Source organism: Nocardia sp. NPDC059229, assembly GCF_042754165.1.
Taxonomy (GTDB): domain Bacteria; phylum Actinomycetota; class Actinomycetes; order Mycobacteriales; family Mycobacteriaceae; genus Nocardia.
This window is the reverse complement of record NZ_JBHZAK010000003.1, coordinates 57,672-288,357: the sequence shown is the minus strand read 5'-3', so window position 1 is coordinate 288,357 and position 230,686 is coordinate 57,672. Positions and strand designations below refer to the sequence as shown.

165 protein-coding genes and 1 pseudogene (2 of these 166 only partly in view) are annotated in these 230,686 nt (G+C 68.2%); 54 read left to right on the top strand and 112 right to left on the bottom strand.

The genetic code is table 11. The annotated features are described in order from the left end of the window. Positions 1 to 2,157: the 5' portion of a type VII secretion protein EccCa gene (gene eccCa / locus ACFXHE_RS10140; protein WP_379381743.1), read on the bottom strand. 1,899 nt of this gene lie to the left of the window's left edge; 2,157 of the gene's 4,056 nt are visible here — the first part of the coding sequence; it begins with the start codon at positions 2,155 to 2,157; the stop codon falls past the left edge of the window. A gap of 79 nt (positions 2,158 to 2,236) precedes the next feature. Between eccCa (ACFXHE_RS10140) and eccD (ACFXHE_RS10135) the strand changes: the two genes are divergently transcribed. Then, positions 2,237 to 3,697, top strand: a complete 1,461-nt coding sequence (gene eccD / locus ACFXHE_RS10135) for a type VII secretion integral membrane protein EccD (RefSeq protein ID WP_379381741.1) — start codon at positions 2,237 to 2,239, stop codon at positions 3,695 to 3,697. A gap of 12 nt (positions 3,698 to 3,709) precedes the next feature. Beyond that, positions 3,710 to 5,191 (top strand): type VII secretion-associated serine protease mycosin, encoded by a 1,482-nt coding sequence (mycP, locus tag ACFXHE_RS10130; protein ID WP_379381739.1) that lies wholly within the window; start codon positions 3,710 to 3,712, stop codon positions 5,189 to 5,191. Positions 5,192 to 5,214: 23 nt separating this feature from the next. Here mycP (ACFXHE_RS10130) and eccB (ACFXHE_RS10125) read toward each other — a convergent pair whose 3' ends face one another. Next, on the bottom strand, positions 5,215 to 6,702 hold the full coding sequence (gene eccB, locus ACFXHE_RS10125) for a type VII secretion protein EccB (protein ID WP_379381737.1): 1,488 nt from the start codon (positions 6,700 to 6,702) through the stop codon (positions 5,215 to 5,217). Positions 6,703 to 6,832: 130 nt separating this feature from the next. Between eccB (ACFXHE_RS10125) and eccE (ACFXHE_RS10120) the strand changes: the two genes are divergently transcribed. Next, entirely contained in the window at positions 6,833 to 8,476 is a 1,644-nt protein-coding gene (gene eccE / locus ACFXHE_RS10120) for a type VII secretion protein EccE (RefSeq protein WP_379381735.1), read from the top strand. Here the strand turns inward: eccE (ACFXHE_RS10120) and ACFXHE_RS10115 are convergent. The 3 genes from ACFXHE_RS10115 to ACFXHE_RS10105 form a co-directional block, all read right to left on the bottom strand. Further along, positions 8,473 to 9,036 carry an NADPH-dependent FMN reductase gene (locus ACFXHE_RS10115; RefSeq protein ID WP_379381733.1) on the bottom strand — a complete coding sequence of 188 codons (564 nt, stop codon included), beginning with the start codon at positions 9,034 to 9,036 and terminating at the stop codon, positions 8,473 to 8,475. The genes eccE (ACFXHE_RS10120) and ACFXHE_RS10115 overlap by 4 nt on opposite strands. 24 nt (positions 9,037 to 9,060) lie before the next feature. Continuing rightward, positions 9,061 to 10,320 carry an NAD-dependent epimerase/dehydratase family protein gene (locus ACFXHE_RS10110; RefSeq protein ID WP_379381732.1) on the bottom strand — a complete coding sequence of 420 codons (1,260 nt, stop codon included), beginning with the start codon at positions 10,318 to 10,320 and terminating at the stop codon, positions 9,061 to 9,063. A 192-nt stretch (positions 10,321 to 10,512) separates the two neighbouring features. After that, the gene (locus ACFXHE_RS10105; RefSeq protein WP_379381730.1) at positions 10,513 to 11,328 is read right to left on the bottom strand and encodes an S-methyl-5'-thioadenosine phosphorylase; all 816 of its coding nucleotides are present in this window, start codon (positions 11,326 to 11,328) and stop codon (positions 10,513 to 10,515) included. 183 nt (positions 11,329 to 11,511) lie between these two features. Here ACFXHE_RS10105 and ACFXHE_RS10100 point away from each other — a divergent pair, with 183 nt between their 5' ends. Next, positions 11,512 to 11,781 carry a metal-sensitive transcriptional regulator gene (locus tag ACFXHE_RS10100; protein ID WP_379382092.1) on the top strand — a complete coding sequence of 90 codons (270 nt, stop codon included), beginning with the start codon at positions 11,512 to 11,514 and terminating at the stop codon, positions 11,779 to 11,781. A gap of 3 nt (positions 11,782 to 11,784) precedes the next feature. Here the strand turns inward: ACFXHE_RS10100 and ACFXHE_RS10095 are convergent, their stop codons facing one another. From ACFXHE_RS10095 to infA, 14 genes are all read right to left on the bottom strand, one after another. Further along, entirely contained in the window at positions 11,785 to 12,780 is a 996-nt protein-coding gene (locus tag ACFXHE_RS10095) for a nitrilase-related carbon-nitrogen hydrolase (RefSeq protein ID WP_379381728.1), read from the bottom strand. A 79-nt stretch (positions 12,781 to 12,859) separates the two neighbouring features. Continuing rightward, complete coding sequence (locus tag ACFXHE_RS10090) at positions 12,860 to 13,822, bottom strand: helix-turn-helix domain-containing protein (protein WP_379381726.1); 963 nt, start codon at positions 13,820 to 13,822, stop codon at positions 12,860 to 12,862. A gap of 111 nt (positions 13,823 to 13,933) precedes the next feature. After that, a complete protein-coding gene (locus tag ACFXHE_RS10085; protein WP_379381724.1) occupies positions 13,934 to 14,788 on the bottom strand; it encodes a nitrilase-related carbon-nitrogen hydrolase in 855 nt (284 codons plus the stop codon). An 83-nt stretch (positions 14,789 to 14,871) separates the two neighbouring features. Beyond that, on the bottom strand, positions 14,872 to 15,852 hold the full coding sequence (locus tag ACFXHE_RS10080) for an AraC family transcriptional regulator (RefSeq protein WP_379381722.1): 981 nt from the start codon (positions 15,850 to 15,852) through the stop codon (positions 14,872 to 14,874). Between the two features lie 249 nt (positions 15,853 to 16,101). Next, positions 16,102 to 17,067 (bottom strand): helix-turn-helix domain-containing protein, encoded by a 966-nt coding sequence (locus tag ACFXHE_RS10075; RefSeq protein ID WP_379381720.1) that lies wholly within the window; start codon positions 17,065 to 17,067, stop codon positions 16,102 to 16,104. Between the two features lie 113 nt (positions 17,068 to 17,180). Continuing rightward, positions 17,181 to 18,137: a hypothetical protein gene (locus tag ACFXHE_RS10070; protein WP_379381718.1), complete on the bottom strand. Its 957-nt coding sequence runs from the start codon at positions 18,135 to 18,137 to the stop codon at positions 17,181 to 17,183. 304 nt (positions 18,138 to 18,441) lie between these two features. Continuing rightward, positions 18,442 to 19,356 carry a tRNA pseudouridine(38-40) synthase TruA gene (gene truA / locus ACFXHE_RS10065; protein ID WP_379381716.1) on the bottom strand — a complete coding sequence of 305 codons (915 nt, stop codon included), beginning with the start codon at positions 19,354 to 19,356 and terminating at the stop codon, positions 18,442 to 18,444. Between the two features lie 66 nt (positions 19,357 to 19,422). Beyond that, complete coding sequence (gene rplQ / locus ACFXHE_RS10060; RefSeq protein WP_379381714.1) at positions 19,423 to 19,923, bottom strand: 50S ribosomal protein L17; 501 nt, start codon at positions 19,921 to 19,923, stop codon at positions 19,423 to 19,425. A 53-nt stretch (positions 19,924 to 19,976) separates the two neighbouring features. Next, complete coding sequence (locus tag ACFXHE_RS10055) at positions 19,977 to 21,035, bottom strand: DNA-directed RNA polymerase subunit alpha (protein WP_040855475.1); 1,059 nt, start codon at positions 21,033 to 21,035, stop codon at positions 19,977 to 19,979. A 106-nt stretch (positions 21,036 to 21,141) separates the two neighbouring features. Continuing rightward, complete coding sequence (gene rpsD / locus ACFXHE_RS10050; protein WP_213557958.1) at positions 21,142 to 21,747, bottom strand: 30S ribosomal protein S4; 606 nt, start codon at positions 21,745 to 21,747, stop codon at positions 21,142 to 21,144. A 24-nt stretch (positions 21,748 to 21,771) separates the two neighbouring features. Continuing rightward, positions 21,772 to 22,185 (bottom strand): 30S ribosomal protein S11, encoded by a 414-nt coding sequence (rpsK, locus tag ACFXHE_RS10045; protein ID WP_040855472.1) that lies wholly within the window; start codon positions 22,183 to 22,185, stop codon positions 21,772 to 21,774. A gap of 9 nt (positions 22,186 to 22,194) precedes the next feature. Then, positions 22,195 to 22,566, bottom strand: coding sequence for a 30S ribosomal protein S13 (gene rpsM, locus ACFXHE_RS10040; RefSeq protein WP_379381712.1), 372 nt, complete (start codon positions 22,564 to 22,566; stop codon positions 22,195 to 22,197). 236 nt (positions 22,567 to 22,802) lie between these two features. Beyond that, positions 22,803 to 22,916 (bottom strand): 50S ribosomal protein L36, encoded by a 114-nt coding sequence (rpmJ, locus tag ACFXHE_RS10035; RefSeq protein ID WP_033085975.1) that lies wholly within the window; start codon positions 22,914 to 22,916, stop codon positions 22,803 to 22,805. A 118-nt stretch (positions 22,917 to 23,034) separates the two neighbouring features. Beyond that, on the bottom strand, positions 23,035 to 23,256 hold the full coding sequence (gene infA / locus ACFXHE_RS10030) for a translation initiation factor IF-1 (protein WP_040804562.1): 222 nt from the start codon (positions 23,254 to 23,256) through the stop codon (positions 23,035 to 23,037). 369 nt (positions 23,257 to 23,625) lie between these two features. On the opposite strand from infA, the gene ACFXHE_RS10025 reads away from it, so the two are divergent. The 3 genes from ACFXHE_RS10025 to ACFXHE_RS10015 all read left to right on the top strand — a co-directional run bounded on the left by ACFXHE_RS10025 (position 23,626) and on the right by ACFXHE_RS10015 (position 30,481). Then, on the top strand, positions 23,626 to 27,297 hold the full coding sequence (locus ACFXHE_RS10025) for an AAA family ATPase (RefSeq protein WP_379381710.1): 3,672 nt from the start codon (positions 23,626 to 23,628) through the stop codon (positions 27,295 to 27,297). Positions 27,298 to 27,518: 221 nt separating this feature from the next. Then, complete coding sequence (locus ACFXHE_RS10020; RefSeq protein ID WP_379381708.1) at positions 27,519 to 28,655, top strand: hypothetical protein; 1,137 nt, start codon at positions 27,519 to 27,521, stop codon at positions 28,653 to 28,655. Further along, positions 28,652 to 30,481: a protein kinase gene (locus ACFXHE_RS10015; RefSeq protein WP_379381706.1), complete on the top strand. Its 1,830-nt coding sequence runs from the start codon at positions 28,652 to 28,654 to the stop codon at positions 30,479 to 30,481. Before ACFXHE_RS10020 ends, ACFXHE_RS10015 begins: the two co-directional genes overlap by 4 nt. Positions 30,482 to 30,573: 92 nt before the next feature. On the opposite strand, the gene ACFXHE_RS10010 is transcribed toward ACFXHE_RS10015, so the two are convergent. Next, positions 30,574 to 30,927, bottom strand: coding sequence for a DUF4254 domain-containing protein (locus tag ACFXHE_RS10010; RefSeq protein ID WP_354830395.1), 354 nt, complete (start codon positions 30,925 to 30,927; stop codon positions 30,574 to 30,576). Positions 30,928 to 31,258: 331 nt separating this feature from the next. On the opposite strand from ACFXHE_RS10010, the gene ACFXHE_RS10005 reads away from it, so the two are divergent. Both ACFXHE_RS10005 and ACFXHE_RS10000 read left to right on the top strand, forming a co-directional pair. Continuing rightward, on the top strand, positions 31,259 to 32,098 hold the full coding sequence (locus tag ACFXHE_RS10005) for a GntR family transcriptional regulator (protein WP_379381704.1): 840 nt from the start codon (positions 31,259 to 31,261) through the stop codon (positions 32,096 to 32,098). After that, positions 32,095 to 32,778 carry a GNAT family N-acetyltransferase gene (locus tag ACFXHE_RS10000; RefSeq protein WP_379381702.1) on the top strand — a complete coding sequence of 228 codons (684 nt, stop codon included), beginning with the start codon at positions 32,095 to 32,097 and terminating at the stop codon, positions 32,776 to 32,778. The genes ACFXHE_RS10005 and ACFXHE_RS10000 overlap by 4 nt, the downstream gene beginning before the upstream one ends. A 41-nt stretch (positions 32,779 to 32,819) precedes the next feature. On the opposite strand, the gene ACFXHE_RS09995 is transcribed toward ACFXHE_RS10000, so the two are convergent. Genes ACFXHE_RS09995 through eccD (ACFXHE_RS09980) form a run of 4 tightly spaced genes read right to left on the bottom strand, consistent with a single transcriptional unit; the run spans position 32,820 to position 40,041 of the window. Then, positions 32,820 to 33,086, bottom strand: a complete 267-nt coding sequence (locus tag ACFXHE_RS09995; protein WP_379381700.1) for a hypothetical protein — start codon at positions 33,084 to 33,086, stop codon at positions 32,820 to 32,822. A 24-nt stretch (positions 33,087 to 33,110) separates the two neighbouring features. Then, a complete protein-coding gene (eccCa, locus tag ACFXHE_RS09990; RefSeq protein ID WP_379381698.1) occupies positions 33,111 to 37,133 on the bottom strand; it encodes a type VII secretion protein EccCa in 4,023 nt (1,340 codons plus the stop codon). A gap of 17 nt (positions 37,134 to 37,150) precedes the next feature. Next, positions 37,151 to 38,623 carry a type VII secretion-associated serine protease mycosin gene (gene mycP / locus ACFXHE_RS09985; RefSeq protein ID WP_379381696.1) on the bottom strand — a complete coding sequence of 491 codons (1,473 nt, stop codon included), beginning with the start codon at positions 38,621 to 38,623 and terminating at the stop codon, positions 37,151 to 37,153. After that, on the bottom strand, positions 38,620 to 40,041 hold the full coding sequence (gene eccD, locus ACFXHE_RS09980) for a type VII secretion integral membrane protein EccD (protein WP_379381695.1): 1,422 nt from the start codon (positions 40,039 to 40,041) through the stop codon (positions 38,620 to 38,622). Before eccD (ACFXHE_RS09980) ends, mycP (ACFXHE_RS09985) begins: the two co-directional genes overlap by 4 nt. Before the next feature lie 210 nt (positions 40,042 to 40,251). Between eccD (ACFXHE_RS09980) and eccA the strand changes: the two genes are divergently transcribed. The 7 genes from eccA to ACFXHE_RS09945 all read left to right on the top strand — a co-directional run bounded on the left by eccA (position 40,252) and on the right by ACFXHE_RS09945 (position 51,132). Next, positions 40,252 to 42,087 (top strand): type VII secretion AAA-ATPase EccA, encoded by a 1,836-nt coding sequence (gene eccA, locus ACFXHE_RS09975; RefSeq protein ID WP_379381693.1) that lies wholly within the window; start codon positions 40,252 to 40,254, stop codon positions 42,085 to 42,087. A 14-nt stretch (positions 42,088 to 42,101) separates the two neighbouring features. Then, a complete protein-coding gene (eccE, locus tag ACFXHE_RS09970; RefSeq protein ID WP_379381691.1) occupies positions 42,102 to 44,255 on the top strand; it encodes a type VII secretion protein EccE in 2,154 nt (717 codons plus the stop codon). 195 nt (positions 44,256 to 44,450) lie between these two features. Continuing rightward, positions 44,451 to 45,617: a hypothetical protein gene (locus tag ACFXHE_RS09965; protein WP_379381690.1), complete on the top strand. Its 1,167-nt coding sequence runs from the start codon at positions 44,451 to 44,453 to the stop codon at positions 45,615 to 45,617. A gap of 7 nt (positions 45,618 to 45,624) precedes the next feature. Then, positions 45,625 to 46,941: a hypothetical protein gene (locus ACFXHE_RS09960; protein ID WP_379381688.1), complete on the top strand. Its 1,317-nt coding sequence runs from the start codon at positions 45,625 to 45,627 to the stop codon at positions 46,939 to 46,941. Between the two features lie 115 nt (positions 46,942 to 47,056). Further along, complete coding sequence (locus ACFXHE_RS09955; RefSeq protein ID WP_379381686.1) at positions 47,057 to 48,295, top strand: hypothetical protein; 1,239 nt, start codon at positions 47,057 to 47,059, stop codon at positions 48,293 to 48,295. A gap of 191 nt (positions 48,296 to 48,486) precedes the next feature. After that, positions 48,487 to 49,611 carry a hypothetical protein gene (locus ACFXHE_RS09950; RefSeq protein ID WP_379381684.1) on the top strand — a complete coding sequence of 375 codons (1,125 nt, stop codon included), beginning with the start codon at positions 48,487 to 48,489 and terminating at the stop codon, positions 49,609 to 49,611. A gap of 9 nt (positions 49,612 to 49,620) precedes the next feature. Then, the gene (locus ACFXHE_RS09945; RefSeq protein ID WP_379381682.1) at positions 49,621 to 51,132 is read left to right on the top strand and encodes a serine/threonine-protein kinase; all 1,512 of its coding nucleotides are present in this window, start codon (positions 49,621 to 49,623) and stop codon (positions 51,130 to 51,132) included. A gap of 31 nt (positions 51,133 to 51,163) precedes the next feature. Here the strand turns inward: ACFXHE_RS09945 and eccB (ACFXHE_RS09940) are convergent, their stop codons facing one another. From eccB (ACFXHE_RS09940) to ACFXHE_RS09910, 7 genes are all read right to left on the bottom strand, one after another. Then, the gene (eccB, locus tag ACFXHE_RS09940) at positions 51,164 to 52,675 is read right to left on the bottom strand and encodes a type VII secretion protein EccB (protein ID WP_379381680.1); all 1,512 of its coding nucleotides are present in this window, start codon (positions 52,673 to 52,675) and stop codon (positions 51,164 to 51,166) included. 120 nt (positions 52,676 to 52,795) lie between these two features. Beyond that, entirely contained in the window at positions 52,796 to 53,128 is a 333-nt protein-coding gene (locus ACFXHE_RS09935; protein WP_379381678.1) for a hypothetical protein, read from the bottom strand. A 47-nt stretch (positions 53,129 to 53,175) separates the two neighbouring features. Beyond that, positions 53,176 to 53,478 carry a WXG100 family type VII secretion target gene (locus tag ACFXHE_RS09930; protein ID WP_379381676.1) on the bottom strand — a complete coding sequence of 101 codons (303 nt, stop codon included), beginning with the start codon at positions 53,476 to 53,478 and terminating at the stop codon, positions 53,176 to 53,178. Positions 53,479 to 53,570: 92 nt separating this feature from the next. Next, the gene (locus tag ACFXHE_RS09925; RefSeq protein WP_379381674.1) at positions 53,571 to 54,359 is read right to left on the bottom strand and encodes an ESX secretion-associated protein EspG; all 789 of its coding nucleotides are present in this window, start codon (positions 54,357 to 54,359) and stop codon (positions 53,571 to 53,573) included. Continuing rightward, complete coding sequence (locus ACFXHE_RS09920; RefSeq protein WP_379381672.1) at positions 54,356 to 55,384, bottom strand: PPE domain-containing protein; 1,029 nt, start codon at positions 55,382 to 55,384, stop codon at positions 54,356 to 54,358. Before ACFXHE_RS09920 ends, ACFXHE_RS09925 begins: the two co-directional genes overlap by 4 nt. An 18-nt stretch (positions 55,385 to 55,402) precedes the next feature. Continuing rightward, a complete protein-coding gene (locus tag ACFXHE_RS09915; protein WP_379381670.1) occupies positions 55,403 to 55,717 on the bottom strand; it encodes a PE family protein in 315 nt (104 codons plus the stop codon). Positions 55,718 to 55,767: 50 nt separating this feature from the next. Then, a complete protein-coding gene (locus ACFXHE_RS09910) occupies positions 55,768 to 56,769 on the bottom strand; it encodes a hypothetical protein (protein ID WP_379381668.1) in 1,002 nt (333 codons plus the stop codon). Between ACFXHE_RS09910 and ACFXHE_RS09905 the strand changes: the two genes are divergently transcribed. Continuing rightward, positions 56,768 to 57,001, top strand: a complete 234-nt coding sequence (locus ACFXHE_RS09905) for a hypothetical protein (protein WP_379381667.1) — start codon at positions 56,768 to 56,770, stop codon at positions 56,999 to 57,001. The two genes, ACFXHE_RS09910 and ACFXHE_RS09905, sit on opposite strands and share 2 nt — an antisense overlap. 103 nt (positions 57,002 to 57,104) lie before the next feature. Here the strand turns inward: ACFXHE_RS09905 and ACFXHE_RS09900 are convergent, their stop codons facing one another. The 6 genes from ACFXHE_RS09900 to ACFXHE_RS09875 all read right to left on the bottom strand — a co-directional run bounded on the left by ACFXHE_RS09900 (position 57,105) and on the right by ACFXHE_RS09875 (position 62,185). Continuing rightward, complete coding sequence (locus tag ACFXHE_RS09900) at positions 57,105 to 57,419, bottom strand: hypothetical protein (RefSeq protein WP_364605502.1); 315 nt, start codon at positions 57,417 to 57,419, stop codon at positions 57,105 to 57,107. 108 nt (positions 57,420 to 57,527) lie between these two features. Continuing rightward, the gene (locus ACFXHE_RS09895; RefSeq protein WP_379381666.1) at positions 57,528 to 57,815 is read right to left on the bottom strand and encodes a YbaB/EbfC family nucleoid-associated protein; all 288 of its coding nucleotides are present in this window, start codon (positions 57,813 to 57,815) and stop codon (positions 57,528 to 57,530) included. A gap of 24 nt (positions 57,816 to 57,839) precedes the next feature. Then, positions 57,840 to 58,205, bottom strand: coding sequence for a hypothetical protein (locus tag ACFXHE_RS09890; RefSeq protein ID WP_379381664.1), 366 nt, complete (start codon positions 58,203 to 58,205; stop codon positions 57,840 to 57,842). Between the two features lie 92 nt (positions 58,206 to 58,297). Next, entirely contained in the window at positions 58,298 to 59,086 is a 789-nt protein-coding gene (locus tag ACFXHE_RS09885; protein ID WP_379381662.1) for an ESX secretion-associated protein EspG, read from the bottom strand. Further along, the gene (locus ACFXHE_RS09880) at positions 59,083 to 60,948 is read right to left on the bottom strand and encodes a hypothetical protein (protein ID WP_379381660.1); all 1,866 of its coding nucleotides are present in this window, start codon (positions 60,946 to 60,948) and stop codon (positions 59,083 to 59,085) included. The genes ACFXHE_RS09885 and ACFXHE_RS09880 overlap by 4 nt, the downstream gene beginning before the upstream one ends. 61 nt (positions 60,949 to 61,009) lie before the next feature. Continuing rightward, positions 61,010 to 62,185 carry a hypothetical protein gene (locus ACFXHE_RS09875; RefSeq protein ID WP_379381659.1) on the bottom strand — a complete coding sequence of 392 codons (1,176 nt, stop codon included), beginning with the start codon at positions 62,183 to 62,185 and terminating at the stop codon, positions 61,010 to 61,012. Positions 62,186 to 62,358: 173 nt separating this feature from the next. On the opposite strand from ACFXHE_RS09875, the gene ACFXHE_RS09870 reads away from it, so the two are divergent. The 11 genes from ACFXHE_RS09870 to ACFXHE_RS09820 all read left to right on the top strand — a co-directional run bounded on the left by ACFXHE_RS09870 (position 62,359) and on the right by ACFXHE_RS09820 (position 80,588). Further along, entirely contained in the window at positions 62,359 to 63,495 is a 1,137-nt protein-coding gene (locus ACFXHE_RS09870; protein ID WP_379381657.1) for a hypothetical protein, read from the top strand. A gap of 83 nt (positions 63,496 to 63,578) precedes the next feature. Continuing rightward, positions 63,579 to 63,899, top strand: coding sequence for a hypothetical protein (locus ACFXHE_RS09865; protein ID WP_379381655.1), 321 nt, complete (start codon positions 63,579 to 63,581; stop codon positions 63,897 to 63,899). A 16-nt stretch (positions 63,900 to 63,915) separates the two neighbouring features. Next, positions 63,916 to 64,431, top strand: coding sequence for a YbaB/EbfC family nucleoid-associated protein (locus ACFXHE_RS09860; RefSeq protein WP_379381653.1), 516 nt, complete (start codon positions 63,916 to 63,918; stop codon positions 64,429 to 64,431). 48 nt (positions 64,432 to 64,479) lie between these two features. Beyond that, a complete protein-coding gene (locus ACFXHE_RS09855) occupies positions 64,480 to 75,987 on the top strand; it encodes an ADP-ribosyltransferase (protein ID WP_379381651.1) in 11,508 nt (3,835 codons plus the stop codon). A gap of 29 nt (positions 75,988 to 76,016) precedes the next feature. After that, positions 76,017 to 76,412: a hypothetical protein gene (locus ACFXHE_RS09850; protein WP_379381649.1), complete on the top strand. Its 396-nt coding sequence runs from the start codon at positions 76,017 to 76,019 to the stop codon at positions 76,410 to 76,412. 20 nt (positions 76,413 to 76,432) lie between these two features. Then, entirely contained in the window at positions 76,433 to 76,561 is a 129-nt protein-coding gene (locus ACFXHE_RS09845) for a hypothetical protein (RefSeq protein ID WP_379381647.1), read from the top strand. A 187-nt stretch (positions 76,562 to 76,748) separates the two neighbouring features. Next, entirely contained in the window at positions 76,749 to 77,135 is a 387-nt protein-coding gene (locus tag ACFXHE_RS09840; protein ID WP_379381645.1) for a hypothetical protein, read from the top strand. 133 nt (positions 77,136 to 77,268) lie between these two features. Then, positions 77,269 to 78,300 (top strand): hypothetical protein, encoded by a 1,032-nt coding sequence (locus ACFXHE_RS09835; RefSeq protein ID WP_379381643.1) that lies wholly within the window; start codon positions 77,269 to 77,271, stop codon positions 78,298 to 78,300. A 79-nt stretch (positions 78,301 to 78,379) separates the two neighbouring features. Next, entirely contained in the window at positions 78,380 to 79,123 is a 744-nt protein-coding gene (locus ACFXHE_RS09830; protein ID WP_379381641.1) for a hypothetical protein, read from the top strand. 2 nt (positions 79,124 to 79,125) lie between these two features. After that, positions 79,126 to 80,112: a nucleoside hydrolase gene (locus ACFXHE_RS09825; protein WP_379381639.1), complete on the top strand. Its 987-nt coding sequence runs from the start codon at positions 79,126 to 79,128 to the stop codon at positions 80,110 to 80,112. A gap of 26 nt (positions 80,113 to 80,138) precedes the next feature. Continuing rightward, complete coding sequence (locus ACFXHE_RS09820) at positions 80,139 to 80,588, top strand: hypothetical protein (RefSeq protein ID WP_379381637.1); 450 nt, start codon at positions 80,139 to 80,141, stop codon at positions 80,586 to 80,588. Positions 80,589 to 81,026: 438 nt separating this feature from the next. On the opposite strand, the gene ACFXHE_RS09815 is transcribed toward ACFXHE_RS09820, so the two are convergent. Further along, positions 81,027 to 81,449, bottom strand: coding sequence for a hypothetical protein (locus ACFXHE_RS09815; protein ID WP_379381635.1), 423 nt, complete (start codon positions 81,447 to 81,449; stop codon positions 81,027 to 81,029). Between the two features lie 117 nt (positions 81,450 to 81,566). Between ACFXHE_RS09815 and ACFXHE_RS09810 the strand changes: the two genes are divergently transcribed. From ACFXHE_RS09810 to ACFXHE_RS09800, 3 genes are all read left to right on the top strand, one after another. Continuing rightward, on the top strand, positions 81,567 to 81,956 hold the full coding sequence (locus ACFXHE_RS09810) for a DUF6585 family protein (RefSeq protein WP_379381633.1): 390 nt from the start codon (positions 81,567 to 81,569) through the stop codon (positions 81,954 to 81,956). Positions 81,957 to 82,448: 492 nt separating this feature from the next. Continuing rightward, positions 82,449 to 82,997 (top strand): hypothetical protein, encoded by a 549-nt coding sequence (locus ACFXHE_RS09805; protein WP_379381631.1) that lies wholly within the window; start codon positions 82,449 to 82,451, stop codon positions 82,995 to 82,997. Beyond that, positions 82,967 to 83,758 (top strand): hypothetical protein, encoded by a 792-nt coding sequence (locus ACFXHE_RS09800; protein WP_379381629.1) that lies wholly within the window; start codon positions 82,967 to 82,969, stop codon positions 83,756 to 83,758. The genes ACFXHE_RS09805 and ACFXHE_RS09800 overlap by 31 nt, the downstream gene beginning before the upstream one ends. Before the next feature lie 23 nt (positions 83,759 to 83,781). Here the strand turns inward: ACFXHE_RS09800 and ACFXHE_RS09795 are convergent, their stop codons facing one another. Together ACFXHE_RS09795 and ACFXHE_RS09790 are read right to left on the bottom strand one after the other, a co-directional pair. Further along, a complete protein-coding gene (locus ACFXHE_RS09795) occupies positions 83,782 to 84,129 on the bottom strand; it encodes a toxin-antitoxin system YwqK family antitoxin (protein WP_379381627.1) in 348 nt (115 codons plus the stop codon). Positions 84,130 to 84,185: 56 nt separating this feature from the next. Further along, positions 84,186 to 84,734, bottom strand: a complete 549-nt coding sequence (locus tag ACFXHE_RS09790; protein ID WP_379381625.1) for a hypothetical protein — start codon at positions 84,732 to 84,734, stop codon at positions 84,186 to 84,188. A gap of 107 nt (positions 84,735 to 84,841) precedes the next feature. Here ACFXHE_RS09790 and ACFXHE_RS09785 point away from each other — a divergent pair, with 107 nt between their 5' ends. Together ACFXHE_RS09785 and ACFXHE_RS09780 are read left to right on the top strand one after the other, a co-directional pair. Then, the gene (locus tag ACFXHE_RS09785; protein ID WP_379381623.1) at positions 84,842 to 85,156 is read left to right on the top strand and encodes a hypothetical protein; all 315 of its coding nucleotides are present in this window, start codon (positions 84,842 to 84,844) and stop codon (positions 85,154 to 85,156) included. A gap of 9 nt (positions 85,157 to 85,165) precedes the next feature. After that, positions 85,166 to 85,684: a YbaB/EbfC family nucleoid-associated protein gene (locus ACFXHE_RS09780; protein ID WP_379381621.1), complete on the top strand. Its 519-nt coding sequence runs from the start codon at positions 85,166 to 85,168 to the stop codon at positions 85,682 to 85,684. A 1-nt stretch (position 85,685) separates the two neighbouring features. Here the strand turns inward: ACFXHE_RS09780 and ACFXHE_RS09775 are convergent, their stop codons facing one another. Continuing rightward, positions 85,686 to 86,354: a hypothetical protein gene (locus tag ACFXHE_RS09775; protein WP_379381619.1), complete on the bottom strand. Its 669-nt coding sequence runs from the start codon at positions 86,352 to 86,354 to the stop codon at positions 85,686 to 85,688. Positions 86,355 to 86,592: 238 nt separating this feature from the next. On the opposite strand from ACFXHE_RS09775, the gene ACFXHE_RS09770 reads away from it, so the two are divergent. Next, positions 86,593 to 92,988 (top strand): alpha/beta hydrolase, encoded by a 6,396-nt coding sequence (locus ACFXHE_RS09770; RefSeq protein ID WP_379381617.1) that lies wholly within the window; start codon positions 86,593 to 86,595, stop codon positions 92,986 to 92,988. A 35-nt stretch (positions 92,989 to 93,023) separates the two neighbouring features. Continuing rightward, a complete protein-coding gene (locus ACFXHE_RS09765; protein ID WP_379381615.1) occupies positions 93,024 to 93,482 on the top strand; it encodes a hypothetical protein in 459 nt (152 codons plus the stop codon). Positions 93,483 to 93,611: 129 nt separating this feature from the next. On the opposite strand, the gene ACFXHE_RS09760 is transcribed toward ACFXHE_RS09765, so the two are convergent. From ACFXHE_RS09760 to ACFXHE_RS09700, 13 genes are all read right to left on the bottom strand, one after another. Then, on the bottom strand, positions 93,612 to 93,929 hold the full coding sequence (locus ACFXHE_RS09760) for a PE family protein (RefSeq protein ID WP_379381613.1): 318 nt from the start codon (positions 93,927 to 93,929) through the stop codon (positions 93,612 to 93,614). 74 nt (positions 93,930 to 94,003) lie between these two features. Next, positions 94,004 to 95,254: a hypothetical protein gene (locus ACFXHE_RS09755; RefSeq protein ID WP_379381611.1), complete on the bottom strand. Its 1,251-nt coding sequence runs from the start codon at positions 95,252 to 95,254 to the stop codon at positions 94,004 to 94,006. Continuing rightward, positions 95,251 to 95,568, bottom strand: coding sequence for a type VII secretion target (locus ACFXHE_RS09750; RefSeq protein ID WP_379381609.1), 318 nt, complete (start codon positions 95,566 to 95,568; stop codon positions 95,251 to 95,253). The genes ACFXHE_RS09755 and ACFXHE_RS09750 overlap by 4 nt, the downstream gene beginning before the upstream one ends. 167 nt (positions 95,569 to 95,735) lie before the next feature. Beyond that, positions 95,736 to 96,095 (bottom strand): hypothetical protein, encoded by a 360-nt coding sequence (locus ACFXHE_RS09745; protein ID WP_379381608.1) that lies wholly within the window; start codon positions 96,093 to 96,095, stop codon positions 95,736 to 95,738. Between the two features lie 11 nt (positions 96,096 to 96,106). Continuing rightward, on the bottom strand, positions 96,107 to 96,883 hold the full coding sequence (locus tag ACFXHE_RS09740; RefSeq protein ID WP_379381606.1) for an ESX secretion-associated protein EspG: 777 nt from the start codon (positions 96,881 to 96,883) through the stop codon (positions 96,107 to 96,109). Further along, entirely contained in the window at positions 96,883 to 98,682 is a 1,800-nt protein-coding gene (locus ACFXHE_RS09735; protein WP_379381604.1) for a hypothetical protein, read from the bottom strand. The genes ACFXHE_RS09740 and ACFXHE_RS09735 overlap by 1 nt, the downstream gene beginning before the upstream one ends. A 74-nt stretch (positions 98,683 to 98,756) precedes the next feature. Further along, positions 98,757 to 100,271, bottom strand: coding sequence for a hypothetical protein (locus ACFXHE_RS09730; protein WP_379381602.1), 1,515 nt, complete (start codon positions 100,269 to 100,271; stop codon positions 98,757 to 98,759). A 61-nt stretch (positions 100,272 to 100,332) separates the two neighbouring features. Beyond that, positions 100,333 to 100,647: a hypothetical protein gene (locus tag ACFXHE_RS09725; RefSeq protein WP_379381600.1), complete on the bottom strand. Its 315-nt coding sequence runs from the start codon at positions 100,645 to 100,647 to the stop codon at positions 100,333 to 100,335. A 99-nt stretch (positions 100,648 to 100,746) separates the two neighbouring features. Further along, entirely contained in the window at positions 100,747 to 134,466 is a 33,720-nt protein-coding gene (locus tag ACFXHE_RS09720; protein ID WP_379381598.1) for a hypothetical protein, read from the bottom strand. Between the two features lie 29 nt (positions 134,467 to 134,495). Continuing rightward, entirely contained in the window at positions 134,496 to 134,990 is a 495-nt protein-coding gene (locus tag ACFXHE_RS09715; protein WP_379381596.1) for a YbaB/EbfC family nucleoid-associated protein, read from the bottom strand. Continuing rightward, entirely contained in the window at positions 134,987 to 135,346 is a 360-nt protein-coding gene (locus tag ACFXHE_RS09710) for a hypothetical protein (protein ID WP_379381594.1), read from the bottom strand. Before ACFXHE_RS09710 ends, ACFXHE_RS09715 begins: the two co-directional genes overlap by 4 nt. Positions 135,347 to 135,416: 70 nt before the next feature. Next, positions 135,417 to 136,205 (bottom strand): ESX secretion-associated protein EspG, encoded by a 789-nt coding sequence (locus tag ACFXHE_RS09705; RefSeq protein WP_379381593.1) that lies wholly within the window; start codon positions 136,203 to 136,205, stop codon positions 135,417 to 135,419. Continuing rightward, positions 136,202 to 138,253, bottom strand: coding sequence for a hypothetical protein (locus ACFXHE_RS09700; protein ID WP_379381591.1), 2,052 nt, complete (start codon positions 138,251 to 138,253; stop codon positions 136,202 to 136,204). The genes ACFXHE_RS09705 and ACFXHE_RS09700 overlap by 4 nt, the downstream gene beginning before the upstream one ends. Positions 138,254 to 138,409: 156 nt before the next feature. Between ACFXHE_RS09700 and dtd the strand changes: the two genes are divergently transcribed. Together dtd and ACFXHE_RS09690 are read left to right on the top strand one after the other, a co-directional pair. Then, a complete protein-coding gene (gene dtd, locus ACFXHE_RS09695; RefSeq protein WP_379382091.1) occupies positions 138,410 to 138,853 on the top strand; it encodes a D-aminoacyl-tRNA deacylase in 444 nt (147 codons plus the stop codon). A gap of 35 nt (positions 138,854 to 138,888) precedes the next feature. Continuing rightward, positions 138,889 to 139,488 carry an AAA family ATPase gene (locus ACFXHE_RS09690; protein WP_379381589.1) on the top strand — a complete coding sequence of 200 codons (600 nt, stop codon included), beginning with the start codon at positions 138,889 to 138,891 and terminating at the stop codon, positions 139,486 to 139,488. A gap of 9 nt (positions 139,489 to 139,497) precedes the next feature. Here the strand turns inward: ACFXHE_RS09690 and ACFXHE_RS09685 are convergent, their stop codons facing one another. The 18 genes from ACFXHE_RS09685 to rplN all read right to left on the bottom strand — a co-directional run bounded on the left by ACFXHE_RS09685 (position 139,498) and on the right by rplN (position 150,123). Next, positions 139,498 to 140,316 (bottom strand): SDR family NAD(P)-dependent oxidoreductase, encoded by an 819-nt coding sequence (locus tag ACFXHE_RS09685; protein WP_379381587.1) that lies wholly within the window; start codon positions 140,314 to 140,316, stop codon positions 139,498 to 139,500. A gap of 52 nt (positions 140,317 to 140,368) precedes the next feature. Beyond that, the gene (locus ACFXHE_RS09680) at positions 140,369 to 140,782 is read right to left on the bottom strand and encodes a nuclear transport factor 2 family protein (protein ID WP_379381585.1); all 414 of its coding nucleotides are present in this window, start codon (positions 140,780 to 140,782) and stop codon (positions 140,369 to 140,371) included. Between the two features lie 140 nt (positions 140,783 to 140,922). After that, positions 140,923 to 141,723, bottom strand: a complete 801-nt coding sequence (gene map / locus ACFXHE_RS09675; protein ID WP_379381583.1) for a type I methionyl aminopeptidase — start codon at positions 141,721 to 141,723, stop codon at positions 140,923 to 140,925. Further along, positions 141,724 to 142,269, bottom strand: coding sequence for an adenylate kinase (locus ACFXHE_RS09670; RefSeq protein WP_356996993.1), 546 nt, complete (start codon positions 142,267 to 142,269; stop codon positions 141,724 to 141,726). It abuts the gene before it with no gap. Further along, a complete protein-coding gene (gene secY, locus ACFXHE_RS09665) occupies positions 142,266 to 143,588 on the bottom strand; it encodes a preprotein translocase subunit SecY (RefSeq protein WP_379381581.1) in 1,323 nt (440 codons plus the stop codon). The genes ACFXHE_RS09670 and secY overlap by 4 nt, the downstream gene beginning before the upstream one ends. 168 nt (positions 143,589 to 143,756) lie before the next feature. After that, positions 143,757 to 144,200: a 50S ribosomal protein L15 gene (rplO, locus tag ACFXHE_RS09660; protein ID WP_354830509.1), complete on the bottom strand. Its 444-nt coding sequence runs from the start codon at positions 144,198 to 144,200 to the stop codon at positions 143,757 to 143,759. Then, on the bottom strand, positions 144,197 to 144,382 hold the full coding sequence (rpmD, locus tag ACFXHE_RS09655; RefSeq protein ID WP_364605587.1) for a 50S ribosomal protein L30: 186 nt from the start codon (positions 144,380 to 144,382) through the stop codon (positions 144,197 to 144,199). Before rpmD ends, rplO begins: the two co-directional genes overlap by 4 nt. A 1-nt stretch (position 144,383) precedes the next feature. Continuing rightward, positions 144,384 to 145,028, bottom strand: coding sequence for a 30S ribosomal protein S5 (rpsE, locus tag ACFXHE_RS09650; RefSeq protein ID WP_379381578.1), 645 nt, complete (start codon positions 145,026 to 145,028; stop codon positions 144,384 to 144,386). A 31-nt stretch (positions 145,029 to 145,059) separates the two neighbouring features. After that, positions 145,060 to 145,467, bottom strand: a complete 408-nt coding sequence (gene rplR, locus ACFXHE_RS09645) for a 50S ribosomal protein L18 (protein ID WP_379381576.1) — start codon at positions 145,465 to 145,467, stop codon at positions 145,060 to 145,062. A gap of 3 nt (positions 145,468 to 145,470) precedes the next feature. Further along, a complete protein-coding gene (rplF, locus tag ACFXHE_RS09640; RefSeq protein ID WP_356996988.1) occupies positions 145,471 to 146,010 on the bottom strand; it encodes a 50S ribosomal protein L6 in 540 nt (179 codons plus the stop codon). A gap of 14 nt (positions 146,011 to 146,024) precedes the next feature. Then, positions 146,025 to 146,423 carry a 30S ribosomal protein S8 gene (rpsH, locus tag ACFXHE_RS09635; protein ID WP_213558035.1) on the bottom strand — a complete coding sequence of 133 codons (399 nt, stop codon included), beginning with the start codon at positions 146,421 to 146,423 and terminating at the stop codon, positions 146,025 to 146,027. Positions 146,424 to 146,688: 265 nt separating this feature from the next. Further along, a complete protein-coding gene (locus ACFXHE_RS09630; RefSeq protein WP_379381574.1) occupies positions 146,689 to 147,465 on the bottom strand; it encodes a hypothetical protein in 777 nt (258 codons plus the stop codon). 435 nt (positions 147,466 to 147,900) lie between these two features. Beyond that, positions 147,901 to 148,320 carry a PIN domain nuclease gene (locus ACFXHE_RS09625; RefSeq protein WP_379381572.1) on the bottom strand — a complete coding sequence of 140 codons (420 nt, stop codon included), beginning with the start codon at positions 148,318 to 148,320 and terminating at the stop codon, positions 147,901 to 147,903. Further along, positions 148,317 to 148,526: a type II toxin-antitoxin system VapB family antitoxin gene (locus tag ACFXHE_RS09620; protein WP_379381570.1), complete on the bottom strand. Its 210-nt coding sequence runs from the start codon at positions 148,524 to 148,526 to the stop codon at positions 148,317 to 148,319. Before ACFXHE_RS09620 ends, ACFXHE_RS09625 begins: the two co-directional genes overlap by 4 nt. 154 nt (positions 148,527 to 148,680) lie before the next feature. Continuing rightward, positions 148,681 to 148,866: a type Z 30S ribosomal protein S14 gene (locus ACFXHE_RS09615; protein WP_029923637.1), complete on the bottom strand. Its 186-nt coding sequence runs from the start codon at positions 148,864 to 148,866 to the stop codon at positions 148,681 to 148,683. Positions 148,867 to 148,869: 3 nt separating this feature from the next. Continuing rightward, entirely contained in the window at positions 148,870 to 149,436 is a 567-nt protein-coding gene (gene rplE / locus ACFXHE_RS09610) for a 50S ribosomal protein L5 (RefSeq protein ID WP_120741133.1), read from the bottom strand. 1 nt (position 149,437) lies between these two features. Continuing rightward, positions 149,438 to 149,752, bottom strand: a complete 315-nt coding sequence (gene rplX / locus ACFXHE_RS09605) for a 50S ribosomal protein L24 (RefSeq protein WP_040804283.1) — start codon at positions 149,750 to 149,752, stop codon at positions 149,438 to 149,440. Positions 149,753 to 149,754: 2 nt separating this feature from the next. Continuing rightward, the gene (gene rplN, locus ACFXHE_RS09600; RefSeq protein ID WP_033090674.1) at positions 149,755 to 150,123 is read right to left on the bottom strand and encodes a 50S ribosomal protein L14; all 369 of its coding nucleotides are present in this window, start codon (positions 150,121 to 150,123) and stop codon (positions 149,755 to 149,757) included. 346 nt (positions 150,124 to 150,469) lie between these two features. Here rplN and ACFXHE_RS09595 point away from each other — a divergent pair, with 346 nt between their 5' ends. Together ACFXHE_RS09595 and ACFXHE_RS09590 are read left to right on the top strand one after the other, a co-directional pair. Beyond that, positions 150,470 to 152,509: a M13 family metallopeptidase gene (locus ACFXHE_RS09595; protein WP_379381568.1), complete on the top strand. Its 2,040-nt coding sequence runs from the start codon at positions 150,470 to 150,472 to the stop codon at positions 152,507 to 152,509. A gap of 78 nt (positions 152,510 to 152,587) precedes the next feature. After that, on the top strand, positions 152,588 to 154,642 hold the full coding sequence (locus ACFXHE_RS09590) for a M13 family metallopeptidase (protein ID WP_379381567.1): 2,055 nt from the start codon (positions 152,588 to 152,590) through the stop codon (positions 154,640 to 154,642). Positions 154,643 to 154,672: 30 nt separating this feature from the next. Here the strand turns inward: ACFXHE_RS09590 and ACFXHE_RS09585 are convergent, their stop codons facing one another. The 3 genes from ACFXHE_RS09585 to ACFXHE_RS09575 are packed head-to-tail and all read right to left on the bottom strand — an operon-like array spanning position 154,673 to position 157,400. Next, positions 154,673 to 155,008, bottom strand: a complete 336-nt coding sequence (locus ACFXHE_RS09585) for an MmcQ/YjbR family DNA-binding protein (RefSeq protein WP_364605618.1) — start codon at positions 155,006 to 155,008, stop codon at positions 154,673 to 154,675. Then, a complete protein-coding gene (locus ACFXHE_RS09580) occupies positions 155,005 to 156,408 on the bottom strand; it encodes a SagB family peptide dehydrogenase (protein WP_379381565.1) in 1,404 nt (467 codons plus the stop codon). Before ACFXHE_RS09580 ends, ACFXHE_RS09585 begins: the two co-directional genes overlap by 4 nt. Beyond that, positions 156,405 to 157,400 (bottom strand): ABC transporter substrate-binding protein, encoded by a 996-nt coding sequence (locus ACFXHE_RS09575; protein ID WP_379381563.1) that lies wholly within the window; start codon positions 157,398 to 157,400, stop codon positions 156,405 to 156,407. Before ACFXHE_RS09575 ends, ACFXHE_RS09580 begins: the two co-directional genes overlap by 4 nt. 191 nt (positions 157,401 to 157,591) lie before the next feature. On the opposite strand from ACFXHE_RS09575, the gene ACFXHE_RS09570 reads away from it, so the two are divergent. Next, positions 157,592 to 158,686, top strand: coding sequence for an AMP-binding protein (locus ACFXHE_RS09570; protein WP_379381561.1), 1,095 nt, complete (start codon positions 157,592 to 157,594; stop codon positions 158,684 to 158,686). Positions 158,687 to 158,785: 99 nt separating this feature from the next. Here ACFXHE_RS09570 and ACFXHE_RS09565 read toward each other — a convergent pair whose 3' ends face one another. The 5 genes from ACFXHE_RS09565 to ACFXHE_RS09545 are packed head-to-tail and all read right to left on the bottom strand — an operon-like array spanning position 158,786 to position 173,673. Further along, positions 158,786 to 163,378, bottom strand: coding sequence for an amino acid adenylation domain-containing protein (locus ACFXHE_RS09565; RefSeq protein ID WP_379381559.1), 4,593 nt, complete (start codon positions 163,376 to 163,378; stop codon positions 158,786 to 158,788). Next, positions 163,375 to 168,435: an amino acid adenylation domain-containing protein gene (locus ACFXHE_RS09560; protein WP_379381558.1), complete on the bottom strand. Its 5,061-nt coding sequence runs from the start codon at positions 168,433 to 168,435 to the stop codon at positions 163,375 to 163,377. Before ACFXHE_RS09560 ends, ACFXHE_RS09565 begins: the two co-directional genes overlap by 4 nt. Before the next feature lie 18 nt (positions 168,436 to 168,453). Next, positions 168,454 to 171,612 (bottom strand): nocobactin polyketide synthase NbtC, encoded by a 3,159-nt coding sequence (gene nbtC / locus ACFXHE_RS09555; RefSeq protein WP_379381556.1) that lies wholly within the window; start codon positions 171,610 to 171,612, stop codon positions 168,454 to 168,456. Beyond that, on the bottom strand, positions 171,605 to 172,921 hold the full coding sequence (locus ACFXHE_RS09550) for a polyketide synthase (protein ID WP_379381554.1): 1,317 nt from the start codon (positions 172,919 to 172,921) through the stop codon (positions 171,605 to 171,607). Before ACFXHE_RS09550 ends, nbtC begins: the two co-directional genes overlap by 8 nt. Continuing rightward, the gene (locus tag ACFXHE_RS09545; RefSeq protein ID WP_379381552.1) at positions 172,918 to 173,673 is read right to left on the bottom strand and encodes a thioesterase II family protein; all 756 of its coding nucleotides are present in this window, start codon (positions 173,671 to 173,673) and stop codon (positions 172,918 to 172,920) included. Before ACFXHE_RS09545 ends, ACFXHE_RS09550 begins: the two co-directional genes overlap by 4 nt. 158 nt (positions 173,674 to 173,831) lie before the next feature. On the opposite strand from ACFXHE_RS09545, the gene ACFXHE_RS09540 reads away from it, so the two are divergent. Continuing rightward, on the top strand, positions 173,832 to 174,488 hold the full coding sequence (locus ACFXHE_RS09540; RefSeq protein WP_379381550.1) for a GNAT family N-acetyltransferase: 657 nt from the start codon (positions 173,832 to 173,834) through the stop codon (positions 174,486 to 174,488). On the opposite strand, the gene ACFXHE_RS09535 is transcribed toward ACFXHE_RS09540, so the two are convergent. After that, on the bottom strand, positions 174,443 to 175,759 hold the full coding sequence (locus tag ACFXHE_RS09535) for a SidA/IucD/PvdA family monooxygenase (protein ID WP_379381548.1): 1,317 nt from the start codon (positions 175,757 to 175,759) through the stop codon (positions 174,443 to 174,445). The genes ACFXHE_RS09540 and ACFXHE_RS09535 overlap by 46 nt on opposite strands. 136 nt (positions 175,760 to 175,895) lie before the next feature. On the opposite strand from ACFXHE_RS09535, the gene ACFXHE_RS09530 reads away from it, so the two are divergent. Continuing rightward, a complete protein-coding gene (locus ACFXHE_RS09530; RefSeq protein ID WP_379381546.1) occupies positions 175,896 to 176,360 on the top strand; it encodes a hypothetical protein in 465 nt (154 codons plus the stop codon). Positions 176,361 to 176,441: 81 nt separating this feature from the next. Here ACFXHE_RS09530 and ACFXHE_RS09525 read toward each other — a convergent pair whose 3' ends face one another. The 3 genes from ACFXHE_RS09525 to ACFXHE_RS09515 form a co-directional block, all read right to left on the bottom strand. Further along, complete coding sequence (locus tag ACFXHE_RS09525; RefSeq protein WP_379381544.1) at positions 176,442 to 178,178, bottom strand: ABC transporter ATP-binding protein; 1,737 nt, start codon at positions 178,176 to 178,178, stop codon at positions 176,442 to 176,444. Continuing rightward, positions 178,175 to 180,169, bottom strand: coding sequence for an ABC transporter ATP-binding protein (locus tag ACFXHE_RS09520; RefSeq protein WP_379381542.1), 1,995 nt, complete (start codon positions 180,167 to 180,169; stop codon positions 178,175 to 178,177). Before ACFXHE_RS09520 ends, ACFXHE_RS09525 begins: the two co-directional genes overlap by 4 nt. Positions 180,170 to 180,263: 94 nt before the next feature. Then, on the bottom strand, positions 180,264 to 181,106 hold the full coding sequence (locus ACFXHE_RS09515) for a DUF4190 domain-containing protein (RefSeq protein ID WP_379381540.1): 843 nt from the start codon (positions 181,104 to 181,106) through the stop codon (positions 180,264 to 180,266). Positions 181,107 to 181,200: 94 nt separating this feature from the next. Between ACFXHE_RS09515 and ACFXHE_RS09510 the strand changes: the two genes are divergently transcribed. Together ACFXHE_RS09510 and ACFXHE_RS09505 are read left to right on the top strand one after the other, a co-directional pair. Continuing rightward, complete coding sequence (locus ACFXHE_RS09510; RefSeq protein WP_379381539.1) at positions 181,201 to 182,169, top strand: RluA family pseudouridine synthase; 969 nt, start codon at positions 181,201 to 181,203, stop codon at positions 182,167 to 182,169. Between the two features lie 46 nt (positions 182,170 to 182,215). Continuing rightward, the gene (locus ACFXHE_RS09505; RefSeq protein ID WP_379381537.1) at positions 182,216 to 182,980 is read left to right on the top strand and encodes a CPBP family intramembrane glutamic endopeptidase; all 765 of its coding nucleotides are present in this window, start codon (positions 182,216 to 182,218) and stop codon (positions 182,978 to 182,980) included. A gap of 130 nt (positions 182,981 to 183,110) precedes the next feature. On the opposite strand, the gene ACFXHE_RS09500 is transcribed toward ACFXHE_RS09505, so the two are convergent. The 4 genes from ACFXHE_RS09500 to ACFXHE_RS09485 all read right to left on the bottom strand — a co-directional run bounded on the left by ACFXHE_RS09500 (position 183,111) and on the right by ACFXHE_RS09485 (position 187,752). Next, positions 183,111 to 183,521 carry a hypothetical protein gene (locus ACFXHE_RS09500; protein WP_379381535.1) on the bottom strand — a complete coding sequence of 137 codons (411 nt, stop codon included), beginning with the start codon at positions 183,519 to 183,521 and terminating at the stop codon, positions 183,111 to 183,113. A gap of 211 nt (positions 183,522 to 183,732) precedes the next feature. Further along, positions 183,733 to 185,898 (bottom strand): MMPL family transporter, encoded by a 2,166-nt coding sequence (locus tag ACFXHE_RS09495; RefSeq protein ID WP_379381533.1) that lies wholly within the window; start codon positions 185,896 to 185,898, stop codon positions 183,733 to 183,735. Positions 185,899 to 185,933: 35 nt separating this feature from the next. Further along, a complete protein-coding gene (locus ACFXHE_RS09490) occupies positions 185,934 to 186,497 on the bottom strand; it encodes an EXLDI protein (RefSeq protein WP_379381531.1) in 564 nt (187 codons plus the stop codon). A 268-nt stretch (positions 186,498 to 186,765) separates the two neighbouring features. Further along, positions 186,766 to 187,752, bottom strand: coding sequence for a LysR family transcriptional regulator (locus ACFXHE_RS09485; RefSeq protein WP_379381530.1), 987 nt, complete (start codon positions 187,750 to 187,752; stop codon positions 186,766 to 186,768). 87 nt (positions 187,753 to 187,839) lie between these two features. On the opposite strand from ACFXHE_RS09485, the gene ACFXHE_RS09480 reads away from it, so the two are divergent. After that, positions 187,840 to 188,232, top strand: a complete 393-nt coding sequence (locus tag ACFXHE_RS09480; protein ID WP_379382089.1) for a DUF5997 family protein — start codon at positions 187,840 to 187,842, stop codon at positions 188,230 to 188,232. 59 nt (positions 188,233 to 188,291) lie between these two features. On the opposite strand, the gene ACFXHE_RS09475 is transcribed toward ACFXHE_RS09480, so the two are convergent. Both ACFXHE_RS09475 and ACFXHE_RS09470 read right to left on the bottom strand, forming a co-directional pair. After that, complete coding sequence (locus ACFXHE_RS09475) at positions 188,292 to 191,666, bottom strand: FAD/NAD(P)-binding protein (protein WP_379381528.1); 3,375 nt, start codon at positions 191,664 to 191,666, stop codon at positions 188,292 to 188,294. A 79-nt stretch (positions 191,667 to 191,745) separates the two neighbouring features. Beyond that, positions 191,746 to 192,945 carry an MFS transporter gene (locus ACFXHE_RS09470; RefSeq protein WP_379381526.1) on the bottom strand — a complete coding sequence of 400 codons (1,200 nt, stop codon included), beginning with the start codon at positions 192,943 to 192,945 and terminating at the stop codon, positions 191,746 to 191,748. 138 nt (positions 192,946 to 193,083) lie between these two features. Between ACFXHE_RS09470 and ACFXHE_RS09465 the strand changes: the two genes are divergently transcribed. The 4 genes from ACFXHE_RS09465 to ACFXHE_RS09450 all read left to right on the top strand — a co-directional run bounded on the left by ACFXHE_RS09465 (position 193,084) and on the right by ACFXHE_RS09450 (position 197,033). Then, positions 193,084 to 193,542, top strand: a complete 459-nt coding sequence (locus ACFXHE_RS09465; protein WP_379381524.1) for a MarR family winged helix-turn-helix transcriptional regulator — start codon at positions 193,084 to 193,086, stop codon at positions 193,540 to 193,542. A 312-nt stretch (positions 193,543 to 193,854) separates the two neighbouring features. Beyond that, the gene (locus ACFXHE_RS09460; protein ID WP_379381522.1) at positions 193,855 to 194,271 is read left to right on the top strand and encodes a hypothetical protein; all 417 of its coding nucleotides are present in this window, start codon (positions 193,855 to 193,857) and stop codon (positions 194,269 to 194,271) included. Positions 194,272 to 194,276: 5 nt separating this feature from the next. Then, positions 194,277 to 196,535: a caspase domain-containing protein gene (locus ACFXHE_RS09455; protein ID WP_379381520.1), complete on the top strand. Its 2,259-nt coding sequence runs from the start codon at positions 194,277 to 194,279 to the stop codon at positions 196,533 to 196,535. 102 nt (positions 196,536 to 196,637) lie between these two features. Continuing rightward, on the top strand, positions 196,638 to 197,033 hold the full coding sequence (locus ACFXHE_RS09450; protein ID WP_379381518.1) for a VOC family protein: 396 nt from the start codon (positions 196,638 to 196,640) through the stop codon (positions 197,031 to 197,033). 66 nt (positions 197,034 to 197,099) lie between these two features. On the opposite strand, the gene ACFXHE_RS09445 is transcribed toward ACFXHE_RS09450, so the two are convergent. From ACFXHE_RS09445 to ACFXHE_RS09385, 13 genes are all read right to left on the bottom strand, one after another. Then, a complete protein-coding gene (locus ACFXHE_RS09445; RefSeq protein WP_379381516.1) occupies positions 197,100 to 197,690 on the bottom strand; it encodes a hypothetical protein in 591 nt (196 codons plus the stop codon). A 287-nt stretch (positions 197,691 to 197,977) separates the two neighbouring features. Further along, positions 197,978 to 198,274, bottom strand: a complete 297-nt coding sequence (gene rpsQ / locus ACFXHE_RS09440; protein ID WP_354830578.1) for a 30S ribosomal protein S17 — start codon at positions 198,272 to 198,274, stop codon at positions 197,978 to 197,980. Beyond that, positions 198,271 to 198,510, bottom strand: a complete 240-nt coding sequence (gene rpmC / locus ACFXHE_RS09435) for a 50S ribosomal protein L29 (protein ID WP_040855205.1) — start codon at positions 198,508 to 198,510, stop codon at positions 198,271 to 198,273. The genes rpsQ and rpmC overlap by 4 nt, the downstream gene beginning before the upstream one ends. After that, positions 198,510 to 198,926 (bottom strand): 50S ribosomal protein L16, encoded by a 417-nt coding sequence (gene rplP / locus ACFXHE_RS09430; RefSeq protein WP_040804212.1) that lies wholly within the window; start codon positions 198,924 to 198,926, stop codon positions 198,510 to 198,512. Before rplP ends, rpmC begins: the two co-directional genes overlap by 1 nt. Before the next feature lie 3 nt (positions 198,927 to 198,929). Next, positions 198,930 to 199,736, bottom strand: a complete 807-nt coding sequence (gene rpsC, locus ACFXHE_RS09425) for a 30S ribosomal protein S3 (RefSeq protein ID WP_354830580.1) — start codon at positions 199,734 to 199,736, stop codon at positions 198,930 to 198,932. Continuing rightward, complete coding sequence (gene rplV / locus ACFXHE_RS09420; protein WP_040855202.1) at positions 199,737 to 200,138, bottom strand: 50S ribosomal protein L22; 402 nt, start codon at positions 200,136 to 200,138, stop codon at positions 199,737 to 199,739. Next, complete coding sequence (rpsS, locus tag ACFXHE_RS09415; protein WP_019931198.1) at positions 200,135 to 200,416, bottom strand: 30S ribosomal protein S19; 282 nt, start codon at positions 200,414 to 200,416, stop codon at positions 200,135 to 200,137. The genes rplV and rpsS overlap by 4 nt, the downstream gene beginning before the upstream one ends. A 14-nt stretch (positions 200,417 to 200,430) precedes the next feature. Beyond that, positions 200,431 to 201,261, bottom strand: coding sequence for a 50S ribosomal protein L2 (rplB, locus tag ACFXHE_RS09410; RefSeq protein ID WP_379381512.1), 831 nt, complete (start codon positions 201,259 to 201,261; stop codon positions 200,431 to 200,433). Between the two features lie 33 nt (positions 201,262 to 201,294). Then, positions 201,295 to 201,600, bottom strand: a complete 306-nt coding sequence (rplW, locus tag ACFXHE_RS09405) for a 50S ribosomal protein L23 (RefSeq protein ID WP_014981657.1) — start codon at positions 201,598 to 201,600, stop codon at positions 201,295 to 201,297. Next, positions 201,597 to 202,268 carry a 50S ribosomal protein L4 gene (gene rplD, locus ACFXHE_RS09400; RefSeq protein ID WP_379381510.1) on the bottom strand — a complete coding sequence of 224 codons (672 nt, stop codon included), beginning with the start codon at positions 202,266 to 202,268 and terminating at the stop codon, positions 201,597 to 201,599. Before rplD ends, rplW begins: the two co-directional genes overlap by 4 nt. Then, on the bottom strand, positions 202,265 to 202,930 hold the full coding sequence (rplC, locus tag ACFXHE_RS09395) for a 50S ribosomal protein L3 (RefSeq protein ID WP_379381508.1): 666 nt from the start codon (positions 202,928 to 202,930) through the stop codon (positions 202,265 to 202,267). Before rplC ends, rplD begins: the two co-directional genes overlap by 4 nt. 14 nt (positions 202,931 to 202,944) lie before the next feature. After that, the gene (rpsJ, locus tag ACFXHE_RS09390; protein WP_003938093.1) at positions 202,945 to 203,250 is read right to left on the bottom strand and encodes a 30S ribosomal protein S10; all 306 of its coding nucleotides are present in this window, start codon (positions 203,248 to 203,250) and stop codon (positions 202,945 to 202,947) included. A gap of 494 nt (positions 203,251 to 203,744) precedes the next feature. After that, positions 203,745 to 204,176: a hypothetical protein gene (locus ACFXHE_RS09385; protein ID WP_379381506.1), complete on the bottom strand. Its 432-nt coding sequence runs from the start codon at positions 204,174 to 204,176 to the stop codon at positions 203,745 to 203,747. Between the two features lie 212 nt (positions 204,177 to 204,388). Here ACFXHE_RS09385 and ACFXHE_RS09380 point away from each other — a divergent pair, with 212 nt between their 5' ends. Next, positions 204,389 to 204,865 (top strand): hotdog fold domain-containing protein, encoded by a 477-nt coding sequence (locus ACFXHE_RS09380; RefSeq protein ID WP_379381504.1) that lies wholly within the window; start codon positions 204,389 to 204,391, stop codon positions 204,863 to 204,865. Positions 204,866 to 204,938: 73 nt separating this feature from the next. Continuing rightward, positions 204,939 to 205,484: a DUF5666 domain-containing protein gene (locus tag ACFXHE_RS09375; protein WP_379381502.1), complete on the top strand. Its 546-nt coding sequence runs from the start codon at positions 204,939 to 204,941 to the stop codon at positions 205,482 to 205,484. Positions 205,485 to 205,563: 79 nt separating this feature from the next. On the opposite strand, the gene ACFXHE_RS09370 is transcribed toward ACFXHE_RS09375, so the two are convergent. Then, positions 205,564 to 205,887: a hypothetical protein gene (locus ACFXHE_RS09370; RefSeq protein ID WP_379381500.1), complete on the bottom strand. Its 324-nt coding sequence runs from the start codon at positions 205,885 to 205,887 to the stop codon at positions 205,564 to 205,566. 174 nt (positions 205,888 to 206,061) lie between these two features. Between ACFXHE_RS09370 and ACFXHE_RS09365 the strand changes: the two genes are divergently transcribed. After that, positions 206,062 to 207,315 carry a lycopene cyclase family protein gene (locus tag ACFXHE_RS09365; protein ID WP_379381498.1) on the top strand — a complete coding sequence of 418 codons (1,254 nt, stop codon included), beginning with the start codon at positions 206,062 to 206,064 and terminating at the stop codon, positions 207,313 to 207,315. 21 nt (positions 207,316 to 207,336) lie between these two features. Here ACFXHE_RS09365 and ACFXHE_RS09360 read toward each other — a convergent pair whose 3' ends face one another. The 4 genes from ACFXHE_RS09360 to ACFXHE_RS09345 form a co-directional block, all read right to left on the bottom strand. Continuing rightward, positions 207,337 to 208,365: an SDR family oxidoreductase gene (locus ACFXHE_RS09360; RefSeq protein ID WP_379381496.1), complete on the bottom strand. Its 1,029-nt coding sequence runs from the start codon at positions 208,363 to 208,365 to the stop codon at positions 207,337 to 207,339. Positions 208,366 to 208,435: 70 nt separating this feature from the next. Then, complete coding sequence (locus ACFXHE_RS09355) at positions 208,436 to 209,335, bottom strand: ABC transporter permease (RefSeq protein WP_379381494.1); 900 nt, start codon at positions 209,333 to 209,335, stop codon at positions 208,436 to 208,438. Further along, positions 209,332 to 210,141 (bottom strand): ABC transporter permease, encoded by an 810-nt coding sequence (locus ACFXHE_RS09350; protein ID WP_379381493.1) that lies wholly within the window; start codon positions 210,139 to 210,141, stop codon positions 209,332 to 209,334. Before ACFXHE_RS09350 ends, ACFXHE_RS09355 begins: the two co-directional genes overlap by 4 nt. Beyond that, entirely contained in the window at positions 210,138 to 211,160 is a 1,023-nt protein-coding gene (locus ACFXHE_RS09345) for an ATP-binding cassette domain-containing protein (RefSeq protein WP_379381491.1), read from the bottom strand. Before ACFXHE_RS09345 ends, ACFXHE_RS09350 begins: the two co-directional genes overlap by 4 nt. A gap of 332 nt (positions 211,161 to 211,492) precedes the next feature. Between ACFXHE_RS09345 and ACFXHE_RS09340 the strand changes: the two genes are divergently transcribed. Further along, positions 211,493 to 212,974 carry an aldehyde dehydrogenase family protein gene (locus tag ACFXHE_RS09340; protein ID WP_379381489.1) on the top strand — a complete coding sequence of 494 codons (1,482 nt, stop codon included), beginning with the start codon at positions 211,493 to 211,495 and terminating at the stop codon, positions 212,972 to 212,974. A 47-nt stretch (positions 212,975 to 213,021) separates the two neighbouring features. Here the strand turns inward: ACFXHE_RS09340 and ACFXHE_RS09335 are convergent, their stop codons facing one another. Continuing rightward, positions 213,022 to 214,272: a TetR/AcrR family transcriptional regulator gene (locus ACFXHE_RS09335; RefSeq protein WP_379381487.1), complete on the bottom strand. Its 1,251-nt coding sequence runs from the start codon at positions 214,270 to 214,272 to the stop codon at positions 213,022 to 213,024. Between the two features lie 129 nt (positions 214,273 to 214,401). On the opposite strand from ACFXHE_RS09335, the gene ACFXHE_RS09330 reads away from it, so the two are divergent. Further along, positions 214,402 to 215,196: an enoyl-CoA hydratase-related protein gene (locus ACFXHE_RS09330; protein WP_379381485.1), complete on the top strand. Its 795-nt coding sequence runs from the start codon at positions 214,402 to 214,404 to the stop codon at positions 215,194 to 215,196. Positions 215,197 to 215,205: 9 nt separating this feature from the next. On the opposite strand, the gene ACFXHE_RS09325 is transcribed toward ACFXHE_RS09330, so the two are convergent. The 3 genes and pseudogenes from ACFXHE_RS09325 to ACFXHE_RS09315 form a co-directional block, all read right to left on the bottom strand. Continuing rightward, entirely contained in the window at positions 215,206 to 216,456 is a 1,251-nt protein-coding gene (locus ACFXHE_RS09325; RefSeq protein WP_379381483.1) for an Nramp family divalent metal transporter, read from the bottom strand. A gap of 131 nt (positions 216,457 to 216,587) precedes the next feature. Then, positions 216,588 to 217,580, bottom strand: a complete 993-nt coding sequence (locus ACFXHE_RS09320) for an alpha/beta hydrolase (protein ID WP_379382087.1) — start codon at positions 217,578 to 217,580, stop codon at positions 216,588 to 216,590. Positions 217,581 to 217,727: 147 nt separating this feature from the next. Then, positions 217,728 to 230,686: pseudogene (locus ACFXHE_RS09315) on the bottom strand (amino acid adenylation domain-containing protein) (its annotated part continues 1,918 nt past the right edge of the window); the annotation flags it as partial.

Genomic DNA, 230,686 nt, shown 5'->3' with positions numbered 1-230,686 from the left:
CACATCGACGTCGCCGGACCGGGTGGCCACCGCGGCATCGCGTCGTGACCCGCCGCCGGCACAGGGTCCGGAGACATAGGCGGACTGGAACCGCTGAATCTCCCCGGAATCGGATTTCAGGTAGCCGCCGCCGGGATTATTGGGCAGGTTGTAGGCATCCGGCACGCCCAGCACCTGCCGGGATTCATTGGCGGAGAACGTCTTCAGGCCGATCCGGTAGGACAGATGACTTTCCAGCCCCTTGAGCCGCCCTTCCTCCAGCCGCTGTGAAGCCAGCAGCAGATGCACATGCAGCGAGCGACCCAGCCGGCCGATCATGGTGAACAGTTCCGCGAAATCCGGATGCTGCGAGAGCAATTCGGAGAACTCGTCGAGCACCACGAACAGCGCGGGCAGCGGATCCAGATCCGCGCCCGCCGCCCGCGCCTTCTCGTACTCGGAGACATTGGCGAAATTGCCCGCCGCGCGCAGCAGTTCCTGGCGGCGGTTCATCTCGCCGGCCAGCGCGTCGCGCATGCGGTCGACCAGATCGGCCTCCTCCTCCAGATTGGTGATGATGGCCGCGACATGCGCCACCCCCTCCAGCCCGAGGAAGGTCGCGCCGCCCTTGAAGTCCACCAGCACGAAGTTCAGCTGATCCGGCGAGTGCGTGGCGATGAGCGAAAGTACCAGCGTCCGAAGGAATTCCGACTTACCCGACCCGGTAGCGCCGATACACAGCCCGTGCGGCCCCATACCGCCCTCGGCCGCCTCCTTGATGTCGAGCACCACCGGCAGCCCGTCGGCCCCGACACCGAAGGGCACCCGCAGCCGCTCCCGGCCGTAGCGCGGCCTCCACGCCGTCTCGGGGGTGAAGGCGCCGATATCGCCCAGGCCCAGCAGCTGCGACCAGCTCGAGCTGACCTCACCCTCCTCGCCGGTGGTCTCGGCGGTGCGCGCGACGGCGGCCCGATACGGCGCGAGCCGGCGCGCGGCCTGCTCGGCCTCGCGAGCGGTGATGCGGTCGACCACGGCGAAGCGCTCCATCGCTCCGGAAGCTCCGCGTCCGGCGCACTCGCCGTTCTCGACGACCATCTGAATGCCCCGGGAGCCGGCCAGCCGCGGCGCGTACCCGCACAGGTCGATGACCGTCACGCCCTCGAAACCGTGCTCCCGCAGGGGATCTTCTTCGGCTTCGAGTAGTCCGCCGTCCACCACCAGCACGATCTGGGTCAGGCTCGGATTGGGCGGCTGATTGCGGGAGTACCGAACCCGGTTGTGCAGCAGTGGATTCAGATCGGCATGCGCCTCACGGATGGAGCCGTACACCATGCGCCCGCTGCCGACGCCGTCCTCGGATTCGGGGTGCTGGGCGTGGGGCAGCCACTTGGTCCATTCCCATTCGCGGACGGTGTCCGGTCCGCAGACCACGGCGATCAGTACCTGGTCGGGGCCCTGGAACATGGCCAGCTGCAACAGTATGGCGCGGGCCATGTCGCGAGCCTGGGAGCGGTCGCCGGTGAGCTGAACGGCGGCGAAACCCTTGACGGCGAGGGCGGTGGGCAGATCGGGCACGGTGGAGTGGGTGCGCACGAAGCGCCGCAGCGAGACCGCGGCAATGGGTTCGAGCTCCTCGACGGGCCCAGTTTCCGGGGCGACCAGTCTCGTAGCAAGCCTTTGGCTACCGAGCCCGATGCGGGCGTGACAGAAATCCTTGTCCCCCGGCCGGCGCTCCCACATCCGCGTGGTCCCCGCCAGCATCCAGATCAGCCCGGGCTCCGGATGACTCCACTCCACGGCCGCCCGCTGCTGCGCGGCCGTCTCCTCCACATCCCGGCGGACCTGGTCCAGATAGCGCAGATAGTCCTTGCGATCCTCGTCGGCCTCGGCCGCCCTCTGTCCCTTGCCACCCTGCCCCGCATACATCCCGACCATGGAGAACACCATCATCATCGGGAACATCAGGCTCATCGGATTGGCGGCGAGACCACTCCCGGAGGTGATCATGAGCGCGACCATTCCGAGCATGCCCACGCCCATCACCACCGGCATGAGCTTGGTGAAGAGATTGGCCGGAACCGTCCGCGGAATCTCCGGCGGCGGTTGCAGGGTCACCTCGCCGCCGGGCGAGCGGGGCATCACCCGGCGCGGCCGGCGCTGGAACCGTACGGTGCTCATCGCGGAAAGTCCCCCACGAATTCGAATTGAATTGCGGCTCAGTGTACGAACGGCAACCATCATGCCGTACAGTGCGGGCGTGGCGCAGTCGCGGACCGATCACCTCAAGGAACTCCGCGGCACGGTCCGCGCGCCCGATCTGGCGCGAGTCACCGTTCTGGCCAAGCACACTCAGGTCGACATGGCCATTCCCGTCGATGTGCCGGTGGCACTGGTCATCCCGAGCGTGGTCGACATGGTCGATCAGCACAATCGCGTCAATGACTTCGACCACGACGGCGAACCGTTCGAGCCGCACGAGTGGGTGCTGGCCCGTGTCGGGCAGCCGCCCTTCTCCAACTCCCTGAGCCTGGCCGAGCAGGGCGTGCGCGACGGGGAACTGCTCATGCTGGAGAGCGCCGAACACATCGCGCCCACACCGCTTTTCGACGACATCATGGACGATGTCGCCATCGCCGACGCCGACCACTTCCGCGGCTGGACGCCGCGCACGGCCCGGCTGACCGGATCGGCGCTGGCGGTGGCCATCATGCTGACCGGCTGCCTCGGCCTGCTGGCCGCGCCCGCCGCCTTTCCCGGCTGGGTGAGCGCCATCGTGGCCACCGTCGTCACCCTGCTGCTGGTCACCGCGAGCACGGTGCTCAGCCGCGTGTACCGCGACCGCGCGAGCGCGCTGGTGCTGGGCGGCTGCGCACTGCCCACTGCATTCAGCGCGGGCCTGCTGTTCGTGCCGAGCCACTACGGCTGGGCCAACGCGTTATTGGGCGCGGTCTTGACCGGGGCCACCGCGATGCTGGCCTGGCGGCTGAGCGGCGTGGGGCTGGGCCTGTTCATCGGCGCGACCGCGCTGGCGGTCTTCGCCATCCCCGCGACGCTGGTGGGCCTGCTGACGGATCTGCCCGTGCACGCCATCGGCGCCGCCGCGGCGGCGCTGGGCCTGGCCGGATTGTCCCTGGCCCCAAGGCTTTCCATGCTGCTGGCCAAGCTGCCGCTGCCGCCCGTCCCCGCACCCGGCACCCCGATCGACCCCACCGAGGACGACCCCGACGACCATCGCGCCCTGCCCACCATGGAGGTCTTGCGGGCGAAATCCGAACGGGCGCGCGACTATCTGGCCGGATTGGTCGCGGCGACCACCGCGGTGGTGGTGGTTGGGGCGGTCGCCGCCGTGAATCCGAACGCCGGCACCCCGTACTGGCCGGGCCTGGCCCTCGCGCTGGTATGCGCCGTGGTGCTGATGTTCCGCAGCCGCACCTATGCGGGCGCGGAACAAGCCGTGGTCCTGATCGCGGGCGGCACCGCCATCGTGCTGCTGGTGCTCCTCGGCGCGGCCCTCACCCAGCGACAGCCACTCACGATTTTCGGTGTGGCACTGGTGCTGTTCACCGCGGCGCTGGTCCTCGGCATCATCGTGCCCCGCCGGCAGGCGACCCCGCCCGTGCGGCGGGCGGTGGAACTGCTCGAGTACGGCTTCGTGGCAGCCGTGGTGCCGCTCGCCTTCTGGGTGACCGATCTCTACGCCCTCGTACGCGGACTGTGATCGTCGGCGGCCATGCCGGATAAAGCACTGAGCGCCAACGGTTCCCGCGATCGCGCGGCGGCTCCCGGCGTGCGGGGATTGCGGGTCGCGGCGGCCTCGGCGGTCCTGGCGCTCGGTGCGGCAGTCGGAACGGGAGCCGGGCCGGGTGTCGCGGTCGCGGACCGGCCGCCGCCCATCGACGCGGGCCTACTGCCTCCCGGCGGTCCGGCCGTGCCGCCGACCGAGACCGAACACCCCGCGAACTCGCCGTGCTCCAGCACCCAGGCGGGCGGTGGCGGGCCGACCATTCCGCCCGCCCAGCGCACCCTCGACCTCCCCGATGCGTGGCAATTCTCCCGGGGCGCAGGGCAATTGGTGGCAGTAATCGATACCGGGGTGTCCCCGCACCCGCGACTGCCCGGCCTGATTCCCGGCGGCGACTATGTGGCCGCGGGTGGCGACGGCACCGAGGACTGCGACGCCCACGGCACCATCGTGGCGGGCCTGATCGCTGCTTCCGAGGTCGGCGGCCAGGGCTTCGCCGGGGTCGCGCCCGAGGCGCGGATCATGACCGTCCGCCAGACCAGCGCGCTGTACCAAACCAAGGGCGCGGGCCGGGAGAAGGGCCCCGACGATATGCCCGACGGCTACGGCAAGATCTCCGCGCTCGCCGCGGCGCTGCGCCGGGCCGCCGACGCGGGCGCGCGGGTCATCAATATCTCCCTGGTCGCCTGCCCCACCACCGAGCCCGCCAGCGCGGAAATGGGCGCGGAAATGGGCGCGCTGGGCGCGGCGGTGCAGTACGCGGCCGTCGAGAAGGACGTGGTCATCGTGGCTTCGGCGGGCAATACCGATACCTGCAAGGCGAGCAATCCGGGCCTGGATCCCCTGCACCCTGCCGACGATCCGTGGGATCACGTCACGTCGTATGTGGTGCCGGCCTGGTGGGACGCCTATGTGCTGTCGGTCGGCTCGGTGGACGCCTTCGGTCAGCCGTCGAAGTTCACCGTCCCCGGGCCGTGGGTGGGGGTGGCCGCGCCGGGCGAGAACATCGTCTCGCTGGATCCCCGCAACACCGGGCTCACCACGGCCAAGGTGACCAATCAGGGCCAGGTCGTCCCCTACAGCGGAACGAGTTTCGCCGCACCGCAGGTCTCGGGCGTGGCCGCGCTGGTGCGGGCCCGCTACCCGGATATGCGCGCCGCCGAGGTCATCGAGCGCATCGAGGCTACCGCGCACGCGCCGGGCGAGGGCTGGAATCCGGCCATCGGTTACGGCACAGTCGATCCCGTGGCTGCGCTCACCGCCCAGGTGCGAAACAGCCTGCCACCCAAGCGTCCCGCCGGGCCGCGGAATCGGCAGCTCGCCCCGCCCACGCCGCCGCCCGCACCCGACCGCACACCGCGCAATGTCGCCCTGATCGGCACCGGCGTCGTCGCACTGCTGCTGGTGCTCGGCTTTCTGGCCTCGTTCCCGCTGCGCCGCTGGTTCGGCGTGCGCGATACCGACGCCTGACTCGGTGAGACCGCGGCCTGAGCTCAGTTCCCGTTCGGCGCTGGGGTTTTCACCGGCTCCCTGGCGGGATTCGGATCGGCCGCGACCCCGTCGTGGGCGACCATGGCCGCTTCCCGGCTGAGAGTCGGTCCGGGCGCGAGCAATCCGAGAATCTGCCATGGCACCGATTCCGGCCGCACCCGCTCCGGATCCATGCCCAGTGCCTCGGCGGAATCCAGATTCTTGATCCCGAACCGCACTCCATAGTCGGACACGAAGAACAGGCTGTCGTGGCGCTGGCTGTCCGGCTCGATACCGGTGGACTGCACGTACGCCCCCGAGCCCGGGGTCATATAGAAGCTGTCCACATTCGGGCCGCTGCCGTCGGCCTGCGCCAGCGGAACCAGCCTGGCGCGGTCGGGAATCGGGACCGCGTGCCCGGTGAGCACGGCCAGCTCGGCGTGCCTGCTGCCATCGGATGCATCGGCGGAACCAACCGGTTTCCACGAGAGGCAGTCGACGGGCTGGTCCTTGCCGTCCACCAGGACCGGAGCCCGGTCCGGATACTTCGACACCTGCAGCGCCGAGGAGACCGGCGCGCCGGTGCGGTCGGCCTGCGCGATGTAGTCGTCGGCGGCGCCGGCTCGGTGGGCATTCCGGATGATGTCGGCGGTCAGCACCGAGACCGGCTGCAGGCCGTCGGGCAGCACCACGTAGTACTTGCCGTCGGTCCGCACCTGCACCACATCGCCGATCCGGTGGTCGCCGAGCGGGTAATCCGGTGCGGCGCCGACATTCTCGATGCGCGGCGGAACCAGCGGCGGCACTTCGGGAATCGCGTTCAGCAATCCGTCGCTGATCGGGCGCGGGGTCCGGCCGCGCAGATCGAGGGCATCGACCACGGCCCGATCGTCCAGATCGATCCGGGCGCGCCGATCGTCGTAGATCAGGTAGGTGTGGTCCCGGCCCTGCACCAGCAGCGCCGTGCCGGACGCCATGGGAGATGCCTTGTCCGCCCGGCCCGTATCGCCGGCCAGCACCGAGGTGGTGAGAGAGCGGCTGCCGTCATTGGACAGCATGTCGCACACCATCCAGCTGCGACCGTCGCCGCCGGTGAAGTTCAAGGAGGTCGGCGCTCCCGGTATGCCGATCAGCTGCCCGCGCGGCTTCTCGGCCAGCTCGGACTCCTGCACGGTCGCGGGCTTGACCGCGTCGCCGGCGGCCAGCCGCGCCGAGGCCAGGTTCAGCGCCGGATGGACCACATTGCCGAGCACCACGTAGACCGCGCCGGAGTCCTTGCCTATGAGGATCTTGTTGGACCCGATCCGGTCCTGCGGCCGCAGCAGAGCCAACACTCCGCAACCCGCCAGCGCGACACACGCGAGGACGAGTCCGGCGGCGTACGCCCGCGACTGTGAACGCATGGGATCGTGCAGCATTCGCACGTCCCGGCGAACCAGGGCGTGCTCCATACGACGGACCAGGAAGCGATAGCCGCTCACCTGCCATCGGGTCGTGGGTTTCGAAGGCATTCAAGTCCCCGGCGAGTCGGTGCATTCGCCGAACACAGTACATTGACAAGGACATTCATTCGTACTCGGCCGCCGCGCGGGCGCACTCGGGCAGCGCGCGCGGCCGATATCGGGGAGCCGGGGACCGACGATGACGATCGAATCCGGGGAGACGGCGACGCGGCCTTTGCTCGGCCGGATCTCCCTCGCGAACCTGATCTGGGCCCAGGTTGCCGGACTGGTCGTTCTGGTCCTCGGCATACCGTGCGGGCTGACATGGTGGGGCGCACTCACTCTCGGCATAGTGGTCGGTCTGGTTCTTCTGTTACCCCTTGGCAAACGCGCCGTTTCCGACTGGATCGCCACCGGCGGCCGCTTCCGCACCCGGCGCGGCCACCCGCCCGCCGACCTCATCGATTTCCTCGCCCCCGACGGGCGCTCGCTCGGGCTCTACCTCGACGACCACCGCGTGGTGGCGGTCGTCGAGGTGCTCGCGCCCAGGGGCGGACTGACCCGGCTCGGGCGCCGCACCGTGCAGTCCACCCACCTGCTGCCACTGCCGGAACTCGCGAAAAGCCTGAGCCGGCACGACATTCTGCTGTCCGGCATCGACATCGTCTCGCACGGCTTCCGCAGCCGCTCCGGCACACCCGCGGGCGCGATCTACGACACCCTGCTCGGCCCGCTGCCCGCCACCGCGCACCGCACGGTATGGCTGGCCATCGCCTTCGACCCGATCGCCTGCCCCGAGGCCGCAGCCCGGCGCGGCGGCGGGCTGACCGGCGCGTGCCGGGCGGTCACCATCGCCACCCAGCGCATCATGCGCACCCTCGAGGACGCCGACTGCTCGGCCCGGCTGCTCACCGCGCCCGAGATCCGGCAGGCCGCCTTGCAGGTCACCGCGGGCGTCGATCCGGGCGCGCTCACCCAGCGCTGGCGCTACGCCGAACTCGGCAACGGCGTGAACATCGGTGCTGCCGTGGATCCCCGGCAGCTGGCCTCCGATCTGCTCGCCCAGCTGTGGGTGCCCGCCTCACGCGGCACCACGGTGGCCGTGCGGCTGCGCCCGGGCCGCTGCGCCGACACGGTGCGCATCGGCGCGGCCTGGCGGCTCACCGCCCGGGAGCTGCCCGTGGAACCGGTGCAGCAGCACATGATCTCCATGAACGGCCGCCACCGGGAGGGGCTGCTCGCGCATCTCCCCTTCGCCGTACCGGGCCTGGACGACACCGTGCCCACCGAGATCCGCGACATCGCCGGCATCGAGGCCCTGCAGCTGCCCTCCGCCGGATGCGGCCAGCTGCTCGGCTCCGACGACGACGGCAACGGCGTCGCCATCCGCCTTGTCGGGCAGGGTATTTCGAGCGTCCATCTGGCGGGGGAGCTCTATCTCGCCCAGCAGATCGTCTTCCGCGCCCTGGCCGTCGGCGAACGCATCCTCATCCGCACCGACCGCCCCGAGGCCTGGCAGCAGCTGGTCACCACCATCGGCAATCCCGAACGCCTCACCGTAGCCGTCGAAACCCACCAATCCGACGCCGATTTCACCGCGACCCTGGTGGACGGTGTCCTGGCCCCCGCGCCCCACGCCGGCGTCACCACCATCTACCTCACCGGAGACCCGCTCGGCTGGCCCGGCACCAGACCCGACCTGTCCATCCACCAGCCCACCGCCGCCGGCAACCGGATCGTCCTGCGCACCGGAACCACCGAGGTGCCCCTGACCCTGGTCTCCATCCCCCGCGAGTCCACCTACATCGGACAGCCCCGCGCCGCCGGCGCGCTCGCGCGCTAGCTGCCCGGATACGGATCCGCGGCACGGGCGGTGCGCAACGCCGCCGCCCACCAGGCGAGCTGCCGCAGCATGCGATCGGCGGCGTCGATGGCCGCGCCGTCCCGGGTCTCGCCCTCGGCGTCGAACTTGCGTTTGGCCTCATGGAAACTCACGGTCTCGCGGATGGAGACCATATGGATCTCGGCGACCACCTGCCGCAGCTGTTCGACCGCGCGCAACCCGCCCGACAGACCGCCATAGCTGACGAAACCGATGGGCTTGCCGCGCCATTCGCGCTTGACGCTGTCGAATGCGGTCTTCAGCGAGGCCGGGTAGCCGTGGTTGTACTCGGAGGTGACGGCCACGAACGCATCCGCGGCCCCGATCCGCTGCCGGAACGCCTGCACCTCGGGGGAATCCGTGAGGTTCAGCGGTAGCGGGGTGTCGAGGAGGTCGATGACGCCCACCTCGAAATCCGCGTCGGCGCGGGCGCGGCGCAGGAACCAGTCCGCGACCACCGGCGCGAACCGCTGGGGACGCACACTGGCGATGATGACCTCGAGCCGCAGCGGGGTGTCCATGCCGGGAGCCTATCGGCTGGGCGGTCAGCGCCGCCCGATCCCGCGCGCGGCATAGTCTGCCAGCCCCTTGGCGGGCTCGGTGCGCGCGGTGAAATCCAGCGCGTGCCGGGCTCTTTCCGGATGCGCGACGATATGGCGGATATCGGTGACGCGGCACTGCCCCGTCACCACCGGGGTCGGCCCGTCCACCGCCTTGGCCATGGCCGAGGCCACCTCCCACAGCGTGAGCGGCCGCCCCGAGGCGATGTTCAACGGCACGAAACCGGGCAGCCGGCGTTCCACGGCCGCAACGGTGGCCACCGCCGCGTCCCGCACATGCACGAAATCCCGCACCTGACCGCCGTCTTCGAACACCTGCGGCGGGCGGCCCGCCACCAGTTCGGCCCGAAAGCGCGCCACCACACCGGATTCCGCCGACCGCACCCTGCGGCCGTCCGCCACCGGTTCGCCATAGAGCTGGTGATACCGCAGCACCGCGGCATCCCCGCCGGTATTGGCAACCCACGCCAGCGCGTAGTGCTCCTGCGCGACTTTGCTTGCCGCATAGGCGCTCCGGGGCCGCAGCGGTGCGTCCTCCCCCATCGGCTCCCAGGTCAGCACCTCCCCCGACCGCGGCGCGCGATGATCGAACAATCCCCGATCCAGGTCACCGCGCCGCCGCAGACCCGGATAGAACGGCCCGCTGCGCACGCCCCGATACCGGCCCTCGCCGTACACGGCCACCGAGGACCCGAGCACCAGCCGCGGCACCCCCGCCCGCTCCATGGCGGCCAGCAGGACGGCCGTGCCCACGTCATTGTGCGCACCGTAGAGCGCAGCCCAGCGCATGCCCTCCGCGCCCGGCCGCGCCGCGCCGGCCCGGTCGGCGCCGAGCGGGGCGCGCACGCACGAACCGGCGCCGTGGGCGGCATCGTCGCGGCCGCGCTGCCCGTCCATCGAGGCGCGGCGCAGATGCGGAACGTCCTGAGGGGCCGCGAGATTCGAGGAGTCGGCGGGCACCAGCTCGATCGCGCCCCGCAGCTGCGGCAGCGGCACCGCCGCCGCCAGGTGGCAGACCACGTCGATATCGGCGAGCAGGGGTTCGAGCGCGTCCTGATCACGGACATCGAGGCGGGAAACATCCTCGGGGCCAGCGGCATTCGCACCGTGCACGCTCTCGAGCAGCGCATCGATCGCGACGACCTCGTGACCGGCCGCCAGCAGAGCGCGGTGCACATGGGAGCCCAGATAGCCCGCCGCGCCGGTCAGCAGGACGCGCAGGGGACCGGAACCGCCCGCATTCATGGATCCAGCCTAGGCGAGCGGGCGGAAATAGCCACATCCAGCGAAATCTGTAACCCGACTACCTATTTGTTCATGGGCATTCCGGAAAGACCACCGATCCTGCGGATGCCGCCACGAGCAGGTGCAACGGCGCACCTCGGGGCACAACGCGGTGCCCCGGTCGCTCGGGCGGCGATCCGAGCCGGGAGTCGATCAGGGCAGCTCGAAGGGCAGCTGCACGCCGGTGCCCGTCAGCACGCGGCACTTGTCGCAGGTGTCGTCGCCATCGACGGCGGCGACGGCGCGGCGCACCAGCGCCTTGAACGGCACCAGGTTGCGCTCGAACTCGGCGAAGACGGCCGCGGCGCTGACGCCCTCACCGGTCTCCAGGCCCGCGTCCAGGTCGGTCACGAGAGCGATTGCGGCGTAGCACATTTCGAGCTCACGGGCGAGCACGGCCTCCGGGTGCCCGGTCATGTTGACCAGCGCCCAGCCCTGCCCGGCGTACCAGCGGCTCTCGGCGCGGGTGGAGAAGCGCGGGCCCTCCACCACGACCATGGTGCCGTGATCGTGCGCGGGCAGCTCGTCGCCCAGGGCGCCGATCGCCGCCGAACGCAGCTCCTCGCAGTACGGGTCCGCGAAGGCCACGTGCACCCCGCCGGTGTCGTAGAAGGTCTGGGCGCGACCGGAGGTGCGGTCGACCAGCTGGTCCGGCACCGACACGGTGCCCGGGCCCCAGTCGGCGCGCAGACTGCCGACCGCGCACGGGCCGAAGATGCGGCGCACGCCCAGCGAACGCAGGGCCCACACATTGGCTCGGTAGGGCACGGTGTGCGGCGAGAACTCGTGTTTGCGGCCGTGCCGCGGCAGGAACGCCACCGCCCGCCCCTCCACCTGACCGATGGTGATGGGCGCGCTGGGCGCGCCGTAGGGGGTTTCGACCTCGACCGTGGTCGCATCATCGCCGAAGAAGTCGTAGAACCCGCTGCCTCCAATGATGGCGAGCGTTGCCCGTGGATCCTCACTCATGCCCACGATTCTCGCGCATGCGCGCACGAGTGGTGGGACCAGGGCAAACCATGTACCCTAGGGGGGTATTAACGCCCGGGAGTGAGGACAGCGCAGGTGACCAACGACAAGACCGCGACCACAGACCCGGCTGCGCCCGCCGAAGCCGCCGAGGCCTGCCACGACCACGCCACCCACGGCTACATCACCGCCAAGGACGACTACCTCAAGCGCCTGCGCCGCATCGAAGGCCAGGCCCGCGGCCTGCAGCGCATGGTCGACGAGGAGAAGTACTGCATCGACATCCTCACCCAGGTCTCGGCCATGACCAAGGCCCTGCAGGCCGTCGCCATGGGCCTGCTCGAGGATCACATCAGCCACTGCGTGGTCGACGCGGCCGTCGCCGGCGGCCCCGAGGCCGAGGCCAAGATCAAGGAAGCCACCGACGCCATCGCCCGCCTGGTGCGGAGCTAGCCCTCAGCAGGCGGCGATGCCGCCGGGATACGTACCCAGGGACACGGGCAGCGCCCAGCGGTCCGGGCCGGACTGCCAGCCGGAGGCGACCCGACGGGACCCGCGGCGGACAGGGACGGGGTCGCGGTCCTTGCGGCCACGCGCGGCCGGGACGGAGTCGCGCTTCTGGGTGTCGCCACTGCCGGCGTCCAGGTCCAGATCGGCGTAGAGAATGCCCTCCTCGCCGTCCTCGAGCGGGGTCACCACTTCGCTACCGTCCGCGGCGTAGATGCGGGCGCGGCCGGTGGGACCGCCGATCCGAGAGGCGCCGCCCATACCGTCGAACGCCGACTCCCCCACCACCGCGGTGGGCGCGACCACGAAGGCGCCGACCTCCAGCGCGTACATCCGGCTGACCGTGATGCTCGAATCCGGCCCTGCCGCATCGGTGTACGGACTACCGGGCCAGGCGGCCACATGGATCTGCTCCTCGTCGGCGCGTAGCGCACGGGTGAGCAGCGGCCGCTGGTTCTCCTGCCCGGACAGCGCGCCGTACTTGCCGATCGGAGTGTGGTGCACCGCAGGCAGATTCGGAGTTCCGGAGGCGAATATCTTGCGTTCCACGCTGTTCAACCCGGCCTTGCGGCGTACGGACAGCAACTCGCCGGAATCGTCGATTACGGCCTGCGACATATAGATTCGCCGATCCTGCCGTTCACCGAATCCGAGGACGACGTGAATGCCGTGCGCGGCGGCGGCCCCGGTGATCGCGCGCATTTCCACGCCGTCCCGAGTCATCGAATTCTCGCGGCACCGAGTCGAGTATTCGACATTCCACTGATTGGTATCGATCCAGCGCCACCAGGGATATCCCGGGAGAAACGCCTCCGGGAATGCGATCAGCCGGGCGCCCTGCGTCGCTGCTGCTCGGATCAGTTCGACGACCTGTTCCACGCCGTCGGACAGCCGTAGCCAGCTGGGTTCGGCCTGGACGGCGGCGACTCGCACCGTAATCCTCATCGCTGTTCCCTCATGGAACGTGATGCTTGCCAAGAGTTTCCGGCTAAACAATGGCGACGAGTGCCGAATCACCGACTGATCATGCCAGGGTACGAAAAGCCCCCGGAGTCGTGCCCATTTCCAATCGGAAGCTTCGGTAGAAACTACGCTCGGTGAGGAATCCCGCCGCTTTCGCAACGGCCGAAAGCGGCAACTGTGGCGCATTTCGTAGTAGGTCGCAAGCACGTTCGATTCGCATGCGGCGCAGTACCGTTCCCGGTCCACCCTCGAACTCGCCGAATACCCGGTAGAGAGTACGCCGCGACATGCGGCAGCCCTCGGCGATTCGATCGACTCCGAGATCCGGATCCGCACAGTTGCTGCGCATGAAGGCCAGCACCCGCTGCCGATTCAGGGCATCCGCGGACTGGTCGTGCGGAGTGCGCCCGGACGCCGCGATCACCGCCGCCGCCAGCAGATCCATCCCGGGTTCGGCCAGCAGTGCCGCCCCGGCCGGATCGGTGCGCTGCAATCCCGCGACACCCCGGAAGAATTGCGCCACGATTCCCGGCGCGGTTCCGCTGGAAAACACGGTGGCCGTGGGTACTTCGGGATCGGAAACGCCGTAGTGATCGCGCAGCCGGCTCAGCGGGACCTGCACCACGACCTGTTCCCACTCCTGCTGCAGGTCCCACTGATAGGGACGAGTGGTGTCGTAGAACACGATCGAGCCGGGACGGACATCGGCTACGCGGCCGTCCTGTTGCAAGCGCGCGTGACCCGAAAGCGGAATACTCGCGATCAGATACTCGTCATTCGCCTGCGCTATCAGCCGATCGGTGCGGCGGATGAACTGAGTGGAGGATCCGGCGACGGTCAGATCGAGGTCGCCATATCGAGCGTGTTCGATATAGCCAACAAAACGATCGGTCGGTTTTGGTGAAACCGCCAATGGCACATAGGCATCGCTCACGTGAGCTTCCCAGCGCTCGAATGCCTCCGCCGCCGACTGCTCCGGTCCGGACCGCACCTCGATCCGATCGACCGCTTCTGACCGTTCCACTCCCCATCCCTCGATGACAATGGTCGGCCCATGTACGGCCGAATACTCGGGAGAGTGTGTCAGATCAGGGGAATTCGAGCCAATACCCCGGAGCGGTACGCAGTGATACCACTAGGCCGCGGACTCGAAACTCAGGTCCAGTTCCAGATCGGCGTACAGCAAACCCTGTTCGTGCCCGGCCAGCGGCGACGCCAGTTCCTCGCCGCCCGGCGCGAAGATGCGCGCATGCCCGCCCGGCCCGGGTACCAGCTGCTTGGCCGGCTCCGATCCCCGGCGGCTCTCACCGCCCGCCACATCCATCACCGCACATGCCGCGATCACGTTCAACTGCCCGACCACCGCGTACCAGAGCGTGGCCGCATTGTTCACGCGCACACCCCAATCCACGTCTCGCGCCACGATGAACCCCGGCCAGGACACCACGTGGATCTGCGCGCCGGTGCGCTCCAACTCCCGCCGCGCCGGCAGATGCAACTGCTCGGAGCCGCCCTGCACCGCGATGCGGCCGATGCTGGTGCGGAAGACCTGCGACTCGCCCGGCTCGCCACTGCGGAAGATCTTGTGCTCCAGCGGCGTCAGCTCGGGCTTGCGACGGATTCCGAGCAGTACCCCGCGATCATCGATGAGGCACTGCGACATGTAGAGCGCACTGGCACTGCGCTCGCTGAAGCCGAGCAGCACGTGAATGCGATGTCGCCGCGCCGCGTCGGCGATACGCCGGAACTCGGTGCGGCCCACCGTCATCGAATGCGTGCGATACCGCGCGAAGAACCCCTGTCCCCAGCTCACCGATTCCAACCACAACCACCACGGATATCCGGGCAGGAAGGTCTCCGGGAAGGCCACCAGCTGCGCGCCACCCGCGGCCGCGTCTTCGATCAACTCGATGGTCTGCTGGACACCGGCACGCAGATCCAGCCATCGTGGCTCGGCTTGGACGGCTGCGACTCGCACCTTGGTCGGCACGTCGGCTCCTTCGACGGGTATCGGATGATGTGCAATCACCCTTCGCCGAACGTGAACCGGTCACAGCGACATACTGTGCCGGGCTACCGACCGCGCGTGCCTGCGTCCAGTTGTGACCGAAATTGACCGGGTGTCACCCCGGTTTCCTGGCGAAATGCGCGGTAGAAATGGCGATCGGTGGCAAATCCGGAAGCCGAAGCAATCGCCGAGAGCGGCCGGGCCGGGTCGGCCCGCAACAGTCGCTGGGCATGCTCGACCCGCATGCGGCGCACCAGTGCGGCGGGGCCGCCGATGTCCTCGCACACCCGGTAGAGCGTGCGGCGCGATACCAGGCAGGCGTGCGCCACCTCATCGACGGTCAGATCCGGATCGGTATAGCGCTGGCGCAGCACCGACAGCACCTGCTGGCGCGTGTAGAGCGAATCGGCCGGCGCCGGTGAGTTCTGCCCGTTGGCCAGCAGCACCGCCGAGGAGAGCATGGCCGTGATCTGCGATTCGAGGGCATGCGCGGCCCGGTCGGTTTCCTTGACCGGGAGGGCCGCCATGCCGCGGAAGAAGTCGACCACCACGCCCATCGCGCCGGTGGCGGGTAGCGCCTTGGCAATCGGTAGCTCGTCGCGCACCAGCCCGGCATGATCGAGCACCGCGCTCATGGGCGCGCGCACGATCGTGGACACCGCGTCCTCGGTGGTGCGGCTCTCGATCGGGCGGGCGCTGTCGTAGAAGGCGATGGTCCCGGCCCCGCCCTCAGTGACCCGGCCGTTCTGTTCGGTCCAGTTCGCGCCCTCCACAACAATGTTCACCAGCAGGAAGTCCCCGGCGGCCTGATCGAGCTGGCGCTTGTTACGCACCACCCGCTGCGCGCTGGAGGTCATCATGGTGAGACTGGAGTGATCGAACTGGGTGAAGCGCAGCTTGCCGTGCCACTGCCCCTTGCCGAGCGGCTCACAGATCGACGGCAGCACCGCGTCGGCCACGATGGCCTCCCACTGCTCGAATGCCTGCCGCGCGGAAACCTCTGAGGTCGTACGGACTTCGGCGCTGGCAGTGGACGCAATACCCACACCGTGCATCATTCCACTACCGAACGCCGGGAAACTGCGAATGAAGCCGACCGATGCGACAAAACGGACCAGTCGTCCGGATTGTCCTGGTAATCAAGCCGATCCGGATAGGCCGCCTGCCCGGTCGCCGGCGGCTCGAAGGCGGCGACCGGGCGGCGCCTCACCAGTATTCCCATCCGCCGGGCCGCTGTGACTGCCCGGGCGTGCCAGATCACTGCCAATTGACGTCAGCCCCAACACACCTCCTGATCAGGCATGACTCGACCGGAATTCGCCAGGGGTCATCCCCATCTCGCGTTTGAAGGCCCGATAGAACTGCCGCTCGGACACGAAGCCCGATGCCCGGCCCACGGACAGCAGCGGCCGAGTCGGATCGGTGCGGATCAGGGCCAGGGCCCGCTCGACCCGCATGCGCCGGAGCATGGCCGCCACACCGTCCTCGCCGTGCTCGAACAACCGGTACAGGGTGCGGCGTGACACCGCGCAGGCGCCGGCCACCTGATCGATGGTGAGTTCCGGGTCGGCGTAATGGAGTTGGATGAACGCCAGCGCCCGCTGTTTGGCCAGCGTCTGCGCGGGTTCGTCGCGCGGCAGGTCACCCGCCGCCAGCTGCACCACCGAAGCGATCAGTCCCGTACCGTGTTTGGCCAGCACCGCCGCCTGGTCCGGTGCGGTGTACTGCAATTGCGCCAGGCCACAGAAGAAGCGGCCCACGATGCCGGCCGCCCCCTCGGGCGGGAAGCGCACCGCGGTCGGCAGCCGGTCCGCCGGCACCCCCGACGCCCCCACCACCTCCGCCAGCGGCACCTGCACCGCCACCACGCCCCAGGACTGCTCGAAATGCGCGCTGAAGGGCCGGGAACTGACGTGCAGGGTGAGCCCGCCGTCGGCGAGTTCCCCGACCCGCCCGTCCTGCTCCAGCCAGCCGTGCCCGTGCGTGGTCACGCTGGCGAACAGAATGGGTTCCTCGGGCTCGTGGAGGAGCCGCGGTATCCGGCTGAGGTGCTGACCGCTGGCCGTCACCATGGACACATCGATGCCGTCGAATCGCGATTGCACGATGCGCGCCCGGAACTCCCCCGACCGCACCGGTGTCACCACCAGCGGAACGTAGGCCGCTGCGACAACGGCCTCCCATTCCTCGAAAGTCTCCTGCTGCGAAACCTCCGGTGTGGACCGAACCTCCATCACCGCGGGCTCGACGCCGCCCCTCATCGCCCGATTCTCGCACCCCACGCCCGCCCCGATCCGCGAATTCCCTTAACAACATCCAACTTTCATCACATCGCCCGAATTTCCCCATTCCCCGCAACTTGCACCACGAATCTTCATCCCGGACTTGCACTTTCACCCACACCCCCATCCGCAATCACATGCCCGTCATTTCCATGCGACATCGAATTCGCCGCCCCGCCCGCAGTGCAGGCCGGACCGCATCGAACGGTCGAATCGATCGTCCGCAGCTGCGCACGCAGTACCGTCGCGGCGAGCGCATACGGCGGCAGATCTGCTTCCGGGTCGTCGTCGTCCGGGTCGTCGAACACATCGAGATCCGCCATCAGCGCCGCGCGCTCCCGACGTGCCCGCCGATCCAGCGCCGCCTCCACCTGCCGGCGAAACTCCCACGGCGACAGCCGCTCCGTGACGCCGGGCAGGTCCGCGCCGGCCAACTGCTGCGCCACGGCCGTCCGATCGCCCGGGAGCAGGTCGATGACCTCCGCGACCTCCCCACCGTCATGGAGCATCCAGACCAGGAAGGTATGGATGCGGTCCGCGCGTTCGAAACTGCCGACGAGCACCGAACCGCCCATGGCAGTCGAGCGGGTGCACGCGACCGCCCGCAGCGGGGCGGCCGACCGGACCGACCAGCCCGGCGCGCTCACTCCCTGCGCCTCGAGCCGATCCGCCGCGGCTCGCGCCGCACGCGACAGCTCGGCGGTCGAGAGCCGGGCCAGGGCGCGCAGCGTGCCCAAGGCATCCGAGGTCGCCCGCTCCTCGAGCACGAGCACCGCCCACGCGCCGAACAGCTTGGCGAACCCTAGATCCTCGTCGTCCCCGGCGAGCAGATCGGCGACCAGGAATTCGACCTCCAGGGGATCGGTGTCGTCCCCCAGCTCGGCAGCGTCCGCCAGCACACGGTCGATCGGCTCCCGCAGATCGAACCCCTGTCCATCGAATCGGGCGAACTCATCCTCGTGCGATACGAGCGCCCGCTCCGGCCGCCGCCCGCCGCCACGCCCGCCCTTGTGCTTTCGACCCCCGCGGCCCCGCTTCGATTTCCCCATACCGAGGACTATCCGCCCGTACCCCGGCCAACACACCGCAAAGCGAAACTTCGCACCCCCGAACCAAAAAGAAGATCGCCCTTTATATTTCGTGCCCACTCACGGTGCGGCCGAACGCGGCGCCGGCGACCAACCGGGGGTTGAACTATGCAGCCGACGCATGTGGTCCGGCCCGGGTGCTCGGATGCTTCCGAACCCCGAAACGGCCGAGACCGCACACCAGTTGGTGGAACACGGCATCAGCGCGGTCGCTCGTCAGCGTTCGGCCGGCTGGTTGGCGTGTGCCACACAGGTTCAGGACGAGTCAGTCGCCGCAGCAACCTTCGGGGCCGGGAACGGTGCGGACCTCGCGAGTCTGAGCATTGCGCGCGGCCAGGTCGGCGTCGTCCGGGTAATCGACCGCGATCAGCGACAGGCCGTGGGCCGGGGCCACGGTGACGGAGCTCGAGCGCTCACGCTCGTTCAGCAAACCGGCGATCCAGGCGGGCGTGCGGCGGCCTTCCCCCACGGCCAGGACACCGCCGACCAGGCTCCGGACCATGGACCAGCAGAAGGCGTCGGCGCTGACATAGGCGGTCAGCAGGTCGCCCTCCTGGACCCAGTCGAAACGCTGCAGTTCGCGGATCGTGGTCGCGCCCTCACGGCGGCGGCAGAACGCGGCGAAATCGTGCAGGCCCAACAGTTTTCGGGACGCCTCACGCATCGCCTCGACATCGGGGCCCGGGCGGCAGGGGACGACACTGCGCGCCCGAAGCGGTTCCGCGCCAAAGGGAGCCGTGGTCAGGCGGTAGGCGTAGTGGCGGCGGATGGCGGAGAAGCGGGCGTCGAACTCGGGCGGCGCGAGGCGGGCCGCCTTGACGCGCACATCCTTCGGCAGGAAGCGCGCCAGCCGGTGCACCAGCTTGGGGCCGTCCACCTCGGTGTGCGTATCGAAGTGCGCGACTTGACCTTCCGCGTGCACGCCCGCGTCGGTGCGCCCGGCCACGGTGAGCTGGATGGGCTCGCGCTGCACCTTGCTCAGCGCGTCCTCCAGCACGCCCTGCACGGTGCGCAGGCCGGGCTGACGCGCCCAGCCGGTGAAATCGGTGCCGTCGTAACTGATGTCCAGCCGTACCCGAATCGAAACCGGTTCGGGCGTCGGATCCTCCACCGTCACAGCGATCTCCTGGTTAACATGGAGAAAGCCCGCCGACCCGGAGGGGACGGCGGGCTCACTCATGGAATCTCACCCTCGGGGTTTCCGGGGATGCCCCTGAAACCCCTTGTCGAGTCCGAAGGACCGGATTTACTCCGCGGCCTTGTCCTCGGCGGCAGCCTCTTCGGCCGGAGCCTCGGCGACGGCCTCTTCGGCCTTGGCCTCGGCCGGAGCATCGGCAGCCTTCTGCGAAGCGGCGACACGACGGGCACGGTCGGCCTCGTTGGTCACGGTCTTCTCGCGGACCAGCTCGATGATCGCCATCGGAGCGTTGTCACCCTTGCGGGGGATGGTCTTGATGATGCGGGTGTAGCCACCCTCACGGCCCTCGAACGAGGGACCGATCTCCGCGAACAGGGCGTGCACGACGTCCTTGGAGCGGATCACCTTCATGACCTCGCGACGGTCGGCCAGGGTGCCGCCCTTCGCCTTGGTGACAAGCTTCTCGGCGTAGGGGCGCAGCGCCTTGGCCTTGGCCTCGGTGGTCGTGATGCGACCGTGCTCGAAGAGCGCCGTCGCCAGGTTGGCGAAGATCGCCTTCTGGTGCGACGCCGTCCCGCCGAAGCGGGCACCCTTCTTGGGCTTGGGCATTGTTTGAATCTCCTGTGTTGAAGGCCGATTCGGGGCGCTACACCCCGAATGACCTAAAGCTGTTCGGTCTCGGCGTAGTCCTGCTCGCCGTTGTCGGTGTCGCTGAACGAACCGCTGTCGCTCCAGGTGCCGCTGGCCGCGTCGTAGCCGACGACGGAGGACGGATCGAAGGAAGCCGGAGAATCCTTGAGGGACAGGCCGAGCGAGTGCAGCTTGACCTTGACCTCGTCGATGGACTTCTGACCGAAGTTACGGATGTCCAGCAGGTCCGACTCGGTGCGGGCGACCAGCTCGCCGACGGTGTGCACGCCTTCACGCTTGAGGCAGTTGTACGACCGCACGGTGAGATCCAGGTCCTCGATCGGCAGGCCGAACGAAGCGATGTGGTCCGCTTCGGCCGGCGAGGGGCCGATCTCGATGCCCTCGGCCTCGACGTTCAGCTCGCGCGCGAGACCGAACAGCTCGACCAGGGTCTTGCCCGCCGACGCCAGCGCATCCCGCGCGGAGATCGAGTTCTTGGTCTCGACATCCAGGATGAGCCGGTCGAAGTCGGTGCGCTGCTCGACACGGGTGGCCTCGACCTTGTACGTCACCTTGAGAACCGGCGAGTAGATCGAGTCAACCGGAATCCGGCCGATTTCCGCACCCGACGCCTTGTTCTGCACGGCCGGGACGTAGCCGCGACCGCGCTCGACCACGAGCTCGATCTCCAGCTTGCCCTTGTCGTTCAGGGTGGCGATGTGCATATCCGGGTTGTGCACGGTCACGCCCGCCGGGGGGACGATGTCACCGGCGGTGACGGTGCCCGGGCCCTGCTTGCGCACGTACATGGTGACCGGCTCGTCCTCTTCGGACGACACGACCAGGCCCTTGAGGTTCAGGATGATGTCGGTGACATCCTCCTTCACGCCCGGGACGGTGGTGAACTCGTGCAGCACGCCGTCGATGCGAATGCTGGTGACAGCGGCACCAGGAATCGACGACAGCAGCGTGCGGCGCAGCGAGTTGCCGAGGGTGTAACCGAAGCCCGGCTCCAGCGGTTCGATGGTGAACCGCGACCGGTTCTCGGACACGACCTCTTCGGTCAGCGTCGGTCGCTGTGAAATCAGCATTTCTTCCTCCTTCGAGCGCCCACCATTTGACGCTCACGATTGGGAACTGTTGCGGCCCTGGCGGTTACACCGGGGCCGCAACCAGCGGCGCGCGTACGCGCACCTATTACTTCGAGTAGAACTCGACGATCAGCTGTTCCTGCAGCGGAACATCGATCTGCGCACGCTCGGGGAGCTGGTGCACCAGGATCCGCAGGCGGCCGGGAACGACCTGCAGCCAGCCCGGGATCGGGCGATCGCCGACGGTCTCACGCGCCACCTGGAAGGGGTACATGGCCAGCGACTTCGGCTTGACATCGATGATGTCGTACTGCGAGACCTGGAAGCTGGGCACATCGACCTTCACACCGTTGACGGTGAAGTGGCCGTGCGAGACCAGCTGGCGGGCGCCACGACGGGTACGGGCCAGACCGGCGCGGTACACGACGTTGTCCAGACGAGCCTCGAGCAGACGCAGCAGGTTGTCGCCGGTCTTGCCCTTCTGGCGGTTCGCCTCTTCGTAGTACTTGCGGAACTGCTTCTCCATGACGCCGTACGAGAAGCGAGCCTTCTGCTTCTCCTGCAGCTGCATGAGGTACTCGGATTCCTTGATCCGCGCGCGGCCGTGCTGGCCGGGCGGGTAAGGACGACGCTCGAACGCCTGGTCGCCTCCGACGAGGTCGACACGCAGACGACGCGACTTGCGGGTAATGGGGCCTGTATAACGAGCCATTGTTCTGTACCTTTTCCTTCCCGCTTAGACGCGACGCCGCTTGGGCGGACGGCAGCCGTTGTGCGGCTGCGGGGTGACATCGGAGATCGTGCCGACCTCCAGGCCCGCGGCCTGGAGCGAACGGATCGCGGTCTCGCGGCCCGAACCCGGGCCCTTCACGAAGACGTCGACCTTCTTGACGCCGTTCTCCTGCGCCTTGCGGGCAGCGTTCTCGGCGGCCAGCTGCGCGGCGAACGGAGTCGACTTACGCGAGCCCTTGAAACCGACGTGGCCGGAGGACGCCCAGGAGATGACGTTGCCTTCAGGGTCGGTGATGGACACGATCGTGTTGTTGAACGTGCTCTTGATGTGCGCGTGGCCGTGCGGGATGTTCTTCTTATCCCGGCGACGCGACTTCTGAGTCTTCTTCGGGCCCGAGGCCCGGCTCTTCGGAGGCATGCGCTATCCCTACTTCTTCTTGCCGGCGACGGTCTTCTTCGGACCCTTGCGCGTGCGGGCGTTGGTCTTGGTCCGCTGGCCACGCACAGGCAGGCCACGACGGTGGCGGATGCCCTGGTAGCAGCCGATCTCGATCTTGCGACGAATGTCGGCCTGCACCTCGCGGCGCAGGTCACCCTCGACCTTCATGTCCGAGCCCTCGATGTAGTCGCGGAGCTTGGTCAGGTCGTCATCGCTGAGGTCCTTGGAACGCAGGTCCGGGCTGACGCCGGTAACGTCCAGGATCTCCTTGGCGCGGGTACGGCCGATGCCGAAGATGTAGGTCAGCGCGATCTCCATGCGCTTTTCGCGCGGGAGGTCGACGCCCATCAGACGTGCCATGGTTGGCGATTCCTTACTTTTGCGGAGGTCTGCTCCCTGTCCGTCCCCTCGTGAGTGGGGCCCCGGCCTCCGTACCGGGGGTGGGCCGCCATCCGTCCCCTACGGGACTCGGCGACGGCGACTGGCGCTGGGAGTTTCTTCTTTGTTGCCAATCCGAACCGCGTTCGGTGCTTGGCGGTGAGCGACCGGGGGCGTGAAGAATCCACTGTCCCGGCGATCACGGCACGAGGCCGCAATCAGCCCTGACGCTGCTTGTGGCGCAGGTTCTCGCAGATCACCATGACCCGACCGTGGCGGCGGATCACCTTGCACTTCTCGCAGATCGGCTTGACGGACGGCTGAACCTTCACGTCAGATCCAATCTGGGTCGGTGTTCACTGGCCGTGAACACAGTTTTTCCCCGGCCGGTTTGACCGGGGAAAACCCGGGACTCGCGCCCCGGAAGTCTTTGGCACCCGCGGGGGTGACTCACTTGTAGCGGTAGACGATGCGGCCGCGGGTCAGGTCGTAGGGCGACAGCTCCACGACGACGCGGTCCTCGGGCAGGATGCGGATGTAGTGCTGCCGCATCTTGCCGCTGATGTGGGCCAGCACCTTGTGACCGTTTTCCAGCTCGATCCGGAACATCGCGTTGGGCAACGGCTCGATAACCCGGCCCTCGACCTCGATGGCCCCTTCCTTCTTCGCCATATCCTCCGCGATCCCGGTTAGGCTGAACCTGGTTGGTTCAAGCTCATTACGGCAGGTCGGCCCCGAAGTTGGTGGTGCATTGCGGCCAACCCGGTGACATACTCACTGGAGGCGGCACTAGGACATGCCACAACCACTATGTAAGTCACCAGCGACCTAGCTTACCCGTTTCCCCAGACCCGGCCAAATACGGGTGCCGTGACATGCCCCGCTGTGCACGGCCGATGCCACCGGTTGCGCGCAGCGCGCCACCGGGCGGACGAGATACGCCGGGCGCGCACCCATCGGAGATCGCTAAACTACGCGCTGTCCTGCACGCTCGATCGAACACCGGGGGTAGATGTGAGTCGCGAGAACGACGGACTCCCAATGCTCCCACCCTGGCTCTCCGAGAGCGAGGTCGCCGCAACCGGTTACGAGGCTCCCGTCGAGAACCTCCCCCAGGACGAGGTCATCCCCGAGCAGAAGGGCGGCCGCGGCCTCTTCGGCCGGCGCAAGCCGCGCAAGGATGCGCCACCCGAGCCCACCGCCCAGCCGCCCGCCGCGAATCCCGCCCCCGCCTCCGGTGGCGCCGAGCCGAATCCGTGGGCCTCGCCGCCGGCCACCCCGATGCCGACCCGCGACCCCGGCACCCACTTCAACCTCCCGCACCGCGGCGACCAGTCGGGCAGCGCGAATCAGCAGTCCAACGGACACAACGCGCGACCGCCACAGCCCAATGGCCACGGCCCGGCACAGCCGCCGAATGGCCAAACCCCGACCCAGCTCCCGCGGAACGGCCAGCGCCCTGCGCCCGGGCCGCACAACGGGCAAGGCTCGACGCCGCCCAACGGTCAAGGCTTCGGCGGTGCACCGCATCCCGGTCAGGCGCCCAACCTGCCACAGGGGCCTCGCTTCGATGTCCCTCCAGCCAATGGCGGACAACCCGTACACCCGGCCGCCCCGGAACCGGCTCGCCCGGGCCCTCATTCGGGCCCGCTCGGACCCACGCCCGGTCCGCAGTTCTCGCCCCCGCCAACGCCCCCGGTTGATCCGACGCAGCGCATCGCCAGTGCCGAACCGGCTCGGCCGGCCCCGCATTCGGGTCCGCTGGGACCGGTACAGGGTCCGCAATTCTCGACGCCGCCCACGCCGCCCGCCGAGCCCGTGGATCCGGCCGAGCTGGCCGCTCCGGCGCAACCGCAGCAGGCGAAACCCGACTTCACCCCGCCGCCACTGCCGTCTTCGCCGAACTCACCACAGGGCCCGAGTGCCGCTGAGTCGTATCCGAGGGGCGCCTCCCTCGCCGGTGCATCGGCCGCGGGTACTCCCGGCCCGGCCAACCCCGCGCGTCCCCCGGCGGATCCCGCCACCCGGGCGCCGCTCCCGCCCTCCCCCGGTGAAGTCGACTCGGCCGCAAACGATCCGGCGCTCCGCGCCGCGCGCCCGCCGCTGCCCCCGGCCCCTGGCGAAGCCGATACCGCAGCCGATCCGGCCGACGCCACCACCAAGATGGGGCACCCGCCCCTGCCCCCGGCTCCGGGCGACCTGGACGCGACCGGCTCCGGCATCATCGCCCCGGCCGCCCCGACCACGCGCACACCGATCCCCCCGGCCCCCGAAACCGGCCCCGGCGCAGGTCAACCGGACTCCCGTCAGCCCGATGACACCGGCCACGCGGACTCCGGCCAGGCCGCCGCAGCGGGTCGACAAGGCACGAACGATGCCTCCGGCGAGCGCCCCACCGCCGACCCCACCACACGTATTCCCAGCCCGTCCGGCGGCAATGACGCTGCGCCCGTACCGAACACGACGGCCGCCGCACACGAACTGCTCGAGGCCCAGCCGGCCGGTCCGACCGGCGCGCCCACCGACGGCGAACAAGCCGACCCGAATACCGCTTTCGACCAGTCGATGACCCCGGGCCGTCACCGCGCCGCAGAAGTCCCATTCCCGCATCCAGTGGACCCCCGCCCCGGCGACCCCGTACCGCCTGCATCGCAAGGGAATTCCACCCCGCCCGCCCCCGGCCAGAACGACAACCGCCCGCCCCTGCCCCCGATGCCCGGCACCGCGCCGCAGCAGACCGAGGCCGGTCCTCAGGCCACCCACCCGACGCCGCAGCCCCCCGGCCCCCCACCGCAGGGCACCGGACCGATCCCACAGGTTCCCGCAACCGGACCGCAGGGTTCAGGTCCGCTGGCACAGGGCACCGGATCCGGTCCGCTGTCTCAGATTCCGGGTCCCGGCGCGCAGATGTCCGGCAATGGCGGCCAATGGATGCCGCCCGCGCCGCCGGTTCCAGGACCGTTCCCGGGCGCGCAGGGCACGCAGCCGACTCCAGGGTTCCCGGCGGGTTCTTTTCCGCCGCAGCCGAATCCGTGGGGGCAGGCACCTGGGTCGAATTTCACCCATCCTGACGGTTCGTCCAGCAACCCCGATGGGGATGCGAACCCCTGGGCGAACGTACCCATGTCCGAGGCACCAGCGGCGGGTCTGAACGGCCCGCAGGCGCATGGTCCGGGCCGCCCCGATTCGGGGATGCCGCCGATGCAGCAAACCCCGGGATTCCCGGCGGGTGCTGTTCCGCCGCAGTTGAATCCTTGGGCGCAGGGGCCGGATGGGCCGATGCCGGGTGGCGCGGACGCCACCAACCCGGACGCGAATCCTTGGGCGAACGCGCCCATGTCCGAGGCGGCAGCCGCCGGGTTGACCGGGCCGCACGCCGGTGGTCCAGGAGCGCAGGGCATGGGTGCTGGTGAGCAAATGCCCTGGGCCGCACCGGGACAGGAACAGGGCGCTGTTCACCCGAACGGATCCGGGCCGGATGCGGGCAGTGTGCCCGGCGGCCCGGGACAGCAAGGGTTCGGTGGGCCGGGTAGCCAGGGTGCGCCGGGTCAGCCGGAGGCAGCGGTTCCCGGGCAGTACGGCATGGGCCCGGGACAGGGTGGTGCTCCAGGGCAGCACGGCGTCTCGACGCCGGGGCAGGCCGGGGCTCCGGGCCACTATGGTGTCGCGGCTCCCGGGCGAGCCGGGGGTCCGGGACAGTACGGTGTGCCGGCTTCCGGGCAGCCGGGAGTCGGCGGGCCGGGCGCCTGGGGTGCGGGCGGGCCGCGCGGGTTTGCCGGTGGTCCCGTGCCGTCGCTGGATGATGTGCCGATGCGGCGGGCCAAGAAGGCTCCGGAGTCGGGGTGGCGGCGGGCCGTGCACCATATGTCCGGTGGTGCGATCAAGCCCGGGATGTCGGCGGAGGAGCGGCGGCTGCAGGAGTTGGTCGCGCGGATCCGGCAGCCGGTGCGCGGGGACTACCGGATCGCGGTGCTGTCGCTGAAGGGCGGCGTCGGGAAGACGACGACCACCATGGGGTTGGGCTCGATCTTCTCCTCGATTCGCGGGGACCGGGTGATCGCGGTCGACGCGAATCCGGACTTCGGGACGTTGTCGCAGCGGGTGCCGCTGCAGACCCGGTCGACAGTGCGGGATCTGTTGCTGGACGAGCAGATTCAGCGGTATTCGGATGTGCGCCGCCACACTTCGCAGGGCAGCAGCCGCCTGGAGGTGCTGGCCAGTGAGCGGGATCCGGCGGCGTCGGAGGCGTTCAGCGAGGAGGAGTACCGCGCGGTCGCGCGCATTCTGCAGCGCTTCTACAACATCATCCTCACCGACTGCGGTACCGGCCTGATGCATTCGGCCATGGCGGGTGTGCTGGATCTGGCGCACTCCCTGGTGCTGATCTCGTCCTCGGCCATCGACGGCGCGCGCAGTGCCGCCGCCACCCTGGACTGGCTGTCGCTGCACGGCCACGATCATCTGGTCCGCAATGCCGTGGTGGTGATCAACCTGCCGCGCCCGGGCGCCCCGAATGTCGGCATCAATCAGTTGCGCGACTATTTCCTGTCGCGTTGCCGCGCAGTGCACATCATCCCCTACGACGCGCATCTGGGTGAGGGCGCGGAGATCGATCTGCACCGCCTGAGCAAGCCCACCAAACGCGCGTATGTCGAGCTGGCGGCCACCGTCGCCGATGATTTCGGGGCCGATCACCGGCACTATCGGGGCTGAGCCGGGGCCGGTTCCGGCACCGGTTCCGAATCCGTTCGCGGGCAGTGGCTTCGGCCGGGACGGCTGCGCATGACATGGCACCGGCCGGGTGCTAGTTTGTGGCTCGATCGCGCCGCTCGCCTCGGCGCGATGCGGGTTTTGCACGTACGGCCGGCCCGCCACTGACCGGTGGGTGAGGGGAACGGATGCGTCTGAGGTCCGGGCGATGGTGCGCCGCCGGAATGGGTGCCGCCGTGCTGGTCCTGGCCGCCGCGTGCGGGAACGACGGCGGTGCACCGGATTACGGGCCGTACGCGATCCATGGCGACGATGACTTCGATCGGCAGCCGAGCCGGATCCGCGGGATCTTCGCCGAGTCGATTCGGCTGGCAAATCACATCGTCTTCGCGACCGATATCGATCCCGACCTGACGACGGTGCGCGGCGGCGGGATCTCGGCCGACGATCGCGGCTACCACGAGACCGCGCTCTCACCGCAGCAGCGGGCGGCGGCGCGCCCCTTCGGGGTGGCCGGTTCCTTCGGTATCGCGGCCGCGAACCGGCCTGCCGGTGACGGTCCGCCGCAGAAGTATCTGGCGGTGTCGCTCACGGCATTTCGCGACGAGCGGTCGGCGACGGCGGCCGCGGCGGAGATGGCCCGGGTCGATTTCGAGGCGAGTCCCGACAACGCGCCGGTCGGGGTGGATGCCTTCCCGGCCGCGCTGAGTCATTGGCGGCCGGGCGTCCCTTCGCTGGGCAGTCTCATGGCGTGGAAGAACGTGGTGATCCGGGTGTACGCCGAACTGCCGGATCCCGATCTGGGTCGGCTGGTCGATATGGTCACCACCACCTATCGCAAGCAGGTGGCCGGGCTGGCCGGTTTCGACACCTCCCCCGTTCCGGATCCGGCCACGGTGCCGCTCGATCCGGACGGCCTGCTGACCCGGCTGGTGCGCACCGGTGATCCGCTGGCCGACCCGAAGACGTTCGCCGCCTTCGGGGTCCGCGCCTTCTCGGCGCTCTCACCGGAGCCACCGCACACTTTCGGCAAATATTCCGGCAGCGGCGTGACGGCGCTGGCGGTGTCCCACAACAAGTACCTGTATCGGATGCGGGATTCGAAGGCCGCCGCACAGTACGGCCGAGACCTCGCCGCCGACCCTGAGAACTCGGAGTACACCTGGATGCGTAATGTCCGCGGCCTGACCGCCGCAACCTGTTCGCAGGCGACCCGCCCGGACCCGACATCCGTGCAGGCCCGCCGCTATCGGTGTGTGGTGGTGCGCGACGGGTATGTGGCGGTGGTCTACAGCAATACCGAGACCGATGTCCGGCAGCTGGCGGCGGCGCAGTACGCGATCATGGGAGGTCCGCGATGAAGGCACTGCTGCCCGACGATCCACGCTGGATCGGCCCGCACCATATGATCGCCGTCATCGGCACCGGCGATATGGGCCGGGTGCTGCTCGGCCGCACGCCCACCGGAAAGCTGGTGGCGATCAAGCAGATTCACCGCTCGCAGACCGTGGATATGGAGTTCCGGGCACGCTTCCAGCGCGAGCTGGAGACCACCAAGCAGCTGACCGGACCCTATACAGCGGCCGTGGTGGACAGTGACGCGGATGCCGAACGCCCCTGGCTTGCCACCGAATACCTGCCGGCACCGGATCTCGCGACGGTCGTCGCGGCCTGCGGTCCGCTGCCGCTGCCGGGCCTGCGCCTGCTGGCGATCGGTCTGGCCACCGCCCTGATCGAGGTGCACCGGGCGGTCCTGGTGCACCGGAATCTCAAGCCCGGCAATGTCCTGCTGATGCCCGAGGGCCCGCGCATCATCGATTTCGGTATCACCCGGGCACGCGACGGCGAGGGCGCTTCGGCCGCCGTCGCCGACGCTGCGCCCTACGTGGCCCCCGAGCAGGCCGGGGGCGAGCCGGTGACCTCCGCCGTCGACATCTACGCGGTCGGCATGCTGCTGGTCCTGGCCGCCACCGGATCCATGTCCGCCACACCGGATCTGCAGGCGGTCCCGCATGCGCTGCGCAAACTGGTGGAGTCCTGCCTGGCGCCCGATCACGCGCATCGCCCGTCGGCGCGTCAGCTGCTGGAGCAGGCGGAGCGCATTTCCGCGGAATCGGCGTGGCCGCAGCCGGTGCTGGAGTTCATCGAGACGCATCGAGCAGATGCCGAATGGTGGGCGTCCAGCGGTGAGCAGGAGACCCGCTACCGGGATCAGCTGGCGCGCTTGGCCGGTCGGCGGCGGCGCACGATCGGCTGGGCGGCGGCGGCCGTCACCGGTCTGGTGGTGGTGAGCGGCACGCTGGCGGGGCTGAGCCGGTCGTCGCAGACCGACGGCCATGCCCAGCCGCGCACGGACCCGTCACTGGACTTGACGGCCATGGAATTGCGGCTGCTGGACTTCTGCGCGGTCATCGACAAGGCGGTGCCCGGCAAGCTCGGCACGCGCACCGGTGATCCGCAAGCCTCGCCCGAGGGCGGCTGCGGCACCACCGTGGTCGATTCGACGCAGCGAAAGGTCCACTACAACCTGGACATTCCCGACCACGCCATCGGTGTGGACCAGTTGACGCCGACGGGCCGGACCGCCGGCTGGGGCCCGATCCTCAGCGCCGGAGCCGCGGACAACAAATGCGACACCGTGCTGGTGACCCAGTCCGGCGGGAAGGTGCCGCTGCGGATGTCGGCCGAGGAGCTGGACCCCGCGGCCCAGCCGGGAACCGCCTGCACCGCGGCGGAGGACGCGCTGACCGCCGTCGCGCAGCAGCTCACCTCGTACGTGCCGCAGCGGACGGTCCCGTCGAATTCGATTCTGCGCGTGGACCCGTGTTCGGTGGTGCAGGACAGCACGATTCGGGAGATCGTCGGCGATATCGCCGACCATCAGCGCGCACCGCACGCCTGCGCGACCATCGGCCGGGACGGCTGGGTCCGCGTCGACCTGGTCGACCAGAGCCGCCCCGATCAGGGCGAGTGGACCTACGAAACCCTGCAGGCCGGCGAATTCACCGCGTACGTCACAGGCGCGCGCTCCAGCAACGACTGCTACCTCAGCTATCTGGTGCGGCCCACGGATAAAGGCAATGCCGAGCAACTGAAGCTCACGGTGTCCGATCTGTCGAATTCACCAGATGCGTGCGGCAAGGCCGTGAAACTGCTCGACGAGGCCATCCGGCAACTGCCGAAGTAGCATCTCCGCGCACTGCAATTGCAAATGATCTTTCGCGCGGAACATGGCGGTCCGGGCCGCCCTCGGGCCCGGACCGCACAGTTGTTTCGTTATTACCAGGCGGGCAGCCGCCGCCGACCGGCGAGCACATCACGAACGAGATCGTCGTAAGCGTCCGACAATTCGGCTAAATGGTGCCAAGCGCCGTGTAGCATTTCATCATTCGCGTCAAGGGTCATCAACGCGTGATGAGCCCGAACCGAAGCCTCTGCGAGGCGATCGATGACCGAACCGACCGTTTCGGTGTGCAGGGTCGCACCCAGCCGATGCTGGGGAACCGAGCGCACGATCCAGTCGTCGATGGCCATGACCAATTCGATTCGGCGGCGCTTTGTTTCGACGATCGAGGTGGGATCGGTTTCCGGACCGATACCGCCGCGCCCGACCAGCCGCCGCTCGTGCAGCACCGCGAGATCGTGGGCGAACCACAGCAGTGGTCCGCCGATCACCCGGTGACCGCGACAAGCGCGCAGTAGTAGGTCGGAGGTCGGCAATAGGCCGGCAGCCAAGGGCTGCGCCTCCATATCCGCATACGAAGCGGACACGTCGGGCAATGCCACAACGACCGTGTTTGATGTCTCCGAACCTGCCACGTTGCCTCGCGTTCTTCGACGTATAACAACACCGCATTCAGGACGTTCATTACAATAAACCTCAGAATGCTGGTGTCAAGCCTTACACGGCAGTAGTACTGCCGGAGTAGACTTCTGAGCCTTGAAGCAACAACCGAGGAGCGAGATGGCGGACGGTCCGAGATATCAACGGATCGCAGACCTCCTCCGCGAGGAGATCCGCGCCGGCAAGTGGGAACCGGGCGATCGACTGCCGAGTCACAATGAGCTGGCCGACCAGATGCAGGTTTCGATTACAACTGCTCGCAACGCAATTCAACTCCTGGTTGCCGAAAACCTGGTTTACACAGCCACTTCCCGAGGCACCATCGTGCGCAGTCAGGAAGTGCTGGAATCCGTTGTCACCAACCATATTCGGCCGGACCGGCCGAAGGCGGCGCACGACATCTTCTCCGAGATCGCGCGCGCCGCGGGGCGGGAGCCGTCCAAACAGTTCAGCGCCAGAATGGAACCGGCCAGTCCGGAAGTGGCGCACTGGCTGGGTGTCGCGCGCGACGAGTGGGTCGTGTCGCGCACGATCATGCAGTATCTGGACAACGAGCCGTGGTCGTGGGAGGTCAGCTTCTATCCGCGAGATCTGGCCGAAGCCACCGGAATCGACGCACCACACGACATTCCGGAGGGCACCACGCGGCGGCTCGCCGAACGCGGATTCGCCGAGACCGCCCATCGCGACACCATCGTCGCCCGACCCGCCATGGCCGAGGAGGCGGCGCTGCTGGGCGTGGGCCCGGGTACGCTACTGCTCGACCATCTCCGCATCGGAGCCAACCACGATCGCGTCACCCGAGTGACGCGCCATCGTTCCACAGCGGCCCGCAACCGATTGGCATACGAATTGGGCGATGACGAAGGAACGGACATTATTCGTAAAACTCTGGGCGCTCCATTTCCGTCCGGAAATTCCCATTCCTTCGGTAATTCCCTGCTACCCGGTTCGCCATGAAACCGCACCTGCGCCGCGCCCGTATCGCCGATCTTGGGACCATCACCCGGTTCCGGCTGCAACGTACGAGCTGGCTGGCGGCGCGCGGCAGTGACCAGTGGACGCGGGCCGGGCGAGGACTCCCCATCGAGACCTTCGTCCGGTTCGTGGCCCACGCGGTCCGCCAGGGCGAGACCTGGATCGCCGAGGTGGACGGCGAAGCGGCCGGCACCATCACCGTCAACGACCGCGCCGACGAAAACCTCTGGTCCCCCGGCGAACTCGCCGACGCCGTGATCATCCACTACATGATCGTCGACCTCCGCTTCGCCGGAACCCGCGTCGGCGAAGCCCTGCTGGCCCACGCCGCCCACCTGGCCCGCGAAAAACGCCGCACCTGGGTCCGCCTCGACGCCTGGACCACCAACACCGACCTCCACGCCTACTACCGCCGAGCCGGCTTCCACCTGGCCCGCATAGCCGGCCCCGAAGCCACCGGCCCCTCCCGAGCCCTCTTCGAACGCCCCACAGCAGCGTGGCCCCACCCCGGCACGACGCGTCCAACCCTCACCCTGGCAGCAGGCGAAACCACACGCTTCACCCTGAACCCGGACCCCACCACCATCTGGTCCCTCACCCACAACCCACTCCTGCGCACCCTCCCCGGCGCGATCACCGAGCCGGGCCCGGCAACCACGTGATCCCTGTGGCTACTGCATCTCAGCGGCGCATTTTCGGATCGTCACCGGCGTAGACGCTTTCGGCGAGGTCGCGCGGCCGCAGACACCGTGCTGTGGACAGCGACGATGCTCGGATGGTCGAGGGTCACGGCGAGATTCGCTTCGCGGTCCAAGCGGGCACGGAATCCGGGGTCCTCGGCGAGGGGCCAGAGGGCGTCGCGGCGGGGCAGGGCGGGGTGGGCGGGCAGGTAGACCGTGCCCATTCCGCCGCTGCCGAGCGCGCGTTCGATGCGGTGGCCGCCGGGTATCGAGCCGGGGCCGATGTTCATGCGACTTCCTTGTGTGCCACCCGGTTACAGCGCCGGGAGGTCGGCGATTTGGATCATTTCGTCGCCGCGGGAGCGGGACCAGAGGATGCCGCGGCCGGGTGGGAGGCGCATGGGGCGGATGTCGCCGATGAGTTTGCCCTCGTCCCGGGAACCGCTCATGAGGAGGGCGGGGACCGACAGGTTCTTCATCGAGCCCAGGACCTGGTCGTAGAGAGCTCGGGAGATGCCACCCATATTGCGGGAGATGATGACGTGCAGGCCGATGTCGCGGGCCTGCGGTAGGAGCTCCACCAAGGCGCCCAGGGGGTTTCCGCCCGCGACGACCATGTCGTAGTCGTCGACCACGACGTAGATCTCCGGGCCGGTCCACCAGTCGCGATCGCGCAGCTGCTGGGGGGTGATGTCGGAGCCGGGAATGCGCTTGGAGAGGTAGTTGACTACTTCCTTGATCATGCCGCCACAGGTCTGCGAGGAGGTCGAGTACCCGGCCAGCTGGTCGCCTTCCAGCACACCCAGCAGGGTGCGGCGGTAGTCGATGAGGATGACGCGGGCCGTGTCGGCGTTGGAGCTCTCGGCCAGGCCGCGAATGATGTTGCGCAGCACCGTGGTCTTACCCGATTCGACCTCGGAGAAGACCATGAAGTGCGGGTCGGAGCTGAAATCCAGGACGATCGGCTGCAGTTCGGATTCGCCGATGCCGATGACCACCTTGGTGGGGCTCTGCTGAATACCGTGGCGGTGGGCCAGTTCCAGCGCCTGCTCGCGGGGCACGCTACCGGGCAGCGTGCGAACGGCGGGTGCGCGGCGTTCGCCCCAGATGGCCTGCATCTCGGTGCGCGCGGCGGCCACACCCTCGGCCAGATTCTGGACGTTGGTGTCGGAGTCCAGGCGCGGCATGGCGATGAGCATGTGCAGCTGGTCCGGGGTGAGACCGCGGCCGGGCCGGTTGAGCGGGACGTTGACCGCGACGCGACGGCCCATCTCGGAGTCGGAGGGGTCACCCAGGCGCAACTCGATGCGGGTACCGATCATGTCCTTCACCGAGGCGCGGATCTCGCCCCAGCGGTTCGCGCCCAGGATCACGTGGATGCCGTACGAAAGACCCTGGGCGGCAAGCTGTCCGACCACCGGCTCCAGGCTGTCGAATTCCTCGCGGACGACCTGCCAGTTGTCGATCACCAGGAACACGTCGCCGAATCGGTCGGCCAGTACCGGGTCGTCGGCGCGGTCCGAGGCCAGCGCGGCGTGCTTGCGCCGCCGGAATTCGGCCATGGATTCGATGCCCTGGGCGGCAAAGCGCTCTTCGCGCTCGCGCAGCAGGGTGGCGAGTTCGGCGATGGTGCGCCGCACCTTGTCGGAGTCGAGCTTGCCGGCGACCGAACCCACGTGCGGCAGGCCGACCAGACCCGCCATGGAGCCACCACCGAAGTCGAGGCAGTAGAACTGCGCCTGTTCGGGCGTGTGCGTGGCCGCCGCGGACATGATGATGGTGCGCAGCGTGGTGGACTTGCCGGACTGCGGGCCACCGACCACCGCGACATTGCCCTGCGCCCCGGCGAGATTGATGGTGAGCACGTCGCGGCGCTGCTCATAGGGCTTGTCGATGATGCCGATCGGCATCCACAGCTGCCCGTGCCGGTTGACCGGCGACCGCCAGTCCGGATCCGGCAGCAGCATGTCCACGGTCGGCGACTCGTCCAGCGGCGGCAGCCAGACCTCGTGGGCCGGGCGACCGTGACCGGTCAGGCGTTTCACGACGGTCTGGAGCAGGCTGTCGGGCAGGCCTTCGTCGCCTGTCGGCGGCGGGGGCGGCAGCAGGTCGAGCGGATCGAGCGGGTTCTCCGGTTCGGGCTGCTCGAGGATTTCGACCATAGCGGCGGTGAATTCGCGCGGCGGCGCTTCGACGACGGTGGTGCCGTCCGCGGCCTGCCGGGCCGCCCGGGGTGCGACGTAGGGACCCGATACATAGGTCGCGTTGAACCGCAACGGATCCGAGGCGTCGCTCTTCAGGTAGCCGGAACCCGGGATGCCGGGCAGGTGATAGGCGTCGGTGATACCGAGCACCGCGCGGGATTCGTTGGCCGAGAACGTACGCAGACCGATGCGATAGGACAGATGCGAGTCGAGGCCGCGCATCTTGTTCTCCTCCAACCGCTGCGAGGCGAGCAGCAGGTGGACGTGCAGCGAGCGGCCCAGTCGGCCGATCATGACGAACAGATCAGCGAAATCCGGCTTCTGCGAGAGCAATTCGGAGAACTCGTCGATGACCACGAACAGCGCGGGCAGCGGGTCGAGCGGCACGCCGGCCGCGCGGGCCTTCTCGTACTCGTTGACATTGGCGAAGTTTCCCGCGGAACGCAGCAGTTCCTGCCGCCGGTTCATCTCGCCGGCGAGCGCGTCACGCATACGGTCGACGAGCGAGAGCTCTTCTTCGAGGTTGGTGATGACCGCCGCCACGTGCGGCAGCGGATCCATACCGAGGAACGTCGCACCACCCTTGAAGTCGACCAGAATCAGGTTGAGCTGATCCGGCGAGTGTGTGGTGACCATCGAAAGAATCAGTGTGCGAAGGAATTCCGACTTTCCCGAGCCGGTGGCGCCGATGCAGAGGCCGTGCGGCCCCATACCGTTCTCGGCGGATTCCTTGATGTCGATCTCGACAGGTGTCCCGTCCGGCGTGATGCCGATGGGCACACGTAGTCGTTCGCGTCCGGCGCGCGGCCGCCACACCTTGGCCGGGTCGATCTGGGACGCGTCCGGGATCTTGAGCAGGTTCATCAGACCGGGGTCGGCGGCGGAGGTGTTGTCGCCGAGGCTGACGATCTGCGCCGCGGTGGCGATGCGGAAGCGAGCCAGGCTGCGCGAGAACGCCTCCGCCTCCGCGAGGGTCACGCGGTCGGCATTGGCGAACTTCTCGGTGCCGGCCGCGCTCTTGGCGAACACCTCTCCCCCGACCGCGACGAGCTGCAGCCCGCGCCGCGCGGCCAGGCTGTTCTCGGCGGCGCTCAGGTCGATGACGGTGACCGCGTCCAGACCGGACTCGCTGATCAAACGCTCACTGCCGCTGACATATCCGTCGTCGATGATGACGACCAGGTGCATGCGCCCCTGCGTCGGTTGCGGATTGCGCATGAACCGCCCGCGCTCGAGCAGATCGTCGGCGAGCGCCGTCTCCAGCTCGCCGAGCGAGCCGTAGATCATGCGGGCCGCGCCCATGCCGTCGCGCTGGCTCGAATGCTGCACGTGCGGCAGCCATTTCGCCCACGCCCAGGCCTCGCAGTCGGGTTCGGCCGTGACAATGGCGACGGCGACGTGGTCGGGGCCGTGGAACGCGGTGAGCTCCATGAGCATCGACCACACCAGCCCGCGCGCGTCCTCGGCCGGTCCTTCGACATTGATAGCCGGGAAGGCGCGCAGCGATACCGCGGTCGGCAGGTGGTGCACCACGGAATGCGTTCGCACGAAACGACGCAACGCCACGGTGGACACCGGCTCCAGATCCTCGAGCGGACCGGTTTCCGGCCGCGCCAGCTTGGCGGCGAGCCGGTGCGTGCCGATGCCGACGCGCACATGCCCGAAGTCGGGATCGTTGGGCCGCCGCTCCCACATGCGCCGGGTGCCCACGACGGACGGCAGGTCCGCCGGTTCCGGATGGCTCCAGATCAGCGTCTCGAGCTGCTTCTGCCCGGTGCGCCGCACCTCGCGGCGGGTCTGGTCGAGGTACCGGAAGTAATCCTTGCGTTCCTCGTTCAGCTCCGAGGAGCTCTTGCTGCTGCCGCGCTGACCCATGAGCATGCCGGCCATCGACATGATCATCATCATCGGCATCATCATCATGTACGGGTTGGACAGCATCGACCGGCCCATCAAGCTCATCATGGCGAGCATGCCGATCATGGCGACCACCATGACGACCGGCATGAGCTTGCTCATGAGCGGCGCGGGCACCGGACGCGGAATCTCCGGCGGCGCGGTCAGCGCCATCTCACCGCCCGGGGCGCGGGGTGGGGCGATTCGGGGCCGGCGCACGAAACCTTCGGTAGCCATGGGTATTTCTCCGGTCGTTAGGAATCGAGGTCGGGTAGCTCGTCGTCGCGGCGGCGTCGCCGGAACGGAATCGACACGGCGAGACCGATTCCCAGCGCGGACAGACAGACGAGGGTGCCGACGGTGGCGACCAGCCACGGCAATCGCGGTGGGCCGACAGGCTTTTGCGGTGTGGGGAAGGCCTGGGATTTCGCCGCCCCGACATGGATCGGCAGCTCGGGCGTGTCCGCAGTGAGCGTGCTGGCCGGGAACTGCGCGGTGAGGGCGGCGACCGGATCGATCAGGCCCGCGCCGACGCGGTCATCGCGGCCGGTGCCGGGCTGATGCGCGGTGAGCATGATCTGGTTCATCACCTGCCGCGCGGTCCAGTCCGGGTACTTCGCCCGCACCAGCGCCGCCAGGCCCGCCACGTACGGCGCCGCGAAACTGGTTCCGTTGATGGCCTTCTGGCCCGAGTCGAGACCGGTGGCGTTGACCAGCCCGGTCCCGCCGGGCTTGTTGTCGAGCGAGACGATGTTGGTCCCGATCGCCGCGACGCCGACCCACGGGCCGTAGAGCGAGAAGCTGGAGGGTCCGCCGCTGGGATCGACCGAGGCGACCGCCAGCACGTACCTGTTGAACCAGGCCGGGCTGGAGATGGTCTTCACCTTGTCCCAGCTGGTCTTGGTATTGCTGTACTGGTCGTTCTGCGTTCCGCAGCCATTGGCCTGGTCCACATTGCCGGCGGCGACGACCACGACCACGTTCTGTTCGTAGGCGAAACGCACGGCGTCGCCGAGCGCGCTGTCCGCGGTGTCGCCACCGGCGGCCGTGCAGGCGTCCTCGGAGATATTGATAACGGTCGCACCCATATTCACCGCGCGCACCACGGCCGCGGCGAGGGTCTGCATATTGCCGTACCCCGACTTGCTCATGCTGCCCGGCGTGTCCCCGCCATTGGAGTCCTTGGCCTTGTAGGCGTCGCTGAGCTGACGGATCGACAGGATCTCCGCGTCCGGCGCGACTCCCACGAACGCGTCGTCCGCGCTGGGCTGAGCGGCGATGATGCCCGCGACCAGGGTGCCGTGGCCGTCGCAGTCCTCGGTGGTGCCATCGCCGTCGGAGACGAAGTCCCCGCCGCCCTGCAGGTTCGCCAGCCGCGGATGCCGATTCACACCCGTGTCGATCACGGCGACCTTCTGCCCCGCGCCCCTGTGGTTCGGCCCCGGATTGGCCTGCCAGGCCCCGGGCAGGTCGAGCACCTTCTGCGCGACGGGCTCATCGCGCGGGGTGTCGCCCTTCAGCGACTGTTCGACGCAGACCGCGTTCTTCTGGGTCGGCACCGGTGGCGCGGGCTTGCCGGCCAGCGCCTGCGCATCCCCGATATGGGAGAGGTCAGGATCGGGCTGGGTGACGGTGGCCGCCGCGGTGCCCTGCGGCCCCAGCAGCGCACCGCCGAGAATCGCCCCCGCACACAGTGTTCGCGCCCAGTTTCCAGGACGCCGACTCATATGTTCCGAGCCGTCGAGTAGACGTCCATGATCCACAGCACCAGCGGGACGATCGACACGATCAGGCCGTATTCGAACAGCTCGTTGAAGCGCCGGGTGACCGGGGTGACCTCGACATGCGGGCCGATGACGCCGAATCCGATGGCTCCCACCGCGAATACCAGCAGCAGCCCGGCGGAGACGAGCAGCATTCCGTCGTCGGACAGTGCCAGCAGTACCGCCAGACCGATGAAAGTGACACAGCCGCTGGCGATCAGCGTGGCGGCCTGGGTGAGATCGGCGAACGAGCGTCCGCGCAGGCAGAGAATGATCGAGATGACGACGGCCAGGGCGATGCCCTGCCAGCGGTCGGAGTGCAGCGGGTCGGCCGTGCCGAGCGCACCGGCGACGGCGCCCAGCGCACTGCCGATGACGATGCCGGTCTGGAACTGATTGGCGGTGCGGGCACGCTGCCCGAGCCCGTGTGCGGAGGGCAGCACGGTCGCGCCGATGGCGCCGATGCCCTCGATGGTGGGCCGGGGTTCGTGGTCGGCCGGATCGATGGCGGCGCCGGCGGTGGGCACCGGCGGCACGGGTAGTCGCGCCAGCATGGCGGCCAGCCGCGGCACCATCGACAGCACGATGATCGACGCGACCAGTACGCCCGCAGCCACTTTCGGCACCCCGGCATCCCAGATCATGCGCACGGCCGCGCCGATTCCGGAGAGGATCACCACGGTCACGACCGCGGACACCACCGCGGCGCCGGCCCCGATGATGCGGTAGCCGACCACGGCGAGCAGCAGGGTCGCGGCCGCGCCGAGCATGAGGTGCGGACTGCCCACCGAGCCGGGCACGGCCAGCGCCGCGCCGCCGAAGGTGAGCAGCAGCATGCACAGCGTGAGCACGGTCGCGGTCAGCTCGTCGGCGTACTTGCGCATGGCGATGGCGGCGGCGACCAGCGCGGCGACGGCACCGCCCAGCAGCAGCGGCGGCGCGACGAACTTGTCGCCCCCGGATCGCGAGATCAGGCCCAGCACAACCGCGAACGCGACCGCGGCCACCCCCGCCACCAGTCCGGTCCACCGTGCGGCGGTCACGGACCAGCTGCGGAACTCCTCGGCCGTGAGCCTCGACACAGCGTCGATGACGTCGTCGAACAGCGCGGGCGCTTCCTTGGCGGAAACCGCCCGCAGCACCAGCAATTCGCCGTCGTAGATCTCGGCGTCATTGAGCGTCTGACTGGGCGCGATCATGTCGCGACCCAATTTGGCCAGCGTCCAATGCTGCGATTGGAGTGGCGTCCCGCCCTCCTCGCCGCCGATCGGATCCGGATTACGGGATTCGATGAGCCGCACCAGATCACCGATGAACGCGGCGATCGGAACGTTGGCCGGTAGACCGACGTCGAGCTGGGTGTTCCCCCCGATGACGGACACTCGGCACAATTCGGGTTCAGCAGCCCGTGGGCCGCTGATCGACTGTGCTGTCACTGACTGAACTGCTCCCCTGTAGCTCTCAACAGTTGCCCGCCCAGGGCGGTTAACCATAATGTATCCGACTGTCCGCAGCTCTGCGATTCGCACGGTGTGGGTGGGGATTGTGAACGAAAGACCAACCAGGTTCGACGAATTCGGGGTTCGACTAGGATGATCGACACTCGCCAGGCCCAACGCGCCTTCGATGCGGGAGTGCTGTCCCTGGGGTTGAGCATCGACGGCCAGGAGTCGAACCGGGACCTCGACTACGCCAAACTCGCCTTTCAGCGCGCGACCGAGTGGGACCCCACCATGGCCGACGCCTGGCTGGGCCGGGCCGCCGCCGGGGATGTCACCAAAGATGTTCTGAGCAACCTCTACAAGTGCAGCACCGTCTCGCTGGGACGGGAACAGCGCCGGTTGGGGCTGGCGCCGCGGGTGCTTGCTGGACGTTTTCTGCCCGGGCTCTACATCGATTACCCGCTGTCCAGTTTCACCGAGATCCAGCTGGCGTGGGCCGCGCACCTGATCGCCGAGAAGTCCTACGACGAGGCGCTGCAGGTGCTCGACGAGCTCGACAAGCACCGCCGCGCGCGAGCGAGCGAGCCCGACTTCGAAATCGACGGCCGCATAGCCAAATACGTGCGCGGCATCCTGCACTACAACACCCAGCGCTGGCCGGACGTCATGTCCGTGCTGAACGGATCCGACGGCTGGGAGGACCCGTACCTGGCCGCGGGAGCGCACGTAATGGTCGGCACGGCCTGTGCGCAGCTGGGTCTGTTCGGTGAGGCGATCCGCCGCATGGAGGCCGCCGAGGCAGGCCCGATTCCGGCGGCTCGCACCGCGGCCATGTTCTGCCGCGGCCTGTGCCTGCGCGAGAACGGCCAGGCCGAGGAGGCCCAGGCCCTGTTCGAGAAGGTGTATTCGCAGGCACCGGATTTCGACGCCAATACCGCGGCCATGCGCGACCGCACCTACCGCATCACACTCACCACCCGGGAGGTGATCGAGGCCCGCACCGACCGCTGGGATCCGGCCTCCGCGCCCTCGCTGGAGGAGAAGCAGGCCGCCGAGCACGAGGACCGGGCCAAGGAGATCCTGGCGCAGGCGCGCGCCGAGCTGGACAAGCAGATCGGCCTGGCGGCGGTGAAGACGCAGGTGGCCAAGCTGCAGTCGAGTGCGCAGCTCGCGAAGATCCGTGCGGAGAAGGGACTTTCGAGTTCGGCGCGCGGTCAGCATCTCGCGTTCACCGGCCCGCCCGGAACCGGTAAGACCACCATCGCGCGTGTGGTCGCCAAGATCTATTGCGGCCTGGGCATTCTCAAGACCGACAAGGTCGTCGAGACCAAGCGCTCCGACTTCGTCGGCCAGCACCTGGGTTCCACCGCCATCAAGACCGACGCGCTGATCGACACCGCCATGGACGGCGTGCTGTTCATCGACGAGGCGTACACCCTGATCCAGCAGGGTCTTTCGGGTGGTGACGCGTTCGGCCGCGAGGCCGTCGACACGCTGCTGGCCCGCATGGAGAACGACCGCGACCGCCTGGTGGTGATCATCGCCGGATACGACGGCGAGATCGATCGCTTCCTGGCCGCCAACGACGGTCTGGCCTCCCGCTTCGCCAAGCGACTCCAGTTCCCGTCCTACACCGCGGAAGAGCTGGGACGGATCGGCGAAGTGGTGGCGTCCAAGCGGGACTCGGACCTGTCCGAGGACGCGCTCAGCGCGCTGGTCAGCACCTGCGAAAAGCTCTACACCATGGAGAGCACCGACCAGAGCGGGCAACCGCGCCGCGGTGTCGACGTGGCAGGCAACGGTCGCTTCATCCGAAACCTGATCGAGGCCGCCGAGGAGGAACGCGAGTTCCGGCTGGCCAATGACGAATCCATCGATCTGAGCGCCGTCGACGAGTCGGTGCTCATGCGGATCGAGGGCCCGGACATGAAGGCCGCGCTGAGCACCCTGCTCGGCTCGCTCGGCCTGGCGTCGGCAGCCGACTGAGGGGCAACTGAACTGTGAACGACTTTCCGCGGGGAGCGGGCGGCTATCAGCCGGGCGGAAATGGTGGGAACCCAGTCGGGGACGGGGGCTACCCCGGAGACGGGCGGCACGGCCGGCCGCCGAGCGGTTACCCGCAGGGCGGTCCGGGCGGCTACGGCCCGGGCGGACCACGAGAATACGGACAGGGCGAGCCGGGCTTCGGGCCCGGCGGACCCGGCGACTTCGCACCGACCGGTGCGGCGAGCGGCCATTCACGCAGCGGCGACGGCGATTTCGGACGTGGCGGGTTCGACGAGTTCTCGCACGGCGGCTCGCCCGTAGCCGCGCCGCCGCGACCGGCGCCGCCGCAAGCGCGTCCCCCGGCGGCGCAGTCCGCACCAGAGCCCGTAGAGCCTCAGGGGCAGCACTCGCAGTCCGCAGCGAACCGGCCCGCAGCGAATGCCATTGCGGCCGAGCTGCGTTCGGATGATCTGTGGCTGCTGCGGAATCTGCCGCTGCGACTGGTGATTCCGGTGGCGTTGATCGGAGTCGCGGTCTCTCTGGTCGTGGTGGCGCTGCACGCGCCCTGGTGGGCGGCGCTGGTGGCCGGGCTGGTGCCCGCGCTCATCGGGCTGGTCCCGGTGGCCGGGACGCCGATCGGGCTGCGGCTGGGACGGTGGGTCGCGTATCGCTGGAAGCAGGCGCGCCGCGCGAGTCTCGACGAGAACGCCCTGGTCGACGTCCCGCTGCCCGATGGCGGCAGCTGCGGATTGCGCTGGGACGGAACGCTGTTGACCACCATGCTGCGCATCGATCCGCCGCCGGACACGCTGACCTTGCTGCGGCGCGGTTCACTGAGTACCGATCAGCTGTTGCCGCTCAACGAGATCGCGGCCTGCCTACGGCAATACGATGTCGAGCTGCATTCGGTCGATGTCATCAGCACCGGCACCCGCACCGCCAGCACCGAGGCGGTGATCTCCGGCTACGCGGCCAGCATCGCACCGCTGGGCCGCCTCTACGACGAGATCCTGGGCCCGCTGCCCGCCATCGCACACCGCACCATGTGGCTGGTGCTGCGCCTGAATCCGCTCGACAACGCCAAGGCCGTCGACAATCGCGGCGGCGGTCCCGAGGGCGCGCTGCGCTCGGCCCTGGTCGCCACTCGCCGGGTCGCGAATCGCCTTGCCGGGCACGGCATTACGGCGTCGATACTGACGACGTCGGAGATGACGACCGCGGTGCGTGAGCTCACCCGCGGTATTCCCGTCGGCGAATTCACCGAGCACCCGGACAACCTGGAGCACAACGGGGTTCACCTGACGAGCTACCAGATCGATCCACAGCTGTTCAATTCCGATGGCCTGGCCAAGATCTGGGCGGTCCGCAGCCTCGCCACCACGGTGACCGCCCGCCTGCAACCGGTCCCCGAGCCGGGCGCGAAGCCCGGCCAGCCCGCGAGCATCATCGAGGTGGACGCCCGAGTCCGCTACGACACCCCTTACGAGCACGGCGAACCCCCGGTCGCGGGCCTGAAGGAGCTACCCCGCCGCCAAATGTGGGCGCTCATGGACATCCTCGCCTACGGCACCCAGGAGATTCGCCCCAGCGGCTACCGCGGCCCCGTGGACGTCCTCACCGACATCACCATGCCGACAGCGGGCTGCGGCCAGCTCATCGGCGCCGACGCCACCGGCAGCGGCATCGCGGTCCCCCTCATCGGCGACGGCTCCCGCCGCATCGACATCATCGCCAGCCTCCAACTGGCCCAACAGGTCATCCTCCGCGCCATCGCCCTCGGCGCCGGCGCGGTGGTCCACACCGCCCGCCCCGGCGCCTGGCAGGGCATGGTGACCAATGTCGCCGCTCCCCACGCCCTCTCGCTGGCATCCTCGGTAACCCACAGCTCCCGCGGCACCGCCATCACCGGCCGCCTCCCCAACCCCGCCGCCACCGTCATCGTCTTCGACGGCGTCCCCGCCAGCGCTCCCCCGGGTTCGGCCACCGTGGTCACCATCCACGAAACCATTTCCGCCGATTACCAACCCGACGCCGACGTCACCATCGTCCAGCACCCGGATGCCCCGCACACCATCAGCGTGCACACCCCCGCCACCATGACCACCGCGCAAATGGTCACCACCCCGGCGGAACAGCACTACCTCAGCGGGGCCACGGCCCGGCGCTGAGACACCAAGTCCCCCAGTGGATTCCCAAGGTGTGCCGCTGCTCGAACCTGACAGTATGCTTTTCAGGCGAGCAGCTCAGGTATGGCTGGTCATTCGTTTCGGGGGAAGTTCTACATGCGTCACGGTTTCAACCGACCTCGGTCGGTCCGCGTCCGGCCGCGCGCAGCGGCAGCAGCGTTCTTACTGATCACAGCTTTGACGAGTACCGGCTGCCGGGCCGATTCCCGTGCGGCCGAAGCGAACTCGGTAGATCTGAGCAAACTCGACACCGGCAGCTACGCGACCGCGCCGACGCCGGTCACCGCCACCGACGCGAGCGGGCGCATCACGGAGGCACTGCGGCTCGGGAACACCATGCCGCTGCCGATGGAAATCGATCCCGCGCTGACCCACGACGATGGTGGTGTACACCCCTTCGCCCATATCTCCGAAGTGCTTCGTCCCGAGATGAAGGGCGGCCATTCGGCGTTCGGTTGGCTCAATGAGGCGGCCTTCACCAATGATCCGGCCGGATTCGTGGCGGGTTTCGCGACGGCCGCACGCACGGACACGGACGAATCCCTCGGGTACCGGCTCACCGATGTCGTCATGGTCTTCGACAACGACGGCGACGCCGCCGCGGCCGCGGCGGCCGAAGGGGCCAACGGTTTCCTGGACGTCGGCTTCGGGACGGGTGAGCCCGCGCAGTCGTCCGCGCACCCCGCCGCGCACCTCTCGTGGCTGCCCGACGACCAGTACCTCGCGACGTTCTACCCGACCGGGAAGTACCTCATCCTCACGCTGGTCAACAACGCCGAGAACTTCTACGCGAAGATCTCGGATCTCCCCGATCTGATCGCAAAGTCCGACAAGACGATCGACGTCACCGCCGACAAGCTGAAATCGTTCCAGCCCACCGCGCCTGACCAGGTCGGCTCGTTGCCGGTCGATCCGCAGGGCCTGCTGCGCCTCACCCTGCCGCGCCCGGCCGGGGACCAGACGGCGCACGCGTTCGACGGCGTGCTCGACAGGCACGGAGCCCTGCACACCGAATCCGATGTGGTGCTTGCCCGCTCGTTGTACGACAAGGCCGGGGTGGACGCGGTCGCATACGGCGCAGGAGCTCTGTACCGGACCCGGGACGCGAACGCGGCGAAGGACTTTGTGAAGTCCAACGTGGACAAGTTCCTCCACCGGATCGATTCGCCGCCCGAGCTGCCGAGCGCGTTCTGCGTGAAGTACCACGGCCCCGATGTTCATGCGTTCCCGTTCACCTGCTCGGTCGTCTATGGACGTTTTGTGGCGACGGTGTGGTCTCAGCAGCAGCAGGACGTCTTCCAGCGCATCTCCGCGCAGTACGCCATGCTCGCCAACGGGAAGTAGGGGAATCGTGAAGCGTCTCATTGCTCGCCGTGGTTGCGGCAGAACAGTTCTCGGTGCGGTGTCCTTCGTCGTCGTGGCCGCCGTGACCGCGCCCGCCCTGGCCGGATGCGCCAGCGAGGTGTCCGGTACCGCGGCCGCCGCGGAGGTCGACGTCCGGGAACTCCCGGTCGGCAACTACCCGACCGACCCGCTCGACGTTCGGATGACCTACCGCCACAGCAGTGGCGAGGGATATGCGATGGCCATCGCGCGCCTCGCCGACAACATGGTAATCGGAGCGGACGTCGACCCGTCGTTCAGCCACAATCTGCTGTCCAAGTCGCTCACCTCGGCATCCAGCACCTATGCCATACTGGCCGACCCGGTTCGAACGGTGCTGGACGCCGGCAACATGGTCTACGGCTACTCCACCGCCTCCAGCACCAAACCGCTGGACAAGTCCAGCGGTTTCAGCCTCTCCGGGAACTTCCAGCCCTTCGGCGGCGCGGACGTCGATCCCACCGCCAGTTCGTTCAACCTGACCGTGATCCAGTTCCCCGACCAGCAGAGCGCCCAGACGGCCGGACGGGACATGGAGGCCGCCGACTTCGACGTGGCCCCCGACCAGAACGTCCGCGTCACCCTCACCGGGAACCCCGCCGCCATCGCCCATTGGCGGCCCGGCGTCCCATCGCTGGCGGCCGTCTTGACCGACGGCCCGTACGTGGTCGACCTTTTCGTCCAACAACCCACCGCCGACCTCGACGGCCTGCGCGGCCTCGCCGGCAAGATCCTCGCCGCCCAACTGCCGATGCTCGACCGCGCGCCCGCACTGTCGGCCAAGGACATCTACCGCCTGGATTACGACCCCGACGACATGCTCCGACGCACCCTGCACCCCAGCTCGTTGATCAACCCCAACCCGGACACCGAGATCACCCACACCGCCCGCGGCTACCTGCACTACGTCGACGACCAGACAACCTGGAAACCCTTGCTGGACAACAACGGCGTCGACCGCGTCTCGGAGGCCGACAAGGGCAGCCTCCTCTTCCGCGCCCGCGACCCCAAGTCCGCCGCCGCCCTTTGGACCGCCATCACCGCCCTCACCCCCGCCCCCGCCGAGGCCCCCGCCAAGGTCCCCGACGTCGCCTGCGCCGACAACCACGACGCCGCCGCCAACAACTCCGACAAGGACTACGACGCCTGGAACGTCGATGACAAGTACATCTGCACCGTGCGCTACGACCGCTACGTCGCCCGCGTCGCAAGCAACCAGCTGATCGACGCCCAACAGAAGGCGGCAGCACAGTACGCCCTGCTAGCGAACAGTCAGTACCTGTGAGATGCCACCCAGCCGATTGACAGGGTGCGCCGCACATCCATCCCTCCCAGTACACTCTGCACACCAGAAGCAATGTGTCACTGGCTATTCGGTTTCGGCGGGGGGAATGCTTGACATGCGTCATGGCTATGGCCGACTATGGTCGGCCCGCATCGGGGTGCGCGCGGCAGCGACGGCGCTGCTCGCGGTTTCAGTGTTGGTGAGCGCCGGATGCGGGTCGGAATCACATGCGGCCGAAGAGAAGACGGCCGATCTGACCAAGCTCGACACCGGCAGCTACCCGACGAAACCGCAGGACGCGACCACCTCGGATCCCGCCAAGCGAGCCCGCATCCTCGAGGCTGTACGGCTCGGCAACCTTCTTCCTCTCGCCTCTGAGATTGATCCGGCCCTTACACACAACGGGTCCGGTGCAAACGTATTCACCGGGCCGAACTCGTTCGGCGGCTATCTCAACATCGATCATTTCGCTGATGACACATCGGGATTCGTTGCCGGCTTCGCTACCAGCGGACGTCCTTCGGAAGATGTCTTCGTCGGATATACGCTGACAAATGCCGTCATGATCTTCGACAGTGACAGTGCAGCCGCAGCCGCGGCGACTGCCCTCGCACGGAGCGGCATGACGCTGGAGTTGCCGAACACTACGGCTGATCCTGTGCAATCGAGCCAACATCCAACCGCCCAAATGATCTGGGCTCCTGCCGAACAGCGGCTGGCCTCTTGGTATCCCACCGGGAAGTTCGTCGTTTTCACCATGATCAATGAGATCGAGAACGCCGTCGTCCAGAACGATCTCCACATCGCGCCCGAACTCGCACCACTTGCGGTTGCCGACAAGACCATCGACGTCACCACTGATCGGTTGAAGAGCTTCCAGCCGACACCGCCGGACAAACTCGCCGAGCTTCCACCCGACCCCGACGGCATGCTCAGACTGAGCCTGCCACGACCGGCGGGCGATCAGACGGCTGATGCGTTTACCGGGACGCTCGACCAGCACGGGACGCTCCACATTGTGGGCGATACAGCCGTGTACAAGGCACTATTCGAGAAAACGGGGATGGATCGCGCTGGTTACGGTGCGGGAATCCTGGTTCGCACCAGGGACGCGGCCTCGGCCGAGACCTTTCTCGACACCACATCCACTTCGCGGTTCAAGCATCGGATAGAGCCGCCGACCGGACTTCCTGCTGCGCGCTGCGTGAAGTATCACGGCCCCGACGACAACGCGGCGCCATTCACTTGCTATGTGACATACGGGCGGTATGTCGCAACGGTGTGGTCTCAGCAACAACAGGATGTGTACCAACGGATTTCCGCGCAGTACGCCATCCTGGCGAACAACAAATAGGGGGGCTTGTGAAGAGGCTGGTCGCTCACCGTTTCGCTGGTAGAGCAGTCGTCGGAACGATCGCCGTCCTTCTAGGCGTGGCATCACTCTCGGGATGCGGGAGCCAGACATCCGGGAGCCCGACCGCAGGCGAGGTCGATGTACGACAACTCGCTGTCGGCAACTATCCGACCGACCCACTCGATGTCCGCATGTCTTACCAGCACAGTGGTGCCAGCGGGAAGAAAATCGCCCTGGCACGGCTGGCTGACAATGTCGCCATCGGCGCCGACGTCGACGTGAAGTTCAGCCACAACGTTCTGGCGCTGTCATTGGACTCGACCAATGCGACGCTGAATTCGGTGCTGGCCGGTGCGGTGCAGCCCGTATTGGAAAGCAACGGCTTCATTTTCGGCTTCTCGGCAGCCGCGAGTACCCGCGAGCTGTCCGCATCACGCCTGCGCGATCATTCGGGCAACTTCAATCCATTCAACGGTGCCGCGGGTGATCCGGAAGCAACCGCCTTCAATGTCACTGTGCTGCAGTTCCCGGACCAGCAACGTGCACAGGCCGCCGCCGATCAAATGGAGGCCGCCGACTTCGCGGTCGCGGCAGATCAGAACGTTCGCGTCACGCTCGCCAAACAGCCCAACGCAAAGGCCCATTGGCGACCGGGCGTCCCGTCGATGGCTGCCACGATGGCGTACCGGCAGTACGTCATGAATGTCTATGTGGCACAGCCCAAGCCTGATCTCGATGCGCTTCGTGGACTCGCCGAGCAGGTCTTCGCGGTGCAGCTGTCACTGCTCGAACGGGCACCCGCATTGTCGCCACATGAGATATTCCGACTCGACTACGACCCTGACGCCATGCAACGTCGGACGCTGCATCCCAAGGGATGGCTCAACCCCCACCCTATCGACGAAGCGACCCACACCCCGCGAGGTTATCTCCACTACGCCGACGACCAGGTGGCCTGGAAACAACTGCTCGACGACAACGGCGTCGACCGCATATCGACCGCGAGCAGCGGTGGCTTGCTATTCCGCGCTCGTGATGCCGAGTCCGCTGCCAAGCTGTGGTCCGGAATCAACAGCGCGGCAGGTGCTAACGCCGAAGCACCCGCCAAGGTGCCCGACGTCTCCTGCACCGCGAAACCCGGAGACGAATCCGGAGCTTCATGGTGGGCCTCCAGCGTCGCGGGAACCAGCACCGCCTACGTCTGCACCCTGCACTACGACCGCTACGTTGCCCGCGTGGCCGGACCCCAATTGGTCGACGTGCAGCAGCGGGCCGCAGCACAGTACGCCCTGCTGGCAAATGCTCAGTACATGTGAGGAATTGGGATGAACATCGGACCGGGCACCATCATCCGCGGCTACCGCGTCGAGCGCGTCCTCGGCGCGGGAGGCATGGGCACGGTGTATCTGGCCAAGCATCCGGAACTGCCGCGCTGGGACGCGCTGAAGGTCCTCAGTCCGCAGTTCAGCGCGGATCCGGAGTACCGGGCACGGTTCGAACGCGAAGCGAATCTCGCCGCGGCCCTGGATCACCCCAATATCGTCTCGATCTACAACCGCGGCGAGGACAACGGTCAGCTTTGGATCGCGATGCAGTATGTCGACGGCATCGACGCGGCGGCCGCTGCCGAAAGGAATCCGCAGTCGATCACGCCTTGGCGCGCGTTGCATATTGCTACCGAGGTGGGGCGTGGCCTCGATCACGCACATCGCCGAGGCCTGCTGCACCGGGACGTGAAGCCCGCCAATTTCCTGTTGTCAATGGGCGACAACGGTGAAGAAAGGGTGCTGCTCACCGACTTCGGCGTCGCCAAGTCCACCGAGGATACCAACGAACTCACCCAGGCCGGTGCCTTCGTGGCCACGATCGCCTATGCCTCACCCGAGCAGCTTAGCGGGCAGCGACTCGATCATCGTGCCGACATCTACAGCCTGGCCTGTTCGTACTTCCGACTGTTGACAGGTCAGAATCCCTACCCGGGAACGCAACCGGCCGTGGTCATGATGGGTCACCTCAACGAGCCGCCGCCGCGGATCAGCGCGGTCGATCCCAGTCTTCCCGCAGCTGTGGACGAAGTGATCGCGGTCGCGATGGCAAAGGACCCCACCGAACGATTCGATACCTGCCACGAATTCACGACTGCCCTGAAATCCGCTCTCGAGTACGGAGTTTCCGGCCTGTCCATGACGACAGTGCCTCACAATCGGTCCACCGTGGCCAGTGAGCCTCCGCCGTCAGTATCCGAGGTCACGCCGAGATCCATGGCCCGTAAACGGCCCTGGCTCATAGGCGGAGTCGCCGCCGCTACCGTCATCGCAGTGGCCGCAGGGGTGGGCGTCTGGGCGACGCAGCACGATTCCGCCGCATCAGCGCCCGGGAGCCCGATAGCCGATGCCCGCGCACAGAATCCAGCCTTCAACGGAAAAACCATTGTGGTGCTGGATATTTCAGGCGTAAGTGGCCACTCCGCGACCATGGATGTCCAGTTGAAGCCCGGGCCTCAATCGAGGTTCCTCGAGGATTTGGGCTTCAATTACAACCCCAACTTTCTTCGCAGCGGCGATGAGCCGAACCCCCGGGCGATCACATCGGGGTCGAGTACGCAGTTCGACGCGATGCAGCCCATCAATTCCGGCTATCTCGTCGCCGTCCGCAGCGATACCGATGCCGGCGGCGGCGGGTTGGTGAACCTGCCGTCGGCCGTCACGGGTAGCAAGGCTTCCGTCATCGTCCTCGACGACCCGTCCGCAGTTGCCGCGATTCGTCAATGGTCGGACAACTCCGAACAGGTCCTCCTCGACAAGCTGCTGCCGATCCTGCGCAAGAACGTCAGGTAATTCGGTGTCGGCCGCTGCTGCCGAACCGTGACTACTGGGTCGGCAGCGTGTCCCAACTCTTCAGCGCATCCTGCTTGGCCAGGGTGGGACCGGGGACCAGCTGGCCGATGATCTCCCACGGGGCCAAATGCGGGGTGCTGCCGAGTCCGAGGGTCTGCGCGGTCGCCAGATCCGGGATGCCGTAGCGGATTCCATTGTCAGCTATGTAGAACAGATTCTCGCGCCGCTGGCTGCCCGGTTCGATGCCCGTGGTACGAACGAACTCACCGGTGGTCGGCGGCACGTAGACGGCATCGACACGATCGCCGTTAGCTCCGTCTTTGGTGGCCAGCTCGACCGGCTTCTGCGAATCGGGGAGCGGAAGTCGGGTGCCGAGAAGCAATTGGACGGTCGCTCGGTCCGAAGGTCCTTCGGTAGCATCCGCCTGTTCCTTGCCGAGGCCGCTCTTCTTCGCCCAGGTGACGCAGGCTACCGGGTTGTCCTCCGCGGTAACGATCTTCGGCGTGGAGTTGGGGAAGTCGTCGACCGGCAGCGAATGAACGACCGGGATTCCGCTGATCACATCGGGTGTCACGGATTTGAAGCCGTTCATGCCCTGTGAGTTGTCGGAGCCGATGACCTGCGCGGTGAACGTGGAGATCCGCTGCACACCGTCCGCGAGCACAACATAGAGGTCGGATCGGTCAGAACCATCCAGAGCCGCGACCTTGATGATGCCGCCGACCGGCACAGTGCTCAGTTTGCCCATACCGTTCTCGCCAGTGCGAGGAATGGTGGGCGGGACCAGCGGAGGAACCTTGACGGCCGCACCGATCAGATCGGTCGTCGCAGGCCGAGGCCGCTTGCCACTCAAGCCGAGCGCTTGTGCGATCGAATCCTTGTTCCGATCGAATTCTGCGACCTTACCGTCGTAGACCAGATAGTCCTTGCCACCCTTGCTCGCCCAGACAGCCGTGCTCGAATCGGCGGCCTTGATCCGATCACTGAGCTCCAGGCTTCCGGAGATGACGGTGGTCTCCGCACCGGAGGAGGAGGCTGCCCCACCTGAGGCCGACAGTGGCACCCTGTCACACAACGTCCACTGGGACTTTTCGCCCTGTTCCGTGCCCGGCAAAGCTGCGGGCACACCCGGAATTCCGAGGATCGGGCCACGCGGTGCCGTGTTGAGCTTGCTGTCCTTGACCGACTTCGGGGTTTCACCTGTTCCCGAAATCAACCGTGCCGAAGCGAGATTCAAGGTCGGGTACAGGGTGATCTTGTTCTTGTCGTCTTTGTCCCGCATTACGACATAGAGTGCGCCGCTGTCCTTGCCCATCACGATGTTCGCATCCCCGATGGAGCCCTGGGGACGAATGAACGCCATGATCGCCGCGCCCGCGACCACCAGCACCGCGAGAACCGCTCCGACCATTAATGATCGGAACTGCGACCGCATCGGGTCGTGCAGCATCCGCACATCGCGGCGCACCAACGCGTGATCGAGTCGGCGCAGCAGGAAGCGGTACCCATTGACCTGGGCACGGGTGCTCAATTGGGCTGGCACTGACCAAATCCTTCGTCGAACCGGGAACTAAGGGCACGTAGACTACTGGGTGTCAGCCGACGACAGCGCACCCCTCCTGATCGGAGGCGTGCGCTGTCGTGAGCGGCACCGACGTCCTCGCTAGGCGAAGGACTGGCCGACCTTGCTGTCCGCCGCGAGGGCGTTGTTCAGCGCATTCTCGACCGCAGTGGCAACGGCATCCAGCGTCGACAGGCACTTGTCGGCGTAGGCGTTGTCCCAGTGGGACTTCGCGGCAACAACCGCCTCCAGCGCGCCGTTCTCCGCGCCGCTGGCCGGGTTCGACCACGCCTGCTTCAGTCGCTCGCAAGCCTGGCCGAGGTCGCTCGAGGTATCGATGGCCGACGTGCCGTCACCGGCAACAGCGACCAGGTCCTTGTGAAACTGCCGAAGATCCGCCACGAGGGTGGTCATTCCAGCCTTGTCGTAAAGCATGGTGGGTTCCTTTCCAAGTATCCGAAAGTTGAAATGGCCAGCGTCGGCTAGCCGAGGTTCGTGAGGGCCTTCGCGAACTCGTCCTTGTTGGCGATGTCCGTGTGCGAGAACACGTCCGTACCCTGGCCGACCTTGTCCTGGAATTCATCCATGGCCGCGTTCAGCTTCTGGGACTCGTCATCCCAAGCCACCGCGGCGGCATTGAACGCGTCGGCCGCGTCACCCGCGAAGCTGCCCTTGGACGAGTCCACCCGGTCGGTGATCTTCTTCAGGATGTCCTTGATCGAGGCGACTACGTCCGCCATGTGGCTCTGGGCCGCCTTGGCCATTTCCGCATCATTTGCAACCATCGTCTGTACCTTGCCTTTTCTTGGGAATGGATAGGCGATGCGTTGCGCATCACCGGTTCGGGGTGACTAGCTGTGTGTGGGTCACAGGTGACTCACGACAGCCACCTCCCCCCAGGCAGCGAGTCGATCAAGGTCGAGATCGACTGCGCGATACGGTGATCACTGCCCGGTGTCAGCGTGGACCAGAGTTGCTGGTCCGGGGCGACCCCCGGTGCGGCCACGATGCGGCCCCGTGCGGTGTCGTAGACAGCGACGGCTCCGGGCGATCGGTCTGTGAGGCCGTCGGCGTAGGCGTAGGCCACGATTTCGGCGTAGGCGTGGGTGGCGGACAGGGCGAGGCCGTAGGTGGTGGCGTCGGTGTCGGGGACGCCCAGGTTGTAGACGGTGCTCGCGTAGTCCGCGGAAGTTGCTGCGGTGTCGAGGCGTTCGGCCAGGTCTGCCGATTCGGCGCTGAAGGCGGCCAGGTCGGCGGGCGGGCAGGGGCCGAGGGCGTCGAGGAGGGGGCGGGCGAGGGAGGCGCCGGAGCCGTCGGACCACAGGGGGTGGATGTCGAGGGTGTCGCCGCGGCGGATGGCGACAGCATGGTCTTCGGCGCGGCGGGTGACGCAGACTCGGATGGGGCCATCGGCGGTGTGGACACGCATGGCCAGTTCGCGGTCGGGCTGAGCCAGTACGAAAAGTGCTGTGGCGGTGTTGGTGTCGACATCACCGTGGGCGTCGACTATGCGGCGGGCGCGTAGGTCGGCGCGGGCTAGCTCCTGCGCCTGTTCCCATTCCTGGTACGAATCCTGCTGCGGGCCGATCGATAGCACCAGAGGTAGGGTCTGCACACCTAGGTGTCCAGCGAGTGCGATCACGCCGTCGTTGGTGAGGGTCGTCATGAGGCGACCTTTTGACCGGACTCTTTTGCGCCAGAGGCACTTTCAGATCCAGTACTACCCGCGTTGAACGCGATGTCGACCGGGGCGCGCTGCGTGGCCGGGTCGACATCGCCGAGCACCGCGGGTGCGACCTGCATGCCGGAGGTGAGGCCCAACCCGGCGTCGCTGGTGGGCGCTCCCACGAGTCCGGCGCGCGGGATGTGCTCCTCGTCGTTGTCCTGGCCCGTATTGCCCATGGCGGTGGGCGCCATCGATGTGCCGGCCTGTTGCACCGTAACCGGCTGTGTCACAACACGTTGCGTCGTCGTTTCCTTGGCCTCGACCGTTGTCGCGCGCACCTGGCTCAGCGGCATCGGCGGCAGGTTGAGCGAGTCGAGGGACAGGGTCGGCAGCGAGGTCGGCGCGATCGACGGCGCTTCCGGGGTCTCCACAGGTTCGGCCGGTTGCTCTGTAGGCGTCAGCCCTGCGGTCACCTGTGGTGGCGCCTGGTGTTCCCAGGGTTTGGCCAGCGATTCGGTGGCGGCCTCGTACGTCCGCATCACCCGGGCTGCCTCGGCTTTCGCCTTCTCGGCGTCGGTCTCGGTCGTCGCCAGTCCGCCCAGCAGCGGCAGGCCGGCGGCGAGACCGAGCTGCTGCATCAGCTGCTGGAGGTCTTTGAGCTTCTCGACCTCGTCGACGTCCGGCATGGTCAGTTTCGCGAGTTCATATGCGGCAGCGTGTGATTCCGCCTGTGTGGCGTTACCGGCGGCGGCCGAGGCGGACGCACCGAGCCAGTCCCGCAACGCCTTGATGCGTTCGATGAACGGCCCGCTGTTCTTGGATTCCCAAGCGCTGTCGAGGATTACGAGAATCCGCTCATATTCGACGGCGGCAGCCGCAAAACCCGCGCTCAATCGCGTCCACGCGAGACCGGCCTCGGCGGCGGGTACCGCACCGGCACCCGTCACCAGGTCGCGCGCCAGCTGTTCGGGCGGCCGGGATTCCCAAACCGTCTCGGTGAAGCCGGGTTTCGTCGGTTCCAGCATCGATGAAGGTCTCTCCGCTCAGCCGGCGAAGCCGAGGACGGACTGCTCCTCGACCTGCCCGAAGGTGTCGAACTGACTACGCAGCGTCGAAGCGAGATTGCGCAGTTCGGTGACACCGTCACCGCCGGAGGCCACGAAGGACGCGGCCACGGCGTTGAGCGTCTGCGCGGCGCGCTGTGACACCTCGTCCGCTCCGGCGGGCGCGAAGTCGAGCTTGACCTGCTCGACGCCCAGTCCGTTGGCGATACGGTCGGCGAGCGCGTCCAGCTGGGCCGCGGCGTCGCGCGCGGTCGAGGCGTCGAAGCGCAGACCGTCGAATGCGTTGGTGCTCATGCCAATCCTCCTGTTACCCCTGGCAATTCGGTACCTACATCACAGTGATCTCAGAGTGTGAGCGCCTTGTCCGGCGGCTCTTCGATGGCTTCGATGGCGCCGACCACCGGCAGGACCACACCCTCGATGACACCGACCACCTCGTCGCCGTGCGCACCGGTGACCAGGCCCGAGCGGTCCGAGGTGGACTCTTCATCGGCCGCGCCGGCCCGACCCGCAGCGCCAGCGCCCGAGGTCATCCCCGGCGAGGTGGTGGCGGTAGTGCGGCCGGTCGCCTCGGTGGTGGCCTTGGGAACTCCGGCGCCGGAGGTGACCTCACCCGTCGGAATCCGGCTGGTGCTCGGCGTGTTCGTCGGTGTCGTGGTGGTGGGCACCCCGCCGAACAAGGTGCTGAGCGGACTGCCGCCGCCACCGTCGGTCTTGGTGGTGTCCGGGCTGTCGGTCTTCGCGGCGTCGTCGGTCTTGGTGGTGGTGTCCGTGGGCGTGTTGGTCTTGGTGTTCGTATTGGTATTGGTGTTCGTGTTCGTGTTGGTATTGCTGTTGCTCAGAGCCGAACTGATGTCGCTGGCGCCGGTGGAGACGACCGAAGCACCCTTCTCGACCAGCTTTTCCGCGACCGTCGGCGCGACGCTGGCCATGGGCTGCAGCGCGGTGCCCACCATGTTCACCAGATCCGCGATATTGGATGCGATCGGCGCGCCCGCGATCATGATCTTCGTTCCGGCCGCGGTGATCTCGGCGGTGCTGCCCGCCAGCTCGGCACTGGTCTTGGCCGCGATGGCCGTGCCTTCCGTGATCGCGTCGGTCGCGGTGGCGATCAACCACGGGATGCCGGCGGGAGTCGCCAGCATCGCGATGCCCGCAGTAACTTCCGCGACGAATTTCGCGATGACAGCGCTGATTTCGGCATAGCCCTCGGCGACGATGGCCTCGGCGCTCAGCAGGATCCCGTGCTGCTGAGCCCCCTGCGCGGCCACCTCGACGCTGTTGGCCTCGACCGTCTTACTCTTATCCTGCGCGGCATTGGCGGCATCGCCGGTCCAAGTGTTCATGACGGTGCTGGTCGCCGACTTGCTTTGCGATACAGCGGAAGTCAGCGCACTGATCAGCGAAGTCAGAATGGTCGCCGGGTTGAAACTGCTGTTGCTCAGGCTTCCCGTCCCGAACGACTGCAGCAAACTGACGACCGGCTGGATGAGGCTCGTCACGTCGATCGTCGGCAGCGTGGGCATCTGTATCCCCGACAGATCCGGCAGGCTGATCGACGAAAGTTGTGGCAGCTGAGGCAATCCCAGATTGCTCAATACATCCGTGACCGGAGTATCGAGGTACTGACCGATCGGACTGCTGCGGAGCTCGTCCAGCACGGTCGGATTCGACGGGTTGGTCACAGCACCGTCGATAGGAAGCTCGCCGCCGAGGTCACTTCGTTGGTGCCATAGGCCCCGACAGCCGCGTACGCCGTGGTCGCGGTGTCCGCGTGGACCGCCGCGATCTCCGCTGAGGACAGCAGGTAATTACCCTGCGCGACAGCGAACGCCGCCAGAAACTCCTGCCCGATCAGCCCGAACACCGGCACCGCCTGCGCGAGCGCGGTAGCCACATCGGCTCCGGCTGCTCCCGCGACCTGTGCAGCGATGCCCGCCTTCTGAGTGCCGTACGCCAAGATGGGCGCGAATTCCGCCGCCACATGATCGGCCATGAGTGTCCCTCCCACTACCTATGATCGTGCTCAGACTACAAGTGCGAAAATTCTTGTGCCAGACCGCAAGATGCAAACTCTGGCTCAAAGTTCTGTAAACAAACCGGCCTAGCCGGCCATCTCCTCGTTGAACCGGTCGACGACCTCGGCCCGCCGCTCGAACGCCTTCCGCGCCGCCTGCGCCGCAGTCGACACCACAGCCTGCTCGAACTCGGCCGGCGTCATCCGCGAAACAGCGCTGGTGAACCGCAGATCCTTGAGCGCCCCGTTCCCGTCGACCTCGGCCGTCACGGCCCCGTCCTCGGAAGTCTCCCGCCCCCGAACCGCAGCCATCTGATCAGCCAAATCCTGAAACCTGTACAGCTGCCGCCGAACTTGCTCCTGCAGCTCATCCATAGACGAAACCACGCGCGCCCCCTCTCACACCGTCCTGAGCCAACTCTGCGGCTCAGTATCGTAGTCCTGCTCCTCGACAATCTCTTGTCGAGCTACGTCGGCCTCGGTGGGCAGCCCGGTCCGTGCAAGGCCCTCAGCACCAAGCCCGGCCTCCTCCAACTGCTTCCGCAGCGCGAGGCCGGCTCGATTGGCAGCCTTCTGACACAGCCGCAAGACCTCCCCGGCCAACTGCGACGGATCCCGATGCAGCTCAGCCGATTCGACCTTCAACGCAAGCGGCAACCCCTGATTGGTCGCCCGAACCCGGATCGACCCAAACGTATTGGCAACAACCAGCGAGGCCCAATCCTCCTCGCCAGAACCGGAACTCACCGTCTCCTCGTCATCCATTGCGAACTCCCTCCCAGTTAGCCTGCGTATAGGTACCACACGGCAGCCGCCGCTGCCACCTAGTTACCGATGTGCCAGTGATCCGGGCTCGGTCAGATGCCTCGTTCCTCCTTGATCGCTTGAACGACCGCGGCAACTCGAGCATTGATCATTGAGGTCATGCGGTGCGCATCCGCCGACACCGCAACAAACGGCGGCTCGCCGCCTATCACGTAGCGCCCGTCATCTTCCAGATCGCACCACCGTAGTTGAAATTGAGTGATCCCCCGCGGTCCGAACTTGGAACTCCCCTGGACAACATCGATCGTCCCCACACAAGAAATAGGAGTCTCGAGGAAGCGCTTCCGCCGCAGATTCGCAGAGTCACCGAGGTTGTCACCGACAACCGACCGGCCGTACTCGCGATCCACTGAAGTGTCTCCGCCCACGTCTGTCAGCTCGACATTGCCGAGTCGACCTGGTTCATGCTCGGGAAGCAACTGGGAGACAGCGTCGGCCAACCGCACCGGATCACACTCGGTTACAACGAATCCTCCGCTGTGCAAATAGGTTTCGCCAGGCAACTGTTGTATGACGAAACCTTGGTCGCGTCGACGCAGGCCGAGCAGTCGAACACAGCCTTCTGCCCGACGGGGATCGCGGCCATCGAAGCCACTGACGGCAAGACGCAGGTCGGGATCCTTGATCACCTCGACCACACGATCGAAGGTTCGATCCCACTGCGCCTTCAAACGCTCAGCGATTTCACGTTTTTCACGCAGATAATCAAGGTAGTCCTTGGTCCTGCTGGTATATATAAGAGGAGCCGGAAGTTCTTCTCCGACCACATGTTCCCACAGTACGTCGAACGTGAAATCGTCGAAGCGCCAGGTCGCTGTCATTTCTCAGCCACCGGCCTGACCGCCTCCGGAATTCCCTCGAACACGGTATCCAAATTCTCACCGGACTTAAGGTATTCGGGTCGCTTGTGCTCTTTACCGCCGCCCTGTCCGGCAGCGCCCGCTGAACCCATTGGCATGCCACCCATGCTCGAACCGGAGGATGTGCCGGTACCGGCGCTGGTCCCCGTCGCCAATCCGGCGCGCGACGCAGTCACCGTGTCGGACTTCTGGTCGTCCGTCGTGACGCTGGAGCGCGGGAAGAGACGGGTCTGCGGATTATCCTTTGCTGGAGTCCCATTCGGGCTCGTGCCCGTGGGCGACCCACCCGGTGAAGTGGGGGATCCGCCCGGCGAGTTCGGATCGGCGGGTGTGGCCGGCGTATTCAGCAACGAAGCGAGCTGCTGTTCGAGCTGCTGGGTGGTATCCGTTGTTTTCTGGGTCGTTTGTGAAGATGCCAGAGACTGGACCAATGTCGAAGCTTGCGACGCAAGGGACTCCACCAACTGGGATCCGGTTTGCGCAAGCGTTGTGAGCGCTGAGGTTACCGTCGAGAGAGTGGTGTCCGTCGTGGTCGTCGGATTGTCGGTCTTCGGATTGGCATCCTTGGGATTGGTGTCCTTGGGATCGGTGTCCTTCGGATCCTTAGGGTCGGTCGGTTGGACGTCCGTCGGCGTCGAGGGAGATCCCGGACTTCCGCTAGGAGTATTCACTGGAGTCCCAGCGGGCGCCTTCTTGGAGTCGTCAGGATTTCCATTTCCCTTATCATCCGGCGCGGGGATTTGAGGCTTAGGGGCTCCAACTTCTATATTCGGGCCAGGCAGCGACAACGACGACAACGAGTTATTATAATCAAGCAGGCCTGCAACATAGAACTGCGTAAACCAATCCTGGAAGGTCTTTACCGCAGATTCTAACGCCTTGTTTTTTTCACTGGTGAGACCTTGGCTGCGCTGATGACCGTATCCATTGTCCCAATCCATCAGGAAATATTTGCCGTCATCGGTCTGGTTTCTAAATGGTGGGTGCGGAACCTGAGGCATGCCTTCATGAGTTCTCTTCAGCCAGGAAGCAGTCAATCGGAGCTTCTTTGCGATTTCCCCCGCCTTGTCCGTCAACTGCTTGTTGGATTCCACATAATCGTCGACCATTTTTCGAGCCGCAAATCCGGAATCACCCGTCCACGAATTATCAGTACTATGAATCTTGGTTTTGTAGTCCTCGAAAGCTCTCTCTAGTTCCGTCTTCATCCAATCCCAATGCGATGCGGCGCTAACCGCCGCCGTGCTGAAAATGTTCTGACCCAGGTCATACATCTGTTCCCACGTCAGACTCTTGGGGTTTTCAGGCCTGATCGCCTTTACATTGGGAAGCTTGTAGTCCTCCGAGAAAACGAGCGAACCGAGAGAAATCGACGGGAGGTCATTGTCAAGTTTCCGAGGCGGGACCGACCCGCTTGCGTCTTTCGGCATGCTCACGCCGGGAATGCCGTCGGAAATACGCTTGAAATCATCCTCGTTGTGCGATTCAACTTTGGCGAAGGCTATCGCGGCGGCGTGAAACGTCTCCGCGATGCTCTCAACCGCGGAGATGTGGGCATTGATATTATTCGTCATTTGGGTCCCGAGGTCCTTGAAACCCTGCGTCCACGAGTGCCCCGACTTGAATGGATCCGGCGGTCCCGCAAAATCCCGCAACGTCACAGCGTTGTCGAGAGATCCGTCATTCAGCGACTTCAAAACCGTCCGAAGAGTTCCGGTGAGGTCTGCACATGCGGATAATGCCGTCTGGATGTCCCTGGGATCGAACTTAAACTCCGAAGGGTTACCATTTCCCTTATCCTGCAAATCGTACAATGTTGCCATTGCGACCTCCCCTCTTCCTCAACTGTTGCAGCCTTCATTTAGTGTTCGACAGGTGTTGCGATCATCGCGGAAGGTCCGACAGCAGTGTTCCCGCCAAATCTTCTGCATGCTTGCACAGTTCGCCCTCGTTGGCGCCCTTGGTGTTGTGAACACGCACCTCGAGATGAACGAACCCGAACGAGGTCGGCCATACCACGATGCACAGGGCGTCTGTGCCGCTGTCAGCCATCAGGTACTCTTCGCCGTCGACCGAATTGCCAACTTGAATATGCTTTGGCGCAGGTACTTTTTCATATCCGGGGCTATGTTCGGTGCGCATCAATGCTGTAGCGGACTGATACGGGCGTGAGTCATAGTCAGCAGCAAGGTAGTCCTTCATGTCCCAGTCGCATCTCCGCTGCTTCGGCCCGTCCTCGTGCTCGGACTGCATATCGAAGCCGAATTGTCTTTTCTGCGCCTCGGTCAGCACACATGGAAAGGGCAGTGCCGCAAGGCTCTCCGTAGCGGTGCTGGAGCCCTGCTCTGAGATCGCGCCCGTCTGAGCCCCGCCGCCGGCCCCATTATTTCCGACATTCGCAACGACCACTACGGCTACGACCACAGCCACAGCGACAGCCACACCGGCGATTATGAAGTTGCGCTTCCCCTTCGAGGTCATCCCAATCGGGCCAGTGGGAAGCTTGCCGCTCGGCTGCTGGAAGACCGCACTGAGTGCCTGCTCTGGGAAAAGTTCACTCGGTAGGGCGAGGCCGCGGGTGCCCTGCTCTCGAAGGAACATTCCATCGCCGATTGCGAACAGGTCCTTGACCTGGCTGTACGGGATCGTAGTAGTACCGGTCATCAGAATCAGCTCCAGCGAATCCTGGTGGAAGCGGGCTGATATCGGGGTGCCGGGGGATGTATAGGCCGCGATGCTCGCATTGCGCTTGAGCATCTGGATGCCGGTGGCCAGCAGGCCCATGATAGCCGCGATAGCCACTAGAACGACGTAGGACAGAAGCAGTCCCGAGACGCTCCAGCCGGGCGAGTTGGCCGCGATGAAGATCTCTATGAAGCGGCGGGACATCAGGATCAGCGGAAGCAGAAGCACGAAACCCCAGGTGTATGGGGAGCGCAATCGCGCCAGGGCCAGAACTCGGCTCAAGCGCCGGGTGGTGTCAGCGTCCGACACTACGGTCACTTCCAGTGGTATGCCGGAGATCGCCTCATTCGGCAAAGGCTGTTGCGACTGTTCCATCGATCCCCCCTATCAATCGTGTTCTGCCCGGCACGATAACGCATGTGAAACCACCTGGACCACCCATCGAGGGTCGCTGAACTCGCCACTGCGCTCAGGCCGGATGCGCCACCTGGCCGCGGTCGCCTAGTCTTCTCCGGCGTGTGGCGTCACATGGCCAGGGAGGAGCACTCGTGAGTTTTCCACGCCTGCCTGATGAATCGCAGACGGTGGTGCGCCCGCCTCGCGAATTGGAGACGGAGATCACCGCTGAGCTGACACGGTTGCTCGCACCGACCTGGAAACGGCTGGATGCGGCGTTCGCGTTCACTGTGAGTGACGAAGCGGCGCAGCTCATTCTGTCCGACGATGAGCGGGCGGTTCCCGCGCGGCCGTCGGCACGGGTGGTCGAGCTGTTGCGGGAGCATCGTCATCGGTCCGCGGGTGCCGGCGATGGACCGTGGTGGCGGTTTTCGGTGTCGCTGACGAACACCGAGGCAACTGTCGACTACGACTACGGCGCCGAACCTTTCCCCGATGATCACCTCTTTCCTGCCGCCGCGTATCGAGCGGATCTGCAGACATATCCCCGCAGAACCCTCCCTGTGTGGCTCGCCGCTTACGTCGGGCATCGAGGCCGCCAGGTTCGGACACCGAAAATGGCTGTTGCTCAGGCACAAGCGGACCTTGCCGCTGGCGTCACCGCGAACTCCACAGTGACAGCGTTACCGCCCTTCCCACTGATGTGGGCTCGCTGGGCCGCGATCTCCGCCGCGTTCGTGGCGGCGAACTCTCAGTGGGGACCGCGAATCGCGCCGGCGGTGGGCTGGTTCGAAGGATCCAAACGCAGCGGTGCGACGCTGCACCGGCTGCCTGGAGGCCGGGCGGTCTTATCCGGCGGAGTGTGGAACGCTGCGGAATTGGATGCCGTGTACAACCACGGTGCCGCGATGCCGCTTCTCTATCGGGGGGCTCCCGACTGGGTAGCCGATCCAGTCCTGAGTCCGCGGGCGGCCAATGGTTTGCTGTCGTTCTGCTATTGGTGGGACGGAAATACCTGGTACCAAGGCGAATCACCGGATCCGACGGCCGTCGGCGTAGCTCTGCCCGGCATCTGGACCAGCAAGATCACCGCCGAGATGATCGCGCAAGCACTCGGTACCACTGGCAACGGGGACATTTCGAATCTGGTATCGGCGGCCGAGACCTACCAGGTGACGCGGCCACTACTGATGCGTGGGCTCGGCGATGACGCATTCGAGACACATGACGCCTATTACCAGCTGGTGCTCGCCGGGATCGCGAGTTCGGTTGCAGCACAGCCCGACTGACCACACTTCACCATCGGGTCGCTCGCCCGAGCCGTATATGATCATCAGAGCATTGGTCGGTACCAGTACATCGGGGGGTTGGCATGACTGCGGACAAGGTCAAGGTCGAGGTGGCCGGAATGCGTTCGACCGCAGACGGGCTCGATGGCGTATCCACACAGATCGATGCGATCCTGGCCGCTGTCGACGCCGCCTCGAAAGCCCATGACGGATGCTGGGGTGAAGACGAATACGGCAGACCGTTCGCCGATGGGGACAGTGGCTATATCAAACGATCGGCCAATCTCGAGGATGTCCTGAAATCCAAAGCCAAACGGCTGCGCGAGTATTCGACCGGTCTCAGGGATGGCGCTACGTCCCTGGAGACCACCGAAGCTAACAACGCCGACGCTTTCAAGTACTGAGCGGCATCGACCGGGTATGGCAAACGAGGCGGAGAAATCACGGCTGGCCGAACTGCTCGAGATGGTGCAGGGCGGCTTCGCGTCGGTCGCACGGGCTCAGGAGGAACGTGCGCGCCTGACCGCGACCGCGCAGGCAGGTGGGCGCCGGGTGACCATCACCGTGAATGCCGACGGGGTGGTGATCAAGACCGAATTCAGCGATGACGTCGACGATCTCCCCTTCTCCGAGATCGCGGCCGCAGTGACCACCGCCACCCAGGAGGCGGCGGCCCAGGTGCGGCAGAAGTCGCAGGAGATCATGGCGGCTTTGCAGCGCGACCAGGCGCGTATGCCCGCCATGTCCGAGTTCTTCCCCGCCATGCCCGATATCCAGGCGATGATCCCGACCCCTCCCGAAGTCTCGACCGCGCCTCCCGGATCGCCCGAGCGCGACGCCCCGGACGGATCGGCGCCGCAGTTCACCGATGTCGAGGACTGGGAACACGACGCTCGAGCGCGCAATCGATCGAGCATTTCCGCTCCCGAGTGGTGACACGTGTCGGGGTGGACTGCGGGCGGAGACTTTCTGCCGGGCTGGCTCATGCAGGCCCTCAATTTCGGAATGGCTTATCCGAAAGGTGATGAGGAGGCGCTGTTCTCGCTCGGCGATGCCTGGAACAAGGCGGCGAGCCAACTCGAGAACCTCGAACCCGAACTGAGATCGGTCACCGGCAAAGTCCCGCAGTACTACGTCGGCGACGGCGCGACCAAAATCTCCGAAGAATTCGCCACGCTGTTCGACGGCAAGGACTATTCGATCCAGAAACTGGTATCGAACCTGCATTCGCTGGGACACGACACTCGTGCCACGGCGACCACGATCGAATACACCAAGATGCAGGAAGAAGCCTTCGCGCTTCTCACGCTGTGGACAGTGGGATCTCTCATGGTCTCGCTGTACGGCGAGGTCCTGGTCCCCGCGTATCTCGCCATCGCCCGGGAAGGCCTGGCGGTCTTCGCGGAATCGATGATGAAACGCATTGCCGCGCTTGCCAGCCGAGCCGCACTCGAATCGCTGGCGAAGCCGATGTCGAAAGAGATCGTCGTTCCGCTGGCCAAGCGGATCGCACCGGCCGCCCTCCAGATCGGCAAGGGCGCCGCGATCGCCACCGGAATGGGCGTGGGTCTCGACGCCAGTATTCAGGCGATTCAGCTTGGGATGGGGCACCGGGACGACGGCTTCGACCTGAAACAGACGTTCACGACCGGTATCGAATGGGGCGTAGGCGGTTTGGCCAGCGGGCCCGGCCACATGCTGGCGGACGCGGCGCTCAAACGGGCACTACCTGGGCTGTCCACGCGGCTCGGAGGTGTCGTATCCAGTGGCGTCGGCGGTCTTTCGGGCGCCTTCGGCATGTACGGGGCGGGGTTGGGAGTTCAGTTCTACGACAAGGGGAACTGGCACGACGTCGACAAATCCCTGAGTCCGCAAATGCTCGCGGGCGGTCTCGCCATGGGCGGCCTGGATGGCGTCAAGGCGGGGGTCAAGGAACATGGCGGAGCTTCCAGTACCGGGGATCCGGGCGGTTCACTGGCAAAGGGTGTTCCGGCCGACGTGCAAACCAAGCTCACACCGGATACGAACCCGGCACACGAGAGTCCCGCCGCAGCGACCGACACGAGCGCTCGCGAGAACGGACAGCAACCGGCCAAGTCCGATCTCGCCACCGACACCGAACACCGTGCCGCACCGACGAATACGACTCCGCAGGCGGTAGACCAATCCCGCTCTGCTCCGGTCGACCACAGCCGTCCGGCCGATACCACCGGCCGGACAACAGACGCCCCGGCTCGGCCCGCCGATACCGGGACCAAGGTCGCAGACAACGGAACACGACCGCTCACCCCGAGCGACCGTCCCGGCGAATCCGTCACCCCCAAGGACGCCACACCTGCTCGTCCGACGGCCGAAAGCCCGGCGCGAGCGGCCAATGTCGCCCCCGTCGACCAGAAGTCGAATCTCGTTGCGGGCGCGCAGGACAAGCCCGCACCCGCCCCCACCGCACGGACGCCGGAAGGCCGCGCGGCGGAACCCTCGGTGCGCGCCGAGCCCGCCGCGCAACCGGCCGCGACGCGCCCGGTCGATGTAGCACCGACCCGGACCGACGTCCCAACAGACAACGGCACACCCACCCGCGCGACCCCCAGCGACACCGCGCCGCGTACCGACCACCCGGAACCGATCGCGGACCGCTCCCCGACGGATGGAAGACCCGGCACTCCGGATCAATCGGCCAACCCGTCCGAGCCACAGAACGGGAAACCACAGGATCCGGGTACGCAGCCGCTGAGCGGCGATCATCGAACGCCAAAGGAAGATCCGAGTAGTACCGGACCGGATCACCCTTCGGAGCACGACAAGTCCGAACCGGACGCACCGGCGCTGATTGTCACCCCGATGCAGCATCCGGGCACGGAGCGTCCGCTCGAGGTGCGCAACCGGATCGACAAGGTCACCGGCGTCGAATCAGATCCCACCATCGCCAAGGCGAAGGCGGAGTTCGAGGACTTCTACAAAGAACAGAACGCTGAGGCCGCGAAGCCGACCGACGTCACCCCACGTGATGGCGGATCACCCACCTCCGCACCGGCATACGAGGCACGGCGCTTCAGTTACGGCCCCGACGAGAAGCTGACGACGCTCACAATCAAGGTGCGTCTCGACGAAATCGACAGTGTGCCACCGGAACATCTGCGCGAGATCGTCGACCAGTTGCACAGCGCCAGCGACCGCGCTTTCAACACCGGCGAGAGATTGCTCAGTGGCGACCGTCTTCGAGTAGAGCTCGAATTCGTCGACAACCCCACCGACGCCCATCTGAAAGCGACTGTCGGCAACCCACACGAAAATGCGGACCCGCATGTCTTGAATCGCGACACCCCGTCGGATGTACTCGCCGAGCGACTCCGCGAACACCTCGGACTGTCGAAAGACGACCATCCGCTGACGGACATCGATCTGCGGCACATCAGCAATGACATCGCACATGCCAACACCGACAACGCCCTTGCCGGCCTGCCCGAGACACGAACCATCGGGCCCCGCAGGCTGGACAACCTGGAGCACGCCCAATACCAGTGGGATGTGGAGGACGCGCTCCGCGATGGCGACCGATTTCTGGTTGGAGCGGACCCACGCACGAATCCATACGGCAAGCTGATCAATGATGGCGGTCCACATGTCGACGTCCGCCGATACAACTGCCTCGACCAGAGCCTTTCAGCCTTGTCGTCGTTCTACGGCGATCCGCAAGTCGGTCTTCCGCGTTTCGATGACAAGCTGCCCAATGGAGAGTTCAATGCCCTGGGCGAACACCGTGGGCTGAATCGAGCGAGATACTGGCTGGGAGCTCACGAGCTGGGGTGGCCTCTCAACAGCTCGACACCTGTTGTCGACCAATTCGCTTGGCTTCATGACCACATCAGTCAGCGGGGGGAATTGTCCGCTGCTCTGGTCGTCAATACCTGGCATGCCCGCGATGCCAACGGCAATCTCCTGTATGAACCTGATGGAACACCGGCACTCGACGGGTCTCACGCAACGGTAGTCGTCTATCCGCGTGGCGCATCGGGTCCGGTGTGGTGGGACCCCCAGGTGGGGACAATGTCGGACAAACCGCCGCTGGACATGCAGCTGGGCTCGGCGTCGTTGTCTTTCACGGCTATCGATCCGAATGGAGGCATCACAGGTGCAGGAGCTACGCACCAGGGAACAGGTGGAGGAGTACCTCCGACAGGCTCACATCTTCCCGCAGAACCGGGAAGTCAACATCTACCAGACCGAGTTCGCATGGGTCTGCTGGATGCCGCTGACTCCAGCGGAGCAGGCCGAAGCGAGGCAGACTCCGGGAACGGGGGGCTGCTGCATAGTGAACGCTCGGACGGGAGTGGTGACGGGCTACGGCAGCGCGAGACCCCCGATCATCTGGGGCGAGATGTACGACCAATCGATTCGGACCGGCGAGCCGATGGTGGGGGGCGGACAGATTTATCCGCACCGTTGGAAACTGAACATCCAACGGACACGGGAGGATCAGACCGAGATCGAGTATCGGGTAACCGCGGAGTCCCTGGCCGAACCGCCGGAACCGACCACGGAACTCCAGCTGATCGTGAACAAGGAAACCCTGAATTATCGGACGAACGTGGCCGGAATCCCGGAACCAGCCCGGCAGGCGATGGGCTGGGTGATCGCCAACCGACAGCACGCGACCTGGCCGGAGCACCTGACCCGCGAGTACTAGACGACCCTGCCTCGCATCCGGCGCCATTGCGCGATGTCGACCACTACCTAACCGAATCTCGTCTTTCGGAGGCGTTAGCACGGGCCGACGAGCACGGACTCACGACCACAATCGACGGTGTCGAGACACCGGTGAGCGATGTCATTCGAGACCGCCTGCCACAACACTCGGATCTGGCGCAGGCCGTTCGGGACAGCCCGTTCCTGGAGCGTTCACTACTCGAACGGCCCAAGGCGCTCGCCGCGGTGCTCCTTCATCCCGAAGAAGGTGTGCCGATCCTGCGCGACGCACTCGGGAGGGTCGCCGAGCGCGGCCCAGAAGCCTGTGTTTCGGACCCCATCGACATCGTGGAGACGCCGCTCACCCCCGAGCAGCGGGCGGTATCCGCGGAGGTCCGTGATTCGCTGAGCGACAAGGGCATCGCCGATGAGCGGCAGCCCGGCTTCGATCCGAAGCGCCGCAACGACCCCGAGTATCAGCGTGAATTCCTCCAAAAGCAGTACGACCTCTGGCCGGAAACACAGCGGGCGCTGAACGACCTCGTGTCCGATATCGCGGGCGATGCCGGCGAACCAGGCTGGCGAACCGAGCCGAAGGACGAAGCCAGAGCCTGGGACAAGATTCGCGAGTACAAGGGCGACGTGTCTCAGCTCACCGACCTGGTGGGCGCGAAGATCGTCTTCGACCGGGTCTCGGATGTGTACAACGCTCTCGAGAAGATCGCCGCCGACCCCCGAGTCGAGATCGTCTCGTTCAAGGACCGATTCGCCAGCCCCCAGCCATCCGGCTACCGCGATCTGCAAATGAAGGTCCGGATGCCCAACGGGCATATCGCCGAACTCCGCGTGCATTTGAGCCACGTCGACGAGGTCGCGGTACACGAGCACGCCTTATACGAGGTGCGCCGTGACCTGGAAGCCCTTGCGGAACAAGAAGGCCGACTGGCGACGCCGGAGGAGTCTGCGCTGCAAGCGGAATTGCAGCGGCATTACAACGAGCAGTTCTGGGAGGCGACCAAGAAAGGACTGGCCGAGGAACTCGGCGGGGAGAACGGCCGTCGCCCGAACGAACTGGAACCCGACCCGATCAAGCGAGAACCCGGAGCTGACCCGGAACGCTCCACGCCCGCGCATCCAGAAGACATTGTCTCCGAACGTGAACCGGGCCGTGTCAAAGATAAGCCGGTCCCGGAGGACGTTCATCCGGTCGATCACGTCGAATCCCGAGAAGAGCCGCCAACCCGAGAGCCCAAGTCGGAGGAAGAGCCGGCGAAACTCCGGGACGAGAGTCCGAAGCAGACGGTCGAGCCGGCGGCCGACACCAACGGGAAGGGCGCACCCCCTGAGGGATCCGAGCCAGTCCAGCCGACAGACAAGGTCGACGGCAAGCCCGACACCCCTCTGACCGGCCACCCCGAAACTACGCCGGTGCTGGAGCGCCCACAGCAGGTAACGGAGGCCCGGACCGAACCGCCCGTCGAGCACTCGGCGCGCGCCGCCGAAATCGTCAGCACTACAAACCATCCCGCTGAAAAGCCTTCTGCATCCGGCAAACCCGAACCGGAAGCATCGCACCCGGACACCACCCCGTCCGGCGACGACTCACGGGAAATGGCCACCCACTACAAGGGCAACTCCCGGATGGAAGGCGGGCAGATCTCCTTCGACGAACTCTCGCCGAAGGCAAAGCATTTGGTGAATGCGCTCGCCGAAGCCGAGCACATTCCGCTCCGCCCCGGTGAGGTGAATGCAGACCATCTCGCTGAGCTGCAACAGTTCTCGGGCTATGAGCACGCGATTGTCCAGAACAAGGACGGCGACCTGCGTCTGTTCCGTGGCAAGCAGACCTCCAGCAAGATCCCCGAGGATCTCGCCGGGTACCGGTTCATTCTGCACACGCATCCTGAAGATCGGCTGCCTGGACCGCCTTCCGAGCACGAACGCAGACTCGGATTCAATACCGACAGCATGCGGACGGACGTCGAGAACAAGAAGTCCACCCATATCGAGGCAGTGGTGAGCCGCGACGGCCAAGTCCGGTTCTTCACCGATGAAGGTGTGCTCGACCTCCCGCCCGGCGAGTATCCGCGCGGCGGCCCATTGAACGATCGTGGATACGTCGTCCCCGTTGATGGCCTGGAAACCCACCCCGCTGTGGGAGGCCCCCCACAGCGGAACATCTCGCCTCACACACCGGATGGAGGAGAACCCCACGCCACCCACCCTGGGGACCATCAGACCAAGGGAGAGACACCAGCAAAGGTCGACCAGTATGTCGATGAGGCGCTAGCCCTCCACTCCGATGAGCTACCCGTTATCGAGCAACACGACGGAGCAACGGCGGTCGACAGTCTGTGCAAGTGGCTCGAGATCACGGATCCGGCACAGCGGCAGGCACTCACCGACATATACCAGGCATCCCACGATCACATCGCTCCCTTCATCGTCAAGGTTGCCGATGACATGTTGACCAGCTTGAAGGCGCAGGTCGCGGAAAACCCGAACCTGAAGGTGGTCTTCGTCGGCAGAGACGGACACAGCCTCGCCACCGCCATGACCCATCTCGATCCGCAGTTCGTCCACGATCACGGGCACGAGGTCACGTTGTCTCGGGCGGTCGTCGAAACTGCCGTCCAGGACCTGGAGAACAACTCCGGCCACAGGTTCCCCGAAATAGACGAGTTCCGGGGTGCGGCAAGCAAGGTCCGCCCCGAATCGATCGAGGACGCGTATCACCGTTTGACGGAATACTTTCGCGATCTCGGTATCCCGGTCGGCGAGCCCGGTAGCGAAATCGCCCTGGTGGACACGAGTTACAAGGGAACCGTTCAGGAGCTGCTGAGCGCCGTCTATCCCGAGACTCGCTTCGAGGGCCATTACATGTTCTTCGCCGAATCCCCGGCGGACGCGCACCCCGGCACCAAGCAGGGATACGCTCTCGACCTCGATGCGGGGCGAAGCAACAAGGGCCTTCCCGTTCGCGAACTGCCCGCCGATCCCAGCTTGACCTTCTCCCATCAGGATGCGCTGGGCTCGATCGAGGAAATCATGCACGGGCCACTGGACAGCCCGCGCGGGATCGGACCGGACGGCCTGCCCGAGCAGCAATTGCAGCGGCACGACACGGATCCGCTGGAAGGCTTGAACCCGGACACCATTCACGAGCGCTTCACCGATCCACTGGTTCGCGAGGCCGCCAAGCGAATCGCGCTGGTCCCGGTTGCGCAGATCGCCCACAGGATCGCCGAAATGCGCGCTGCGGGACTGGATCCCCGGCCCGTATTGCAGGCCGGGCACGACAACTATGTGGAGCAGATCCGATCCTGGATCGGCAACGACGGCAGGGTCGATCCGGACCTGCACGACGTCCTCGATTCCTTCGTCCGCCGGGGCGACAAGGCGCAGGTACGGCAGCTGGCCGATCTCATCGAGCAAGCCGGTCTCCATCCCGATGAAGCCGCGCAACTCTGGCGCGACTACACCAACTCCGGGCTCGATGCCGTCGACAAGAAGGCATTCGTCGAGCAGGTCAGCGAAAGACTCACCGGGCCAGAGAATCCCGAGAACGTCAGGGCCATCCACCTCGGGGATGCGCACGACACACCCCACGAGCACTCTCAACCAGATCCGGTCGAGGCAAAACCTGACGTCACATCGCACCCCACGAAGCTGACGCCAGAGCTGCGCGACAACTTCGAAGAACTACGCAACAGCACGAAGCAGGTCGTAAAGGCATTCGGCGATCCGGCTCGAGCCGACGAGCTGCCGCAGTTACGCCAGGAAATGGCCACCCGTTTCGACGACCTCGGCCTACGCAACCCCGAGACCCAATCCAACGCATGGCGGCTGTTCCACGAACACGACTCCGAACTGGCTGACTACCTTGCGAACTACAGCCATGACCTACTACCTCCGTCCGAGGAAGCACCCGCGCGATCCCACACGGAGCCGAAGACCACGGCCGAGCACGATGTTCCCGGCGAGGCGTTGTCTTACGATCCGCATGAAACCGACGCAGAGCCGTCGTCGGAGGAGAAGTTCCGCCGGTTCGAGAACAACGACAACGGTCGGGAGTACGGCGAAACCGAACTCGGCCCGATCCGAGATGCGTTGCCGCACGACGAGCTCGAGAGTCTGCGCAGCTACTCATGGAATTCGTCCGTCAATGATCTGCTCCGGATGGAGAATCCACAGCACGAGCTGGACAAGCAGGCGAATGCTTTGCTACAGCGCGATGCGATGAAAGAGGTCTTCGGTGGGCGCTTCGCACCGGACGCCGACAAACTCGAAGCGCACGTCAATCGACCGGATCTTTCCGAAGAGCAGCGTGCGGCCATCGAACGGAATCGGGAGCTCCTCGACGAAATCCTCAACGACCCGTACCGGCAGGGTGTGCTGGAAAGCATCTGGAAGGATGCATCGCACTACGAGAAGATGCAGCGGCAGCTCGGCGGCGAGCCGACGCTCGATTCGATCCGGAACTACGTCGCTACGCTCGACCGTGCGACCTCTCAGCCGGTGCCCGAAAACCTTGTCGCCGTGCGCAGTATCAAATCCGTCGAATTCATGCGCGGCCAGGACGGTGAGTTGCTCGGTGGCCGAGATCCGATGCAGCTCGAGGGCACGGTCCAAACCGACGAGGGCTACCTGTCGACCACGCTCGGCGCGACACCGCCGGGATCTCCGCGCTACGTCCTGGAACTCGAGATTCCGGAAGGAACACCCGCTGTCTGGCTGGGCCGAGAGAGTTCGTACCCCTGGGAGGGCGAGCTTCTGGTCGGGCGGCAAACACCGTATGTCATCACCGATGTCATAGCCGAACCGACCGGATCGAATGCGGCGGGCGCCGACTATCTGATCAAAGCGAAACTGCTGCCGAACAATCGTGAGCTCGGCCCCGCCTGGGTTGATGCGGTTGAGTCGAAACAGCACTCGCCGCTGAAACCCGAACCCGCGGAGCCGGAAGTCAAAACCGGCGAGACGGAAGCCAAGCCCGCCGAGGAAGGTGTGCAGCCGGTCGCGGAGGAGTCTCCGACTCCCACCCGTCCGGAGCCGAAATCCGCGGAGCATGCCAACGAGGGCGCCGGCCGGCCCCATGTCGATTCGGACCGGCCCGCGACACTGACCCAGCACCTGAAGAATCGCCTCGAGGAGCTCCGGGGTCACATCAACGACATCTTCGCGGCCCACAGCGATCTCGCACGCACAGCCGAATTGCCTCGGCTACGTGTGAAACTCGGCGATCTCGTCGACAAGCTCGGACTGCGCGACCAGCAGAACTGGGAAACACCGTGGCGGTTGTTCGACCAGCACGACGCCGCACTCGCGAAGTATCTTCAGCAGAACCATGAGCATCTGCTGCCGAGTCTGGAAGACCTCGCCGCGGTTCATGGCAAGTCCAGCCCGGAGGCTGCAGGCCACGAGACCAGTGAACAGCCGCACACCGAAGAGCAGGCTGCAAACCAAACCGCCGAACCACACGATGAACACTCCAACGACAATCCGCACACCGATGATCGGGATGCTCAGGCAGACAATGCGATTCCCGATGCGGACCGTACTGCGACGGAACTCACCCATGATGAGCAATCGGCGATACACCGGTACACCGATCCCGATGCCGACGTATTCAGCGATCTGAATCACCGCCTGCGCAACGAACTCGAACTCGATCCGGCGCAGCAGAAGCTCGCTGCCGATATCGCATCGGGACTCGAGAGGCTGCCGGCGTACGACGGCACCGTTTGGCGTGGAACGCATCTCACTCCTGAGCAGCTCGCCCGCTACGTTCCCGGAGCGAAGGTAACCGAGGCCGCCTTCACCAGCTCCTCTCGAGATCCTCGCCGAATCTTCACCAGCAACGTCGAATTCATCGTCCACTCGGAGTCGGGTCGCGATATCAGCGCCATCTCCGCACGGCCGGGCGAGCAGGAGGTGTTGTTCAAGCCGGGCACCACCTTCGAGGTGCGCGGCGTGATCGAGGACCCGAACTCAGGCTTGTTCGGTAAGACACGCGTCTTCCTATACGAGTCCAGCGAACATGCACCCATCCGTGAGACACCGGCCGATCGCAGTGGGCACGAGGATCTTTCAGGCGATCGCGGCACCGAGAACGCCCCCGGCCACGACAACCCACACCGCGACCCCCACTCGGACCGGCCGGGCACCGAACACCTCGCCACCGAGACCGACGCCGGTGTGTCCTTCCACCCCGACGACACGGCCCTGTCCGACCTGGCCGGGCTGATCCCCGAGGACCCCCATCACTTCACCGCCGATGTCCACATCGACAAGGACGGCAACGCTCACATCAACGGAAAGGTCTACACCCCCGAAGAATTCGGCGACCTCCTCCGCCAATCAGGTTGGGACGGTTCGAAGCCCATCCGTCTCGTCGGCTGCGACGCCGGCGCCAACGGCTTCGCCGCACGCCTCGCCGCACACCTCGACGTAGACGTCCTGGCCCTCACCAAACCCGCCTGGTCCGACACCCAAGGCCGTCTCTACACCAGTACCGCGGAATCCCACCCAGACGGCACCCGCCGCCCCCGCATCCCACCCGACGGCGAATGGGAAACCCACCACCCCGACGGCACCAAAACCCGTGCGGCAGACGACGGATTCGCCCCGGGAACACACGACGAACACAAGAACGACCTCGATCCCGTCGGCGCGCGCGATCGACACATCGACGACCACGCGCAGGAGGTTCGCGACGCGGCGCGGCTCCGCACAGGCGGCCGTGACTCGCTGACCTCTGGCAGTCCGGCACGGGAACTCACCCGCGCCGACGTCGAGCACATCGAGCGCATCGAGGGGCTCCGCGATGACCTGAACCGACCCGGTGTCGACCCGACGGCCACCAAGGCGAAGCTGCGTACCGAGCTGGAGGACGCGGGTGTGCTGCGGGAGGGCAAAGAGGTCCTGCGCAACGACGGTCCGGCCATGCAACGACGGGCGTTGATGACCGAGGCGGGCCTCGATGTAAACGCGGTGGCCGACGATACCGGTCTGCGGCGTCCTCCGCCTGCGCGTACCGACAACGAGGGGCTGCCGCTGCGCGGTGAGCACGCCGACCCGGACGCGGTGCCGCGTCGCGACGTCACCTTCACCGAGGTCGACGCGATCGTGCCGGACAAGCTGATCCACGCACTGGAGAAGTTCGGCGTGAGCAGGGAGGTCGCCGTGCAGTACATCGTCGACAACCACAACGACCGCAGCCGCCAGCGCTACCTGCCCGACCTCGAGGGCCTGGCCCGCCAGTACGGCATTCCCCATGGCGACGTACTCGTCATCGACCTGTACACAACCAAGCTCTACTATGAGGACCTCAACCGCCGACTGCGCACCGATACGGACGTCGACTCCGTCGCCGAACTGCAGCAAGCGGTCAATGACTCCCTGAGCAAGCTCCCTCCGGCCACAGTGCCCGAGCTGTACCGATCACTGTCCGTCCAGCCCGGGGAGCTACCCGCCTTCCTCGCGAAGTACACCAAAGGTGCCGTCATCGACTGGGAGGCGTTCAGCTCGGTGGCCAGTGAGGTCGACGGGACGTGGTGGGGGACGCCGAGGGAGAACATCCTGTTCAAGATCCGGGGTGGCGTGGCCTATGACATCTCCGACTTCGCCGACGGACTGCACTACAAAGATCCACCAAATCGTGGCCGCGAGCTGCTGTTGCCAGGCGGTATGGTCGTGCGAATCGAAAACGTGACCCCACATGTGTTTCCTGACAAAACGACGGGTCACATCATCGAGCTCCAGATCGTCGGATCAACCGGGCCCACAACCACGGCGACGCCATGACAAATAACCAGAAACAGTAGGAGACATACATGACGTCGGAAGAAATGGTGCCAGGCCCGGTGCGGGACATCTTCGTCACGGCGCTGACCCCGGAAACGACCCACATCGCCGCACTCCCGGATCCGCTACCACTCGGGCATCGGATAGGGCTGGTCGCGCCCGGTGGGTCGCCTCGCGAACGGATTCGCGTCCGCGCCGAGCACGACGAGACCGGCTACTTCCTGGACTACTACCGGGAAGGCAACGACGGGGAAACCTCCTGGCACGGCAGGGTCCGCGAGGACGGCTCGATCACGCCGCTGGAGAACCTCACGTGGCGTCGGCACTTCGACGATCCCGAGCAGGCCCGGCAGGAGCGGGAGCGGGTCGCCGCCCACAACAAGCAGGTCTTGGAGATCCTGCGGGCGAAGAATCTGTACATGTAAACCAGAGGAACCACACGGTCATGACCGCGGAAGAAGCGGTGCCAGGCCCGGTGCGGGACATCTTCGTCACCGCCCTGACACCGGAAACGACCCACATCGCCGCACTCCCGGATCCACTGCCGCAGGGGACAAGAAGTCGCGAACCCTGATCGAATCCGTCGGGCAGTGTCCGGCTCGAATAGTTGTGTGCCTCCGCAGGAATCTCGATGTCGATCAATCTGGTCCGAGCCGCCCAAGGCGACGACCTGCCAAGACGGCGTCCAGGAGCACGTGGGGCGGTGCTCTTGGTTAGGATCGGCGATGTCAAAGTTGGGGGAGCAGGAAGGTTTTCGGGCGGTGAGCGAGGGAACCGATCAACTTCGCATGGCGCGGGTTTATGACGGGCGGGACGATAGCGGGCGGCCGATGGCAGTGCGAGAAGTACTGTCGGACTGGGTGCGGGACCAGCTCATTACCTATCTGGAAAGTGCGCCGGTCGTGCTCGCCGCGCGCAGCTTCGACGAGGACGAGTTCATTCCGGGCGATCATGATGTGCCGCTGAACTTTCGGACCGATGGGGTGTGGATCTGGTCGGGGTCGGTGCCGCATTATCTGTGTAAGCACGGGTTACCGCCAGAGCCGGAATTGGTGCAGCACATTGTTGATCGGGGGTATCGGCTCGGTGAGATCGATGAGGCTACGAAAGAACTCGCGGTACGGATCATTACCGGCGGATGGGAGTAGCGGCAACCATTCCTCCGAACCGAGCAGACGATCGACCGGCGGGTAACAATTACCAGCCCCGAAGTGGAGTCGACGTGGCCGAACCAAGATTCGACGCCGCGATCTCGGCGTACTTCTGAGCGAGAGGACTGCTATGCAGACACCGCCCTGGTTGAACCCCGCAGATCCGGAGAGGCAGCGGGAGGTCGACGAACAGACCGCGGCGCGAATGGGAATCACCGTCGAGCGGTTGCACGAGATCGACCGGCAGATCGCGGCGGATCAGCGGGCCCGCGATGCGCTCGGCCCCGCCGACCGCATCGTCGATGACAATCCCAAGTTCAACAAGGGGTTTGGGCCGGTGACGCCGGAGAACACCATCGCGCCGGGCGAGGTGCGGACCCACGCGGCGAATCAGACGAACTATGAGTTCTGGACCCGATTGCGGGTCGACTATGTGTCCGTAACGCGCGGCGAAGAGCTGGTCGGCTACCTCTACGGCTCACAGGGCGGGAACTCGGCGGGATTCCTGCCGTGCGTGGCGGCACACGGCAACCGGAACAAGGCGGCTTCCTACTGGCAGAAGCGGCTCGCCGAAACCTGTGCCATGGGGCTCACACCCGAGGAAGCCGTCCGATATTTCATCGGCAGATCTTCCGACGCCGAGTACGGCGGGGTGGCCGCGGATGCGGAAGTGGCGGTAGCTGACACCATCCAGGATCTGGCGCTCCAACTGAACCCCGGTGCACCACTGGGAAACGGCCCCTGGATTCAAGACGGCACCTCGCCCACCGGTTCTCCTGCTGATCGATCGAACGGTTGGGGTCCATTGGTTTCCGCGCCCCCGAAACCCACTTTTCCAGCCGAAACCGCCTCGTCCCTTGTCTTTTACGCCATTACCAGGGAAAACACGATCCTCGGATATCTGTGGTCGGCGACCACAGAAAACGCAGCCGATTATCTCCCCCGTGCAGCCGCCGGCGATGCCGGAGTCGTTGCCAGCGGCTTGTGGAAGCATCGGCTACAGAACGCGTTCGGGACGGGCAAATCCTCACTGGAGGCGCTGCGCCAGTGCCGGAATGTCAGCGCTTACGCCTACGACCGGTTCGGCCTCATCGAACCTGACGCAATCGAACGGTTGGCACCGAGCCTCGCGGCTCTTCGCGATCTCGCCGAACGGGAGTAAGCCGAAGGAGCGCGACAGTCGATCGACCGGGGAGGATAGAGTGCGTGATGTCTGGGCGGGAATCTCCGACCACCGGTCAGTGGTCAGCGTGGGTGTATTGGAGAGGCGACGAGTGTTCCACGAACGCAACATATGCCACTTTTGTGGACGATTCGTCTTGGAAGCCGAGGGCTGGGCCGAGTCCATACCGCCCTATCACACGATCCTCGCGACCTGGGACGATGACGCCAATTTCTTCACCGGCTCGTTCCACCTCGGCTGCATACGCGGCTTCGAGCGCCGGGGAGAGTTCCGGCAGGCGATGGTCGACTGGCTGACGACGACCAACCGGCTGATCACGGTTCACGACGAGGACGGTCAGCCGCACGAAATCTCCGCCACCGGGCTCGGGTACACCGAGAAGATCGCCGAACTACCGGACGGCGAGATCTACGAAGACCCGCGATTCAATCGATGGGTCTTCATCGAAGAAGCCGGCCCGTACCACTTCCTCGAGCTGGACGCGGTCGAGGCCCTGCGCGCCGGTGGCCGTGTACGTGGCGACGGTGGGGGAACCTCTGCCGTCCTGCCCGCGGAACCTGACCCGAGCATCGAGTCGTGGAACTTGTCCGAACTCTTGGATTTTCTCGAAGTCCGTGATCTGTACCAGGGACTGCTGGACGACCTCGAACCGAAGTACAAATTCTGGGAGGGCGGTCTCGGCCGCGCGGGCTACATCCTGACCTATTCACTGTCAGCCATTCGCCCCCTCCCTGGCAGTGTCGGAGACTTCTTCGCTCGGTACCTCCCGAACTACACATCCAAGCGGTTGGAGGATGCCTGAGCATGGCCGACGACAAAGACACCCCGGAGCTGTCCCCGAACCAGATTCGCGATGCGCTGATCGATCAGGCCCGAAGCGTCGGTTTGCACGACAGAGCCAACGCCCTGTCGGCCTTACCGGACATGCTTCCGCCGCTGTCGACCATGCCGCTGATTGTCGATACCGACATCGGAGGCGACCCGGATGATGCCATCGCGATAGCCGTCGCCGCAGGACGACCGGAGTTGGCTCTCGTCATCACCAGCGACGAACACGGCGGAAGGCGTGCCCGGCTCGCGCGACACCTACTGGATCTGCTCGGCCGATCCGACGTCCCGGTGGTCGCGGGCATCGATCTGGGGAATGACAAGTACTGGGCAGCAGAAGGTCTCGTTCCGCAAGAGGTGCCGAATCAGCCCGAAGACATCCTCGCCGCTGTCCGGAAGGTCATGGCGACGACCGACGGCAAGGTGCGATGGCTCGGCATCGGGCCCATGTCGAACCTCGCGACCGTGGTTGCCGAGATTCCAGATGCCACAGCACGACTCATCGTCACGCAGATGGGCGGCGGTCTGAACTACCGGCATGCCGATCGTGCCGAGCACAATATTCGGCTCGATGTGGCCGCGGCTCGGAAGGTGTTGCACGCCGGGCTGCGAACGTGGATCGTGCCCTCAGATGTCACGTTCAATCCGGCGAATGAAATCACCTCCAGCTCACCCGAATACGAGTTGCTCGCCGAGTCCGGTTCTGCGGGGCTGCTGATCTGTTCGCATTTGGATCAGTGGTTCGCGAACTTCCACCCGGGCACAATGCAGCATGACGCCATGGCACTCGCCCAAGCGGTGGGACGCTCCTTCCTGCGAACCAGCCGAGTGGGCGTGGAACTCGATGAGATCGGAAGAATGACCCCCGGCGAATGCCAGGTCTCCCTCACTCGTTCTGTCGATTACGTGGTCTTCCGGTTGTGGTTGATGGAGCGCCTCACCGAAGTCCTGGCTCACAGCTGACATTCACACATCCGAGAGGCCGCACTGTGCTCTGGCTCCGAGAATCTCCGTCGTACTTCCGCTTCCGCAACGCCACCATTCGTTTGGAAGAGCCCGCCTTCGATCAGGTGGTCGGCCGGAAGCTGAACATCGATACGGGTGCCTTCGAGCCTGCCACGCGGGAAGATATCGATGCCGTCTTCCGGCCCGGCGCGGATTTGGATTACGCCGCCCTCTCCGAGGAAGAGTTCGTCAAGACCACCGAGGAGTTTCGGAGTCACTACCTGAGCGGCGAGGGACCGATCTTCGACATCTACCGGCAGATCGACAGCATGCTCGGCCAGGTCCGGCAGGAACGAAGGCGGATGACACCCGAGGAACGCGAGACGATCGCGGCCTTGCGGCGGAACACATTCAGGATGTGGGAGGAAGAGTTCGCCCGCCGCGCCGCAGGCGAGCCAGCCTCGTTCCGCTACTCCGGCGACGATACCCAGTAGCTGCTTGCGCGATAGCCCAAACCGCCGGAAGGACGGCCATGTTCGAGCAACTCGAGGTCGGCACCTGGGCCTGCGTCGACGACCAATGTCCCACATGATGAGGAGGACGACGGCGTAGCCCAATACGCTGCAGCCGCCGATCCAGACCAGCCCACGGGCTATCGGGTTTCTTCTCGTCAATGTGGCGAATGCTGTTCGGGGGTGGACAGATAGGCAGCGAACAGTAGCGGGGCGCAGATCAGCTGCACACCAGGGTTCAGCAGATTTAGTCGGAGTAACCCGCGTCCCGCAACTGGGTAATCCCGCGGCCCGCGTCGACTACGTGCGCTTCGACTGTTCTTCGAGCTCGCGGAACAGTTGAAACACCCGCAATAGTCTGATGGGACTCCACTCGACGCTGTCCGAGCATGAGCTAGCGACAAGGCGTTGCGGCCCGGCCTACGGGACTGACAGGGATATCCAGCCGTGGACTTCGCCGATCTTGGCCCACATGATGAGGAGTACGGTGGCGTAGCCCAGGACGCTGGCTGCGCCGAGCCAGACCAATCCTCTTCCTATCAGGTTCTTCTCGTCAATTTCGGGATTGCCCTTCACCAAAGTCAGTAGGGGGATGTGGTATCCGCTGTTGTCGCCGCCGTCGGGCACCAGGAAGGCCGCGACCACTAGGAGGATGTCGGCTAGTTGCAGGAGTGAATGTTGTTCGGGGGTGGACATATATGCCGCGAACAGGAGTGGGGCGCAGAATACGAAGGCGGGGAGGCCGAGGGTCACGAGGGTCAGGAAAATCAGCCATCCCGGGGCGAGCAGTCGAATGAGGATGAGGCCGAAAACCAGTGGCCATTGCCATGAAACGATTGTCATTCGCGCTCCCACTCCCCCGGCATTGCGCACACGATCTTAGCTACCCCAGGGCAAGGACGACCCCCTCCGTGGTTAGGCTGCGGGGCGTTTGACGAACGTTCGACCGCAGGGGGAATCGTGACCCAACCGGACATGCAAACCTATGACACCCAGCGCATTTCGGATGCGGCCACGCGGGCGGGCCTGGGGCGGCACGTCAAGACCTACGGCGCTCAGGAGTGGGGACTGCGGATCCAGGAGGGTGTCGCCATCCACCAAATACCCACCGCTCTGGCGACCTTGGGAGCCGGCCAGCCGGTGGAGTTCGGTTCGATCACGCTGAGCGCAGCCGGCGTGACCGGATACGGCACCGTTGTCCCCTGGGTCGACATCACCGACGTCGACATCGCCGAGAGCCGCCTCCGCATCAAAACCGCGGCCAAGCGTCCCCCGATTACCACCCCTATCAGCTCGCTGACCAACCTCAACCTGCTCTACGCATTGATCGAGCGCGGTCGCGGGCTGTAATAGCCGCCGGCGCAAGCGACTTCGGACCGCTGAACTGGCCGTCAGGGAGCCAGTCGGATACTCACCCGATTCGGCGAGTGGCACAAAACCGGGGGGATTTGCTCCCGAATTACCCTCCAACTTGTGCCACTCGATGAACGAGCGCCGCGTTGGCATCCGTTCACCCGTCCAATTACTGTCGGCATCGACGTTACGTGGGGAGGAGTAGCGATGGCGGACAACAGTATGGAAGCCGAACGGTCTTCGGTGAGGGCAGGGTGACGCGGTGGCGTTGCTTGTCTATTACCGGCAGGTGCGTGATGAGCCGGATGAGGCCGAGTACTGGTTCGGGCCTAGTCGGGAAAGCATGAGTCGGACCTTGATCATTGACAAGGTTCGGCGGGTGGCTTGGACCGACGGGGTCGAGGACATGTTGTTCAGGGCTGCGGCGGGGCACATTTTGTATCGGGAGGGGCGCGAGAGGGTATGGCCTACACACGGAATGAAGGCTTCATGACCGAGGCCGGGCGGGCGTCGGGGAATGGGGCGGCGAATGTTGGGCGGATCACCGGGTTCTTGCTGATTGCGGCGGCGGTGTTGGCGGTCGCGACGTTCTGGCTTCCTGTGACGACTATTCGGGTGGACAGCAGTTCGTGGGATGTGTATGCCTGGAAGGACGTGATGCGTGGTGGGGGCATGCAATCTTCTGACTACGTCTCCGCTGTGCCGTATGTGCTCATGGTGATCGCCGCTGGTGTGGCCGGGACGTTGCTCGCGGTGGGGATGGGGGCTCGGCGCGGTGTGCTGTTCTGGGTGGCGGCATTCGCGGGCGGGCTGGTGTTGCAGATCTCGTCAGGCGATGTGGTGGGCTATGCACGAGGGTTCGGGGATGACAGCTCGCCAGGGTCCGGATTCTGGGTGATCACGCTGGTGATGCTGGTTGCTATCGCGGCTTTGGTGACCGGGTTGCGCGACGCCGTGGTGTCGAAAGTGTTGCGGCGCAGGAGATGGGCGGGGCGGCGAGCGGCGCGGTGGCGGACCGGGTCACAGCCGTGTTTCTGATTGTCGCGGCGGCGGTGGACTTCGGAAGTTCGTTCGTGCCGCTGGTGGGCGACGACTCGATTTTCATGACCGTGTGGCGTACGGGAGAGGACGGCTCTCTTCCGTTGTCCGCCATGCATTTCACGGCGGGGTCGATCGCCGTGGTCGTCGTGGCCATCGCCTTGCTGGCGGGTGCCGGCCTGCGGAATCCGGCCGTTCGAGCGGCCGGCGGGGCTGCTGCCGCGTTCATCGTCGCGAACGGGATCGGCGGGCTGAGTCTCGTTGTCGCCATCATGGGATTCAACTTCTGGGAATACGCGGGTGTCGGGTTCTGGTTGGCGGTGCTCACGCTGTTGCTGTCCTTCGCGGCGACCGTGGCGGCGCTGGTGGCGCAGTTGGCGCGGCCGCGGCTGCTGGCCCAGCCGAGGGCGGGCTCCGCGCCCGGATTCCTACCGCCGGGGGCGATGCCCGCCGGACCAGGCGGCGCGATGAATCCGTTCGCGGTTGCCCCGGTGTCGAATCCCTTTACGCCCGAGCCTCAGTCCGGCGCACCCATGCCGAATCCGTTCGCCCCCGCTGCTCCGACGCCCAACCCATTCACGCAGGCGGCACCAGCGCCCAACCCCTTTGCGCCTACTGCTCCCGCGGCGAACCTTTTGCCCCCGCGCCGGAGGTCGAAGCCACCGTCAAGCTCGAGCCGAAACCGGCTGCGGTGCAGCCGCCGCGGATGGCGAAGGTGTACGACGGTAAGGACGCCGCGAAGGATGCGGCTGTTCGGGTGATTACCGGGAGTTGAGGCAGTGGGTCACTGCTCGATCGGGTTGCCGGACTCGTCCCAGGTTCGGGTCACGATCGGGTCGCCCTCGTCGTCGAACTCCTGCTCGGTCGCGAGCTGGCCGTTGTGGTGCCAGGTGCGCCAAATGCCCACCGGCACTCCGTAATCCACCTGGCCCTCGGACTTGAGGGGGCCGTCGGCCCACCATTCGCGGTCGGGACCGTGCGGAATGCCGTCGACGTAGAAGACCTGGAAGAGCAGCTGATCACCGATGGTCTCGACCGCCTCGCCGGTGAAGGGCTCACCGCGATACGTGAGGCGCAGATCGTCGTCCGTGGCGATCTCGCGCCGGCTCACGCTGTAGTCGATCCGCTTCATGATGTCCCTCTCGCCGGCATGTCCGCCCAAACTATCGAATCGCGTCGACTGCGCCGCTAGCGGTCGGCCAGGGCCGCGGCATACGCGTCGCGCAGGGCCGCGAGGCGGGCGCGGGTGAAGCGGCCGGGTTCGGTGTTGTAGGTGGCGCGGCCCCGGGGGGAGGTGAAGGCCGCGGCGGGGATGCGGTCGGCGGCGGGTGGGAGGAATTTCGCGGTTTCCTCCACGGCGGCGAGGGCGGTGGCCAGGGTGTGGCGGGCCGTGCGTTCGGTCTGCGGGTCGCCGCCCGCGGGTGGGACCTGGCGGATGCAGTTGTCGGAGTACCAGAGCCACACGCCGGGGTCCAGGAGCTCCGACGGGTTGTCCAGGCCGAAGCAGACGGAATCCGCGGGCGGCGGGAGGATGTCGGCGGGGAGTCGGAATTCGTAGGCGCGGGCCGTACCGCACGACGGGCAGTCGCCGGTGTAGCGGCTGGCCAGGTCACCGTCGACGGTGATGACGGCGCTGCGGAACTGGCAGCGGGTCTCACCGCAGGTGGGGCAGGGTTGCAGGGTGAGGTAGAGACGAGCCTCGGCGTTGGTTCTGGCCAGCGGGAGGGTGTCGGGCATGCGGGCTCCTTCGGCCGGGTACGGGTGCGGGAACGATCTTGCCAGGCGGACGGCGGCACGTCTCGTTCATGTTGTGTTCACTGATCGGTTGTGGGACAGTCGATCTTATGGCCGGGAGATTGCAGGTCCATCCGGAAGCGGTGCGCGATGCCGCGGGTTTCGCCGGAGACATCCGAGCACGATTGCAGTCGATGGCCGACAGTGCCCGGGAGGCGGTCTCGCCGGGAGCCGCGGGATGGGGCGATGACGATTTCGGCGGCAAATTCGCCGACGGCGCCAAGGGATTCGTCACCAGCAGCGCGAACCTGGCCACCGGCACCGAGAACCTGGCGAACTCCTTCGACAATCTGCACGGCGGGCTGACCAAATCCGCCAATCAGCTCGACACCATGGAGCACGGCAATCTCGACACGTTCGCGTAGGTCGGCGAAATGACCGGGCACAACGGGGAAGTCGCGAAGGCCGGAATCGTCGAGGAACTCACCACGCAGCTGCGGGCGATCGCCGAGGCATCACGCCAGCGCACCCAGCTCACCGCCACCGGCACCGCGGCGGGTGGACGTGTGCGGGTCACCGTGAACGCGGACGGGGTGGTGATCGCGACGCGCTTCTCCTCCGATATCGGCGAACTGACCTACGACGAAATCGCGAAGGCGACGACGACCGCCGCGCAGAGCGCCGCGCTCGACGTGGCGCGGCAGGGGCGAGAACTGTTGCAGCCGTTGCGGGACAAGCGCGCACGCATGCCCAAACTGTCGGATCTGATCGAAGGCATGCCGGATCTCGAATCCCGGGCGCCGACCATCGAACCCGCCTCGCTCGCTCCCCCGCAGTCACGGGAACGACTGTCTCAGCTTCGCGAGGCCGCGCCCGACTTCGGCAATGCCGTCGGCTACGAGGCGTGGACCGAGGGGCAGGAGAATCGGGGAGCCACCGACTCGGGGTGGTGAATTACTCGGAGGTCCCGCGCAATTCGGGATAGTGGGTGCGCTGGTAGGGCGACAGCTCCGAGATCAGGAGCTGGCCTGCGCCCTGGCAGATCGGGCAGACTCGGGCCCCATAGCATTCGGGACACATCTCCCCGTCGGGCAGCCGACCCCGGCCACCGCATTCCGGGCAGAAGCCCAGGCCGCCGCACTCGTAGCAGAGGACGAAGCCGGGAGACAGGGTCTCGGGAGTGCGCACCGGGTCCGGCAGCCGGATCTCCTCCGGGTCGCGGAGCGCCAGCGCCGGGGTCCGGCCGCTGAACATCACCGCCGAAGTATGGTCGCCCACACGCACTTCGATGCCGATGCCGTCACGCTGACCAGTGACCACCACGGCGGGTTTCGGACCGGTGGAGTCCTGCGCCTCATCGACTTCCCAGCCCGCCGCGCCGAGGAGAGCGGCCGCGCGCCGGGCGATATCGGCGGCCGGGACGGTCGCGGGACGCTCGCCGCGGATCAGGCCCGAGTACTGGTAGCGCGGTGGCTCGCTCCATCCGACGATCGTCGGCTCGTCGAGAAACAGCAGGCGGAGGTTGGTTTCCGGGGCCAGGTCGGTGATGAGCTCGACCAGCTGCGCACGCAGGACCGCACCCAGCCGGTCCAGTTCTGCCCGCGCTCCCGAAATCTCGCCCATGCGGCCTCCTTCCCGCCGGACCCTATCACCGCCGGGTGTACCCGGTCCGGTCACCGGCAACTCATCTGGCGTTCGTGTTGAGTTCACCTGCTCCCTTGTGGCACAGTCGGTCTCGCCAAGATCAGAACCGACCGGCGTGAGGTGGCCTGTGGCGCTGGAGTTTCCATCGTGGCTCGAATGGCTGAGCTGGTTGGTGGGCTCCGAATGGCCGCATGGCAACGAAGACACCATGTGGCAGATGGCCCGTGATCTGGAATCGGTTGCGGGACAGGCCGACGACCTGCTGCAGGACCTCGACCACCTGCTCGGTGCGCTCGACAAGGCCTATCCGGACGGCACCGGCGGCGAAGAGATCATCAAATGGCTCGAGCCGCTGCGCTACGGGGACGACTCCGGGCACGGCTCGGTCAAGGAATTCGGCGACAACTACCGCCAGCTGTCCACGGCCGCCGACGGATTCGGCGATCAACTGCAGTCGGCCAAGCTCAACTTCTATATCGCAGGCGGGTGGCTGCTGGGCGAGCTCGCCTGGGCCGCGGCCACCGGGCCGTTCGCGCCCGAATCGGAGGCCGCGGTCTTCGCCTCGGCGCGCATCGCGTTCCGTGAGCTGGGCGAGGGGTTCGTCAGGCGGATCGAGAGCATGATCGAGGGCCGGATCACCAATGCGCTGCTGAAGCAGGTCCTGCCGAAGCTCATCTACGAGATCGGCCAGGGCGCGGTGACTTCCGTCATCCAGTCCACCGCGCAGGAACTGCTGGTCGAGTCCATCCAGAATCTGGACGGGCACGGGCACGGCTTCGACTGGGGCGCGATCGGGAAGAACGCACTGGTCGCCGGACTGTCCGGCGGTGCGGGCGGCGCGATCGGCTTCGGCGCGAACCACGCCCTGCCCACCGAAATGGGCGGCTGGAAGGGCGCGTTCAACGGCGCGCTCACCGGCGCGACCGCCGGGGTGGGCGGCGCCGGAGCGGGCTGGCTCGCCAATGGACTGGTCAACGGCGACTGGAGCTTCGACCCGCGCTCCATGACCGGCGGCGCGTTCGGCGGGGCGGGACCCAGCGGCCTGCACGGATACAACGGCGACACCAACCACAACGGCCCGATGCGGGGGCACGACACCGGCGACGGCAGCACGCATCTCCCCGGTGAAACCACCACCAAACCCGCCACATTCGACCAACCCGGCACCACCCCGGACGGGCACACCCCCGGAGCCGACGCCAACGGAAACGGGCACAATACGGCCGGGGACCCGAGTGCCGGACAGCACGGCACTCCCACGGACCCGAGCGCCAACGGACAGCACGGCACCCCCGCCGACCCGAACGCCAACGGACAGCACGGGAATCCGGGCGATTCGACCGGCGAGCGGAGCGGCGACAACGGTCAGCAGGCCGGTGGCCCCCAGCTGCATGCGGCCAGTGCCCCGACGGCGGCCGACCCGGCACCCGTCGACCATACACACGACCAGCAGGCCGACCACGGTGGCGACTCCAACCGGTCCGACAACAACGGCTCGTTCACCTCCGACGGCAGGCGCGAGCGACCGGACGCGAACGCGCAGGACAACGGCGGCGCAACTGATTCCCCGTCGCAGCGTTCGGCCGACACCCAGTCGGTCGGCGACCACTCGGGCTCGCCATCCGGCGACGCGGCGCGGCCCGACGCGAGCGGCACTCCGGAGCATCGTGCCGGAGACGCGACGGCCGCGATGGACCCGGCTCGTACACATGACACCGGGGTGGATGCGCGCACACCGGAATCCGTCTCGGACCACACCTCGGATCCGTCCAGCGGTGCGAATTCCACGACCGCGACGAACTTCTCGAACGACGGAACCACCCGCGCCGACGGCGAACCCGCCAAGGGCGCGACGACCTCGTCCACGCACGGCGCACCCGGCGAGACTCGCGCACCGGCGGGAGACCCGGCCAAATCGCCTGTCGCACCGCGCGATCCGCTCCGGACTCCGACGGACGGCAGCACCGCCAGGCCGGCCGACGGCACGGCGCCCAAGCCCACGGACGGCAGCTCGCCCAGGACCCCCGACACCCGCGCCGGGGTCGACCGCGTCACCCGGCCGGACGCCCCGGTGCAGGCGACCCGCACCGGCGTCGAACCGACCGCACCGCGCGCCGAGCCGGCCACTGGCGACCACGAGCAGCACGTGGACGCGCACGCGAGCGAACCGAACGATTTCCTGAACCTGTCCGGCGAGCCCACGCGCCCCGGCGATCACCACGAATCGCCCGGTGATCACGCGGATTCGCCCAACGCGCACCCCGACGGGGCGACCATCCTCCCGATTCCCGTCGACCCGCCCCAGCACGCGGACCGAGCCCGACCCGCGAACCCACGCAGATACGACGTCGCCGCGGCGGGTCCGGTCGGCGATTTCCATGGAGATGCCCGCACCGAGGGCGATCTCACGCCCGATGTCGTGCACAAGCAGATTCAGGACAATCTGCGACTCATCGCCCCCGAAGGGGTGGCCTGGAATCCGGACGAGAACCACTTCGTCCTGTCGAACGGGCGCATCGTGCGGATCGAGGTCGGTGAGACCTCGAACGGGCATGTGGCCGAATTCGAGCCCAGCGCGGACGGTTACGACGTGCGGGTGTCGAACAAGGCTCGCAACGAGGACGTCGTGCGCGCGCTCGCACACGAAATGGCCGAGATCCGCCTGTCGCAGGACGACGACATCCTGATCGATCCACGGGACGATCGGCCCACCCGCATGTCCACGCACCTGGGCGGCCGCTTCGCCGAATTGCGCACGCTCACCGCCCATATCGATCGAGCCGTCATGGATCCGGCCCGGGCCGCCGAGCTGCCCGGACTGCGCCATGACCTGCACGATCTCATGGACCACCTCGGATTTCACGATCCGGCGCACGCACCGACCGTGGAACGCCTACTGGCCGCGCACGATCCGGACCTCGCACACCGGATAGCGCTCGAACAGGCGGGCGTGCTCTCCGATCGGCCGACCTTCAACCAGCACCTCACCGAGGACGAATTCCAGCACGCCGCGGAGAATCATCTCGCCCGGCTGCGTGAACTGATGACCGGCGAGCACGCCGGCGATCTGTTGCGCGCCGAGGAGCAGGGCTTGAACGGCCGTATGCGCGAAGAGCTTTCGCGGCGCGTATTCGAGCGGCTCTTCGAGGAGGAGGCCAGGCCCGCCCGGGGCCAGGTGCCCGGCCTGCTGAAGGCGCTCAATCCGATCAATGCGGCCATCAACCATCCGACCCTGCGCGGCCCGGAGCAGGCCGCTGCCATCCATCGGGCCATCGACGGCTTCCACGACGGCATGCCGCAGGCGGCGCGCGATGCCCTCGGCCCGGAACGCTTCGCGCAGATGCACGCCGCCGCCGATGCTTTCGCGACCGCGCCCGACCGCATCACCGCCACCATCGATCACGCGACCGGGCGGATGGACGTCGGCGGCGAGCACACCACCCTCACGGACTTCCTGCGCGGCATCGACCGCGCCAACCGCGCGGCGGCCGAGCACGGGCTCAATATCGAGTACACGGTCGTCCTGCACGATGCGGTGGACGGCCTGTCCACGGTCGAGGTGATGCCCCGCCCGCAGCCACAGCATCGGCTTCCGCTGGAGCAGTATCGGTTCGGCGAGCACAACGAGCCCATCGAGCGCCAGCCACGGCCCTCGGTTCCCGCGGCCGCGGCGGGTGGTCACACCATCGATGTCGGTGTCGGCCGCGGCGCATTCGCGGTCGAGATGACCCCGGCGGCCGACCGCGCCGGCGGCGGGCTGATCATCAAGACCGAACTCGCGGATGCCGCGATCGGCGCCCAGCGCCGCCGTGATCTGGGCCTGCTCGACGCCGGGCCGCTCATGGAACCCGGCACCGTCATGGTGTACGGCGACATGCTGGGCAATGGCCACCTGCTCGGCGGTGATATCGCGCGGGTCTTCATCAACAATGTCAGCGCCAAACTCCCGGATGCGGCGTATCACGCCATCGCCGGGCATCTTTCGGAGATCCTCGCGCCCGGCGGACGCGTCGAGGTCCAGTGGGACATGAAACCCGACAAGGTCGGCGGCGATCCCGGTACTCGCTACCACATTCTGGGCACCAAGCTGTGGGAGGCGCTGGAAGGGGCACACCGGGAAGGTGCGAACCCGTTCAAGCTCATCGAGGAAAAGGATTTCGAGCATCCCGGAAACCGGGACTACTACTACACAATCGACGCGGGCGGCAGCAACAAGCTGCCGCACGAGCGGATGGCCGAATACTCGCCGCCGCAGCCCGAGCATCGGTGGACCATCTCCTACGAGCCGAATGTCCCTGGAACACACGAGCATTCGGGTACCGAGCCGTCGGCGAGCCCGCACGACCCGAGCGCCGACCACGGAAACGCGAGCCCGATCGGCGATTTCCACGGCGATGCCCGGGAGGGCGCCGAGCCTCTGCGACCGGAGTTCGTGCACGACCAGATCCGGGAGAACCTGGGGCTCATCGCCCCGGAGGATGTCGTCTGGAACCACGACGAACAGCACTTCCGGCTCCCCGACGGCCGCACCGTCGATGTCCACGTGGGCCCGACCAGCGACCACAATGTGGCCGAATTCCACCCTCGCGCAGATGGTTCGGGATACGACGTGGTGCTCTCGGAAAGGGCCCGCGACCAGGACGTGACGCGGGCGCTCGCGCACGAGCTGGCCGAGATCCGGCTGGCACAGGACGAGAACGTTGTCATCGATCCGGTCGACGATCGGCCCACCCGGATGACCTCGCATCTGGGTGGCCGCTTCGCCGAACTCCGGGTGCTGGTCGAGCAGATCGGCGAGGGCGTCGCGGCGCGTGCCAAGCCTCATGTCATGGATCCCCTGCGCCGCGATCTCAACGATCTGATGTACCACCTCGGATTGCACGATCCGGAGCACGCGCCCACCGTGGAACGGCTACTGGCCCAGCATGATCCGGACCTGGCGCGGCTGATCGATCAGGCGCGCATACCGGATCCGGGCATCCTGCGACCGGGACCGGTCGATCACGACGCCGCGCCCACCCCGCACGATCTCGGCCGCATCCGCCAGTTGCGCGAACTGGCCGAAGGGCTGCCGGAGAACCACGCCGCCACTCGTCGCGAAGCGCTGGCCCTGGTCGAACAACTCGGATTACGGGAGGGCACACCGGGTGCGGCCGACCGGCGACGGATCATCGCCGACTACCTGACCGAGCGTGCGCGCGGGCACGTTGACGAGCTGCTCACCGACGTCGGCCGTCGCGACCCCGAATTGTCCACTGCTGATCGGGAATACGTCGAGACGGTCCGACTCGAACGCCGGGCCGCGGACGCGCTCGATTACCTGTCCATCCCGACCCACGGCGCCATCATGAAGACCCACCTGGTCTACCGAGCCGAAATGGCCGAGCATCTCGCGCAGGCACACCAGGTGACGGGCTCGGGACCGGTGCGGCTCGTGGGCGACCATCACATGGTCGAGGATGTCCGGACCGGGGAACGCTGGTTCCGGTGGCCGCCGAGTACCGAGGAATATCCCGACCACACGCCGGTGCCGGACATCGGGCTCCCTACCGATCCGGACCACCGGCTGCCGACCGATCCACAGCAACTGCACCACGAGTGGCAGAGTCTCTCCCCCGAGGAGAAGGACGCCTGGCATCGCGCGGACCCGTTCATCGGAAACCGCGACGGCATACCGCATGCCGACCGCGATCGGTACAACCGGCAAACCTTCGATATGCTGCGGCACCAGGCCGAGCAGGAGATGCTGCGGGCCCAAGCCGAGCCGGAGACACCGCAGGTGCTGGCCGAGCGAAAGCAGATCCAGGACCGCCTGGACATCATTCGGGATATGCGGGAGAACTATCTCGGCCTGCCGACCGAGGAGGGTATTCCCGCCGTCCACCTGTCGTATATCGACGAGAAGCTCCAGTACATCTACTCTCTGGGCGATCCGGATACCGCCCAGAACGTGGCCATCGAAGTGGCCGGCGCGTTCCGGCGGCGCAGCGGTGTCGGCTACGCGCTCGAGACACTGGCGCAGGTGCGGCAGGCCGCCCTGGCGATCGATCCGAACGCGGAGACGTCGGTGATCCTGTTCGGCGCCTACAACAACCCGAATTCGCTGGTCCAGGGCATGCATTCCGGGCACGCCGAGGGCGGTGCGGCGAAGCTGCGGGAGTTCCACGACGGGCTGCGGGCCACCCATCAGGGACCGCCCGCGAACACCACCACCATCGCGCATTCGTACGGTGGCGTCACTGCCGGGCATGCGGCCGGGCACGGATACGAATTGAATACCGACGCGCTGGTTTTCATCGGCAGCATCGGCACCGGTGTCACCAATGTCGGGGATCTGCGACTGACCGGCGTCGGCCCAGCCGAGATCGGCGACCACATCTTCGCGACCATGGCCGAGTACGACTCTCTCGAGCTGATGCCGCCCACCCACGGTCCCAAACCCAGCGATCCGGAGTTCGGCGCTAGGGTTTTCGAGTCCGGCACCAGGCCCACCCAGACTCGTCTGGGCTGGAATCCGGACGACCATGGCGGCAAGAACTACTTCAGCGCCGCCCATGAGTCGTACCGGATCCTGGGCATGATCCTGACCGGCAATGCGCACCGGCTGCGCTGAGCGCGCACCCTTCGAATCGAGGAAACGAGGACCGAATGCCAACGGCGACAACGCAGAGTGCCGCCCGCGCACAACTGTTACGGCACCTCGGCGAGACGTTGCGCGCGCTGCCCGCGGAGCTGTCGCTGACAGTCCGCCATCCGGACCTGCCCAAGGCGGTGTTCCATCGCGGCGTCACGCTGCCCTGGGACGACAGCGATCCCGACAACCCGCTGCGATTTCTGGACATCAGGTACTGGGTGCTCGGCACCACGCCCGAGACATCGGATCGGTATTTCGATCTGATGCTGCGGGCTTGGAGCGAACTGGGCTGGCCGACGAGCTCCGAGCCCGACGAGTTCCCGCGCGTCGGGTACGCGCGCACCCCCGACGGATTCGGTTTCGCCCTCACCCAGAGCGTGAACGGGTACCTCAGCCTGGCCGGATCGACTCCGCCCTTCGAGTCGGAAGCGGAAGCGGCGGAACCGCTTCCCGCCCGCCTCGAGCATCCGTAGGCGCAACCCCAACTCTCGCGGGCTCTCAGGGGTTTCACCCCTGAAACCCCTCGAGACCGCTGGGGCTCCGCCCGCATCGAGCACCCGATCGGACCCCCGCGATCGCGGCGGTCCGGCACTGAGTTCTGCTCAGAGGTTGGTGAAGTCCGTGGAGTTGTCGGTCTCGACCTGACCGAAGGTAGTCGCCTGATTCCGCACCACAGCAGCCAGCTTGCGCAACTCGTCCACGCCGAAACCGCTCTGGGTGACGAAGGACGTACCGACCGAGGTCAGGGTTTCGGCGGCGGCCAGGGACACCTTGTCGGAGCCGGCGGCAGGCACCGAGAGCGCCGGGGTATCCGCGCCCAGGGCGGTTTCCAGGCGGTCGGCCATGGCTTCCAGGTCGGCGGCGGCGGCCAGCACCGTGTCGGCGTCGAAACGCACACCGCCCAAGTTGAATTCGCTCATTGTCCCTCCCTTTCCGGGCGAATCCTACCGTGTCGCCCGGACATACAACGACCCGGTTTCCGTGCTCTCGGCGATCACTGGGCCGGGCGCGGGCCGTTGGTGCCGACCGCGCCGACCACCGGGACACCGGTGTAGCCCAGCTCGCCGACGACCTCGTCGCCGTGCTCGGCGGTGACCATATTGGTGCGCACTTCTTCATCGGCGTCACCGGCCTGTGCGGCCGCGCCGGCGCCCATGGGCGGCACCATGCCACCACCCATGCCGGGCGCGCCGGTGGCCGGCATCGGCGCGGGCACGGGGACCGGCGGCGTGGTGGTCGCGCTCATGGTGCGGGGGCTGGCCTGGCCGAGCGGCGTCGAGGACGTGCCCAGGCCACCCAGACCGCCCATCGGCGCGAGACCGCCACCACCGAACGCGCCCGAATCCGTCGGCGCGGCAACCGGTTCGGCATCCGGGGTCGGCTGCACGTCGGAGGTCTGGCTGATGGACTGGAGCTGCTGCAGCTGTTGCACACCCGTGCTCGCGGCGCTGCTCAGCGGGGAGATCAGGCCCAGCAGCTGCGACACCTGCGAGAGCGAGTCCACACCCTTCGGGGCGTCGGTGACCTTGACCTTCTGTCCGGCCGTGGCCATATTGGCGCTGTGCACCGTCATCTCGGTGCGGGTCTTGGCCACCACCGCGGTCGCCTCGGCCGCCGTCTCGCTGGCCAGGGACAGCAGGAACGCCTGCCCGGGCGGGGTGCCGATGAACGGTGCCGCCACCGTGACACCGGTGACGAACTTGGTGATGATGGCCGACATCAGGGCCGCGCCGGTGGCCACCGAGGTCGCCGCGCCGGCCATGACCGTCTTCTGGTGCAGGTTCTGGCCTTCCAGCTCCAGCGCGTTGGTCTGGGCAGCGGTGCCCTTCTCGGCCGCGCCGGTCGCGCCGGAGCCCTGCCACGAATTCGAGCCGGCCAGCGACATGACCGACTGGGCGATCGACATCACCTGCTGCAGCGCGCTCGAGACACCCGAGAGCATCTTCGACGCGTCCAGTCCCTGACCCAGCTGGCCGGTGCCGAACGCGGACGCCAGATCGGTGAGCGGCTTGGTCAGCGCGGTCAGATCCAGGGTCGGCAGCGGCGGCATATCCGGCAGCGGGGGCATGGCCGGCAGCTGCGGCAGCGCGGGCAGGCCCAGCGTCTGCAGGACATCGCCGACCGGACTGTCCAGCAGCGGTGCGAAGTTGGTGTCGCGCAGGGCATCCGCCACCGACTGGGCGCTCGCCGCAGCGGGCGTGGCCTGCACGGCTCCGGTCGAGCCCTGGTCGAAGGGCGTACTCACAGGTCCCGCGATAGGGAGAGGAAATCGACTCCGGCGGCATCGTCGACGGCTTCGTAATCGGCCGCCGCCTCGTAGGCGGTGACCGCCGTCCCCGCGTGCACGGCGGCGAGTTCGGCGACCGACGTCAGGTGATTGCCCTGTGCGCCTGCGTAACTCAGCAAGAAGTCCTGACCGATCAGCCCGAACACCGGCACCAGGCCGGCGACCGTGGCGACCTGGTCGACCGCGGCGGCACCGGCGACAGCGCTCGCCATCGTGGCCGAGGCCTCTCCGTAGGCGCGAATCGCATCCGGTGTGGCAACGAGGTGGCTCATGAGACCCCCATCAGGAAGATCATTTCGAATTGAACTATACAGAGCGGATATTCGCCCGGTACAGCGAAGAGTTCACCAACTTCACAACACGACGGTGAACGCCAGGTATTCCGCGGGTTATCGATCTGAATGCGGATCACCTTGCCGCACTATATCTTTCACCACCGTCAGATCGGGCGCAGCCAGCTGTCGGGTTCGGTCTCGTATTCCTGCTCGTCGGCATACTCCTGGCGAGTCACCTCTTCGATCGTCGGCAGACCCGTCAGAGCCAGCAGCTCCGGGGCCAGACCCGCTGCCCGCAGCTGTTTGCGCCGTTCGACGCCCGCGCGGTTCGCGGACTGGCGACACAGGCGCAGAATCTCCTCGGCCAGCAGTTCCGGATCCTCGCGCAGCCGATCCCGCTCGACCGAAATCGCCCGGGGCAAGCCCTGTTCCGTGGTGGTCACCACGATCGAGCCGGTCCGCGACGAGAGGGTGAACTCGGTCGGGAACGACACGTCGCCGGACGGCACTGCTTCCGCTGCCACTGCGCTACCTCTCATTCGTCCGCGATCACCAGGATCACCTCGGCGATCACCGTTTCCAGGGTCGCGATCATCCTGCGGCGATCCGCGGACATCGCGACGGGCGGGTGCTCGGCGGTGACCACGTACCGGCCGTCCGCGTCCAGATCACGCCATTCCAGATGGTGCCGGGTGATGCCGCGCGGGCCGAACCGCGAACGGCCCTGCACCACATCGATGGTCCCCATGCTCGGCGCGGGCGCGGCCAGGAACTCAGCGGCCCGGTCGACCACACCGCCCTCGAGGGTCTCGTGCGCCGGGGACAGGCCGAACGCGTAGTCGACCTCGACGGTGTCCTCGGGTTCGGCGAGCACGGTGTCGCGACCGCGGCCGGCGACGGTGTCCGGCAGCCCGGCCACCACCTCGGTGGCCAGTTCCGCCGCCCAGAACTCGGTGATGGTGAATCCCGCACTGTGCCTGACCGTTTCGCCCGGCTGCTGCACGACCAGGTAGCCCGCCTCGCCGCTGCGCACACCGAGCATGCGGATGCTGGCCGCCGGGGCGCGCCAATCGCGTCCGTCCCAGCCGTGCACCTCCACCCGCAGCTCCGGCGCGTGCACCGCGCGCAGCACCTCGTCCAGATCGGGATCGCGGTCGCGCAGGGCGTTGCGGGCACGGGCCTTGTTGTCCAGGTGCGCGTTCCAGGATTGGGTGCGGCTGGTGAAGAACAGCGGGGTGGGCAGGAATTCCTCGCCCAGCTCCTCCCACAGCACCAGGAACTCCAGGTCGGTGAGCGTCCAGCTGCGACCCATCAGCCCTCCACCACGGGCTTCGCCACCACCGGGGGCGTGCCCATGGCCTCGTCCAGATATTCGGAGGAATCCAGGAATTCGGGGCGCTTGTGCTCCTTGCCCTGCGCACCGTGCGCGCCGCCGCCGTGACCCATACCGCCCATGCCGCCGCCCATGCCGCCGCCCATCGGGGTCGCACCGGCTGCGATACCCGCGCGCGCGACGCCGGCAGCCTCCGCCTCGGCCACCTCGGCGAGCGCGGCGCGCGGAAACAGCTTGGCCTGAGCGGGTTCCAGCGTCGGCTTGCCGCCGGGGCCGCCGCCGCCCGGGCCACCGCCGGGCATCTTCAGGTCATTGAGGTTCGGCAGCGCCGACAGCGGCATATTCTGCAGCTTTTTGGCCAGATCCTGCTGTTGAGTGCTCTGCTGTGTCTGGCTCTGCAGGCCCTGCAGAGCCTGCTGCAGGGTGCCGGCCATCTGTGACAGCTGCGAACCGGACTGGCTGTTCTGGCTGGAGGTCGGGTTGCTGCCGCCGGGGTTCGAGCCGTCGGGGTTGGAGCCGTTCGGGTTGCCGCCGTTCGGGTTCGAGCCGTTCTTGTCCCCGCCGTTGGGATTCGTACCGCCCTTGTCGCCACCGTTCGGTGTCGAGCCCGGCGGGTTGGTGGCCTTGTTCGCGGTCACCTTGGGCGCGGTGCCGCCCGGCAACGAGCCGTCCCCGAAGCTCGGCGTGCCGCCGCCCGAGGGTCCGATCTTGCCGCGCGTCCCGCCGCGGTCGCCGCCGTCGTCGCTACCGCCGTAGTAGTTCGTCTTGCCGTCCGAGCCGGGCATCGGTGCGGTGGGATCGGCCAGCTTCGGAATGGCCGTACTGGCCGCGCTCAGACCGGGCACATACCAGCTCGAGAACCCGAGCCGGGCGCGTTTGACGATGGCGTCCTCGTGCTGGGGCCGGTCGTAGTCGAAATCGGTCGGCGCGTTGTTGGGCATGTACAGCTTGGTGTTCGCCAGCCAGCCCGATACGTAGCTCAGGTTCGACGCCATGGCACGCAGGTCCGAGGTGAGACCGTCGGCCTGGGTCTTGAAATTCCCGGCGGCCCGGATCGCACCCTTCGCACCGGTTCCGGTCCAACTCCCGTCGGACTCCATCTGCGACAGCCGCTTGGTCAGGTTCTCGAAGCTTGTATCGATCTTGTCGGCGACGATCAGCCAGGTACCGCTGGCGTCGGCCACCGACTGCGGGTTCATTCCGAAACCCGCCCGGTAGAACCAATCGTGGCCCCCGGAGTTCGGGTCCTCCGGATCGATGGATTCGTAGTGACCCGTGCTGTTCCTGACGTCGGCCAGACCGCCGTAACCGTGCTTCGCGTCCAGCGGCGGCGTCTTGTCGGTGTCGAAGGTGGGGATCTTCGTCCCGGTGGCCATCGTCGGTGCGCCGTGAACGGTCTGGAGCTCCTTCTTGAAGCGCTCGAACTTGGTCTTCGAATCCTCTTCGGCCGCATTGTATTCCTTGTCCGCCACGATCAGGGTGTCGGCCATGGCATTCACCAGGTCGACGTAGTGGCCCAGGATCGTGTCCAAGCGCCCGCCCTCATGGTTGAAATGGTCGCGAAGCACCATGATTCGCGGCAGGAAAGAGTTGTCGCTGAAACCCTTGTGATCGGTCAGCAGGGACTGGTAGCCCCTCGCGGTATTCAGCACGTTCACCGCGTCGGCCGCCAGCTTGGCAGCGTCCAGGGCGGCGCCGTGGCTCAGTTTGAGTGTGCCGTCCAGTGCCTGCTGGTCGAGCCCAAGCCAAGGGTTGTCGACTTTGCCACCGTCACCCATGTCCCGCTCCTAACTCGACAACACCTGAAAGATTACTGGCCGCCGACGGCGATGACGCACTCGTCCGGCGCGATTCACTGCGAATGCCGTTGGCGGAAGCGCTCTTCCATCCCCGGCAGATAGACCGACGCGGGCATGCTCGAGGTGGTCTGCTCCACCACGCCGTCGTCGGCGACGTAGTAGAGGGCGCGGTCGATCACCACCTCCTCCGGCTCGGTGGGCAGATACACCATCCAGCCCACCGAAAGCCGTTCGGCGCGAAGGCGATCCAACGGAAAGGCCGGGCTCTCCGCGCCGGCAGTGCGGACCTGGTGACGGACAGCCTCCAGGGCCTCGGACTCCGGCAGCGGGTCCGGGCCCAGGCGGGCCGCCCCGGCCAGGGTCAGCTGGTAGTGCGCGGCATCCAGGTCCGCGGTGGCTCCGAAGACCGCCGCCAGCACGGCGCGGGTGACATCGGATCGCTCGGCGGCGGCCACGAATTCCGCTACCGCGGAACGCTGTTCGGGCGTGGCCTGCTCGGCGATCAAGCCGCTGATGACGTCGACCACCGTGGCGGTGGTCCAGATACCGGGGACCGCCGCGGCCACCTGGACGGCGGACGGGGAATCACCGCGATACCAGCGGCCGCGCTCCCACCAGTAGCAGAAGGTGAGCAGGCCGCCGGCCGCGCGGGTGTTCAGCACCGGGTTGGCGACCCACTCGGGCGCGCCCTCGTACAGGCGGGGCAGCGCGCCGCGATCGTTGTAGGCGGCCGTCAATTCCGGTGCGTTCCAGACGCCCCCGGACAGCACCGCGCGGCCACCGGGCAGCAGGTACAGCGACGAACCGGAGCGGCGGGAGCCCTCGAACCAGGCGAAGGACGGGAGGACCCGCGGACCCCATTCTGAGCCGACCGCCACGAAAGCGGCCGCGATGGCGGCCCACCGTGACCACAGCAGTGGGAACCTCGGGAAATCGTCCTCGGAAACCACCGGGAGATAACCGGATTCGCGATCGGCGTGCGCCGCGGCGGCGGCCTGGCGGGGATCGCGGGACTGGCGGTCGTCGTGGCGCAGATAGGCGGCCAGCCACATCGGCAGCTCGTCGCGGGGATACGCGGCCAGGTCGGCGAGATAGTCCTGGGGCAGGAACATCTGATCGGCCGGGAACGGCTCGTCGCCGTAGTCGTGGTCGACGGTCAGTTCGCCCGCGGCGGTGATCTCCATGTGCAGCCGCCACCAGGGATCGCCGAGCTCGGCGGAGAGCTGACGGTGTTCGGCCACCAGCGCGAGGATCTCGGTCGGCGGCAGCACCTGGGCGGTGCGCTGCTGATCGTCGGAGAACACCACCCGCGTGCGCTGGCCATTGACGGTGACCGCGAAGGCGGCCTCCACCCGCACCCAGCCCTGCGGGCCCAGCTCGCGCAGGTCACCGGCGATGCGGTGGGCCAGGCTGCGGGCGCGCTGCGGGACATCGATCACCGGGGCGGTCAGGCTGAAGCCGATGTCGGGATCGGAATCGTCGGGCAGGCCCGCGATCTCGATCGGCTCGTCATCGGTGGATATGGCTGCGCCGGTGGGGTTTTCGCCGGCATCAGGGGAAATCGTCACACGCAATCTTCTCCTCGGTCCACCCGGCGCCGCTCCTCGGGGGCGCGCCGGAGCGTGACCGTCAGTTCCCCTCGGCCGGGCCCGCCTGCTGGTCGCGGGCGGCCTTCCGCTCTTCGCGCTCGTCGAACCAGTTGTCCATTTCCTCTTGCCAGCGTTGGGCATTGCTGCCGTCGAGCTGACCGGCGAAGGCCTTTCTGGCGGCGTCGATCATTTCGGGAGTGGCATTCGGGTACGCCTCGGCGATCGCCCACAGGGCGTCCTGGGTGTCGTCGTCGAGTCCGGTGGCGGTGTGCACGCCCTTCCCGGCCAACACATGCGTGAGCACCTCGTCGAAGTTCTCCCGCAACTCGTCGTCGCTGGGATAGCCGTGCCGCATGTCCTTCTCCTCCCACTGCCTGGTCGAATCTCAGCATCACATATCCCGGTTGTACGCGCGGTTGCCGGAACCGAAAGAATCGGCGAACTCACCCGCGGGTCATCCGAAAATGCCCGCGCGACGTCCCGGATCCGCGAGCACATCGCGGATCAGCAGGCCCAGGTCGGCGTCCGATGCGACGGTGCGGTAGCGCACCTCGCACTGCGGGGCGCCGCCCACGCCGACCAGCAGGCGGTTGAAGCCCTGCTGGGTGCGCTCCCAGTACACGTCCGCGCCCAGCCGGTCCACCTCGATGGCCTGATCGCCCACTCGCAGCACGAGGCCGGCCTGATGATCACGGTAGAACATCACCCGCAGGCCGTCCATGTCGTCGTAGACACCGGCCAGCGAACCCGCGCCGGCCGGAGCCGAATTCAGCTCACCGGTCAGCGGGTTCAGCATGGCGAATTCGCCGAATCCCGAATGCGAGCGCAGGTACACCCCGGTGCCCGAGGACGCCGGACCCGAAGCCCGCGGGAAACGGTTGCCGCCGCGCGAGCGGCCGGTGTTGGCTCCGCCCGGCTGCTGCCCGCCCTGGCCTCCGCCCGTGGGGCCGCCGGGGAATCCGCCCGGGGTTCCGGACGCGCCGTTCGAGGCGCTGCGGTTCGCACCGTAGCCGTTCGCGCCGTAGCCGTCGGACGGGCTGTCCGGCAGGGGATTCCAGCCCGGAGCGCCCAACGGGCCCTGCGGTGCACCACCATTGGGCCCGCCCGGGCCACCGGGCGCATGCGGGCCGTTCGGCGACCCACCCGGAGTCGACGGCGAGCCCGGATACCCCGGGTTCTGCCCGTCGGGCGAGCCCGGCCACTGCTGAGACCCATTGGGCCACTGCTGCGAACCGTTCGGCCACTGCTGAGAGCCACCCGGCTGCTGTGCAGAACCGGGCCACGAACCCCACGGCGGCTGTTGCCCGTTCGGCGACTGACCACCCGGCCACCCCGGATCCACCGGCGTCGGCACACCCGGCCACGAACCCCCGGGCGGCACCTGCCCACCCGGATACGGCGGCACCGTCGGCGGCTGCGGCATCTCGGGCATCCCCGGCACCTGCGGCATCTGCGGAGCCCCACCGGACCCGCCCGGATACGGCTGCCCACCCGGCCCACCCGGCGGCAGCGGAGGAGGCGGCGGCTGGGGAGGATTCGGCGGCGCGGGCGGCTGCGGCGGATTCGCATCCGGCGGCAGCGTCCACGGCGCCGCCTGCTGCGACGGCTGCGGCGTGTACTGCGGGAACTCTGGATCGAACTCCCGAGGAACCTTCGGCAGATGCGACCGCACATGCCGCCAATCCACCCCCGACCGCTCCGAGTCCGGCACGGCCCGACCAAGCGAGGAGTCACCGGAGTCGGTCCCGGCGTCGCTGCGCGGCTTTTCCGCGCCGATCGGCGACTCCTGCCCTGCCCGCGCAACGGGCGGCGTCTCGACGGGCGCTGACCTATCCGCCTCGTGCTGGTCCGGGTCGGCCACCGGCGCGGCGGAACTCGACCCCTGAGCGTCGATTCGCCCGGATTCAGGAGTGCCAGTGGGCATCTGGAACTCATTCCGCACTATCAGCGGAGTCTCCACGGCCGCGGACTTCTCCGGCTCGCCCGGTTCCGGACCGGCGACCGGCGCTCCGGGATTCGATTCCTGGCCGTCGGGCCGCTCGGATTCGACAGTGCCGACCGATGATTGGGGCTCGTGAGGTACGGCAGGACCGGTCGGAGTGGCCGGAGCTTCGCTGCGGTTGGCCTCCATCGCCGCGACCGCCCCGGGCGGAACGATCGGAGGGTTGCTGCTGGGAATCGGATCGGACTCAGCGGTGCCGACCGACGATTCGCGCTCCTGGGGTACGGCAGGACCGGTCGGGGTAGACGAAGCCTCGCTGCGGTTGGCCTCCATCGCCGCGACCGCCCCGGGCGGAACGATCGGAGGGTTGCTGCTGGGAATCGGATCGGGGGCCTCGGGGAGGTGGCGGATGGCGCGGGCCTCGGTGAGGGTGCCCTGGACGAGGACCTGGCTGAATTCGTCGGGGAGGTCGTAGATCGGTTTGAAGCGCCAGGTGGCGCCTTCGGGGGGTGCGCCGGTGCGCCACTCCATGATGAGGCCGTCGGTGGTGGCGAAGAGGGCTGCCACCTTGGGGTTTCGGGTCCAGGAGGTGGCATCGCTCTGGACGCCCAGGTGGGAGGTGTGGCCCTCGTAGTCGAGGTCCAGGGTGCCGCGGGCGGACACGACGCCGCGGAGGCCGTCGAGGTAGGCGGGGTTGACGGTGCCGTCGGGGAGCAGGCGGGGGATGCCGCGGTAGAGGGCGTCGTCGTTGGGTGGGAGGTTGCCCTCGTAGAGGACCGCGCCGTGCGCGTCGGGGACCTCACCGGTGGTGAGGACCTGGGTGACAACGGAATCCGGGTCCGGACCCGGCTGCGCGGCACCGTCCGGCTCGGCGTGCGCGGCACCGTCCGGCTCGGCGTGCGCGGCACCGCCATCGGAGCCGCTGCCGGGCTTCTGGCCGCCACCCGCGACCGGTCCGCCCGCATCGGGGTCGGGCCCCTTCGGACCCGAGTTCGGTTCTTCGGGACCAGTTTCCGGCTCGCCACCCGAAGGCCGGCCGGGGCGCGGGATGTTCTCGTCTACCCACTGGGCGAGGGCGTCGGCTTGGTGGGAGTGTTCGGCCGCGCGGCGGAGATCCTCGAAGGCGGTGGGGCTTCCGGGGCCGTTCGCCAGGACGGTTTTGCCCTGCAGGTGATCGATGGTCGCATCGATGTGGTCGGAAGTGAGGTCGGAGGCGGCGACGCGCAGGCCGGTCGCGGCGTGGAAGTCGGTGATCGCCTGGTTCAAGGCGGCGCGAGCCTCGCCGCGCGCGGCGGCGGCCGCCTCGTGCGGCGTGACCTCGGCGCGGACGTGGGCGGCCCACAGTCGCCTCAGCTCGGTGGACCAGCGATCGGCGGCGGTTCGGGCCTGGTCGACCCGGTCGGCGGCGGCGCGCAGGGCGTCGTCGTGTGCGGCGGCCGCTGCCGGGTCGGTCGGCTTCGGGGGGATCTGGACCACGGCCAGATCGGCCTGGGCCGCGCGGAGTTCGCGCTGCGCGTCTCGCGATTCGCGGCGAGCGGTATCCAGGGGTGTCTCGGCGGCGCGGGCGCGCGCCCGCGCCTCGGCCTCGTGACCGGCGATGAGCTCCTGGATCTGGTGCACCCGGATGATCGCGTCGTGCAGACGCTGGATGCGCGGGGTGGCCGCGGCCTGCTCGTCCGGCGTGCGGGCGTGCTGGGCCGCCTCGGTGAGCGCCTCGCGGTACCGCTGCGGCGTCAGGTCCGCGGGGTCGACCCGCACGCCCTGTGTCGCCCGCTGCTGCTCGCGAAGGGCCTGATCCAGTTCGCGGCGCAGGGTGTCCACCGGGGCTTCGCCCGGCCGGGCACCGGCCATCAGCGACCGGTCGAGCTCGTGCTCCGCCGCGCGCAACCGGTCCTCGGCCTCGTTGTAATGCTCTGCGGCCGTGCGTAGTTCGGCGACGCGGACCTCGTGGCCGGAACGCAGCGCCTCGTGCACGGGCAACTGCTCGAGGTGCTCGATCGTGGCCGCCAGCCGCAGCGGTGTCAGATCCTCGCCGTCGACCCGGCGGCCGGGAGCGCCCTCGAGATGCGGCTCGTGCGCGTCGGGATGCGTGATCCGCGACAGCGCATGGTCGCGCACCCTGCTCGCGCGCTCGAAATCCTCACGCGCGCTCTCGAGTTCGGTCGCGGCCCGGAGCGGACGCAGTGGTTGCGCAGGCTGCTGGGCGGGCGCGATCGCGTCATTGTACTCCTGCGCGAGCTGCTTCAACTCCTCGATGTCGGCGGCCCGCTCGCGGACCTCGGTGCGCAATTCCTCGACGGCAGTGCGGGTTTGGGCGTCGTCCGGGCGCTCGAACTTCTCGATCTTGCCGTCCCGGTAGGCCTCGTAGGCCTTCGCCAGGCGCGCCGGATCGTCGCCGAGTTCGAGGCCCTGGAGCCGGGCCCACGCGGAATCCACCCAGGAGGGATCGTCGGAACGCGGTGGCTCACCGATCGATTCGGGATTGAAGTCGCGCAGCAGGGCGGGCGCGGCCGGATCGTGGATGGGCAGTTCGCCCTCCGCCACCCGGGGATCCGTACTCGGGTCGAAGCGCAGATCGTTGTGGTAGGGATCGATCCCGCTGAGCGTGCGCGCGTATTCGGTCAGCGCGTCGACCAGTCTCGGCTGTTCCAGCGAACGGTGCTGCATGTCGTTGATCGCACGCAGCAGGGCCTTGGGCGCGATGCTCTTGGCGTCGGGCTCGAATCGGTCCGCGGTCTTGTTGTACTTGCCGGCGAACAGTTCCTCCCGCGCGATACCGAGACGCTCGGCCAGGCGGTCGCGCGCGGCCAGCGCCGCCCGTTCGTCCACGCCGCGCACCGATTTCGCGTAGCGGACCAGATCCTCGACCGCCTGCAGTCGCCGCACATTGCGCAGGCCGGGATCGGTCAGGGCCCGGGCCAAGCTTTCCGGGGTGAGCGCGGAGGGCTCCAGATCCAGCCGGTTCGCCAGCTGCTGCAGGGCGGCGTTCAGATCGTTGAACGACTCGATGTCGTCACTGCTGCGCATGAAGTCGCGGATGCCCTCGATCTGCGCGGCGTGCAGTGCGTTGTCGTGCTGCAGGGCCTGGATGGTGTCGGCCAGCTTGTCGGGTGCCAGGTTGTCGAGATCGACGCGCAGCTTGGCGGCCAGATCCGCACGTGCCGTGTGCAGTTCGTCCAGCGAACGCGTCGGTCGTGCGGGCGCGGTGTGCGGGGCCGGGTCCGCGGGCGGCTGTTCGACGACCCGCCACGGGCCCGCCGGATGGTCGCGCACCGTGGTGGTGGGAATCGTCTCGCCGCCGAGTTCGGGCTCGTGGAAGCGCGCCTCGGGCGTGTGTTCCGCGACGACATGCACCCGGCCCTGCCCGTCCATGGTGACCTTCTGGAAATCGAGTCGCAGGCTCCCGTCGTTGAGCCGGCGGCCGATCTCGGGATGCTCGGCGAGGTACTCGGCCAGCACCCGCTCGTGCGCGCCGTCGGCCCGGATCACCGTCAGGCGCGGCGGGTCACCGGGCAGGACGGCGACACCGCGATCGAGCGGCGCGCCGCCGTGATCGCCGGTCCAGGAGCGGGCCGCGTCGTCGGCGATGTCGTTCGCCGTGGTGCGCAGGTCAGCATCGGCGCGCACGTAGTCGTCGACGGCGCGGCCGAGATCGGCGATCTGGTCGGCGTGTTCGCGGACCGCCATGCGCAATTCGGCCACGGTGTGCGGCAGGCGCTCCGGGGTCAGGTCGTCGAGGCCGACGCCCAGTAGCTGAGCCCAGTTGCCGCGCTCCTCACGAACCTGGTCGCGGTCCAGGCCCTGCGTGAAGAGCACGCCCTCCTTGCGGGTCAGCAGCTCCTCGGGAGACAGGTCGTCGAAGTTGAGGGCGGGCTCGCCGCCATTGGGGGTGCCGTCCCACTCGAGGGCGGTGAACAGCGGGTCGTCCTTGCCGAACAGCTTGAGCTTGCGGGCGAGTCGCGAGACCGCCCAGTCGTGGCGGGTCGGATCGCTGTGCACCAGCTCGCGCAGGAACCGGCCCAGCGGGTCCTTGTCGAAGTAGTTGACATTGCGGCTGTAGGGGATGCGGGCATCTTCCGCGTTGTAGCGCTGTGCGGCGTCGAACAGCGCCTCCACCGCGCCGGCTCGTCGCAGCATCACATACGTCGTCTCGTCGACCAGGCGGCGCAGCGTGGCCGGATCGGCGGTGCGCACGTCGATGCCTTGGCGCGCAGCCTGTTTCAGGACCTCTTGCAGGGCCGCGTCACGGACGTCGAGGCCGTCCGCGAGCGCCTTCGGGAGCGCGTCGCGCGATACCGGCGGGTCGGCCTGGTGGGCAGGGGTCGCCGGATCCGGGTGTGTCCCGGTATGTCCGGAGTCGGGGTCGCCACCGGCGGGCAGCTGCGGCAGCGGCTCGCGCTGCGTGACCTCGGCCGGATCGGTGGTGGGGTCGGGGGGCGTGTGCTGTCCGGCGGGCCTGGGCTCACCCGGGTTGATACCCGCGAACTCCAGCTCCCCCGCCACCCGCGCCCGGGTGGCGGGATCCACCTCGCTGTACCAGGGCTCGTACTCGCCGCCGTCACGGGTACGCATGGGCACCAGTTCGGAGGCCACATCCGGGACTCGCGCCGTGAGGTGGTTGACGAACGGCAGGTCCTCGCGCGCCTTCCAGAGGGTGGCGAACTCCTTGCCGAGGCGGGACGGGTTGATGTCGAGGTGTTCGAGGAAGTTGTTGTGCAGCCAGCCGCCGACCTCGTGGATGATCTGCTTCTGGCCGGTGCCGTCCATACCCGAACCCGAGGCGTACTTCGGGTACTGGCCCTTGAATCCACTGCGCACCATGTCCCACAGGCGGCGCACGAACGGCGGGCGGGCCGCGGGGCGCTCGGCCGGCAGACGGTCCCCGGGCAGGGGCGGGCGGGCGGCCGGTTCCAGGTGGCGCACGCCGTCGGCGTCGGTGCGGACGGTGGCGTGGACGCGCTGGCCGTCGACCTCGAGGACCAGGCGCTGCGGACCGGACGGCTCGGGCTCGTGGAAGGTGGCCGCCATCAGATCCGCGACATCGTCTGCGCGGCGGAGGGTTTCGTCGCGCAGCTCCGCCAGGGTCGCGGCCCGGTGCTCCGGCGCGAGGCGGTCGAGATCGACGCCGAGCAGTCGGGCCCATTCGTCCCGGGCCTCGGCGAGCTGCGCGCGCTGCTGGGGGTCGGTCGCCGCATCGTGGCGGGCGGCGAAGTCCTCGAGGGCCTCGATCGCACCGGCGCGCAACATGTTCCGGTACTGCAGCTCGCCCGCGACCTCCGGCAGGCGCTCCCGGGTGAGGTCGGCGTCCGACAGGCCCAGACGGGTGGCGATGTCCTGGCGCAACTCGTCGAGCGTCATGGCGCGCGGTGGGGTTCCGGACCGGTGGGTGGAATCCGACCACGGCTCGAGCGGGAGGTCCCGCGCCGCGCCCGTGAGGCGAGACGCGTTCTGTTCCAACGCCTGTCGACCGGCGGCGGCCTCCTCGGCCTCGGCCTGGTGCAGGCGGTCCGCGATCCCCAGATCCCGGAACTCCGCCTCGATGGCGCGCAGCTCGCGCGGATCGACCTCGGAGCGCCAGTATTCCTCGCCGCCGTACCGCTCATCGGTGGTGAGCGGGCGGAAGTCCGCGGTATCGCGCATCGACGCGGGCCCGGCGCCGGTGTCCGGATCTCCGAAGAACCCACGCGCCTTGGCCATTTCGGCTAGCTCTTGCAACGAGGCGAGCGCATCCGGCCGCTTCGACAGCGGCTCCACCATGCCCAGCCCATCGGCCAGCCGAGCCAGATAAGCCAGCTCCTCCGGGGTCCGCTGCCGCGCACTCTGCTCGAGCGGCGCCTCCCCCAGGAAATCCGCAACCGCCTTCAAAGTAGGCGACACTGCCGCCGGATTCACCGACAACGGCTCATCCCCCGCCGCCGGCGAAAGCTCAACGGTCGCAGCCGCAGACGAATGCGGCGGCACCTCGAGAGTCGGATCCCCGGAACCCGGCGGCGGCAACTCGACAGTCGGATCCCCCGAACCTTGCGGCGGCAGCTCCACAGTCGGATCCCCCGAACCTTGCGGCGGCAACTCCACAGTCGGATCGCCGGATCCCGGCGGCGGCAACTCCACAGTCGGGTCCCCGGACGAATGCGGCGGCACCTCCACGGTCGGGGGCTCGGAGGACTCCGACGGCAACTCGACAGTCGAGCGCTCCGACAACGGCGGCAGCTCAACGGTCGGGCGCTCCGGTGCAGGCGGCAGCTCAACCGTCGGATCCCCCGAACCCGGCGGCGGCAACTCCACAGTCGGGTCCCCGGACGAATGCGGCGGCACCTCAACGGTCGGACGCTCGGAGGACTGCGGCGGCAGCTCGACGGTGGGGCGCTCCGACAATGGCGGGAGCTCGACCGTGGGGCGCTCCGATAGCGGTGGGAACTCTACTGTTCGGCGCTCCGAGCGGGGTGGGAGTTCGAGGGTTGGGGCCTCCGAGGAGGGTGGGGGTGTGGGGTTGTTGGACGGGGTGGGAGGGTTGCCGTCGTTGCCGGAGTTCGGGTCGTCGTCTGGGTTCGGGGTGGGCGAACCGGCGGTGGGGTCGTCGGGGCCGCCGCCGGAGCCCTTGCCGCCGGAGCCGGACTTGCCGCCCGCGCCAGCGGGATCCGCTTCGCCGGGGCCGGAAGACTGTGCGCCGGTGCCGGAGCCGTCGGAGCCGGGCTTGCCCCCGGGGCCGCCGGGATTGGGCGAGGTTGGGCCGTCGCCTGAATCGTCGCCGGAGTCGGTGCCCTCGTTCTTGCCGGGGTCGGCGCTCTCGTTCTCACCGGTGGCAGTGCCGCTGTTTTCGCCGGTGACAGTGCCGCTGTTTTCGCCGGGATCGACGGGCTGGCGCTCGGCGGGCTGGTGGCGGGGATCGCGCGGGTCGGGGCCGGTGAGGTGCTCGTCGACCCAGGTGGCGAAATCCTCTGCGCGGTGCAGGTTTTCGGCTGCCTGCCCGACTCGGTCGGTGGCATTGGCCATGGCTTCGATGACCTCGTGCGCGTTCTCGCCACGGGGTGTGACGATGGTGCGGTTGGTCAGATCGGACATGGTTTCGGCGAGCTTGTCGCGGGTGAGGTCGGACTCCGATATCCGCTGACCGGTGTGCTCGTACAGGCTCTCGATCGCGGCACGCACCTCGGCGCGGGCACTGTCGACGGCGCGCGCCGCGGCGGCGCGGGGCGTGTCGGTGGCGTTGCGGGCATCGGCGGCGAGGTGGTCGAGCTGGGCCTGCCAGCGGGACGCACGGTCCATGACGTCGAGGTGGTGTTCGGCGACATCGGCGAGGCGGAGCAGGCTGCGCTGTTCGGGGGTGAGCTGGTCACCGGGGGTATCGCCGAATTCCCTTCGGGTCTCGGCGATCCAGTCCCGGGTGAGGTCGGCCTCGGCGACCGGGAGACCAGCGTCGGCCGATTCCACGGCCAGCTTGGTGATCTCGGCGTCCTGCTGCGCGTAGTTCAGTTCGCGCTCGGCCTGCCGCTGCGGCGACTCCCCGGCGCGTACCGACTCGATCGGCTCCGGCCGCACCGCGCCCTGGAAGTCCAGGGCGGTCTGGTACTTCCGCACGGCCTCGCGGAGCGGGTCGAGTTCGTGGGTGAGCTCCGCACCGCTCTCCGGGAGCCCACGCGAGATCCGGTCGAGTTGCCCGACGATCTGATCCTGGTGTTCGGGCCAGCCTCCCGGGGTGGCGGCGGCCTTGGCGACCACTTCGGCTCCGGCACTGTCGACTTCGCGACGCCACACGTCGGCCGGTGTCTCGCCCGGACCCGCCGCGGCTTCGACGGCTGTGCGCAGCCGCGACTCCTGCCCATCGACCCGGGTCTGCGCGTCATTGAATTCGGTTGCCGCCCGCGACAACTCGTCGATGCGCTGCTGGGAATTGAGCGGGTGGCCGTCCTCGCCGGTGCGGTTGGCCAGGTACTCGAGGGTGCCCGGCAGCCGTTCGGGCGTCAGATCGCTCGCCTTCAGGGCGCGGTCCGAGCCGGTGTCCAGGTGATCCATGGCGGCGTCGCGCTGATCGCGGGCAGCGTCGCGGGCCTGCCGCGCCTCGGCGAGATCGCTGGCCTCCTCGAGCGGACTCCGGTGCGGCGCTTCGGGTTCCGGCGTGGAGGTGAGCGCGTAGTGCTCGGCGGCCAGCCGCTGCAACGCGTCGATATCGGCCTCGCGGGCCCGCACCTCCGCGCGCATCTCGTCGAGCATCCGCCCGAGCTGTTCCGGCTTGGGCCGCTCGTGCTGTTCGATCTTGCCGTCACGGTAGATCTCGTAGACCTCGGCGAACCGGGCGTCGCGGACGCCCTGGACCAGTTCGACGTACTCGGCCAGCGGGAGCGGGCGCTGATCGGACCCCATCCCCGACATGTATTCGTCGTAGGACGCCCGGAGCCCGGTCAGTTCCTCCGGCGTGAGCTCCTTCGCCCTGAGCTTCTCCAGCGTGGCCGTCTCCGGCAGCGACCGCAGGGCCTGTCGCATCTGCTCCGGCGACATCCGGTCGTGCAGGCCCGGCAGCTGATCGCGATACGACCCGACCATGCGGTCGATGTCGTGGACATCGGTGCCGAGCAGGTGCGACCAGACACCGGTGGCCTGTGACGGATTGCCGGAAAGCGGGTGCTCGCCGACGGTTTCGCTCAACAGGCCGTGCAACAGCTCGGTAGCGGAGTCCTGGTGGATCGGCAATACGCCGTCGGCCGCGCGCGGATCGGCATGCGGGTCGAAGCGCAGGTCCGGATGGTACGGGTCGAGGGCGCCGAGCGCGTGCGCGTATTCGGTGAGCGCCGCGACCACGTGCGGACGCTCCCCCTCGCGGCCCAGCGCATCGTTGATGGCGCGCACCATCGCGGGTTTGCTGGTGCTGTCGGCATCGGGCCCGTAGCCGGTGATCTTCCTCTTGTCGTCGCTCTTCTGGTACTTCGATCCGTGCAGGTCCTCCGGATCGACACCGAGCCGCCGCGCGAGCCGGTCCCGGGCCGCGGTAACCTCCGCCTCCTTGGCCTTACCCAACTCCCTCGCGTAGTCCAGCAGATCGCCGATGGCCTGCGCGCGACGCGCTCGCTTGGTGCCCGGATCGGCGATCGCCTCGGCCACACGCTGCGGGGACATGTGTTCCGGGTCGATGCCCAGCACATGGCCCAGATCGCCGAGTTTGTCGCTGAGCTCGTGGAAGTTGTCGATGGCGTCGCTGCTGCGCATGTAGTCGGCCATGCCCTCGACCTGCGCGGCCCGCAGCATATTGTCCTGACGCAGGGCGGCGATGGTCTCGTCGAGGTGCTCGCCCAGGTCCATGCGGGTAGCGCCCTCGAGGCGGGCGGCAACCGCATTGCGTTCGGCGCGCACCACATCCGGATCGCGTGGCGCACTCGGCGTTTCGCGCCGGGCGGGTGTCTCGGGGTCCGGCGTGGCGGGCCGGGCCTCGGGTCGGACGACCTCCCAGGGACCGTGGCCGTCACGCAGCATGAGCATCGGAGCCCGGTCGCCGCCGGGCTCCAGGTTCGAGAAGCGGACCTGCGGGGTGGCTTCGTCGACGACGTGGAGCACGCCGTCGTCGTTCATGCCGACAGTGCGGTAATCCAGGTGCAGTTCACCGCGATTGAGCATGCCGGCGAGCTGCGGATACTTGGTGAGGGCCTCGGCCAGACGCGCGTGGTGGTCCTCGTCGCCACTGATCACGACCAGACGGTTCGGGTCGCCGACGTGCTCGCCCGGGCGTACGCCGATCCCGGACTCGAGCATCGCGCCGCCGTTGGCGTCCATCCAATCGTGCGCCGTGCCGTCGATCAGCTCTCGGCCCCGCTGCTTCGACGCTTCGTCCAGCTCGATGAAATGCTCCACCGCAGCTGACAATTCGTTCAGATGATCACGGGCGTCACGCACCGCCATCCGGTGCTCGGCAATGGTGCGATCGAGTCCGCCCTGGCCGGGGCCGAGTTCGTCCAAACCGATACCGAGCAGCTGAGCCCAGTTCGACCGCTCCTCGGCGAGCTGGTCGCGCATCAGAGCGTCACGGAACAGATCGCCCCGCTCGCTCTGCCGGAAACCTTCGTCCGCGTCCTCGAAGTGGTTCGCCCACTCGCCGTTGTTGTTGGTGCCCACGGCGTCCAGGAAGGTGTTCCGGGGCTTTTTCGGCTGGAAGCGCTCCGACGGATCATCCGGCGCGGCACCGTATTTCTCCCGCTTCCGGTCGGCCTGCCCCTGTCGGCGCTCCAGTTCCTGGACCGCGTGGACCTCCCGCACGAAGCGGCCCAGCGGATTCTTGTCGTTGATGGCGACCGGGCGACTGGGGACCTCCGCCTCCACCTTGTTGAACTCGTGCGCAACATGGTTGAGGGCCTCGAGCGCGGCGGCTCGGCGGATCAGCTTGTACGCCTCGTCGGTGACGACGCGGCGCAGCGCGTCCGAATTCGCCTCGGAGAGGTCGTATCCGTGGTCGGCGGCCACCCGCGCCAGCTCGCGCAGCGCGGCGTCACGGGCCTCGATCGCGTGTGCCACGGGCTCGGGCAGGTTCGAAGCCCAGTGGTGTTCCGGCAGAGCCGGCAGTTCCGGGGCATGCGAGCCGGCCGGGAGCTCCTGTGTCTGCCCTTCCTGCCGTTCGCGGAGGTAGTCCGCCTCGGTCTTCATCCCGCCCAGGCGCAGGCTGGCCTCGTTCTGGGCGCGAAGGTGCGGATCGGCCTCGGAGTACCAGGGTTCGTATTCGCCGCCGCGGCGTCCGCGCATGGGCACGACATCCGCGGAGACATCCGCGACGCGGCTGGTCCAGCGCTTCAGGAACGGCATCCGCTCCCGCGCCTTCCAGATGGTGGCGCCCTCCTTGATGGCGCGGGCCACGGGAGCCTCCCCCAGGACCTCGATGGTGTGGGGTTTGTGTCCCGGGGCGACATGCTCGTGCGGATTCACCTCCTCCTCGAGGGGGAAGTCGTGACCGAACATGTGAGCGACGCCTCGGATGACCTTCGCCTGTCCCTCGCCGTCACCGTGTTCGTAGCCCGACATGTACTTGGGGTACTGGCCCTCGTAACCCTTGAACGAGCGCCAGGCCCGCCGGAGCAATCCGACTTTCTGTTCCGGGGCACCGGGTTTCGACTCGTATGCCACGTCCGGGCGATCGACCACCCTGAGCCCGTGCGTTCCGTCCGGTCCCGCGGTGACCTCGACATGCACGCGGTGGCCATCGGCCTCGATCACCAGCCGCGGACCGGCCGCCGGGTCCGGTTGGTGGAAGGTGGCGGCCATCAGGTCCGCGACATCGCTCGCACGGCGCAAGGTTTCGTCGCGCAGACCGGTGAGGACACCCTCTGGATCGTGGGCCAGGTGTTCGGGATCGACGCCCAGCAGTCGCGCCCACTCGTCGCGGATCTTTCCGAAGACCTCACGCCCCTCGGGCGTGGCCGCTCGATCGTGGAGGTTCATCGCATCGCCGAGTGCCTCGATGGCGCCGGCGCGCAGCAGGTTCCGGTACTGGAGTTCACCGGCCAGCTCGGACAGGCGTTCGGGAGTGATGTCCTCGGGCCGCAACCCCAGGCGGTCGGCCAGCTCCTGGCGCAGTTCCGGCAGCGTGAACATGCGCGGTTCGCCCTCGGCAGGACCGTGATTCGCCTCTGCCCACGGCTCGAGCGGCAGCCCGCGGGGCGTCTCCCCCGCGGGCCGCTCCACCGGCTTCGGGAGGAAGCGCTCCTCGTCCGATAGCCGGCCGAAGTCCTCCGGGCGCAACGTTCGCGGCGGACGATCACCCTGTGGATCACCGAAACCACCACGGGCGCGTGCATTCTCGGCCACGTCCCGCATGGCGGCCAGCGGATCCCGCTGCTGGCCGATGAATCTCTCCATGCCGAGCGCATCCATCAGCTGTGCCGCGTACGCCTGTTCGGCGGGCGAGTGCTCACGAAGGCTGGGCGGGGCCTCGGACCGGCCCAGGTAGTCGGCCACCGCGTGCAGAGCCGGGGACGCGTCCACCGGATCGGCGGGATGCGTCACATCCCCTGCGGGAACGATCAATTCCTGGGTGTGAGCCTCGGGGAAGGCCGGATCGACCATGTTCTCGGTGTGCAGGCGGGTATCCGGCAGCGTCGCCTCGGCGGTCGAGCCCGCCCCCCGGCCCGGCTCGGTCGGTTCCGAATTCGGGTCGTTGAAGGTGACCGGCTGGTCCGGCCGGCCACCGGCGCTGTCCCACATCGCATCCGCGGTGGCCTTGGCCTCCTGCGCCTTGGCCTCCGCCTCGGATGCCCGAGCTTCGTACAGGGCGCGGTCGGCGCTGCCTTCCGGCAGCGAATCGGCCACACCGCGCAGCCACTTCGCGTGCTGGTCCGCCATTTCGGCGTTCCAGTCGGCCTGGACGGCCTCCTCGCGCCGCAGCCATGGACTGCGCTCATCCGGTGCGGATCCTGCTGCCGCACCGTTGGTTTCGGGCTGCTCGCCGTTACCGGCGGGCGTCTCGTGGTCACCGCCGTTCGGCTCGGGCTCCGGATTCGGCGCCGCCTCGTTCCCGGGTGTCGGCGGCTGCTTGCCGCCGGCGCCACCGGCGGCCGGATCGGCGAGACCCTCACCCTCCGGCCCGTTCTTGCCACCGCCCTTGTAGTCACGAGCGCGAGGGTTGTCCTTGTCACCGCCCTCGGACTTGTCCGGATCGACCGACCCGGCGGCGCTGTCCGCGTCGCCACGGCGGCCCTGCGGCTCGATCGGAGTCGATTCGCCATGCGCGCCATGGTCATTCGTGCTTTCGGCCAGGTTCGACGGAATCGACTCCGGCCGCGCGCGGCCGACCGGTGATTCGTCGACGGCGATCTCGATCTTCGGAGAGGACGCGACGCGACGGGCGGCGGGCGCGCGCTCCTCCATCGGGTTCGGGCCGGTCGGCCTCGAAATCGCCTCGGGCGGCATGTGATACGGGGCGTCGATGCGCGCATGCTCCGCCATGCTGTCCATCAGGTGCCAGTACAGGACCTTCGCGGGTTCGGACGCCCGCTCGCCGTTGTATTCGACCTCCTGCAGCGCCTCGGCCATCGCCTCGCCGCCGTCGAAGGCGTACTTGCGGCCGAAACCCACGCGCTCGGTCCCATTGCGGCTGTACCCACTGAGCTGATCCAGCCACTCCTGGAAGGCGGCGCGGAATTCCTTGCGGCCCAGGTCGGGCCGGGTCGCCTCGAAATGGTCGCGCAGGACCCGCAGAGCGCTCCGGGACGGGCGATTCCGGATCGCCCCGGCCGGTGTGGCCTCGACGTCCATCGCGTGCGCGAGCTCGTGCACGATCACCGCGTGCACGGGGCGTCTGGCGGCGCCTCGCGGGGTGATTCCGGCCTTCACCTCGGCGGCGATCGCCCTTCGCAGCGGCCCGTACTCGTGCGCGTAGCGCGAGTTCAAGACGATCGCGTCGGCCTCCAGCTTCCGCGGCCCGCTCTCGAAGCGCCGAGGGATCGTGCGCTCACAGAAGGCGTAGATCTTGTCGTTCTCCACGTCCTCGATCGAGATGCGCTTCAGCTTCCGGACGGCCGGATAACGCCGCATCATGTCGTCGACGGCACGGGCGAATTCGCGCGCGACATGTGGATCGACCTTCGCGTCGTCGAAGCCGGTGACCTTCAATCCCCAACGCTCGGTGAGCTCTTCGGCGGCCTCGGACGGCGACTTGGACGACCATTCGTCCAGCGGGAGGTTGATGGTCTGCCGCTCCGTCGGGGACGCGGCGAGGTACTCCTCCTTCGGCACCCGGGGACCCCGCTCCGATTCCGGCGGGGGGATGGGCTTGCCGTCGTCGTACCCGGTCGGGCGCTGCTCACGAGCAGGCGGAGCCTCGCCCTCGTGCGGCTGCGTCGGGTGCTCCGCCGGATGGTCGCCGTCGGACCGCTGGGATCGCCACCCGCCGAAGCGAGAATCCCGGGGCTGCTCGCCTTCCAGGATGTCCTCCCGCTCGGGACGCGCCCGCTCCGGTCGCGCCTCCTCGGAGTGGCGCTGCTCGGACCGATCGGACTCCGGCCTGGCCTCCTCGCCGCGACGCGGCACCCCGGCCGGGTGCTCAGTCGCCAGACGCTCGGTAGCTGAGCGCTCAGTGGCTGGACGTTCCGTGGCCGGGCGCTCAGTGGCTGGGCGCTCAGTCGCCGGACGTTCCGTGGCTGGGCGCTCAGTGGCCGGACGTTCCGTGGCTGGGCGCTCGGCCGCGGGCTCCTGCGGCCGCAACTCGCCCTCGGCAGCGGGGCGCTCCTCCGGCCGAACCTCGCTGGGCCGCACGGTCTCCGGGTAATCGCCCGGTGCGGGAGTCTCGTCGCGCGGTGTCTCCGATCGAGCAGGGCGCTCCGGCTCACGGATCGGGTCGAGCTGGGCGTTGCGCTCGATGTGGTCGAGGCGGTCGGTCATGGCGGCGTGCCAGTCGGGGTGGCCGTTGGCCTCGAACTCGGGGGCCAGGGCGTCCAGGCGGGTGCTCGCCGGATGCGTCTGCTCCGGTTGCCGGTCGTGAGCCCCCACCGGGTCATGGGCGCCCGCCGAATCGCGAAGGCCTGCAGGGCTGTGCACGGCGCCCTCCGCTCGACCACCCGCCGACTCGCTGTTGACGGCAGGGTCGTGCATGAAGGTGGCCGGAGGCTCGACGCGGGTTCTCGGGCCGCCCGTGGCGGGGTGTTTCGCGGCGTGGTCGGCCAGGGCGTCGATCAGGACCTTGTGGATGATCTTCGCGGGCACGCTGGCGTTCTCGCCGTTGAGCTCGACGTCGGTGAACGCCTCGGCCGGGGCCTCGAAGCGGTTGATGCCTCCCATATCGAGGCTGTAGCGCGAGAGATTCTTTCTCAGCCAGTGCTGGAAGCCGACGATGCTCCCGTTCTCGGCCACATAGTGCTCGGCCAGCGCGTCCATCATGGCCCGGCGGGTGACAATTTGGCCGGTGATGTCCACGGCGTGCCCGAACTCGTGCACGATGTTCCCGTAGATCGGGCGCTCGGCCGAGCCCGGCACGTGGAACTTCGACCCCTCGTCGATCGCGGCCAGTCGGGCCAGCTCGGCGGGTTTGCGGGCGAGATCCGCGCTGAGGACGATCTTTTCGACGTACCAGCCGGCGTTGGTGCTCCGCTCCGGCGTCGACCGGGCGTAGACGTTCTCCGGCAGATCGCCGATTCGGATCGACCGCACATTGGTCGCGGGGTACTTCGTCATCATCGCGTCGATGGCCCGCGCGTATTCGCGCAGGACCTCGACGTCATAACCGCCGTCGAAGCCGATAACGTCGATGTCCCAGCGCTTCTCGAGCTTGTCTGCGATGTGCTCGGCGTCCAGGCCCGACCATTCGTCGTCGACCTGCAGGGTCCATTCCGGCTTGTGCGCCTGCGAGTCCGTCGCCTCGTGACCCGCGTCGTGCTCGTGGGCGGGCTGCTGCTCGTGCCGGTCGTCACCGTGCGGCGGGTGACCGTCCGCGGCGTCTACACCGTGGTGCTCCGGCGACGCGGGGTTCTCGGCGTGGTCCGCCGACCGTGCGCGGGCCGCCGGATCGGATCCGTTGCTCCCGGCCGACTCGTGTTCTTTTCCGGCCGAACCGATTCGACTGTCGGCGGGCCTGATTTCGGTACCGGCACCGGGATTTTCGCCCTTGCCACCCGAACCGGGCTTGCCGCCGGGGCCCTCCGGCTCGGCCGGGACGGGACCGTGGCCGGGCTCCTCGCCCGGATCGCGACCGGTGGGATGCTGGTCGACCCAGTCGGCGAAATCCTGTGCGCGATGCAGCTTTTCGGCTGCGGCCCGCATGCGGTCGGCCGCGCCCATGGCGTGAATCGCCGCGTGCGGATCCTCGCCGCCGGGGGTAATGATGGTGCGGTTCGACAGATTCGCCATGACGTCGGCGAGCCGGTCCGGGGTCAGCTCGGACTCGTCGATGTGCAGGCCCATGTGTTCGCGCACGTCCGCGAGGGCGGTGCGCAGTTCGGCGCGGGCGTTCTCGACGGAACGGGCTGCGGCGGCCTGGGGAGTGTCGGCGGCGATGCGGGCATCGGCGGCGAGGTGGTCGAGCTGGGTCTGCCAGCGCGCGGCGCGGTCCTGGGCGTCGAGGTGGCGTTCGGCGGCGTCGGCGAGGTCGAGGCGGCCGCGCTGTTCCGGGGTGAGCTGGTCCCGCGGGGTGTCGCCGAATTCCCCTCGGGTGGCGGCGATCCAGTCGCGGGTGAGGTCAGCCTCGGTGACCGGGATTCCGAACATGGCATTTTCCACGGCCATCTTGGCTATGTCGGCGTCTTCCCGGGCGTACCGCAGTTCGCGCAGGGCCTGCGCCTGCGGTGATTCCGCGGCGCGAATCGCCTCGATCGGCTCGGGCCGCACCGCGGCCAGGAAATCCATGGCGGTCTGGTACCGGTGCACGGCATCGCGGAGCGGGGCGAGTTCGGGCGCAGGACCGCTCTCCCCACGCAAGACCCGATCGAGCTGACCGACGATCTGATCGGGGTGCTCGGGCCAGGTCCCCGGTGCGGCGGCGGCCGCAGAGACCAGTTCGGCTCGCGAACTATCGACTTCGCGCTGCCACACGTCGGCCGATGTCTCGCCCGGGCCCGCGACGGCGTCGACGGCCGCGCGCAGTCGCGCCTCCTGGTCGCTCACCCGGGCCTCGGCCTCGGTGAAATCGGCCGCCGCCCGGGCCAGATCCGCGAGGTGCTGTTCGGAGTTGAGCGGGTGGCCGCCGTCCTCGGCGGTGCGGGTGGCCAGATATTCGAGGGTGCCCGGCAGGCGTTGCGGGCTCAGGTCACTGTCGCGCACAGGCCGGTCCGAGCCGGTGTCCAGGTGGCTCAGGGCTGCATCACGCTGATCGCGGGCGGCGTCGCGAGCCTGGCGAGCCTCTACCAGCTCGGTGGCCAGCTCACGCGGACTGCGCTGCGGCGCTTCCGGTTCCGGTTCGGCGGTGAGTGCCACGTGTTCGGCGGCCAGCCGCTCCAGCTCGTCGATGTCGGCCTCGCGGGCGCGGACCTCCGCGCGCATATCCTCGACCATCTTCTTGAAGTCGGCCGGCTCGGGCCGCTCGTGTTCCTCGATCTTCCCGTCGCGGTAGACCTCGTAAACCTCGGCGAAGCGGGCCTCGCGCACGGCGGTGACCAGCCCACTCAGCTCATCCGCGGACAGCGGGCGCTGATTGGGTTCCAGACTCGCCCGGTACTCGGCGTACGCCCGTTCAGGATTGCTGTCCCGCAGGTTGCGCAGCACGTCCCGAAGCTGATCGGGTGAGATCCGGTCGTGCATGCCCGGCAGTTGGTTGCTGTACAAGTCGACGGTCTTGCCGATATCGCGGACATCCACGCCCAGCAGATGCGACCAGACGCTCAAGGCCTCGGACAGATTGTCGGAAAGCGGCGGCTCACCGACGTTTTCGCTCAACAGTCGATGCAGCAGCTCCGGCTGGGAATCCTGGTGGATGGGCAGTACGCCGTCGGCCGCGCGCGGATCGGTGCGCGGGTCGAAACGCAGGTCCGGGTGGTACGGATCGATGGCGCCGAGCGCGTGCGCGTACTCGGCGAGCGCGGCGACCACCCGCGGACGCTCGCCCTCGCGGCCCAGCGCGTCGTTGATCGCGTGGACCAGCGCGGATTTCTTGGTGCTCTTGGGATCCGGCCCGTAGCCGATGATCTGGGTCTCCTGCTCGTTCTTGACGTGCTTGGAGCCGTGCAGGTCCTCCGGCTCCAAGCCGAGCCGCCGCGCGAGCCGGTCCCGTGCCGCGATGGCGGCCTTCGCGTCGGATTTGTTCAGCTGTTTCGCGTAATCCGCGAGGTCGCCGATGGCCTGCGCGCGGCGCGCCCGCTTCATGTCCGGGTCGGCGATCGCCTCGGCCAGGCGCTGCGGCGACAGCTCCCCCGGGTCGATGCCGAGTACGTGCGCCAGGTCGCCGAGTTTGTCGCTGAGCTCGTGGAATTGGTCGATGTCATCGCTGCTGCGGATGTAGTCCGCCATGCCCTCGATCTGCGCGGCCCGCAGCATATTCTGCTGGCGCAGTGCGGCGATGGTGCGATCGAGGTTCTCGCCCAGGTCCATCGTGTACACCGACAGGCGGGCGGCGACCGCATTGCGTTCGGCGCGCACTACATCCGGATCGCGCGGCGCACTGGATTCCCGGCTCGGCTCGGGCGTGGCGTGGCCGCCTTCGGATTGGACGATCTTCCAGGGACCGTGGTCGTCGCGCACCATGAGCACCGGGGCACGCTCGCCGTCGACTTCCAGATCGTGGAAGCGCACCTGAGGGGCGGCACGCTCGACGACGTGGACCGCGCCGTCGTCGTTCAGGCCGACATCGCGGTAATCCAGTTGCAGCTCACCGCGATTGAGCATGTCGCTCAATTCCGGGTGCACGGCCAACGCCTCGACCAGACGGGCGTGGTGGTCCTCGTCGCCGCTGATCACGACCAGTCGGACCGGGTCGCCGGGGTGCTCGCCCGGACGCACGCCGACCCCCGGCTCGAGCATCGCGCCGCCATAGACCTCCATCCAATCGTGCGCCGTGCGGTCGCTCACCTGCTTGGCCTGCCGGTCGGATTCGTTGTCCAGCTCGATGAAATGGTCCACGGCGGCGGACAATTCGTTCAGACGGTCCCGGGCGTCGCGCACCGCCATCCGCTGCTCGGCAATGATGTGGTCGAGTTCGGCCTTGGTCGGGCCGAGTTCATCCAGACCGATGCCGAGCAACTGAGCCCAGTTCGACCGCTCCTCACGGACCTGATCACGCGTCAGGGCGTGATGGAACAGTCCGCCCTGCTCGCTCTGCGGGAATCCGTCCTGTGGATCGTCGAAATGGCTCGCCCACTCTTGGCCGATGTTGGTGCCGTCGGTATCCAAGGCGGTGACCCGGGGCTTACGCGGCTCGAACGTCTTCGACGGATCATCCGGCGCGGCAGAGTATTTCTCCCGCTTCCGGTCGGCCTGCTCCTGCCGGCGCTCCTGTTCCTCGACCGCATGGACCTCGCGCACATAGCGGCCCAGCGGATTCTTGTCATTGATGGCGACCGGTCGGGTCGGGCGCTGTTCCTCGTGCTGATTGAACCGGTCCGCGACGACGTTCAACGCCTCGATCGCGGCGGCCCGGCGCATCAATCGATACGCCTCGTCGGCGACCGCGCGGCGCAGAGTGGCCGGATCCGCGTCGGTCAGCTCGATGCCGTGTTCGGCCGCCACGCGCACCAGATCGACCAGCGCGGCGTCGCGGGCCTCGACCGCGTGCACCAGGGGCTCGGGCACATTCGACGCCCAGTGCCGTTCCGACGGACCCGGCAATTCCGGGTCGTGAGAGACCGGGTCGGGGTGCTGTGCTTGCGATTGCTCACGTTCGCGGATTTCGTCCGCTTCGGTACGCATCCCGCCCAGGCGCATACCGGTCTCGATCTCGGCCCGCTGCTTGGGATCCGCATCGTGGAACCCCGGTACGTACTCGCCGCCGTCGCGGGTCCGCATGGGCACGCCATCGGCGGATACGTGGGCGACGCGGCTGGTCCGCACCCACGGGATCCCGCCGGTCCCGATCAGGGGCATCCGCTCCCGCGCGTGCCAGATGGTGAAGCCTTCTTTGAGGATGCGGGCGAGCGGAATCTCGTGCATCTGGTCGGGGAATTCGTGCCCCATGACGGCCTCGACGAACGGGTCCGGCTTATCGGTGTACGGGAATTCGTGGCCGAACATGTAGCCGACGCCCCGAACCACCTCAGCCTGCCCCGCGCTGTCATTGCCGGAGCCCGACGGGTATTTGGGGTACTGGCCCAGGTAGCCCTTCAGCGTTGCGCCGTACTCCTTTATCGAATTCAGGGCCCGGCGAAGCAATCCGGGTCGCTGGGCAGCAGGTTCCGGCTTCCCGGGCAGCTCCGGGCGTTCGACCACCGCGATCCGGCGCGCACCATCCGGTCCCGTGGTGACCTCGACGTGCACCCGGTGACCATCGGCCTCGAGCACCAGCCTGGGGCCCTTCGCCGGGTCCGGCTCGTGGAAGGTGGCGGCCATCAGATCGGCGACATCGTTTGCGCGGCGCAGGGTTTCGTCGCGCAGGCCGTTCAGGACCCGCTCCGGGTCGCGAGCCAGGTGTTCGGGGTCGACGCCGAGCAGCCGCGCCCATTCGTCGCGAACCTTCCCGTAGGCGTCGCGGCCGCCCGGCGTGACCGACCCGGCGTGGCGGTCCATGGCATCACTCAGCGCCTCGATCGCCCCGGCGCGCAACAGGTTCCGGTACTGCAGCTCCCCGGCCAGCTCGGACAGGCGCTCCGGGGTGATGTCCTCGGGACGCAGGCCCAGGCGGTCGGCCAGCTCCTGCCGCAGTTCCGGCAGCGAGAGCGCGCGCGGTTCGCCCTCGGCCGGGCCGTGATTCGCCTCCGCCCACGGTTCGAGCGGCAGCTGCCGTCGGGTCTCGCCCGGGCCCGGCTCCACCGGCTTCGGGGCGAAGCGGTCCTCCGTCGTCAGCGGGCCGAAGTCCTCCGGGCGCATGGGGCGCGGCGGACGGTCGCCTTCCGGATCGCCGAAACGGCCACGCGCGCGGGCATTCTCGGCCACATCCCGCATAGCGGCCAGTGGATTACTCCGCTGGCCAAGGGATTTATCCATGCCGAGGGCATCCGCCAGCTGTTCGGCGTACGCACGTTCGGCCGGTGTGGGCTCCCGGACGCCGGGCGGGGCCTCGGTTCGGCCCAGGTAGTCGGCCACCGCGCGCAGGGCCGGGGCGGCCTCCACCGGATCGATGGAGTGCACCACCGTGCCGGTTTCCCTTGCAGGAACGATCAATTCCTGGGTTTGGGCCTCGGGGAACGTCACTTCACCGAGAGCCTCGCTGTGCAGACGCGTATCCGGCAGCGTTGCCTCGAGGGTCGGGCTCGGTTCCCTGAAGATGACGGGCTCCTCCGGCCCGGATTCCTCTGTCGCACCGGGGTCCCCGGACTCGGGCTGCTCGCCGGTTTCCGAGGGAGTTCCGTGGTCGTCGCCGCTCGGCTCGCGCTCCGGTCCCGACGCGGCTGCGCTGGGAGGCGGCGATGGCGGCTCCTTACCTCCGGCTCCGGCACCAGCCGCTTCGACGGGACGACCACCCTCCGACTCGTCCGGGGACGGCCCCCGGCGCGAATCCAGCGGCTTCCCGAGTTCCGAATCGGGCGCGGCGTCATGCGGTCTCGACTCGGCGCCGGGCTCGTGCGGGGGCTCGATGGTCCGGGTGGTGACCGTGCCATCCGGAGCCACCTCGACCCGGCGGTACTCGACCGGGATGCCCTGATGGTTGAAGGCTTCGCGCAGTGCGGTACCGAGGACGTGCTCGGGATCCGCCGACGGCTTCACCACGACGACAACTTTGGGCGGTTCGCCGGCCAGGCCGACGCCGGGCTTCAACACTGTGTCCGTGGACGACGCGAGCACATCCTCGATCGCCGCCTGATGGGCATCGGCGAGGGCGGCGCGGACGTCGTCGAGTCGCCTGTAATAGATCTCGAGCGCCTGTCGCATCGCCCGATGAGCGGCAACGGTCTCCGGGGAGAGGTCGGGGTTGGCGCGGAATCCGGCGACCAGGGCACGGTCCAGGGCGCGGGGCGACAGACCGGTGGGATCCACGCCGAGGGCGCGGGCCAGCGTGTCGATCCTGGCCCGATCGACGGTCTCGGCCCAGTGCAATGCGTTCCGAGCGTGCGTGGTGTGCTCACCGAGCAGGGTTCCGGTGGTCGTCTCGGTGGGAGTGTGCACCGCGACCGGACCGGTCGCCTCCCAAGCCCCGGCCGTGCCCGGAATGACCTGCTCGACAATGGGATCCATGCCGCGGGGCAGCTCGGGAGCTGTCGGCCCGTCGACGCGGCTGCCCGCTGGGTTCGAATCTCCCACCAGGCCTGGGTAATTCGCCGCGCCAGGTTCGGATTCCCGCACCACCGGCTCGCGGGTGGGCTCTGCCAAAGGGCTCGGGCCGGTCGGCCGCGCGATCGCATCGGGAGGTACGTGGAAGGAGGCAGTTTTATGCGCGTTCTGCTCCAGGCTGTCCATCAGGTGCCAATACAGAACCTTCGCAGGCTCGGACGCACGCTCACCGTTGAGCTCCACATCCAGGAATGCCTCGGGAATCGCCTCGTCGCCTCGGAACTGCCATATCTGCTCGAGCCCGGAGCGGTGGCGCCCGGAACCGCTGTCCAGCCCTTCCTCGGCCGAGCGGCTGTAGCCACTGAGTTGATCGAGCCACTCCTGGAAAGCGCGGCGGAACTCCCTCCGGCTCAGATCGGGCCTGGTCGCCTCGAAATAGTCGCGCAACACCCGCAGCGCAGTCCTCGACGGCGGCTGCGATCCCCACTCGGACCGCTTTGCGGACTCGAAGTCCACAACATGCCCGAACTCGTGCACGATCGTGGCATACAACGGGCGCCTGTCTTGATTCGGCGGATGGTATCCGGAATCGCCGTAGTCGGCGCCGACTGGACGCGCGCTGTCATCGTCGGCCCAGTGCCGGTTCAGCACAATCGAAGTCGGGGAATGGGCGGCGTCTCCGACAAAGTGGGCGACTCCGCCCGCCAGTGGCTCGATCGCGACTCGTCGCAGATTCCTGGCAATCGGATAGCGCCGCATCATGTCGTCGACGGCACGAGCGAACTCTCGCGTGGCGAGCGCGGAGACAGCCGGGTGGTCGAAGCCCTCGACCACGAGTCCCCAACGCTCCGCGAGCTGGTTCGCCACCTCGATCGGCGACAATCCGGTCCACTCGTCGATCGGGAACCCCTCGGGATCGCGGCTATCCTCCGGCAGCGCGACCCACTCCTCGTGGGTGAGATGTGGCCGCTCTCTTGCCCATTCCGCCGGGGGGATGGGCCGCCCATCCTCGGGCCCGGTCGGGCGCTTCTCGCCTACCGGCGGATTGCCGCCATCGTGCGCTTGCGCCGTGCGCTCGCCCTCCAGCGGATGCTCACCCGCCGGACGCCCCTCCGCCGGAAGCGGGTCGCCGCCTCGGCGCTCCTCGGTCCGCGTGGATTCCGGCTTGGTGTTCGCGTCATGGGGCTCACCGGCGGCCGGGCGTTCCGCAGCCGGACGCTCGATCGGCTCCGAACCTACTCGCCGCTCACCCGTGGGCGAAACCGCGTCCACGGCCGACCGCTCACGGGCGGCGGAGGGCTCGTGCTCAGCCGAAAGCGAAGGATCATGGGCGGCTGCCGAATCGCGAGCGCCCGGCCGCTCCGGCGCGTCCTCGCGCTCGCGGGTCCGGGTGGGATCGTGCGCGGCGGCGGGTTCCGGGTCATGGACCGCGGCCGGATCGTGCGCGGTCGTCGGCTCGTCGGTCGCATCCGGTTCGCGGGCAACAGCCGGATCGTGCGCGGTCTCCGGCTCGCGGGCGGGTTCCGGATCGCGGACAGCGGTGGGTTCGTCGGGGACGGGTTCGCGAGCGGGTTCCGGGTCGCCCGCACGGTCGGCGGAGTGGGGCGATTCGGCGGCGGGCTCGTGCGGGGGCTCGATGGTCCGGGTGGTGACCGTGCCGTCCGGGGCCACCTCGACCCGGCGGTATTCGACCGGGACACGCTGGTAGTCGAAGGCCTGACGCAACGGCGTGCTGAGAACGTGCTCGGGGTCGGTCCGGGAGTCCAGCAGGACAATGGCCTTGGGCGGGTCGCCGGCCATCCCGAGGCCGGACTTCAGCACAGGATCCGTGGTCGCCGCGGTCACGTCGTCCACCGCCACCCGCTCTGCCTCGGCGCGAGCGGTTTTCGCCTCCTCGAGGCGCGCGTGGTAGGTCTCCAGCGCGTGCATCAACGCACGGCGGGTCGCGACGGCTTCCGGGGAATGATCGGGATTGGCGCGATAGCCGGCGATCAGAGCGCGATCCATGTCGGCCCGGGACAGACCGGTGGTATCCACGCCGAGCTCCCGGGCCAGCGCGTCCACCCTGGCCCGATCGACGGTCTCGGCCCAGTGCATCGTGTTCCGGACCCGAGTGAGGTGCTCATCGAGCAGGGCGCCGGCCGTCGACTCGGTGGGCGTGTGCACCTCGGCCGCGCCGACCGCCTCCCAGGCCCCGGCCGTGCCGGGGGCAGCCGGCTCACGATCCAGGCCGCTGGGGAAATCGAGGGCGTTCGGCCCGTCGTGCCGAATACCGGCCGGGTTCGAATCTCCCACCAGGCCCGGGTAATTCGCGGCGCCGGGCTCGGTTGCCGGCGCGACCACCTCCGGTCTCGCGCCGGATACCTCGGGCTTCACCTCGGAGACAGGCACTTCCGGGCCGAACCGGCTACGGGCGTCGATCGAGGGTGATGCGGCGCGCTGCGACGCGCGGGCGGGCTCCTCCACCGGGTTCGGACCCGTCGGGCGCTCGATCGTATCGGGCGGCATGTGGTAGGAGGCCGAGTTGCGCCCGTGCTGCTCCAGGTTGTCCATCAGGTGCCAGTACAGAACCTTCGCGGGCTCGGACGCGTGCTCACCGTTGGTCTCGACATCCAAGAACGCCTCGGCGATTGCCTCGACGCTGCTGAATTCGACCCTGCGGCCGAGCCCGAAGGGGCCCGGTCTTTCCGCGGCCGAGCGACTGTAGCCGCTGAGTTGCCCCAGCCACTCCTCGAACGCGCGGCGGAACTCCCTGCGGCCTAGATCAGGCCGGGTCGACTCGAAATAGTCACGCAATACTCGCAGCGCGGTCTTGGACGACCGATTCCGCACCCACTCGGACGGTTTGCCGGACTCCGCGTCCAGCGCATGGCCGAACTCGTGCACTATCGCCGTGTAAATCCGGCGGTTATGGGAATTCGGCGGCCGGAAGTCCCCTTGATTGGGCGCGTGGACATGGTCGGCCGTGGCGTACCGCCGGTTCAGCACGATCGCGTCGGCCCTCATTACGAGCAGATTGGATTTCAGGATCGAAGGACGTTCAGGGGGCAGCTCACCGAATCCCCACTTACAGTGGGCGAATTCGGACTTCAATTCTTCGATCGCGACTCGGCGCACGTTCCGGGCAATGGGATAGCGCCGCATCATGTCGTCGATGCCGCGAGCGAACTCACGCACGACCGTCGGATCGACCGCAGGATGGTCGAATCCCGCCACCTCGAGTCCCCAGCGCCGCGCTAGCTCATCCGCCACCTCGGTCGGCGACATCGTCGACCACTCATCGACGGGCAGCCCGTGGAACCGCAGGTCGTCAGCCGAGAGCTCGAGGAGTTCCGCCAAGGAGAGTTGCGGCTGTTCCCTTGCCCATTCCGCAGGGGGAATCGGCTTTCCATCGTCGTATCCACTCGGCCGCTTTCCGCCGACCGGCGGAGTCTCACCCTCGTGCGTACGCGTCGGTCCCGCACCCGGGTCGTCCGTACCAGATTTTTTGCGGCCCCCGCCGAATCGGGAATCGGCGGGTTGCTCGTTGTGCAGAGGGGATTCGTCCCGGGGACGCGCCTCGTCGCGGGGTGCTTCGTCGGTGCGCCGCTGGCCGGTGCTCGGGCGGTCCGGACGGTCGGTTTCGTGGCGGGGGTCCGCGACGGCCGGCTTCTCCGCGGTCGGCCGCTCGGCCGGTCGCGACTCGTCTCCACGTGTGCCTTCCGGAGCCGCCTCGTCCCTCGCGCGAGTGCCCCTCTCCGGGCGCTCGGTGCCGCCGACATCCTGTGGCTCGGTGCGGGATTCGGCCGATGGCTCGCGCTCGCGCGTCCGCTCCGGTGCGACCTCCGGCTCGCGTGCCGACGCGGGGTCGCGCGTGACAGCCGAGTCGTGGGCGGCGGTCGGCTCACGGGGCGCTTCTGGTTCATCTGCGACAACCGGATCGTGAGCGAGGGCCGATTCCCGGACAGCGGCAGGATCGTGCGCGGTTGTCGTGTCGTCGGCGGCGGTCGGCCCGCGAGTGGCTTCGGGCTCGCGGCCAGTCGCCGGGTCGTGGGCAGCGACCGGGTCGCGAGTGGATTCCGGGTCGCGGGCGGCGGCAGGGTCGTGAGGCGCAGCCGGGTCGTGAGTGCGGGACGGATCGTGAAGTGCTGCAGCGGGGTTCGCGACTTCTGGTTCGGGGACGCCCGCGCGGTGGCGGGGGTGGGACGAGTCGGTGTTGGCGGGCTCGTCGGTCTCGGGGTGGGTGGGGGGTTCGATGCGGGTTCGGGAGCCGGCTTCGGAGGGGTGGCGGGCGGCGTGGTCGGCCAGGGCGTCGACGAGGACCTGGTGGATGACCTTCGCGGCGGGGCTGGCGTTCTCGCCGTTGAGTTCGACATCGGTGAAGGCCTCGGCCAAGGCCTCCGGGCGGTCGATGCGCTGCCAGCGCTCGAAGCTGTAGCCGGACAGACTCTTGTGCAGCCACTGCCGGAAGCCGACAATATTGCCGTTCTCGGCGACGTAGTATTCGCGCAGCGCGTCCATCATGCGGTTGCGGGCGACGCCCTGGCCGGTCCAGTCCATGGCGTGCCCGAACTCGTGCATGATCGTCGCGTAGATCGGGCGAGCATCCGTGCCGTGCACGCTGTGGCCCGTGCTCACGTCGAGAGCGGCCCCTCGGGCCAGGTCGGCGGGATTGCGCGCGAGATCCGCGTTGAGGATTATCTTCTCGGCGTACCAGCCGACCGTGGGGCTCTTCTCCGGCTTCGAGCGCGCGTAGACGTCGTTCGGCAGGTCCCCGATCCCGACCGAGCGCAGATTGGTCGCCGGGAACTTCTCGAACATGGCGTCGACGGCGCGCGCGAACTCGCGCAGCACCTCGGGGTGGATTTCGGAGTCGAAGCCGAAAACGTCGATGTCCCAGCGCTGTTCGAGCTTCTCGGCGATCTGCTCGGCATTCAGTCCGGTCCACTCGTCGTCGACCTGCGACGTCCACTCCGGCTTGTGGGTGTCCGTAGCGTCGTGTTCGTGTGCGGGCGGTTGCTCGGGGCGGTCGCCACCGTGCGCTGGATGCTCGCCCCCGGCAGGCGAATCGGCCCCGCGGCGATCCAGCGGCCCGTGCTCCTCGGTACCGCCGGGTCGCGCCGAATCGTGAACGGGCGCGGTCTCTCTCGCGTCCGCCGACTGTGGGTGCTCCGTTCCCGGCGCGCGTTCGCTCCCGGGCGGGTCGAAGAAGGTGACCGGCTTCTCCGGGCGACCGCCGGCCAGCTCCCACAACCGATCCGCCGCGTCCCTGGCGGTCTGCAGCCGGTCCTCCGCGTCGGCCGCGCGGCGCTCGAACATCGCACGCTCGGCGCTCCCCTCCGGCAGCGAACCAGCCGTCTCACGCAACCACTTCGCGCGCAGACCCGCCAACTCGGCGTCCCGGTCGGCCTGCGTGGCCTCGTCGCGCAGCGGCTGGCGAGACACTTCCTCGGCGGGGTGCTGCTCGGGTACGGCGGGGGTGTCCGGGCGGGCGTGCTGCTCGGCCTGATCGAGGCGGTCGCGCTCGCCCCGGACCGGGCGGCCGGCGCGCTCGGACTCCGGGGCCGGCGGATCCGCCGCGTGCGCAGGGTCACTCGCATGTTCCGAATCACCTGCGCGCTCCGGATCAGCCGCGTGCTCCGAATCGGCAGGATGCACAGGATCATCCGCGTGTACCGGATCGGCCACCTGTGCGCGGTCAGCGGCATGCGCCGGATCTGCCGGGGTGGTCGTATCGGTCGAATCTGCCGCGCGCTCAGGATCAGGTGTGCGCGCAGGGTCGTCCACGCGAGCAGCATCAGCCGCATGCGCCGGATCTGCCGTGCGCGCAGAATCACCCGCGTCCGCAGGATCCGACACGTGTGCGGGATCGGAGTTGTGCGTCGGGTCGGCAGTGCGGGTAGAGCCGGTCGCGTGCTCAGGTTCCGCAGTTTGTTCGGGATCGGCCGCGTGCGCGGGATCGGACACATGTGCCGGATCCGCCGCGTGCGCGGGATCCGCAACACGCGACGGATCGGTCACCGGTGTCAGGTCGGCCGCGTGGGCCGGGTCGGGCGTGCCGGCCGGGTCGGGGGTGTGGGTTGGGTCGGGGGCGTGGGCCAGGTTGGCGGCGTGCTCCAGGTCGGTGGCTATGACCAGTTGGGTGAGGTTGTCGGTGCGGTGGAATTGTTTGGCGGCCTCGCGCAATTTCGTGAAGGCCGCTTGGGGGTCCGTGCCGCGCCTCGCGCGGAAGTCGCGGCCTTCGAGGTCGCGCATGGTGTCGTCGAATTTGCCTGCGGCCAGGTCGGATTCGGCGACCTTCAGGCCCGTTGCCTTCTGCAGGTTCTCGATGGCCTTGCGCAGGTCGTGGCGGGCGACCTCGTGTGCGCGGGCGATCTGGGCGCGCATGTCGTCGGGCTGATCGGGAGTGTTTTGCTGCCCGTGACCCGCCTTGGTCGCGATCAGTCCGTACCGGGTCCGCTCGCTGAGCGGGTCCACCGGCGTGCCGTCGTCCTTGAACAGGATCGCGTGGGTGCCCTTGGTCTCGCGCGGCACCTCCGGCGGGAAGCCGTGCTCGCGGCCCGCCGCCGGATCCTTCACGACGATATTGCCGTCCTCGTTGACCAGCAGGTAGGCGTGCCCGCCCACGCCGTGCTCGTCCGCGGGACCGGCGTAGAAGTCGACGACCAGCGCGGAGGAACCCGGGCCCAGATCCCGCAGCCGGTCCGCGATCGCCTCGTGACCCTCGTACCCGCGCAGCTTGCCGCCCGCCATGGAGACCAGCTCCGAGGCGGTCATACCTTCCGGACCGACCGGGCGCTCCGGAACTCGGATCGAATCGTTGCCGGTGAGCTGGCGCAGCAGCTTCAGGGCCAGCTCACCGCACCGGCCGCGGTTCGGGTGACCGTCCTTCGGCGTACTCCGATCCGACTGCGGCGCGGCATGATCGGGCGCCTCGTCGGGATGCGAGGACGCCGGGTGATCGGACGGCTCGCGCACGCTGCCGGGGTGGGCGGCAGTGCCGTCGCCGCGCTCCGGAGGCCCGGAACGCCGCTCGCCGGAGCGATCCGCCGGACCGCGTCGATCGGCCGGACGCTGCCCCTCCCCGGCACCGTCACGCGGCCGCTCGCCGCCCGCTGCCCGGCGCTCGCCCTCTCCTGGGTGCGAAACCGAGTGATCCCCAAGGGGAATCGGCGCAACCAGCAGCCCGTCTTCCGGCGCATGGTGGTCGTCCCGCTCGCGGTCGTGCGGGGCCTCCCCCGCTCCGGACCGCTCCGAATCAGGGTGCGCAGCGGCGGGAGAAGTATGCTCCGCCCCCTCGGCGCGCGGCTCCGAAGACGTACGCGCCTCGGACGAATCATGCACCGGCTCAGCCGGTTCGGCCCGATCCGCAACGGGCGTCCCACGGTCGGCAGCAGACTCGGCATCCGACCGCCCCGAATCCGTCGCATCCACGGCGTGATCCACAGGCTCACGCACGGAATCATCAGCGCGCGAAAGCCCCTCGCCCTCACCGGGCGCCACCTCGCCACCCCGAGAACGCCCCTCGGAGTCAACCGGCACATCTTCCGACCGCGAATGCGCCTCCGCCTCATGCGGCGCGGATTCCTCCGCCCGCACACCAGCCCAATCCCGGGGTGCAGCTTCATCGTGAGGCGCAGTCTCATCACGCGCCGCGGCGTCATCGCGAGCCGCAGCCTCGTCACGCGACGTGGGTTCATCACGCGACGCACTCTCATCACGGGGTCCGACCTCGTCACGCGGGGCAGCCTCATCGCGCGGGCTGGCCTCATCACGTGGCACCGACTCATCCCGTGCGGCGGCGTCGTTGGGCGCAGTCTCGTCACGCGGGGTGGCTTCATCACGCGGACCGACCTCGTCACGCGACGCGGCCTCATCGCGCGGTAGGGACTCATCGCGTGGCGCAGCTTCGTCACGCGGCGTCGTCTCATCACGCGCAGCAGCCTCATCGCGCGGGGCGGACTCATCCCAGGGGGCATTCGCATCGCGCGGCGCGGCGCTGTCGTGGGACGGGGTTGATTCGGGGCGGGGGTCGGATTCAGTTGGTGTGCGGTCGGATTCGGCGGCGGGGTTGTGTGAGGCCGGTTGTGCTTGGGGGGAGTCGTGACCGTCCGGGGCGGGAGGCCGGTCGGCGGTGGCGTTATGGGGCGAATCCTGTTGGTCGGCAGCAGGATCCGTGGGCCGGGTGTGGTCGTTGGGCTCGCGCGGGGTAGTGGGTTCGTGGGCGGTGGCCGGTTCTCCGGTGGGGCGGGACTGGGTGGCGGTCGCGCGGGCGTCTGTGCCGGATTGTGTGCGGGCGTCCGTGGCGGACTGCGGGCGGGCATCTGTGCCTGCCTGGGGGCGGGCGGCATCCGCGCGGAGGCCGGCGGCGTCACCTGCACGGGTGGGTGCGGGGCGGGCGTCCGGAGTTGCGGTGCGGGGTTCGGGGGTAGTGCCAGTGTGCTGCGCGGGTGCGGGATGCGAAGGGGCCGAAGGGCTTCCGGCCGCGGATGCGGCGGCGGGGACACCGGGCCGGTCCATCGCGCCGGTGGGTGCGTTGCCGCCGGAGGCGGCGTTGGCGGAGGCGGCGGCGTTGGCGGCGGCCGCGATCGGGATCTCGGTGGGGGCGGCGGAGGCGGGGGCGCCTGCGGCGGGTGACTCGTGCGGGTCGGGCGCCAGGGCGCTCGCGGCCGGGTGCGGGCTCGCACCGGAGTCGGTGGGGACTCCGGCACCGGAGCGGCTCGGGCCCGAATCGGACTGCGCCGCAGGTGCGGACGTATTGCCAGCGCTCGGATCCGCTGTGGTGGACGGGGATCGGGAGCCGGAATCCGTGGGCCCGCCAGTGGGCTGGGTGGCGCGGGAGTCGGAGGCCGGGGCGGACGACGCGGCGGGGCGCGAATCGGATCCGCCCGCGGCGGAAGTGGGGTTGGTTGCGGGACCCGAGGAGGACTGGGGCCCCGAGCCCGAGGTGGACTGAGGTCCGGAGCCGCCCGAGGCCTGCGCGACCGGGCCGGAGTTGTTTGCGACGGGATCGGCTGCGGGGGCCAGGTTCTCGTGCTTGCCGGCCTGAACGCCCGATTCCGGGGCGCCGGTGGTGTCGGGCGCGCCCGCGTGGGACTGGGATCCGTGCGAGTCCGTCGGCGTCCCGGCATCGGAGGGGGTATGGGAGTCGTGCTGCGGACCGCCGGACGGGCTGTGATCGCCGGAGCCCGACTGGTCGCCGGTGGGCTCGCCACGGTCGGAATTGCCGCGGACGTCCATGCTCGCGCCGCCGACATCCTGGCCCGGGTGCGCGGTACTGCCGTCACCCGCCGGGTGCGCGCCTGAGGTGGAATCCCCTGCGTCACCGGCGAATCCGGCCGGATGGAGGGCGGGACCGCCGGTATCGCCACCGGCGGCATGGCCCGGGTCGCCGCCACCGGCGGTATGGCCGGGGTCGCCGCCACCGACATGACCGGTATCCCCGGCGGTGGTCCCGCCGGGATGGGCGCCGACATTGGCCATATCGGTCGAGACACCGGCCCGCATGCGAGAGACCCGGGGCTCCCAGAAGCTGTGGGCGGCAGTGTGATTGATGCCGGACAGCGCGCCATTGCTCACGCCACCGGTCAGCATGCGCGGATCGAAATGGGTGAACGCGTTGCTCATGTTCTTCCACGCGTCACCCAGACCGTGCTGGTACACGTCGAGACCGAACTGCGTTCCGGTGCCGGCCAGGAATCCCGCTCCCGCACCGGCCAATCCGGCGCTGGTGCCGGTAATGGCGGCGGCCAGGTAGTGGTTGATGGCGGAGCCCTCGAAGTGCTCACCCAGCGCCTTGCCGACCTTGCCGCCCGCGATGCCGCCGGCGGCCGAACTGACGGCGGTGACCCCGATCTTGCCCCAGTCCAGGCCGCTGCGGTGTCCCGCCGCCACCTGGTACCCCTCGATGCCGACTTCCTGCAGCAGGCCCAGCCCGGCGTCCAGCACGAAGTGCCGCACCATGAACTTCGCCAACGACGAGCCCACCATCCTGCCGACATACGCGGCGATGCGCTCGACCGCCTCCCTGCCGATGATGCGCACAGCGATGCGCGTGGCCGCCTGCGCCGCCGCCTCCGCGGCCGGCGCGGTGGGCGGGAAGATCCAGGCCGCGGCCATCTCGAACGCCAGCATGGCCAGCGATGAGTAGAACATCAGCTTGGTCGACTCGATCTCGGTGCCGGTGTCGTGCACCGAATCACCCAGCTGATCGAAGAAGCCCGCCAGATCCAGGATGGAGGTATTGCCATCCTGCTTACCGCCGACACCGGCCATATTGTCGAACTGCTTGGCCATGGCGTCGCGGCCTTCGCCGTCCACGTACGCCGCCAGCGTCGCGTACTTGGCCTCGTCCATCTTCGTGACCTGGCCACGGAGACCGTTGGCGGCGGCCTTCCAGTAGTTCGCCAGGTCCCACATCTGGTCTTCGTTGCCGTCGGGCCATTCCACGCCGACGAGCCAGCCCAGCCATTCGAGTTCAGGTGGCAGGTAGAGGGCCATTCGGCGCTACCTCACCCAGCGAGTGCGCATTACCATCCGGAATCGGTGGCTCCGCCTCGCCGCGGCTGCTCCGCATCGGGGCTCGATTCCTGGAATCCGCCGAGCCGCTCCGGTGCCTTCGGGGGTGCAGTGGAGACCACGGGCGGCTCCGGAATCGCCAATTCCTTGGAGAGATCCGGCATTCCGGGGATGATGTCGGTCAGCTTGGGCAGCCGGTTCCGGTTCTGCGACACCGGGGCCATGATGTCGCGACTGCGGCGTGCCACCTCGGCGGCCGCCTGCTGGGCCGCCTCGGTCACCGCCCTGGCGATCTCCGAGTAGTCGAGTTCCTCTATGCCGGAACCGAATCGGGTCTCGATGACGGTGCCGTCCGCGTTCACTGTGACGGTGACCCGCTTGCCGCGGACCGTCGCCGACGCGGTCAGCGCCGCGCGCTCGCGCTGCAACTTGGTGATGGTGCGCATCTGATCCGCGAAACCGTCGAGGATCTCGGCGAGATCGGACTTGGCCTGCTCATTGCTCACGACTGCGACCCGCCCTTGAACTGGTCGGCGTTTTCCTTCTCTTTCTTTTCGAGCTCCACCGCCGAGTCATGCTGCGACTTCGAGAAATTCGCGAAGGTGCCCGCCATGTTCTTGGCGCCATCGACAATGTTCGTCTTGCTGGCCAGGTACCCCTGCGCGCCATTGGCGAACTGCCTGCCGAGGCTGTCGCTGCCCCACGGCTCCCCCAGCCCGTCGGCACTGGACTCGAAATTGTCCACGACACCCTGGATTCCGTCCCGCACGTCACCGGTCTTGCGCGAGGCCGTGACCAGCAAATCATGGTACGACTCCAGCCGACTGCCGCTCATGATGTTGACCTTGACACCCTCGGGCAACTACTCAGTGGCCGGAATATTAACGGAGAGTGCCGATTCGGACGGCCCGGGACAGCACGCCGCCCGGCGTTCACTCGTCGTATTCGCCCCGCCACTCCATCTGCCGGATGATCTCTTCCATCGACCGCGCGAGCCAGTTGGTGAACTGCCGCGCGTCCGCACCGACCGCGAGCAGCTCCGGCTGGCCCGAATCGATGAGATAGCGCCCGTCATCGACCACATCCCGCCAGCTCAGCATCATCTCGGTGACCCCGCGCGGACCGTACTTGGACCGCGCCTGCGCCACCTGCACAGCTCCGACCAGCGTGACGGGCTCCGAAAGGAAGGCCGCCGTGGCTGATTCGTCCGATTCCTCGAAGCTGTCGAACGCACCCGCACCCGACGGGGCGTACGAGTCCGGGGCGGCCGACTCCGCGACGATCGGGATCGAGATCCGCCGACCGGCCTTCGCGGGCGGCAACTGTGCCACCAGCAGACCGGGCAGCTCCTCCGGATCACACTCCAGCAGTGTGACATTCCCGCCGTGCTCGAGCGTCTCGCCCGGCTCCTGACGGATCAGCAGTGCCCGTCGCCCCAGCCGCGCGCCGTGCACCCGGATCTGCTTGGCCGGATTGCCGACATCGCCATCGATGCTGGCGCGCAACCAGATCCAGACCTCGGGACGCGCGACCACCTCCAGGGCGAGCCGGATCTCCGGGCCCAACTCGGCGTCCAGTCGCTCCTGGATCGCGAGAACCTCACGCTCGTAATCCTCGAGGAGTGGAATGCGGCTGAGGTAGGTCAGGGGCTGGGGTAGCGCCCCCTCCAGGTACTGCATGCACAGCACATGGAACTCGTCGTCGGTGAACTCCCAGGTCACGACTCGATCACCGGGACATGCGCATCGAGGGTGTGGGCCAGCGCGTCGACGAAGTCGGACTGCGCGGGTTCCGCTCCGGTAGTGGCGGTTTCGGTCATCACGGCCGCCCCTGGCGCCGCGGTCATGCCGACCACCGGCTGCACGGCGCCGTCCTGGTCCAGACCCGCGCGGACGACGTCGCCGTGATCGATATCGGCGCGCACGATGCCACCGTCGGGCAGCAGCGCCGGGCCGCCGAACAGGTTGGTGAACGACGGCGCCCCGGCAGCCTGCGCGGCCGCGGGCGTCGGGATGGCCGCGCCCATGGGCGCGGTGGCCGGCGTCGTGGTCGTGGTCGGCGTCGTGGTCGTGGCCGGCGCGGCGGGCTGGGCGGTGTCCGGGCTCAGGCCGAGCAGCTGCTTGAGCTGGTTCACCTTGTCCGGCGACTGCTCGAGCGTGGTGAGCGCGGAGGTCACCTGATCCTGCGGCACCCCGAGCACCTCGGCCAGCTTGGCGATATCCCCTGTGCTCCAGGCCGATTCCAGCTGCTGCAACACCGTGCCCAGCGACGAAAGCCCCTGCATTCCACTGGACGCGGCGCCGACCAGCGAACTCAGCAAGCTGGCGATCGAGGACATGCCGTCCTGTCCGGAACTGCTGCCGGTCGACGGGTTGGACGTGCCGGACGGGTTCGAACCCGGACTCGTCCCACCGGGATTCGTGCCGCCCGGGTTGGTGCCGTTGGGATTCGTCCCATTGGGGTTGGTGCCGTTCGGATTGGTCCCGTTCGGATTCGTCCCGTTCGGGTTGGTGCCGTTCGGGTTCGATCCGGGTTTGGTGCCGTTGGGACCGGGCTTGTCCTCGAGCGGCGGAATCTTCGGCTTCGTGGCGCTACCGCCGGGTGTCTTCTTGCCCGAGTTGTCGCCGCCGGTGTTCGCTCCACCGGTATTCGCTCCACCGGTATTCGCTCCGCCGGTGTTGTCCCCACCGGACTTGTCGCCGGGCTTGTCCCCGGGTTTGTCGCCGGGTTTTTTGTCCCCGTCGGTGGGCGGCTTCTGCGCCGGCATCGGGGTCGGCCCCGAGATCACCGGCAGCAGGCCCGCGGTGTCCTTCATCGGCGCACAGTAGTAATCACCGAAATTCTTCTGGTACCAGGGCAACTGGGTGGATCCGGGCAAGGACACTCCCCCGTAGGGCATGTAGCCCGTTATCGGCGAGTAGGACCCGGTGTTGACGTATGTACCGTCGGCCGTCGGCGTGTACGGCATGTACATCTTCGTCTGGGCCATCCAGGACGACGTGTACTGCAACAGTTCACCCGTGGTTCGCATCGCGCCGGCCAGTGGCGCGAGATCCTTGCAGTAGCTCTGCACCGCGGCCTGTGCGGCGGCTGCTCCACCGTCCGCCGTGCTCTGCCAGGAATTGGTCAACGACTGGATATTGTTGGAGAAGTCACCGACATATCCCTCGATCTGGTCGCCCATCCACTTCCACAGACCGCCCGCCGTCGCGAACGGATCGGGAGTCAGTGCCTGACCGAGGTTGTAGAGCGTGCCCCACTCTTGGTTGTTCGGGTTCTCCAGGGCCACATCGACCGATTGTTTGTTCTTCGTCGAATCGCCCTGGAAGGTCTTCAGGTCGGCGGGGAGCTTGATGTCGGTGTTCTGGATGGGCACCTTCACCGCCGCCGGGGGCGTCAGCTTGCTGTTCAAACCGTCGAATGCGGCCTTCGACACCGCATCCTGGTCGACATAGATCTTGCCCGCCGAATCGAAGGTCGCCACCATGTCGGTCAGCACGGCGACATTGGTATCGAGGGCGTCGAGCAGTGCCTGACCGGACTGGTTGAACGCGGCCGTCATCCGATTGCCGGAGGAGAGACTGCCGATCTGCGGGAGATTGGCAAGTGAAGCGCCCTGCTTCTTCAGATACTGCAGCTGTCCGATCAGAGTCGCGGCGTAATTCGCGCCCTTCTCGGCCGTGCCGGGCTCATAACTCAGAGCACCCGCGTCAGCCTGCTGCTTCAGACCGGCCCAGACCGTGTTGTCTTTGTTCTTGTCATCTGCCATCGGTAACTACTGTCGCTCCCACCGGGTTCAGCTGTCCGTGCCAGCACAGCCTACTGTTGTGAACTGCCGATGGCGCACAAGGAAATTCGGGGCATGTGTGAACGCCCCGGGGTAGCCGGGCGGACGAACCGCGGCCATCTGGGAAGATCGATGACCATGCGGGTACTGGTGCAGCGGGTGACATCGGCTCAGGTGACCGTCGACGGCGAGGTGGTCGGGCGGATCGACCCCGCCGCGCACGGCGCGCCACAGGGCTTGGTCGCGCTGGTCGGGGTCACCCACACCGATACCGAGGGCACCGCGAAAGCGCTGGCCGACAAGCTGTTCCGACTGCGGATCCTGGACGGCGAACGTTCCGCCGCCGATCTGTCCGCACCCGTCCTGGTGATCAGCCAGTTCACCCTCTACGCCGATACCGCCAAGGGCCGCCGCCCCTCCTGGAACGCCGCCGCACCCGGCCCGGTCGCCGAACCGCTGGTGGACACCTTCGCCGCCGCCCTCCGCGACCTCGGCGCGACCGTCGCCACCGGAAAGTTCGGCGCGCACATGCACGTCGAACTTGTCAACGACGGCCCTGTCACCATCCTGCTCGAAGGCTGACCTGCGACGACGCCGCCGCGGCTAGGGTGGCGGGCATGCTGCTGTGGATCAATGGGCCGTTCGGCGGAGGGAAGACACACACCGCGTTCGAGTTGCATCGGCGGCTGCCCGGGAGCCTGGTCTGTGATCCCGAGGAGGTCGGGTTCGGGCTGCATCGGGTTATCCCCAAGGAGTTTCGGCCCGACTTCCAGGATCTACCGGCCTGGCGGCAGGGCGTCTTCGAGACCCTCGATCTGGTGCTGAGCAAGCACGGCGGGCCGGTGATCGCGCCCATGACGGTGGTCGAACCGGTCTACTTCGCGGAGACGGTCGGGCGGTTGCGCGAAAAAGGGCACGACGTAAGGCATTTCGCGCTCATGGCGCGTCCGGAGACGGTAGTGCGGCGGCTGCGGGAACGGGCGCTGGGCGGGCTGCGGCACGAGAGCTTCGCCATCGACCGGGTGGATCATTGCCTGAATGCCCTGGCTCGACCGGAATTCGCCGAACACATCCACACCGACGAGCTCTCGCTGCGTGCGGTCGCCGACCACATCGCCGCCGCCTCCGGCCTTACCCTGACCCCGAACACCGACGGCAGACTCCGCACCGAGCTACGGCGGATCCTGGTGGGGGTCAGGCATATTCGACTGTTCTGAACGCCGCTGTCAGCGGACCCACTTCGAAGTCAGGCCCGCGACGATGGAGCCGTCGAGGTCCGACAGGCTGTCGGCGACGAAGGCGCGGGCGAAGTCCGAAGTCTGCCAACGGAAGACGACCGGGTATGCGGTGAGGGCGGACAGGACCACCTCGGCCACCTGTTCGGCGGTCTGGGCGGTGCTGTACGCACCACGGGTGCGATCGATGTAGGCCTGCAGGGCGGGCGCGTACGGACCGGCGGACGCGATCGTGGCGGGTATGTCGATACGGGCATTGGTGACGAATTCCGTTGTCACCGCGCCAGGTTCGACGACGCTAACGCCGACACCGACCGTGGCCGCCACCGGCTCCAGGCTCTGCATGAATCCCTCGACCGCGAACTTCGCCGCGCAGTATGCCTCGTTGAACGGCTGGCCGACCGCACCGCCGACGCTGGTCACCGTCACCACGCGTCCCTTCGACGCGCGCAGATGCGGCATGGCGGCCTTGGTCACCTCGACCACTCCGAAGTAGTTGACCTCCATGGCCCGGCGGATGTCCGCCATCGGCAGGTGCTCCAGGGTGCCCAGCACCGAGACGCCCGCATTGTTGACCAGAGCGTCCAGCCGGCCGTAGTCGGCGACCACGCCCGCCAGGCACTCGGCGATGGAGGCGGGGTCGGTGACATCCAGGCGACGCACGTCGGCCCCGGTGTCCCGGACCCGCCCGGCCTTGTCCAGATTGCGCAGTGTCGCCACGGTCCTGTACCCCGCCCGCACCGCCGCGGCGGCGACCGCCAGCCCGATCCCGCTGGAGGTCCCGGTGATGAGAACAACCCTGTCGGCCATCACTCCATCGAACCAGAACCCGCCCCGGGCCCCCGCCGCCACGCCCGGCGGATCAGCACGTGGGCGTGAGCAGCTTCAGGACCCGCTCCACCAGGGCCGTGTCGCAGTGCTCCACCACCTCGGTGATCAGGCCGTCCGCCATGGTGAACAGCAAGCAGTAGGTCTGGTGGTAGGGCTCGCCGGTGAGGGTGGTGGCGGAGCCGCGGGCCTGGACCACCACTCGGTCGCCGTCGGCCAGGATCAGATCCGCCTCCATGCGGTAGGCGTCGGCGAACTGGCCCATGAGGGGACGCAGGAGACCTTGCACCACAGCGGTTTTCGGACCCCAGGTGCCCGACCAGGACCACGATCCGGGAAAGGTCCAGCGGCAATCGTCGGCCATCGCGTCGGTCAGGGCGCGACCGTTGCCCAGGGCCAGCTGCTCGAAGACGGCCCGGATGAGTTCTCGATTGTCCGTGTTGCTCATACGGTCGACGCTACGAGCGGTGCGGGCATGCGAACAGCGAGAATCCCGCATACCCGGTATGACCAACTCGCATGGGCTGGAAACGACCGCACCCGCCTCAGCCTGGGGCTGAAGCGGGTGCGGAAAGTGTTGCGCGGAGCCTACTCCGGGCGCAGGGTCAGGATGCGCGGGCCGTTTTCAGTGACCGCGACCGTGTGCTCCCAGTGGGCGGCCCGGGTGCCGTCGTCGGTGACGACGGTCCAGTTGTCGTCCAGCTCATGGGTTTCCGTGGTGCCGAGGGTGAGCATGGGCTCGATGGCGAGGACGGAGCCGACGCGGAGTTCGGGGCCCTTGCCGGGTGCGCCCTCGTTGGGCAGGAACGGGTCCATGTGCATTTCGCGACCGATGGCGTGGCCACCGTAACCGGAGACGATGCCGTACTTGCGGTCGTGCAGCTTCTCGGCGGCGTAGGTGCCCTGCTCGATGGCGTGCGAGACGTCCGAGAGCCGGTTGCCCGGGAGCATGGCGGCGATGCCGGCCTCCATGGACAGCCGGGTCGCCTCGCTGAGCAGGCGGTCCGCCTCGATGATGGTGCCGACGCCGAAGGTCCACGCCGAATCGCCGTGCCAGCCCTCGAGGATGGCGCCGCAGTCGATGGACACCAGGTCGCCCTCGGCCAGGACCTCGTCCTTGGACGGGATGCCGTGCACCACTCGGTCGTTCACCGACGAACAGATGGAACCCGGGAAACCGTGGTAGCCCTTGAAGGACGGGATCGCCCCGGCCTCACGGATGACCTGCTCGGCCACCTCGTCCAGCTCCCAGGTGGAGACACCGGGCGCAGCGGCGGCTCGCACCGCCACCAGCGCGCGGCCGACGACAGCGCCGGCCGCCGCCATGGCGTCCAGTTCACCGGCGGTGCGGAAGGGCACCACCCGCTTGCTCTTGCGTCCGAAGACCATTCAGCGACCCAGGGCCTTCAGCGCCCGCTCATTGACCTCGGCGACGTCGCCGACACCCTCGACCGAGACGACCTGCCCGTCGTAGTGCTCCAGCAGCGGCTCGGTCTCCTCGCGGTAGACACGCATGCGGTTGCGGATGACCTCTTCGGTGTCGTCGCCGCGGCCGCGGGCCAGCATGCGCTCGACCACCACGTCCTCGTCGACCACGAAGGAGATGACGGCGTCGAGCTCCTTGCCGGCCTCCTTGAGCATCTTCTCCAGCGCCTCGGCCTGATCCACGGTGCGCGGGTAGCCGTCCAGGATGAAGCCGTTGACGGCGTCCGGCTCGGCGATGCGCGCCTCGACCATGCGGTTGGTCACGTCCGACGGGACCAGGTTGCCGGCGTCCAGGTACTGCTGCGCCTCGCGGCCCAGCGGAGTCTGCTCCGCGATATTCGTGCGGAAGAGGTTCCCGGTGGAGATGTGCGGAACACCGAGCTTTTCCGACAACAGTTCGGCCTGGGTGCCTTTACCGGCACCGGGCGGTCCGAGCAGTACGAGTCTCACTTCAGGAACCCTTCGTAGTTTCGGTTCATCAACTGGCTCTCGATCTGTTTCACGGTATCGAGGCCGACGCTCACAATGATCAGCACGGAGGTACCACCGAACGGCAGGCTGGACACACCGCCACCGCTGGAGCCGATGCCCAGCAGCAGGTTCGGTAGCACAGCAACAGCGCCGAGGTAGAGCGAGCCGGGCAGGGTGATCCGGCTCAGGACGAAGTTCAGGTAATCGGCGGTCGGCCTGCCCGGGCGGTAGCCGGGAATGAAGCCGCCGAACTTCTTCATCTCGTCCGCGCGCTCCTCCGGATTGAAGGTGATCGCGACATAGAAGTAGGTGAAGAACACGATCAGGGCGAAGTAGATCGCCACGTAGACCGGGTTACTCGGGTTGACCAGGTACTTCTGGATCAGCTCCTGCCACTTGGCAGGGTTACCGGAACTCTTCTGGGTCAACTGCGCCAACAGGTTCGGCAGATACAGCAGCGAGGAGGCGAAGATGACCGGGATGACACCCGCCTGGTTCACCTTCAACGGCAGATAGGTCGAGGACCCGCCGTACATCTTCCGGCCGACCACGCGCTTGGCGTACTGCACCGGAATCCGGCGCTGGCCCTGCTCGACGAAGATGACGCCGACGATGACCACGAATGCGGCGAAACCGACCAGAATGGTGGTGAGCAGGCCACGGCTGTCGTAGATCTGCTTGCCCTGCGACGGAACTCGCGCCGCGATACCCGCAAAGATCAACAGCGACATGCCGTTACCGATGCCGCGCTCGGTGATCTGCTCGCCGAACCACATGACCAGAGCGGCGCCCGCGGTCATGACCAGCACGATGATGATCATGCCGAAGATCGAGGTGTCGTCCAGGATGTCCTTCTGGCAGCCACGCAGCAGCTGACCGCGGGAGGCGAGCGCGACCAGACCGGTCGACTGCAGCACGGCCAGCGCGATCGACAGATACCGCGTGTACTGGGTCATCTTGTTCTGACCCGACTGGCCTTCTTTGCGCAGTTCCTCGAACCGCGGGATGACGACCGTCAGCAGCTGGATGATGATGCTCGCCGTGATGTACGGCATGATGCCGATCGCGAACACGGACAGCTGCAGCAACGCGCCGCCGGAGAAGAGGTTGATCAGCTGGTAGATACCGGCGTCATTGCCGCCGTTGACCAGGTTGATGCATTCTTGAACGTTCTTGTAACTGACGCCCGGCGAGGGCAGCGACGCACCGAGCCGGTAGAGCGCGATCAGTCCCAGCGTGAAGAGAATCTTCCGCCGTAAGTCCGGGGTCCGGAAAGCCGACACGAAGGCGGAAAGCACAGATCCTCCTGGCTAACGACATGGGTCAGGCCACGGATTCAGCGATGGGCTGTTTCAGCCGAAAAACGCCGAGAACCATGACGGTGTTGGCAGACAACACTTGAACTCTAACAGCGGCACCGGGCGAGCTCGCGACTCGCCCGGTGCCATTGCTATTTCAGGTTACCGTCAGGCCAGCTCGGTGGCAGTGCCACCCGCCGCAGTGATCTTCTCCTTGGCGGAGCCGGAGAACTTGTCGGCCGAGACCTGAACGGCCACAGCGATTTCGCCCTCGCCGAGCACCTTCACGAGCTCGTTCTTGCGAACGAGGCCGTTGGCGACCAGCTCGGCCTTGCCGATGGTGCCGCCCTCGGGGAACACGCGGGCGATGTCACCGACGTTCACGACCTGGTACTCGGTGCGGAACGGGTTGGTGAAGCCCTTGAGCTTGGGCAGACGCATGTGAATCGGCATCTGACCGCCCTCGAAGCGGACCGGGACATTCTTGCGAGCCTTCGTACCCTTGGTACCGCGGCCCGCGGTCTTGCCCTTCGAGCCTTCACCGCGACCCACACGGGTCTTCTCGGTCTTGGCACCGGGGGCAGGACGCAGGTGGTGCAACTTGATGGTCATGCGGAAACCTCCTCAACAACAACGAGGTGGCGCACGACGTTGATCAGGCCGCGGTTCTGCGAGTTGTCCTCGCGCACCACGGTCTGGCGGATACCGCGCAGCCCGAGGGTGCGCAGCGACTCCCGCTGGTTCGCCTTGGCGCCGATGCTGGACTTGATCTGGGTGACTTTCAGCTGTGCCATATCAGGCTCCCTGTCCCGCACGCGCACGCAGCATGCCCGCCGGAGCCACGTCCTCGATCGGCAGACCGCGGCGCGCGGCAACCTCTTCGGGACGCTGCAGCATCTTGAGGGCAGCAACGGTGGCATGCACAACGTTGATGGCGTTGTCGCTACCGAGCGACTTGGCCAGAACATCATGGATACCGGCACATTCGAGCACGGCACGGCACGCGCCACCGGCGATCACACCGGTACCGGGCGAAGCCGGACGCAGCATGACGACACCGGCGGCCGCCTCACCCTGAACCGGGTGGGTGACGGTGGAGCCGATCATCGGAACGCGGAAGAAGTTCTTGCGAGCCTCTTCGACACCCTTCTGGATGGCCGCGGGAACTTCCTTGGCCTTGCCGTAGCCGACGCCGACGAGACCGTTGCCGTCACCGACGATCACGAGGGCGGTGAAGCTGAAGCGACGACCACCCTTCACGACCTTGGAGACGCGGTTGATCGCGACGACGCGCTCGAGCTGGTTCTTCTCGGCGGCACTGTCGCGACGGTCGCCACCGCCGCGGCGGTCGCGACCGCCACCACGCTGATCGCGGTTGTCGCTGCCACCATTCTGTCCGGCGGGACCGTTTCCGCCGTCACGCCGCTGACGTCCCGGCATCAGACGTTCCTTCCGTTCGCAGTGTTGATCATCAGAACTTCAGCCCACCTTCACGGGCGGCGTCGGCGAGAGCCGCAATACGGCCGTGGTAGTCGTGACCACCACGGTCGAACACGACCGCCTCGACGCCGGCAGCCTTGGCGCGGGCGGCGAGCAACTCGCCGACCTTGGCGCCCTTGGCGGACTTGTCACCCTCGAGAGCACGCACATCGGCCTCGATGGTCGACGCGGCGGCAATGGTCTTGCCGGCGGAGTCGTCGATCAGCTGGGCGTGGATGTGGCGCGCGGAGCGGTTGACCACCAGGCGCGGACGCGCGGTGGTGCCGACGACCTTCTTGCGCAGACGGAAGTGACGACGCGTCTTGGACAGGCGGCGCGCGGTCGAGGCGTCCTTGCCGATCGGCTTGCGAGCGGCCTTCTGCTTTTCGGTTTGTGCCATGGCTTACTTACCCGTCTTTCCGACCTTGCGGCGAACGACCTCGCCGGCGTAGCGGATGCCCTTGCCCTTGTACGGATCGGGCTTACGCAGGCCGTGGATCACCGCGGCGATCTGGCCGACCTTCTGCTTGTCGATGCCGGACACCGAGAACTTGGTCGGGGACTCCACCGCGAAGGTGATGCCCTCGGGCGCGTCGACCGGAACCGGGTGGCTGTAGCCCAGGGCGAACTCGAGGTTCGAGCCCTTGGCCTGCACGCGGTAACCGACGCCGAAGATTTCCATCTTCTTCTCGTAGCCCTGCGTCACACCCACGATCATGTTGCTGATCAGGGTGCGGGTCAGGCCGTGCAGCGAGCGGTTCTGGCGCTCGTCGTTGGGACGAGCCACCTCCAGCTCACCCGACTCGGCCTTGGCGACGGTGATCGGCTCGGCGACCACGTGCGAGAGGGTGCCCTTGGAACCCTTCACCGTGATGCTCTGGCCGTCGATGGTCACCTCGACGCCGGCGGGAACCGGGATCGGCTTCTTACCGATACGCGACATTGTTCCTACCTCCCTTACCAGACGTAGGCGAGGACTTCGCCGCCCACGCCCTGCTGCTTGGCCTGACGGTCAGTGAGCAGACCCGAGGACGTGGAGATGATCGCCACGCCCAGGCCGCCGAGCACCTTGGGCAGGTTGGTGGACTTCGCGTAGACCCGGAGGCCCGGCTTCGACACGCGGCGCACACCCTGCAGGGAGCGCTCACGGCTCGGGCCGTACTTCAGGTCGACGATCAGGTTCTTGCCGACGGGCGCATCTTCGACGCGGAAGTCGGCGATGTAGCCCTCGCGCTTGAGGATCTCGGCGATGTTCACCTTGAGCTTCGAGTGCGGAGCCTTCACCTGATCGTGGTACGCCGAGTTGGCGTTGCGCAGACGGGTCAGAAAGTCTGCGATCGGATCAGTCATGGTCATGTGTTTGACCGGTACCTTTCTCGCCGCGGTTCCCATTCAGCACCGTCTGAGATCGGCGGTCGTGGGCCTACGACAATTCGGGGCGGTCCAGCCGGGGATGCCCGACTGGAGAAAACGCTTGCGCCCGGAGCAAAAAAGCCGCACACGCGAGGCGCGTGCAGACACAGGTGTGCCCGAGCAACCGGTCTAGTGTAGACAAGGGCTGATCAGCGGCCAAATCGAGGCCTCCGCCACACCCGGCGACGCCTGCTCCCGACGCCGTGGATCAGTGCGCGGCGCCGAGGCAGAGGGCCCGGGGGATGTCGCCGGGGCGTTCGTAGGAGTAGGTGGCGACGGAGCCCTTGATGTGGTCGCACATGGACTTGTCGAGGAGCGAGGCCAGGAGTTTGTATTCGGCGTCGGGGCTGGTGCAGGGGGTCAGTTCGACATCATTGGCGCCCGACTTCCGCAGGCAATCGCCTTCCTTGGCGTTGTCGACGGTGCGGGTCGCGTCGGAATCCTTTGCGATCAGGCAGAATACGATGCCGGTGCCGAATGCTCCGATACCCTTCTTGGCCTTCAGCAGGTAGCTGTAGGTGGTCTGGGTGCCGGGGACGTCCTTGCAGGCCATGTCGGTCATGAACTCGGACCCGTCGGGGCGGGCCAGGACGCGGTAGACGGCCGTGCGGTCGCCGCAGTCCACCTTCTGCACGGTGCTGCCGCCGGTGTCGGTGAGGCAGTCGCCCTTCTGGGCCGCGTTCGCGGCGTGTGCCGGGTCGGCGCCCTTGATGCCCACGCAGATGGACCCGCTTCCCTTGTCGGTGTAAACGTATTCGGTGCCCGCGACGTCCACGCAGCGGTCGTGGGTCTTGCCGGTGCCGGCTCGGTCGAGCACGACGAATCCGGCGTCCGACGAAGAGCAGGAGACCTTGTCGAAACCGTCGTCGCCGGCCTTCTTCAGACAATCGCCCTGCTGGACGGCGCTCGCGGAACCGCCGATCAGACCGCATCCGCTCGTGAACAATGCCAACAGCAGCGCCGAAACGGCCACCACCCAACGCATTCGGAATCCTCCCCCGATTCAAACCCGCCATTTCCGACGAATCGCCACGGTAGCGTGCTGCGGCGACGACCACCAATCGTCGACCCCCTCCGCCATGTCGCGCTAAATGCGCTGCGGTTGATCTGACGGTTCCGCACGCGAATTCGATGGAATGGCAAGGGGGTTGGGCCGGTGCCCTATGTGACCCCCATCGCCGAACAGTATCTGCGGACCCTTTGCGCCAGTGAGAGATTCGACTCCCCCGCGATGGGATAGAGCGCCCGACGCGATCACCAGGTTGGGCCAGCCCATGATCTTGCTGGACCGCTCACCACATTGCGAGGATTGACCTCCGGCGATGCCCTGGCCGCGCTTCGGAGGGACGCTCAGGTGTTCGCCCTCATTCGAACCACCGGCGGCTGCAGGCGACCGACACCGTAGCGAGAATCGCAGGGGTCAGGAGATTGAGCCGGGTGCCGAGATCCATTGGGTGGGCTGACCGGTCACCTCGGCGACGGTTTCGAAATCACGGTCGTAGTGGAGGATGGTCAGGTTGTGGGCTGCGGCGGTCACGGCGACCAGGAGGTCGGCGATGCCTGCGCCGCGATGGTGGCCGCGCTCGGTGAGGGATTGCTGGATGCGATGGGCACGAGGCCAGGCTTCGTCCGGTACGACCACCCAGCCGAACAGTTCGGCCAGTAGTTCCTTCTTGCGCAGACGGTCGGCCAATGAGGTTGCACTGAAGAGCAATTCGAGTTCGACGACATCGCAGACGGCGATGACTCCCGCAGTCAGAGGCTCGTGCCACGCCTTACGGATCGAGGGATTGGTCAACAGCCGCGCTACCGCGGACGTATCGATCAGGTACTCGATCATGGGCGGTAGTTGCCCTTCTCCAACAGGATCTCGAAGTCACCCCGCTCCCCCATCTCGGCTAGCTCCGCGAGCGCCTTCGCACGCTTGATTCGCTTCGCGACCTCGACGAGGGCCGCGTTCACGGTGTCCTTCTTCGTCGGGGTGCCCAGCAGACGCTGCGCCTCGGCAAGAGCCTCGTCATCGACTTCGATCAGCAGCTTCGACATCGACCCACCTCACGTATATATGCCCTATTCACATCAAATATACGGCATATCAGCGGAGACGCCGCACAGATCACGCAGGGCGAAGCCGGAGACGCCGAAGGCCCCCACCGGGACGGATCTCGGTGGGGGCCTTCAGGTTTGGGGGGGTACTAGCTCACCAGGACGACTTGTGGACGCCCGGGAGTTCGCCGCGGTGGGCCATCTCGCGCAGGCACACGCGGCACAGGCCGAACTTGCGGTAGACGGCGTGCGGGCGGCCGCAGCGCTGGCAGCGGGTGTAGGCGCGCACCGCGAACTTCGGCTTGGCGTTGGCCTTGTTGATCAGAGCCTTCTTAGCCATGGATCAGTTCTCCTTGAACGGGAAGCCGAGGTGCTTGAGCAGGGCCCGGCCTTCTTCGTTGTTGGTGGCGGTGGTCACCACGGTGATGTCCATACCACGCGGACGGTCGATCTTGTCGACGTCGATCTCGTGGAACATGGACTGCTCGGAGAGACCGAAGGTGTAGTTGCCGTGGCCGTCGAACTGCTTCGGCGACAGACCGCGGAAGTCGCGGATACGCGGCAGCGCGATCGAGATCAGACGGTCCAGGAACTCCCACATCCGGTCGCCGCGCAGGGTGACCTTCGCGCCGATCGGCATGCCCTCACGCAGCTTGAACTGCGCGATGGACTTGGTCGCCTTGCGGATCTCGGGCTTCTGGCCGGTGATCAGGGTGAGGTCGGCGACCGCACCGTTGATCAGCTTGGCGTCACGGGCGGCGTCGCCGACACCCATGTTGACGACGACCTTCACCACGCCCGGGATCTGCATCACGTTGGCGTAGTTGAACTCGTTGTTCAGGGCCGGCTTGATTTCCTCGCGGTAGCGGGTCTTCAGGCGCGGCTGCACCTTGTTCTCAGTAGAAGTCATCTCAGATGTCCTTCCCGTTGCGACGGGAGATGCGGACCCGCTTGCCGTTCTCATCGGTGCGGTAGCCCACGCGGGTCGGCTTGCCGTCGGAGTCGACGACCATCACGTTGGAGGCCTGGATCGGCGCTTCCTGGGTGACGATGCCGCCCGAGCTGGCGCCACGCTGGTTCGCGGAGTTCGCGACGTGCTTCTTGATGCGGTTCACGCCCTCGACGAGGACCTTGCCGGTCGCCGGGTAGGCCTGGATGACCTTGCCCTTGGCGCCCTTGTCCTTGCCCGAGATCACGATGACCGTGTCGCCCTTGTGCACCTTCATGGTTACAGCACCTCCGGGGCCAGCGAGACGATCTTCATGAAGCGCTTCTCACGCAGCTCACGGCCGACCGGGCCGAAGATGCGGGTGCCACGCGGATCGTTGTCCGCCTTGATCAGCACCGCAGCGTTCTCGTCGAACTTGATGTACGAGCCATCCGGGCGACGACGCTCCTTGACGGTGCGCACGACGACGGCCTTGACGACCTCGCCCTTCTTGACGTTGCCGCCGGGGATGGCGTCCTTGACAGTGGCGACGATGATGTCACCGATGCCGGCATAGCGGCGCGACGAACCACCGAGAACGCGGATGCAGAGGATCTCCTTGGCACCCGTGTTGTCGGCGACGCGCAGCCGCGACTCCTGCTGAATCACTTCAGCTCCTCCTAGACCTGGACGATATGCACGCCGGATTGCCGACCCGACGGGCATGGTCAGTTGCCCTTCAGCTGAGCCAATGGCCCGCTCCGCGGGTACGCGGGGCAGCGCCTGCCAGCGGTTTTTCACCGAACAGGAGAACAACCACTGTGGGTTCGCGGCCGAAGTGCGGGCATAGCTCCCGCAGGCAACCGCAACAGTTTAGCGAAGACCCTGTTCAGGGTGAAATCGGGGGGCGGAGCAGATGGCTCGGCGCGGATTCAGATTTTCCTCAGTCGGGTCAACTAGCGTCGGCGCGAGCAACGTCCGAGCTGTTCCGATCATCCGGTAGAGGAGATTCGCGTTGTCCGAGCGCCCCATCGCTCTCGACCGCCGTACGTTCCTGATCGCCCTGGGCCTGGCGCCCGCGGTGGCCGTATTGCCCGCCTGCTCCCCGGACTCCCAGTCGTCGAAACCGCCGACGGGCCCGGACATGTCCGGGTCGGATCCGACGGTGCGGCCGCAGGACGATCTGTACCGGTTCGTCAACGGGAAGTGGCTGCAGGAGTATCAGCTGCCGCCGGACAAGTCGTCGTTCGGGACCTTCGACGACGTGCAGGAGCGTGTCCAGGGGCAGCTGAGGGAGATCATCGAGGGGATCCGCGATCCCAAGGCCGGGTCGGACGAGCAGAAGATCCGCGACCTCTACGACGCGCGGATGAACCGGGACGAGATCGAGACGCTCGGCATGACGCCGCTGCAGGATCTGTTCGATCAGATCGACAAGGCCGCGACCAAGCCGGATCTCGCGCATGTGATGGGCGGATTCACCAATGTGGGTCTCATCGGCCTGAGTGTGGGCCCGGACCCGAAGAACTCCAATGCCTATCTCCCCTCGGTCGAGCAGTCCGGGCTCGGCATGGGCGAGCAGTACTACCGCAAGCCCGAATACGCCGCCCGGCTCGCCGCGTACCGGACGTTCATGCAGCGCCTCGCTGCCGGAGCCGGGTTCCCGGACCCGACCGCGCTGGCCGACCGGGTGGTGGACCTGGAGACCCGCATCGCCGGATTCCATTGGGACAATGTCAGAACCCGCGATACCGACGCGACCTACAACCTGATGACCTGGACCGAGCTGACCGCGCTGGGACCGCAATTCGACTGGGACCCTTGGCTTTCGGGGAGCACCGACCGGCCGAAGAACATGTTCGACAAGGTCGATGTGGCCGAGCCGTCGTTCGTGACCGGCGCGGGGCAGCTGTGGGCCGACGCCGACCTCGCCGCCTGGCGCGAGTACCTGAAGCTGAGCCTGGTGCGCGCGTACGCGCCCTATCTGCCCAAGGCGATCGCCGACGCAAATTTCGATTTCATGGGCAAGGTGGTCCAGGGGCTGCGGGAACAGCCGGAGCAGTGGCGGCGGGCCGTGGAAACGGTCAACGACGCCGTGGGCGAAGCGCTCGGAAAGCAGTACGTGGACAAGCATTTCCCGGCCGAGGCCAAGAAGCGGGCACTCGAGATGGTCGACGATCTGCGCGCGGCGTATCGGGAGAACTTCCAGAATTCGACGTGGATGTCGCCACCCACCCGGGACGCGGCCATCGCGAAACTCGGGAAGATCAATGCCAAGATCGGCTACCCGGACAAGTGGAAGGATTACTCCAAACTCACGGTCACCAGGGGCAGACTGGTCGAATCCCTGCGCGCCTCGGACGCTTTCGAGGCGAAGCGGATGTTCGATCGGCTGGGGACGCCGGTGGACAAGTCGGAATGGGTCATGCCGCCGCAGACGGTGAACGCCTACTACAACCCCAGCGGCAATGAAATCGTCTTCCCCGCGGCCTTTCTGCAGCCGCCGTTCTTCGATCCGGATGCCCAGCCCGCGGTGAACTACGGTGCGGGCGGTGCGGTAATCGGGCACGAGATCGGCCACGGGTTCGACGATCAGGGCTCCAAGTACGACGGGGACGGCAATCTGAAGGATTGGTGGACACCGGAGGACAAGGCGGCCTTCGCAGCCAAGACCAATCAGCTGATCGCGCAGTACAACGCGCTGGTGCCGGCGGACCTGCCGCCCGATCAGCACGTCAACGGCGGGCTCACGGTCGGCGAGAATCTGGCGGATCTGCGGGGACTCGAGATTTCCCTGTCGGCCTATCGGATGGCCGAGAAGCGCAAGGGGACGGACACTCCCGACTATCGGCCGATGTTCGAATCCTGGGGCCGGACTTGGCGCACCAAGATGACCACCGAGGAGCTGCAGAGTCAGATCGCGTCCGATCCGCACTCCCCGGCCGAATTCCGGTGCAATCAGGTGGTACGGAATCTGGGCGAGTTCTACAGCACCTATCACCTGAAGGACGGCGACAAGGAATACCTGCCGCCGGACCAGCGCGTCACCCTCTGAGAACGCGACAACCCGCGCGTGGCCGCCGTCCCCGGTAGCCTCGCGTCGGTATCGCAGCTTCGGGGAGAGGTAGTGCCTGTGAGTTCGTCGGATCGTCCGGCCGGTATGGACCGTCGTCGTTTTCTGATCGCGCTCGGTCTCGCGCCGGCCGTCGCCACGCTGGCGGCGTGTAGCAGCGATACGAAGAACACGGTCACCTCGACCCAGCTCACCGGCCCCGACATGTCCGGGTCGGACGCGGCGGTGCGGCCGCAGGACGACCTGTACCGGTTCGTCAACGGCAAGTGGCTGCAGGAGTATCAGCTGCCGGCGGACAAGGTGTCGTTCGGGACCTTCGACGATGTCGCGGATCGGGTCCAGGGCCAGCTGCGCGAGATCATCGAGGACATCAAGGATCCCAAGCCGGACACACCCGAGCAGCAGATCCGCGATCTGTACGACGCCCGGATGGATGTCGACACCATCGAGCAGCTGGGCCTCACGCCGCTCGCCGACATGTTCGCCGACATCGACAAGGCCGCGGGCAAGCCGGAGCTGGCCAAGGTGATGGGCGCGCTGCCGATCGGAGGGCTGATCGGGCTCGGCGTCTCGGTGGACCGGAAGAACTCCAGCGCGCACATCGCCTCGGTCGGTCAGTCCGGAATCGGCTTGAGCGAGCAGTACTATCGCAAGCCCGAATACGCCGACAAACTCGCCGGATACAAGGCCTTCCTGGAGAAGATCGCGACCGGGGCCGGATTCCCGGACCCGGTGGCCATGGCGGGCCGGGTACTGGATCTGGAGAAGCGGATCGCGGCCGGATTCTGGGACAACATCAAACTGCACGACACCGAGGCCAGCTACAACAAGATGTCGTGGACCGACATGGTGGCGCTGGCGCCGCAATTCGATTGGGACCCCTGGCTTTCCGGGAACACCGATCGGCCCAAGAGCCTGTTCGCGACGGTGATCGTCGGCGAGCCGTCGTTCGTCACCGCGGCGGGGCAGCTGTGGCACGACGTGGATATCGCGGTGTGGCGGGACTACTTGAAACTGGCGGTGGTGCGGGAGTTCGCCCGGTTCCTGCCGAAGACGCTCTCCGACGCCAACTTCGAATTCTTCGGCACCGTGATGAGCGGGCAGCAGCAGCGGCCGGAGCGGTGGAAGTCGGCGGTCGGCACCGTCGACAGCACGGTGGGCGAGCAGCTCGGAAAGCTGTACGTGGCCAAGCATTTCCCGCCCGAGGCCAAGAATCGGGCGATGGACATGGTGGCCGACCTGGTCGCGGCCTACAGGGACAACTTCACCAATTCGACGTGGATGTCGCAGCCCACGCGGGACGCCGCGCTGGTCAAGCTGGGCAAGATGGGCGTGAAGATCGGTTATCCGGACAAGTGGGAGGACTACACCGGGCTGAAGATCACCCGCGGCCAGCTCATCCAATCCCTGCGCGCCGCCAATGTTTTCGGCGCCAAGAAGATGTTCGACAAGCTGGACAAGCCGGTCGACAAGACCGAGTGGGGTATGACGCCGCAGACGGTGAACGCCTACTACCAGCCGGTCAACAATGAAATCGTGTTCCCCGCAGCCTTTTTGCAGCCGCCGTTCTTCGATCCAAAGGCCGAGGCGGCGGTCAACTACGGCGCGGGCGGCGCGGTCATCGGTCACGAGATCGGCCACGGCTTCGACGATCAGGGCTCCAAGTACGACGCCGACGGCAACCTGAAGGACTGGTGGACCGCCGAGGACCGGGCGAAGTTCGACGCCCGCACCAAGAAGCTCGTCGACCAGTACAACGGCCTGGTCCCCGCGGGTCTCGACCCCGCGCACCACGTCGACGGCACCCTCACCCTCAGCGAGAACGTGGCCGACAACCGCGGCCTGCAGATGGCCTTCGCCGCCTATCGCATCAACCAGAAGCGGGCCGGCGTCGAGAACCCCGACTATCAGCCCATGCTCGAATCCTGGGGCCGCAACTGGCGGTCCAAGCAGACCTCGCAGTACACCGAGAATCTGCTCGCCAACGACTCCCACTCGCCCGACGAGTTCCGCGCCAACCAGGTGGTCCGCAACCAGGCCGAGTACCACGCGGCCTTCACCACCAAGGACGGCGACAAACTCTTCCTGGCCGAGGACCAGCGCGTCACCTTCTGACCCACCCCGATCGCGGCGGGATCCGGCCGTTCAGGCCGGATCCACCAGTTCCCGGGGTGCGGCCAGCCGCCAGGAGTCGGTGACGATGGCCGTCAGTTCGTCGTGGTCGTCCAGGGCGGCGAGTCGCACCCGCACCCACGCGTTCCCGGCCTCGTGCGGGGCGATCCAGAATTTCTCCGGCTCGGCCTGCACCAGTTCGTCCCGATCCACGATGGGGCACCGGACCGCCATGGAGGTCTCGTTCTCGGGCAGGGTCAGGAACAATTTCCCGGCCACCCGGAATGTGGGCATCTGCCATTCGAACTGCTCGGTGGTGCGCGCCAGCGCGAGTGCCACCGCCCGCACCTGATCCCCGGTCGCCGTCATGATCTCGATGCTCCCAGCCGGGTATGACACCCGGACCAGCGGTCCCCGGCGGGGGTGCCGAGGATCATGCTGCCCACATTGCATTCCTCCAGTTCGTCGGCACCGGTGGCGGCGGTGAAGGCGGCGGTGTCGGAGAAGCCCTGGGCCACCGCGCCGAGGTTCATGGCGGTAGCGGTGAGGTAGAGGGTCTGCATGAGGACGCCGACGTGTTTGAGGATATTGGCGTAGGCGACCGACTCGTAGGACCACATGACCCGGCCTGCCCGAGCCGAGATCAGCAGCAGCAGTTGGGGTTCGGCGGCGTTGGCGAGGGTGGCCGTGGTGGTGCGCAGGAGTCGCTGGACCGCGGGGGAATCGGCGGGGGCGACGGGGCGCAGGGCATGCTCGAAGGAGTCGTAGTGGTACATGCCGGGGGCCAGGCCCTCGACAGTGCGGACCACAGGATAGAGCTCCAGTTCGTGGACGCTGCCGCCGGAAGGGTAAGGGCGGGAAGGGAGTTCGCCGCCGTCCGGAGTGGACTCCACCGAGCGGGTGCGGGCACTGCGGTAGAGCAGTTCGGCCAGCTGGGCGACGGTGATCGGCCGGGCGTCGTCGAAGGACCGGCAGGAGCGACGGTCCTCGAGGACGGCGGTCAGGGCCGGGTCGGTGGCGCGGAGGGTGGCGAGGTCCGGCGCCGGGAGCGCGATCGGGGCGCCCGGGTAGGGCGCGCGCTGCGCCGGGCGTTGCGGGAACTCGTCTTTCGCCCATGCCGTGGGGCCGAAGTTGTCCCAGGTGACGGTGCGGGAGCCGAGGGTGCTGCGCCGGTGGAACCAGAGGTCGGGGGCGCTCCAGCTGCGGGTGGTGAAGTCGCGGTCCTCGACGGTGGGGTCGGCGGTGAAGCCGCCCCAGCGCAGGTCGGCGGCGATGCGGGCCGAAAGGGACTCGGGCAGGCCGAGTTCGGTGGGATCGGCGCCGGCGGCGAGGGCCAGCAGGCGGGGGTCGTGGACGCGGAGATCGCACCACGAGGTGGGGTGTTCCAGGACCAGGCCGTCCGGATCACGGTGGATGACAGTGAATTTCGAGAGGACCGTGCGCGGCCCGCCTCCTGCGCTCGGACGTGCGGGCGGGGTGGTGAAGGGCCGCAGGGTGTAGAGGTCCCGGTCGCCGTCGCGTACGGTGACCTCCAGCCAGCCCGCCCCGGCCAGCCGATCGAGAAGGGTTGCCACCGAGTCGGATTCGGCCGCGAGCTCGCCCGTCGTCGCCGGACCCTGATTGAGGATCTTCAGCGCCTGGCTCTGGGCCGGGGTGAGCCCGGTCAGCTTCTCGTTGTGCGGCGGGTTCAACAGGACCGCGCCGCCGGGGACGGTCAGGCAGGTGACGCCGAGGCGGAGGGCGTAGCGGATGTCGTCGGTGCGGATCATTTGGCGGCGTTGGCGAGAGCCGGTTCGAGCTTGTCGAGCAGGTAGGGCAGGGCCAGCGGGGTGGGCTGGTTGATGGCACTGATCTCCTGGACGGTGAGGAAGACCGCCGAGTTCTTCTTGACCGAGGGCAGCGCGCCGAATCCCGGTAGGCCGCGGTACTTCTCGTCCATGCCGGGCGAGTAGCCGGCCAGCAGCAGGTCGGAGTCGAGTTCGTCGAGGCGTTCGGGCGAGAGGGCGAGGCGCCCGCCGGAGCCGCCCTGGTCCACCAGATGCTGCGGGATGGTCATGCCGAGCTGGGTGAACAGGCGGCTGGACCCGTCCTTGGGGTCGGTGAGCACCATGAGCTGCGACGGCCCGGCCAGCCAGGAGCTGATGAAGGTCTTGTTCTTCAGGCCCGGATTGCGTTGCGCGATACCGTCGATGCGGCCGTTCAGGTCGGCGACGAGCTTGTCGGCGGCGTCGGTCTTGTGCAGCACCTGGCCGAGCGCGCGCACCTGGTCGGCCCAGGGCGTGACGGCCTCCTTGGTGAGCCCGGGCAGGGTGGGCGCGACCTTGGACAGGTCACTGTAGGTCTTGGCGTCGGCGATGAACGGGTCGGCCAGGATCAGGTCCGGGTTCAGCGCGGCCACCTGTTCGGCGAGGTTGCCGGTGGTCTGCAGTGCGGTGGACTTTGCCAGCGCGGCCGGTTCCCACGGCGGTGCGCCCTTGCTGAGCACTGCGATGTTGTCGATGTAGCCGACCGGGGTGACGCCGAGCGCCTGCGCGGTGTCGAGCCACTGATTGCCCAGCGCCACGATGCGGGCCGGGGTCCCGTTCACGGTGGTCTGCCCGAGGGCGTGGGTGATGGTGACCGGTTCGCCGCCGCCGGCGGCAGAGTCGTCGGACTTCGATCCGCAGGCCGCGAGCCCGAGGGCGAGCAGGCTCACCACGGCCGCAGTGGCGGCTCGCGCGGTGATCTTTCGCCCGCTACGCGCGGTGAACGCCGACTTCATCGTGACTCTCCTGTCTGCCGGTGCCCACCCGTTCAGGGGCGAGCGGTAGGTGAGCCTAGCCTAATTTTCTCGAAGGGTGGGGACCGTTGTCGCCGATTCGATCCCCTACGGGGTGGTCGATCGTGCCCTTGATCGATTAGGTTAGGGTTGCATAAGTTAGAACCCGGGGGTTTGGAACGATGGAGCGAGCGGTGCCGGAAATCTTGTCCGCCGTCGAGCGTCACCGGCTCGTCGACGAATGGGCCAATGGCGTCGAACTGTACGACGTGCCGTCGGTCTCCATGCTCATCGAGTGCGGTCGCCGCGTGCCGTCCCTGCGGACCGCTGTGCGCTGCGGCGATCACATCCTCACCTATGCCGAGCTCTTCGAACGCCTCGACGGCGGCGTCACCGGGACCGCCGGGCCTACGCTCGACGATCTGGCCCGCGTGCTGTGCGATATCGCCGCGGCCGCCGAATTCGGCGCGGTGCTGGCCGAACTGGGGCCGCACGGCACCGGCATGAAGCCGGTCGCGGTGGCCGCGGCCGCCGACGATCGCCGCGCGGTTGCCGCCGATCAGCGCTCCTGCCCCATCGACCGGGCCTACGGCTCGCCGGATGTGCGTCTGCTGGCCATCCGCTGGGATACCACCGACGCCGCGGTGGAACTGCTGGCCACGCTGGCTGACGGCGCGACCCTGGTACTGTCCACCGCCGCCCAGCGCGCGGACGCGGCCGCCCTGGCCGAGCTGATCGCCCTGAGCGCCTCGACCCATGTGGTGGCCGACGCCGGGACCCTCGCGAACCTGGCCTTCCTGCCCTCCCCCGCGCTGCCGACCGTGCGGCGCTGGGATGTGTTCGGAAACGACTGCCCGGCCGCGCTTTCCGCCCTGCTGCGCGAACTGGCCCCCGGGTCGTGCGCCGGATTCGCCTACACCACACCGGAATACGCGGGCGTCGCGGCGCGCGGACCGCTGGACGGCTCCGGCCGGGTGCGGCCGATTCCGGGCGCGCGGCTGCTGGTGCTGGACGAGTCGCTGCGGCTGGTGCCGCCGGGACGCTCCGGGCGGGTGTACATGGGTGGTTCCGCGCTGGCGCTGGAATTGGACAGCGCCGCCGAGGGTTTCGTGGACGACCCCTTCGTGCCGGGCGGCCGGCTGGTACGCACCGACACGCACGGCGGCTGGACCGCCGATGGCTGGCTGCTGCTGGACATGACCGAATCCGTTTCTCCCACAGCGCCTTCGGCCACCGAGTCGATCCCCGCGCCGGGCCGGGACGACACCACCGGCTACGCCGCGGCCTGACGCCCCCGCACCGCATCCTCGACCGATCGCGCAGCTTCTCCTGCGGTACCGGCCGCCCGCCTGCTCTCCCGGGGCGGACGGCCCTTACCGCCCGAGTGATCAGGACACGGCGACTGCCAGGGCGGCCAGGCTGCGCTGCCAGAGTTCGGTCAGGCGGCTGGCTTCCGCTGCGGTGAACAGGGTTTCGCTCCAGCGCCAATTGGTCGTGAGCTGCGGTCCCTCCGGGGTCGAGCCGATGCCCGCGATGACATCCAGTGCGTAGCGCAGGGGTAGGTCGGGTTCGGGGTCCAGGGGCAGTGCCTCGTTGAGCGGGCCGGTGAGCAGGGACCAGGATCGGGTGTCCTGCCCGCTGAGGTCGACTCGGCCGAGGTAGTTGAACTCGATCTGGGGGTGCCGTGCGGTGGCTAGTTCGGGGACGCGGGCGGTGTAGCGGAGCAGGCCGTAGTCCAGGCCCTGGCCGGGGATGGCGGACAGGTGCGCGGTCACCGACTCCAGGAGGGCGCGGGCCGCGGCCGGATCCTGTTCCGCCCGTTCGGCATCCACCGTCTCGCCCGCGCCGAGCCGGATCGGGAACACGGTGGTGAACCAGCCGAGGGTGTTGCTGGTGTCGGTGCCGAGCAGGTCGTCGGCGCGGCCGTGGCCCTCCAGGGCGAGCAGGGCGCCGTGGGCAGGATCCTGGGCGCGCTCGCGCCGCCAGCTCGCCAGGGTGATGGTGAGGGCGGTGAGCAGTAGTTCGCGCACACCCTCGTCGCGGGTGAGCGCGGCGAGCAGGCGGGCGGTGACCTCGACCGGGGTCACGGCGGTGGCGACCCGGAGGGAGGACCAGGTGTCGGTGTGCGGGTAGGGGATGCGGCGGCCGATGGCGGGGTCGGGGGCGGCGAGCTGGTCGTGCCAATAGTCCTGCTGTGCACGGACTTCCGCGGACTCGGCCCGCTCCGCCATGCGGCGCGAGAACTCACGGTACGAGGTGGATTCGGGCAGGGCGGCGCCCTCGTTCAGGGCGGCGATGAGCAGGTGCCAGGAAACCACGTCCACCGCCAGGTGGTGGATGGTGAGCAGCAGGACATCGCCGTGCTCGGTGCCGGAGAACCAGACGGCGCGCACCATATCGCCGGTGCGCGGGTCGATCTGGTCCATGACCGTACGGGCCGCGGCGTGGACGGCCGCGTCGGCGTCGGCGGGATCGGCTGTGTGCGTGAGGATGTCGGCCGCGCGGACCGTGCCCGGCGCGGCGGTGACCAGGCGTGGGCCGTCATCGGTGTCGACGAGGCGTGAGCGCAGGGTGTCGTAGCCGTCGAGGACGGCCTGCAGCGAAGCCTCGAGGGTGTCGCGGTCGATGCCGTCGGGCAGCCGGAGCAGGGCGGACTGGGTGAAGCGGCGGTAGTTGCCGTACTCGTACATCCACGAGACGACCGGAAGCGGCTGCACCGCACCGTAATCCGCCACCCTCTCCGCTGTGGTCGAGTCCGCGGCGTCGAGGGCAGCGGCGAGTTCGCGCAGGGTCGGGGTGGCCAGCACCATGCGCGGGGTGAGGGTGAGGCCGCGGCGACGGGCCTTGTTGACCAGGGAGATGGCGACGATGCTGTCCACGCCGAGGGCGAAGAAGTCGTCGTCGAGGCCGGGGGTGCGGCCGTCGAAGAGTTCGGCGAGGACCTCGGCGAGCTCCTTCTCGGTGGCGGTACTGGGCGCGGCGGCCGATCGGGTGTCGGCAAGGGCGGCTTCGGCGAGCCGCGTCAGCTCGGGGCCGTCGAGTTTGCCGTTGGCGTTCACCGGCAGCCGCGGCAGGGCGAGCACACGGGCCGGAATCATGTAGGCGGGCAGGCCTTCCGCGAGCGCGGCGCGGGTGCGCGCGGGATCGACGGACTCGCCCCGCTCCCCCACGACGAATCCGACCAGGCTCGCCCCGCCCGCGCGGCGCACCACGGTGACGGCGGCGGTGTCCACGCCGGGCAGTCGCCGCAGGGCGGTCTCGATCTCGCCGATCTCGATGCGGTAGCCGCGCACCTTCACCTGCGCGTCGGCGCGGCCCAGGTAGCCGAAGCCGCCGTGGGGCAGGCGGCGGACCAGATCGCCGGTGCGGTACATGCGCCGGCCGGGCCGGAAGGGATCGGCGACGAAGCGGTCGGATGTGGTTGCGGCGCGGCCGATATAGCCGCGGGCCAGCTGCGGCCCGGACAGGTACAGCTCGCCGACGACGCCGCCGGGTACCGGGCGCAGCCTGGAATCCAGGACGTAGCCGGACATTCCGGCGTTCGCGGTGCCGATGGTCGGAGTGTCGAAGTCCGCGACCGGGGCCACCACGGCCTCGACGGTGGTCTCGGTGGGTCCGTAGCAGTTGTAGACCGCGGTGCCGGACCGGCCTTCGGACGGGGCCAGCGCGCGCAGCCGCGACCAGAGCGCGGCGTCGATGGCCTCACCGCCCAGCGCCAGCACGGGCAGCTCGCGGTCCACCAGCCCGGCGGCGTTGAGCTGGGCGAACATCGACGGGGTGGTATCGATCATGTCGATGTCGTGGGCGATCATGCCCGCGCACAAGCGCTGCGCGTCACGCATTTCCGTGGCGTCGAACAGGTGGATGGTCTGCCCGGCGAGCAGGCCCACCATGGGCTGCCAGGAGGCGTCGAAGCTCAGCGACCAGGCGTGCGCGATGCGCAGGGGCCGGCCCAGGCGGGCCATGGCGGGCCGGTAGACCCGGTCGCGATGGTCGGCGAAGTAGGCCATGAGGGCGGCATTGGTCCCGGCGACGCCCTTGGGTTCGCCCGTCGAGCCGGAGGTGAAGATGAGGTACGCGAGCTGGTCCGGGTGGCGGACGACGCGCGGGAGTTCGACAGGGGCGGCCGAGGGTTGTTCGGCGGCAAGGGGATCGCCGAGGAGCAGCACCGGCACCCGCTGCTCGCCGACGGCTGCGACGCCTGCACCGGACCGCGGGGATTCGGCGGTTTCGAGCAGATCGCGGGTGTTGTCGTCGGTGACCACCAGCGTCGGCCGCGCCTGCCGGAGGATCGACTCGATGCGTGCGGCGGGCAGCGTGATATCCACCGGCACATAGGCTCCGCCCGCGGCGAAGGCCGCGAGCACCGCCACAATCGATCGCATGGTGCGTGGAAGCACAAGCGCTACCACTGTTTCCGGGCCGACACCCTGCGCGGCGAACTCGGCGCCGAGCCGGACGGCCGCGTCATGCAGGGCGCGGTAGGTGTACCGGGAGCCGGAGCTATCCTGGAGCGCAACGGCTTCCGGCGTGGCGGCCACCTGCCGCTCGAACAACTCCCAGACCGAGGCAGCGTCGGCGACTGCGGTCGTGGGCCCTTCCGTCATCGCGGCGGGCGAGACGGGGCTGATCGGCGCTGCGGACATCGCCTGCTCCGACGCGGTGAGCACGCTGAGCGAATCGGGTGTGGCCGTATCGGTTTCCGGTAGTTGCCGCAGCAGCGCGAGCAGCCGCTCGCCCAGGTCCGCGGCCGGGAAGTAGGGCAGCGCGGCGGGCATCACCTCGAGCTGGACCAGCAACTCGTCGCCGCTCATGTGCGCGACCACCGTGAGCGGGTAGTGCGCGAGGCTCTCCATCTCGACCGGACGGAAGCAGGCGCCGTCGGGGGCGGTGACGGTGCGGATGGCGTCGTCGATGGGGGCGTTCTCGAAGACGAACAGCGTGTCGAAGAGGGTGCCGTGCCCCGCGGCGCGCTGCACGGCCGACAGGCTCAGGAAGCCGATGTCACGCATGGCGGCGCACTCGCGCTGCAGGCGGGTGCACTGGTCGGCGATGGAGGTGCCGGAGTCCAGATGGTGGGCGACGGGCACGGTGTTGATGAACAACCCGACCATGCCCTCCACGCCCGGAAGCTGGTCGGGCCGACCGGAGATGGTGGTGCCGTACACGATGTCGCGGCGATCGGTGAGCCGGCCGAGCAGCACCGTCCAGGCGAATTGCACGGCGGTGTTGAGGGTCAGCCCGTGCGCACCGGCCCAGGTACGGACCCGGTCGGTGTCGGCGGAGGACAGCAGCAGGCGGGTCTTCTCCGGCACGGCGTTCGGGCCGACCGGCGCGCCGTCCGCCAGCATGAGCGGACCGCTCACCCCCGCGAGGTAGTCGACCCAGCGCTGGGTGACCGCGGCGGTGTCCTGTGCGCCCAGCCACGCGATGTAGTCGCGATAGGGGCGCGGTTTCGGCAGTGCCGCAACGGATCCGCCGGACCGGTAGACGGCGAGCAGTTCGGTGAAGAACACCGCCACCGCCCAGCCGTCCATCAGGACGTGGTGGGCGGTGAGGATCATGCGCCGGGTGCCGGTGTCCGGCACGGTGAGCAGCAGGATACGCAGGGCCGGACCGCGGCTCAGGTCGAACGGCGTGTGTCGTTCGGCCGCCGCGATGGCGTCGAATTCCGCCGGCCGCGCCGACTTTTCGGTCCAGGGCAGTTCGGCCTGTGCGGGCACGATCTGCACCGGCCGCGGCACGTTCTCGTCCCAGAAGGCGGCGCGCAGGTTGGGATGCCGGTCCAGCATGGCCTGCGCGCTGCGCCGCAGCAGCTCGGTGTCCAGCGGTCCGTCGATGTCGACCACGAACTGCATGGTGTACAGGTCGAGGCCGTCACCGCTGAGGCGCGACAGCGAGAACAGCCCCTCCTGCAGGGGGCTCAGCGCCAGCACGTCCTCGATCTGAGGTGGCGCGGTGCGGTTTTCGGTGGTGGTCATCGGGCCTGCCAGGACGAGGTGAGGGCGGCGAGGGCGTCGGCGTCGAGGCCGGAGGCGCTCATGGGGGCGGATTCCTCCTGCGGGATCGACTCCGTTTGCGCGGCAACGGGTTCGGCGGCGTCGACCGCGGCGGCGAGTTCGGCGATGGTGAGATGCTCGAACACCAGCTGCGGGCTGAGCGGCATGCCGAGCGCGGTGGCGCGGGCCGACCACTGGATGGAGATGACGCTGTCGCCGCCGAGGGCGAAGAAGTTGTCGTCGGCCTCGACCTCGCTGATATCCAGCAGCTCTTCGAGCAGTTCGATGAGCGCGCGTTCGGTGCGGGCGTGGTCGCCGGTGGCGGCGGCGCGGGTCGCCGCGGCGGGCGCGGGCGGGGCGAGCAGCCGCTCCAGCCGGTCGACGGGCAGCACCTCGAGCTCGACCACGGTGCGGTCGGGCGCGGTGGCGTACGCCTCCAGGATGGTGGCCAGCGCGGTCGCGATGTGCTGCACGGTCTCCGGGTCGTACAGGTCGGCATTGGCGACCAGGCGCACGGCCAGGCCGCCGTCACCGGTGACGTTCACGGAGACATTGAGGTCCAGGAAGGAAACGTCGAAGTCGACCGGCAGCACGGTGGCGGTGGTCGTGCCCGCCACGGCCAGGGTGGCGGGCGCCCAGTCCGCGCCGCGGAAGTGCAGCATGCTCTGGAACAGCGGGTTCCGGGAGCGCGAGCGCGGCGGGTTGAGCGCCTCCACCAGGCGTTCGATCGGAAGTTCCTGGTGCGCCTGGGCATCCAGGACCACGTCGCGGCCGCGCAGCACGGTATCGCGCAGGGTCGGGGTGCCCGACAGATCGTTGCGCAGCACCGCCATATTGGCGAACAGACCAACGAGCGGGGCGGTCGCATCGTCGACGCGGCAGGCCACCGGGGTGCCGAGGGTGATGTCCGTGCCGCCGCCCAGCTTGTGCAGCAGGGTCGCGACGGCGGCCTGGTACACCATGAATTCCGTTGCGCCGCAGGCCTCGGCGAGCGCGGTCAGTCCGGAGCGCAGGGCGGTGGGCGCCGCGAAGGTGGCGACCTCGCCGCGCTTGCCGAGGACCGCGGGCCGCGGCCGATCAGGGGCGACATCGATCTGGTCCGGCAGACCGGCGAGGGCGGCGCGCCAGAAGTCCAGCTGCGCCCGGCCGTAGTCGCCGGGCAGGCCATCCGCACCGGAGGCGAACGCATCGTGCTGCCACAGCACGTAATCCGGGTACTGGATGGCCAGCGGGGTCCACTGCGGCGCCCGCCCGCCCTCGACCCGCGCACGGTAGGCGGCGACCAGGTCCTCGAGCAGGATGCCCAGCGACGCGTGGTCGGCCACGATGTGGTGGACCAGCAGCGACAGCACGTGCGTGCCCGGGTCGAGGACCAGCAGGCGGGCCCGCAGCAGCGGCTCGGATTCGACCGTGAAGGGGTAGCGGCCGATCTCGGCGAGCTCGTCCGTCAACCGGTCGGCCTCGATGCCGGTGATCTCGAGCTCGACCGCCCCGGCGGCTCGCACCACCTGGTACGGAACGCCGTCCTGCTCACCGAAACCGGTGCGCAGCGCCTCGTGCCGCGCCACCACATCGGCGAGCGCGGCGCGCAACGCGGCGATATCGATGCCACCGTCGAACCGGACGGCGAAGGGTAGATTGCCGACCGCGCTCGGGCCTTCCATGCGGTACTGGAACCACATGGCCAGCTGCGAGTAGGACAGCGGTAGCCGGTCCGGACGCGGGCGCGCGGTGACGGCCGGACGCCCGGAAGCCGGTGCGGCACAGGCTGTCTCGGACGTCTCCACGTCGTCGTCCATGGCATCCAGGTCGATGCCGAACTCGTCGCGGAACCGCGCGACCAGCCCGGCGGCCAGCGCGGCCGGAGTCGGGGTGTCGAACACGATCCGCACATCCAGCTCCACGCCGAACTCGGCGCGGACCTGCGCGACCAGGCGCGCGGCCAGCAGCGAATGCCCACCCAGTTCGAAGAACGAATCATCCGCACCCGCCGTCGGAATCCCGAACAGCTGGGTGTAGATGGCACACAGGCGGCGCTCGGTGGCGGTGGCGGGCGCGCGGTGCACCCGCTCCACCGCGGGCGCCGGCGCGGGCAGCGCCCGCTTGTCCAGCTTGCCGTTGACGGTCAGCGGGATCTCGTCGATGACGGCGAAAGCGCTGGGCACCATGTACTCCGGCAGCGCGGCGGCGGCGTGGGCGCGCACCTGGTCCACCTCGACCGTCGCACCGGCCGCGGGCACCAGGTAGGCGGCGAGCTGTGCGCCCACGGCCGGATCCTCGGTCACGATCACCACGCAGTGCCCGACGCTCGGATGCGCGGTCAGCGCCGACTCCACCTCGCCGAGCTCGATGCGGAAGCCGCGCACCTTGACCTGCTCGTCGGCGCGGCCGACGAAGTCCAGCTCCCCGAACTCATTGCGGCGGGCCAGATCTCCGGTGCGGTAGAGCCGCGCGCCGGCGGTGAACGGGTCGGCGACGAAGCGGCTCGCGGTGAGTGCGGGCCGGCCCAGGTAGCCGCGCGCCAATTGCGCACCACCCAGGTAGATCTCGCCGACCACCCCGGCGGGTACCAGCTGCAGGGCCTCGTCGAGCACGTAGGCGTGCACGTTCTGATTGGGTACGCCGATGGGCACGATCCCGGTGCCCTGCGGGCCCGCCACCGGCTGATGGGTCGCGCACACCACGGCCTCGGTCGGCCCATAGTGATTGCGCAGTTCGGCGTCGAAGACGGCGGCGAACCGGTCGGCCACCTCGCCCGGCAGCGCCTCGCCGCCCACCGGGACATGGCGCAGCGCACGCCATTCGCTCACCTCGGGCAGCAGCAGGAAGGTGCCGAGCATGGACGGCACCATGTGCAGCACGGTCACGCCGCGGCGGGTGATCAGATCGGCGACATAGCGGATGTCGCGGAAGGCATCGGGTTTCGGCACGATCAGCCGCGCGCCCAGCGCCAGGGTGACGAAGATGTCCAGCAGGGAGGCGTCGAAGCTCACCGAGGACGATTGCAGCAGCCGGTCGTCGGCGGTCATGCCCCATTCGGCGGTGAAGCTCACCACGTGCTCGGCGATGGCGGCGTGCGAGACCGGGACGCCCTTGGGCTTGCCGGTCGAACCCGAGGTGTAGATGACGTAGGCCAGGTTTGCCGGGAGCAGCGGGCGGACGCGATCGGTGTCGGCGGGATCGGTGTCCGGCAGCCCGGCGGCGGCGTCCTCGGCGGCGTCGAGTTCGACGCGGCCCAGCACCAGGCGCGGACCCGCATCGGCGATCAGGTAGTCGATGCGGTCGTCCGGGTAGGCCGGGTCGATGGGCAGGTAGGCCGCACCCGCCTTGAGCACGCCGTAGACGGCCACGATGAACTCGACCGAGTTGCTCATGCGCAGGGCGACGATGTCCTCGCTGCCGATGCCCTCGCGAATGAGCCAGTGCGCCAGGCGGTTCGCGCGGCGGTTCAGGTCGGCGTAGGTGAGTTCGAGGTCGTCGGAGACCAGGGCCAGGGTGCCGGGTCCGGCGGCGACACCGGCCTCGAACAGGTCGACCATGGTGGCCGGATCGGCCGGCACGTCCGCGCCGCGCGACTGTTCCAGGATGGCGAGGCGATCGTCGCCGCCCAGCATGTCGAGGTCGGCGAGCCGGCCGCCAGGGGTGCTCAGCGCCCGATCCAGCAGCCGCACATAGTGTTCCAGCATGCGCTGTACCAGCGGCCGGGGCAGCACGTCCACCTGGTATTCGGCCTCGAGCACCGCGCCGTGCGCGCTCTCGGTCACGACCGCGACGGCCAGCGGGACCTGCGCGGTGGGGGCGCCCAGTTCGTCCAGCTGGGTCGAGGTGACGCCGTCCAGCGCGAAACCGTCGGCGCTCTTGCGGACACTGAAGCCCAGGCGCACCAGCTGATCCATGCCGTCCCGTCCGGCGACGCGCTCCGGGTTCACCTCGCGCACCACGCGGTCGACGCCGACGGCCTGATGGGCGAAGGCGTCCAGGCAGGTGCGCTTGGTGGCCGCGACCAGGCCGGTGAAAGTCTCGGCGCGGTCGAAGGTTTCGCGCAGCAGCAGGGTGTTGCCGAAGTAGCCGATGAGCTGTTCGGCAGCCGCCGACCGGCGATTGGTGACCGGGATGGAGATCAGGAAATCGTCGGCGGCGGTGTAGCGCTGGATCAGGGCGGCGTAGCCGGCGAGCAGCACCATGAACGGGCTGGCCGCGTGCTCGCGGGCGAAGACGTCCACCCGGTTCAGGAGATCGGCGCACAGCGCGACGGTGCAGCGGTCGGCGCGCTTCGACGGCGCGACCACGGCCGAGCCGGGCAGTTCGAGGGGTTCCGGCAAGGGGCGCAGGGTGTGCCGCCAGTAGGCGATGTCCGCCTCGTCCTCGGCCGGGGCGTCCAGGACCTCGAGATCGACGAACTGCGCGGCCGGGGCGGCCGTCCGGGCTCCGTTGTAGGCGGCATTGAGGTCGGTGAAGAACACGCCCCAGGCGTCGTCGTCCCAGCAGCTGTGGTGTGCGGCCAGCAGCAGCACCCACTCCGCGGTTCCGGTGCGCACCAGCGTGATTCGCAGGGGCAGCTCGGTGGCCGGGTCGAAGGGGCGGCCGAATTCCCGGCGGGCCAGCACCTCCACCCGCACCGGGCGGGCGGGCTCGGCCAGGCCGGTCAGATCGTGCGATTGCCACGGCAGCGTGATGTCGTCGGCGAACACCTGGAACGGCTCGCCGTCCGCGTCGGTACCGAAGGTGGTGCGCAGTACATCGTGCCGGGCGAACACCGCCGCCACCGCGGTCCGCAGGCGCTGCTCGTCGAGCGCGCCGGTGAGCCGGTACGCCACACAGATATTCAGCGTGGTGTCCTCGGGGTCGCGCGTCTGCAGGAACCACATGCGGCGTTGCCCGGCCGACAGCGGGCGCCGCTCTCCGGCCCGGGTGCGGCGCACCGGCGCGCCGGTGGCGGCGGCCAGGCCCTGCTCGGCGAGCCTGCGCCGCAGCAGTTCCCGGCGGCGGTCTACGACGGAGGTTCCTGCCACGGTCACGGTGGCATCGGTGTCTGACATGAAATCTGGCCCCTAGCCCTAGTTGGTGTTCTCTGCCATCAGCAGCACGACATCGTCCAGCGACGCGCCGCCCAGGATGGCCGCGACCGGCAGCTCCCGATCCAGCGACGCCTGGACCCGCTTGCGGAAGTCCAAGGCCTGCAACGAATCCAGGCCCAGTGCGACCAGCGGCGTGGAGCGGTCGATGGTGTCGCCGGCATCGATGCCCATCACCCGCTCCAGTTCGGCGAGCACCTGGTCCGCCAGCGGGCGGTCCGGTGCCGACGCCACCGGCTGGTGATCAGCGGCAGGCACTGGCGGATTCGTCTCTGCGACAGGCCGATTCGCGCTCACATCCGCAGCTGCCGTATCCGCGATGCGCGATGGCGTAATCGTCTCGGGCTCAGGCACTTCCGACAGCACAGCAGCCTGGCCGAAGGCTCCCATGACGTCACGCAGGAACGGCCAGTCGGCGGAGATCACCACCGCGTCGGTCGGCTGCCCGGTGAATCCCGCGGCGATGGCGTCGGCCGGATTCATGGGGTACACCCCGGCGCCCTCGACCCGCGCCATACCCGCCGCATCGAGCGGACCCGCGACACTCCACAGGCCCCACTCCAGTGCGGCGCAATCGATCCCGCGCTCACGCAGGCGGCGGGCGAGAATATCCAGCATCCGGTTGGTGACGGCATACAGAATCTGTCCGCGCCCACCGAGTGTCGCGGCCATGGACGAGCACAGCAGCACCCGGCCATTCGGACGCAACGGCACCGCGTCGAGCACCGCCTCCAGGCCCAGCACCTTCGACGCCGCGGCGGTGGCGACCAGCTCGGCGGTGATCTCCTCGATACCGGCGTCCACGTAGTTGACCGCCGCATGGACGAGCAGGCTCACCGGCCGCTCCCCCAGCCCTGCCGCAAGGCGCGCGACGGCGTCCGCATCGCTGACATCACAGGCCGCGACCACGATCTCGGTGGCACCGAGCGCGCGCAATCGCACCACTTCCGCGGCGGCCGAACCGGATTCGCCGGACCGGCTCACCAGCGTGATCCGCCCGGCGCCCTGGCGCGCGAAATGCTCGGCGAACAACAGCCCGAGCTTGCCGGTGCCACCCACGATCAGCACATGATCGAGCTCAGCGGCCTCCCCCGGCACAGACTCGTCCGCGACCAACCGCTTGACGAACACCTTTCCGCCCCGCAGCGCCACCTCCGGCTCACCCGCCGTATGCAGTGCCGCGACAACGCGATTCGCCTCCCCGGCTCCCGCATCGGCCGCAAGATCCAGATGCCGGAACAGCACCCCGGGCTTCTCCAACCCGACACACCGGAACCCGGACGCCACGGCCCCGTGGAACAACTGCGGCACCGTATCCTCCGGCACCACAACCTCACCCCCGACCGTCACCAGCCAGACCTCACCGCCCGCACGCACATCCGACACCGCGGACAGCCAGGTGCGCGCGGCGAAGAACTCCGTCAGCTCCGCCACCGCGTCCACGGCAGTCGACTCGGGCAGCGCGGGCCACAGAATCACCACGCTGTCGAAGTCCGCCTGCTGCGGCGACTCCTGACCGGTGTCGAGGCCCGAGGCGACCTCGGTCGGCTCGAGGGCGGTGGCGGTGGCGCCGTAGCGCTCTGCCGCGGCGAGGAGGGCGGACAATTGGTCGGCCCAGCGGCCGGTGGGGTCGAGGAAGGCCAGGCGGCGGGGCGGGGTCAGGGAGCGGCGCTCCCAGGGGGTCCACTTCTCCACCAGGCGTTGGGGTTCGGGGACGGCCGGGGTCGGCGGGTGCACCGTCTCGGGGGCGTAGCCCGGGTTCGCCCACAGGCGCTTGGGGTTCATGATCGTGTGGGGGAAGTCGCGCAGCGGGAGGGCCGGGGGCGCGTCGGTGCGCAGGGCGGTCCAGTCGTAGACGAGGTCGTGGACGGCGATGGCGGCCAGGTTGCGGGTGAATTCGCGCAGGGAGGTGGCGGTGCGCAGGGAGGTGCCGAGGACCTTGAAGTCGCGGGGGCCGCGAGACGGGTCGCGCGGGACCAGGGAGAGGTTCTCCTGGAGGGCCAGTTGCAGGACGGGGTGTTCGACGACCTCGATGAGGGTGTCGATGCCGTCGGTGGCGGCCGCGACCACCGCGCGGTCGAAGCGGACCCGGTTGCGCAGGTTCCAGTACCAGTACTGTTCCTGGATCAGGTCTGCGGTGATGGGGGCGCCGAGAGTCGCTCCGTAGCAGGGGATGTCGGTGTCCGTGAAGGTCGGGTCGGTCAGCTCGCCGCCGAGGAAGCCTTCGAATTCGGTGCGCAGCTCCGCCACGATCGAGGTGTGTGCGGGGTAGGCGACGCCGATCTCGCGGGCGAAATGGCCGCGCTCGGTGGCGGTGGCGACCATGTCGGCGATGGTGTCGCGGTCGCCGGAGATGGCCATGATGTGCGGGGCGTTCACCACCGACAGCTCGGCCCAGCCCGAGTGGCGGGCCAGCAGCGCCTCGCAGTCCTCACGGTTCATGGCCAGCACGGCCATGGCGTAGCCGCGCGGCGAGAGGCGCTCCACCAGGCGCGCGCGGTGGGTCACCACCAGCACGGCGTCGCGCACCGACATGACCCGCGAGACCGCGCCCGCGGCCAGCTCGCCCTGGCTGTGGCCGACGGTGGCGGCCGGGCGCACGCCGGCGGCCTGCCACATGGCGGCCAGACCGGCCATGTGGAACATCAAGGCGGGCTGCACCTCCCACACCGTGTCCTGGTACGCGCCCGCGGTGCCGAGCAGATAGTGCAGTGGCTGATCGTGGCCGAAGCGCTCGGCGTGCACGGCCGCGCACTCGTCGACGGCGGCCCGGTAGTGCGGGGACTGGTCGTAGTACAGCGCGCCCATGCCGGGACGCTGACTGCCCTGACCGGGGAACACGAAGCCGATCCGGCGCGCGGTGGCGGGCCCGTCACCCAGCACCACCGCGGGATGCGAGGTCCCGTCGGCGACGGCGCGCAGGGCATCGAGCAGGTCCGCACGCCCGGTGACCATGGCCAGCGCCCGGTAGCGTCGGGCCGTGCGGATGCGGAACAGCATGTCCGCCACCCGATCCGGGGCGACGGCGGGCCGCTGCTCCAGGTAGGCCAGGATGCCCGCGGCCTCGGCGCGCACGCCGTCGGCGGTGTCGGACGAGAGCAGGACGGGGATGCTGCCATCCGGCAGCCGGTGGCTACACATCGTTTTCCTCCAGCTCGGACAGGCTCACGAGGGCATGGGCATTGGTGCCTGCGACACCGAACGAGGACACGGCCGCGTATCGCATGCCGTCCACGGCCGGCCAGGGTTCGAGTTCGGTGGCGAGCCGCAGAGTGGTCTCGGCCCAATCGATTTCGGCGGTCGGCCGGTCGGCGTGCAGGGTGGGCGGGATCTGCCCGTGCGCTCCTGCCAGCAGCACCTTGATCAGGCCCAAGACCCCGGAGGCGGCCTGCGCGTGACCGGCATTGGATTTCACCGAGCCCAGCCGCGCCCCTGCGGCGGACGGGAGACCGTAAGTGGCTGCGAGCGCGGCCAATTCGAGCGGATCGCCCACCGGAGTGCCGGTGCCGTGACCCTCGATGAGCCCGACCTGTCCGGCGGAAATCCCGGACACGGCCAGGGTGTCGCGGATGAGCCGCTCCTGCGCCGCGGCGCTCGGCACCGCGATCGGCGCGCCCTTGCCATTGTGGTTCACGCGCGAACCCAGCAGCCGCCCGTACACCCGATGCCCGAGGGCACGCGCCCGCGACTCCCGTTCCAGTACAACGACTCCCGCGCCCTCGCCCCACAGCGTGCCGGTGGCGTCGGCGGAGTAGGACCGGCAGTGGCCGTCGGCGGCCAGCGCATTGTTCTTGGAGAACTCGTAGAACGCGCCCGGCGAGCCCATGACGCACACCCCGCCCGCCAGCGCCCACTCGCACTCCCCCGCCCGAATCGCGGCGGCCGCCTGATGCACGGCGGTGAGCGCGGACGCGCACGCGGTGTCGACGGTGACCGACGGCCCGATCAGGCCCAGCCCGTGCGAGATCCGTCCGGCCACCGCGCCCAGCGCGGTGCCGGTGGCCCGGTACCCGCTGTACTCGTTGACCGAGGCTACCCGCGGCCCGTACTCCATGACCGAGGCGCCCATCCAACATCCGGCCGAATCACCGTCCACCGCACCGGGATTGATCCCCGCCTGCTCGAGTGCCCGCCAGGCCACCCGCAGGCCGACCCGCTGCTGCGGATCCATGGCCACGGCCTCGCGCGGTGTGATGCCGAAGAACAGCGCATCGAAGTCGGTAGCGCCGGTGAGGAACCCGCCGGCGTCCGGCACCGCGCCCCAGCCCTCGTGCCGGTCCAGGGTCAGCAATTCCGCCAGCGGCCATTCCCGATCACGAGGAAAGGGGCCGAGCAATTCCCGCCCGGACGCCAGGGCCGCCCAGAATTCCGGCAGTGTGTCGATGTCACCGGGCGCCTCGATACCCATGCCGACGATCACAATGGGATCGCCGGAATCCAGCGCGCTCACGCGACGACGCTCTTCTCGGCTACCAGCAGTTCTGCGATGCCGTCGACATGATCGTTGAGATAGAAATGCCCGCCCGCGAACAGGGTCACCCGAATTCCGCCGCGGCTGTGGCTTTCCCACGCGTACAGATCACGCGGCGCGACGCATTCGTCCTCGTCACCACCCAGCACCAGAATCGGCGCGTCCACGGCAATATCGTGCGCGCACGAATACGCGTCGAAGGCACGGTAGTCGGCCTTCATGACCGGCAGCGCCATGCGCAGTACCTCGCGACTGCCCAGCACCTCCGCACCGGTGCCATTGAGCGCCGACATGTGGTCGAGCAGGGCCTCGTCCTCGGTGGGATGCCCCGGCAGCGCGGCGACCCGGGCAGGTGCGGCAGCCGAGGAGGCGACCAGCAGTCGCACGCTCAGCCCCGCGGCCTCGGCCAGGCGGGCGAATTCGAACGCGATCACCGCGCCCATGCTGTGCCCGAAAATCGTGAGGGGAACACCGGTTTCATGCGCGGATTCCCGGAATTCGGCGAAGGCCCCGGCCGCGATGTCGGGCAGCGTTTCCAGGGCCGCCTCGCGGGCCCGGTCCTGACGGCCCGGGTACTGGAACACCACGACATCGAATTCAGCAGCCAGCGTCCTGGCGAAAACCCGATAGGCGGAGGCGCCCGCACCGGCGTGCGGGAAGATCAGCAGCGGTGGCGCGGATTCCGCACTCGGGGCCTGAAATTGCCTGATCCAGCCGAGTTCCCGTGGCATTTCCCGCATCTCTCCTACGCAACTGCCCGACCGCATTCGGCGTCGGTTCCGCTTGTCCCCCTTGCAATGTCCGGGCAACCGTAACACCACCTACTTAGTATAGGCTAGCCTTACCAAACAGGGTGATCAAGCTAACCGACGAACGGAGCGCCACAGCGATGAACCGGACGACCTACGTCCTCGCGCGCGAACTCACGGACCTTCCCGACCACATCCGCCGCGCGCCCGCACCGGTGCTGCCCGAGTTCGCCGCACCGTTCACGCTGCGGCCGGTGGACGTCGACTCCCGCGATCCGGAGACCATCACCGAGTGGATGCACCGGCCACACCTGCTCGAGACCTGGGAACAGGCCTGGGACGCCGATCGCCGACGCGCCGACTGCGCGGCCCAGCTCGCCGGAACCTTCTCCCGCCCGTGCATTCTCGAATACGACTTCGCCGCCCTGGACCGCCCCGACCTGGGCAACCGCGAGGTGGCCTATGTGGAGTTGTACCGCCCCGCCAAGGACGAGATCGCGCGCCTCTACGACGCCGACGCCCGCGACATGGGCTTCCACATCGCCACCGCGGACACGACGCTGCTGGGCCGCGGCGTTATCTCGGGCTGGATGCGCCTGCTGGGGCAGGCGATCCTGGCGGCCGAACCCGAATGCCGCCGGCTGCTGTGCGAACCCGATCATCGCAACACCCCCATGCGGAAGGCGCTGGAGAAGATCGGGTGGCAGCACCTGGGCGACTTCGACATCCGGCCGGATCGGCGCATCTCGCTCTACGCGCTGCCGCGCAGCGCCGCCGACCTGCCCGAGATCCGGTAGCGCGGCACGGGATTCACCGCCGGTTGCAGGATCCGGTCCGAAAGCTCGCCCAGGCAGCTGAGATTCGGGAAGCCCGGACCCTGCGCCATGGCGGCCAGGTTCGGCAGGTACAGCTTGGCGTCCAGCCCGGACACCGCCAGGTCGAAGCCGATGGCCGCCTCGATGCGCGCGGTCTCCAACGGGCCGCCCACCGCCAGTTCGAGCAGATCGGTTGCGGCCGAATCGAACAGATCCAGGAACCACAGCGGCTGACCGCCGGTGGCGTCCACCACCAGATCGAAGGTGTGCACCTGATCGGCGCGCAGGTCGTTGCGCAGGGTGAGGGCGACCCGGTCGTCCTGGTCGGCGAGGTTCACCACCCGGCCCTGCAGATGGTGAACCCGGTTGTCCCCCAGCAGACTTTCCTGCACCCGCACCGAGAACACCCCGCGATCGGTGCGCCGGATGACATCGCGGCGCTCGGCCATGCCCAGGCCCGCCCACTTCGTCGGATCGCTGTAGAGCGAGTTCTCGAAATAGCTTTCACCGCGCGTGTACAGCGTCGCCTTGGGCGAGATCACCGAGACGGTGAGCATCTCGTGGCGAACCAATTCGTCCAGCGCCGAACCCGCGGTCTCGCCGCCGCCGATCACCGCCACCCGCGAGGACGGGGGCAGTTCGCGGCGGCCCGCCAGCTCCCAGAATTCGGAGATGCTGAGCACCTTCGGATGCTCGGCCAGGGCCCGGTCGCTGCGGCCGGGTCCGGTGATCATGACCGCGTCGCAATCGATCTCGTCCACGCGGCCGGCGGTGTCGTCAGTGCGGCCGGCAGTGTCGGCGACCGACACCAGCCAGCCGTCGGCCGCGGCGGCGAGGCCGGTCACCGTGCCCTGGACCAGATCCAGGTCGATGCGCCGGGCCACCCACTGCAGGTATTTGGCCCACACGTGATGCTGCGGGCTGGGCCGGCCGCGGTCGATCCACTCGGCGTAGGTGCCGTGCTCGACCAGGAAGGCGGTCCAGCTGAAAGCCCGCATGGCCGCGTCGATCTCGCGGTTGTGGCCGCGCGCCCAGGTCGAGTGGTACGGGAAGCCGACATCCTTCTCGGGGCTGGTGCCCAGGCGGTGCCGGCCGTCGGTCCAGCCGCCGGTGGGTAGCCAGTTGCCGCCGACCGTCTGTGCCTCTACCACGGTCACCCGCGGTGCGGGCAGGCCGAGTTCTCGCAGCACATGCGACTTGGCCGCTACCGCCAGGGCTTTCGGCCCCGCGCCGACCACCAGAAGTGTCTCCACCGCTTCTCCGTCCCAGTTGCTCACTGTTGTCTGCCTCGCACAACCCACCAACCACTTTAGGTTTGCATAGCCTTACCTTATATTGCTTGGCAGCGCTTGCGAAGCGCTCGTGACGAAAACGATTGGACTGGAAACCATGCCCCGTACCTCGCGCCTCCTCGGTGCCGCCCTCGCCACCGCCGCCCTGCTCGCCGGAACCGGCGTCAGCGCGGTGACCGCCACGGCCGCACCGGCTTTCGCTCCCATGCACACCGCCGCCCCGAGCACCGGCGACCTGAAGGCCAAGCTGCAGACGGCCCTCAACACCGGCGCCCCGGCCGCCACCCGGGCCGCCGAGCTCGAGGCCGGCGAGGCCGGACTGCCGCTGCTGGACCAGATCGGCACCGCCATGAACGCCGCCCCGCCGAGCTTCCGCTGGACCATCCAGGGCCCGGTCAGCGAGAACGGCGACACCCTCTCGGCCACCCTGCAGACGGCCGTGGACGGCTTCGATCCGTTCACCTTCCCGCTGACCTGGAAGCTCGTCGACGGCGACTGGAAGCTGTCCCGCGAGGGCGAGTGCACCGTCGCGAGCGTCGCCATGCTGCCCTGCAGCCTCTGACCCGTCGACAACGACTCTGACAATTCGAGAGTGACCCATCCCGAACGGCCCCGGACTCGCGCGGAATCCAGGGCCGTCCGGCTACGCGGGCACCGGTGCCAGACGCCACCCGGAGGCACGGGTGCGCTCGGTCCAGAAGGCGGCGTAGCGGCCGCGGAGCGCGAGCAGCTCGGCGTGCGTACCGCGCTCGACGATGCGACCACCGTCCATGAACAGGATCTGGTCGGCGTGCGCGATGGTCGCGAGACGATGCGCCACCACGAGAACGGTTCTGCCACGGGTGAGTTCGTGCACACCGCGTACCACCGCCGCCTCGTTGTACGGGTCGAGGGCGCTCGTGGCCTCGTCCAGCAGCACGATCGGAGCAGCCTTGACCAGGGCGCGGGCAATCGAAACACGCTGGCGCTCACCACCGGACAGCGCGGAGCCGCCCTCGCCGACCGCGGTCTGCCAGCCGTCGGGCAGGCGGTCGGCGATCTCGTCCACCCGCGCGACCCGGGCGGCCGCGAGGACCTCGGCCTCGGTCGCGTCCGGACGGCCCGCCCGGATGTTCTCCAGCACAGAGCGATCGAAGAGGTAGACGTTCTGGAAGACCAGCGCCAGCCGGTTCAGCAGGGCCACCGCCGGCTGCTCACGGACATCGTGACCGCCGACCAGGACACGACCGGAATCGGTGTCGTGGAAGCGGGCGGCCAGGCGCAGCAGCGTGGATTTACCCGCGCCGCTGGGGCCCACGATGGCGGTCGTGGTGCCGGGCGCCGCGATGAACGAGATGTCCTGCAGCACCGTCTTGTCCGGGCCGTAGCCGAAGCTGACCCGGTCGAACTCCACCTGCGGGGCACCCGGCGGCACCGGTGAATCCGGCTGCGGCAGTGCCGGTTCCGCCAGCAGCGCGCTCACCCGGTCGGACGCCGCGGCGGCGGAGCGCAGGGCGCCACCCAGCTGCGCGGCCTGGGTCAGCGGCTCGATGAAACGGGAGCTCACCGCGATCAGGGCGATCGCCGCGGCGGCGGAGAGCGCGCCGTCTGTGGCCCGGCCCACCACCAGGTAGACCAGCACCAGGAAGACGGCCTGGACCACCAGCGAGAAGACGATCAGGCCGGGCACCGCGGCGATCAGCAGGCCATTGGCGGCCCGGCGCTGGCGGGCCAATGCCGCGTCCAGCGCGCGATTACCCGCGCCGACCGCGCCCAGCGAACGCAGCACCGGTTGCGCCTGCGCGAATTCCAGCACCCGGGCGTTCGCCTCGGCGGCGGCCTCGTGCATGCGCTCATCGGCGGCGACATAGGAGCGGTTGGCCCACAGATTCACCAGGAACAGCACCGGGGCCGTCACCAGCATGGCCAGCGAAATTCGCCAGTCGACGACCAGCATGCCCACCGCCACACCGAGCGGAACCAGCACGCCGGTCAGCATTTTCGCCAGCAGATAGGCGATCAGGCCCTGCACCTCGCGGACGTTCTCGACCACCACCCGCGACAGCTCCCCCGCGTGCCGGTCGTCGAACCAGCCCAGCGGCAGGGCATTCAGGTGATCACCGAGCCGGGTCTGCAAACCGTGCTGCATGCCCACGCCGACGCGCAGGCCCAGCACCGACTGCAGGTAACCGAACACCACGACTCCGGCCACGGCCAGCGCCAGCCACAGCGTCCACCACCAGGCCCGGCCCAGATCCTTGTCGAACGAGGCCTGCAAGACCGGCACCAGCAGCACATAGGCGGCGGCCTGCGACAACGCCTGGACCACGATGGCCAGCAGCAGTCGCGGTGTCAGCCGCGCGAACTCACCCGGCACCAGGCCGAGCACCTTGCGGATCATCGATTGCCCTCCTCAGCAGCGGCAAACAGGCCGGCCTTCGTCCCGGCCCGGCCGTCCCCGAGATCGCCTGCCACCGGGTCGGTTCCGTCCGACCATGCGCCCGACGGCCGATCGGTACTCCCGGAGGCGTGGTCGGCGCCGGCGACGGCCTCCAGGGCCGCCTCATTGATTTCCCAGAGCCGCTGGTAGAGGCCGCCCGCGGTGTGCAGACTGGCGTGGTCACCCTGTTCGACCAGGGTTCCGTTCTCCAGCACCAGGATTCGGTCCACGCCGGTGATGGTGTGCAGCCGGTGCGCGATGACCAGCACGGTGCGACCGGCCACCAGTTCGGCCAGCGCGTCCTGCACCGCCGCCTCGGATTCGGGGTCGGCGAAGGCGGTGGCCTCGTCCAGCACCAGGATCGGGGTGTCGGCCAGCAGGGTGCGGGCGATCGAAAGCCGTTGCGCCTCACCACCGGACAGCACAGCGTCCACCCCGATCTCGGAGTCGTAGCCGCGCGGCAGCGCCAGTATGCGGTCGTGGATGCGGGCCGCGCGGGCCGCTCGCTCCAGGGCCGCGGCATCGGCGTCGGGGCGGGCCAGGCGCAGATTGTCGGCGATGGTGCCGCGGATCAGGCGGACGTCCTGGAAGACGAATCCGACCGTGCGATAGAGCTCTTCGCTGGGGAAATCGCGAATATCGCGGCCGCCGAGGGTGATCCGGCCCGCATCCACATCGTAGAAGCGCGGCAGCAGCTTGGCCAGCGTCGACTTGCCGGAACCGCTGGGGCCCACCAGGGCGGTCATGGTGCCGGGCGCCAGCTCGAGGTCGAGGTCGCGCAGCACCCGATGGTCGGCGCGGTAGCCGAAACTCACGCCCTCGAAACGGATCAGCCCGGCGGCAGCCTGCTGCGGTGCGGAATCGCCCGTGCCGGACGCCAATTCGGCGGTCTGCAGCAGATCGTGCAGCCGCAGCGCCGCGTCACCGGCCGTGCGCAGCGCCTGGGTGCCGTAGCCCAGACCCAGCAGCGAACTGCCCAGCCCGAGCCCGACCAGCAGGAACGGCAGCACATCCAGCGGCTCGATCCACTCGAGGCCCACGCCGGCGAGCCCGGCCACCACGACCAGCAGCATGACGAACACCGGCGAGACCACCGTGTCCGAGATCGACTGCACCGTCATCACCGGCAGTTTCAGCCGCCGCAGCCGCTCGGTCTGCTCCTCGACGGCGGCCCGGAACTCGCTGTGCGCCCTGCCCGCTCGCCCGAAGGCCCGCACCACCTGGATGCCGTCCACGAATTCGACGGTCGCGGCGCGGGTGCGCTGCTCGGCGGCGTTGTAGGCCAGCAGGCGTTCGCGGCCGGGCTCGTCCAGCATCGCGCGCATGCACAGCGCGTAGACGACCAGCGGCAGCAGCAGGATCAGCGTCAGCCGCCAGTCCACGGTCGCCAGGTAGACCAGGGTGACCAGCGGGACGGTCACCGAACCGATGAAGTCCAGCCGCGCATGCGCCACCAGATAGTGCAGCGCCTCGACATCGTCCTGGAGGTACTTCTTCACCTCGGCGGAGGTGCGGGCGCCGAACCAGCCCAGCGGCACCCGGGTCAGCTTGTCGGCCAGCAGCCGGCGCAGGGTCAGCTGGTAGCGGGCGTCCACGGCGTGCGACCAGGTCAGCGCCACCGCCTGCAGCACCGCCCGGGCCACCAGCACCAGCACCGCGATCAACAGCAGCCGCCACGCCCGGTCGGCGTCGGGCGCATCCCGCAGCAGCTCACGGCAGGCCGAGACGATCAGCAGGAACGGCAGCACCGAGCACACCGCGGCCACCGCCACGATCAGGCCGGCCACCGTGAGCGGCCCGCGCACCGGGGCGAGAATCTCCTTGCGCGCGGCGGCCTCTCGCCGTCGGCGCGCCTTCACCTCCGCTTTCGCGTCGGGCCCGCCCGTGTCGGCTGCCGCCGGGCCCGGATCGATGGCGTGCGCCTCGACCGCGGGCGGTGACTCGACCGTCATCAGTCCGCCTCCCACCTTCCTCCGTCCGGCGCTTCCACGAACACCGGCGAGAAGATAGGTTAGGCTAACTTTTGCTGAACAACCATACCGTCGGTCAGCGCGGCACCTTCCCGGTCAGCTTCTTGCCGCCCGCGTCGTGGACCATGCACGTCGCGCGGCCATTGAGCTTGTTCCACTGGGTCTCGTTGGCCGGATAGAGAATGAAGGTCTCCAGCTGGTCGTACATCGAGCTCTTGCTCAGCTGCTTGTCGATCTCGTCCAGGCAGGCGTCATTGGCCTGCTGGAACGAGGCATCCAGCGAACCCGGCCAGGAACCGGTCAGATGCACCTGGGCGATCACCTCGGCATCGTGCGCGGAATCGCAGGGCAGCACCGTCACCTTGCGAATGTGGTTGTTCTCCTCGACGGTCTGCAGGCAGTCGCCGACCTTCACCTCGTCGACCGAGATGGAGGTGGGCGAATCCGGCAGGGCCGAGGTTCGGGTCGTATTGTCCTGTGACGCCGAGGTATCCGAGCTGTTCACCGCGCCCACGGCCAACAGGATCACGACGATCAGGGCCCACACACCGGAGGCGACCAGGCCGACGATGGCCAGCCCTTTGCCGTTCTGATTGCGCTGCTTGATCTGGGTCAGCGCGATGATGCCGAACGGGACGGCGAGCGGACACGCGCCGAGCAGGCCGAGGATCAGCGCGGCGATGGCCAGGCCATTGGTGCCCTGCGGCGGCGGAGCCATCGGATAGCCCGGCGGCATCGGCTGATACCCGGGCTGAACGCCCTGGCTGTAATCCCACTGACCCGGCTGGCCGTAGGCGGGCTGGGCGTATCCCGGCTGCGGCTGGCCGTATTCCGGTTGCGGGGGTTGTGGAATCTGGCCGTAGTCCGGCTGACCGGGCTGGCCCGGATACCCTTGCGGCTGTTGGTCGTTCGGGTACACGAGACCCCCGATCACTCGTTTCGACCCGGACATTCCGGGCGTTGGCCAACCGTACCCCCTGGTCCGGACAAACTCGGGGACTAGGGTTTGGCGAGTGAGACGCAGGCAGCAACCACCGCTACCCAAGCGGCACGGGCTGGACCCGGCCCGGTTGCGGCTACCCGAGGACGGCCACTGGGCGACCATTCGCGACCACCTCGTTGAGCGATTGCCACGGGTGCGCCCCGAACGTATCGACGAACTGCTGTCCACCGGCGGCATCGTGGATCTGGACGGCCCGATCACCCTCGACACGCCCTACGCGCCCGGCGGAGCGGTGTGGTTCCACCGCGATCTGCCGGACGAGACCGAGGTTCCGTTCCCGATCGGCATCGTCTACCGCGACGACGACATCCTCGTCGCGGACAAGCCGCACTTCCTCTCGACCATCCCGCGCGGGCAGCACATTCTGCAGACCGCCCTGGTGAAACTGCGCCGCGACCTGGACCTGCCCGATCTGGTGCCCGCGCACCGGCTCGACCGGGTCACCGCCGGGCTGGTGCTGTTCATCGTGAATCCGGCCGTGCGCGGGGCGTACCAGACCATGTTCCACAAGCGGCTGGTGCACAAAGAGTACGAGGCCGTCGCGCGCTTCGATCCGGAGCTCGGACTGCCGCGCACGATCATCAGCCGGATCGTCAAGGAGCGGCAGGTGCTGCGCGCCTACGAGACCGCGGGCGAACCGAATGCGGAGACCCTCGTCGAATTGACCGAGCAGCGGGACGGATTGGGGCGCTACCGGCTCCGGCCGCGGACCGGGCGGACGCATCAGATCCGGCTGCACATGAACAGCCTCGGGGTCCCGATCCTCGGTGACGACTTCTATCCCGAACTCACCGACAAACCGGTCGACGACTACACCCGGCCACTGCAACTGCTGGCCTCGGCACTGGAATTCATCGATCCGATCACCCGGGAGCCGCGCCGCTTCGACACCGCGCGCACGCTGCAGGCCTGGGACGATCCCGAGGGCTGGGCGAGCGGACGAGCGCCGGCCGCCGGGTATTCCGCACAGCGGGATTAACCACAATCGAAGGCCGTTCCAAGAATCCGCTCGTAGACTGGCCGGGATGTCGCGAAACGATAACGGTGCGGTCGCGGTGCTCCCTGACCCGCCCCCGCTGCCAGGCCACAAGCTGCACGCCTACGTGGATGTGGCCGTCGTCGTTGCGGTCCTGATCTGCACGAATCTCATCGCACACTTCACCAATCGGTGGGCCAGCATCTTCACGGTGCCGATTGCCGCAGTGGTGCTGGTCGCCCTGGTGCGCCGCCGCGGGCTGGGCTGGGATGACCTCGGCCTGTCGCCGCGACAGTGGCGGCGCGGGTCGCTGTGGGCGCTGGCGGCAGTGGGCGTGGTGCTCGCGGCCGTCGTCATCGGCGCGGCACTGCCGATCACCCGGCCCTTCTTCCTGAACGACCGCTACGCCGCGGTCTCGGGCGCGCTCATCGCGTCCATGATCGTGATCCCGCTGCAGACCGCGATCCCGGAGGAGCTCGCCTTCCGCGGCGTGCTGCACGGCACACTGGACCGGGTGGCCGGGGCGCGCGGGGTGTTCGCGGCGGGATCAATGCTGTTCGGCCTCTGGCACATTGCCTCGTCGCTGGGATTGACCAGCGGGAACAAGGGACTGACCGGATTCCTCGGCGGCGGCCCGGCCGGACAGCTGCTCGGCATCGGGCTCGCGGTCCTCGCGACCGCCGGGGCGGGCGTGGTCTTCACCTGGCTGCGGCGCCGCAGCGGCAGCCTGCTCGCGCCCATCGCACTGCACTGGGCGGTGAACGGCGCGGGCGCGCTGGCCGCGGCCGTGGTCTGGCACGTGACCGTGCACTGACCGCGGCCGGGCACGCGAACGCAGAGGGGCCGGCTGACCTGGGAACAGAGGATTATGGTCAGCCGGCCCGGGACGGTTCGGCGGGTCGGGCCCACACCGAACCGAGTCTGTTACGAGCCCGGAAGCTCTGCTACGAGCCCAGGAAACCGAGCGGGCCCGCGCCACAGGTGGCGCTGCCGGTCAGGGTGGGCTCGAGGACGTTCACCTTCAGCTCCCAGGCCGAACCCTGCAGGGTCGACAGGGTGTGGGTGCCCGCACTGTGCGGGGTCCACTGAATGGTGGCCTGCCCGTTGCTCGGGGTGATCGGGCTGCCCGAGATGATCGCGCCATTGTCGTAGAACCAGGCCTGGATCCAGCTGTCATAGGTCGCGGTGATCTGGTACACGCAGCCCATGTAGATATTGCGGGCGTTCACCGACAGGCCGGTGGGTACGGCCGAGGCGGTGGAGGCGGTCAGGCCCACGGAACAGGCCATCGCGGCGACGGCGGTGAGGCCGACGCCGACCCGCCGGGCGATGCGCTTGCTCAGGGACACTGTCATGTCTTCAACTCCTTGGTGCCAACCCGCTTCGATGCGGTCCGGCGAACTGTATCGGTTGTCCAGTTCATTGCGTGGCACTTTTGGGAAAATACTGAAACACGTTTCTGTCAGACGCGGCCCCATGCAGGTCAGCGGCATGATCGCAGCAACGAGATCGGCCCGCCTCCCCGGAGGAGAAGCGGGCCGAACCGTTCGGAGCAAACTCGGATCGTCAGCGGCGAGCGTCACTCACCACATCGGACGGCGTCCATTCCGTGTCCCACTGCGGCTGCTGCTGTTCCGGATCACCGCCGTGGCCCGGCCACCAGGCGCGGCGGCCGATCAGCGCGGTCACCGCCGGGGTGAAGAACATCGCCATGACGAACGCGGCGATGGCGATGCCGACGGAGATGGCGAAGCCCATCTGCGACAGGGTGTCGTTGCCCGCCAGCATCATCGAGGCGAAGGTGCCCGCCAGGATGACACCGGCCGCCGCCACCGTCGGGCCGGTGTGACGCAGGGCCAGGGCGGCCGCGCGGTGCGGGTCGTTGCCCTCTCGCGCCTCCTCCCGCAACCGGGCGACCATGAGGATGTTGTAGTCCGTCCCGAGGGCGACCACGAACAGGTACATGATCAGCGGCAGCGTGAAGATCAGACCCGAATCCCCCTGGAGATGCTGGAAGACCAGCACCGCCGAACCCAGTGTCGCGGCGAAGCCGAGGAACACCGAGGCCATCAGGTACCAGGGCGCCACCACGCTGCGCAGCAGCAGGGCCAGCACGATCATGATCAGGATGGCCGCCACCGGGAACACCACCATGTAGTCCCGGTTCATGGCGTGCTGGAAGTCGACGAACACCGAGGTCATGCCGCCCACCACCGCCGAGGTACCGACCGGGGCCGCCGCATGCGCGGCATCCCGGAGCGGACCCTTCACGGTCTTCAGGGCCGCATCGGATTCCGGCTTGTCGGACAGCGTCACCTGATATTCGGCGACCGTCTTGTCGGCCGACAGCGCCGGCTGCGGACCCACCTCGCCCACACCGTGCACGCCGCGCAGTGCCGCGCCGAAGGCGTTCAGCTCGTCGGCGCTCAGCGCGCCGTGCTCGCTGCGCAGATACACCTGCGAGGGCTGGGTGCTGCCCGCGGGCATGCCTTTGAGCAATTCCTTGCCGTAGACCACGGATTCGGAGCTGCCCGAGGTCGAACCCGAGCTCAGGTCGAAGGTCGGATTGAAGCCGAAGGCGAAGACGCCCAGGGCGATCAGGACACCACCGGACGCCACGGCGAACAGGCCCGGCCGCTTGCCCAGCGCGCCGCCCACGGCCGCGAACCGCGCACCCGTCGGCTCCACCTGCCAGGCCTTCGAGGGCCAGAAAACCTTGGTGCCCAACAGGGAAACGATCGCGGGGATGAGCGTGAGCCCGGCCAGCAGCGCCACCGCGACCGCGATGGCCAGGGCGATACCCATGGACCGGAACATGCCCAGGGTGGACAGCGTCAGCGCGCCGAAGGCGATGATCACCGCCGCGGCCGCCGAGGTGATGGCCTCACCGACCCGGGTGACCGCGCTGACCACAGCCGTCTTGGCGTCCTCACCGGCGCGCAGGCGCTCCCGGAAGCGGAACATCAGGAAGAGGATGTAGTCGGTACCGACGCCGAAGAGCACCACGACCAGCAGTGACTGCACCGAGCTGTCGATCTTGAGGTCGAAAGTGTTGCTGGCGATCGCGATCAAACCGCTGGCCAGCGGGGACACCGCGATGAAGATGACCAGGATGGGCAGCAGCGCGATGATCGGGCTGCGGAAGATGAGCAGCAGCAACACCAGGATCAGCACCACGGTCGCCACACCGATGATGATCAGGCCCTTGGTACTGGAATCCTGCTGATCCAGGGTCTGGGCAGCGGTGCCGGTGATGCCGGCCTTCAGGTCGGTGCCGTTCACCTGTTCCTTCAGCGCGTCCCGGAGGGACTTCACCGCGTCGGACTGGTGGGTGTCATTGGCGCTGGTGACCTTGGTCATCTGCACCGCGACCACCTCGACCGCCCGGTTCTCCGCCGGGGGCACCGCCTGGATTCCGGTGACATCCTTGATGTTCCGCTCCGACAGCTTGGTCGCGGCGGCGGCCACCGCGGTCGAGTCGGCATCGGTCATCGGGGCTCCGTCGGAGCGTTCGAAGACGATGAGCGCAGCGGGGGTATTGCTGTTGGGAAATGCCTGCTGCTGCAACTTCGCTGCCTGGATGGATTCGTAATGCGAAGGCAGGAAGTCGGATTGGTCGGTGGTGGCGGTGAGCTTCGGCGCGGTGGCGACGACCGCGACAATGGCGATCAGCCACGCGGCGATCACCAGCCACGGGAATCGGACGACGAAGCGCCCCAAACGGGAGAACATGCGGGAGAAGTCCTTTCCGGGTTCGGCCGCGTTATTCAGATGTCGAGGACCTGCGAGGAGGGGTTCTCCACCACGTCGGCGACGATGCGATAGACCTTCGCCGGAATGCGGTCGCGCAGTTCCGTGAGCGAGTCCACGATCTCCAATGTGAAGTCGCCGTAACCATCCTCACTCAGACCGAGGAATTCGCGCCAGTTCTTAAATCCCTTGGCCCAGTTCGTGAATACCGCAAGATCCGACTGGTCGGAACTGTGCCGGGCGGTGAGGAACTCCTCCTTCCGCTCGCGCGCGGCGTTCTTGGAGGCCTGGGCGAAATCCGACCACTCGACATAGTGCCGGTGGACGACCAGCTTGCCCTTGCGGCTCAGGAAGACCTGCACGGACTCGCTGCCCTCCTTGGTCACGTGCTGGGCCTCGGCCAGCAGCCGGCCGACGAAGCGCTGAGTGCGGCCACCGCCGGGGCCGACGCGCAGCGTGATCTCGCGCATGCCCTCGGGCAGCGGGTCCGGCACCAGATCGGTGCCGGTCGCGGCCGGGGCCTCCGGCGCCGGGGCGTCCTGCGGGTCGGCGTCGTTGGACTTGTCCATATCGAGGGCCATGGGGTGCTCCAAATCATCAGTGAATGCGCATATGGGCATGCGTGTACAGCACGGCACTGTGGGTCGATACCCGCTGTGCCGCTGCACTTCTCAGGGTTCCGGACGGTCATTCCCCGTCTTCAGTCACTATAAGTAGACGTATACGTATAGCGCAACCCCGACTCGACCCTGAACTTTCTCCAGATGCTTCCCTGAGCATCCGGACACGAAGGGCCCGCCTCCCGAACGAGAGGCGGGCCCTCGTGGGTCGTCCGCGCCGAGCTGCGCGCTAACGACCGCGTCGCTTGCCCGGCTTCTTCGCACCGCCCTGCTTCGACTTCGCGGCGGTCTGCGGCTTCTTCCCCCCGGCCTGACTGCGCGTCCCACCCGCCTTGGCGGCACCCGTCCGCCTGGGCGAATTCTGTTGCCGCGCAGGCTTGTCCGGCTGCTGTCCGGACGGCGAACGGGAACTGCGCTGGGAGCGGCCGCGCACCACGCCCACGAACTCCTCTACCAGCTCGGTGGTGCGGTCGGCGGGCCAGGCCAGCGCGATCTCGGTCTGGGGCACATCGGTGACGGTCCGGTAGATCAGGTCCTTGCGGTGGTGCAGGCGGGCGATCGAGTGCGGCACGATGGCCGCTCCGCTCACCGCGGCCACCAGCTCCATGGTCATGGCGGCGTCGTCCAGGTCGGCGGCGTCCTGCATGCGCTCATCGGCCAGATCGGCCGTGGCGACCTGATCGAACAGGGCGATCGGATGATCCTTGGGGACGACCACGACCGGGACCTCGCGGTAGAGCGGAATCGCGCTCACCCCATCGAGATCGATGGGCAGCCGCACGAAGCACATGTCGACCGCGTCCGTGCGCAGGGCCTGCTCCTGCTCCTTCATCGGGATCGGCGTCAGCTCCAGCGCGACCTCGGGGAACCGCTCGCGCCAGATGCGCTCCCATTTGGTGACGGTCACGCCCGGGACGAAGCCGACGCGCAGGCGGTCCGCCGCGGCCGGTGCCTGCTCCGGCTCCGCGGCCGCGGCGGCCGCGATGAGGGCGCGGGCCTCGTCCAGCAGCACCCGCCCGTCCTCGCTCAGCTGGGTGGGCTGCGCGCCCGGCACGAACAGTCTGGTTTCGAGCTCTTCCTCCAGCTCGATGACCGTCCCGCTCAAGCGCTGCCGCGAAATACCGAGGCCACGCGCCGCCCGGGCGAAATGCAATTCCTCGGCAACTGCGACGAACCAGCGCAGGCGCGTCAGATCGATGGACTCCAACCGGCTCATGGCGTCCACGGTATTGCACCGGCCAGCAGGTTCACCCCACCCGCCCGATACCCTTGATCGGTGAGCCCGGACAAGAACCCCCAGACCATGAAGCCGCTCACCGCGGCGAACAAACTCGGCATCTACCTCCCGGCAACCCCCGCGGAGTTCCGGAACTCACCCGTTACCCGCGCCCAGCTCGAGGAACTGCGCACCGATCCCCCGCAGTGGCTGGTCGAGCTGCGGGCCAACGGCCCCTTCCCGCGCGATGTGGTGGCCCGCAAGCTGGGCATCTCCAACTCCGGTCTGGCCCGCGCCGGCGTCGCCGACGCCCTCACCGCCGACGAGATCGCGGCCCTGCTCGCCGACCCGCCCGAATGGCTGCTCCGCGAACGGGAGAATCTGGTCGCCGTCCGCAAGGAAGCCGAGCGCGTCAAGGAGAAGGAGGCCGCCCGCCGCGCCGCCTCCAACCGCCCGCCCAAGAACCGCTTCGGCAACTGAACGCGACGCCCTCGCCCCGTCATCTGCCCTGAACTCCCTTCCGCCACTGCCGAATCGGATCAGATCCGGCGCAGCACCCGGTCGACCAGGTCGGGGGCCGCACCGAGATAGTTCTCGGGGCGGAGGAGCTCCGCCAGTTCGGGTTTGGTCAGGTGCAGGGCGATATCGGGGCATTCGGCGAGGATGTCGGCCAGCGGCCGGGTAGTGGTCCGGGCCTCGAAAGAGGCCGCCTGCAGGGCCTTCTTGGCGATCGGCTTGCCGAGCAAGGGGGCCAGGCGGATCGAGAGGCGTTCGGCGACGATCTGCCCCTCGGTGAGCGAGAGGTTCTCGGTCATGCGGTCGGCATCGGCCATCAGGCCCGCGGCGAGTTCGACCGCGGTGTGGGCGGCGCCGCCGACCAGGAGCAGGCATTCGCGCAGCGGCTGCCATTCGGCGTGCCAGGCGCCGGCGGGACGCTCGTCCTCGGCCAGCAGCGCGCCGAACAGCGTCGAGGCCAGCGCGGGGACCTGCAGCGCCGCCGCGCGAATCATGGTGCTCAGCACCGGGTTTCGCTTCTGCGGCATGGCCGAGGATTCACCGCGGCCCGGGGCGGCGGGCTCGAGCAGTTCGGCGGCCTCGGTGCGGGACTGGGAGATCACGTCCACGGCCAGCTTGCCCAGGGTGCCGGAGGTCAGGGCCAGCGCCGCGGCCAGATCGGCGATCGGGGTGCGCACGGTGTGCCAGGGGGTGGCGCTCACGGTGAGGGAGAGTTCCGCGGCGAACTCGCGGGTGAGGCGCTCCATGATCTCGCTGGCGGGCGCCTGCGACAGTTCCGAATCCGCGCAGCGCGCGCATTCGATATAGGACGCCAAAGTGCCCGCCGCACCACCCAATTGGATCGGCAGCGTACCGCGCACGCGGTCCAGGCGTTCGCGGGCGTCGAGCAGGCCCTGCATCCACACCGCCACCTTCGCGCCGAAGGTCGTCGGCACCGCGTGCATGGCGAGCGTGCGGCCGGCGATCGGGGTGGTGCGGTGGCGGCGGGCCAGCTCGGCCAGGGAGCCGACGATGGTGTCCAGGTCGGCGATGAGCACGCCCAGCACCCGGGCGGCGATCACCATGGTCGCGGTATCGAGAATGTCCTGGCTGGTGGAGCCGTAGTGCACGTAGTTCGCACTCACCGGATCCACGTCCGCCACCGCGTCGTGCAGGCGCTCCACGAAGGTCACCACCGGATTCGCGGCGCCGCGCGAGGCCTGCGCGATCTCGCGGGCGTCGAACGCGTGCTCGCGCACCGCCACCGCCAGATGATCGGTGACGGTGTCGGGCACCATGCCCAGGCGGGCCTCGGCGCGCGCCAGCGCCAGCTCCACCTCCAGCATGGCCTCGATCCAGGCGTCGTCGCTCAGCAGGGACTCCACCGGCGTGCCCACCCCGACGGGGGCCAGCAGACCACATTCCAGCGCCATGTCATCGTGCCTTTCAGTGTCGTGCTGGAGTTCGGAATGCCGCTGCACCCCATGCTGATTCGGCGGGATCGCCGGGCCCTCGTACCGATGGGCGGTGAGGATCTCGCGGGCGATGGCATCGCCGTCGGCCAGCGTCACCGAATTGACCCCGGGGCGCGCGCCCGCCGCCGTCACCCAGCGCACCGCTTCGGTCGGCACTCCGAAGGCGTAGCGGCGCGGGTGGATTCGCCCGATCGTGTCCACCGGATGGAACGAACCCGGCGCAAGCGCCAGGCCGCCGGTGCGATAGCGGCTGCCGTCCGGGGAGGCGATGACGTAGCCGCGCACCTCCTCGCGGTGCAACAGGTTGCGCAGCAACGGATCCGCGGTGCGATGCAGGTCCGGTGCGGGCATCCAGGCATCGATGAGAGTCTGTGCCGACGCCACCGAATCACCCACCAGGGGTGAATCGGCGACGAAGCACTCGTGCCTGGTGTCCGCCCGGACCCGCATGCCGGGACCGGCGACTCGCACCACACCCGCGCGAATCAGTGCTGCCAGTTCCGAAATCCGTTGCGCCGGTGGCCCGATGGACAGGAAGGCGTTCATCGGTGTGTACCAGCGATCCAGGTCGTCGCGGTAGGAGGAGCCCGCGATGCCGCCGTGGTCGACCACCAGCCGGACCTCATTGCGCAGGTCGCGCAGGACATCCAGGGCCGCCTTCACCGGGCCGTGCACATTGCCCAGGCGCGCCTGCTGCACATCGGCGTCGAGGTAGGCCAGCAGCCAGGCGTGGAAATCCCCGGGATCGGCGAAGCAGCGGCCGCCGGTGGGATCGGCGAGTGCGCTCCAGTCCCAGCGGTCCTGCGGGGGCACGCCGAAGCGGTTCAGCAGTTCCCCGGCGTCCTCGGCGGTCGGGGCGATCAGGTAGCGGTCGCGGAAGGAGGCCAGGCGGTGCGGGCTCACCCGGTCCGCGATCAGGCGGGTGTAGTAGACCGATTCGACCTCGCGCGCGATATGCGGCCAGACGTCGCGGCGGAAGGAGACGTCGCCGAATTTCCGTGCGCGCTGGCGTAATCGGGCGATTCGGTCGGCGTTGAGCAGCAACGGCTCGTAGCGGCCGGCCACCCCCTTCTGATGCTCGCCGCGCGCGTGATGCGGGACGCCGCGGCGGCAGCCGGTGACGATGAGCGGCTCCCGGCCCGAGGCGACGTACTCCAGCCCGGCCTCGGACTCCTTGAACCGGCCGCCGCGGCCCGCCGTCAGCAGGGCGAGGTAGTCGAAGAAGGTGAGGCCCAGACCGCGGATGATGACCGGGTCCCCCTCGGGAATGCGGTCCAGATCCACATCGGCGGCATTGCCGGGCGGAATGTAGGTGAGGCCCAGGCGATCCGCGGTGTCGGCGAGCGAACCGGACGTGCCGGGCGGCGCTTCGGCCAGGTGGCCCTGGGTGAGCACCACCGCGTGCAATCCGCGCACGCGTTCACCGGTATCGAGTTCCAGCTCCTGAAATCCGCCGGGGCCGTCGCGCATATCCACCACGGTTGCCACGATTTCGCTTACCCGCACCCAATCGGCGTATCGGTCGCGGGTGCGCTCGAAGGCCCAGCGCAGGTAATGGCCGTAGAAGGCCCGTGGTGGATAGCTCTCCGGGGAAATCCGCAGGGCCGCACCGAAAGCATCGCTGGGCAGGCTCGCGAAATTGCCGATCTTCGCCAGAAAGTTCGACCATTCGTAGAGGCTGGGGCCGCGTTCCACCGGGCCCGCCATCTCGACGGTGTCGTCGGTGAATATGGTGACCTGCTCGGCGACCGTGTTCATGAGCAGGTGCGCGGGCTGGCCGGTGCGCCAGACCGCGCCGGTACCGACCCGCGTCGAATCGATGAGCACCAGCTCGACGCCGGCCGAGATGCCTAACTGCCGAGCGTTGGCGCAAATGCGTTCGAAAACATTCAGACCCCGCGGCCCCACTCCAACTATGGCGATCCGTAAAACATTGTCGAGCATGCAAACTCACCGATCGCGCTCGATTAGCCGTGACCGAATCCGGGCACGTCGGCGAGGTTAGCGCGGCGCGGACAAGCGCTCAAGAATGGACGGTACGGTACGCCTGGTTCGTCTGGAATGTCGAAAACTGCTGTGCGGCACGGCGCTCCAGCGCCTCCGACAGGCAGGCCAGCAGCAGCGCCGAAACCGCCAGCCCGGCGCCGACCCAGTTCGGGGCCGTGTAACCGAATCCGGCCGCGATCACCAGCCCGCCCAGCCACGCCGAGATGGCATTGCCCAGGTTGAACGCACCGATATTCATGGCCGAGGCCAGCGTCGGCGCCGCGTGCGCCTGATCGAGCACCCGTTTCTGCAACGACGGCACGGTCGCGAAGCCGAGCACACCGATCACGAAGATCGTCACGGCGGCCCCGATCCTGTCGTGCGCGGTCACCGTGAACAGACCCAGTGCCACCGCGAGCCCCGCCAGCGGCGCGACCAGCATGAGCATCGGCGCCCGGTCGGCGAACCTGCCGCCCACCAGGTTTCCGGCGAACATGCCGAGACCGAACAGCACCAGGAGCCAGGTCACCGACCCGTCGGCGAAACCGGTCACCTCGGTCATCATCGGGGCGATATAGGTGATGGCCGCGAACACGCCACCGAAGCCCAGCACCGTCATGGCCATGGCCAGCAGCACCTGAATGTTCCTGAAGGCGGCCAGTTCGTGCCGCAGGTGCACGCCCTCCGGCCTGGGCAGGTCCGGCACCAGCTTGGCCACGCCCACCAGCCCGGCCACGCCCAGCGCGGCGACCACCGTGAACGTGCTGCGCCAGCCGACGGTCTGGCCCACCAGGGTGCCCAGCGGCACGCCCACCACATTGGCGACGGTGAGGCCGGTGAACATCAGGGCGATGGCCCCGGCCTTCTTGTCCGGCGCCACCAGATCGGCGGCCACCACCGAGCCGATCCCGAAGAACGCGCCGTGCGCCAGCGAGGCGATCACCCGGCCCAGCAGCATGACCCCGAAGACCGGGGCGATGGCGGACAACAGGTTTCCGGCGATGAACAATCCCATCAGCAGCATGAGCATGCGCTTGCGGGAGATCTTGGTGCCGAGCGCGGTCATCACCGGCGCACCGAGCATGACGCCCAGCGCATAGCCGGTGACCAGCCAGCCGGCGGTCGGGATGGAGACGCCGAAGTCCCCGGCAACCTCGGGCAGCAGGCCCATGATCACGAATTCCGTGGTGCCGATCCCGAAGGCCCCGATGGCGAGGGCGAGCAGCGCGAGTGGCATGGATACACCTTCCGAGCAAAGAGTTGCAAGAGCGCTTTACGTGCGCCAACAATAGTTGCAGACGCATATTACTTGCAAGCGCTGGCTATTGCGGAGTTGGTCTATCCTGGTGGCGTCCCTCCGACCCGAGGAAGCGCGATGACAGCCACCGATCCCGCCATGACCGCCCTGGCCCAGGGCTGGTGCGCCCTCTCCCTGCTGCACGGCACGATCGAGGCCCACATCGAACGCGCCCTCCAGTCGGCCCACGACCTCAGCGTCCGCGAGTACTCCCTGCTCGACGTCCTCTCCCGCCAGCACGACGGCGACGGCGGCATGCTCCAGATGAAACAGGTGGCCGACGCCGTCGTCCTCTCCCAATCCGCCACCACCCGTTTGGTCACCCGGCTCGAGGACCGCGGCCTCCTCGCGCGCTACCTCTGCCCCCACGACCGCCGCGGCATCTACACCAAGGTCACCGACGCCGGGCACGAGCTCCTGGAGGCGGCCCGCCCCACCAATGCCACCGCCCTCCGGGAGGCGCTCACCGCGGCCTCCCGCAATCCCGAACTGGCACCGCTCGTCCACACCCTCGAATCCCTCCGCACCCCAGCCTGATTCCCAGGACCGACCCGCGTCGCGGAGCCCTGCGACATCTGTCCGCAAGTAGTCGGCTACCTACATCACGCAGCGAAGGGGTCGACTCGTAGGTTGTCGATCTTGTTGTGCCACAACGGACTCGGTGCGCCGCGGCGGCGATGGTCGGCCCCATCCCGCTGCGGGTGATGGCATTGTGCGAGCCGCACTGCCCGTTTTGCCAGGTTCAGGTAGTCGCGTACCCGTGAGACGCCGGATATCAGCGATGAGAATCGGTCTTGTCGATTCGCATCCTGGTCGGCGTCGGCCGCCCAGGCGGGAAAGAGGTTTCCGATGGGTATCGCGCAGAACGACCACCGCGGCGTGACAGTTCGAGTATCGATGGCCGCCACGGAGATCGACGACGAGCGCTTGGACCGGCAGACCCGGATGCTGCGGGCGGAGCTGGCCGCGATGGACGGCGTCGAATCGGCGGCGCTGGCGCGGGACAGCGCCGGTACGGCGCCGGGTACGAAGGTGGCCGACCCCGTCACGATCGGTGCGATCGTGCTGGCGCTGAGTGCTTCCGGCGGGGTGTTCACCACCCTGATCGAGACGGTGCGGGACTGGCTGGGCCGCCACCCGGGCACCCACCGGGTGACGGTCACGATCGACGGCGAGAGCATCGAGCTCGAGGCCGCGAGCGGCGACCAGCAGCGCGCACTGGTCGACGCCTATATTCGACGCCACGGCGGCGTCGTGGCCGGGTGACGGCAATGACCGGCCGATTCGCCCTGGTAGTGGCGACCTACACGTTCCACGATCCCGGATTGCGGCAGTTGACCGCACCCGCGCACGATGCCGAGGCACTCGCCGAGGTGCTGGCCGACCCCACGATCGGCGGGTTCGAGGTCACCACCTTGATCAACCAGCCGCACCACGTGGTCGGTGCGGCGATCGGCGATTTCTTCTCGGACCGGCGGCGCGATGATCTGACGCTGTTGTACTTCAGCGGGCACGGACTCAAGGACGACGCCGGCAAGCTCTACCTCGCGATGACCGACACCCGCCCGCTCAACCCCCTGTTCACCTCGGTCCCCGCCGATCAGATCGACTACGCCATGACCGGATGCGACTCCAACCATCAGGTGCTGATCCTGGACTGCTGCTACAGCGGCGCCTTCCCCGTCGGCACCATCGCCAAGGCCGACGACCAGGTCCATGCCCTGGAAACCTTCAGCGGCCGCGGCCGGACCGTGCTCACCGCCTCCGACGCCACCCAGTTCGCCTTCGAGGGCAGCACTCCGCACGGACAGGCGACCCAGTCGGTGTTCACCCGGCACCTCGTCGCCGGTCTGCGCGACGGCGGCGCCGACCTCGACCAGGACGGCGACATCACCGTCGACGAGCTCTACAGCTACGTACACGACCATGTCGTCGCCGAACGCCCCCGCCAGCGGCCCAAGAAACAAGACAATATCGAAGGCCGCACCCTCCTGGCCCGCAACCGCAATTGGCAAGTACCGCAACATATTCGAACCGCACTCGACAGTCCGGCCGTTCGCGATCGGCGCAACGCGCTCGATGACCTGGACCAGTTGCACCGCACCGGCGGCGCCATTGTCCGGTCCCGCGTCCGCGACGCCATCACCCGACTCCTGGACGACGACAGCCGCGCCATCGCCGCCGCGGCCGCCCACTGGCTCGACACCCACCCCACCGGCACGGCAACGCCGCCGGCCGGTGACGGCACCGACACAGCCATGAAGCCCGACCCTCAGCCGGTCGGCGAGACCGTCCCGGCAAGGTCGCCGGGGCGCGGCACCGACGCCGCGGAACACGAAGACGCACCGGCCATCGCCCAGGTTTTCAGCGAACCCGGGCCGCCTCTCCCACCGGAACACCGGACAATCGAACGCCGCGACAGCAGTTTCCGACGCAGACTCCGCGACCGGAAATGGGCCATTCCCCGGAAATGGGCCATACCGATGACAGCCGCCGCTGTGACGATCGCTTGCGTAGTCGCCGTGGGCGGCTGGCACCTCGCCCGTACCGGCGTGGCCGGGCACCCGATCGCCGACGACATAGCACTCCGAGGGCCCGACATCGATTTGCTCAAGCTGATCGACTCGAACGGCAGACACCGCAGCAACTGCTACCACGCCGACCCGGACCCGGGCCAGATCGCCCATATCACCTGTGAAATCACCAAGGCAGCGGGGGCGCCCTTTTCTCGGTTCATCCGATTCTCCAACGTCGACAAACTCACCGACTTCTCCCAAACGATCAATCGGATGTTGCACACCGGAAACTGCCCGGGCGACCCGCCGGGACCAGACGCGCCCGTCTTCGACAATCTGCACAAACTGGTAGGCCGCAAGACCTGTGGCGTCAACCCTACGGTCAGCCCGGCCGCGCCGGCGCTGACCGTGACCGACGAACCCGACCTTGCGATCGCCATTTTCTACTACGCGCCTACCGACTGGACATCACCTCTCGCTGAGCAATTACGCGACTACGACGCGGCGCGGGGTTACCGACAGTTCCTGGCACCGGACGAGGCGAAGGACCCGGACGTATTCACCTCCGCCGACAAGAACCTACTGTCGCTGCTCGGGCCGGACTTCACCCGCACGAACTGCCGACATGCAGACCCGCAACAACCGGCGAAGGCTGAAATCGACTGTGACACACCGGTGAACTACCCCAGCGCAGGGTTCCTGAGCTATCCCACCACCGACGCCGCGCGCCGGACGTACCAGGACACGATCAATCTGCACTCGGGCCATCCCTGCGATGGACGGCCGGGACAAGACAGCGTCTGGATCCGGAACAATCAACCGATCGGGCGGTTCACCTGCTACCCGTTACCCGGCGATCCGATCCACCCCGACGACCATCGGCCCTGCCTGCTCTCGATCCTCGACAGCCAAGCCATTGTGAGCGAGTACTGCGCCATGGCCGCAGGAGCGCCTCAGACCGCGATCACCACCGAGCCAGACCTGCTCGCCTGGTTCCAGAAAGAGGCCGGCTAGTACCGCAACGGCACTCGGGACTTACATGAGTCGGTATCAGCAGGGGCGATAGTGCGACCAATTCGGGACGCCCGCAACGAATTCCGGACGTAGGTTCGGGGCATGCCTCTTGGACATCTCGGGATCAATGTCAGCGATCTGGCGGGTGCGCGGAAGTACTACGACGAACTGATGCCGCTGCTGGACTATGAACCGCTGCTGGCCGACGACGCCCAGTTCGCCTACTGGCCCGCGGCCCGGAAGATCGGCACCTACGTGTTCTTCTACCCAGCCGCGTCGGGCGAGTATTCGCGGGCGCTGCCGGGACTTCAGCACCTGGCATTCATGGTGCCCACGCGCGCGGCGGTACGGCGGGTGCACGAGTGGGCGGCCGGGCGCGGAGCCGAAATCCTGCACGAGCCACAGGAATTCCCGCAGTACCCGCCGCCCTATTACGCGACGTTCTGGATCGGCTTCGACGGGATCATGCTGGAGGCGGTCTGCCACAAGGACGCGTGACGACTCTGGAGACGCGAAGACCCGCTCCGGGGGAAGCGGGCCTTCGAGTTCCGGCTCGACCGCGCGTCAGCAGTAGTAGCAGACGCCGTTGGCGGGGAGTTCGGTGAAGCAGGAGTTGCAGACCGCCTTGCGGGCCTCGGGTTCCGGCTTCGGGGTGGAGACCGGGCCGGCGGGAGTTACCCGGCGGGGCGCGCCGCCATTGCGCGGGATCAGGGGCGGGATGCCGCCATCGGAGGGGATGTCCGCGCCGTAGGCCGCGTAGCACTGCCAGCGGGCGTAGGCGGCATGCACCTCGAGGTCGGCCGGGACGGGCAGGTGCGCCAGCTCCAGCACGTACTTGTAGCTGTCGCCGACCTTGTGGTTCTGCTTGACGCACAATGCCGTCAGCGGCGGCTCGCCGGCATTGTGGCAGCGGCGGGCGACCTTGCGCAGGATGGCGTCCATCCAGGTGCGGGTGGGGGCGTCGGTACGGATGCCCGACATCTCCTGCACCCGCTCGGCCAGCTCATTGATGGTCACGAAATGGCCGTAGCCGGAGGCGCATTCGGCCAGCACCTCGTGGGCGGCCAGAGCCCAGCCCACCGCCGCATCGCGGAATGTCACCGCGGTCCGGTCGTCGATCCGCCAAGCCCCGGAAGTTGTTGCAGCATCCCTCATAGCCAGACAAAACTAGCGCCTCACCGGGGCGACACGCCAATTCCGTTCGGATATACCGGGTTTCGGTTTGGTCACACTCGAGCGCGGGCACGCATAGAACCTATCGACCCACAGAAAAACAGCCACACATATGCGACGAATTACTCGAACCACGGTGGCCCCGAAGGGAAGCGGAGTCCGCCTACACCCACAAAACACTCCGCCCACACCCACAAAACACATTGGCCCGCTTCCCTTTCGGGAAGCGGGCCAATGTTCTACGACTTGTTCAAAGTCATGGAGCAGGCTTACTTGGCCTTCTCCAGGACCTCGACCAGACGCCACCGCTTGGTGGCGGACAGCGGACGGGTCTCCATCAGCTGCACGCGGTCGCCGACACCGGCGATCTCGTTCTCGTCGTGGGCCTTCACCTTCGAGGTGGTGCGGATGATCTTGCCGTAAAGCTTGTGCTTCACGCGATCTTCCAGCTCGACCACGATGGTCTTGGTCATCTTGTCGGAGACGACGTAGCCGATGCGCACCTTGCGCTGGCCCCGCTCCTCCTGCTTGGCCGGCGTCTTGGCCGGGCCCTTGGCGTCACTCATGCCGCGTCTCCCTTGCCTTCAGGACCGGAGGCCAGGCCGAGCTCGCGCTCACGCATGACCGTGTAGATGCGCGCGATCTCGTGGCGGACCACACGCAGGCGCCGGTTGTTCTGCAACTGGCCGGTCGCCATCTGGAAGCGCAGGTTGAACAGCTCTTCCTTGGATTCGCGCAGTTTCGCGACGAGCGCGTCATTGTCGAGCTCGCGGAGCTCTGCGGCCGGATTGGCAGTAGCCATCAGAACTGCTCCTCTCGGGTCACGATCCTGCACTTCATCGGGAGCTTGTGCATCGCGCGGCGCAGGGCCTCACGAGCGGTCTCCTCGTTCGGGTAAGAAAGCTCGAACATGACCCGACCGGGCTTCACGTTCGCGATCCACCACTCCGGCGAACCCTTACCGGAACCCATGCGGGTTTCGGCCGGCTTCTTGGTGAGCGGGCGGTCCGGGTAGATGTTGATCCAGACCTTGCCGCCACGCTTGATGTGGCGGGTCATCGCGATACGAGCGGACTCGATCTGACGGTTGGTCACGTAGGCGGGCTCCAGAGCCTGGATGCCGAACTCGCCGAACGAAACCGCGGTGCCGCCCTTGGCCATGCCGGAGCGCTTCGGGTGGTGCTGCTTACGGTGCTTGACCTTGCGGGGCATCAACATAGGTCAGCCCTCCTGGTTCTCTGCCGGAGCCTCCGCGACAGCAGTCGCGGCACGCCCGGCCTCAGTGCTGGTCGCGGTGGTGCCCTGGGCACCGCTGCGACGGGGACGGCTCGGACGCTCGCGACGCGGGCGGTCGTCACGCTCGCGGCCGGACGGGGCCACCGCGGTGACCTCACGCTTGCCGCCGACGATGTCGCCCTTGTAGATCCAGACCTTCACGCCGATGCGGCCGAAGGTGGTCTTCGCCTCGTACAGGCCGTAGTCGATGTCGGCGCGCAGCGTGTGCAGCGGCACCCGACCCTCACGGTAGAACTCCGAGCGCGACATTTCCGCGCCGCCGAGACGGCCGGAGCACTGCACACGGATGCCCTTGACGTTCGGCGAACGCATGGCCGACTGGATGGCCTTGCGCATCGCGCGACGGAACGCCACACGGTTCGAGAGCTGCTCGGCCACACCCTGAGCAACCAGCTGCGCATCCGACTCGGGGTTCTTGACCTCGAGGATGTTCAGCTGAACCTGCTTCTTGGTGAGCTTCTCCAGCTCGGCGCGAATGCGGTCGGCCTCGGCGCCACGACGGCCGATCACGATGCCCGGACGCGCGGTGTGGATGTCCACACGCACGCGGTCACGGGTGCGCTCGATCTCGACCTTCGAGATGCCGGCCCGCTCCATGCCGGTGGCGAGGAGCTTGCGGATCGCGACGTCTTCCTTCACGTAGTCCGCGTACTGCTTGTCCGCGTACCAACGCGACTTCCAGTCGGTGGTGATACCGAGGCGGAAGCCATGGGGATTGATCTTCTGTCCCATTTACTTTGCCCCTCCCTTCCGGCGGCTACGAGTGGCAGCGCCGGCGGTGGGCACGCTCTCGACCTCGATGGTGATGTGGCTGGTGCGCTTGCGGATCCGGAACGCGCGGCCCTGGGCACGCGGCTGGAAACGCTTCATGGTCGCGCCCTCGTCGACGTACGCGGTCGAGATGACCAGCGTGGCCGGGTTCAGGCCGAGGTTGTTCTCCGCGTTGGCGGCGGCCGAGGCCACCACCTTGGCGACCGGCTCGCTCGCGGCCTGCGGCGCGAACTTCAGGATGTTCAGCGCATCCTCGACACGGCGGCCACGGACCAGGTCCACGACTCGGCGGGCCTTCATCGGCGTCACGCGAACGTGCTTGGCGGTCGCGCGCGCGGTCGGGTTCTGAGTTTCAGTGCTCATCGCCGCTTGCTCTTCCGATCTTCCTTGACGTGGCTCTTGAACGTGCGAGTCGGCGCGAATTCACCGAGCTTGTGTCCAACCATGTTCTCGGACACGAACACCGGCACGTGCTTGCGGCCGTCGTGGACCGAGAACGTGTGGCCGATGAAATCCGGGATGATGGTGGAACGACGCGACCAGGTCTTGATGACCTGCTTCGTGCCCTTCTCGTTCTGGACGTCCACCTTCTTGAGGAGGTGTTCGTCGACGAACGGGCCCTTCTTCAGGCTGCGTGGCATGTCTAACCTCCTCCTTAACGCTTCTTGCCGCGGCGGCGGACGATGAGCTTGTCGCTGGGACGGTTGGGCTTACGGGTGCGGCCCTCGGGCTTGCCCCACGGGGAGACCGGGTGGCGACCACCGGAGGTCTTACCCTCACCACCACCGTGCGGGTGGTCGACCGGGTTCATGACCACACCACGGACGGTCGGGCGAACGCCCTTCCACCGCATACGGCCGGCCTTACCCCAGTTGATGTTCGACTGCTCGGCGTTGCCGACCTCGCCGATGGTGGCGCGGCAGCGCACATCGACGCGACGGATCTCACCGGAGGGCATACGCAGGACGGCGTAGGCGCCTTCCTTACCCAGCAGCTGGATGGACATGCCCGCGGCACGGGCCAGCTTGGCGCCGCCGCCCGGACGCAGCTCCACCGCGTGAACGGTGGTACCGGTCGGGATGGAGCGCAGCGGCAGGTTGTTGCCCGGCTTGATGTCCGCGCCGGCGCCCGACTCGATCTTCGTGCCCTGGGCGATGCCCTTGGGCGCGATGATGTAGCGCTTCTCGCCGTCGGCGAAGTGCAGCAGCGCGATGTTGGCGGTGCGGTTGGGGTCGTACTCGATGTGCGCGACCTTGGCCGGGATGCCGTCCTTGTCCAGTCGACGGAAGTCGATCAGACGGTAGGCACGCTTGTGGCCGCCACCCTTGTGACGAGTGGTGATGCGGCCCTGCGCGTTACGGCCACCGGTCTTGGTGAGCGGACGCAGCAGCGACTTCTCGGGGGTCGTGCGGGTGATCTCGGCGAAGTCCGAGACCGAGGCACCGCGGCGGCCCGGGGTTGTCGGCTTGTACTTACGGATTGCCATGAGTTCTTCTCTACTTTCTGGAGCTCCAGCCGCTTACGCGACCGGGCCTCCGAAGATCTCGATGGGCTTGCTGTCGGCCGAGATGGTCACGAGCGCGCGCTTGGTGTCCTTGCGCTTGCCGTAACCGAAGCGGGTCCGCTTGCGCTTGCCCTGACGGTTGGCGGTGTTGACGCTCGTGACCTTCACACCGAAAACCTTCTCAACGGCGATCTTGATCTGCGTCTTGTTCGAGTCCGGGTGCACCAGGAAGGTGTAGGTGCCTTCTTCGATCAGTCCGTAGGACTTCTCGGAGATCACCGGCGCGAGCAGGATGTCGCGGGGATCGGCGATGGTGGTCACTTGCTCTCCTCCTGTGCAGCTTCGGCGGGGCCGTGCACGAAGGCGTTGAGCGCCTCGACCGAGAACACGATTTCGTCGCTCTTGAGAACGTCGTAGGTGTTCAGCTGGTCCGGGGCGATCGGGTGCACGCCCTGCAGGTTCGCCACGCTCTTCCACGCGGTGACATCTTCACGGCCGACGACGACCAGGATGTTCTTCCGCTCCGACAGCTCGGCGAGGAAGGACTTGGCCGACTTGGTCGACGGGGTCTGTCCCGCAACCAGTTCGGTGATCACGTGGATGCGCTCGTTGCGAGCCCGGTCCGACAGAGCGCCACGCAGCGCGGCGACCTTCATCTTCTTGGGCAGGCGCTGGGTGTAGTCACGCGGCTGCGGGCCGTGGACGGTGCCACCGCCGGCGAACTGCGGCGCACGGGTCGAACCCTGGCGCGCACGGCCGGTGCCCTTCTGACGGTACGGCTTCTTGCCACCACCGCGGACCATGCCGCGGGTCTTGGTGGCGTGCGTGCCCTGGCGAGCCGCGGCCTGCTGGGCCACGACAACCTGGTGCATCAGCGCGATATTCGCGGTCACGTCGAAGATCTCCGCAGGGAGCTCGACGGTGCCCTCGGTCTTGCCGCCAGCGGCCTTGACCGTGAGCGTCAGGTTGGTCTTGGTCTCGGTGCTCATGCCCGGGCACCACCCTTCACTGCACTCTTGACGATCACGATGCCGCCGGTGCGGCCCGGGATCGCGCCCTTGATCAGCAGCAGGCCGTTCTCGGCGTCCACCTTGTGGACCGAGAGGTTCTGCGTGGTGACGCGGTCGTTACCCATGCGGCCCGACATGCGCATGCCCTTGAAGACACGGCCCGGGGTGGAGCAACCACCGATGGAACCCGGACGACGGTGCACGGCCTGCGCACCGTGCGAGGCACCCTGGCCACGGAAGCCGTGGCGCTTCATGGTGCCCGCGAAGCCCTTGCCCTTGGAGGTGCCGGTCACGTCGACGTAGGCGCCTTCTTCGAAGACGTCAGCGTTGAGCTCCTGGCCGACCTCGAGGTTCGAGACATCGGCGAGGCGGAGCTCGGCGATGTGGCGGCGCGGGGTGACGTTGGCCTTGGCGAACTGGCCGGAGACCGGCTTGTTCACCTTGCGCGGGTCGATGGCGCCGTAGGCGACCTGGACGGCGGAGTAGCCGTCACGCTCGACCGTGCGGATCTGGGTAACGACGTTCGGGCCCGCCTTCACGACGGTCACGGGAACGACGCGGTTCTTCTCGTCGAAGACCTGGGTCATGCCGAGCTTGGTGCCCAGGATGCCCGCGGCCGGACGGCTCTTGTTGTCAGTCATATTCGAAGTCCCCGTCACTGAATGTTGACGTCGACGCTGGCCGGCAGGTCGATACGCATCAGGGCGTCAACCGTCTTCGGCGTCGGGTCGAGGATGTCGATCAGCCGCTTGTGCGTACGCATCTCGAAGTGCTCGCGCGAGTCCTTGTACTTGTGCGGCGAACGGATGACGCAGTACACGTTCTTCTCGGTGGGCAACGGCACCGGGCCGACGACGCGGGCACCGGTACGGGTCACCGTCTCGACGATCTTGCGCGCAGACGCGTCGATCGCCTCATGGTCGTAGGCCTTGAGCCTGATGCGGATCTTCTGTCCCGCCACGCTGAGTGTCCTTTTCTCCGCTTACGTTGTGGTCCAAGAGCCTTCGCTCTCACACCACCCTCATTTGCACAGCCCGAACACACGAAGACGCATCAGCCACCACACGACCGGCCACCTGGGCCCGATCCATCGCCGCTGTTCATCTGTCATGGTTCATCCGGTCCACGCGGTCGGGCGTGTCGCTCCGCCGCCCATTCCTCGGCCCGGACCAAAATCCTGTAAGCCTCGGAACATTGTTCCGGACGCACCCACGCCGCAATCCAGCGGGGTGCAAAATTGGGTCTTGCTCACCCACGACCAGCGCCGATCCAACGGAAAAGACGCAACCCGGTGTGGGCAACCCGAACAGTATGCCTCGAGTCCCCAGCCCACTTCAAATCGCCCCCTCCCCCACCCCGGACTCGATGGCCCTGGTCACACCGGGTCGACCCGCCCGGCCCGGAGAGCGCGATGGCCGGTGCGGAACTCCGCTCTCGCACCGGCCATTTCACACCTCAGCGGTCGCGGAGGTACTGGAGGTAGTAGTCCCAGCCGCCGAGGTCCTGAATCAACAGGAAGTTGCCACCGTGATGCACGGCGGGGTCGACCAGGGCCAGGCCGACCTGTCCTCCGGGAGTGTCGGCGGCCTCACCGACGACCTGGGTCAGGCTGCCGTACAGCTTGCCGTCGACCATCGGAATCTCCGAGTAGTACGGGTCGAGGGCGATCCGGTTGTTGGCCCGGTTGATCTGGTCGATCGCCGCCGGGATCCAGGTGTTGGACAGGGCCACGGTCTCGTCGTGGTCGAGGTCCACACCGACGTAGATGCCGCCGCCCGGATTGATGTACGGCGTGAAGGCCGCGGCCGAACCGGCGGATGCGGTGGTGGCGAGGGCCGCCCCCGCGAGTGCGATGCCAACGGTGGCCACCGCGGTGCGAATACGCATGATTTCGAGAACTCCTGATTTCCCCGATAGCCGACCCGTGTGGCGTCGGCTCCCAGCCGCACCTCCGGCGCGGCCAATCCAGATAACAAGCAACCAATTGGTTTCGCGCGGCGAGGCAAGCCGCCTACCGATTCGATGACCGATTCGCGGGAGCCCGGGAGCCGGACCGGAGGGATCCTTCCCCATAACTTACTTTTGAGTAAGATACAGGCATGGCCAAAGAGACCGCTACATATCGCGGGTGGAAGAAGCTTCCCGACAATCGGATCGGGCACACGTTGTTCTCGCTCGGGATGGTGGCGCGGGTGCCGTATTTCGGGACCGTGCTGCCGAGCGTGGTGCGGCTGGAGCCGGGGCTGTGCGAGGTGACCGCACCCAAGTGGTTCGGGATTCACAATCATCTGGGGACGTTCCACGCGATCGCGGCGTGCAACCTGGCCGAGGTGGCGATGGGCATGCTGTCGGAGGCGACGGTGCCGGAGACGCATCGGTGGATCCCCAAGGCGATGAACGTGCAGTATCTGGCGAAGGCGAACTCGGGACTGCGGGCGGTCGCGAAGTTGCCGGAGGTTCCGGATTTCTCGCAGATCACCGAGGGGCAGGATCTGGTGGTGCCGGTGTCGATCTTCGACCGGGCGGGCCTGGAGGTCGTGCACGCCGACATCACCACCTGGGTGACGCCGAAGTAGTCGCACCCGACTGGAAGTGACTCACCAGCCGACGCCGAGGAACCTCACAGCCACCATCAATAGCGTTGCGGCCATGACAGATTCAATTCCCGCCGCAGACAGTTCCCACTCCCCTCCGGGACGACGCCGGCCCAGTCGTGTCACGCTCTCCGTGGCCGGCGCGGCGCTGGCCCTGGCGGCCACGCTCGGCCTGGCCGCCTGCGGGTCCAGCGATCACAATTCCGCGGGCAGCGGCAATCAGCAGCAGGAACCCAATGGACGCCACGGCGACGGCCAGGGTGGTCAGGGCGGCCGGGGCGTCCGCGGCAAGATCACCAGCGAGGGCTCCGGATCCTGGGTGATCACCAAGCGGGACGGCAGCACCGAGACCGTGAACATCTCCTCCACCACGGAATTCGGCACCAAGGCGAAGAGCGAGACCGCCGCGCAGTTCGCGGTCGGCGATCAGATCATGGTGCAGGGTCAGGAATCCAACGGCGCCGTTGCCGCGACCCGCATCGCTCACGCCCGCGAGCACGCCAATATGAATGGGACGCCGCCGAATTCGCCCGGCGCCACCCCGCCGGCCGCACCCGGCGATACCCCGCCCGCGGCGCCGTCGTCGACGCCGGCCGAGTGAGCCGTTCCGTCACACCGAACCTTCGTTGGCCGGCAAGTCCGTTGTGCCGCAATGGACTTGCCGTCCCTTCCCAGCTCTTTTATTGACCGATCGGGGTACTCATCAGCATGACCAGGGCCGCGAAACCCAGCCCGATCGGCACCATCGCCAGCACGATCCGCGCCGCCCACGGCGCCCAGTAGGCGACGACCCATTGCGCGGTCACCGCGAGCAGCCCGAACAGCAGCAGCTGCTGCGCGTCGTCGAGGTGACCGAAGGTATTCGGGCAGGAGTCGCGGCCGTTGCACGAGTCGGTGGCGAACCCGCTGAGCACGAAGAGCGCGAAGTAGACGGGCAGGCCGAACCCGAACAGCACCGACGACGCGGTCGGCGGCACCCACCAGTACCGCTTGCCGGTGTTCATTCCGTCTCTCCCCCACCGCGTCGTATCCGCCGGTCGCCCACGGCACGCACGATAGCAAGCGGCAATAACCACCGAAGGGTGGCGCGCGCGGCGAGGATTCGGCCGCACAGCGCGCGGCGGTGCGAAGTCGGAGTCGGCCTGGCGGGGCCGGGACGCGACTGTTTGAATGCGGGTATGAGTGGCCGTGAGGTCGGCGGGGCGGCCGACGTATGCGTGGTGGGGCTCGGTCCCACAGGCCGGGCGCTGGCGCATCGCGCCATGGCGGCGGGTATGCGGGTGGTCGCGGTGGATCCGCGGCCGACGCGGCTGTGGGCGCCGACCTTCTCGTGCTGGGTGGACGAGCTGCCGGAGTGGCTGGGGCACGGCGCGATTGCCAGCCGCATCGAGGCGCCCGCGGTGTGGACCACCACCGAGCACAGGATTCCCCGGCCCTACTGCGTACTGTCCAAGCAGGGCCTGTTCGACGCGTTGCCGCTGGACGACGCGACGGTCATCGCGGGCCGCGCGCGCACGGTGGAGGCGCACCGGGTGGAGCTGGCCGACGGTACCGAGGTGCGCGCCGCCACCGTGTTCGACACCCGCGGCCAGGCCGCGCCGGGCGGCCGGCGCACCGCCAGCGCGCACGGCATCTTCGTGGACGAGGACACCGCGGCCCCGATGGTGACCGCCGGCGAGGGCCTGCTGCTGGACTGGCGCGACGAGAACGGCGCGGGCCCGGACGAGCCGCCGTCGTTCCTGTACTCGGTGCCGCTCGGGGACGGCACGGTGATTTTCGAGGAGACCAGCCTGGGCCTGCGCGGCGGCATGCCGCAGCACGAGCTGCGGCGGCGCACCCTGAATCGGCTGGCGGCGCACGGGATTCGGCTGCGCGGCGACGAGCCGACCGAGGCCGCCCACTATCCGCTCGACGAGCTGCCCCCGAAAGCCGGTCGCGGCCGGGTGATTCCGTTCGGCTCGCGTGGCGGCATGATGCATCCGATCACCGGTTACTGCGTGGCGGATTCGCTGGCGCTGGTGGACACCGCCCTGGCCGCGGTGCGCCGCGGCGAGGATCCGGTCGAGGCGCTGTGGCCGTGGCAGGCGCGCCTGGTCCATTGGATGCGCATGCGGGGCGTGTACGGCCTGGGCCGGCTGACGACCGCGCAGTCCATCGCCATGTTCGACGCGTTCTTCACCCGCCCGCCCCGGCAGCAGCGCGCGCTGCTGTCGGCACACGCCGACTACTCGGCGCTGGGCATGGCGCTGTTCATGACGGTCGGCACCACCCGGCCGTTCCGCTGGCGCTACGACCTGGTCGGCTGGCGGAACCGGAACCGCTGGGTGGGTTGGGATTACGGCCGCCCGCGCCCCCTGGACGACCTGCTGCAACCCCGGGAGGATCTGCTGCAACCCCGGGAAGATCTGCTACCCGGGGACACCGCGCAGTAGCACGCCGGACCGAGGTGGGGCTCAGACCCAGTTCTCGATCCAGTACTTCCAGACGATCGCGGCGTAGGCGGCCAGTGGCGGCACCTTGATATCGGTGCCGGCGAGCGCGGCCGCGGTGCGGCGGGAGTCGAAGCGGCAGGACAGTTCGGTGTCCTCGATGACGTCCATGGGGATGCCGACCTGGCGCAACACCCAGCCCATGCCGGGCACGCGCAGGGTGAGGTCGAGGGTCTGCTTGGGCATGACCTGGATGAGGTGCGGCGCCCCGGCCTCGTCGGCGAAGAGGTTGAAGACGTCGGCGACGCTCTGCTCGCGCGGATCCGCCAGGTGGTATGTGGCGGGTGCGTCGCCGGGCCGGTGCGCGATGTGGTCGAGGGCGCGGGCCACGAAATCGACCGGCACCAGATTGGTTTCGCCGAGTTCGGGCGCGATCACGGGCAGGATGCGGGGCAGCTGCGCGGCCATGCGCAGCAGCCGGAAGAAGTAGTAGGGGCCGTCGATGCGGTCGATCTCGCCGGTGCGGGAATGACCGATCACGATGGCGGGCCGGTAGATCCGCCACGGCACCGCGGTCTGCTCGCGCACGTCCTGTTCGGCCCGCAGCATGGCCCGCTGGGAGGGGGTAGGGAGCAGCTGCCCGACGTCGGTCATGTCCTCGGTGAACAGGCCCTCCCAGGCTCCCGCGACACGCACCGTCGAAACATGGTGCAGCCGTCCGGCTTCCAGCGCCGCCGCGAGTTCGGCGACCCGCCGGGTGCCGCCGCCCGCGCCGCGGGTGTCGAAGCCAGCGGCCAGGTGGAAGACATGGTCGATCGAACCGCGGTGCGCCGCAATCCAGCCCGTGTCGATGCCGAGCCCGGGCGCGCCGAGGTCGCCGCGCACCGGGCGCACCCGGTCGGCGGCGCCCCAGTCGCGCAGGCAGCGGTTGAATCGCAGCACGGAGTCCTCGCCCGGGCGCACCAGGACGTGGACGTCCGCGCCGCGTTTCAGGAGTTCGGGAAGCAGAAATCGACCGATGAACCCAGTTGCCCCGGTAACCAGGTAAGTCATGGCGCCCACCTTAACGTGACGCACGCCACTCCAACTCCGGTGCGGCTCCGGGGAAACGGGTCGGGCGTGTCTAGGCTCCGGTCTCCGCCGCCCGCCGGTACCCGCGGATCGCGGGGTAGGCGCACACCACGATCATGCCGACCGACCACGCCACGGTCTTCCACAGCGGTGTCGCGATCGGCCCGTCGTAGGACAGTCCGCGCATGGCGTCGATGGCGGTGCTCATGGGCTGGTTCTCGACCGTCTTCTGCAGCCAGACCGGGTAGGCGAACACCGGCACGAAGCCGGAGTTGAAGAACATCAGCAGGGTGTTGACGATGCCGATCAGCGAGACCAGCAGCACGCCCTCGGTGAGCGTGGCCAGCGCCGTCACCAGTACCGCGAACCCGATGGCGAACAGGATCGGAATGCCCAGCATGGCAATCGAAGCCGCGGGCCCGTACCAGAACCGGAAGCCGATGCACACGCCCACGGCGAGCACGAACAGCGAGGTGATGAGCACTCGCAGCGCCTCGGCCAGCAGCCGCCCGGTGAGTCCGGCCGCGCGATGGATGGGCATGGTGTAGAACCGCCCGAGCAGTCCGGTGGCCTTCTCGGTCTTGAAGCCGAGCGCGCTCACCACCGAACCGGACATGGCCGCGACCAGCATGACCATCGGCACGGTGCCGTAGATGCTGGGCATGCCGGTGGCCTGGGTGATGGAGTCGCCCAGCACGATCCGGAACATGATCAGCGTGGCCGCCGGGTAGACGAGGGTCTGAATGGTGGTCGCGGGATCACGCATCCAGCCGATGAGCAGGCGCTTGCACTGAATCAGGCTCTGTTCCAGCCAGATCGAGAGCGCGCGCTCCGACCGCGGTTTCACCACGGGCAGCGGCTGATGTCCCGCCCACGATTCCACTTCGACCGCCGAATCCTTTTCGACCACCGAATCCTGTTCGTCCACTCGGGCCGTCACCGCACTGCTCATGATCGCCTCACACTCGCCCAGATTGCCATCGGCGTGAAGACGACCGCGAGGCCGCCCAGCCACACCAGCGGCACCCACAACACCTGCCAGGTCACCCCGTGCTCGGCCATGTCGCGCAGCGCGAAGGAGAACTGCGAGATGGGCTGATTGCGCACGAACGGCCGTACCCAGGCGGGGAAGCCGGTCTCGGGCACGAAGCCGCAGGACAGCATGCCGAAGATGAGGGTCGGCAGGGTCAGGGCCTGGCTCAGCGATTCGGGGCTCTTGGTCAGTGACCCGAGCCCGTCGGCGCCGATGGCCAGGATGGTGCCGACGGCGAGGGAGAACACGCAGAACAGCGCGGCCTGTCCCCAGCCGGCGACGAATCGGAAACCGATCAGGTGGCCCCAGCCCAGGGCCGCGATGAGCGAGACCACCGAGCGCACCAGGCCCGCGGACAGCCGGGACAGCAGCGGCACCAGCTTGCCGATGGGCATGGTCTGCATGCGGGTGTTGAGCCCGGTCATGGCCTCGAACGCGGCCAGCTGCGCGTTCGACATCATGGTGAAGGACATGGTCTGCAGCACGATGATCGGCATGACGAACTGCGCGTAGTGGATGCCGCGGACCTGCATGACGTACTTCAGCGGCAGGTAGAAGCCGAGGGTGAACACCAGCGGCACGATCACCGCGACGGCGAGTTCGCCCTTGGTGGCCATCACCCAGACGACGCGTCCGGTGAGCGCGCGCCACTGGGCGAAGCTGCTGGGCCGGGCGGGTGGTACGCCGGCGAACAGGTCGGCGGCGTCGGCCGCGGGGGCACTCATGCCACGCCTGCGGTGTCGGCCGTGTCGGCGGCGGCCTCGTGGCTGCCGGAGTGCCCGGTGAGCGAGAGGAAGACGTCGTCGAGGGAGGGCCGCCGCAGTCCGATGTCGGCGAGCTTGACGCCGACGGCGTCGAGCCGGCGCAGGGCCTCCGACAGGGTGGCCGCACCGTTCGGGGCGGGAATCGAAAGCCGGTCGCCGCCGTCCATATCCGCGCGGACCGCGTCGGGCACCAGATCGCCGAGCGCGTCGGCGACGGTGGTCAGCTGGGTCGGGTCCAGCGGCACGACCTCGCAGTAGCTGCCGCCGGTCTTCTCCTTGAGGGCGTCGGCGGTGCCCTCGGCGATGACCGTGCCCTTGTCGATCACGATGATGTTGTCGCTGAGCACGTCGGCCTCTTCGAGGTACTGCGTGGTCAGCAGGACGGTGATGCCCTGGTTCTTGAGGGCGGTGACGAGATCCCAGACGCCCTGGCGGCTGCGCGGATCCAGGCCGGTGGTGGGTTCGTCGAGGAACACCACCTCGGGGCGGACCACCAGGCCGCAGGCGATGTCGACGCGGCGGCGCATGCCGCCGGAGTAGTGGCGCACCGCGCGGCGGCCCGCGCCGGTGAGGTCGAATTCCTCGAGCAGGTTGTCGGCGCGCTGCCGGGCGGCCTTGCGCGGCAGGCCCATCAGGCGGCCGAAGAGCTCGAGGTTCTCGCGACCGGAGAGGTTCTCGTCGAGGGCCGCGTACTGGCCGGTCATCATGATCGATCGGCGCACCGCGGCGGGGTCCGAGCGCACGTCGTGCCCGGCGATGCGGGCGATGCCGGAGTCGGGGCGCAGCAGGGTGGACAGGATCTTGACCGTGGTGGTCTTGCCCGCCCCGTTGGGGCCGAGAATGCCGAGGACCTGTCCGCGGGCGGCGGTGAAGCTGATCCCCTGCAGCGCGTGCACCTCGCCGAAGGACTTACGGACGTCTTCGACGAAAACGGCCGGATCGTCGGGTTCTCCGGGTTGCGGTCTGTCCAAGCTGGGCATCAACTCTCCACTATCGACTGGTCGGGCTGAACGATGTCGCCCCGTGCGGCGGGTCCCCACATCCCACGGGGACGAGTCGTTACCGCCCGCCGGGATGATCCACACCGCCGGGCGTGATGTTACCGGCGCATCCCAAACAAGGCCGTTTCTTTGCCGAAGCAGCATTCTCCAAACTGTGTGCTTGGTCACAAACCAAAAGGTTCTCGCATAGCTGCTGATCCAGGCGCAGACCGGCCGGTATGCGGCAATTTCGCTACCTTGTCGCATCTGCGACTCGAACCATAGTCTGGCGTTGGCGGGGAGAGACATTCACAGGCCACGAGAGGTTGACCATGGCCGAGTCGGCGCAGCCGGCAACAGGGCGCGCCGGTGCGCGCCGATCCAAGGTGCTGACGTCCTTCGACCCACGGACCGGGGAGGTCGTCGGCGAATACGCCAGTATGGGCGCGGGCGAGCTCACCCGGACCGTCCGCTCGGCACGCAGTGCCGAACAATGGTGGGCGGCACTGGGATTCGACGCGCGCAAACGCTGGCTACTGGACTGGAAACGCAGCCTGGCCCGCGGCACCCGCGATCTGGTCGAGCTGATCAGCAGCGAGACCGGCAAGCCGCGCATCGACGCGGCCATCGAGGTGACGCTGGCGGTGGAACATCTGGATTGGGTTGCGCGGCATGCGGAGAAGACGCTGGGCCGCACCACCCGGCTGGGCGCCGCGCTGCGCCGCGAGGCGGCCGGCACCGTCGGCTACCTGCCGCTGGGCGTGGTCGGCGTGCTCGGCCCCTGGCAGAATCCCGTTCTGACACCGATGAATTCGATCGCCGGTGCGATGGCGTCGGGCAATGCGGTGGTGTTCAAACCCAGTGAGCTGACCCCCGGCGTGGGTGCCTGGCTGGCCGACACCTGGAACCATCTGGCCCCGAATCAGCCTGTGCTGCAGGTGGTCACCGGTGACAGCGGCACCGCCGCCGCCCTGTGCCGCGCCCGCGTGGACAAGCTGGCCTACGCCGGATCCGGCGCGGGGGCCCGGGAGGTGGCCACACTGGCCGCGCAGGCGTCCACCCCCCTGCTCGTCGAGCAGGGGGGACGCGGGTCGATGGTGGTCCAGGTCGACGCCAAGCTCGATACCGCCGCGGCGGCCGCGGTGTACGGCGCCATGGCCAATTCCGGTCAGCAGCCCGCAGGCGTGCAGTGCGTGTACGTGGCCGACTCGGTGTACGAACCGTTCCTGGAGCTGGTGGCCGATCAGGCCCGGCGGCTGCGCCCGGGCGCGGATCGCCGCGCCTCCTACGGACCGATGATCCTGGACGCCCAGATCGACGTGGTGCGCCGCCAGGTGCGCGACGCCGTCACCCGGGGCGCGCGGCTGGTGGTCGGGAGCCTGGAGTCGATCCGCGAACCGTATATCGAGCCGATCGTGCTCACCGAGGTGCCCGAGGTGAGCACCGCGGTCACCGGGGACGCGGTCGGGCCGGTGCTGGTGGTGAATCGGGTGGCCACCATGGACGAGGCCGCCGATCGGGTGAATGCCGCCGAAAGGCCGCGCGCCGTCTCGGTTTTCACGCGTGACACCCGCAGCGTCCCGGAGTTCGCGGCCCGGCTGCGCAGCGAGCTCATCACGGTCAACGCGGCCCCGGTCTACGGGGTCAACGGGCCGGGCCGCATTCGCGATCCGCGCACGCTGCGGGAATTCGCGCGGCCGCAGACGATCACCGAGAAGCATCCGCAGGACCAGATCACCTCGGGCACCTTCGAGAAGCATCCGCGCCGTCTGCGGGTGGCCCGCGCGCTGTTCCGGATGCGGCACCGGGTCTGACGGTGGAAGTGGCTGCCGCCGGAGACTATTCGGCGGCGCGCCGGAGACTATTCGGCGGCGGGCACGCCCAGCAGCACGGCGCGCATGAGCGCGCTCACCCGGGCCAGGTTCTCGGGCCGCCCGTCGAAGCGGATGCGCCGGCCCACATCGATGACCTGGGCGATGGCCGCGTGCACCCGGAAGCGCGCCTCGACCTGGTCGCCCTCGAGCAGGTTGGCCCATTCGAGCACGTTCTGCCGCTGCACCGAGCGCAGCCGATGCTGTTCGGAGGCGGGCAGATTCGAGAATTCGGAGAAGTAGACCGGCAGGATCTCGGGCATGGCGAAGGTCATGCGGGTGAACCGGTCGGCGATCCGCACGGCCGCGTCGGCGCGGCTGGTGGCCTCGGCCAGCGCCTCGTTGTTGCCGATGGCGACCCGCTCGCCGGTGCGGTGGAAGGCGGCGGCCAGCAGGTCGGCCTTGCTGGCGAAGTAGCGGTAGACGCTGGAGGCGTTGATGCCGGCCGCGGCGCCGATCTCCTCGATGCTGGCCTCGTGGTAGCCCTGCCGTCCGAAGATGCGGATGGCCTCGGTGAGCAGCTGCTCGCGCTTGGAGATGACGGGCAGGCCGCGCACCAGCGGGTCGCCGGTGGCCGGGGCGGGCGCGGGCGGCAGGTCGCAGCGCAGCAGGTCCCAGCAGATCTCGGTGATCAGGTTGACCAGGCGGGTGGTCGACAGCGCGGTGCGGTGCGCGGTGATGGAGCCGATGGCGCTCAGTACGGCGGCCGCGCGCAGCTCGATGTCGGCGGTGTCCGCGTCGGGGTACAGCTCGGCGATCGCGGCGGCCAGGGTGGCGCGCAGTTCGTTGTAGATGACGCGGATGCGGTCGCGGTCCGTGCGTTCCAGGTAGCGGCGCTCCCACCGGTACAGCCCGCCCTCGCGGCGCACGTCGATGGTGTACTCGGCGATGCCGCGGATCAGCGCGGTGAGTCGCGGTTCCGGTTCCAGCTCGGGATGGTCGGCGGCCTTGGCGGCGTCCAGCAATTGCTGTGCGCCCATTTCCGCGGCAGCCACCAGCAGCGCGTATTTATTGGTGAAGTGGCGGTACAGTGCCGGACCGGAGATGCCGACCTCGGCCGCGATCTCGTCCACGCCGACCGGGTGGTAGCCGCGTTCGGCGAATGCCCGGGCCGCTACCCGCACGATTTGGGCCTTGCGGTTCTTGGGGCGGCGGCGGGGACCGGGTTCGCTGTCGGATGGCCCGGAGTTACTGTCCGGTCGCGCGGAAGCGAGGGTTGCCTCGCTGCGATCGGCGACCATACAGTTTCTCCTTCTCGACGAACACCTGCTGTTGACAGTGCCGGACGAACCCCCCTAAGTTAACCACAATTCGCAAAGCCGAACACAGTCTGCGGCGTTGCCGCCGCATATATATCTGGGGAGCGCCCGATGACCGACATCGAGACCACGCCGGGGTACACCGCGGTTCAGGACGGGCGGGTACTGCATATCACCATCACCAACCCCAAGCGTAAGAACGCGCTCAGTTACGACACCATGGCCGGGCTGGGCGATACCGTGCTCGCGGCCTCGACGGATCCGGCCGTGCGGGTCATCGTACTGACCGGAGCGGGCGGCGACTTCTGCACCGGCGCGGATCTGGCCGCCGCCCCGGGCGAGAGGGAACGCGGCATCACGCCCGAGATGACCATGGACGTGGCCAACCGGATGATCAAAGCGATCGTCGACTCCCCCGTTCCGGTCGTCGCCCGGGTCAAGGGCGCGGCGGCCGGGGTGGGCGTGGCCTTCGCGCTGGCCGCCGATCTGGCCTACGCGTCCGAGGACGCCTACCTGTTGCTGGCCTTCATCAATATCGGCCTGATGCCCGACGGCGGCGCGGCGGCCCTGGTGGCGGCCGCGGCCGGTCGCCCGCTGGCCGCGGAGATGGCGCTGCTCGGCGAGCGGCTCCCGGCGCGAAAGGCCGTGGAGCACAGCCTGATCGCGGGCGTGTACGGCGACGAGGAGCTCGACGCCAAGGTGGAGGCGGCCGTCGCCAAGCTCGCGCACGGTCCGCGCCGCGCCCTGGAGCTCACCAAGCGCGCCCTCAATGGGGCGGCGCTGACCTCGCTCGACGCCGCCCTGGCCGCCGAGAAGGCCGGCCAGTGCGAACTGCTCGGCTCGGCCGATTTCGCCGAGGGCGCGGCCGCCATGCTGCAGAAGCGCCGGGCGGTCTTCGCCGAATAGCGCGGCGCGTCAGCCCTTTCCGGCGACGGTCAGGTAGATCAGCACCACGTTCAGGGCGGTGATGACCGCGGCCACCAGCCAGGCCAGGCCGGTGGTGACGCGGTGGTTGACGTTCGCGCCCATGAGCCCGGCATCGCTGGTGAGGCGCACCAGCGGGATGAGCGCGAACGGAATGCCGAACGACAGCACCACCTGCGAAATGATCAGGGCGCGAGTGGGATCGACGCCCAGCGCGAGCACCACCAGGGCTGGAATCAGCGTGATCACGCGGCGCACGGCCAGGGGAATGTGCCGGTCCAGCAGGCCCTGCATGATCATGGCCCCCGCATAGGCCCCTACCGACGTGGACGCCAGGCCCGAGGCGAGCAGGCCGACCGCGAGCAACAGCCCGGCCGCCGGGCCGAGTACCTGCTGGACCGCGGCGTGCGCGCCCTCGATGGTGTCCACCCCGTCGCGGCCGCGCAGCGTGCTCGCCGCCATCAGCAGCATGGCCAGGTTCACCGTGCCCGCCAGCAGCATGGCCAGGCCGACGTCGTACCGGGTGACGCGCAGCAACCGGTTTCGCGAGGCGCCCACCTCCGGATGCCCGTGGCGGTCGCGGGCCATGCCGGAGTGCAGGTAGACCACGTGCGGCATGACGGTGGCACCGATCATGGCCGCGGCCAGCAGCACGCTGCCGGAGCCGTCGAAGCGGGGCACCAGGCCGCCCACGGTCTCCGAGGCCGACGGCGGCGAGAACACCAGGGAGGCAAGGAATCCGATCGCGATGATGCCGAGCAGGCCGATGATGACGCGCTCGAAGGGCTGCTGCCCGCGGAGATTCTGGATCAGCAGCAGGATCATCGACACGATGCCGGTGATGATGCCGCCGATCATGAGCGGCAGTCCGAACAGCAGGTTCAGCGCGATCGCCCCGCCCACCACCTCGGCGAGATCGGTGGCCACCGCCACGGTCTCGGCCTGCGCCCAGTACGCGAGCCGCACCGGACGGCCGGACTTCTCCCGCACCGCCTCCGGCAGCGACTTGCCGGTCACCAGGCCGAGTTTCGCGGACAGGAACTGGACCAGCCCGGCCATCACATTGGCCATGACCACCACCCACACCAGCAGGTAGCCGTACTGCGCACCGGCGCTGATATTCGAGGCGACATTGCCCGGATCGACGTACGCGATGGCGGCGACGAAGGCCGGGCCGAGTAGCACCGCGGCCGACCGCGCTCGCTGGAACGGGCTGCGCTGATAGGCCAAGCTGGTACTCACACACCGAGTTTACGGGTACCCGAACTTTTTGTTTAGCACCTCCTACCAAGCTGTGACCACAGCCATAACGCGCAACAGCCCGGCACCGTGCCGGTGCCGGGCTGTTGTGCGTTGTACGCGTGGGCTTTCGGTCAGATACCGAGGCCCTGGGCCAGGACCGGCCACGAGTTGATGAACTCGTCGTTCCAGTAGCCCCACGAGTGGGTGCCGGTGGCCCGGAAGTTGTAGGTGGCCGGGATGCCCAGCGAGTTCAGCTTGTTCGCCAGGTTGTGGCTGCAGAAGTTGGTGCCCGCCTCGATCACGCCACCGATGATGATCTGGTTGGCCAGGCCGTAGGCGCCGGGCAGCGCGTACGCGCCGTTGAGGGTGTCGTACACGCCGGGCAGACCGCTGCCGGAGGAGATGTAGAGGTTGATGCCGCGCAGCTTGTCGGCGTTGATGACCGGATCGTGCTGGGCCCACTCGGGCGAATCCGCCGGGCCGTACATGTTCTCGAGCTTGCCGCCGCCCCAGGTCTCGACGGTCAGGCGCATGAACTCCTGGCCCTGCGGGTCGGCCATCTGGGCGCAGCCGGAGTAGGCGGCGACGGACTTGTACAGGTCCGGCTTGGCCTCGGCCAGGGTGAGCACGGTGGTGCCGGAGGTGGAGATGCCGGCGATGGCGTTGACGCCGTTGGTGCCGAGGGCGGCGTCGATCAGCGGGGGCAGTTCCTCGCTGAAGAAGGTGGTCCACTTGTTGCGGCCGAGGACCGGATCGTCGTTGTCCCAGTCCTGGTAGTAGGACCACTTGCCGCCGATGGGCTGCACGACATTGACGTTCTTGTCGCCCAGGAAGCCGTTGACGATATTGGTCTTCTTGACCCAGGAGGCGTCGTCCTGACCGCCGCCCGCGCCATTGAGCAGGTACAGGGTCGGGCGCGGCACCGAGGTGTCCGCGGGCCGCTGCACGTCGACCGGGTAGGTGGCGCCCATGGCCGCGGAGTAGACGTAGAGCCGGATGTTCCGGTCGTCCTTCATCTCGGCCTTGGTGATCTTCGAACCATCCGCCGAGACCGGATCGGCCAGCAGCTTCTTGCCGTCGATGATCGGGTCAGCGGAGGCGGTGCCTCCACCGACGCCGGTCATCAGACCGGTGAGAACCGCTGTGGCAGCAAGGAAGGCCGCGGCTCGCAGCCCGCGCCGCCCGTTCCGGACATGTCGACGAATCAATGTTTCGCACCTTCATCTCGTGTCGAATTCAGCTGATACTACGGGTCGGTCACATCGCGGGCGTCAGCGCCCGTGCTCGGCGAGTCCACCCAGCGCCTGCACCCAGCCCTCCACCAGTTGCTTGACCTGGTCCAGGCCGAGCACCGTGCCCACGAAATCGAAGCGGGCGATCAGGCCGTCCTGACTGGTGTCGACGGTGACGTCCAGGTACAGGTCGTCGGCGACCGGTTCCGGGTAGACCCGGGCCGGGCGCAGGTCACGGTAGCGGAAGCCGATGCGGCCCACCGGGAGTACGGCGATCTCCGCCACCGTCTCCGGGTTCAGGTGCCGCAGCAGCCCGAAACCGACTCCCTGCGAGGGTACTTCGCGGGCCCGGTCGCGGATCTGCTCGATCACCGCGCCCGCGGTCGGGCCGCCGGCCCGCACCTCGGCGAGGTCGACGCCGTCCAAGCGCAGCGGGAACGGGTAGGTGGTGCTGAACGCGCCGACCGTCCGCAGTGCGGCCGGATCGCCGGAGGCGCGGCCGTCGGCGATCAGCCGCACCACCGAACCCAGTGTGTCGCGCAGGGTTTCGGCGCCCGGGTCGAGCAGGGTGGCGGCCAGGGCGGCCAGCAGCACATCGTCGATGCTGGCGCCGTAGCGGCGCGCCACGCCGTCGACGGCCGCCGCGCCCTCGCCGGTGATGGACACCGAGACCCGGCCGCGGGCGCCGGAATCGGCGTCGCCGAGCACCAGCTCCGGCGACACGCCCTCCGCGACCTCGGCGAGCTGGCCGCGCCACCAGTCCAATTCGTCGATGGTGTCGGCGTCCACGGCGCGTTCGGCCAGCGCGCGGGCGATGCCGAGCGGATGGGCGTCCGCGCTGTGCGGGGTGGCGTGGCCGCCGGACCAGGAGGCGGTGAGGTCCTCGATGACGGTGCGCCAGGAGGCGTCGTCCACGACCAGGCCATTGGCGACCACGACGAGCACGGCGGCGGGCCGGTCCTGCGGGTCCTCCGCCGGGTTGGTCGCCACGTTCTCCACCAGTACGAAGCGCATGTTGTACCCCTTCTCGGGGTCCAATTCGGCGGCGGCGGCGTGGATCACGGCCTCGATGGGGTCACCGACGGCCTCCAGGTTGGGGTCGATCTGCCAGACCACCGCGGCGCCGCGCGGCGGGGCGGCCGGAATGTCGAGCGCCACCGCGTCGCCGTTGCGGCGCAGTCGCGCCCACAGGCCCGGATGCCGGTCCAGCAGTCCGGCGACCGAGCGGCGTACCCGGGTGCCGGAGATGCCGGCGGCGATATCGAGGGTGATGGCCCGGACCCAGACGCCGGACGGTTCCACCTCGAGCAGGCCCATGGCGCCCGCGGGCAGTGGCGAAACCTCGCCCACCGCACTGAGTCTCGGCCCCATGACCGGGTTCTTGACGGCCACGCGCGGCGGCGCGGCCGGTGCGGTCTCCCCGGGTGCGGCCGCCACGTCGTTCTCCGATGTGACGGCGGCGGCCGGGCTCACCGGCTCGGGCTCGGCAACCGGCCGGAACGCGATATCGGGATCCGGCCCGGACTCCCGGACCGATTCGGGTTCGGCGGCCTGTTCCGGATCGCGCAGCTTCACCGACCGCTCGAGATCCTCGGGCCTGATCACCGGCAGCACCGCGGTGGTGGCCCAGTCGACCTCGAGCTCCTCGGACTGCCCTGCGGCGGAAGCGGATTCGTCTGTGGCGGACGCCGGCTCGCCGGTAGCGGACACGGCGTCGTCACGGGTGCCGGCCACGGGCCGGGCGCGCAGGTTCTCGGCGGCAATGATCCGCACGTCCGCGGGGACCGCCGGGGACAGGGCGTCCCGCACGGGTTCGGCGAGGACCAGGTGGGTCACCGCCTCGCGGGTGAGCAGTTCGGTGAGTTCGCCCGGCTCGTAGGCCCGGTGCTGCGCGACCACCAGGGCGGCGGCGGCGCCGAGCGGCAGCAGCGGTTCCAGCGGCGACAGGCTCGACCCGGCCGCCGCGAGATAGATCGCCCGCGCCTCGCCGTGCAGGCCGAAGGACAGCGTCCGGGTGGCGATCGCGTGCAGGTCCGCCTGGGCGAGCACCACCTCGCCGGAGCCGTCGGCCGCACGATCGACCCAGGCCGCGTCGCCGGGCGCGACGGGTGCGCGGCGGTCCGAGTCGGCGACCGGTGCGGGCGAACGGGATTCGACGTCCGCGCCCACGCGCGGATCGTCGACCACGAGCCACTCCCCGCCGGCGGCCAGCGGAGGCAGCGCGGCCGTCGCGGCGCTGAGGGTCAGGCCGTGCGTGGTCCGGTTGTCGATCGCACCCGTGTCGCCGGTGGCCGGATCCACCGGCAGCACGGTCGCACCGGTTTTGGCGACCGCCCACACCGCGAGGATGAGCGCCACCGAGCGGGGCAGCGCGACGGCCACCCGGGTGCCCGGGCGCGCGCCCTGATCGATGAGAACCCGTGCCAGACGCGAGGATTCGGCGTCGAGCTGGGCGTAGGTGAAAGCACGACCGCGGATGATCACCGCCGCGCCGTCCGGATTCGCCTCGACGGCGGCGGCCATGAGCTCGGGCAGGGTGCCCACCGGCTCGGCGGCAGCGGCGGTATCGCCGGCCGGTTCGGTGTCGGCGCGCTCGATGAGGCCGGCCAGCACCGGGCCGATCACGGCGAGGGCTTCCGCGGTGGTCATCATCTGGTGGGTGCCGGGCACCGGGTGCTCGCCCACGGCCCCGCTGACGTAGGGCCGCCAGTCGGCGGACGACTTCGCCTGCGGGACACCGGCGCTCAGGAACTCGGCCCGGAACAGCTCGACGCGGCCGTCGAAATGCCGCGGCCGGTACTGCGATTCGAGCTCGAGGCTGCGCACCGCGCCGCGATAGATGCGGCGCAGGCGGTCCAGGGTGAGGACGCCGAGGTCCGGCGGCACCGCGCCGTGCAGCGCGGTGAGCGCCTCCTCGCTCAGGTTCAGCAGGTCACCGTCGGGGAAGGCCTCGGGGCCGACGCCGATGGTGGCGAACTCGTCCAGGATCGAGGTCCGGAAGTCGGACTTCGACTCCGGGTAGGAGTCCAGGATGGCGACCAGGTCGACCTGCTGTCCGGCGGCCTGCAGCTCGGTGGCGATGGCGTAGGCCAGGATGCCGCCGAGCGAGTAGCCGAGCACCCGGTAGGGGCCCTCCGGCTGGATGGCGCGCATTTCGGCGGCGTAGCGGCGGGCCACGTCGGCCAGGTCGGCCGGGTCGTAGTCGGCCTCGGTGAGGGCGGGCGACTGCAGGCCGAGCAGCGGCTGGTCCTCGGGGAGGAAGCGCGCCAGACCGGCGTAGCACCACGACATTCCGGACATGGGCGGGGCACAGAAGATCGGCGTCCGGGTGCCCGTGGCGCGAATCGGCAGCACGACCTGAAGTCCGGCTTCGGAATTCGAGTCGAAGTCGTGTTCGCCCTCGAGCGCGGCCAGGATCTGCGCGGCGAGTCCGGCCACGGTCGGCGCGGTGAAGAACCACGCCACCCGGACCTCGGCGCCGGTCAGCGTGCGCAGGCGGCTCGCCACCTGGGTGGCCAGCAGCGAGTTGCCGCCGAGGGTGAAGAAGTCGTCGTCCGCACCGACCCGCTCCAGGCCGAGCACGTCGGCGAAGACCTCCGCCACGGTCTGTTCCAGGGCGGTGGCCGGGGCACGGAAGACGGCCGCCTCGAATTCGGGGTCGGGCAGCGCGGCGCGGTCCAGCTTGCCGTTCACGTTCAACGGCAGGGCGTCGAGGACCACGAAGGCGGCCGGGACCATGTACGACGGCAGCGCCGCCGACAGGGCCGACTTCACCTGCGGCACCTCGATATCCGAGCCGGACGGGACCAGGTAGGCCACCAGCCGGTCGCCGGTCTTGGCGTCGGTCTTGGCGAGCACCGCGGTCTGGGCGATCTCCGGCAGCGCCAGCAGCGCCGCCTCGATCTCGCCGAGCTCGATACGGAAACCACGGATCTTCACCTGGAAGTCGGTGCGGCCCCGATACTCCAGCTCGCCGGTCGAATTCCATGCGACCAGGTCACCGGTGCGGTACATGCGCTCACCGGTCGCGAACGGGTCGGCCACGAAGCGATCCGCGGTCAGATCCGGACGCCCGAAGTAGCCGCGCGCCAATTGCGCACCGGCGAGGTACAACTCGCCCGGCACCCCGGCGGGCACCGGCCGCAGCCGGGCGTCGAGCACGTAGACGCGGCTGTTCCATTCCGGTGCGCCGATCGGCACCGAGACGCGGTCGGCGGCGGTGACCTCGTGGTTGGTGATGGACACCGCGGCCTCGGTCGGGCCGTACAGGTTGTACAGGCCCACCGCCGGGAAGGCGGCGCGGAACCGCTGCGCGAGCGTCGCGGGCAGCGCCTCGCCGATGGCCAGCACCCGCCGCAGCGCGCCCAGTCCGACGGCCGAATTCGATTCGGCCAGCAGCGCGTCCAGCATGGACGGCACCGTGTGCAGCACGGTCACGGCCGTGCGGGTCATGAGCGCGTTCAGGTACACGGGGTCGCGGTGGCCGTCGGGCTCGGCGATGACCAGGCGGCCGCCCGAGACGGCGGCGGACCAGAATTCCCACACCGACAGGTCGAAGGTGGACGCCGTCTTCAGCAGTACCGCGTCGTCGACACCGAGATCGAATTCCGCTGTCTTCCACTGCAACTGGTTGACGATCGCCGCATGCGGCACGGCCACGCCCTTGGGGCGGCCGGTCGATCCCGACGTGAAGATGACGTAGGCGGTGTTCGCCGGCCGCAGTGGCGCGACCCGCTCGGCGTCGGTGATCGGCCCGGCCGGAACCGAATCCGTCGCCAGCTCGTCCATGCGGACCATCGGTGCGAGACCGGTCACGAAGCCGGTCGCGCTCGTGGTGAGGACGCACACCGGCGCGGCCGATTCCAGGATGTGGCCGGTGCGCTCGGCGGGCTGATCAGGATCGACGGGCACGTACGCGCCGCCCGCCGCGGTGACCGCGTACATGGCCACCACCAGATCGGTCGAGCGCCGCAGGGCCAGCGCCACCCGGGACTCGGGGCCGACGCCCAGCGAGATCAGGTGGCGCGCCAGGCGGTTGACCCGCTGCGCGAGTTCGGCGTAGGTCAGCTCGCCTTCGCCGTCGGCGACCAGGGCGGTCCGCCCGGCGTGGGCGCTCACGGTCCGGTCGAGCAGGGACGCCAGCGTGGCGCGGGTGTCGACCTCGTGCCGGGTGTCGTTCCAGCCCTGCAGGATTCGGGCCCGTTCCGCGGTGGCGAGCAGCTCCACCTCGCCCACGGGGGTGGCCGGTTCGGCGACCACGCTGGTCAGCAGCCGCACGAAGCGCTCGGCGAACCCTGCGACGGTGGCCTGATCGAACAGGGCGGTCGCGTAGGTGAAGTGGCCGAGAATGCCTGCGGGCTCACCGGTTTCGCTGTAGCGGTCGGCGGCGATCAGGTGCAGGTCGAACTGCGACAGCTCGGTGTCGATGTCGAGGCCCGCGACGGTCAGCTCCGGCAGTTCCAGACCGGCCTGACTGTGGTTCTGGAAGGACAGGCCCACCTGGAACAGCGGGTGCCGGGCGGTGGAGCGCACCGGGTTGAGCACCTCCACCAGGCGCTCGAACGGGACGTCGGCGTGCGCGAAGGCGGCGAGGTCGGTTTCGCGCTGCCGCGCCAGCAGTTCGGTGAAGCTCGCGCCCGCGTCCACCCGGGTGCGGAAGACCAGGGTGTTGACGAACATGCCGATCAGGTCGTCGAGCGCCTCCTCGCCGCGGCCCGCGATCGGGGTGCCGATGGCGATGTCGTCGGTGCCCGAGAGCCGGGCCAGCAGCACGGCCAGCGCAGTGTGCACGACCATGAACAGCGTCGCGCCCTCGGCGCGCGCCAGCTCCACCAGCGCGCGGTGAGCGGCGGCGTCGATATCGAGCTCGACCTTGCCGCCGTGGAAGGACTGCACGGCCGGGCGCGGCCGGTCCGAGGGCAGGTCGAGCTGGTCGGGCAGTCCGGCCAGCGCCTGCTGCCAGTAGCCGATCTGGGCGGCGGCCACCGACTGCGGATCGTGCTCGTCGCCCAGCAGTTCGCGCTGCCAGATGGCGTAGTCGGCGTACTGCACCGGCAGCGGCTGCCAGGCCGGTTCCAGATCCATGGACCGGGCGGCGTAGGCCACCATGAGGTCCCGGGTCAGCGGGGTCACCGACGAGCCGTCGCCGGAGATGTGGTGGATCACCAGGGCCAGCACGTATTCGCCCGGGGCGTCGGTGATCTCGAACAGCGCGATGCGCAGCGGCACCTCGGTGGTGACGTCGAACAGGTGCGAGGCCACCGCGAGCACCGCGCCCGGAACCTCGCCGGAGGCGACGGCGCGAACCTCGAGAACGGGCGTCGCCTGCGCGACCGGAAGCACCACCTGCACGGGGCCGTTGTCGGTCTCGGGGTAGATGGTGCGCAGGATCTCATGGCGCGCAACCACATCCGCGACAGCCGCACGCAGCGCAGCCACATCCAGGGCGCCGGTGAGCCGGACCGCGGCCGGGATGTTGTAGGCGGCGGACTCGGTGTCGAAGCGGTTGAGGAACCACATGCGCTGCTGCGCCGGGGACAGCGGAATGTGCTCCGGGCGCGGACCGGCCACCAGGGCGCGGCGGCCGGTGCCGGTGGCCGATTCGAGGGCGGCGGCCAGCGCCGCCACCGAGGGCGCGTCGAAGAGGATGCGGACCGGGGCGCGGGTGTCGAGGGCCGCGCCGAGGCGGGCCACCACCTGGGTGGCGACCAGGGAGTTGCCGCCGAGGGCGAAGAAGTCGTCGTCGCGGCCGACCGGGTGGCCGAGGCCGAGGGTCTCGGCGAAGACGGTGGCGACGGTCTGCTCGACCGGGGAGACCGGGGCGCGGAACTCGCGGGCCTCGAATTCCGGTGCGGGCAGCGCCTTCCGGTCCAGCTTGCCGTTGGCGTTGACCGGCATGGCGTCCAGCACCACCAGGGCGGCGGGCACCATGTAGGACGGCAGCCGGGCGGCCAGGTGCGCCTTCAGCGCTGTGTTTAATTTGCCTCCGCTGCGCTCCGGCGGGTTCGCGGCGCTGGAGGTCTCGATTCTTCCCTCCTCCGCTCCTCCGCTTCGCTCCCCCGCTCCGTCAGTCCAGAATCGAGACGCGCCGCGAACCTGTGTGTTCGACCTCTCGGGGACGACGTAGGCTACGAGCTGGTCGCCGAGGTCCGAGTCGGAACGCATGACGACGACGGCCTGGTCCACGGAGGCGTGCGAGGTGAGGGCGGCCTCGATCTCGCCGAGCTCGATGCGCAGGCCGCGCAGCTTCACCTGGAAGTCGGTGCGGCCCAGGTAGACCAGGTTGCCGTCGGTGTTCCACCGGACCAGGTCGCCGGTGCGGTACAGGCGCTCGCCGCGGCGGAAGGGGCTGGCCACGAAGCGATCGGCGGTCAGGTCGGCGCGGCCGACGTAACCGCGGGCCAGCTGCGCGCCCGCCAGGTAGAGCTCACCCACCAGGCCGGGGGCGACCGGGTGCAGGCGCGAGTCCAGCACGTAGGCACGGGCGTTCCAGACCGGGCCGCCGATCGGCACGGCGCCGGAGACGTCGCCGGCGACCGGCGCGTAGGTGGCGTGCACGGTGAATTCGGTGGGGCCGTACAGGTTGTGCAGCTCCGCCGGGCTGATCGCGCGGAAGGCGTCGACCGCGTCGGAGGTGAACGCCTCACCGGCCACCAGCAGTGCCCGCAGCGACGTCAGCAGCGCGGGATCGGCGGCCGCCGAGAAGGCGCGCAGCATGGACGGCACGAACGAGGTGAGGGTGACCCGTTCGGCGGCGATGACATCGGCCAGGTACAGCGGGTCGCGGTGCCCGTCGGGCGTGGCGACGACCATGCGGCCGCCGGTGGCCAAGGGGCCGAACAGTTCCCACACCGACACGTCGAAGGTGGCCGGGGTCTTGAACAGCACGATGTCGTCGCCGTCGAGCGCGTATTCGGCGGTGATCCAGCGGATCTGGTTCACGGCGGCGGCGTGCGGCACGGCCACGCCCTTGGGGCGGCCGGTGGAGCCGGAGGTGAAGATGACGTACGCGGTGTTCTCCGCGCGCAGCGGCGCGCGGCGTTCCACGTCGATGACCGGATGGTCGGCGTAGCCCGCGAGGATGGCGGTATCGACCTCGAGCACCGGGTGCGCGCCCGCGTCGAAGGCGTCACGGGAGGTGGTGAGCACGCACACCGGTTCGGCGGTGTCGAGCACGTGCGCGATGCGCTCGGCGGGCTGGTCCGGGTCCAGCGGCACGTAGGCGCCGCCCGCGGCCAGCACGGCGTAGACGGCGGTCACGAAGTCCAGCGAGCGCCGGATGTGCAGGGCCACCAGCGATTCCGGTCCGACGCCCTCGGCGATGAGGCGCCGGGCCAGGCGGTGGACGCGGGCCGAGAACTCGGCGTAGGTGAGCTGCTCGCCGTCATGGACCAGGGCGATGGCGTCCGGGGTGCGCAGTGCCTGGGTCTCGAACAGCGACACCAGGGTCGCGGTGGCCGCGCGGGGCAGCCCGGCCGCGACGTCGACGGCGGTGGCGTTCCAGTCCGACAGCACCCGCTGCCGTTCGTCCACGGCCAGCAGGTCGAAGTCGCCGACGGCCCGCTCCGGGTGAGTGGCCGCCGCGACCAGGGTGCGGCGCAGCCGCTCGGCCAGCCGATCCAGGGATTCCGGATCGAACAGGTCGGTGGCGTAGGTGAACGCGGCCGAAATGCCCTGTGCCACACCGTCGGCGGTGGTCCGCTCGACCAGTGTCAGGTCCAGGTCGAACTTGGCGACCGGCACGGTCAGGTCGACGTCGGAGACGGTGACGCCGGGCAGTTCGAACACGGCCGGGGTCATGTTCTGCACGGTCAGCGACACCTGGAACAGCGGGTGCCGGGCCTGCGAGCGCGGCGGATCCAGCAGCTCCACAATGCGTTCGAACGGCGCGTCGGCGTGCTCGAAGGCGGCCAGGTCGGTCTGCCGCACGGCGGCGAGCAGTTCGGCGAAGCTGGCGTTGGGGTCGACCTCGGTGCGCAGCACCAGGGTGTTGACGAACATGCCGATCAGGTTGTCCAGCTCGGCCTCGCCGCGGCCCGCGATGGGCGCGCCGATGGCGATGTCGCGGGTGCCGGACACCCGCGCCAGCAGCACCGCGAAGGCGGCGTGCAGCACCATGAACAGCGTCGTATTGTGCTGCTGCGCAACCCGGTTCAGGGCACCGTGCACGTGCGGGTCGATATCGAAGGCGTGCACCGCGCCGCGCCCGGAGGCCACCACCGGCCGGGGCCGGTCGGTGGGCAGCTCCAGCTGATCGGGCAGTCCGGTCAGGGCCGAGCGCCAGTAGTCGAACTGGCGGGCCAGCAGCGAGCCGGAATCGTGTTCGTCGCCGAGGCTTTCGCGCTGCCACAGCGCGTAGTCGGCGTACTGCACCGGCAGCGGGGTCCAGGACGGTTCCTGCCCCTGCATGCGGCCGAAGTAGGCGGTCATCAGGTCGCGGGTGAGCGGGCCGCCGGAGAAGCCGTCGCCGGCGATGTGGTGGACCACGCAGACCAGCACGTGATCCTCGGCGTCCAGGCGCAGCAGCCGCAGCCGCAGCGGCGGGGCGGTGGTCACGTCGAAGGGCGCGAAGGCGGCCTCCGAGACCACCTGCGCCACCTCGGCTTCGGTGACCGGGACGACCGGCAGCGACGGCATGGCGTCGGGCTCGTGGATGTCCAGGATCACCTGGTGGCCGACGCCCTCGTGCTCGGGATAGTAGGTGCGCAGCACCTCGTGCCGGGCGACCAGGTCGGCCACGGCGTCGCGCAGCGCGGGCACGTCGAGCGGGCCGGTGACGCGCAGCGCGATGGGCAGGTTGTAGGTGGCGGCGTCGGTGTCGAGGCGGTTGAGGAACCACATGCGCTGCTGCGCGTAGGACAGCGGCACCAGCTCCGGCCGCGGCATCGGCCGCAGCGGCGCGACGGCCGAATCGTCCAGTGCGCCCAGCGAATTCGCGAGTTCCGCGACGGTGGGCGCCTCGAACAGGGCACGGACCGGCACCCGGGTGCCGACCGCGGCGCCCAGCCGCGCCACCACCCGAGTGGCGTTCAGCGAGTTGCCGCCCAGCTCGAAGAAGTCGTCGTCCGCGCCCACCCGGTCCAGGTGCAGCACGGTCGCGAACACCTCGGCCACCGTGCGCTCGGCGGCGGTGGCGGGCTCGCGGTATTCGCGGGCCTGGAACTGCGGCACCGGCAGCGCCTTGCGGTCCAGCTTGCCGGAGGCGTTGAGCGGCATGGCGTCCAGCCGCACCACGGCGGAGGGCACCATGTAGGACGGCACGGATTCGCGGGTGTGCGAGAGCAGTTCGGCGTCGGTGACCTGCGCGCGGTCCTCGAGCACCACGTACGCGACGAGGCGGTCGCCGCTCGCGCCGCGCACCAGCGAGACCGCGGCCCGGTGCACGGCCGGGTGGCCGAGCAGCACGGTCTCGATCTCACCCAACTCGATGCGCTGGCCGCGCAGCTTGACCTGGAAGTCGCTGCGGCCCAGGTACTCCAGCGCATGCGAGGCGCCGTCGTGGATCCAGCGGACCACGTCACCGGTGCGGTAGAGCCGCTGCCCGTCCTCGTGGGCGACGAAGCGTTCGGCGGTGAGCGCGGGCGCGCCGAGGTAGCCGCGCGCCAATTGCACGCCGGCGACATAGAGTTCACCGGCCGCGCCGAAGGGCACCGGCCGCAGCTGCCGATCCAGCACCAGCACCCGGGTATTGGCGACAGGGCTGCCGATCGGCACGGCGACGCCGTGGGTGCGCTCGGCCGGGTGCGCGGTGACCACGGTGGCCTCGGCCGGGCCGTACCAGTTCACCAGCTCGGTATCCGGCAGCGCGGCAGCGAATTTCGTGGCGCTCTCCGCCGTGAGGGCCTCACCGGCGGCGAACACCCAGCGCAGCGAGGGGTGCCGCCGGGCCGCGCCGTCGAGGTAGGTGTCGAGCATGGACGGCACGAAATGCACGGAGGTGACGGCGTATTCGTCGATCGTGCGCGCGATGTAGGCCGGGTCGCGGTGCCCGTCCGGTTCGGCCACCACCACGGCCGCGCCGGTCTGCAACGGCCAGAACAGCTCCCAGGTGGAGATGTCGAAGGTGATGGGCGTCTTGTGCAGCACCACGTCGCCCGCGCGGTGCGGGTAGGTGCGCTGGGCCCAGCGGAACTGGTTGGCCATCTGCCGGTGCGTGATGACCACGCCCTTGGGGCGGCCGGTGGAGCCGGAGGTGTAGATGACGTAGGCGGCATTGTCCGGGCGCACGCCCGCGGGGGCGACCTCCACGAACGGGTCCGCGCCCGCGAGCGCGTCCACGAAGAAGAGCGGTACGCCGGAGGCGGTTTCGAAGTCGTCGGCCGCGCGGGTGAGCACGCACACCGGCGCGGAACCCGCGAGGACGTACTCGTTGCGCTCGGCCGGGTGATCGGGATCCACCGGCACGTACGCGCCGCCGGAGCGCAGCACCGCGTAGACGGCGACCACCAGATCGATGCCGCGCCGCATGGCCACGGCCACCCGGGATTCCGCGCCGACGCCGCGCAGAGTGAGCTCCTGCGCCAGCCGGCGGGAGCGGGCGTCCAGCTCGGCGTAGGTCAGGGTGGTGCGGCCGAAGATCACGGCCGGGGCGTCCGGGGTCCGCGCCACCTGGGCGTCGAACAGGGTGAGCAGCGTCGAATCGTCCAGCAGCTCGGGCACTTCGGTGGCATTGACGGCCGCCAGCTCGCGGCGCTCGCCGTCGAGCAGCGCGTCCACCGCGGCCACCCGCGCCCGCGGGTCGGCGGCGATGCGGGACAGCAGCGCCGAAAGCCGGTCCGCGATGGCCTGGGCCGCGTCCTCCTCGAAGAGGTCGCGCAGGTACTTCACGCCGAAGCCGAGGCCCTTGCCGCGCGGCTGCACCATGACGGTGAGCGGGTAGTGGGTGCCGTTCACCGCGGACGCGCCGAGAATGCCCGCGCCGTCGATGGGCGCGGCGGCGTCGTCGAGGGACTCCTCGTCCACCGGGAAGGAGGCGAACACCACGATGGAGTCGAAAAGCCCGTCGACGGCGGCGATCTCCTGGATCTCGCCCAGCCCGACATAGTGGTGGTCGAGCAGCGCGGCCTGTTCGTCCTGCAGCGCCCGCAGCACCTCGGTGAGCGTGCTGCCCGGGGTCAGCCGCACCCGCACCGGGATGGCGTTGAGGAACAGGCCGATCATGGTCTCGATGCCCGCCAGCTGCGGCGGACGGCCGGACACGGTGGCGCCGAAGACGACATCGTCGCGGTCGGTGCTGCGGCCGATGAGCAGACCCCACGCGGCCTGCACGACGGTATTGAGGGTGACGCCCGCCTCGTGCGCCACCCTGGTGAGCGCGGCGGTGTCGTCCTCGGACAGCTGGAAGGCGACTTCGCCGATGCCCGAGGTGATCTCGCGCGAGGGATCGACGGCCGCGAGCGGCGTCGGCTCGGTGAACCCGTCGAGGGTCTCGCGCCACGCCTCCCGCGCCGCGGCGTGATCGCGCGCGGCCAGCCAGGCCAGGTAGTCACGGTAGGACCGCACCGCCGGGATCTGCGCCGCGTCGCCGCCGGCCGCGTACAGCAGCAGCATGTCCTGGATGAGCAGCGGCATGGACCAGCCGTCGATGAGGATGTGGTGGCTGGTGACGCACACCCGGTAGCGGTCGGCCGCCGTGCGGTACAGCGCCACGCGCAGCAGCGGCCCGGTGCCCATGTCGAAGTGGCGGGCCACGTCGAAGGCCATCAGGCGGTCGGTCTCGGCCAGCGCCTCGGCGGGCACCCGGTCACTGAGATCCAGGTACTGCCAGGGCAGTTCGACCTCGTCGAGGACGACCTGCAGCGGATTGCCCGCGCTGTCCTCGGCGAAGACCACCCGCAGGTTCACGTGCCGGTCCAGCATGGCGCGGGCGGCGGCGTGCACGCGCGCCACGTCGATCTCACCGGCCAGGTCGAGGGCGAACTGGACCATGTAGGCGTCGACGGAGGATTCGGCCAGCCGCGCGTGGAACAGCATGCCGGTCTGCAGCGGGGTGAGCGGCC

Bases quoted from the DNA above. Each gene is read 5' to 3' on its own strand.
- ACFXHE_RS10020 (WP_379381708.1), top strand. From the start codon at position 27,519: ATGGGTGCCGCCGTGCTGGTCCTGGCCGCCGCGTGCGGGAACGACGGC.
- ACFXHE_RS09680 (WP_379381585.1), bottom strand. From the start codon at position 140,782: ATGAGCAACACGGACAATCGAGAACTCATCCGGGCCGTCTTCGAGCAG.
- ACFXHE_RS09520 (WP_379381542.1), bottom strand. From the start codon at position 180,169: ATGACGGTCGAGTCACCGCCCGCGGTCGAGGCGCACGCCATCGATCCG.
- rplC (WP_379381508.1), bottom strand. From the start codon at position 202,930: ATGACTGACAACAAGAGCCGTCCGGCCGCGGGCATCCTGGGCACCAAG.
- ACFXHE_RS09455 (WP_379381520.1), top strand. From the start codon at position 194,277: ATGACCGGCCGATTCGCCCTGGTAGTGGCGACCTACACGTTCCACGAT.
- ACFXHE_RS09445 (WP_379381516.1), bottom strand. From the start codon at position 197,690: ATGAGGGATGCTGCAACAACTTCCGGGGCTTGGCGGATCGACGACCGG.
- ACFXHE_RS09760 (WP_379381613.1), bottom strand. From the start codon at position 93,929: ATGAGCGAATTCAACTTGGGCGGTGTGCGTTTCGACGCCGACACGGTG.
- ACFXHE_RS09505 (WP_379381537.1), top strand. From the start codon at position 182,216: ATGTCGCGAAACGATAACGGTGCGGTCGCGGTGCTCCCTGACCCGCCC.
- rplV (WP_040855202.1), bottom strand. From the start codon at position 200,138: ATGAGCACTGAAACTCAGAACCCGACCGCGCGCGCGACCGCCAAGCAC.
- ACFXHE_RS09775 (WP_379381619.1), bottom strand. From the start codon at position 86,354: ATGGGCGAGATTTCGGGAGCGCGGGCAGAACTGGACCGGCTGGGTGCG.
- ACFXHE_RS10110 (WP_379381732.1), bottom strand. From the start codon at position 10,320: ATGAATGCGGGCGGTTCCGGTCCCCTGCGCGTCCTGCTGACCGGCGCG.
- ACFXHE_RS09545 (WP_379381552.1), bottom strand. From the start codon at position 173,673: ATGCCACGGGAACTCGGCTGGATCAGGCAATTTCAGGCCCCGAGTGCG.
- ACFXHE_RS09905 (WP_379381667.1), top strand. From the start codon at position 56,768: ATGACGGTGCTGGTCGCCGACTTGCTTTGCGATACAGCGGAAGTCAGC.
- ACFXHE_RS09955 (WP_379381686.1), top strand. From the start codon at position 47,057: ATGCGTCATGGCTATGGCCGACTATGGTCGGCCCGCATCGGGGTGCGC.
- ACFXHE_RS09780 (WP_379381621.1), top strand. From the start codon at position 85,166: ATGACCGGGCACAACGGGGAAGTCGCGAAGGCCGGAATCGTCGAGGAA.
- ACFXHE_RS09475 (WP_379381528.1), bottom strand. From the start codon at position 191,666: ATGCTCGACAATGTTTTACGGATCGCCATAGTTGGAGTGGGGCCGCGG.
- ACFXHE_RS09335 (WP_379381487.1), bottom strand. From the start codon at position 214,272: ATGGTCGCCGATCGCAGCGAGGCAACCCTCGCTTCCGCGCGACCGGAC.
- ACFXHE_RS09370 (WP_379381500.1), bottom strand. From the start codon at position 205,887: ATGAACACCGGCAAGCGGTACTGGTGGGTGCCGCCGACCGCGTCGTCG.
- ACFXHE_RS09530 (WP_379381546.1), top strand. From the start codon at position 175,896: ATGCCCCGTACCTCGCGCCTCCTCGGTGCCGCCCTCGCCACCGCCGCC.
- dtd (WP_379382091.1), top strand. From the start codon at position 138,410: ATGCGGGTACTGGTGCAGCGGGTGACATCGGCTCAGGTGACCGTCGAC.
- rplB (WP_379381512.1), bottom strand. From the start codon at position 201,261: ATGGCAATCCGTAAGTACAAGCCGACAACCCCGGGCCGCCGCGGTGCC.
- ACFXHE_RS09900 (WP_364605502.1), bottom strand. From the start codon at position 57,419: ATGGCCGATCATGTGGCGGCGGAATTCGCGCCCATCTTGGCGTACGGC.
- rplQ (WP_379381714.1), bottom strand. From the start codon at position 19,923: ATGCCCAAGCCCAAGAAGGGTGCCCGCTTCGGCGGGACGGCGTCGCAC.
- ACFXHE_RS09865 (WP_379381655.1), top strand. From the start codon at position 63,579: ATGACTGCGGACAAGGTCAAGGTCGAGGTGGCCGGAATGCGTTCGACC.
- ACFXHE_RS09795 (WP_379381627.1), bottom strand. From the start codon at position 84,129: ATGAAGCGGATCGACTACAGCGTGAGCCGGCGCGAGATCGCCACGGAC.
- ACFXHE_RS09785 (WP_379381623.1), top strand. From the start codon at position 84,842: ATGGCCGGGAGATTGCAGGTCCATCCGGAAGCGGTGCGCGATGCCGCG.
- ACFXHE_RS09720 (WP_379381598.1), bottom strand. From the start codon at position 134,466: ATGGCCCTCTACCTGCCACCTGAACTCGAATGGCTGGGCTGGCTCGTC.
- rpsE (WP_379381578.1), bottom strand. From the start codon at position 145,028: ATGCCGGGACGTCAGCGGCGTGACGGCGGAAACGGTCCCGCCGGACAG.
- map (WP_379381583.1), bottom strand. From the start codon at position 141,723: ATGGTCTTCGGACGCAAGAGCAAGCGGGTGGTGCCCTTCCGCACCGCC.
- ACFXHE_RS09685 (WP_379381587.1), bottom strand. From the start codon at position 140,316: ATGGCCGACAGGGTTGTTCTCATCACCGGGACCTCCAGCGGGATCGGG.
- rpsM (WP_379381712.1), bottom strand. From the start codon at position 22,566: ATGGCACGTCTGATGGGCGTCGACCTCCCGCGCGAAAAGCGCATGGAG.
- ACFXHE_RS09495 (WP_379381533.1), bottom strand. From the start codon at position 185,898: ATGTTCTCCCGTTTGGGGCGCTTCGTCGTCCGATTCCCGTGGCTGGTG.
- ACFXHE_RS09625 (WP_379381572.1), bottom strand. From the start codon at position 148,320: ATGATCGAGTACCTGATCGATACGTCCGCGGTAGCGCGGCTGTTGACC.
- ACFXHE_RS09375 (WP_379381502.1), top strand. From the start codon at position 204,939: ATGACAGATTCAATTCCCGCCGCAGACAGTTCCCACTCCCCTCCGGGA.
- ACFXHE_RS09815 (WP_379381635.1), bottom strand. From the start codon at position 81,449: ATGACAATCGTTTCATGGCAATGGCCACTGGTTTTCGGCCTCATCCTC.
- ACFXHE_RS09850 (WP_379381649.1), top strand. From the start codon at position 76,017: ATGACGTCGGAAGAAATGGTGCCAGGCCCGGTGCGGGACATCTTCGTC.
- mycP (WP_379381739.1), top strand. From the start codon at position 3,710: ATGCCGGATAAAGCACTGAGCGCCAACGGTTCCCGCGATCGCGCGGCG.
- rplE (WP_120741133.1), bottom strand. From the start codon at position 149,436: ATGACTTCTACTGAGAACAAGGTGCAGCCGCGCCTGAAGACCCGCTAC.
- ACFXHE_RS10000 (WP_379381702.1), top strand. From the start codon at position 32,095: ATGAAACCGCACCTGCGCCGCGCCCGTATCGCCGATCTTGGGACCATC.
- rplF (WP_356996988.1), bottom strand. From the start codon at position 146,010: ATGTCGCGTATCGGTAAGAAGCCGATCCCGGTTCCCGCCGGCGTCGAG.
- ACFXHE_RS09735 (WP_379381604.1), bottom strand. From the start codon at position 98,682: ATGGGTGACGGTGGCAAAGTCGACAACCCTTGGCTTGGGCTCGACCAG.
- ACFXHE_RS09320 (WP_379382087.1), bottom strand. From the start codon at position 217,580: ATGACCGGCGTCGGTGGAGGCACCGCCTCCGCTGACCCGATCATCGAC.
- ACFXHE_RS09615 (WP_029923637.1), bottom strand. From the start codon at position 148,866: ATGGCTAAGAAGGCTCTGATCAACAAGGCCAACGCCAAGCCGAAGTTC.
- infA (WP_040804562.1), bottom strand. From the start codon at position 23,256: ATGGCGAAGAAGGAAGGGGCCATCGAGGTCGAGGGCCGGGTTATCGAG.
- ACFXHE_RS09385 (WP_379381506.1), bottom strand. From the start codon at position 204,176: ATGCGTATTCGCACCGCGGTGGCCACCGTTGGCATCGCACTCGCGGGG.
- ACFXHE_RS09770 (WP_379381617.1), top strand. From the start codon at position 86,593: ATGGCCCGTGATCTGGAATCGGTTGCGGGACAGGCCGACGACCTGCTG.
- rpmC (WP_040855205.1), bottom strand. From the start codon at position 198,510: ATGGCTACTGCCAATCCGGCCGCAGAGCTCCGCGAGCTCGACAATGAC.
- ACFXHE_RS09860 (WP_379381653.1), top strand. From the start codon at position 63,916: ATGGCAAACGAGGCGGAGAAATCACGGCTGGCCGAACTGCTCGAGATG.
- eccCa (WP_379381698.1), bottom strand. From the start codon at position 37,133: ATGGCTACCGAAGGTTTCGTGCGCCGGCCCCGAATCGCCCCACCCCGC.
- rplO (WP_354830509.1), bottom strand. From the start codon at position 144,200: ATGACCATCAAGTTGCACCACCTGCGTCCTGCCCCCGGTGCCAAGACC.
- nbtC (WP_379381556.1), bottom strand. From the start codon at position 171,612: ATGTGTAGCCACCGGCTGCCGGATGGCAGCATCCCCGTCCTGCTCTCG.
- rpsK (WP_040855472.1), bottom strand. From the start codon at position 22,185: ATGCCTCCGAAGAGCCGGGCCTCGGGCCCGAAGAAGACTCAGAAGTCG.
- ACFXHE_RS09365 (WP_379381498.1), top strand. From the start codon at position 206,062: ATGAGTGGCCGTGAGGTCGGCGGGGCGGCCGACGTATGCGTGGTGGGG.
- ACFXHE_RS09995 (WP_379381700.1), bottom strand. From the start codon at position 33,086: ATGAACATCGGCCCCGGCTCGATACCCGGCGGCCACCGCATCGAACGC.
- ACFXHE_RS10105 (WP_379381730.1), bottom strand. From the start codon at position 11,328: ATGAGTGAGGATCCACGGGCAACGCTCGCCATCATTGGAGGCAGCGGG.
- eccE (WP_379381735.1), top strand. From the start codon at position 6,833: ATGACGATCGAATCCGGGGAGACGGCGACGCGGCCTTTGCTCGGCCGG.
- ACFXHE_RS09330 (WP_379381485.1), top strand. From the start codon at position 214,402: ATGACCGACATCGAGACCACGCCGGGGTACACCGCGGTTCAGGACGGG.
- ACFXHE_RS09525 (WP_379381544.1), bottom strand. From the start codon at position 178,178: ATGATCCGCAAGGTGCTCGGCCTGGTGCCGGGTGAGTTCGCGCGGCTG.
- mycP (WP_379381696.1), bottom strand. From the start codon at position 38,623: ATGAGTCGGCGTCCTGGAAACTGGGCGCGAACACTGTGTGCGGGGGCG.
- eccA (WP_379381693.1), top strand. From the start codon at position 40,252: ATGATCGACACTCGCCAGGCCCAACGCGCCTTCGATGCGGGAGTGCTG.
- ACFXHE_RS09945 (WP_379381682.1), top strand. From the start codon at position 49,621: ATGAACATCGGACCGGGCACCATCATCCGCGGCTACCGCGTCGAGCGC.
- ACFXHE_RS09885 (WP_379381662.1), bottom strand. From the start codon at position 59,086: ATGACAGCGACCTGGCGCTTCGACGATTTCACGTTCGACGTACTGTGG.
- ACFXHE_RS09620 (WP_379381570.1), bottom strand. From the start codon at position 148,526: ATGTCGAAGCTGCTGATCGAAGTCGATGACGAGGCTCTTGCCGAGGCG.
- rpmD (WP_364605587.1), bottom strand. From the start codon at position 144,382: ATGGCACAGCTGAAAGTCACCCAGATCAAGTCCAGCATCGGCGCCAAG.
- ACFXHE_RS09895 (WP_379381666.1), bottom strand. From the start codon at position 57,815: ATGGATGAGCTGCAGGAGCAAGTTCGGCGGCAGCTGTACAGGTTTCAG.
- ACFXHE_RS09340 (WP_379381489.1), top strand. From the start codon at position 211,493: ATGGCCGAGTCGGCGCAGCCGGCAACAGGGCGCGCCGGTGCGCGCCGA.
- ACFXHE_RS09485 (WP_379381530.1), bottom strand. From the start codon at position 187,752: ATGAGCCGGTTGGAGTCCATCGATCTGACGCGCCTGCGCTGGTTCGTC.
- ACFXHE_RS10055 (WP_040855475.1), bottom strand. From the start codon at position 21,035: ATGCTGATTTCACAGCGACCGACGCTGACCGAAGAGGTCGTGTCCGAG.
- ACFXHE_RS10115 (WP_379381733.1), bottom strand. From the start codon at position 9,036: ATGGACACCCCGCTGCGGCTCGAGGTCATCATCGCCAGTGTGCGTCCC.
- truA (WP_379381716.1), bottom strand. From the start codon at position 19,356: ATGAGTGAGCCCGCCGTCCCCTCCGGGTCGGCGGGCTTTCTCCATGTT.
- ACFXHE_RS10075 (WP_379381720.1), bottom strand. From the start codon at position 17,067: ATGAGGGGCGGCGTCGAGCCCGCGGTGATGGAGGTTCGGTCCACACCG.
- ACFXHE_RS09360 (WP_379381496.1), bottom strand. From the start codon at position 208,365: ATGACTTACCTGGTTACCGGGGCAACTGGGTTCATCGGTCGATTTCTG.
- ACFXHE_RS09925 (WP_379381674.1), bottom strand. From the start codon at position 54,359: ATGACGACCCTCACCAACGACGGCGTGATCGCACTCGCTGGACACCTA.
- ACFXHE_RS09450 (WP_379381518.1), top strand. From the start codon at position 196,638: ATGCCTCTTGGACATCTCGGGATCAATGTCAGCGATCTGGCGGGTGCG.
- ACFXHE_RS10025 (WP_379381710.1), top strand. From the start codon at position 23,626: ATGCTCCCACCCTGGCTCTCCGAGAGCGAGGTCGCCGCAACCGGTTAC.
- rplX (WP_040804283.1), bottom strand. From the start codon at position 149,752: ATGAAGGTGCACAAGGGCGACACGGTCATCGTGATCTCGGGCAAGGAC.
- ACFXHE_RS09700 (WP_379381591.1), bottom strand. From the start codon at position 138,253: ATGGCAGATGACAAGAACAAAGACAACACGGTCTGGGCCGGTCTGAAG.
- rpsQ (WP_354830578.1), bottom strand. From the start codon at position 198,274: ATGAGTGACGCCAAGGGCCCGGCCAAGACGCCGGCCAAGCAGGAGGAG.
- ACFXHE_RS09630 (WP_379381574.1), bottom strand. From the start codon at position 147,465: ATGCGTTGGGTGGTGGCCGTTTCGGCGCTGCTGTTGGCATTGTTCACG.
- rpsH (WP_213558035.1), bottom strand. From the start codon at position 146,423: ATGACCATGACTGATCCGATCGCAGACTTTCTGACCCGTCTGCGCAAC.
- ACFXHE_RS09575 (WP_379381563.1), bottom strand. From the start codon at position 157,400: ATGAAGTCGGCGTTCACCGCGCGTAGCGGGCGAAAGATCACCGCGCGA.
- ACFXHE_RS10095 (WP_379381728.1), bottom strand. From the start codon at position 12,780: ATGAGGATTACGGTGCGAGTCGCCGCCGTCCAGGCCGAACCCAGCTGG.
- ACFXHE_RS09740 (WP_379381606.1), bottom strand. From the start codon at position 96,883: ATGGGTCGCAGCTGGACGCTCACCGACCTGGAGTTCCTGGTGCTGTGG.
- rpsS (WP_019931198.1), bottom strand. From the start codon at position 200,416: ATGCCACGCAGCCTGAAGAAGGGCCCGTTCGTCGACGAACACCTCCTC.
- ACFXHE_RS09565 (WP_379381559.1), bottom strand. From the start codon at position 163,378: ATGACCACCACCGAAAACCGCACCGCGCCACCTCAGATCGAGGACGTG.
- ACFXHE_RS09765 (WP_379381615.1), top strand. From the start codon at position 93,024: ATGCCAACGGCGACAACGCAGAGTGCCGCCCGCGCACAACTGTTACGG.
- ACFXHE_RS09585 (WP_364605618.1), bottom strand. From the start codon at position 155,008: ATGACGGCGACCGGGGATCAGGTGCGGGCGGTGGCACTCGCGCTGGCG.
- ACFXHE_RS09380 (WP_379381504.1), top strand. From the start codon at position 204,389: ATGGCCAAAGAGACCGCTACATATCGCGGGTGGAAGAAGCTTCCCGAC.
- ACFXHE_RS09580 (WP_379381565.1), bottom strand. From the start codon at position 156,408: ATGATCCGCACCGACGACATCCGCTACGCCCTCCGCCTCGGCGTCACC.
- ACFXHE_RS09920 (WP_379381672.1), bottom strand. From the start codon at position 55,384: ATGCTGGAACCGACGAAACCCGGCTTCACCGAGACGGTTTGGGAATCC.
- eccB (WP_379381737.1), bottom strand. From the start codon at position 6,702: ATGCCTTCGAAACCCACGACCCGATGGCAGGTGAGCGGCTATCGCTTC.
- ACFXHE_RS09690 (WP_379381589.1), top strand. From the start codon at position 138,889: ATGCTGCTGTGGATCAATGGGCCGTTCGGCGGAGGGAAGACACACACC.
- ACFXHE_RS09560 (WP_379381558.1), bottom strand. From the start codon at position 168,435: ATGTCAGACACCGATGCCACCGTGACCGTGGCAGGAACCTCCGTCGTA.
- ACFXHE_RS09540 (WP_379381550.1), top strand. From the start codon at position 173,832: ATGAACCGGACGACCTACGTCCTCGCGCGCGAACTCACGGACCTTCCC.
- ACFXHE_RS09935 (WP_379381678.1), bottom strand. From the start codon at position 53,128: ATGCTTTACGACAAGGCTGGAATGACCACCCTCGTGGCGGATCTTCGG.
- ACFXHE_RS09835 (WP_379381643.1), top strand. From the start codon at position 77,269: ATGCAGACACCGCCCTGGTTGAACCCCGCAGATCCGGAGAGGCAGCGG.
- ACFXHE_RS09790 (WP_379381625.1), bottom strand. From the start codon at position 84,734: ATGCCCGACACCCTCCCGCTGGCCAGAACCAACGCCGAGGCTCGTCTC.
- ACFXHE_RS09470 (WP_379381526.1), bottom strand. From the start codon at position 192,945: ATGCCACTCGCGCTGCTCGCCCTCGCCATCGGGGCCTTCGGGATCGGC.
- ACFXHE_RS09500 (WP_379381535.1), bottom strand. From the start codon at position 183,521: ATGACAGTGTCCCTGAGCAAGCGCATCGCCCGGCGGGTCGGCGTCGGC.
- ACFXHE_RS10015 (WP_379381706.1), top strand. From the start codon at position 28,652: ATGAAGGCACTGCTGCCCGACGATCCACGCTGGATCGGCCCGCACCAT.
- ACFXHE_RS09915 (WP_379381670.1), bottom strand. From the start codon at position 55,717: ATGAGCACCAACGCATTCGACGGTCTGCGCTTCGACGCCTCGACCGCG.
- ACFXHE_RS09805 (WP_379381631.1), top strand. From the start codon at position 82,449: ATGACCGAGGCCGGGCGGGCGTCGGGGAATGGGGCGGCGAATGTTGGG.
- ACFXHE_RS09350 (WP_379381493.1), bottom strand. From the start codon at position 210,141: ATGAGTGCCCCCGCGGCCGACGCCGCCGACCTGTTCGCCGGCGTACCA.
- ACFXHE_RS09750 (WP_379381609.1), bottom strand. From the start codon at position 95,568: ATGAGCCACCTCGTTGCCACACCGGATGCGATTCGCGCCTACGGAGAG.
- ACFXHE_RS09345 (WP_379381491.1), bottom strand. From the start codon at position 211,160: ATGCCCAGCTTGGACAGACCGCAACCCGGAGAACCCGACGATCCGGCC.
- rplD (WP_379381510.1), bottom strand. From the start codon at position 202,268: ATGAGCACCGAGACCAAGACCAACCTGACGCTCACGGTCAAGGCCGCT.
- rpsD (WP_213557958.1), bottom strand. From the start codon at position 21,747: ATGGCTCGTTATACAGGCCCCATTACCCGCAAGTCGCGTCGTCTGCGT.
- ACFXHE_RS10070 (WP_379381718.1), bottom strand. From the start codon at position 18,137: ATGGGGAAATCGAAGCGGGGCCGCGGGGGTCGAAAGCACAAGGGCGGG.
- rpsC (WP_354830580.1), bottom strand. From the start codon at position 199,736: ATGGGACAGAAGATCAATCCCCATGGCTTCCGCCTCGGTATCACCACC.
- ACFXHE_RS09465 (WP_379381524.1), top strand. From the start codon at position 193,084: ATGACAGCCACCGATCCCGCCATGACCGCCCTGGCCCAGGGCTGGTGC.
- ACFXHE_RS09875 (WP_379381659.1), bottom strand. From the start codon at position 62,185: ATGGAACAGTCGCAACAGCCTTTGCCGAATGAGGCGATCTCCGGCATA.
- ACFXHE_RS09880 (WP_379381660.1), bottom strand. From the start codon at position 60,948: ATGGCAACATTGTACGATTTGCAGGATAAGGGAAATGGTAACCCTTCG.
- ACFXHE_RS09910 (WP_379381668.1), bottom strand. From the start codon at position 56,769: ATGAACACTTGGACCGGCGATGCCGCCAATGCCGCGCAGGATAAGAGT.
- ACFXHE_RS09725 (WP_379381600.1), bottom strand. From the start codon at position 100,647: ATGCGGCACGGCTATCCCAGCGACGACGAGTTGCGGGAGAACTTCGAC.
- ACFXHE_RS09890 (WP_379381664.1), bottom strand. From the start codon at position 58,205: ATGGATGACGAGGAGACGGTGAGTTCCGGTTCTGGCGAGGAGGATTGG.
- ACFXHE_RS10005 (WP_379381704.1), top strand. From the start codon at position 31,259: ATGGCGGACGGTCCGAGATATCAACGGATCGCAGACCTCCTCCGCGAG.
- ACFXHE_RS09845 (WP_379381647.1), top strand. From the start codon at position 76,433: ATGACCGCGGAAGAAGCGGTGCCAGGCCCGGTGCGGGACATCTTCGTC.
- rplR (WP_379381576.1), bottom strand. From the start codon at position 145,467: ATGGCACAAACCGAAAAGCAGAAGGCCGCTCGCAAGCCGATCGGCAAG.
- ACFXHE_RS09825 (WP_379381639.1), top strand. From the start codon at position 79,126: ATGGCCGACGACAAAGACACCCCGGAGCTGTCCCCGAACCAGATTCGC.
- ACFXHE_RS09855 (WP_379381651.1), top strand. From the start codon at position 64,480: ATGCAGGCCCTCAATTTCGGAATGGCTTATCCGAAAGGTGATGAGGAG.
- ACFXHE_RS09480 (WP_379382089.1), top strand. From the start codon at position 187,840: ATGAAGCCGCTCACCGCGGCGAACAAACTCGGCATCTACCTCCCGGCA.
- ACFXHE_RS09460 (WP_379381522.1), top strand. From the start codon at position 193,855: ATGGGTATCGCGCAGAACGACCACCGCGGCGTGACAGTTCGAGTATCG.
- rplP (WP_040804212.1), bottom strand. From the start codon at position 198,926: ATGTTGATGCCCCGCAAGGTCAAGCACCGTAAGCAGCACCACCCGAAG.
- ACFXHE_RS09950 (WP_379381684.1), top strand. From the start codon at position 48,487: ATGTCTTACCAGCACAGTGGTGCCAGCGGGAAGAAAATCGCCCTGGCA.
- ACFXHE_RS09930 (WP_379381676.1), bottom strand. From the start codon at position 53,478: ATGGTTGCAAATGATGCGGAAATGGCCAAGGCGGCCCAGAGCCACATG.
- ACFXHE_RS09355 (WP_379381494.1), bottom strand. From the start codon at position 209,335: ATGAGCAGTGCGGTGACGGCCCGAGTGGACGAACAGGATTCGGTGGTC.
- ACFXHE_RS09490 (WP_379381531.1), bottom strand. From the start codon at position 186,497: ATGGCCCTCGATATGGACAAGTCCAACGACGCCGACCCGCAGGACGCC.